Here is a 230,686-nt window from a genome sequence, read left to right as displayed (position 1 = left end):
AATGGAACCCCCGTAAAGGTTTTTGTGGCCGCGAATTACTCTACCGCTGTGAAACGGCCGCGAGAAATCGTGTTGCCTCTTCGGACTTTATGCACTCTTGGACAATGTTACGATGGTCAAGTACATAAAGCAATTGGTTATAGACACGTTCTAAATCTTCGGTGCTGCCTTGTTTGACACATAATAAGCATACCAACTGGACCGGTTTTCCATTCCAGCTAACCGGTTCTTTTAAGGTGACAAACGCTAGGAATGTTTTTTCTGTTTGTGGTGTAATCGGGTGTGGGATCGCGACTAAATTTCCGTACGCTGTTGAGGCAAGTTTTTCCCGTTTCACTAGTGCTTCATAAAAGCCTTTACTCACCAACCCTCTTTCTTGTAATTGTTTATCCAGAAATCGGAGAACGTCCTCCTTGCTTATGAGCGATTGTTGTAAAAACACAAGGTCTGCTTCGGTATAAGAGAGCAAGCTGTCGCCGTGTCTTAAATGGGTTTCAATTCGTTCCAAGTCTTCCGTGCCTAATATCGTATTCACCTCTACTACAGGAACTGGCATCTTTTTTTTTATAGGGATAGAAGTAACGATTAAATCAATATTTGTTAAATCGGCTTGGTCGATTTGGTAGTATTCTGTCGTATCGACAATGTACAGCCGTTTCTTAAAATTGGCTTCTAATTTATACTTTAATAATTGAGCGCTGCCTCTGCCCGACGCGCATACAATTAAGATGCGCTTCGGTTCTTTTTGCTGGTTGCGGCGTTCAAGGGCAGCGCCTATATGAAGGGCAAGGTAGCCAATTTCGTTTTCATCAATGCTGATGCCAAGCTTATCTTTAATCACTGCTTGGCCAATGACAGCTGCTTCAAATGCCAACGTATAATGCTGTTTAATATCAGCAAGCATCGGGTTGCGGATATTCATGCCGTAGCGGTAACGGTTAATCGCGGGCTTTAAATGGAGCATAAGGCTAACAAGCAGCTCTTGGTCATTCGCGATATTCAAATCGAGCTCCCTCTCCACTTTCTCGACGACGGCCTTGGCTAGCTTATAATACTCGTCATCAAACACTTTTTTTAAGTCATGGTTCGCTTGCTCGTGTTCTGCAACTAGGCGTGTGCCTAGCAAGTGAATGGCAATATAAGCAATTTCAATTTCAGGAAAGGATACACCAAGATGCGTGTTAAGACGGGCAATCATTTTTTTGGCAACGTAATATTCATGTTGGCTGCAAATATCAGACACATCTTTTGGGTAAAGGGAGATGTGATGGCCTGCTTCGATCCGTTTAAAGGCGATAACAATATGAATAAATAAATTATTAATAGCAATATCAGACAACGTGATCCCATTTTCCTGCATCGTCGTCAGCAGAATGTCCCAAATGTCAGCCAAGTGCTCTTCTTTCATAAACGCGGACAATTGCATGCTCGTTAAATCAGCCGCAACGTTTTTTCGTTCAAACACGTACTCAGCCATGCAAAACCGGCGCTTAAGTTCATCTCCCTTAAGATATAATCCGTAATTGGGCCTTGTAGCGACTTGAAGCCCGTACCTAGCTAAAATCAATTTGGCGTTTTTCAAGTCGTTTTGCAAACTTGATTTGCTAATAAACAGATCATCCGCTAAGTCGTCTAGCTTCAGGTATTCTTCAGCCAACAATAGTTTCTGAATTAAACGGATGACTCGTTCTTCTGGACTGATCGGAGCGCCGTGATTGCCCGTCGTTTCTCTCTGTAAAAATTGGCGGAACTTTGCCTCATCTTCAATCGTCAGCTTATAACCTTTTCCAGGCACGGATTCAATGCCAGCAGAAATGTTGGCCAACTCCGTTTGCAGTTGTTTCACATCTTCACGCACTGTCCGCGACGTAACTTGGTTGACACTGGCCAAGTAACGGCTGGTGACGTACCCCTGTGTGCCTAGCAGCTCTCTCAAAATTGATTGTAAGCGTCGATTCATGATGCCCTCCTTCCTGTGGAAAGAACGCAAAAGGAACACTCCTTTTACGTTCTCAGTCCTCCTTAAAACCCATTTTGCTGCGACACGCCTTTTATCCATTCCGCGCTCTTTTTCAGTGTCCGTTTTTGTGTTTGCACGTCGACTGAAATAAACCCATAGCGATTTTTATAGGCATTGGTCCATGACCAATTGTCCATAAACGTCCATAAATGGTAGCCGCGGACATTGCAGCCTTCTTTAATAGCCTGGTGGAGCCATTTTAAATGCCCTTTTATAAACTCAATCCGGTACTCATCTTGAATTTGCCCATTTTCCATAAACCGTTCTTCGTTTTGCACACCCATGCCATTTTCGGATACAAACGACTCAATGTTTCCATAGTTGTCTTTTAAATTTACCATAATGTCATAAATGCCTTTTTCGTAAATTTCCCAGCCACGGTAATGGTTCATTTTCCGTCCAGGCATGTCATAATGGTCAAAAAACCATTCTGGCATAAACGGTGAAGCTGGATTAGGCAAATGTTCTTTTGCTTTTACACGCCGGGGCTGATAATAATTAACGCCTAGCAAGTCAATCCGCTGTGCGTTAATAAGAGCAACATCTTCTTTTTCATAGGTTGGCAATTGCCCATACTCATCAAGCAAGGCGACAAGCTCTTTAGGAAAGGAGCCAAGGACGACAGGGTCTAAAAAGCTACGGTTAAAAAACAAATCGGCAATCACGGCTGCTTTTTGATCCCCTTGATGATCGCTGCGTGGGTATGAAGGCGTCAAATTAAGAATAATACCAATCTTTCCATCTTCGATAGAGCGTGTACGGAACGCTGCCACTGCCAATGCATGGGCTAAAACCGTGTGGTAGGCGACCTGGAACGCTCTTCTTGCATCCACTATGTTTGGGTAATGAAAATCGTAAAGATAGCCGCCCTCGACTGGCACAATCGGTTCGTTAAACGTAAACCACTTTTTCACACGATCGCCAAACAAGTCATAACAAATAGCTGCATACTTGGCATACCATTCGACCACTTCGCGATTTTCCCAGCCGCCCTTTTCTTGCAGTTCAAACGGCATGTCAAAGTGGAATAAGTTTACAAATGGTTCAATGCCATTAGCGATCAATTCATCAATGACATCGTTGTAAAAGGCAACTGCTTCCTTATTCACTTCTCCCTCACCGCCAGGAATCAACCTTGACCATGAAATGGAAAAACGAAAACTATTATGGCCGATCGCTTTCATTAGCGCAATATCGTCTTTGTATCGGTGGTAGAAGTCAGACGTTTCACTAGGCCCTATTTCTTTAAAAAAGCGATTTGGCTCAAGCTCGTACCAGTGGTCCCAAATGTTTTTTCCTTTCCCTCCTTCATTGGCAGCTCCTTCAATTTGTGTTGCCGAAACAGCTGACCCCCACCAGAAATCTTTCGGAAAAGAATACGTGTTTGCCATCTTTATAGGAGTCCCCTTTTCGTGCGGTATATTTCAATAATTTCAATTGCTAAATCACGTACGGTCATCGACGTCATCAAGTGGTCTTGGGAATGGATCAGCAGCACGTTCAACTCTGTCCGCCCTCCATTTGCTTCTTGTTGGATTAAATTTGTCTGAAATTCATGGGCTTTGGCCAGCTCTCTTCCTGCCTCTTCTATTAACTCATCTGCTTGTTCAAAGGCGCCTGCTTTCGCCGCTTGAATTGCCTCCATCGCGCTTCCTTTCCCATTTCCAGCGTGCAAAATGATCCGGAAGGAAACCTCTGTTACATCCGTCGATTTCTCCACTTTTCTCACCCATCCTATCTAAGCTGTTTTCGTTGGTTTGCCTTCGTTTTGCTCATTTTCATAGTATTGCTTATCCATTACTTTCAAGAATGGCCACCAAATGACAAACACGATCGCCATGTTTACGACTTGCAAGACCGCTCCTTGCCATGAATTTGTCGCCAGCGCTCCACTAATAATAGGTGGCATTGTCCATGGCACAATCGCTCCATACGGTGCCGGCACAAGCCCGGCCGCCATCGTAAAATACGTGAAAATTGTCACCACGACTGGCGCAAACAGCCACGGGATAATGACGAGTGGATTCATAATAATCGGCAAGCCAAAAATAATTGGTTCATTGACATTAAACAAACCAGGAGGGCCGCCGATTTTTCCAAGTTCTTTTAGTTGGCGGCTGCGCCCAATCAAGAAAATCGCAATAATAACGGCCAGCGTCATGCCAGACCCGCCAATACCGACAATAAACGATTCCATGAACGGCTTGCTTACAATATGGGGCAACTCATTGCCTGCGTTGTATGCGTCCAAGTTTTCTCCCGCCAATGTGAACCAAATCGGGTCAAGGACAGAGTTGATAATGATTTGGCCATGCAAACCGAAAAACCAGAAAATTTGCGTCAACAGCACGGCGATGATTGTTGCAGTCAATCCGCTTCCAAGTGCCGTTAAAGGCGCTTGAACCGATGTGTAAACAAAATTTTGTACTGTCTCAAACGGTGTAAATGAAAAGGCGATACGCACCAACAAGAAAAACGAAAGTGTCATCGTAATTGGAATCAAAGAACTAAATGAACGGGACACAGCATCTGGTACACCGCTCGGCATCTTAATTTGCCAATTTTTGTTCACAAAAAAACGGTACAGTTCCGCAGACACAAATGCTGTAATAATTCCGACAAACATCCCTTGTGCGCCTAACACGCTAACTGGAATAACACCGGTCGTCTCATCGACGTGTTGCGGGATTAATATTAGAAAAGCAGCAAGAGCAGTGACGCCACCAAAAAGCGCCTCGCCTCCATAGCTTTCCGTCAGTTTATAGCCAATACCGACGATGACAAACGTCGCCATAATCGCCAGCGTTGCCGACGAAGCACTGCCGATCAGTTCCTGGTATTGAGCGTAAGTGGCTTCACTCATCAAGCGGTCAATAAATGGAAGATTGGCGATAACGACAAAAATCGAACCGAAGATAATGAGCGGCAACGCAACCATAAAGCCATCACGCAATGCTGTTAAATAACGATTATTATTTAACTTATCTGCAAGCGGCATTAATACATTCTCAAGTACTTCCATGAAGCGATTCATTAACGATCACCCTTTCCGGCGACTATTTTTTTACTTCTCAGCCAGTTCTAGTGCCCGCTTCATAACAGCCATGCCGTCAACACGCCCATACGCAACCGCATCAATAATCTCGACAGGAACGCCAATTTCCTTGCCTTTTGCCTCATATTTCTTTTTCATAAAGCGCATTTGCGGTCCTACTAACAGCACATCAGCTTTTTCTATTTCTACCAATGCCTTATCTTGGGCAACCGCCCAAATTTCCGCTTCTACCCCTAATTCGGCTGCAGCTTCCTTCATTTTTGCTACAAGCAAGCTCGTAGACATTCCTGCTGAACACGCCAACAACACGTTCATCCTTCATTCCCCCTTAACTTCATTCGCCTCTTTCACCATTCATCTTAAAATGAATTCGCTTACAACTACACCCAAATTTTTTCCGCAGTCTGCGGAAATGATGGAAAAATAGCCATATAAACGGAAAAACAGGCATAAAAAATAGAGCAAACAAACTCATATCGAGGTTGTTCCCTCTATTTAACAGACACATGTTAACTCCCCCAGTGTTGGGGCCTCTCCACATAATCAGGCAATACCGTTGCTTTATCCCCTTTAGCCGACTGAATCTGTGACTGTGTTAAGAAGAGTGCTCCAGCTAAGTTTGCCCCGCTTAGGTCCGCATCTCGTAAGTCTGCGCCAATAAAGTCCACTCCTCGTAAGTCACTATTGGTCAAGTTGGCAGCAATGAGAAACGTCCCCCTTAAATTTTGCCCTTTCATATCGACGTTGGCGAGGTTTGCGCCTATATAATCTGGCCGTTTCTTTTTTGTCTCGCTGCCTTTTCCCTTCTTCCGGTATTTTGACCGGTATACGTCACTCACTTTTATTAACACAGGATTTATTTTACTTCTATGTGCTTCAATATCTAACGCCAATATTTCCTCCGGTGTTTTAATTGTTAATGTATAAGTCAAATCATACAAAGTCTGAATGTCTAGTTTCAAGTCCTTGGCTTCTTCTAACTCGATCGCTTGTTTTAAATAGAAAAGCATTTCATGTAGCTGCTGCACAATCGGAAAGATGGAGAACATTTCTTCGGCTATGCGACTATCTTCACGCCAATCCTTACCCTTATAGACAACTTGTGATACCTTTTGACCTGCCCCAAAACATTCGTAACTTACGCAGCCCTGAAAGCCTTTTTCTCGTAGCGACCCATGAATCGAACATCGATGATTGGAACATAAGTGGCGGCACGGTTCCCCACTGCCTTTATCATAAGGGAAGTCAGTCGATTTCATGTAGGGCAGAGACACGCAACAGAGCGCAAAACAGTTTAAGCAATCCGATTTTACATCGCTTTCCATAGATATACAACTCCCTATATGACGAACAAGATATGTTCATTATAAAGAAGTTTTGCGCCCAAGCAATCATCTATTTCTCTACTCTAGTTTGCGCGGTTCACTGGACGTCTGCTAGATTTCGAATGGTTGCAATGAAATTCGCCTAAAGCCACCGTGTATGCTTACTTGTTCATTTGCGCTACTATACGAAGAATGTTCATAAACACATAATTCATGCTTTTTGATTGGTACGCCGTCTGGTTAAAACTCCCTGTTAGAAAGACATCCATCGCTGGCACATAGAGCATAAACGAACCGCTCGCGCCGAGATGCCCCCATACTGTATATTTATCTGTGAACGGGAGAAATTGCAGTTTCATAAGACCATATCCATATTTTAAGCCCAACCGCATCTTTCCCCAGTTTTGCATGAGGTGCAAGCTCTCTTGCGTTAACAGTTGATTGTGCACAAGTGCTTTCATAAACAGGAGAAGATCCTCGATTGTGCATACAGTTTGACCGCCAGCATAAAAACTGCTGAAACTACGGTATTGTTCTACATTTATTTTAAGGTCGTCAAGATATAGATTGGCAACCGGATAGTCGCTTTTTGCTGCCGGCTCGGAAAACTGGGATAAATACGAATGCTTCATCTTCAAGGGCTTAAAAATGTACTCATGCAATACGTCCGCATAGGGCTTCGACGTAATCGACTCAATGATCAGCCCGAGTAAATTGTAGCCTGTGTCTGTATAGTGAAAGCCTTGCCCCGGTGGAAAACGCGGTAATAGATGCTCTTTCGACCACTCAACCGTTTCTTCAGGAGTCCAAAAGCGTGACGGTTCATCGAGAATTTCCTGCAAGAATGGTTTGTGGCGCCTCGGTTTATCTTCGAAAAAATCGGGCAGGCCTGATGTATTGCTTAATAAATGTGTTAGTTGAATATCAGACGAATACTCTTTTCCTTTAAGAATGTGTAGCCCTTTCATCAGGCTTTCAGGCAAATAATGGGCGATCGGATCGTCAAACTTAGCGAGACCGTTTTCAACGAACTTCGCAACGATCACCGAAGTGAATGTTTTTCCCACACTTGCCGTATGAAAGGGCTGGTCTGGGTTCGCCCCGATATTGTCCGTTTGTCCTGCTGCCATCGGCCAGTGGATGCCAAGCCGATCTGAATGTACTAGCAGGTAGACGTTATGCAATTTCGGATCTGCATTCACTTTCGCTGCTAGCCTTTGCTCAATTTCCGATCGAATCGCTTCGTGTCCCATCTCGTTTCCTCCCTTTCATTGTGACAATCAGCCGGATCCATTCTCTTGTTTGCGTAACTTAGCAGCAATGACAACATCTTCAGCAACGCTATCTAAAAGCTTTTTCATGCGCTTTAAATCAAACTCAGGTGGCAGCTGCCGATTGACAACCATCATTGTTAATCCTGTTTGAAAAGCCCGCATCTTGAGCAAAATCATCCTCAGTTCCTGTTCCTCAAAACCTATTAGCTCCGGATCGGTTTTCATATGATTCACAAGCTCTGTGCCCAAGTCCTGATCATAATTTTGCAAATAATCGTTTGGCTTCATAGCTAAATCTCTGAACAACGCTGGATACTCCAGGGCAAACTGAAGGCTCGCAGCTCCGATATCTCCGAATGGACTCCCTGTATGTTGCTCACGGATCATTTGTTGCCCCACTTGGCTAACTTTCTTTACAACTGCTTGTTTTAACTCCTCTGCATCCGAAAAATTCCCATAAATCGGTGCAATCGAACTTCCAAGCTGGTCCGCCACTTTTCGGATCGTCATGCTGTCGATTCCTTCCGCTTTCGCAATTGTCCACGCTGCTTCAATAATTTGTTCTGTTGAAAATTTCTTTTTAGGTGGCATAGTGACTCTCCTATTATATATATCAATTGTTATATATCGTATGATATTTAATCAACAAAGACCAGCCCTTTATTCATCTGCTAAAATCAAAACTTGTAGCAAAAAGGGAAATTGACGAAGCAGCTAAACACTCTATAGGTTTACGGAGACCGAGTTAGACTTGCTTCCGATTACTTGGACGGTGTCGAAGCGAAGCACGAGCCAAAAATCTCAAAAGCTCAAGCATAGCTGACCAAGGACACACTCGTTCAGCTTTAAATCTCGGGTCCGTTTTTACTGGACCGATTCGTGTAATGGACAAACAGAAGTGGCTAGAAACGGCTGATAGCAAAAGCCGAAATGACCAGCCATAATAGCAATCGATAAGAAATACTGTACGACTTATTTTTTTATAATGAAACAAAACAAATAAGTGGGTGGGAGAATATGGCCAGCATCGAACATCTGCAAATCATTCATGTTCCTGCTGCTGAGGTGTACGTAGCATTAACCTCAGCTAAGGGACTTTCTGAAGTATGGACGAGAGAGCTATCCGTTCTGGAACATGTTGGAGCTGTCAACGAATTTCATTTCGGCAAGGAAGACCTAACGAGGATGAAAATCGTGGAACTTGTCCCCAACAAGAGAATCGTCTGGCTCTGTGTGAATTCAGACCCAGAGTGGATAGGAACAACTGTCTCCTTTGAAATAGAAGAGAATAATAATCACACCGCTATTACACTGCGCCATACGAACTGGAAGGAAGTCACCGGCTTTTACCGGTTTTGCAACTATAACTGGGCCATGTTTCTATACAGTTTAAAACGCTACTGCGAAGAAGGCCAAGGAATGCCCTATCAATCGCGTTCATTTTGAATATTACTGTTATAAACCGCCTGATCTGAAACATGGGTGTTATTACAAACAAAAGGAAGCAGCTTTCCTCCTACGAAAAAGGTTGCTTCCTTTTTTTACAATTACAAAACTTGAACTTTTTAATCTTAAGAACCAAATGTGGCCCCCCACTCTCGCCTCGCTGGTGTTGATCGCTTTGCAAGCATTCAGATCCAGAGCCATTTCACTTTTTCTTCCTCCAGCTGTAAGGCAATAGTTCTTGCAGAGAAACAATTTGGTCTTCGGATACCATAACCTGGGTCTTGGCATTAGCGTCATTCATTTGGCTAATAAATTCCCGGCACCTTCCACAAGGGGGTAAAACGCGACCATCCCAATCAACAGCAATCATTTTCTTAATATGGCTTTCCCCAGCCGTAATCATCGCCGCCGCAGCTGCATGCTCGGCACAAAAACCGATGGAACAGGCCATATCAATACAAACACCTGTATAAATGTTACCGTCCGCAGTTTCAATTGCTGCACCGACACCACCGACTTCAACGACGTCAGATAATTTCCGAGGTTGTATAACCGCTTTCGCTTCCATGTATAGTTGATCAAATGTCACATGACCACTCCTTTTATTTACGCTTTGGGGATACCTGACTGAAGCATATCGACATTGAATCATATATAGATCTTACAAATGACATGTTCTCTTCCTTTTGACAACCCCCCGTTTTTCATAAAATCTTATAAAACGGCAAGTTTACAAGCTAACGACCGCTTTGCCTATTGTCCCCATGTTAACGGAGAAAAGCCAAGTGCTACTTCGATAACGCCTTTTCAGCTATGAACAGAAAATTCGATCATATAAGTAAATAAATTTATCAGGCAGAGAGCGAGAAACGAAAGTGGAACATGTAAAAGCTGGTCCGAATATGGCAGCCCTTACTTTATTCCACCTTAGTCCACACTCTATAAAACAGACTTTTTATTACACTCATATAGTTAACTTAATCTAATTAAGCATTCATTTTTGTAACTATTTAACCACTTGACTCTGTTGGGCAATAGACGGGAAGATTTGTTTCTCCTCAGTCAATTTACGAAGACGAACAGCAACCCATTTACTAGAAGGCTGTTCGTCTCTGTCTTTGCACAATAGGAAATGCACATGAAATGCTGAAGATTATTTGATATCTATACCAAATCTTTGAGCCATTTTACCGATAAATTCATGATCGTTTAGTTCTTCGCGTTCAATCATCAACTCAGAGCCGGTATGATATCTCAGTTGGCGGGAAGGATCGATTGCCGCCTTGTAGATAACTTCAGCAACAAGTTCCGGAGAAGCGATTTGTTCAGGGTCAAACAGGCTTTGATACATGAAATTGATTTTTTGCTCGAATTCACTATAATCTGTCAACCGGGTATCCTGAATAGCATCCCTAGATCTGCCCGTGAACTCGGTTTTGGTGGGTCCCGGTTCCACAATCTTTACCCGAATATTAAATGGAGACAGCTCATAAAGGAGAGACTCAGTGAATCCGTTTACGGCAAATTTGGAAGCATGATAAAGCGAAAACAATGGATAGGTGACTCTGCCTCCCTCAGAGGTAACGTTGATAATAACTCCCTTACGGTTCTTTCTAAAATGAGGCAAGATCGCTTTGGTTACCCGCATCAGACCAAAAACATTGACATCAAACTGTCTTTGAATTTGTTCTTCCGTTGCAGCCTCAAAGATACCAAATGCACCGTAACCTGCATTGTTTACAACGGCGTCAAATTCCCCGAATTTTGCTATCCCTTGCTCGATTACATGTTGGATCGATTCCTTGTTTTCAACGTCGAGATGGGTAACCCAAACGTTCTCAACCTTGGTCAACTCCGTTTCTTTTTCAGGAGAACGCATAGTAGCGATAACGTTCCATCCCTTATTTGCGAAATGTAAGGCTGTAGCTCTTCCGATTCCTGCAGATGTACCGGTGATCATGATTGTTTTCATGGACTGGCGTCTCCTTTAATCTCCTACCTGAGAGGAATATAAATCAATTTTGTATTGAATGTTTTCCTTGAATTGAATTAATTGTTCGAATTGGGATTCGATGCGTTCAATTTGTAATTGAAGCATTTGGATACGTGCAGTTTTCGTTTCATCTCCTTTTTTGACCAGTTGCACAAATTGCTTCATTTCGGCAATACTCATGCCCGAATCACGTAGGCAGCATGCGAATTTGATCCATTCAATGTCTTCCGAATCAAATATGCGAATCCCTCTTTCATTACGTTTGGCGGGTGGAAGAATCCCTTCCTTTTCATAGTAACGAAGAGTGTGAATAGACAATCCGACCTCGCTCGCAAGCTGACTAATTTGAAGGCCCATAGAAGATTTCGTCCATTCTTTTGAACATTGGATATTCCTCCTTTCACCACGAAATTAAGTGTAGCTTATCACCTAGAGTGCACTCTACGTCAAGGCTTTCCTCACGACCAATCTCGATGGAAGAACTGTACCGCGAAAGCAAGTGCGCAGAACCACGCCGAAAAACCCGCCCAAGTATTATTCCAGGGGCGGGTTTTGCCGCTTACTTTTTTGCATGTCGTTGTCGAAACTCCAAACGTGGTGAACCAAATCATAGTTAAGGGGCAATTCCTTGGGAGCGCGCTTTGTCTCTATTCTTTTTGATTTTAACAGTTTACTGGAAGTCAATTTGATCATTTATAGCATTCATTTTAACTAATACGAGGCTCTTTCTAGTAAGAGCTTTATACGGTGTGGTTTTTTGACGCACCTAGGCCGCATAAGAGCAGCACAGCACTAACGACAAACAACAACAGTAGTGGAAGATTCCATCCCGCTGTGACATCGTGGAGGAAACCGAACAAGATTGGTCCTGTTGCCGCCAACAAATAGCCAACAGATTGGGACATACCGGATAAAGAAGCTGCATCGTAGGCATCTTTCGTCCGCAAACTTAAAAAGATCATAGCCAAACTAAACGCACATCCACCGGCAATTCCGAGTAAAATCGTCCATAACGAAATAAATGCTTGATTGCCGAAATAAAAGCCGCCTAATGAAACAAAAAACAAAACAGCCATTATGGTGACCAGTAAACGTTGGTTCTTCATGCGTCCTGCAAGGATTGGCACGATAAAGGATACGGGAAGCGTAGCCATTTGAAAAAGCGATAGCATCCAACCAGCGCTATCTTCACTCAACCCCCGGCTTGTCATCATTTCAGGCAGCCAAGTGATCAAAACATAGAAAAGGAGAGACTGCATTCCCATAAAAAGCGTAATTGTCCATGCCAGTGGTGAACGCCACAGGCTTCGCCTTACCATCGCACCATTCGTTGTGCCCACAGCTGATGTGTGATTCCCCCGAACTCTAGGGAACCAAAATAGCGCAGCGATCAAAGCAAGTATGCCCCAGACTCCAAGTGCGCCATTCCAACCGAAACCGAGATTACGGGCAAGGGGAACGCTGATGCCAGATGCGATCGCACCGCATAAATTCATCGACACTGCGTAAATCCCTGTCATTAGTCCAACGTTATTAGAAAAGTCCCGTTTAACTAGACTCGGAATGAGCACGTTGCACACTGCAATCGAGAGGCCAAGTAAAACAGTGCCTGCAAACAAAGGAATGGTTGCACTCAGCGAGCGAACAGCGATTCCCGTCATAAGGAGAACCAATGCACAAAACAAGACTCGTTCCATCCCGAAACGGCGCGCCAACGTAGGCGTGAATGGGGAAAGGAGCGCGAAAGCCAGCAACGGCAATGTCGTCAGCAGGCCTGCGACAGTGTTCGATAACCCAAGGGACTCGCGAATTGATCCTACCAATGGGCCAACTGACGTTAGTGGCGACCGCATTGTTAGTGAGATCAGGACGATGCCAAAGACGAGCGCCCAACTCAATGAAGTCGACTGCTTCGCCACAGTTGACTTCGTGACACTTTGTACGCTCATGGCTGCTCTCCCTCTTCTTTACTGATAACATCCTTCGATTCCTCAATATAGCGATGAACCGCTACTACGGCACGATCACCGTCCTTAGCAACAATGGCTTCGACCAGTTGCCGATGCATTTCCACGAAATTGGCATCGACTTCATAACGAGTTAGGCTTGTAATCGAATCGTGCAACGCTTCGGCGATATGGCTGTAAATTTCAATCAATATTTCATTGTGAGATGCATGGATGATCCTTTGATGCAAATGAATGTCCGCTGTTACAAAGCGATCAATGTCACCGAGGTTTGCCGCATCCTCGCAACGTTCCAACTGAAGAAGAAGTTCGTGCGCCTCGTTGTCGGTTCTCCGTTGGGCCGCCAGATGTGCTCCCTCACGCTCAAGTGCATACCGGACTTCCAACGTTTGCAACGTATCAGAATGCAAAATACGTTTTTTCAATACAACTCCTAAAGTACTCGAAGAACAAACGTACGTTCCATCTCCTTGTTTCGTCTTCAAAAGGCCCGCATGGATCAACGCCCGAATCGCTTCTCTTAACGTATTGCGACTCACATTTAATTCGGCCATCAACTCCGGCTCGGCCGGGATGCGCATCCCAACACCCCACTTACCGGATTCAATCATATTTTCCATTTGTAGTGCCACTTGCTCAACCAGCGTTTGCCGGTTTGTTTTCTGAAGCATATGTCAATCCTCCTATATGCAATTACCAAACGTAGGATGTCTGGATGATTGGTATTATATCATGTCCTTAATAAGGAAGACAACAAAATGGGCTGACAGCTAAAACGACTACGGCAAGTAAGGAAAGAAATTTGAACTTGTTTTTTCTCTTGAGCCCCCTACTTCTGTATGACTATGGCTTTGGCAAGCTAATTGGACAAATGCTTCGTTGACGTTTTCCAACCAAGGCATTTTCTCAAGCGACGATGAATGAAATACAAAACGAATCGAGCTCTTCTGTAATAAGAGCTCGATCATCTTAAGCGAAATACATCAATGCGCACGTGTACGGAACGCCATTTCTTTTCACGGTCAACCGTTGGTGGCTAAAAACGCCTGAAGGGCACTGGTTCATCCTATTTATAATCACTGCTCAATGCCTGATTAACACTTGAATGCTGAATCACTTTTCCTTGACTTCTGTTGTCCCTGTGATCACGTCAAGTCCATCAACTACAAATGTGCCGCCTTTCACTTCAATTTTTGCTAGATGCTTCTTGTTTTCTAAGCCGCTAATATGGTAAGAGGTTTGCCGGTCCCCTTTAGAAGTGATTCGTTCATTTTCAGCGACTAATTGGCCGTCAATAACGACGTCAATCACTGCATCTGGCGTCGCGCCAAATAAATGAAAGCCCGAACCCTCGAATGAAAAAATCATCGTGCTCGTTGGCTCGCCTGCTTGAGGCGTACTATAAATATGGACTCCGCGGTAATCCATAAACGTTTCTTTGCGTTCATTATCTCCAAGCGACACTTTTAATGTGTGCGGCCCCTCTTCAAGATCTCTGGTGGTATATCGAATCCCTGTACGCGGATCGACTCCAAAGTTGCCCACGTTTTTCCCGTCAAGCTCGAACTTGTATAGCGTCTGTTCTTCTTTCCCAGCAAGGTAATCGATGCCGGTGCCAGTAAAGTGTATGAAAAGATAAGGGTCATCATCAAAATGGGCCCACGCATTCGTGTCGTTTGATCCCCAAGATGCATTTTTCCTAAATGCATATACCGTATTTTCTTCAGCTCCAATTTCCGCCTCATCCGATAATTTTACGATCTCGCTCGGTCCTCGTTTTTTTACAGCAAATGGAGGAACTGCCGTCGTAATTTCGGCTTTGCTAAAGCTAGTATACCGTTCTTTTGCGACTACTTTGAGCGTATGTTGTCTGTCTTCCAGATTTTCAATCTGCCAGACCATTTTGGTGAGTTCACTATTGTTCAAGTAATTTGCTTCGCCGACCCATTCCCCATTTAAATAAATGTCGGCGCTCCCATTTGCGGGATTGGTGATACCGTACAAGTTAATTCCTGTACCTTTAAAGGTGATTTCAAAAGCAGCTCCGTTTGCTCCCCAGGCATTGGCGCTGTTTGAAGACCAGTCCCCTGAATAAAACACTTTATTTAACGATCCTTGTTCCGTTGTTGAATCTTGATGGGTGATTGTAACTCCGCTCCAAACAGGTACATCTGTCTCTGCTGTCATTAGCGTTCGGTTAAAATGAGCGTATCCAGCTTGTGTATACTGCCAGTTTCCGATATAGCCGATAGGATTGGCCTCATCGATATTTGCAAGAGCTTGTGCTTCCGACTTGTATACTTTCCCTTGAGCACTGTCGTATTTTTCCGATTCAAAAGCGTAGCCCGGAATCGGTTCAACTTTTAAATTGTCAAATAAAGTTTCATAGTAACCTGAACCTAACACAACCCTGCCAGCCATGACAGTTGAATCCGAATCGGTGTAAGAAGCAATTTCGTTTCCGTCAACGAACAGCGTAAACACGTTTTCCTTCGCTTCAAAGGCCAGGTTATGCCAAACTTCGTGGTCAAAGCCCTCCATTGTGCCTTCTTTAACAACGGCGCCCGTTCTCAAGATTTCATACCTGCCGTCCGAAAACACACGAGCATTGTAAGGGGCAGAAGAATCTGTGCCGCCAGCTTTCACTTGACGAACGCCAATGAGTGCATAATTCTCTCTACCTGTTTCTTCCGGCGTATAGTTGTCTAATAAAAAGTCATAGGACACTTTGTAGTTGACCCAACGAAAATCTCCAATCACTGTATAAGGATTGCTGGTTGCTTCTGCTCCGTCTGTTCCCCCCCAGACAGCCCATTCTGCGCCAATGATGTCAGGGGTGATTTTTTGTTGCAACATATTTCCGTGGGCGGCTGCTTCTGGTATTTTACGTTTCGTACGTTCAGCGCTTCCTTTAGAAACTGGTTTTGTCGCTTCTGTCACGACCTCAAACGCACCATGTTGATCGGTCGTATAACGAGGGGTGCCTCCACGCCGTTCAACATAATCCCTGCCTTTTTCATCAGATGGGTAATCATCGTATTCAAACTCATCCGTGTAAGGCAACGCCATGATCGTGTCTTTTGCTAGATCGACTGGCTGTGATTGATATTCAAAGTTTTCGATGTCCGCTTTTCTATCCAATGTAGTAATGGTCACAATCGAATAGGGTTTGACTTCGAGTTCGAATTCGCCACGGGTAGGTTTAATGGTCTCAATATTTTTAAACCAGTTTTCATCATATGCCTGCCCTTCATCTGGTCCTCGTGTTTCCCAGACATGCACTTCTGCGTTCTCTTTTCCACTCAAATTTTTAGCCTTCATCTTGTATTTGCGCAGTTTCTTTGTATTGTTAGCAAAAATGGTCGTGTAATCATCGGTTTCAGGGTCTTTTACTGTCATATAGTTATCGGTACTCGTATCAACGTCGACGCCTCCGTCAAAAAAATGGCCGTCGCTATAAGTAGCACCTTTTACATATTGCCAACGCTCATTTTCAGGAGTCGTACGATCATCGTAGCCGACAAAATTCATAATATGGCGGACAGCTTGGACCCCACCATCACTTTCATAGAAACCTGACCATGGGTCGGAGGCACTAATAAGGTGTTTAGGATTGTAAGAAGAGCCTTCATAAAAGGCAGCTACAGACGGCTGAAAGTCAAATGAGACCGCTTCAAGCGGCAGATCGCCTGCCCCTGTCCACGAATAAACAGAAATAATACGGGACGCAACATCGACAATGCCTGCCTGGCCCCCTAGTCCGTTATACTGTGGCTCCATATTTAGGCGGTAGCGTGCATTGATCATCGGGGCAATTCCTTCAGATACCCATACTTCTTTTGGCTCCTTGCCTTCTGCGCTTACTTTCTTTTGCAACTGCGCCAGCTCGAGCGAGCCGGTTAATCCATAGTGTGAGCTGATAACATCGATTTCGTCGATTAACTCAGGATGGTCAAGTAATGTTTGACTAATCGATGCCGTATCACGATAACCGTCTGCTGCCACAAGCTTTATGTCTTGATAATCGGATTCATAGTTGGGTTCTTCCTTTATCCTTGCAGTAAAATACTTGAGCCAATCAACTTCAATGCGGCCATTATGATTGATCGCCCTTTCATTTTGCGATATGCCAACGTAATCTAGTTTAAAACCATATTCTTCATAAACAGCGTCAATCGTCTGTTTATACCACTGGTACCGATTCTCATATTCGTTATTAGCCGCACCGCTCCATGTCCAGCGTGGCTCGCCCCAGCGCAAGATTTCAGTCGTAATATCAGGATTGATCGTTTTGGCATCTGCGGCAAACTGGAACCCAGCACCTCTTAGCACATTAGCGGGCTCATCGCTATAACGCATCGTCGCTGGTTCCGTCCCGGAAGAAGAGTCCACGTCAGCTCCAAGTTCTACTTTAACATGGGCCAGCCCAGCACCTGTTTCGCGATTAAAGAGTTGATTCATGATCTGCCAATATTTTTCGGGATGCTCATCTTTGTAATCGATTAATAACCGTGTCGTATTATTGGCCGAAACAGCTCCAAACCCTTTAAAGCGGTTATGAGGATCGACGTCCTCCCCATCGATGGAAATCGTTTTGGTTACTACTTCTCCTTGCGCTTCGTTTGTTGGCACGGAAGACACGAAACTAAAAAGCAAGCAAACCATCCATATCGTGTGTACGATTCTTTTCTTTGTCATACAGACCTCCTCCGTTTGACTGAAATTTTTCTTTACTGTTCATTTGCAGGAAACAGCCGATCAAGGCCTGTAGTTAAAAACGGATCATCAATGGAGAAAATCGAAGGCAAACAGGACATCAAAACAGCGCTTCGGCTCTCTTACGGTAAAATCAAACAACTGTACAGATTCTTCTTCACCAAAATGATTAATAAATGGATGTTTTTTAACCGTCCATTCAAGCAGCTGCTGATCATACCGAATTTGAAGCCGGTGCTTGCCTTCCAGGATAATGCTGCTGTCTGTGGTGGTTATCGGCAGATTTGGAGCTATAAAACGCTCTATAATCGACTTAGGATCGTCCGTAAATTGGTACTGGTCAACTAGAGTCAAACCATGCTCTGATGCCTTTTTCCAGGTAAAGCTTCTTTTTAACCATTGCAGTGACTCCAGTTTATAGGCGTTTTGCAATTCCATTTCAAGACGGTCGCATGTCTTTCCAATTTCTACATTGGTGATAGTCGCAAACTGTTCTCTTCCTGCAGATTGGTAATGGTGATTAATGATCGGGACCGAATGGCCATGGGAACCATTACATAAAAAGGTGTAGCGTTCCTTTCCAAAGTAGCCGTCGCTATACATTCCGCTGCCTACATCTTTTAAGAACGCTTCTCCCTCTGCTTGTAAAATAAAATGGCCAACGTCATTATGGTTATGGGGTTCGTCGTTATGCCCTCCTTTGCAGGCAAACGCATAGGGCGCCTTTCGGGCAATAAACCATTGGGAGTCTTTTAGGTAGTAGCTGTTATTTTGCCAACGTTGGCCGGATATGTTTTCGTCAAACCATAATAAATTCCTCAGCGCAGGGGCAAAGCGGCTACAATGGTCTTCCGTGTAAGAGGCGCGCAGTCTAGCTTCCGGTACCTCCACGTCTTGATAACGATTGTGCAAGTAATGAATCAGTCCTAAAAAAATGGTTGCTACTGGCAGAGCATCGGAAAAATTAGCAATTTTCTTTTCAAAAAGAAAACACTTTTGCGCAAATAATGCGATTTGGTGGGCTTTTTCTGATTGAAATAAATCAATCGCCCCTTTCGTTTTTACTTTTAGCAAATCGGCAAAGTATGTGTAATAGCCAAATCCATATTGCCAATAGTGGTAGCCTTCTTGACAAACGCCGTCACTATTAAATCCTAATAAGTAACAATCTAGTACATGAAGGACCCGTTCTAAAAGCGTAGCCAGTGCCTCATTCTCTTTCAAAATATGCATGGCCGCGCAACCGATGGAGCCTGCACATACGGCGGCCCAATTATGGGTTGCTGTCTCCCACTCATAAGAGCGCTCGCTTAAAAACGGGAGCAACACTCTTCGGTCAACTTCTGCTAAAATCCGTTTTTGAATCAATGGGTCTAGTCTGTTTTTCGTTAATTGATACACTTCGCTTAACGTAAACGCTGTTTCAGCAGCAAACAAATCGATCGTGTATGCCGATTGGTTGGCTATGTGCGGACTCGTTGTGTCCATTTCCGGGCTATTCATTAAATGTGCCGGTAAGCACCACGTATACTCATTGCAAATCGACCAAACCGCGTCTTGCAACTGTTCTAGATAATGTGTTTGGTCCGGTTCCATTAAAGCCATTAGCGCAAATGTATTCAGCCTGCGCCTTTTTTTAAAGTAGCTCTTTTCGTATTCAAGGCGAGTGCCGTGATCACGAAAGCGTATAAACGCTGAAAACGGCATGTCAAGCAAAGGCTCTCTTTGAAGCCTGTTTGCTTCCTCTCTTATTTCATCAATCATCCCTTGATATGCCGGTTTCTTGTGAATCGCTTTAAACCACGCCTCTTGCTGCTGTTGTGAGGAAAATAGAAGTGAAGAGCGGCTGCTTGTTAGCAACGGTTTTATTTGTTTTGCGTTCATCACTAATTCCTTTCGTTTTTATTCGTTATACAAGGTCACTTCAACTGGTTCTCGGTTGGGCCAAGAAACGATAAATTTGTTAGCAAACATGCGGACGCTAGGGACAGCAGCCCAGCTCTGTGCTTGCAAGTGACCATCGACTTCTCCATACACAGCGCTAACGAGAAAAGTTGTGCCCCGATCGATTCTCGTTCTTACAGTCGGAATCACGGTTCGTGGGTGTAAAAGGTTCGTATTTGCATGGGGGAAAACAAGCGCTGTGTCGCCGCCTTCACATAGATTGACGATTCCGCTAGCGGCCGTTGCCGTTTTTGCTAAACAGTTGGCGCCACTAGAGAGCTGTTCGAACGATTCGCTTTCATTTCCTTCCAGCCCTAAAGCAAACCCACCGTCTGCTGCGTCGAGCAATCTGTTTGTTTCAATTTTGTGGATGCGTACATGCCATGGTACACCTGGAATTAGCCATGTTGCCACTTCAACGTCTTGCCAAGGTTTCCACTTTGTATAAAGAAACTGCCTAGCAATCGTATATTCTTCGCTCTGCCTTTTTACACGGTAAAGGTTATCCCTTTCGCTCAAGGCAAGCGCGGAATCAAAAGCTCCTTGCTCCAGTCCCCACTCTGCCCGGGGAACACTAAAGCCAAAAGCAGTCGAGTAAACGAACTTCTCATATTTAGCAGTAGTGTGGGTATGCCCGTTTGTCGATAGATGGCCGGCGTTAAAGGCGAAAGCGTGGTGGCCGCGTTCATCCCTGCAGAGAATGAAACGAGGCGCCTCTTGTACAATGTGCTTTTCTAACCTGGGCAAGGGCTCCTCTTCCACTTCCCAAAACGAATCGTCTTGATCGAGTGCCAGCGGCAAAAATACTTTTAACGCCCAATAGGGGGAGCCTGGCGAGTTATAGTTTTCAGCCATGATTAAATTCGGATAGGCATAACCAATCGTTAATAATCCGCGATTATCGAAAATCGGCTGCTGGCACCACCAACGCAGATGGCGGAACAGTAGGCCCTTCATCACGCCTACCGAAAAAGGGGCGATGCCTGCAAAAATGGCAGCGCTCCAAAACGCTGCTTGCGCAAAGCGATAGGTCATGCTTCGCCCGTATGGTATTGCTGAACCATCCTTGGCAAACCAATAAATAAACGCTTTCGCAAATTCCGTTGCCCTAGCCTTATAACGCTCGGCACGAACTGGATCGTCCTTCTCCATCACTTTGGCATAGACGAGCCCGTAATAATGGAACCCAAAAGGAACATAATAGTCACGATGGCCGTTTAAACCATCTCCATACCAACCGTTTTCTAGATAAAATTGGTCAATTCGCTCCAAATTGTCAGCGATTTTGCGTTGATCATAAGGCAAGCCGACCTGTTTAAACCCTAAATTTACGAGAACAGGGAAGAAAAGCCAGTTGCAGTCCCATACTTCGACATCGTTTATTTGTGCTAACCAGTGGTATAGATTTTCCTTTTCTTCCTCCTGTAACGGCACCCATATTTTTTCCGGTATGAGCAGAAGAGCAAGACCGAAGACAGCCATTTCCACCACTCGTTGATCGTAGTCAGTCACGTCTCCCCAATATTCGGGATGTTGGGGATTGGTCCCATTTTTCATCCCTTCTAGATGGAGCTTCAACTGGTGATCTGCCTCCTCTGACCTAGCAAGCAATGGAACGAGGCCCCATAATATTCGTGAAAAACCCTCAAATCCAGCGACTGAGCGGGAGTAAGCCACCCCCGTGCCCCCTAATTCCAAGCGGGCACATCCTTCGCTATAATAACGCGTCGTTGGTGCCAATACTTGCTGTAATAACTTTGCTAAATCGTCTCTCGTTTTGAGCGTTGAAGCGCTGTCAATGTTTTTCGCCATTTTGCTGTCCCCCTTCTGCGGCATGCTACCAAAATAGCTCGTATTCCGCTTTTAAGCTTGTTAACCCTTCAACGAAGAAATAGTCTCCGTAAATAAGAGGAACATCAATGTTTTTCCCCTCAGGGTAATGGCTAGTGCCATGTAAAATGAGACCATCTTGAGCGTCATTTCCCCAGTCACCGTAATGGTCATATAATGACCGCAACATCTTTATAGCCGTCTGTTTATACATGTTGGCTTCGGCTCGTTCAACGGACTGTGAAATGGCCAACAATCCACACGCAGCAATGGCGCCTGCTGAAGAATCGCGATAGTTTGTTATTCCTTGAGGCAGCCGAAAATCCCAATAAGGGACAAAATCATCAGGCAAATGAGCGATAAAAAAGTGGGCCACTCCTTTTGCTGCATGTAAATACTGGCTCTCACCTGTATAGCGGTAAAGCAACACTAAGCCATACATTGCCCAGCTTGCACCACGGGACCAGGCAGAATCAGAAGAAAACCCTTGCCCGCCAAGCGCTTTTTCCTTCTCGCCTGTTTCCGGATTGAATTGCACAATGTGATGAACAGAACCGTCTTCGCGGATAAAGTGGTTTAACGCTGTCTCCCCATGCTTTTTTGCCACATGGCAAAACCGTGGATCTCCCGTTTCTTTCGTTGCCCAAAACAGCAACGGCAAGTTCATTAAACAGTCAATGATCGCCCAGCCTGTATTCTCATCCCCCTTATAACGGGAGTTCCAAGCACGGATATAGTTGCCCTTGCAGTTAAACCTTGCTGCTAATAGATTAGCGGCAAGCAGCGCCCTTCTCTTAGAATCTTCATCCTTTGTCAGCTTGTAGTTCGCCACGCTTGTCAGTGTCCACATAAACCCAATATCGTGGTCTAGTTTATAATAGTCGGTTATCACAGAGTCTAATTGCTTTTCGCACTGTTTGGCCGTTTCTTTTAGTGATTCATCCTTTGTCTCTCGATACAACAGCCATAGCAACCCAGGCCAAAACCCTGCCGTCCACCAGTGGGGTTCTTCTAATTGATAAGAACCATTCACACTTGCGTGAGGAAAATTGGCGCCAATTTTCATGTTCATTCGCCCTACTTTTCCGTACACTTTTTGCAATGCCTCTGCAACCCATTGCTCATCATTCGCCATGTTCAGTTCACCTTTCCTATTTATATTGAGGTTATGCTCTTGCGCCCCGATATTCGATTGGAGTCACGCCTTCATGGTTTTTAAACACTTTAATAAAGTAACTTTGATTGTCGTAGCCCAACCGCTCGCAAATTTTTCCGACTGGCTCAGCTGTTTGCTCAAGCAATTCCTTCGCTCGATTTATTTTTGCTTTCGTGACATGTTCAACGAACGTTTCACCGACTTCCTTTTTAAACAAACGGCTAAAATAACTTGGATTTAAAAACAAGTGATTGGCAACTTCTTCAAGCATGATTTTCTTTTCTAAATGGGTGTACACATATTTCAATGCTTCCAACACTTCTTTCCTTTTTGGTTGTGAAGTGCCTTCAGCTACCGCTGAAAGGAGAAAACGAAAATAATGGGTCAGCCAAACCTGTAACTCATCGAGAGAATCAATTGCCAAAAGTTCTTCGTGAAGTCCTTCGGCCGTATCTTTTACATAATAAAATGGAAACGTTTGTAATTTTATCTTTAAATCGACGATCAGCTTTATCACCCATTCCTTTACCGTTTCACACGAATATCTTTTGTGCGCGAGCAATTCAACCCATTTGCCTACTGTCGTATTGATTTGCTGGCGATTTCCTTCAATTATTAATTGCCTGATTTCAACAATCGCCTGGTCGTACCAGGTGAAAACATCTTCTGTCCTGCTCGCTTCTTGCTTACTTTTTTCAATCGATCCGCGTTTCATATAAAAACGCTGGTCTTTACTGTTTAATAAACGTTTGATCTCCGACTTAAAAGCATGTTGATTGTGAAGAGGCTCACCGATTATAAACCCAAGTGATACGCCGAAATTTGAATGAACAACGGCCTGAATATGGCCGATATACTCCATGGCGATGCCGTAACAGTCTGTTTTTACGTTTGAGTGGAAAGGAAAAAGCAGAAAAGATTCCTTCACTGAAAAAGGCATATGGACAACTTTAGCATCGAGTGTTTCCGTCATTAGACGTGATACAGAAATAGCAAACTGGTCATCGGAACAAAAAGACGACTTAGCAATATGATAGTTTTGCACAAAGCAAAAAACTGGAATGTATGTGTTTTGCCTCAATTCCAGCCCGAAAGAGGAGGCTTCGTCATACCATTCATCTTTGCATGTAGACAGGTAAACTGTCCTTCTTAAAAAATCCCGTTTTAGCGCTTCCTGATTCTGCGCGGCTATTTGTCGAAGTTTCGTTTCTGTTTTGATCTTTTCCTGTTCTTGTTCAATGTTCTTTTTTAACTCGCTTAAAACAGCGGCAAAATCTTCTGGCTTTAAGGTATCTTTCAGCAAGTAATCTTGAACTTGCAATAGGAGCGCCTGCCTTGTGAATTCATAGTCACTGTGGCATGATAAAACACTCACTTGAATAGCAGGGTTTTTTTCTTTCATTTGTTTAATTAATTCAATGCCATTCATTTTCGGCATCCCAATATCGGTGATTAAAATATCCGGCATCTCTTTTTGTAAAGCATACTGGAGAGCACTAACCCCATTCTCATGGGTACTTTGCAAAGTTAGCCCGAGTTTTTTCCAGTCAGTCGCCTCTGATAACAACTCTAGTACAGGGTAATCGTCTTCAACCAACATCACTTTATACATTCGACTTTTTACCTCCTCTAGAAACGCACATGACCACCTTTGTCCCCAGCCCTTCAACGCTTTCAATATCCATGTGGAATGGGTCGCCAAACGTCATTCGCATCCGTTCATAAACATTGGAAATGCCAAGATTGGAAAAACCGTTTTTATGGACAGCCGTACTTGCCTCTGCCTGGAATGTCAAACTTTTTCGTACCTGCTTTAACGTCTCCTCATTCATTCCTTGGCCATTGTCCTTGATGACGATGACAAAGCATTGATCATTGTTGTACGCTTTTAAAGAAATCGTCCCAGCACATTGATTTAAGCCATGAATAATGGAATTTTCAATAATGGGCTGTAAAATAAAACGAGGAATCATTTCGGCGTTTGCTGTGGCAGAGACGTCGGTGAACAGCTGGACCTTTTCTTTCTGCCTCATGTTCATCAACTTGACAAAATCATTGACAATCTCGACTTCCTCTTGCAATGGAATCATTCCCTTGTCTTTGTCTATCGTCATCCGCAATAGCTTTGAAAGGGAACTTATCATCTCTGCACTTTCGTCATCGCCTTTTCGCATCACTTTCATTCGAATTGAATTCAACACATTAAACAAGAAATGAGGATTGATTTGCGCTTGAAGCATCGCTAATTCTGCTTGTCGTTTTCTTGCCTGTGTTTCTGTAATTTCGTTAATCATTTCATTGATATGGTCAAGCATTTGGTTAAATGAATGGGAGAGCCTTCCGATTTCATCTTGGCTCTGGATGTCCGCACGGACGTTTAATTTCCCGCTTTGCACCTTGGTAGCGACATGGCCAAGGTGCACCAGCGGACTTGTAACCGTTTTCAACACAGATGTTAATAACAGAAAAAAAAGAACAAATGTGATGAGTTGGGCAAAAAATACGGTATCAAATAAACGATTCATTTTACTAATTGCTTGTTTGTACGGATTGACTGAAACCAGTTTCCAACCAGTATAAGAGAGTGGATAATCGGCATAAAGGTATGTTTCATTTTCGAGTTCAATCACATTTGCACCATCGGCGTTCTGCACTTGCGCCACAGGAGAAAACGTTGCTCCAATTTGCTCCGTATCACGATGTGATAATATCCGGTTTGAACCATCCACGAGCAGCATTTCGCCACTGCCATCCGCGCCCGCAAATGCCTGTTTGACTTCCGTTTCCATCTTCGTGACAATCACATACCCATAAATTTGCAAATTGGCGTCTCTTAATGTTCGAGCGACTGAAAGTTGGTAGCGGTTTTTATCCTGCTCTGATGCAAACACAGTTGGCTGGCTGCCAATCCAAATCGTTTCATAGCCATACACTTCATCTAGCTCTTTAAACCAAGGTTCGTGAAACAGTTTCTCAGGATTATAGTCTGCAACAGGATAGTTCGAATAGTGCTTTCCATTTTTAAGAAGGATCGTGACATATGATTTTTCACCGAGCAACGTCATATTTTCAATCGTTTTTGTGACCTTCTGGTCTTCCAGATAGTCTTCATACCCTAAATGCTGTTGCTGTGGATCGTGATTGGCATTCTTTTTTAATATTGTGTTCATTTCAGAATCGAGTTGCACAAAATTGACGGCATATAACATATCATCAAGTAGCTTTGAGACGTATGCACCGGCAATGCTTAGCTCGCGCTCAGCATTCACCATCGCTTGTTCCTTCATGGCATCTTTTGTTAAATAGCTATACACATACAAAGTGATTACCGCTGGCACCATAATGCATAAGACGGTAACCGAGACTACTTTAAAGCGAAACGAACGGGGCGTCAGCGTTTGTTTTATCCGAATCCACATAACCAACCTCCTCATTAGAAATGAATAAGAAGGGGACGGAAACGGATTGCGCCCCTAATTCGTTATTTTAGCAAACGATTATTGATTATGATCAATGATTTCTTGCGTTCGTGTCTGCATATTCTCTAGCGTCATTTCAATTTCCTGGTCATCCAAGATAAGCTTCTCATATTCCTCACCAATCACTTTATAAAGCTCCGCTTGATAAGAGACAGGAGCAACCATTTTAGGGGACTGGGCATGTTGTAAAACATATACGAGTGCATCTCGATCGACTTTTTCCGGAGAAACGGTTTCAGCTAAGATGCCATCAATGATCGAACCAAGGCCGTCTACAGTTACTTCATTCCAAGATGGCACATTTTTTCCTTGCACCATTTGCCCTTCCGTTGTATACCAGCGAATGAACGTGTACGCTTCTTTTTTATGCTCAGAATTTGCTGCTACTGCCATGTAATCAGTAGTCACTGGCGTATAGCCCTCACTGCTTAAATCATTTTTTGGATAGGGCGCTACCCCAACGTTGAAATCCAGTGGAAACTGGTCGGTTCCACCTAGTTCTGTATTCATCCAACTTCCAATCGGAATCATGCTTGCGTCTTGACCGAAGAATTGGTTGCGATAATGGAGTTTCTGCGAAATGATGTCTGTATACGGTACAGAAGACAGGTCTTCTTTTTCCATTTTCACACGCATTTCCAACGTCTTTTTAAATAGTGGATGATCAAGATTCGACGTACCATCCGCTTTGATGAATTCTGTGTCCCCTTCTTCACTTGCAAGTGCCAATTTCAAGTATTCCATCCACCCATCACCTTGCGGCCCGTGGAAATAAACACCGTAATGATCATCAGTAGTCAGGGCTTCTGCATACTCCATAAATTCATCCCATGTCCAGTCGGTCGGTACTTCCAGTCCTGCTTCATCAAAATGGTCCTTATTAACAAGCACATACCAAGGATTGAACTTGCCAGGCAAAGCATAATAGTGGCCGTTCATTTGCGTATCTACTTTATATTCTTCTGCCATCGTGTAACCATCTTCTTCAATAAACTCATCGATCGGGGCAACCATGCCTAAATGAACCCGTTGAGCATAACTGGCTGGGTCACTAAACATCAATACATCCATCTGTTCGCCAGAAGCTGCAGCTAAATCTAGCTTTTGGGTTGCTTCTTGCGTATCACCCTTCTCACTTAAAATGACCAAATCGACCTTGATCGATGGATGCTCCTCTTCAAAAGCGGCAATCGTGTGGGCCCAATTATAGCTTGCCTCGTTTCCATGGGTATGGAATTTAATTGTCACTGTATCATCTTGATTACCGTCCTTCTCATTTGTTCCAGATGTACTGTCGGCAGAACAACCGGCCAATCCGGACAGAAAGATGGCAAAAGCAAAAAAAGTGGACACTCGTTTTCTCTTCATCCTTGCTCCCCCTTTGGACGCCTTATGAAAACCCTTTCAAACAAGATTATAGCAAAGCGCTTTTCTCATAAGACGAAAATAATTTTACCGATATTAACAATAATTTGACATCCATTCTTGACCATTACCCTTTGACCCCACCAAGAGCAATGCCGTCAATTACTTGCTTTTGGCCAAAGATGAAAATAATCAGCAATGGCAAGATCGCAGAAACAGCAGCCGCCATAATAAGTGAATAAAACTCGCCATTAATGGTTGTAAATTTTTGCATGGCCAACTGAATCGTATACAAGGCATCCGTCCGTAAAAAAATCAGCGGATTTTGGTAATCGTTCCATGTCCAAATGAAACGCAAAATCGCATATGTGGCAATTGCTGGTTTGACAATCGGCAGCGCAATCCGCCAAAAGATTTTCCAATGGCCTGCCCCGTCAATCTTGGCCGCTTCAATGTATTCATGATGAATGCCCATAAAAAACTGCCGTAGCATAAATGTTCCTAGAACACTAAAGCTTCCTAGCAAAATAAGTCCAAGATGGCTATCGAACAAGCCAATTTGGCGATACAAAATAAACTGGGGCACTAAACTCGCCTGTTGCGGAACCATATATGTCGCAAGGACAATGAAGAACAACCATTTGCCTGCTGGAAACCTTACTTTTGAAAACCCGTAAGCCGCAAGCGCGGAAACCGTACAAGATAAGACGGTTGTGAACACGGCTACTTTTAAAGAATTCCAATAGTAAATGTAAAAAGGATAATCACCAAACCATACTTCCATATAATTGTTAAAACCGTTCCACCTTTCAGGAATCCATTGGATCGGATAAGTGAACACATCGGCTTCAATTTTAAATGACGTAGACAGCATCCAAGCGAATGGCAATAAAAACAAAATGCTCGTCAAGAAAATAATGACTGTGGTAATGATTTTTCGGACATTGATTTTTTTCAAAAAACCGTCTCTCCTTTTTCTCAGTAGTTAACCCACTTCTTTTGGCCGATCCATTGGATAATCGTGATAAGAAAAACAATCACGAATAGGACCATCGCCATCGCAGATGAATAGCCGATGTCTAAATTGACAAAAGCTGTATCATATAAGTGCCAAACCAGTACACTGGAGGAATGCATCGGCCCTCCCTTTGTTAGTACCGCGATCAGATCAAACACTTTAAAGCTGGCAATAACACCTGTGATTAATAAGAAAAAGGAAGTCGGAGACACCATCGGAAATGTAATTTTGCGAAATTTATCCCATCCATTGGCTCCATCCATTTCCGCCGCCTCATACAATTGTTTCGGAATCGCTTGTAGTCCCGCAATATAAACGATCAAATTAAACCCGACAGAAATCCATATTTGAATAAGCATGACCGAAATCAAGGAAAAATTTGGATCAGCAATCCACGTTGGCGGATTATCTATGCCTAAGGCCATTAATGTCTGATTAATCGGACCGGCGGAAGGATGAAACAACACTTGCCAGACGACAGCAATAGCGACAACGCTTGAAATGTAGGGCATAAAGAAAGCAACTTTAAAGTAGCTTTTCATGTAAACGCTTTTATCAATCACCACGGCTAACAAAAGCGATATCGCCATACAAATCGGGACTGTCAATAAAAAAATCCCATTGTTTAACAGTGACTTTAAAAAAACACGGTCACTCATTAAATCAGTAAAATTTCCGAAACCAACCCACTTCAGCTGATCCATGTTCTGTACAAACTTCCAATCTGTCATACTTAACACAAACGTTGCTGCAATCGGCAGTAACACGAACATAAAAACACCGATCAACATCGGCGCGACAAAAAGCCAGCCTGCTATATGTTCATTTTTCTCAAGTGGGGATTTTTGCTTCTTTCTCAACCTGGCTGATTTCGAGGTAGCCGATAACTTTTCTGTCTGTATACTCATTTGTTATCTCCTCTCTGACGAGTTGCCTTCATTATAAGAAAGAAACCGCCTCATTGCTTAACGCTATTTTGATGAGAATTGCAATAATTTTTACTTCTATTTTTCATCCCTCGCAGCAAAACGAACATGATCGAATTAGGTAATAAGGATTCTTTAAAGACATGGTTCTTTTCCTCTTTCTCTTACATTTGCAATTCCACTTATTTGTATTACAATTAAATCATAAGATAAAGAATACTTTTGGCAGAATGGTGGGACAACAATGCCTGACAATAAACTTGATTTGATTGGAAGCCGTGTCAGCCGGCAGACATTAGCGCAACAGGTAGAGGAAAAAATTGTCGACTTGTTGATTACAAACAAGTTGAAGCCGGGAGACAAATTGCCTCCAGAGATGGAATTGATTTCGATGCTTGGCGTCAGCCGCCCAGTGCTGCGTGAAGCGATGAGTTCACTTGAATCATTAGGAATTGTGAAGCGGAAAACACGGGACGGAACTTATTTTACAGAAAAAATTAGCAGCAAGCCGTTTTCGACAATGCTTTCCCTTGTAAGCGACAATATTGAAGCGATTATTGAAGCCCGTACTTCGCTAGAGTTAGGGCTTGTCGTTTTTGCCGCTAAAAAAATATCGGCACACGACTTGGAGCGGTTGCAAATGACGATTCAGGCGATAAAGGAAAGTGTGGACGATGATTATGGCGAGCATGACTTGCTGTTTCACCGTATTATTGCCCAAAGTGTCGACAACCCGATTTTGCAAGGGATGGTCGATTCGCTTTTGCTAACCCATGCAAAAGTAAATGTGCAAATTAAACACAGGGAACGGGATAAGACGGTTTCGCACCATCAAGCTATTTACGATGCTCTTGCCAATCGCGATGGGCAAGCTGCCTTTCGGGCAATGCATGAGCACTTAATGTTTGTTCGCAACAAGGTCCTTGACCCGAACCAGTAGCAAAGATAGAGACGTGCCCCAAAAAGGCACGTTTTTTTGTGTGATTTTCAAATTTAAATTGACTAACCATTTTATTTGTCTTACAATAAAACAAAATTATTTAAAAGGAGTTGATCGGTACGATGCAAACAACTAAGCTGACTGGCATTCTCGGCTTCCCTGTTTCGCCCTTTGATAAAAATGGAGCGCTTGACGAAAACGCGCTCCACCGCAATATTACGTTTTTAATTGAAGAAGGCCTGGAAGCGATCTTTGTGGCCTGTGGAGCGGGGGAATTCCATGCCCTTAGCAAAGCGGAGTATGGGGCAATGTTGGATGTTGCCGTAGATGCGACTAAAAACCGTGTTCCCCTCTATACAGGAGTTGGTGGAAATATCCAGGACGCCCTTTCCTTCGCACGGCTTTCAGAAGAAAAAGGTGCCGACGGTTATTTAATCCTGCCTCCCTACTTGATTAGTGGCGAACAAAGCGGACTACGCGCCTATTTGTCAACGATTATTGAATCAACTTCCCTTCACGCAATTGTATACCAGCGTGATAACGCTATATTAGAAGGGGACACACTTGAATCGCTGCTCGTCTACCCACAGTTAGTAGGATTAAAAGATGGTATCGGCAATATGGAGCAAAACATTGAATTCACTCAGCGATTTGGCGAGCGGTTGCTATGGCTTAACGGCATGCCGATGGCAGAATTAACGATGCCTGCTTATTGGCCCATTGGCTTCCACTCGTATTCGTCGGCCATTTCCAATTACATTCCACACATTTCCAGAAGTTATTTTGAAGCTTTAAAACGTGGTGATCATCAGGCTGTTCGCAACCTTTACAATGACGTCCTTCTACCAATTAATGCGATCCGCCGCCAGAAAAAAGGCTATGCGGTTTCATTAATTAAAGCCGGGATGGAGATCGTTGGCTTGCCTGTTCAAGAGCATGTCCGCGCTCCGCTTGCCCCTGTCGAAAAAAGCCATTACAAGCAGCTCGCGCAGATTTTAGAAAACGCTCACAAAAAATACCCACGCAACCAAATTTCGCTATAACCCATAAGAAAAGGAGTCTTATTTATGGATGCACATAATTTTATTAACGGCCAATGGGTGCCTGCTGCGGATGGTCACACAGCAAAGAGCATCAATCCTGGCAATTTAAACGACACCGTCGGCACGTATCAAGATTCGACTGAAGCAGATGTAGAACAGGCAGTGCAAGCGGCACAGGCAGGAGCGAAGCCGTGGCGCAAGGTAAGCGGTGCACAACGGGGAGCTTTTCTCTATAAAACCGCCGATATTATGGAAAAACGCCTTGACGATATTGCCGAGACTGCGGCACGGGAAATGGGCAAGACATTGGCAGAAACAAAAGGCGAAACGCTGCGCGGCATTGCGATTCTCCGCTATTATGCAGGAGAAGGGCTGCGCAAGAACGGCGATGTCATTCCTGCAAGCGATCCAAAAGCGCTTATGTATACAACCCGTGTACCTCTTGGCGTCGTAGCGGTGATTACGCCATGGAATTTTCCGATTGCGATTCCTCTTTGGAAAACGGCTCCTGCTCTCATTTACGGAAATACTGTCGTCCTAAAGCCCGCCTCAGAAACGGCAGTAACGTGTGCAAAAGTGGTTGCATGCTTTGAAGCGGCTGGGTTGCCCCCTGGCGTCCTAAATCTTATTACAGGCTCAGGGGGAAAGGTTGGCCAAAGCCTTGTCGAACATCATGGGGTAAACGCGATTACGTTTACCGGTTCGAACCCGACAGGCAAGAAGATCGGCCAAACAGCCTTTGCCAGGGGAGCGAAGTACCAGCTCGAAATGGGGGGCAAGAACCCTGTTATTGTGGCCGCCGACGCTGACATTGAACAAGCAGTAGACGCGACATTAAGCGGAGCGTTTAAGTCAACTGGCCAAAAGTGTACGGCGACAAGCCGTGTGTTTGTTGACCGTGCTGTTTATTCCACCTTTAAAAAGTTGCTTTTAGAAAAGACAAAAGAAATTGTAGTAGGTGACAGCCTTAATGCAAAAACGTGGATGGGACCACTTGCCTCTAAAAATCAGCTAGCCAATTGCCTTGCCTACATTGATAAAGGTCTGAGTGAAAAGGCGACGCTGTTAACTGGCGGGCATGCCATCTATCAAGAAAAAGGTTATTTTATCGAGCCGACCATTTTTGAATGCCAAGACCATCGTTCCTCTATCGCCCAAGAAGAAATTTTCGGGCCTGTTCTAGCTTTATTTGAAGTAAACGGCATCGAAGAAGCGCTGCGTTTGGCCAATGATGTACCGTATGGGTTAAGTGCTTCGATTTTTACAAAAGATATAACCCGTATGCTTGCCTTTATTGAAGAGATGGACGCTGGCCTCATTCGGGTCAATGCAGAAAGCGCAGGAGTGGAACTGCAAGCCCCGTTTGGCGGGATGAAACAATCAAGCTCCCATTCCCGCGAACAGGGAGAAGCAGCAAAAGAGTTTTTTACAGCGGTCAAAACCGTTTTTGTGAAAGCATAACAAGCAACACGCAGGAGGCATCTCCTGCAGTCTAATATGTAATCGCTTACAAGAGAGGGAGGAACCGGATTGCTCAAACGATACCATTCCGATGTTTATGCAAGCATCGCATTGCAATGTTTAGCGGTGCTCATGTTTGTCGCTTCCTTGCGAATGGAGACATTGACGATTTTATCGATTGGCGTTGGTTCACGCTTTTTGCCGCTGTTGATGGCTGTTTTCATTTTTCTGCTTTGCACGCTTCTTTTACTTAGCGGGCTTAAGAAACAGACAGCGCCAACCAGTGAGACAGCATCTGCTGTTGACGTGCCAAACGTGGATGCCGAACAGCCACAGCAAAAATCAGGCAACGAAACGACAACGGTTATCGCAACAAGCTTATTGTTGATTGGTTATGTTGCGGCGCTGCCGGTACTCGGCTTTATTTTTGCCTCGACATTGTACATGGCTGTGCAATCGATACTGATGACAAATTGGCATAAAAAACGCTTTCTTGTAGTTGTTTTGCCGATCTCGTTCGCAGTCTCATTACTACTGTATTATGTTTTTCGGGCAGGCTTCAACTTAATGTTGCCAATTGGCCTATTTGGTTAACAAATGAAAGGAGGTTTGTCTATGCTTGAACTGATCCAAAGTGGTTTTCTCAGCATCTTTAACATAGAAACAATGGTGATTGTTTTTATTGGCGTCGCTTTAGGGCTTATGTTTGGCGCCATTCCTGGTTTGACGGCTGTTATGGCAATCGCCATTTGCTTGCCGATTACATTTGGAATGACACCTGTCAATGGCTTGTCCTTGTTAATGGGGCTATACATTGGGGGCGTTTCCGGGGGCTTTATCCCATCCGTCCTACTAAACATCCCCGGCACTCCTGCAAGCATCGCCTCAACATTTGACGGCTATCCAATGGCACAAAAAGGCGAAGCTGGCAGAGCCTTTGCGCTAACGATCGTTTTTTCGTTTTTAGCAGGCTTGCTTAGCCTATTGTTATTGATCTTTATTTCTCCTGTCTTGGCCAGTGTAGCCATTCAGCTTTCGCCGTTTGAGTATTTTGCAATTACTGTTTTTGCGCTGACGATGATTACATCCCTTTCAGACGGTTCTATGTTAAAGGGCCTCATTGCAGGTATGCTCGGTATAAGCCTTGCTACAATAGGCTTTGCACCGATTGACTCTTATCCACGTTTCACATTTGGCTTGTCCGAACTTGAGGCTGGCTTTAACGTTCTTCCAGTGCTAATTGGTTTATTTGCCATCACGGAAATTTTAAAAACGTCGTCTGAACGTGGACAAATTAACACAAAAGGTACCCAATCCGCTTACCACTTAAAAGACCTAGGTTTAAGCTTCAGTGATTTTTTCAAGCAAAAATGGAATTGGCTTCGCTCTACCATTATTGGCGTCACCGTTGGCATTCTGCCAGGGCTTGGCGGATCGGCAGCCAACATCATCTCTTATGTAACCGCTAAAAATCAGTCAAAGCATCCAGAAACGTTTGGAAAAGGGGAACCTGCCGGCGTTGTTGCTGCTGAATCTTCGAATAATGCCGCCATTGGTGGGGCGCTCGTGCCCCTTCTATCAATTGGCATTCCTGGCGATGGCGTAACGGCGCTTTTACTTGGTGGGTTAATGCTCCACGGCTTAAACCCTGGCCCACTTTTGTTTGAGCAAAATGGTGAAGTGATGTACGGAATTTTCGCTGCGCTCCTTTTAGCTAATGTTTTTATGGCCCTTTTGCTTATTATTGGGATGCGCTTCTTTATCCGCGTCCTTCATGTACCGCGACATGTGCTGTTGCCCATCATCGTCGTCCTTTGCGTCATTGGCGCATTCGGCGTAAACAACCGGCTGTTTGATGCGCTCGTTCTTGTACTATGCGGTGTCGTTGGTTACATGTTCACTAAATTAAAGTTTCCGGTTATGCCCATTGTGCTCGGTTTTATTCTTGGGCCGATTTTAGAAACCAATTTGCGTCGTGGACTGATGCATTCCAATGGCGACTTTCTTCCATTTGTCACGTCACCGATTGCCGCTGCCTTTCTATTGCTTGCCGCTGGTTCGTTTTTAATGGCAATCCGCAAAAATCGAAAGCGTTCAGCAACTGTTCAATAAAGGAGGAATGGCCCGTGAAAACGCATACCCTTTGTCCTATTCTTTTGGCTTCAGCCCTAGCCCTGTTGCTCTCAGGCTGCACAACGGTCGGCTTTCATGCGCCGACGTTTGGCTCTGAAAATAAAGTACCATCTACCGATCAAATTGACGCCTATCCGAACCGCCCGATTGAAATTATTGTGCCGACTGGGGCCGGCGGGGACACAGATTTAGGAGCACGGCTTCTTGGCCGTTATTTAGGTGAAGAAATGGATACATCGTTTGTTGTCACAAACATTGCCGGCGCAGGGGGAAGCATGGGCTCCAGGGAAGTGCTCGAAGCCGATCCAGACGGCTATAAAGTCTTGTTTTTCCACAACAACTTGCTCATCAATAAGCTATACGGCTTGTCAACTTTTAACCACAACGATTTTAAGATTGCCGGCATTGCTCTAATGGATCACGGCGACACGTTTATTGTTCATGGGGATGCCCCTTACCAAACAGCAAATGAATTAGCACAAGCTTCAATCGAACAACCTGGCGAACTTTCATTTGCAACAGAGGTCGGCGGCTATACACACTTGCAAATGATGGCTTTTGAGGAAGCGACAGGAGCGGACTTAAAGCCAATTGATGTCGGTGGCGCGTCTGACAAACTCGTAGCCCTTTTAGGCGGCCAAGTTGACATTGTTCCAATTGCCTATGGGGTAACAGCCGATTATATTGAAAATGGCGATTTCGCCTCTGTCGGCGTCCTCTCATCTGAACAACATGCTCTATATGACAACACGCCTACTTTTTTAGAGCAAGGCATTGATGTAGAGTTTGAGAAATTTTTCTTCTTTGCTTTTCCGCAAGAAACGCCCGATGCGATTGTCGCCCGCTTTTCTGAAGCACTAAAAGAAGTCGTAGAAAACAATGAAGCATACCGTGAGCAGGCTGAATCGTATTACACCATCCCGACCTATATCGCCCCTGAAGAGGCGACACGGTATATGGACGACGTGAGTCATTCCTATGAGCGCTTAATTGAACGTCTAGAAACACAAACGGACTAGAAAGGGCTATCCCATTAGGCCAGTTACTTAGCCTAATGGGATAGCCCCTTTAAATTTTTGCTCACCATTTTGTCCCTGTCACTTCATTCAAGGCATTAAGCAATGCTTTTATGTAGCCAATTGAATAGGCAAAGCCAATGCTTCCATAACTCCACCCAATATTAGAGTGGGCCCAATTGGCGTTTAAGTCTGGGCTGTCTCCTTCTAAAACGGGAACATGATCAGGATTAAGGCAGCCATCATAGCCGACTTTTTTTAATTCGAGCAACAGTTTAAACATGTTCATATCGCCATCATCGAGGAGTGCCTCTTCAAATGCCCCTGCCGTTGGCAACGCGCCGCGCACATTGCGGAAATGAATCAAAAACAAGCGCCCTTTTCTGCCGTAATGATTAATTTCATCGACAACAAGGGAACTGCCCCCCTCTTCCGCACGTGTTCCCATACAATAAATGTAACCGACTTGCTTGCTCGGGAACTCGTCTATAATCCGCCTGTAACCCAGCCCGCCAAAAGGTGTTCCTTGCAGCGGCGAATCAGACGGATGCATTCCCAACTTAATGCCTGCCTCTTCCACCGCCGGGACTAGCTTTCCATACGCATAAAGAAAGCGCTCCCACCATTGCTCATGCGCTTCTAAAGTCGGCGCTTCATAAGGCGTTTGGCTAAAAACAAGGCTTTCGCCTCTCGCCAATGCCCCGCCCCGTTGCCTTGCTTTGTAACTTTGAGTCAAATGATTAAACGTATCTCCGGCAAACCGTTGGCGAACAATCGGTATTCCAGCTTCAGCAAATACGTTGATGGCCGCCACCGAATGATCGACTTCCTTCTCACTTTCTTCAGCTCCTGCCATAAAATCTGCCGATAAATCAGGAAGCGTTACCCGGTTAATGTCGAGCCCAAAGGAACGAATTCGCCGTTTCAACCGAAGCAACGCATCCAAATCAGGATAGCCTTGCTCCTTTACTCCAGGGAAGCTTGAACCACTGCCAAAATCAATACAATCTACGCCCAATTGTGTCATTTGCTTTAAGTCGCCATCTGACAAATCACACGTTGTTGTCGTAACCGATACCCTCATTCCTGATCCCCCTAAATTTTTGATAAATTAATTGTAAGACAAATATACATTTCAGTCAATTACATTTTCAGCTATACAAAAAAACACCCTGAGCACAATCAGCGTGTTTTTAATCAATGTCTTTTATTCATGAAGCATACGCCTATAATGAAGGGAGACGCGTTGCTTCGAGATATTCTCCAAGTAGTTCTCAGCTAATTCCGTCGCTTGTCTTGCTTCAGAAGAAACAAGTTCAATTCGCATCACCATATCCCTTGTTAATTCTTTTTCCTTCTCCTCAAGGGCATCAATAAACGCGCCGCTGCTTGCGCCTAAGCTGGCTCGCAGCGATTGGCCCAAAGCCGCTTGAATCACATAAAGCTGCTTAAGGGACAGCTCAAGCTGAAGTCGCTTCCACACATAGCTTGGCGGTTCTTTAAATTGGTGTGTAATCACAACCGCTCCTGTATCATCAGGAATCATCACTCGTCCTCCTTCCCATTACCCCGAAAGTGTAAAAATCGCGGCAACGTTATGTTCTTCATCAAAAATATCTTCGATCCCTTCACGCATCTTTTCAAGGAAGGTGCGCTGCTTTTCCAATTGCTCCACCAAAGCCGCTTCCCACACCGGCCCTTCAGGCAATGTGATTCCGCCGATTTGGTCATGCACGACAATCCGCTCAATGCGGCTGCCTGCTGGCGCATGGCTTTTATTTAACAAGTGCTGATAGGCCTTAGGGTTGCCTTCCATATCATCAAACGCTTGGACAAGCGCCTTTTTTCGGGTTTCGACATCCTCTACGACCTCATGCTCATACAGGCGCACAAACGCTTGCACTTTTTCCTGTTGCTGCTCAACAATGGATAGGCCGTTGTAATACGCTTCGACAGTGGCACTTAAATTAACACGGATTTCCTCGCCTCCGTGTTGTGTGCTCACTATCATTTGATTGTTGTAGTACGAGACCCCGTTTTCTTCATTTAGCGCGTTCAACAATTCATGGATGCTGTGGCTATGGCCGATTTCACTCATGACTTCCTGCAATTCCTTTTCTAAAGCCTGCCAATGGCCATACAACTTTTCGCCATGTTCGATCAACAGCAGCAAAAAAGCCACGTCACTTCCTAATAATCCACTTCCTCCATCTTGCATTAAATACGGATATTCTTTATATACATCTTCAAGATGCTTATAATCATGAAGGGCTTGCAGCGATTCCGTCAATCCATTCAATTCTTTGACAATGATGTCTTTCGAAGCCTCATCAATGTAGCCAGCCTCGACCAAATACCCGAACACCTCTTCAGCCGAATCGTTTAAGCCTTGAACTGTCTCTATGATCGGTCCTACGTTCCGCTGGAATTGTTTAATATGGTCAAACTCTGTCAATGCCTTGCTTAACAAATCAAAGGCCTGTGGAACCTTCGCCCCTACTTGCCCTAGAGCAAGGGAACGAGCCATTTCTCCCCGCATAAAGGCAGGATACTCTGACAAATCAATCGTTTCCGACTCCAGCAACTTTTGAAAATCAGCCTGCAACTCGCTCACATCATCAAACACCGTCCGCTTGAGACCCGTCATTTCTTCTAACACACCGAGGGCACCATCTACTCCATTATCCACATACGCATCAGCCGCTGGCATAAAAATCGCTTGCCACTTGGCGATTTCCTCATCTGGCAGATTGGCAAAAAGCGGCGACAGTCCTGCATAATTTTTGTTCGTTACAATCCCCTCTTTCGCTTCTATCGGAACAGTCACAAACCCTCTCGTATTTTCCATCAACGCATAAAGGGGGTCATTGCTCGAACGGAGCTGGTGGATGGAACTGGTATCGATTTTTTCTTCTATGTACTCGACGGCAAACTGTTCGAGTTCATGAGGGGGGAGGGTGTAGATGGCGTTTTTGTCTTTTAAAGGAAGATCAAATTGATTGTTTACTTTTCTTGCGAAAAATTCATCTGCAGTATAAAGCTGATAAGCATTAATTTGCGCGCCATTAACCCCGTAAATCTTATTAAAACTCTGGTTTAGAACTTGAGCAGTTAAATTATTATTATTCGCGAGCGAGTGACCTAGACCGACCGTTAACATCTCTTCATCGCTTATATTAAACTCCTTTTTCGCTTCATCAACAAAAGTGTCGACGTCGATTGCCTGCGATGCGTCTTTTCCTTGGAACAACCCAATCGCATTGTATAGCCAATCACCGGGATCATTAGAGCCTTGTGATATTACGTAAAGCTGATTGATGCTTTTCTCCTCGTTTTCAAAATAAATTGCTGTACCATCATAATCCGATTCCAATTCGTCACTTTCATTTGAAGTGTAAACTTTCATGTCTGCTGGAAGCTCTTCTCCCATTTCTTCAATGTAAATTCGCCGCACTTCTTTTTCAAATGCCTCTTTAGACATACCCTGTTTCATTTTGTATTCCAACTGAGTAATACGAAGCCATACTTCGTCTTTTATTAATAGCTCGTCATTCGCCATCCGTCTCGCCTCCATCACTACGGGTTCCTGAAAACTGAATCGACTTTACCCACTGGAGTATATATGCTTCTTCCTCTGCCAAATCCATTTGACAACTTTCAGACTTTTCATCAACACAAGAAGAGATATAAAGAAATTCCATTGCTTGAGGCGCTTCTTGGGATGATACTTTGTAACCCATGAAAATATAGCTTTGATAACCTTCAATGTCCTCTATCGTATACCCATAGTATGTAAAACCATGTTCATCTTCAGCTTCTTTCCACTCTTCCTCATAATCCCAGCGTCCCCTTAAGTTATCCAAAAGCCGTTCTGGTTTTTTAGCATTTCCACCATAGTTATATTGAAATCCAACTAAATACCCTCTGTTTTCTTCTTCACTTTCATAAGCAAACCTCAATTTTTCATAGTGGTCTCCATCAACACCAGACGCATTGTCCATAAGCACGGCCTCTTCTGGAAACCAAATCGTAAAGGCGCCGATTTTTGAGCGCATTAAATAATACCCATCCGCTACTGGCTCGGTCGACACCATCATTTCTCGGGAATACTCATTTTGAAACGCATCAATTTGCGGCAAGTCTGCCGGGTCCATTTCCGCTGGCGTTTTTTCTGTTTCTTCTTCTGGTGAGTTACCCATTTGGCCACATCCTCCTAACATCATGGCAATGACAACTGCCAGCAATGTCTTGCTTTTGTCCATTCTGCTCGACTCCTTAGGCCTCACTACCGCTTTTTTATCATTCTTAACATAAATATGAAAATAATGACACTGACATAAGCCTTGTGAGGTTAGACCTAGAGTTGTTACTTGAAAGCACTTAGAAAAGGGGAAATGCTTCTAGACTCTGCTCTCTTGTTGGTTGTCTTTTATTAATAGTTCGTCATTCGCCATTCGTCTCGCCTCCGTCGCCACGAGTACCTGAAAACTGAATCGACTTCACCCACTCAAGAGCAAACTCTTTTTCCTTTTCTAAATGAATCTCACATCCTTTATCTTGTTTGTTTACGCAGCTTACATCGTACACAAATTCTATGATCTGGGGGGCTTGTTTTGTAGAAACTTTATATCCTATTACAACATATTCATTTTGAGACATTTCTTTTGCCTCGTAAAATATCGTGCTCTCATCTTCTTGAATCTCATTCCATTCCTCTTCGTAATTCCACCTCCACCTTAAATTATCTAAAATGCGTTCAGGTTTTTTTACATTTCCCCCATATTGATATTGAAAATTTCCTGTATATCCCCGATTTTCATTTTTATTTTCATAGGAAATTCTAAGCTTTTCATAATGGTCTCCATCAACACCAGAAACATTGTCCATAAACACGGCCTCTTCTGGAAACCAAATCGTAAAGGCGCCAATTTTTGAGCGCATTAAATAATACCCGTCCGCTACTGGCTCGGGCGACACCATCATTTCTCGGGAATACTCATTTTGAAACGCATCCATTTGCGGCAAGTCTGCCGGGTCCATTTCCGCTGGTGTTTTTTCCTGTTCTTCTTCTGGTGAGCTACCTATTTGGCCACATCCTCCTAACATCATGGCAATGACAACTGCCAGCAATGCCTTGCTTTTGTCCATTCTGCTCGACTCCTTAGGCCTCACTACCCGTTTTTTCATCATTCTTAACATAAATATGAAAATAATGACACTGATATAAGACTTGTGAGGTTTGAACTAGCTGGATGTTCTCAATGGAAATCAACTGTGTTAAACTTTTTTCACCGGAATTTTCCGAATGATGAACAACAGGGGGAAATTGTCTATGAGAGATAGAAGTTCGGTGGTCATAATAAAAGATGAGAAAGTCGTTTTAATTCAAAGAATTAGAGATGATGCTATGTATTATGTTTTCCCTGGTGGTGGAATAGAGCAAGGTGAAACACCAGAAGCCGGTGCCAAAAGAGAAGCATTAGAGGAATTAGGAGTCGACGTAAAAATTAATGAGTGCATTTCAAAAATTGAATTCAACGGAACTCAATATTTTTTTCTGTCTGAAATTATTTCTGGAACTTTAGGAACTGGACAAGGGGATGAATACATAGACAAAAATAAAGATAGCGGAACGTACTTGCCAATGTGGGTAGATATAGAAAGTTTATCATTGATTGATGTTAGACCCAGTAAAGTTGCTTTAAAAGTTCAATCCCTATTCAATTAACGCATCTCCAAAAAAATCAACACTCTATATAATCGATAGGAAACGTAGTAAGATGCCTCATTCTCATTGCACTGTATGTCTATTTGTTGTGTTTTTGGCCGTGTGAGTCACAATTTTTCCTTACAAATATGAATGGTGTATTCGGTTGATTCTGTTAAGTCTTTCTGCCCCTTCTGGATTCTCAAATTTAAGGCTTTGTGAAAATAACTTATAGCTAGATCGTAATTTTCTTGGTCAAATAAATTTTTGACATAATGTTGATAAACAAAATCTAGTATACCCCGACATTCGTCACATATTTCGGCTTCTTCCATGAGTTTCTTAAACATTTGATTAGACGTATGAAAGTCTTTCTGTCATTGATATGTGTGAGCCAAACGTAGTTTATTAACAAACAAGCGATTGTCATTATTTGTCCTTTCATATGCTTGAATCGCTAACTTTAGATACTTTATACTTTCTTCCAATTCTTCAACAATCCGCAAATAAACGCCAATTAATCCATAGATTTTTGCTACTTCCCTTTTATCGTTCTGGAATATTGGTATTTGTTTTTTTAGAAATTCGATGCCTTTCATCATTTCAGCTTTTGACACAGGAATTTCTCGTAAATTTTCATCAAAATAAACCTCTAAATTAAATGGGATAGCAGACATGTCCATCCTATTATTTCTTCCACCTTTCAAAGGATCAAATTTTATTAAAACAAACCTGTGGGGGCTTGTTTTGTAGAAACTTTATATCCTATTACAACAAATTCATTTTGCGCCATTTCTTTTGCCCCATAAAAAATCATGCTCTCATCTTCTTGAATCTCATTCCATTCCTCTTCGTAATCCCATCTCCACCTTAGATTATCTAAGAAGCGCTCAGGTTTTTTTGCATTTCCCCCGTATTGGTAGTGAAAATTCCCTGTATATCCGCAATGAACGCATAAGCCTCGGAACACGTCTATAACGACCGCCTTTGTCTACGATTCATCGACTTATTTTTGAAGAACACCATGGGAAATATCTGTTCTGCAGCTAAAAGTTTACGTTTTTTCGATCGAAATGATTGATAAGCGCTTTTCTACCATAAAAAAAGAAAGGCCAACGTATCCGCCTTTCTTTAAGTCGTTTTAAAAAGCCCATAGAAATATTATTCTGTTTTATAGTAAGCCAAATCGTCATTCATTTGCTGGTTTAAAGCTGTTAGTTTTTCGGCCGCAGTTGCGATCGTTTCTAAGGCTGTTCCTTGCTCGTCAAAGGAGGCTGTGATTTCTTCAACAGATGCGGCTGTCTCTTCTGCTACACTTAACGCTTGTTCTATCGAGACAGCCATCGTTTTCGCTTGGCCTGTAATATTTTCTATTTCATTCTCAATGATGTAAATCGCGCCGCTCGTCTTTTGAATAGAAGCTTCGATCCCAGTGAATACTTCTGCTGTTTGTTTGACTGCTTCGTTTAATTCGTCTGAGTAACTGCCCGTTTGTCCGATTAGCATGATGATTTGCTCCATCTCTTGTTCAATTCCAGAGATCACCTCTTTTATTTCAGCCGTACGTGTATTCGCTTGTTTCGCAAGCTTGCGCACTTCTCCAGCAACGACGGCAAAGCCATTGCCATGTTCTCCTGCCTGGGCTGCTTCAATGCTTGCGTTTAAAGCTAAAAGATTCGTCTGCTCGGCGATGCCATTAATCACTTGCGTCACCCGAGAAATGTCTTGGATTTTTCCATATAATTTTGTAATACCGATGCTAATGTCTTCTGACGCTTGGTGGGAATTAGAATGGGACTGTTCCAAATGGGAGACCATTTCCCTTCCTTTTACAGAAGCAATGGAAGACTCAACCGATGTTTCAACCACTTTTTGCTTTTGCTCGTTGATTGATTGAATCGACTGGTTCAATTCCCCGACTTGCTCATTCGTTTTTTCCAGTTGGATGGCTTGATCTTGCGTACCTGATCCGATTTCATTAACAGCTAAAAGCATCTCCTGGGCAGTCGCTGATGTCTCTTCTGCTACTGCTGACAAATCCGAGGCCCGGTCGAGGACATTGATGCCAGATTGCTGCAAATCAGCAACCAATTTTCTCAACTGGGTCGTCATTTTATTGAATGACCGACCTAGCCGGCCAATCTCGTCATTGGACTCTGGCAAATTTGAATAAGAAATGTCACCGTCGGCAATTGCAGCTGCCGCAGTCGCCACTGTTTCCAGCGTTTGCACTCTTTTGCGGATAAGCAAATAAGCGACAAGCAATGCAGCAATGGAGACGACGGCTGTTAATGCCGTTATATAATAGCCAAGCTCTTGAATGTCACTATAAAATTCGCTTTCAGTTGCCGTCATACCAATATGCCAGCCCCATGGTTCGAAGTATGTCATGTAGCTGATTTTTTTGATTTGTGCACCGTCTTCGACGCGATTATAAAACGTAAACCGATCTTCTACATGTTCCTTTCTAGCACTTTCGACAAAATGTTCCCGATTTGTCGTGTCTTCCGGAATTTCGCCGATCTCATTAGTGGGGTGAAGTTGGGTTGCGTAATCATCTGTATACGCTACCATATATCCATCTGATTTATAAGAAAACAGCGATTTGGAATGCTCATATCCGTTTTCTGTTTTAGGTCCAGAAATTAGCAAACGTGCCCGTTCCTGCCCTTCTTCTAGCGACATCGTGCCATTTTCGATATCCTCTTGTATGGCGGTTAATAGAGGCAGCGCTGCATCAACAGTATGTTTCATATCAAGCATGCCGGCGTCAATCAGCTGATTTTTCGCTAACGTATACGTAGTAGCGCCAATTACTAAACTTGTCATTAACACGCATGCTACAAGCAACGCTGTTAACTTAACTAAGATTCTATTCCTAAATCTTTTCATGCACATCCCTCCCCCTTTTTGTATCGGTTAAAAAGTGACAGGGATGAAGCATGGAACGCAACCCCGTATTGCCGTTTCAAATGGGGGGGCACGTTTCCCTTCCGCGCAAACACGGTTTATAAACAGCCTATTCGATTCATCCAAAATCAACGATCGAAATGTTTAAGAGGAAAACTGAATTTCTCAATAACCTGTTTTGGCTTTATCACCAACCAGATAGCACACCAGTAAGCAAAGCAAATATTGCCATCCATAGTGTCGTTAAAAAGGCCCATTTGAACATAAACCGTTGATGGTCGCCTAATTCTACTTGCGCGAGGCCAATCAACAAAAACGTTGACGCCGTCAGCGGACTGAGGGGGAAGCCGACTGTCATTTGTCCAAGTACGGACGCTTGAGCAATTTCAATTCCAGGCACGCCATACATTTCTGCCGATTGGGCAAGAATCGGCATGACGCCATAATAATAGGCATCAGGATTAAAAACGAGGCTAAGGGGCATGCTGGCAATGGCAACGACAATTGGCAGCGAACCACCAATTTGTTCCGGCACAAGGTTGACGAGCGCTACCGCCATTGCCTCGATCATCCCTGTTCCTGTAAGGATACCTGTGAAAATTCCAGCTGCAAAAATAATCGATAACACTGGCACCATTCCTGACGCTTGCAGCTGGATTTGTTGCATTTGCTCTTTTGGATTCGGATAATTTATTAGCAGCCCAAGCACAAAGGCAATAATAAAGACAACAGGCAGCGGCAACCATTGCATAACTAATGTCGTTAACGTCAAGGCGGTCAACAGCACATTGGGAATAAACAGCTTCGGGCGTTTCATTTTCAATTGCTCTTCTGTTTGATCACTGCTCATTGAATATTCGATTGATTGGACACCAAGGCGTTTTCGCTCTTTTTTTCCAATCCAGTAAGCGACGAATAAAAGCCATAGGAATCCCACCACCATTGAAGGCAATAGTGGGATAAATATCTCGCCAGGATCAATGCCAAGCGCACTGCCGGCGCGGGCAGTCGGCCCTCCCCACGGCATAATATTCATGAATCCAGCGCCAAGGCCAACAATTCCTGCCAAGACGATCCTGCTCATACCGAGCCGATCATAAAGAGGCAACAAGGCTGGAATGACAATCAAAAATGTTGATGCTCCCGAGCCATCAAGTTGGGCAAGCATAGCAAATATCAGTGTACCGACTACTACTTTTAAGGGATCGCCTTTTACTGCTTTTAAAATCTGCGCAAGAATCGGATCAAACATCCCCGCATTGTTCATGACACCGAAATAAAGGATTGCAAAACCTAACATAACGCCAGTTGGGGCTACAAGCTGAACGCCTTCCAGCATGTGCTCGCCTAGCTCAAGGCCAAACCCACCAATGATGCCAAAAACGATTGGAATTAACACGAGTGCAACAATAACCGATAACCTTTTCGAAACAATTGAATATAAAAACACCACGATCGTCAAAAAACCAAGTAATGCCAGCAAATGAAACCCCTCCTAATTTAAGCGCTTTCAAAATAAATGAGCATTAGCGCTACCCGCTCGTTTATAACCAAACTTCCATTTCAAGAAGATGCCAAGAGAGTGATTTTCCATGTACATCAAAATCAAGGGCAGCCGCTACGCCGCCTGGACGAGTGCCATGAAGGACAAAATGAAGGGCGGCCAATTGAGGAAGCTCATAACGGTCAACACTGCCAGAGGCTAGTCGGCAAAAATGTTGTTTCACCGCTGCTGCCGTTATTTGTTGTCTCACACTTTCGTAAAATCGTTCATCGTATAGAAATAGGCTGATCGTTGTCTGTTCGCCTTTGTCGCCTGCCCGGGCATGGGCAACTTTATATAAAGGTGTAGTCATGCCATTACCTCCGTTACGAACACATTTGTCTTAACCATGTTTCGTGGAATCGATGCCGAATAAGCAGAAACGACACGTTTTGCCTGTGATCGAACGCCCCCTGGACCGCCTGGGCCGTTTAGCCACAATGCTTCCACTTCCTCACCAACACGTTCAGCTTGCCGACGGTCCCTCGCTCTAGCAGCTACACGGAGAAGGACTTCATATGGGCGAACCGACGGCTCATTCTGAAAAAGCCCATTCACCCCAAGCAATTCATGTTTAACCTCTTTCTGGTCAAACCCTGCACTTGTTAATCGCGCCAATACGATTTCAGCAGCGAGATGGGCCCGTTCAACTGCACCGTAGCCTCCATAGGCAATCATGCCTTCACCAATGTAGCCTTGGTTCACGCCAATTGTCGCTTTTAGTTGAGCGGGTCGCTCACGGCCGCTTCCCCCGTTCACTGCAATCTGGTTGGCAGCAACCTCCTTAAAAAATACAGACGAAAAATCTGCGGTAACGTCGGGCGTCATATAGGCAGTTGGGTCCATTACTTCATATAATAGTTGCTCTTTACATGTTTGTAGCGTCACCGCTCCACCGCTTCCTGGCGTTTTCGAAATGATGCCAGTACCATCAGCATAAACATCAGCAAATGGCATTCCGAGTCGATGCAACTCTGGCACCTGCTTTTTACACCCATCAGCAAAATAACCGCCACTTACTTGGGCGCCGCACTCTAGCAAGTGGGCAAGCACCGTTCCCGCACCGAGCAAATGCCAATCTGAAAACTTCCAGCCAAACTCATAGACCATTGGCGCCAAAAATAATGAAGGGTCTGCGACACGCCCAGTTAGAATAACATCGGCGCCTTGCGCCAAAGCAGGTAAGATCGCGTCAACACCTAAATAAGCGTCAGCGGAAATAACATCGTCACCGAATGTGGATAGAGGCTTGCCCGTTTCCCATAAAGGAGGGTCGGCTTGCTTTGCTTGTTCAAGCACATCGGCACCAATGACTGTCGCGACTTTCAGCTTTGAAAGACCGAGAGAAGAAGCAATTTCTGCCGTTTTCTTTGCAGCACTTTCTGGATTAGCTGCCCCTAAATTCGTAATGACCGTTACCCCTTTGTCTTTGCATAACGGCAATAAAGCTGTCATGCGTTCTTCTAAAAACTGGCCATAGCCTTTTTCACGGTCTAGCATTTTTTCTAAGTAGGCAAGAGCCGTTGTCCGCTCTGCGAGCCCTTCCAGGACAAGATAATTTAAATTTCCGCGCTTCACCAAATCCACTGCAGCATCAATTCTGTCGCCGCCGTAGCCAGCGCCAGTACCAATACGTATTGATTTCATACTCTCCCTACTTTCTGCATCTTTGCTATGTCTATTTGAATGCAATCATTGTGCCAACTGTTAAAACGCTAACTTTACAGGCTATAAATGCTCCATTTCTAAAAAGCCAGAAATAAATTCTAATAATTAAGAACACGACTGGCAGTTTAGGCAACAGGCTGATATGATAAATGAAAACGCTTTAAAAGGGGGCTTCCAAGTGGATGGACATGCCATTCTTGATGCCATTCAAGACGGAATACTTGTCATTGACGAGCAAGGGATTGTCAGGAAAATCAATGCCGAATATACACGCATCACGGGCGTGTTTGCACAGGACATTATTGGCAAGCCTCTTCTAGAAGTCAGGCCAGAAGCACACCTTGTTTCCACGCTAAAAGACAAAAACGTACGTGTCGGCGTATATAGAAAAGTCAATGGCCGAGAATACTTAGTCGATATGGCGCCTATTTTTGATGGCGGCCAAGTGGTGGGAGCCGTCTCAATCTGTAAAGGCAAACAAGAAGTGCTGGATTTGACAAAGACAATCGAACAGCAAAAACAACAAATTCAATGGTTGCAGCAAAAAGTAGATGCGAGTTTTCAAGCGGCCCATCATTTTGAATCGATCATTGGGTATAATCAAGGGTTAAAAGAGGTAACGGCGATTGCCCGCAAAGCAGCAACCGCTCCTTTTCCATTCCTGATTACAGGAGAGAGCGGAACAGGGAAAGAGCTTTTTGCACAGGCCATTCATAGAGGAGGGAAAAATGCCTCACAACCGTTTGTACCAATAAACTGTGCAGCGATTCCAAAAGACTTGCTGGAAAGTGAATTGTTTGGCTACGAAACGGGCGCTTTTACAGGTGCCCAAAAAATGGCAAACTTGGCTTATTTGAGTTGGCTGACAACGGTACGTTGTTCCTTGATGAAATCGGCGAACTCCCCCTTTCCTTACAAAGCAAACTGCTACGCGTCTTACAAGAAGGGACAATACGAAGGCTTGGCGCTTTAAAGGAAAAACGCGTTTGTACACGTATTATCGCTGCGACCAACCAAAACATGACGGACTTAGTGAGCAAAGGTTTGTTTCGAGAAGATTTATATTATCGTTTATGTGTGTTCCAACTTCACATTCCGCCGTTGCGTGAGCGAAAAGAAGATATCCCTTTGCTTGCCAAAACGCTCCTAGCCAACCAATCTGACGCAAAGGCAGTTGGGCAAGTAAACATTAGCGAGGACGCATTGGAAAGGCTCGAGCACTATCATTGGCCTGGGAATGTGCGCGAACTAAAGAATGCACTCCAATTTGCCCTTTGCATGATGGATGAACCGGTTTTGCACGCTAGCCATCTGCCGCCGCATTTGGCAACGGACCATGGGCAAAGGGCCACACCAATGTTGTTCACTCCTCCTGCGTCATTAAAAGCAGGCATGGAGGAAGCAGAACGGCAGCTTATTAAAAACGTACTTGCCAATTGTGCGAATCATTTAGAAGGCAAAAAGCAGGCAGCAAAACGATTAAACATTTCCTTGGCGACGCTATACAATAAAATGAAGAAATACCGTTTGTAATTGTAGGGAGAACGGAAAAAAACCGGACGGAAATTGTCCGGTTTTTTCTGTATAACTTGCGCAGAAGCCATTGCCTTCTTTAATGAGCTTCCAACAAAGGGCGCTCTGCTACCATCTTTATAAATGCTTGATGCAAGCGGGCGTCATCCGTCAATTCAGGATGGAACGAACACGCAAGGAAAGAGCCTTGCTTGACGGCAACGATTTCTCCGTTGTATTCGCTTAAAATGTCTACATCTGGTCCGACTTCTTTAACAAGCGGCGCGCGAATGAAAACAGCAGTCAGCTTTTCGGCTATCCCTTTCACATCAAGCGTTGCTTCAAAACTATCCCGTTGCCGCCCAAACGCATTGCGCTCAACAACCATGTCGATGAAACCTAAGTGCCCATCTTGCTCACCAGAAAGAGTCTTTGCCATCAATATCAGTCCAGCACATGTGCCTAATATCGGCTTTCCCGATTCGCCAAATTCACGCAACGACTTAAAAAGTTGATACTTGTCAATCAGCCTACGCATTGTCGTCGATTCACCGCCTGGCAAAATAAGCCCATCTATCTCTGCTAGCTGATCTGGACGCTTTATTTCGATTGCTTCTGCGCCGCTGTTCGTTAATAAACGGATATGTTCACTAACCGCGCCTTGTAAGGCTAACACTCCAATTTTCATAGGCTTACCACCCACGGTCCTGCATCCGCTCTGCCGGCGCCAATGTCGCCACATCAATTCCTTTCATGGCGGAGCCAAGGTTTTTCGAAAGCTCGGCAATCCGTTCATAATCTGTGTAATGGGTTGTCGCTTCCACAATTGCCCGAGCAAATTTTTCAGGGTTGTCTGATTTAAAGATGCCAGATCCGACAAAAACGCCGTCAGCGCCTAGATGCATCATCAGAGCAGCATCCGCTGGCGTGGCGATGCCCCCTGCGGCAAAATTGACGACAGGCAATTGGCCCGTTTCCTTAATGTGCAACAATAATTCATAAGGGGCGCCTAACTGCTTGGCTTCAGTCATCAACTCATCTGTGGACATATGAGCTACTTGTTTGATTTGCGCCTGCATTTTTCGCATATGGCGAACTGCTTCAACAATATTGCCCGTTCCTGGCTCGCCTTTTGTGCGAATCATTGAAGCGCCTTCGCCAATTCGGCGCGCTGCTTCGCCGAGATCACGGGCACCGCAGACAAACGGCACTGTAAAATCGCGCTTGTTTAAATGATAAACTTCATCAGCCGGTGTTAGCACTTCGCTTTCATCAATATAATCGACACCCATCGCTTCCAAAACTTTCGCTTCAACGATATGGCCAATGCGCGCTTTTGCCATGACTGGAATCGAGACAGCGTTTAACACTTCTTCTGTCACAGTTGGGTCTGCCATTCTCGCAACGCCGCCAGCTGCGCGGATATCAGATGGCACCCGTTCTAACGCCATGACCGCTACAGCACCAGCTTCTTCAGCGATTTTGGCTTGCTCGGCATTAATGACATCCATAATAACGCCGCCTTTTTGCATTTGCGCCATTCCTTGTTTAACCCGGTCCGTTCCTACTACTTTTTCCATTTGGCCCACTCCTTTATCGTTTGCTTTTTTTTGATTTGCTGACTAGTATAGAAAACAACTGACCACATTGTAAGTGTCAGTTTTCAAGAAAGTGATGAGGTCAGAAAAAGGAGCGGTCTACATGGAATTGCTATGGTGCGAATTAAATCGAGATTTGCCAACGCCCTTATATGAACAATTGTACGCCCACATCAAAACGGAAATTACGGAAGGCCGCATTGGCTATGGTACAAAACTTCCCTCTAAACGCAAACTAGCCGACTCTTTAAAATTAAGCCAAAACACGGTTGAAGCAGCTTACGAGCAGTTAGTAGCAGAAGGCTATGTCGAAGTAATTCCAAGAAAGGGATTTTATGTACAAACCTATGAAGACTTAGAATATATTCGAGCTCCGAAAGCACCTGGAGATGCGTTAGAAACAAAGCAAGACGCGATTCGCTACAATTTCCACCCGACCCACATTGACACAACCAGTTTTCCATTTGAGCAATGGCGCAAGTATTTTAAACAAACGATGTGTAAGGAACATCACCGCTTATTACTAAATGGAGACAATCAAGGCGAGGCATCATTTCGGCGCGAAATCGCCTATTACTTGCATCATTCACGGGGTGTCAATTGCACGCCAGAACAGGTAGTAGTCGGAGCAGGGGTGGAGACCTTACTGCAACAGCTTTTCTTGCTCCTTGGCGCAAATAAAGTCTACGGAATTGAAGACCCAGGCTACCAACTAATGCGGAAATTGCTATCCCATTATCCAAACGATTATGTCCCTTTTCAAGTAGATGAAGAAGGCATTGATGTTGACAGCATCGTGCGCACACCGGTAGATGTCGTTTACACAACGCCATCGCGCCACTTTCCTTACGGTTCTGTCTTATCGATCAATCGCCGCAAGCAATTGCTTCATTGGGCAGAAGCACACGAAAACCGCTATATTATTGAAGACGATTACGATAGTGAATTCCGCTATACAGGAAAAACTATTCCATCTTTGCAAAGCATGGACGTCCATAACAAAGTCATTTATTTAGGCGCCTTTTCGAAATCATTGATTCCGTCTGTCCGCATCAGTTATATGGTATTGCCGGCACCACTTGCTCACTTATATAAAAACAAGTTTTCTTACTACCACTCAACGGTGTCGCGCATTGACCAGCAAGTACTGACGGCATTTATGAAACAAGGGGACTTTGAAAAACACTTAAACCGGATGCGGAAAATTTACCGCCGCAAGTTAGAAAAAGTTCTGAGCTTGTTGAAACGATATGAAGACAAGCTATCGATAATCGGTGAACGTTCCGGTCTCCATATCGTGCTCGTCGTAAAAAATGGAATGGATGAACAGACACTGGTTGAGAAAGCATTAACCGCCAAGGCAAAAGTGTATCCATTATCTGCTTACTCCCTTGAACCTGCAATCCACCCGCCTCAAATTGTAATCGGCTTTGGAAGTATTCCTGAAGACGAATTGGAAGAAGCGATCATGACAGTGTTGAATGCGTGGGGGTTTTAGTCGGGGGGAATTAAAAACAGAAGTTTTCACTTATCGCTTTCTAAATGGACCGTATGCCCTGTATCAGGGTCAATATAAGATGGATGGGGTTCGGCCTCAAAATACTCCAATCCATTTGTATCAGGAATATCTTTAGGATCAAGGTGAATGACATGTGGGTTCAGTATCGTTTCCCGTAGCAGCTGAGGCGTGCCTCGGCGCAGCCAACTAAAACAACTGCAAGTATAGACCTTGCCAAAAGTCTATACATGGAGAAATCCCTTTCCTATTCTACTAGTAAGAAAAAGGTACATGAAGAAAGTTGAAAATAATTCAATATTTCCCCACCACCTTTTTTCCTTTTCAAAGACTGCGCCTTCTTGCCACTATCTACCATGGGGGTTGCTGCGGATTTTACTTTCACCAGCCACAGCCTACCTTAAAATCCCCTTCAGGCAGTATAAACGCTGCTTAAAGGGGATGTGTGCTTCTATACAGCAACTTAGAGCTATTGGTTGTTCGGTTTACCGAGTAATGCGTGGATCGGTGAAAACATCGCTTCCATCATCGCTGTGGGAAGAAAACTCGCTAATTATCGCACCTTGGGGCCCCGCTTGAAACCAGTGACGGGTGTTAGGCGGAATCGTGTATTGTTCCCCTGGCAGGAGCACAATTTCGTTAGCGGCCGTGTAATAAGCAGCATCTTCAGCTGGCGGATGGCCACTTGGATCGTTTGTTGCCTCCCCTTCAACAAATAGATGGACGCGGCCAAAACGGCAACGAAACGTTTCTTCTTTTCCAGGCGTGCCATCTCGTTGCGGTGGGTGTTTATGTTCTGGGCATGTTTGGTTCGGGAACAACACCAATTCTTTGGCGCAGTAGCGGCGGCTGTTTACATAAGTGAACAGCTGCAAACCACTTCGCTCAAGGCGGCCTAGCCCAAAGTCGGCAATTTCGATATTGTCTGCTTCTTGGTCCGTTAAGAGAAACCCTTGCTCTTCAAGAGCTTCTCGTGTTTTTTGCTTAGCTGTTTCCATATTCACTACTTACAACCCCTTCGTCAAGCTGAAGTCGTCAAGGTCGACTTCCTCCTCTTCAGGTTCTTGTTCCATTGCCTCTTCCTCTTGTTTGACTGCCGGTTTCCACAATGATAACAACGTGCCGGTAATGAGGCTGCCGATCGCAAGCGCCAACACAAAGTACCAAGGTTCAATCATCAGCGGTACAACAAACAAACCGCCATGTGGGACAGTGCTTCCTACTCCCCATACCATCGAAAGCCCGCCTGCAACCGCTGAGCCAAATGAGCACGAAGCAACAACTCGAATCAAGTCCCGCGCAGCAATCGGGATAACCCCTTCTGTGATCATGCAAATGCCCATTGGCACGGCTGCTTTTAATGTTTCTTTTTCTGCTTTTGTATATTTGTATCTTGTAAATAGGAAAGATAGAGCAATACCGAAGACAGGCACCATGGAGCCAATGAATTTTACTGCTTCTGGTTCATAAATGCCTTCTACAAGCAGCCCATCGGCAAATAACGAGGCCGTTTTGTTGACAGGGCCGCCAAAGTCAAAACTGGACATTGCGCCGAGGATCGTCCCCATAAAGAAGCGCGAACCACCTTCCATCGATTGCAACAGCCCTAGCAGGGAGTTTTGCATGCTGGCAATGGGCTGGCCAATGATTGTCAACATAAGCAGCCCAGAGAAAGCGGTTGCAAGTAGAGGAATAATCATGACAGGCATAAGACCAATCATGCTCTTTGGCACTTTCACATACTTTTTGATCGCCAAAACGACATAGCCTACTAAAAAGCCGCCGAGTATGCCGCCGATAAAACCAGCCTGAATTTCATTAGCAATAAAGCCAATAACGAGGCCAGGGGCGAAAGCCGGACGGTCCGCAATCGACATTGCAATCGCTGCTGTAAAAAGGGGAACGACGAGCGTCATGCCCCAACCGCCAATTTGGTTCAAGTAAAAGGGGATCGTTCCTTCATGGTTGGCGACATCAGCTCCTCCGAAGATTTGCCCTAAAGCAATGCACAAGCCGGCCGCAACAATCAGTGGGATCATATAGGAAATACCAGTCAACAGATGTTTTTTAATCGTCAAGCCGATTGATTTCATGCTGCTTCTCCCCTTTACACGTTTGCGTTCAATTCAGCTTCAATTTTCTTGATGAGCTGCTTTGGCGATTTGATGGCAATATGCGTCGGGATGCGGATGACTTTTTTCTCTTTGAAACGATCGCGCCCCGATATGCTAATGTCTGCTGCAATGATGACGACGTCCGCTTCCTTGATCTCGTTTGCTGTCAACTCATCTTCCGTGCCGATCGTCCCTTGTGTTTCAATCTTTACTTCGTGCCCTGCTTCTTGTGCCGCTTTTACAAGCTTTTCTTTCGCTAAAAATGTATGGGCAATCCCTGCCGTACAAGCCGCAACACCAACAATTTTCATGATTCTCCCTCCTGTTCATCAAATGCCTGTATAATGTCGTCTTTTGAGTTCGATTCAAGCAATGCTGCGCACACTTCATCACGGGCAAGCGCACCAGCTACTTTGGCCAGAAGCTTTAAATGAAGATTGCCCTCATCTTCTTTGCGCACCGCAAACAAGATAATCGCCTGAACCGGTTTTCCGTCTAACGTTTCCCAACCAATTGGCTGTTTCGTCCGGCCGATGGCAATCGCTGTGTGGCGAACAGCATCCGACTTGCCATGGGGAATGGCGACCCCGCCGCCAATCCCCGTCATGCCTTGAGCTTCCCGTTCATATACATCTTTTTCAAAGCCTTCTTTTGATTCGATTGCCCCATTCTCATCAAGCAATTCGATTAATTCTTTAATCGCGTCTTCTTTCGAGGTCGCGCTTAAATCAAGCTTGATCACGTCTTTATGCAATAACTCCGCTAGCTTCATTGGCCTGTTTCCCCTTTCACTCACTGAGCTTGTACAACGGTGCTTTGCCTGTTGAACCGAAAAGCGCCATTTTTTTGCGCAACACTGCTTTCGCCGCTTCTCGGGCTTCAGGCATTAACACGTCCGGTTCAAAATCGTGTGGTTTCTCTTGGAGCGTTTGGCGCAACTGGTTGAAAAAGGCGCGTTTCATATCGCTAGAGAGGTTGATTTTTGCTACCCCTAATTGTGTCGATTGGCGGATGTCCTCATCTGGATTATCCGAGCCGCCATGGAGGACTAATGGGATGCCTACTGACTCATTGATTTTCTCCAGCCGGTCCAGTTGGATTTTTGGCTTCATATGCTTTGGATAGAATCCATGAGATGTGCCAATCGCGACGGCAAGTGTGTCGCAGCCTGTACGTTCAACAAATTCCCGTGCTTCATCTGGTTCAGTGTAAAGAATTTGGTCTGCGCCTCCTTCAGAGCTGCCGTCATTGTTGCCGATTGTTCCTAGCTCGGCTTCTACGGAAACACCGACTGAGTGGGCTATTTCAACCGCTTGTTTCGTCAAGGCAATATTTTCTTCAAACGGCAAATGGGATGCATCCATCATCACCGATGTATAGCCATTTTGGATCGCCTGGGCAATATCAGCCAATGTCGCCCCATGGTCGAGGTGGATCACAATTGGCACGCGGGCACGGTGTGCTGCTTCTCTGGCGTAAGCGATAAACTCATTGCCTATAAGCGCCAACTCATTAGGATGGATTTGTAAGATTGCTGGCGATTTTTCTTCCTCTGCCGTCTCAATAATGGCGGATAGCAATTCGCTATTAGAAACATTGTAGGAGCCAACTGCAAATTTTTGTTCATATGCGACTTTAAGCAATTCTTTCATCGTGATAAGCATATAGTTTCCTCCAAGTTAAGGTTATAATGACAAACTATTCCGAAATCCTTGGTACGACTTCATGTCTTGAAGACGTGCCGTTTTACTAAGTTGATAAATTTCGCGAAAGATTGATTCGTACAACACGGTGTCCCGTTCACTCACCAACAGCAAGAACACCATTTGGACTGTCCGCTCTCCCCATTGGACGGCACGGCTGTTCATGCCGACAAAAATTTTTGTTTCCGGGGCATCGATTGAAATAAGTGGATGGGGCACAGCCATGCGGTTGCCAATGTCTGTGGCAGACAATTGCTCCCTCGATTCAATCGATGGCAAGTACACTTCGGCTCCTGCCTTTTTCACAAGCAAGCGCAACACTTCTTCTTTTGTCTGCCCATTTAAACGGAAAAAGCAATCTTCTGTAACACGGGCCTGCAAAATCCCATAAGTTAAGCATTCTTTAATACGGGCAATGTCTTCTTTTGTGATGAAATCGCCTTCGATATACAATGTCTTGTGCTGCGTCTTGAGCTCCTTGGACGTCGTTAGTACAAACGCAGCATCGCGGGGTACCGCTGAAGGAGCATAAGGAATATAGATTTCCTGAATGGACACTTGCGGATATGCTTGTTCAACTTTTTGTTTCATTAACGTTGTCACAGCCAAGCTTTTTGTACTGATTAAGGGAATGCGAATTGGCTTTCGTTCCATTCGGTCAATTGCCGCTTGCAAATGAAGGGCTAAGTAGCTTACTTCTGCTTCAGGAACGGAAATAGACAACTTTTCTCCTAATTCTTCAGCAAAGACAACCGCCATTTGAAACGCTTGAATGTATTGGGCTTTAATCATCGATAACGATGGAGCTTCGATTTCATATTGGTCTTGTAATACGGACAACATATTTTGCAAATGCAACGTTAAATGCCTTAGCAGCTTTTGGTCGCCTATTAAATCGACGCCGTACTGCTTCTCGAGTAACGACAACCCTGCTAAGCAGGCCGCCTGTAGCCGTTCAGAAGCGGCTGTGTTGCCGTTTTTTTGGATCGGAAGCAACTTGAAGGCGATGCAATTAGAAGCAAGATAAGCAAGTTCCCCATCGGGGCAACATGGCCAACCAATCGCATTCGCTATTTGTTCAGCCAGTTTCCAGTTTGCTCCTGCTTGCGCGCTATTGTTTGTGCTTAATTCATGCGTTTTTGCGCGATGGACAGCGACAAGCACTACAGCCAATAACTTTGCCCAGACACTGGCCGACACATAGATGCTATTTGCATCTAAAACATCGCTTAGCTTTTTGCCTATATCGGCAATGCTTTGCGGAGTATGCCATCCTGAAAAGGCCGTTGTCATTTGTGAAATCGCTTCTTGCTTTGCAGCAAATTCATTGTTGAACAAACTTGTCAACAACATCCGTTTATCTTGCTCATTCCCAAGCAAGCGAATTCCACAAAAAGGCTTTGTTTCAAACATGGCTTTTCGGTCATACTGCTTCAGCCATTCCGACATCCGCATCACATCACTATGGATCGTTTGCGGGGAGACAAAATGGGTTTCCGCAAACTTGTCATAGCTCATCCATCCATTTGCATCAAGCAATTCTTTGACAAGCTGAAAAGCCCGTTTGTGGTAATCTAAATCTAAATGAGGGCGCTCGTTAAACTGCGTTAATGTCCCTCTCAATTTATACCCAAGGCGGTTGTTGGAAACAATTTCTGCATTGATTAAATAGTCCTCATTCAAAATGCGAATGTCATTGCGAATCGTCCGGTCGCTCACGCCTAGCTGTTCGCCTAGCTCCCGGCCTGACAAAAATCGCCCCTCCTTTTCTTTTAATAATTGAAGCAGTCTGGCATGCCGTTTCTTCAATGCGACCACCTCCTAATTCTCACTATAGATGGGCTCGCCTTTTCCTGCTAGGCTATCCTATTTCCTAAATGGTTAGGAAGTAAGCGCTGTCATCCATTGCTGTTTTTAGCCTAAACCTTATAAATCAGTTTACCTCTTCCTGTTATTTTAACATGGCATGACGTCTTCTCTTTCTTACAATAATTCCCACATACCATTTATGCCCGCCTATTATACTGATTTTTGAAACCGATACGCGCTTAGTCAGTCCAGTTGCTTAGATAGATCACTCTAGATGCTTATTATCCGTACCATGATGACCGGTTTTAACTTCCTCAAATAAACTAGGTTTTCCACTATTTTCTTTTCCTGCTTTTATTTCTTTCGTTATCGGAGACCGGCCTAAATAATTGGCTAGCAAAGTTTCCATTTGGGCATGAGTAATTGGTTTTGCCCAATCAAACAGTTCATAGCCAAGCCCTCCGTTAGACTCAATTGTTGCCGTTTTTACATCACCGATGTTCGCAATTCCTTGTTGCCTTAGTTGCATTTCTAAAGTATCCACTGTCATTCTAAGCTTTTTCAAATTTTGTATATGCAGTTGGCCGTCACGGATAACGACAATAGCCGGGCCTTTCATTACCATTTCAAATGCATTCCATTTCAGTTGCATGAACTCAACAACTAGCAACACGAGTATAAACACGACCGCTGCCGTTATCGTCAGTACAATATGTTTATTTGCAATCGGTTGGACAATCACAGTACCAATTGAAATCATTATAATTGTCGTGGGGATGGTCATTTGTGAAATTGATTTTCTACCAGAAATCTTAAGCAGCAGCATACCGATAACAATTAAAAGCAGAGACCTCCATATTTCGTTCCAAATATCGCCCATAATGCGCTACCCCTTTTACGGTTTTATCCTATTTTTATCAATTGCCCCTATTTCATTCATTTACTTTCGTTGAACCGTTCATAGTCGTGCACGAGCAGTACTTGGCGACACACCTTCAGGCTTACGAAAACAAGGTTTTGGTCATGTCCAAATGCGCGGCATTTCCGTCAGACTGAATGGATACCACCACAATCATTGACTTTACATCTTTTGCATGGCAACTCGACCATTTTTCTGTCTCCTTTTATCGTGGTTTCCGTTATAAAAACAGCAAAAAGCCTTTAAGCACACTTGAAAGATACGTTCAAGACGCTTAAAGGCCTTACTTGGCTGCTTTATTAAAAAATATACTTTATTTGCGCTTCTTGCCCATGTTCTTTGCTGAGGAAAATCAGCGACACGAAATTTAAATAAACCGCCCCTCTCTAACCAAGCTGGAGAAAGGGACGGTTATATTTCCCTTTACGCATGCTTACTTAATACTTAAAATCTATCTCACACGAGTGATCGTAAAGCAACTTTCATCCCATGTTCTAATATATTTTGCACATGGAACGTAACCGTTTCCGTCAATTCTGGGACAGCTGTTAAATCTGTCTCCCAAAACTCCTGATTGCTAAGAAACAAATGAATTTTACGCTGCAAATCGTCGGCATTGTCATTAAAAAGAATTTGAATGAAACGAAGCGTTTTTTCATTCTCTCTAATTGGATACACAGTATCCCCGCGTTTACCAAACCATACATGATCCTTAACATAATCAGGACGGTAAAAGACGTATAAAGCGGCTAATGAAAATGTTAAAGCTTCTGGAAGGGCATCGTTTTTCCTCACCGCTTCCAAAAAAGAAGGCAATATCCTAGTCTTCCATTTAAAGATGGCGTTCAGTGAAATGTCTAATAGATGATGCTGATTAAAGGGATTGCTAAACCTTTCTAATGTAGCGTCTGCAAAGCGAATCTTTTCCTCTTCATTGGCCTGAAGCAAGGGCAAGATTTCTTCGTAAACTCCTTTACGGATAAAATGCTGGAGCTCCTGATCTTCCATCGCTTCCTTCACAGTATCCAGGCCAGATAGATACGCCGCCGCAAACATCATTGTATGAGCACCATTAAGAATTCGAACCTTCAGCTCTCGAAATGGAGCTACAGGCTTCCAATGGACGTTTAATCCAGCCTGCTCGAAAGGCAACTGTGCCGCTATTTCCGGTTTTTTGGCCTCTATGGCGAATAAATGAAACGGTTCACAGATTGTTAAAAGCACATCCTCATAGCCTAACTCTTGATTAAATTGCTCAACCCCTTCCCTAGGAAAGCCTGTGACAATACGGTCTACAAGCGTATTGCAGAACTGATTATGCTGTTCGACCCAGTCTATAAAGGATGGAGGGAAGCCCCATTCCGTTGCCAGCCTAATGACAATTTCCTTCAGCAGTTGCCCGTTGTTGCCCAACAGCTCACAGGGGAATATGATCATGCCCGCTCCCTTATCACCTTGGAACGTTTGAAAACGATGATAGAGATAAGCAGCCACCTTTCCTGGAAAAGATAGGGGAGAGCGTTCCTTGTCGTACGCCTCTTGCAAATACGTTATTCCGGCTTCAGTGGTGTTGGAAAACATAAAACGAACTTCACTGTTTTCAGCTACCTCAAGAACTTTTTGCCAATCTGTATAGGGATTAATTCCCCTGCTGATCGAAGTCACAATCTCCCTTTCATCCACCTCTGCCCCATTTAACATTCCTCGCTGCACCAACGTATACAAACCGTCCTGTGCGTTTAATTTAGGCACCACTTTACCGTGTGGAGTCGGTTGTATCGCTACAATTGAGCCATTAAACAAGCCTTTTTTATTCAACGTATGAATCATCCAATCGACAAAGCCGCGCAAAAAATTCCCCTCACCAAACTGGATGATACGCTCTGGCAAATGCTGGTTGCAAGCTTTGTTAGCGTCCTGTAGGAGCTGCTTCTTGGCTTGATTTTGAGCTAAGAATTTTTTTGTTAACTGTTCCATTCCAAGGTCCCCTTTGTGTGTAGCCTTTCAGTAAGATTGTATTTTATGAGCTTAAAGGGTAACACCATCTTTAAAAATAGCGATCTCTTTAAAACCGTACTGCTCATTTTTTGTTTTCGTTTTTCCCGAAGCGACCTGAAGCAGATAGGTGAAAAAGTCCTTTTTGACATCGTCCATACTTCTGCCTTGGATGAGCTGTCCAGCGTTATAATCAATCCAATTCCTCTTCTTTTCAAATAGTGCCGTATTGGTTGAAATTTTAACCGTTGGCACAGGGCCGCCAAACGGGGTTCCCCTTCCTGTGGTGAACAGCACAATATGGGCACCAGCTGCAGCAAGGTTTGTGACGGATACTAAGTCGTTTCCTGGACCTTGTACGATGTTCAGACCCTGCTTTGTAACCTTAGAACCATAAGGGAGGACGTCGACGACAGGGGCAAATCCACCCTTTTGGACACAGCCAAGTGACTTTTCCTCCAGTGTTGTAATGCCTCCTTTTTTATTGCCTGGAGAAGGATTTTCGTAGACCGGCTGGTTATACTTAAGGAAATACTCCTTGAAACCGTTCACAACATCAACTAAATCGTTAAATACCTTCTTATCCGTAACCCGATCCATCAGAATGGTCTCTGCGCCAAACATTTCAGGCACTTCCGTCAAAATCGTTGTCCCTCCTGCGGAGATAAGCATATCGGAAAACGCTCCGACCATCGGATTTGCGGTGATTCCTGAGAATCCGTCTGAACCTCCGCATTTTAAACCAACTTTTAACTTTGAAAGGGGAATAGGCTCTTTTTTAAACGTTTTTGCGTAGCTGACTAGATCCCCGAGTAAATCGAGGCCCTCCTCAAGTTCATCCTCCACGTCTTGGACAGCGAGAAACTTCACTCGCTCTTCATCGATTTCTGATAGGACCTGTTTAAAGGTGTCTATAAAATTGTTTTCACACCCTAGGCCTAGTACGAGAACCCCTGCAGCGTTAGGATGTTCTACTAGTCTTCCTAATATTTTTTGGGTATTATGCAAATCATCGCCTAGTTGGGAGCAGCCAAGGGGATGAGGAAAATGATAGATGCCATCGATCCCTTCCTCTTGATATGCCTCGTTTCCCATTTTAGCCAGAATCTCTGCCGTTTTATTGATACAGCCTACGGTATTGATAATCCATATTTCATTACGAATGCCAGCTTCCCCGTTCTTGCGCCAGTACCCATCAAAAGTGAACGTCGATTCCCGAACACGAAACGGCTGAGATTTATGTTGATACTGATAATCGAGCGTTCCTGATAGCTTCGTAACAACATTATCGGTGTGTACCCAGTCCCCTTTTTGAATAGGCTTGCTCGCCTGACCAATAGGAAATCCGTATTTTATGATGTCTTCTCCTACAGCGATGTCTCTAATAGCGATTTTGTGACCAGAAGGAACGTCTCTGGATAAAGGAATATGCTCCTCTTTAAACAGGATACGTTCATGTTTTTGTAGCTCTTTTAAGCTGACGATTACGTTGTCTGTAGGGTGAACCTGAAAAAAAGCGTTAGACAATATCAAGACCTCCTTATTTATCGAACACGCATTCAATCTAGCCCCATGGTGTCCTGTTGTTGCTGGTACCGTTAGAGTATAAGCTCCTATTTCCCCATAATGGATGGCTTCATCGTTTTTCATTTATGGATCAGGAGAACAGAGAAGGCAGCCATAGCGAGATCGCTGGGAAATAAGCAACAAGCAAGATTGCAATCATTAGAACAATATAAAAAGGCCACGCCTCTTTAATGAAATCTTCGACCTTCACTTTGGTGATTGCCGTTGTCGTAAACATAATCGTCCCAATAGGGGGAGTGATCGTGCCGACACTAAGACAAAGAATAAAGAAAATCCCAAAACTAACTGGATCTATACCGAATGTTTGAATCATAGGCATAAAGATAGGTGTGAGAATAATAAGTAAAACGTTTCCTTCAATAAACATGCCTACAACGAGCAAAAAGATCATAATGACAAATAAGAAGACGGCAGGGCTCTCGATAAAATTGGTTACGGTTCCAGTTAGTTGCTGCGGAATTTGCTCCAGCGTTAAAATCCAACCGAAGGCCGTTCCTGCTGCAATAATGATCATGATCGTTGCCGTCAAATTGACCGATTCTTTTAAAGCGGTAATGAGCTGATTGCCCTTCATCTGGCGATAAATAAAAAACCCTAAAATAAGAGCGTAGATAACAGCAATCGCCCCAGCTTCAGTTGGGCTGAACACGCCAAAGCGAATCCCCCCGATAATGATAATCGGCAACAGAATCGCAAACGCTGCATCCTTGGAAGCAATAAGCATTTCTTTCGGTTTAGCCGCTGGCTTTTTTTCCGTTTCAAAGCCCCTTTTCTTAGCGACAAAATGAACGAGTATCAGGAAAATCACACTGAGCATCAGGCCCGGTACAATGCCAGCCAGAAACAGATTGCCGATAGACACGTTCCCGATATAGCCGTACATAATCAGGGCTATCCCTGGGGGAATGATCGGTGTAATCAGAGATGTCGCCGCTGTTAATGCTGTTGAGAAAGCAGGCGGATAATCGCGCTTCGTCATTTGGGGGACAAGTACTTTGGACTGCATGGCCGCGTCGGCGATATTAGACCCCGACAAGCCTCCCATCAGCACACTGAGCAATACATTGACCTTCGCTAGCCCACCTGTCATATGTCCAGTCATGACCTGGGCAAAGTTAAGCATTCTTTCCGTAATTCCGGTATAGTTCATCAGAATCCCTGCTGTTATAAAGAAAACGATCGCAAGGAGAGGAAAGGATTCTACGCCACTCATCATTCTTTGGATTAAGATTTCATGTGTGAAGCTGTCATTCATTATAAAGTAGTACGCGCAGCCGGCAATAATGGCGTAGGCTACCGGAATATTCAATATGATCAGAGCAAACATGATGATTAAAGCGATTGTTAAATCCATCCTTACTCCAGTCCTCTCTCTTGATGTATATAAGCCCAGTCTCTTTTGAGAAACACTTTAAGGAGATGAAACACGGCTAGCAACGAACCTAGCGGCACCGCCAAATTAATGAATGTATAACTGATCCCAAGCACTGGAGTTACTTTGGCTATACCGTGAATGGCAAACGCAGCCCCCCAGTAGATAAACACAAGGATAGTGGCAGCAAAAATCACGACAAGCCTTGCCACCTGAACATAATGGCGAATTTTATCCGGCATTTTTCGGACGAAATAATCGATCCCTACGTGTGAATTGTGCTTGATCCCAGAGCTAATACCGATAAACGTAAGCCATATAAACAACGCCAAACTTACTTCCTCAGTCCATGTGATCGGATTGTTTAAGACAAACCGGAAAATTACGTTTGAGCTGATGAGAATAATAATTCCTGATAAAGCAAGAACTCCTAGATAATCATCCAAATGATGAAAAAAACGCTTCATGTTTATCACCTCTACGTTGTTGTGAGTGTAAGCTTTCCTCTAAGCATCTATGCCGCTTCTACCATAGACAAGGGAGTTGTAAACTCCTTCTAATCACGGTTATCCAGCAGCTCTTGAATCGTTTCTTGTAGATCAGGGCTCCATTCAGGAATACGGTTAAAAATCTCCTGTGCTCTTTCCTTAAACGGCTCGACATCAATCTCGTTAATCTTAATCCCTTGTGAAGCAAAATCTTCGAGAACCTTTTGCTCCTCCTCGGCAACAATCATTTTTTCAAATTCCCCTGCTTCATCCCCTGTTGTCTTTAAAATGTCTCGCAAGTCAGCTGGTAAGGAGGCCATGAAATCATTCCCAGTTACCCATGGGCTGATAATCTTCGTATGTCCCGTTAACGCTAGAAATTTCGCGACTTCATGTGTTTTTGAGCCAGAGAGAACAGGTAGCGGATTCTCAGCTCCATCAATCACCCCCTGCTGCAAGGAAGCATACATATCGGATAAAGGAAGCGGGGTTGGAGAAGCTCCAAGCACATTGAACGTATGAATATACATCTGGTTGTTTGGAACTCGGATTTTTAGCCCTTTTAAATCCTCTGGTGTCAGAACCTCTTTTGTTGTCATGAGATGGCGCTCACCATAGAGAGTGTTTGTTGTCACAATCTCTAAACCTTCCTGCCTCAAGTCATCCTCGAGCGATTTAAACCAATCCGTTGTCGTCAGGTAGAATAAATCCTCTACGTCGTCTACTAAATACGGAGCCGTCATCACTCCGAAATCAGGGACAAAGTTCATTAAGAAATCATAACCCGTAAAGATGATCACATTGCTCCCAAACAGCGCCTGCTCCACTACGTCCGCTTCAGAGCCTAGCTGTGAGCTGGGGTATAACCGTATGTTCAACCGTCCGTTGCTCCGTTCTTCGGCAAGCTCCTTCCACTTCCGCGCCATTTGGTCTACTGGTTCACCTGGCTGATTTCCGTAAGCGATATTCACGGTGTAAACCTGGTCTGAGCTATTGCTAGCATCAGACGTACTGCATGCCGTCAGCAAAGCTACACCCATTACAAGAAGTATGAGGGAGTAAATGGTTTTCCCAGTCTTCATTCCATTCAGTCCTTACGTATATTTTTTTATTGCTCGCTATCATTGACAACGCTTTCATTTTTGCCATAACAACCTGTTATCCTTACCTATACTTGATTTAGATAGATGATAGATTCAGGCAAAGGGATGACCTGATTTCTCATCCCCTAGAGCTCTACGATCGCCTTTATCACCTTTGATTCCGGTAACAGCCAGCTATCAAACTGTTCAACCATCTCCATAAAGCTGCAGCGATGGGTAATGTACGAAGCCAGTTTAGTAGAACCTGATTCCAACACCTGTAAGACGTAGGTAAAATCCTCCTTGGTAGCGTTCCTGCTGGCCATTAATGTCATTTCTCTTTTATGAAATTCTGGATCATCAAATTGAATCATTCCGTTAACAAGCCCTACGTAAACCAATTTCCCCCCATGAGCAACATAGTTAAAAGCTTTCATCATGGAATGGTTGTTTCCCGTCGCATCAAAAACAATTGTCGGCAACTCGTCATTCGTTCGTTCATTAAGTTTGGACAGAGGGTTATCCAATGCATGGACTACAGCATCGACTTTGGCCCATTGTTGGCAAAATTCAAGCCTTTCTTCATTAACATCCATAGCGATGACACGGGCACCCTGTTCCTTGGCAAAAAGCATCACGCCCAATCCGATGGGCCCTGCCCCGATCACCAAAACCTGTTCATTTCTTCTTGGCTTCGCCCGATTTACAGCGTGTGCGCCAATAGCAAGAGGCTCAATTAGGGCCGCTTCATCATAGGAAAGACTATTGGTTTTCATTAATTGTTTAGTAGGAACAGCAACCAACTCTTTCATGCCACCATCGACATGAACGCCCAGCACATTCACCTTTGTACAACAATTCGTTTTGCCATTTCGACAAGCATGGCAATTTCCACAGCTTAAATAAGGGATGATCGCTACACGATCTCCTACTTGCAGCCCTTCTGGATTATGTTCGACCTCTTCAATGACACCAGACAGCTCATGCCCTAGTACTCTAGGATAGGAAAAAAAGGGCTGGTTTCCTTTATAAGCATGAAGATCAGTCCCGCATATGCCAATTCGTTTAATCCGAACTAACGCTTCACCTGGCCTAATTGAAGGCGCTTTCTCGTTTGTCATTTTGAATACAGTAGGCCGTTCGCAAACGATGCTTTTCACAGTTTTCCTCCTCATTCTGTCCACTCTTCGTTGTTGCCAAGATTCATTTTATCACCATAAATAAGTTATAAATATTGCGTATTATGCTCAATATATACCTTTTATTGATATAGTATAGAAAGATTAAGATTTTTAGTTTTGAAAAGAGGTGTTGTGATTGGAACCTGTCCGCAAAACGTTTGATTCAGAGAATGATTTCCCCTTTTTCCTTGCTTATAAGGATACAAAAACGCCTAATCGGGAGCTTCCTGAACATCTCCACGACTGGTATGAAATTGTCTATGTCTATCAAGGGAAAGGAACCTTTTTTATCGATCAGAATTTGTTTCAAGCTGAACAGGGAGATATTATCACGATTCCTGGGAATACGATCCACCGCGTCATCCCAACAGCGGAGAATTTGATTACCTCAACAGCTATTTTTTTTAGCCCCGTTTTATTGCAGCGCTCTGTATTCTGGGACTCGCAATCATATCTAAGGCTGTTTGAGGAAGGCAGAGGACGTAAACATTACAGGCACCGGCTAGAGCAAAAAAACCGTGCTCAGCTCGAAATGTATATCGATCAGCTCTGGGAGGAGGAAAAAGAAAAGCGCATTGACCAGAGGCAGATGTTAGCCCTTTTGTTGCAGCAGATTCTTTTGTTTCTAAACCGAAACTGCCTCAAGAGCGAGCGTGTCGGGCCTCATAATGCTGGGCCAGTGTGGATCAATCAGGTTCTTGACTACATCGAGCTCAATTTAGAAAATGAGCTCGAACTGAACAACCTCGCTAAAATAGCAGCCGTGTCGCCAGCGCACTTTAGCAGGGTATTTAAAAAACTTATCGGCATGAATGTAACAGAATACATCACAACGAAGCGCATCATTATGGCCAAAAATTTACTACAGAAACAAAAAGAGAACATTGCCCTTATTGCGGAACAATGTGGTTTTAACAGTATGCCACACTTCTATCGGACATTTAAAAGGCTTACGTCCGTAACGCCAGCGGCGTATCGAAGTAGCTTTGCCAAATAGATTTTTAGAAAACATGCTTTGTCCTCCAGCCGATTGATTCCTCTTTTATAAAGGGACAAGGTACCAATGTTAGAAACACCACTTCGCTCATGGTAACCTCCGTGTGAAAGTTGTGTAGCAACTTCGCTTCACACGAAGGATCATGGGCTTTTTATGTTTTTAAAGGGGCAAATAACAATTTATCTAAAACCATTGACTAGGGAGCAAGCAATCCTATATAATAACAATAAAAATTTTACAAATAATAAACCTCTTTTTCATAATCTCTTTATTCTTACATGGGACAATCATATTATCGCTATCATTGCCATAACTTAATAGACGCAGCCTGATGAATACAACCCTGATTAAACGACAAGGAATCGATTGATTCCTGTGATGAGGGTTTTTTTGCATGCTTTCAAAGGAAAGGTCTGTGTATAGCTTGCTCTTCCAATTTGATAAGGAGGTGACTTATGGAACGATTGTAATGCTCCTTTATGGGGGAACCAAGATAACAAGACCATACACTGGTACCGGCGCGCTGTTCCCATTGGCATAGTTGCATCAAAATGAAAAGGGGGGTTTTGCAATGAGACAGAAAGTCGCGAAGCTTGTTTGTTTTTCGATGATGTCATTGTTTGTTCTCAGTGCTTGTGGCAATTCAAATGAAGACACAGGAACTGAAAGCGAGGGGGAAAACCATCAAGGAGACATTGTATTAGAGCTTTGGCAAAATGACGCGAGCGAAAAAGAAAAAGTATATCAAGATGCAATTGCTCGTTTTGAGGATAAGAACCCAGGTGTGACTGTGAACATGCAGTATATTCCAAATGATGATTATAAACAGCGGATGGTTGTTGCCATGTCAGGAGGAGACCCTCCAGATGTCTTTTTTTCCTGGGGTGGCAGCTGGCTAAAAGAGTTTGCTGATGCCGGGCAAGTTGTGTCACTAAATGACTACGATATCGACTTTGATAAATTTCTTGATGTTGCGCTAACCAATACAACATTTGAAGATGAAGTTTACGGGCTTCCGTTAGGGCTTACTCAAACACTGTTCTTTTATAACAAAGACATTTTTAATGATTACGGATTAGAGGAGCCGCAAACATATGACGAGTTTCTTGAAATTGTTGACACGTTAAAAGAGAACGATATTATCCCCATTACATTGACCAACCAAACAAAATGGCCGGGCACATATTATTTGATGTATTTTGCAGACCGCCTTGGCGGCGAAGACCTTTTTCAAGGGGCTTTTAATCGTGACGGTACAGGATTTGATGACGAGTCGTACGTGAAAGCAGGCGAATACATCCAAGACCTTGTTGATAGAGGCGCTTTTAATCCAGGGTTTAACGGCGTTCCTTACGATGCAGGGCAAGGCCGGCAACTGCTTTATTCAGGCCAGTCTGCAATGATGCTAATGACGAATACATTTATCTCTAGTGTGCGTACTGAAGCGCCTGAATTCGAAGAGAAACTAGGGATGTTCGAGTTTCCTGAAATTGCTGAAGGAAAAGGCGATCCTTCCAATGTAGGTGGCGCAACAAGCCCCGTTTGGTCCGTTTCTTCAGCCACAGAACATCCTGACCTTGCAGTTGAGCTGATTAATGAACTTACAAGCATTGAAACAGCCGAAGATTATGTAAACCGAACGGGCAGCATTGCCGCTATTAAAGACATTGAAACAGATGACCCATTTATTAAGCGAATTGATGAAATCGCCGCCAATGCCAATGATATTCACATGCCTTATGACCAAACATTGCCCCCTGCTCTTGCCGAACTGCATTTAGATACAACACAGCAACTATTCGGTAAAACGCTTACACCTGAAGAAGCGGCTAGCCAGATGGAAGAGAAAGCAAAAGAATTGTTAGATTAACAGAGAGAAGAGAGCGCACTTTTTCATCACAGTGCCTCTCTTTATCTTTATAAAAGGAGGGCTACATATGAAAACCGCAGTTCAACCAGAAACGTCTCCCCCGCTTACACAAAGAAAGGCAAAGAATGGTCGCACGATTTTCTTCTTTGTATTGCCAGCGCTTCTTGTTTATAGCGTATTTATTTTATATCCGATTTTTTCAACATTCTATTACAGCCTTCATGAGTGGAATGGTGTACAACCTCAACGCACCTTTATTGGACTGGATAACTATGTGACTCTCCTTAAAGACGCCACTTTTTGGCAAGCGCTGCAAAACAATAGTTTGCTTGTCCTTGTTTCTGTTTTTGTACAAATTCCGCTAGGGCTTATCATGGCACTTGTTCTCTTCAGCCCTGTCATCGGGAAAAGATTGTTAAATGTTATCTACTTTCTTCCCTATTTAATGTCTACGGTGGCGATAGGGCTTCTCTGGATTTTTATGTATGACCCGATAAACGGTCCGATTAACCAATTGTTGCAAGTATTTGGTTTTGATGCGATCCCCTGGTTGGCGGACGCCAATGTGGCGATGATTGCCATTTTAATTGTCGTTATTTGGCAATTCTCTCCTTTTTATATGATTTTATTTAAAGCAGCAATGGTAGGGATTCCAAATGAATTGTATGAAGCGGCTAGCATTGATGGCGCAAATGGAAGGCAACAGTTTTTTTACATCACGTTGCCAGCCCTCGTTCCTACTATTGTCAGTTCTTCCGTTCTCGCCGTTGTTGGTTCACTAAAAGCATTTGACATTTTTTACATTATGACTGGCGGCGGCCCTGGAGGGGCAACAGAAATATTAGGAACCTATATGTACAAGCAAGGCTTTATCCAGTTTAGCATGGGCTATGCGAGCACAGTCGCGGCTGCCATGTTTATTATTGCCTTTATTTGTGTAGCCATCATCCAATTTGTTGAATACCAGCGAAAGAAACGGGGGATCCTCTCGTGAATCCACTGCAACTCGTAAAACGCATCATGCTGTATGTGTTGGCTGTTTCCTTGTTGTTGTTTACGTTTTATCCGTTTATGTACATGGTCGGTACATCGCTTAAAAGCATGGACGAATTTTTCAACAACCCTTACGCGATTGTGCCCGACACCTTTACGTTTGAACATTACTTTGCCGTAGTCGATATGGGGCTGGCTGGCTACTTTTTAAATAGCTTAATCATTACTGTAAGCGCCGTCTCCTTGACAGTCGTCATTGCTTCATTAGCCAGTTATCCATTAAGTCGGCTGTCATTCCGCTTTAACCGCCCTCTGTTTTTGCTCTTCGTTGCAGGAATGATGCTCCCCATTCATGCAACCTTAATACCGATTTTTGTTTTAACACAAGAGATGGGCATTTATGATACATTGTTGGCTTTACTAGGCCCATATGTTGCTTTTAGCTTGCCAATCTCCATTTTCATCTTGACGCAGTTTATGCAGGAAATTCCTAAAGAGCTTGAAGAAGCAGCGCAAATCGACGGCGCGAATCACTGGACCATTTTTCGCAAAGTGATTTTCCCTAATGTAACCCCAGCCTTGTCTACAATTGTTATTTACAATTTCGTCTTCTTGTGGACAGAGTTTATCTTTGCACTCATCTTGCTAACGACAAGAAGTAAGATGACTTTGCCTCTTGGACTGCAAAATTTTTACGGCGAGTTGATGATCAACGTCCCTGGTCTAATGGCTGCTATTACGCTCGCTAGCTTGCCGATTTTGTTATTATTTATTATCGCCCAAGAACGTGTTGTCAAAGGTCTGACAGGCGGCGCTTTAAAAGGATAAATGCGGTTGTTTCACTTGTTGTGCTTGTCTCTGTAGCCCCGAAGGCAAGCAGCTAGAAGAGGTCAACCAAAATCTTTCCATGTAAAATCAATGCTTAACGTACCGACAACCTCTTCATTTGGGTGATACGTTTTAGCTAAAGCAGCTTCTGGTTTGCGAAAACAAACGAGATTTTGGTGATGCCCAAATGCGCGGCAAATCGATGGACGAACGGAATGGATGCCACAGCAATCATTGGCTTCGTCAAAAAAGATGCACGTCCCTAAAAAACGCTGTTGGTTTTTTAGGGAGTGGCACCTTTTCGCAGGCATTTTCTTGATATGTTTTTTTATATGTCGCAGCTCTTTTTCCGAAATAGGCACGGGCCCACAGCACAACCCATTGCATCCTTTGCATGGCAAATCTCCCATTTTCATCTCTCCTCTAATTCCTTTACAAACAACGGCAAAAAGCCTTTAAGCACACTTGAAAAGACACTTTCAAGTCGCTTAAAGGCAACGTTTGTTGGTTTTGTTACAGAAAATAGCCAGTTTATATGATCATTATACCATATTTATGCTTTAAGCGGCCAGATCCATCGTGTAAAAATCTCAACTCGCCTTTTTGGAAAGAGAAATATTTATTTTTTTCAGTTATTCTGTTATATTAATTCCTACGTATGAACTATTTAGACAAGTGTTTGTGCACGATTCCAAGTAAAAGATTCAAAATATACAAAACAAAAAGGTGGGGAAAGACGAATGACAGAAAAACAATCTCTTGGTTTTGAAACAATTGCTCTACATGGCGGACAAACGCCTGACTCTGCAACAAACGCGAGAGCGGTTCCCATTTACCAGACAAGCTCTTACGTATTTAATGATACTGATCACGCTGCAAATTTGTTTTCTTTACAAGAGCCAGGCAACATTTATTCGCGCATTATGAACCCGACACACGATGTGTTTGAACAGCGAATGGCTGAATTGGAAGGTGGCGTAGGCGCATTAGCAACTTCTTCTGGGCAGGCTGCCATTACGTATGCGATTTTAAATATCGCGGAAGCAGGAGACGACATTATTGCTTCCAGCAGCTTGTATGGCGGCACTTACGCCCTGTTTGCGCACACGTTGCCTAAACTAGGTGTGACATGCCATTTTGTCGATGTTGATGAACCATCCCAATTTCAAGAAAAGATCACAGACAAGACAAAAGCGATTTTTATCGAAACGATTGGAAATCCGCAAATCAACATAGCGGACATTGAAGCGATTGCGGACATTGCCCATGCAAATGGGATTCCCCTTATTGTCGACAATACATTCGCTACCCCGTATTTGTGCAGACCGATTGAACATGGTGCAGACATTGTTGTCCATTCCGCTACTAAGTTTATCGGCGGCCACGGGACATCGATCGGGGGCGTCATTGTCGACTCTGGACGATTTGATTTTGCCAATGGCAAGTTTCCTGGTTTATCAGAGCCAGACGCTAGTTACCATGGACTTGTGTATACAGAGGCACTTGGCCCCCTCGCCTACATTACAAAAGCGCGAGTCACGTTGCTAAGAGATATAGGCGCCTCTGCTTCTCCATTTAATACGTTTCTATTTATTCAAGGGTTAGAAACATTGCCGTTACGAATGGAGCGCCATGTAGAAAATGCGAAGCGCACTGCTGAATTCTTACAGCAGCATCCGAATGTTTCTTGGGTCCATTACCCAGGCCTAGAGTCGAGCCGTTACTATGATCTGGCCCAGAAGTACATGCCAAAAGGGGCAGGGTCGATTTTTACATTTGGCATTAAAGGTGGCGTGGAAGAAGGCAAACGGTTTATTAACAGCTTGAGGCTATTCAGCCACTTAGCTAATGTTGGTGACGCTAAATCATTGGTGATCCATCCAGCAAGCACGACACATCAGCAACTAGACGAAGAAAGCCAAGCAAAAGCAGGCGTCACACCAGACATGGTTCGCCTATCTGTTGGCATCGAGACCATAGACGATATTCTGAGTGATTTAGACCAAGCGCTTCAAAAGAGCCAACAGTAGACAATAGTCCTCTCCATTCTCCAAGCAATAGTCGATTTCCTAAAGGTACATGTTAATATCACTCTCAGACGATTAGGCCAGTTGAAACTCCAACTGGCCTATTAAAAGGTGTTTTCTTTTGCCAAGTATCTTCGGCAAAAGGACAACGCTGTTCTTTTATCTGAATGTTATTTAGCTATTCCCCATGGTGAAAACAACAAATACGTTCCTAAAACCGTTAAAATAATGAAGGCACTTACCCAATGGCGGTGTTTCCAAGGTGTCAAATCAACTTTGTTTGTTGCTTCTGTCAAATCAAACGGAACCTGCAATGGCTTAAGACGGCTTAACGCCCATAAAAGAAACAAATCAATGAAAAACATCGCGCTAAATACATAAAGATAATGGATATCTAAGAACACCTGGCTTACTGTATAAGCAACAACATGGAAGGCAAACGTCACTTTCGCAGCAAAGGCAGTCGCGTATTTGGAATAGAAGCCAAGAATAATGATCGCCAGCAAAGGCATGCTATACAACCCATTAAACTGTTGGACGACATGGAATAACCCTGCCGGAGCAAAAGAAATCAATGGCGCAATAACAATTGATAATCCTCCCACAATGACCGTAACGATTTTGCCAAATCGAGCAACTTTTTTGTCTGTCACGTTTTTCTTGGCCAGCGGCTTATAGAAGTCAAGCGCTAGCAAAGTAGCTGTTGCATTTAAAGCTCCTACAAATGAGCTTAAAATCGCGCCAAAGATAATCGCTGCAAAAATGCCGAATGCTATATCCGGTAAAACGGCAACCACTAACATTGGATAGGCGTTATCGGCAGGCTCGATGCCTTCGCCAAACATGTTGAATGCAATGATGCCAGGGAATACTAAGAACAAAGCGCCGAAAATTTTGAAAAAACCGACATAAAGCGCTCCCTTCTGCCCTTCTTTCAAGTCTCTTCCTGCCAGTACTTTCTGAACAATTAACTGGTTTGTACACCAATAAAATAAATTGTTAAAAAACATGCCTAAAAAAAGCGTTGGCCACGGCACCATTTCAGAGTCAATCGCGCCAATCGAATTTAATTTTTCAGGCGTATTTTGGCGAATCGTTTCAAATCCTGCAAGTAGATGCCCATCCCCTAATACAATCAACCCTAGAACTAGAATAGAAAGGCCACCAACAAGCAAACCAATGCCATAAATCGTATCGCTAAATGCACTAAGGCGCAGGCCGCCGATAAGCAAATAAAGCAGACCAACCATTCCAATCATGCCCGAAATGAGCGAAACCGCCACAAGAGGATGGACATTTAACAGTTCATCTACTGAAAAAATTTGATTAAATACTAATGAACCAGAATATAAGACAACAGGAAGAAACGAAACCACATAGGTAAATATAAATAAAAACGAAGCAATTCTTTTCGTCGTTGCATCATAGCGCCGTTCAATAAAATCGGTCACCGTGTCAACACCATATTTTAAGTATTTTGGCAAAAACACTAATGCAAGTGTGACGATCGCAATCGCAGCTGTTACCTCCCAAGCCATGACTTCCATGCCGGCCACATAGCTTTGTCCGTTTTGACCAACAATTTGCTCTGTAGATAAATTGGTCATAATCACTGAACCGGCAATCGTCAAACCGGTCAAACTCCGCCCGCCTAAAAAGTACCCTTCTGAGCTCGAAAGGTCGACACTGCGGCTTCGTTTGTAAGCGAATAGCCAAATTGATCCGACGATCATTATAAATGAGATAATGGAAAATACGCCCAATTTGTCTCTCCCCTTTATCACCGCTTCTATCCTTAAATCCACCCATAGGCAACAGCACTGCAAGCTTACATCATTGGTTAATAGACTTCTTTTTCTATTTATACAAGCCAGATCTAAGGCACATACAACTTGGCATTTGTCCCTTTGCTACAGGGAGGCCTGCGGCTGCAACACCACTTTCTTGCCGTTTTTCATTGATTCGGTTGCAGCTAGCGCTACTTTTAAGTTGGTTGTGGCATCTTCAGCCGTTACAATTGGCGTGTTCCTTGAGTGGACACAGTCAATAAAATGTTGCAGTTCTAAGCAGTACGCGTCATGAAAGCGAGTCTGGAAATCAGGAATGATTTCGTAACTTGACCCAGTGGCGTTCAGTATCGTCAATGATTTGTTCCGCAGTTCGCCAATAAACAGACTACCTTCTGAACCAATAATTTCAGCGCGGATGTCATAGCCATAGGGCGAATTACGGCTAGCTTCGGCATCTCCTGCTGCCCCATTGTCAAACTCAAAATAGGAAAGGGCTTGGTCAACATCGTCATACGCTTCCATAAACGGGTACTTCAGCACCCGACCGTGGCCAGAAATAGCTGTGATTTCCGCCCCAATCAAATAGCGGGCAATGTCATAATCATGAATGGAACAATCGACAAACAACCCGCCGCTATCTTTTATAAATTCAGGCGGCGGCGCGCCTGCATCGCGGGTAAAGCCTTTATAATAGAGAGGTTTGCCGATCTCTCCAGCAGCAATTCGCCGCTTGGCATCTGCGTAAGCCGGGTCAAACCGTCGCATAAACCCCACTTGACAAATAATACCTGCCTCCTGAACCGCTTTCACTACTTCTATCGATTCTTCTAATTGCAAAGTCAGCGGCTTTTCAACAAAGACATCTTTCCCATAGCTAGCTGCTAATTTGATCATCTCAGCGTGCGTCCGCGTCGGCGTGACGATAACAACGGCATCGACTGCAGGATTTGTAAATGCATCGAGCACATCGTCCGAGTAACCAGGCACCCCAAATGCCTGGGCGACATCCTTGGCCCGGCCAGGAAGGGGGTCTATGACTTGGACAATTGCCGCCCCACTCACTTCCGTAAGCAAATTTTTCGCATGGTAAAAGCCAAGGCGCCCAAGGCCAAGAACGGCGCATTGGATGGATGGTGCTGTCATAGGTTTCATCTCCTTTGTAGCCTTACAGAACCGGTTGCTTTATTAGCTGCTCCAAATTGCTTGATTTTCTTTTCAACCGTAGCCTGGACCATCGCTAGGCCCTCTTGTAAGAGCAGTCGCGGCTCAAACGCCGTTTCTTGCTCGGCAAATGTTGTCCGGCAAGCATCAGACCATGCGATCATGCATTCTGTGTTTATATTGACTTTAGCGTGGCCAAGCTTTATGGCCCGTTGTAGTTGTTCATCAGGTATGCCCGAGGCACCGTGAAGGACGAGCGGCACATCCGTGCGGGCGGAAATGGCGGCCATTTCGTTAAATCCAAGCTTTGGCTCGCCCTTGTATTTGCCATGGACGGAGCCGAGCGCGGCGGCGAGAGCATCGACATTGGTTTCACGGACAAACCGCTGGCATTCTTCCACATCGGCATATTTGATTTCAGCAATTAGCCCGTCTTCCATACCACCAACTGTGCCGACCTCTCCCTCTACCGACACATGGCGGGCGTGGGCGTAGGCCACTACCTCTTTCATCATGTCAATATTCTCGTTAATTGGATAATGAGAGCCATCAAACATGACAGAACTGAAGCCAGCGTCAACTGCTTTCTTGCAACGCTCGATACTTAAACCGTGGTCAAGATGCAGCACAACAGGCACTGTTATACCAAGTTCATCGGTCAATGCCCCCATCATGGCCACAACCGTCTGAAAGCCTCCTAAGTAGTCAATCAAACGATCAGAAGCAGCTGCAATTACTGGCGATTGTTGCGATTCGGCGCCTGCTAAAATCGCTTTCGCCCATTGCAGCCCGTTTATATTAAATTGGCCAATTGCGTAACCGCCTTTCTTCGCGTCGGCCAACAATGGAGCCATCGGCACAAACCCCATGCCTTCCCTCCTTTCAAGAATGACTTAAGGTACTTTTTAGGACTCGGAGTGTCGTTTCTCTTGCTTTTCGAATCGTTTCTTCAGCAGGTAGCTGGTAATATTCAGGCCTGAACAACTCTACTGACACAGGGCCGGAAAAACCGATCGCTGTTAATGCGGTAAACTGACCAGCGAGGTCAATGGCTCCCTCGCCTGGCCAGACACGGTGTTCATCCCGAAGTGCGCCAACGGGAAAATCATCTGTGTCGTCAATATGGACAATAAAGATTTTTTCGCCATCGGCCTGTTGTAAATCTTCAAGGTTCGAACCCATTGCATGAAAATGGAAACAATCAAACACAAGTCCGACATTTTCCCGATTAACATCTTCAATGATGCGGCAAGCGTCGGCAAACGTATTGACAGTGCAATCAGGATGGCCAACAAACTCAAGGGCAATCTTCACTTTCGACTGCTGCGCCTCCTCAGCCAAAGTAGACAATGTCTCGACACAGCTTTTACGGATTTCCTCTCTTAAAAGCGGCTGCTTTGTTATAAGTGGAACCGCTACGATATAAGGGATGTTGAGCTGCTCGGCGACATGGAGCATTTCTTGAAACTGCTTCATCATTTCCTTATAGGCTGCTTCGCCTAAATTGTTAAAAAAGACAAGGGCATTAAGCGCCAGTGGTTTAAGACGGCTCTCCGTAAAAAATTGGTTTAAATCAGCTAATGTATGGCTTTTCAAATATTCAGGCAGCTTATCTTCTGTACGAATTTCAATAAAATCATAGCCATGCTTTTCGCAGTAAGCCAGGTCTTCCTTTAATGTAGCGTTGTCGCGGGTTGTCGCCCCGTTAAAACAAAGTTTCATTGGGGTTTCCTCCTATACTTGCTCGGGCGTGGCTGCTGAGTACTGATAAAACGCAGGTTTCTCAGGAAGCTCAATCGATTCTTCCTGCCCCGACTCTTGTGCTTTTACACAGGCATCCGCAGTTACCGCAGCCACATATCCGTCCCAAGCGCTCGGCCCTGAAGCTGGTTCGTCATTTAAGCCATTGTCAATAAAGGCTTGCAGTTCGACGTCATAAGCAGCTTCAAACCGTTTTTTCCAATCTTGCAGCACTTCCGTTCCTTTGCGGCCGTTGCTGCATAAATGGACTGCTGGGACATCAGGCAGGCTGATGACGCCCTCTACTCCAGCGATTTCGCACTGGATGTCGTAGCCATATTGACAGTTAACAAAAATCTCCGCTTGAATGATGACGCCTTTTTTTGTTTCAAGCAACACGAGTTGCGGGTCTTGCAAATGGGAGAGCGCATGCTTTGTTTTTTTCGGATAAAGGACACGTACATGTTGATACTCATCATTAAGGAGCCAGTGAAGTACGTCGATTTCATGAATTAATGTGTCCGTAATCGCCATGTCGGTTGTATAGCTTTCTGCGGTCTCGGCATTGCGGTGGACGCAACGGACCATCAATGGTTCTCCGATCAATTCCTGCTCAAGCGCTTGCTTTAATTGAAGATAGCCGCTGTCAAAACGGCGCATGAATCCGACTTGGACAATCCGCTTGCCATGTGCCATTTCCGCTTCGACAATGCGCATGCAACCGTCCGCCGTGGTCGCAAGGGGCTTTTCGCAAAAAACACGCTTGCCTGCATCAAGCGCTGCCAGTACACTCGCTTCGTGTGCTGGACCCCAGCTGGCTATTAAGACGGCATCAACATCGTGGGAGGCAATCAATTCTCTGTCACTGGCATAGACAGTCGCCTGTTTGGCGTATGTGTTGGCCACTTTCCTGGCAAGTTCTTGGTTGACGTCTGTAACTGCTGTCACTTTTGCTCCTGAAAGTTTGCATTCTAATCGCCTAATATGGTCCTGGCCAATCGCACCCGTACCAATTACGCCAATTCGAAGTGTCATTTCCCTTCCTCCTTCATCTTGTTTAAATACTCGCCTGCTCCTGGCTGTCGGCCAGCAAGTAGGAATCAATATAGCGCCTTGCTTTTAACGCGTACTCCAATGGGTGGGCAATGCTTGGATCTTGCTCCGCCTCTACGACAATCCAGCCATCGTAGCCACCCTGAATAAGACGGCTGTATACTTTTGTGAAGTCAATGCAGCCATCGCCTGGAACAGTGAACATCCCTTTTAGAAACGCTTTTTGGAACGAAAGCCCGTCACGCCTGCAAGCTTCCGTCACCTCACTCCGCACATCTTTAAAATGGACGTGCTTAATCCGATCCATATAATCATCGAGGAGTGGCAAAAATGCTCGATCTGACACGTAGGCGTGCCCTGTATCATACAGAAGGCTCACTAAGCTCGGATCCGTATGGGCCATCAGTTGATCGACTTCTGCTTTTGTTTGCACGCCTGTGCCGAGATGGGGGTGGAACACAAGCGTAAGGCCATATGAATGAGCAATTGCCCCAAGCGCCTCAAGCCCTTCATATAAACACTTCCATTCTTCTTTCGAAAAAGAAGGCTTGTCACGAAAAATATTTGCTTCAAGCCCTTGGACGCTATACGTTTGTTCCGAAACGATCGCCATCTCTGCGCCGATAGCTTGCAAAAGTTGGCAATGGGTATGGAATGCTTGTGCCGCTGATGCGATGCCATCTCGAATGATATAGCTGGAAAACCACTTGCCAGCAACTTTTAAATTCCTTAGCTGAAGCTCTTTGTTTAAAATTTGCGGCTCAGGAAAAAAGCCGCCTGCTTCCGTCCCTTCAAATCGAGCAACGACAATATCGCCAAGCAAATGGGAAAGTGTGTTTTCTGCACCTATTTCAGGAATGTCATCATTGCGCCAGCCAATTGGGGCAATGCCCCAGCGGATCTTGTGATTTGCCATTGGATCCACTCCTCTAATAATGTTTTGCTATCTTGAGCTTTGCTTCTCTTGCTTGATAAGCATCTTGAACAGATGGGGAAACAGCTACTTCGGCGACGCCGACATTCCACCAGCTCTCATAGCCGTCTGTCATCGTTTTTGGCAACACTTTCATTTCAATCAATGTGGAAGTCTCTTGCTTTTTGGCATCTTCAAGCGCTGCCTTTAATTGTTCAACTGTGTTAGCCCGGTATGTTTTTGCGCCATATCCTTCAGCGACTTTCGCGTAATCGATGTTCATCACCTGATTGTCTGCCGTAAGAAATTCGCAATAATAACTGCCGCCGCCATGGTCCATTTGCAAGTTGTTGATACAGCCAAAGCCAGCATTGTCAAACAGCAATATATTGATTTTCTTGTTATATTGAATAGCGGTAATCAATTCGGAATGGAGCATAAGAAAGCTGCCATCGCCGACAATCGAGTAGACTTCCCGCTCAGGCTCGGCTAACTTGATGCCAAGGGAACCAGAAATTTCATACCCCATGCAGGAATACCCGTATTCAAGATGGTACGTATTTGGCTCGTTTGCGTGCCAAAGCCGCTGCAAATCTCCTGGCAGGGAGCCAGCTGAACAGATGATAATGCTGTCTTCATCAATTATTTCATTAATAGCTAGCAAGGCAGTCGTTTGCGGCAGTTCTGTACCAAGAGCATCGGCATATTCATTTAACCTCTCTTGGGTAAAGTGGTCTTTGACTTCAGGCACAAATGTTTCTCTATTAAAGACGACTGATTTTAGGCGATTCCGTTCAGCGAGCCAATCTGCTTTCAACGCAGCAATTCGCTCACTAAACGCGGACCGGTACGTTTTCAACCTAGAAACGAGAAGCCTAAGCGTTTCTTTCGCATCTGCAACAACTTGGTAAGCATCGAGCTTATATGTTTGCATGCGGCTGACATTGATATTTAAAAACGTAGTGTGCTCAAAATCAAACGCCGTTTTTGACGAAGTGGCAAAGTCGGTGTAACGAGTGCCTACGCCAATCACCAAATCAGCCTCACGCGCCGCCTTATTCGCTGCAAGCGTGCCGGTAATACCTAGACCACCTAGGTTGTTAGCAAAGTCAGCAGCGACAGTTGCTTTTCCTGCTTGTGTTTCGACGAGAGGAATGCCACACTGTTCAGACAGCGCTACTAGTTCTTCCTTTGCTTCTGAATATTTGGCGCCTCCACCAACAACGAGAAGCGGCCGCTTGCTCCTACGAATCCGTTCAAGAGCCCCTTCGATTTCCCGTTCCGTTGGCTTTCTACGCTCTAAGTAATGAATGCGCTTTCGAAAAAACTCCTCTGGATACTCATATGCTTCTCCTTCGACATCTTGGGCGATGCAAATCGTTGCGGGCCCCGCTTTTCCTGGGTCGGTCATGACTTCAAAGGCGCGAATAAGGCTCGACATTAACTGCTCTGGGCGAGTGATCCGGTCCCAGTATCTTGACACCGGCTTTAATGCGTCATTAGTCGTCACTGCTTGGCTGTATTCTTGTTCAAATTGCTGCAAAACTGGGTCAGGCTGGCGAGTCGCGAATGTATCGGCAGGAAGAAGCAAAACAGGTATATTGTTAGCTAGCGCTGTGCCAGCAGCTGCAACAAGGTTCGCTGCCCCTGGGCCCACAGAAGTCGTCACTGCATATATTTTTTTACGGAGCATCTGCTTGCTAAACGCCATCGCCGCATGGGCCATCCCTTGTTCATTTTTGCCTTGCCATACTTTTAATTGCCCGGCATCTTGCTCTAGCGCTTGGCCAATCCCTAACACATTTCCATGCCCAAAGATTGTAAAAATCCCTTCAACGAAAGGCTCTTCTGTGCCGTCCGCATGCAAATATTGGGCATTTAAAAACTTTACTAGCGCTTGCGCAGTCGTCAATCGTATTGTTTTCGCCATTGTTTACACCTCCATCGCTTTATTTAAAGAAAATCCGCCATTCAAACATGCTGTTCTTCGACAAGCGCCTTGATTTCAGATAAAGTTGGCATTGCTTCCGATGAACTGTGCTTACTGACAACAATGGATGCAGAAGCGCTCCCAAAACGCAATGCTTGGTCCATGTCATAACCACGCAAAAGTCCATATAGAAACGCAGATGCATACGAATCCCCAGCACCAAACGTTTTTAATACGTTTGTTTTGTACACGCCTGCTTGAAAGGTTTCTCCTGAGGGCAAATAGGCGTAAGACCCATCAACACCATGTTTAATAACAACCAATTCCGGCTCCTTGGCAAATAGCGTTTTGACTGTTTGCTCATTGCCGCTGGCGCTTGCCCCTTCCATAATGTCATACTCTTCCCGCGTGCCGATCACGATATTAGCCATGCCTGCCAGAAGTGTGTAGTAGACGGACGTTTCTTCCATCGATGACCACGTGTACGGACGATAATCAAGTTCAAACGCTACTTTTGTGCCTGCCGCTTTTGCAAGTGACACTGCTTTTAAAGCTGCCTCCCGCGAAGGCGATTGAGCCAAAGCCGTTCCAGAAATGAGCAGTACTTTTGCAGATTTCACATAATCAGCGTCCATTTCATCAGGGCCTAAGTATAGATCGGCTGCTTTTTCGCGGTACATCAAAATGCTGCATTCTTCAGGGCTCAAGATTTCCGTAAACGTCAAACCTGCTTTATGCCCGTCTCGATCAATCACGAGATGGCTTGTATCCACACCTGCCTCTTTCATATAAGAAGAAATAAATCGGCCATGCTGGTCATCAGGAATTTTACCGATAAACCCGACTTTCAAGCCAAGCTTCGCGCTGCCAATGGCAATATTGGCCGGCGAACCACCGACATATTTTGTGAATGATCGCGTTTCTTCCATCGGCCGGTTGTATTCTGCCGCATTTAAATCAATGCAGGCCCTGCCAAGCGCAATCACATCAAATTGCTTTCCTTCTTTAAATTGAATGCCCATAGGCTACCGCTCCTTTTATCGTGATAAAATCCACTCATGGTCTTTTTCATTATGGAATTTCCAAATACGTACAGGGCCTGCCATCACGTTTAAATAATAGGACGCATAGCCGTCAGGAACGCCAACTGGATGGTAGCCAGCAGGTACAATGACGACATCGCCGTTTTCAACAGCCATTGTTTCGTCTATATCACGTGACTCTGTATACACACGCTGGAACACAAACCCTTGCGGTGGGTCGATTTCATGGTAATACGTTTCCTCTAGAAAAGACTCATGGGGCAGATTATCCTCATCATGCTTGTGGGGCGGATAACTGGACCAATTGCCGCTTTCTGTAAACACTTCGACGACTAACAAACTGTTTGCTGTCTTGTCTGAATCAGGCAATATATTATGGACTAAGCGCTTGTTGTGTAATTGGCCCCTGTTTTCAATGCCGACGTCACGCGCTTTAATAAGTTTTGTCGGCAATTGTTTGTTTGAAGGCGCATAGCAAAGGGCAATGCGCGCCTCACTTGTTCCAGTCACCGCAAATGAACGGCCATTGGAGACATAGACACTGTCTGTCGGTTTCCGTTCAAACACGCTGCTCCGTGTGCCAATATTAGAAAACACATGCTCTCCTTCCGTTACCGTGACTGTTCCCCTTACAACGACGATACAACATTCATAGGAACCGAGCGCTTCTTCGTATATAGCGTTGGCCTGTAAATCGACAAGCTTAAACGACACATACTTAAGGGGCGCCTTCTCTGCCTTCGTGTCATGAACAAGTGTAACCCCTTGTTTGAGCGCCTTTGTTTTCGGTTTTTTTAGTAACTGGCCCACCGGTATGCCTCCCCCTTACAAATTAGTCAAATGACGGCTTCGGATAACGGGCGGTCACGACTTTTTTGCGTGTATAAAAGTCTACGCTATCTTTTCCGTTTGCATGAAGCGTCCCATAAAACGATGATTTCCATCCTGAAAAAGGAAAAAATGCCATAGGCGCAGGAACGCCAAGGTTAATGCCAAGCATTCCAGCATCAATGTTTTCACGAAAATAGCGGACGGCTGCCGCATTCGTTGTAAATAGGCAAGCTCCGTTTGCAAATTCAGAGCGATTGGCTATTTGAATCCCCTCATCTAAATTTTTCACACGGATAATCGAAAGCACAGGGGCGAAGATTTCATCTTTCCAAATCGTCATATCCGTTGTCACATTTTCAAAAATCGTCGGCCCAATAAAATAACCATCGTCAGATACCCGGCTACGGCCGTCGCACACAAGGGTCGCCCCTTCCTCCACTCCTTTTTCAATATAAGCAATGGTTCGTTTTTTGTTTTCTTCACGTATGACAGGGCCTAAAAACACACCGTCGTCTAAGCCATTGCCAATCACGAGCGATTCAGCCTTCGCCTTTAATTTGGCTACAAACGCATCGGCAATCCCTTCCTCCACTGTTACAACAGCACAGGCCATGCACCGCTCCCCAGCAGAACCAAAAGCAGCTCCAGCAATATTAGTGACGGCGTCGTCCAAATCGGCATCACTTAATACGATTGTATGGTTTTTCGCCCCTGTCAGCGCCTGAACGCGTTTTAAGTTTTCGCTTGCTTTTTTATAGACATACTCGCCAACAGGCTTGGAGCCAACAAACGAAATCGCTTTCATATCAGGGTGCTCTAACATGCCATTGACAACATCATGGGCGCCATAGACAACATTGAACACGCCATCTGGCACTCCAGCTTCAGTAAGTAAGTCGGCAAGCTTTTCAGTCAATAATGGCGTCCGCTCTGATGGTTTTAACAGAAATGCATTTCCGAGTGCGATCGCCACCGGGAACATCCAACAAGGTACCATCATTGGAAAATTGAATGGCGCAATCCCGCCGACGACGCCAATCGGGTAACGATAATTGCTTGCTTCTACGTCTGTAGCAATGGTCGGTAATGAATCGCCCATCATTAAGCTCGGGGCACCTGCGGCAAATTCAACATTTTCAATGCCACGCTGCACTTCCCCCCGCGCCTCCGTTAAGTTTTTGCCGTTTTCAATTGTAATCAATCGCGCCAATTCTTCCTTATCACGCTGCAACAGTTGTTGATAATTGAATAAAATTCGCGCTCGACGAGGCACAGCGACTTTCGACCATTTAGCAAAAGCGGTCTTTGCGACTTCAACTGCGTGCTCTACATCCACCTTTGTCGAAAGGGGCACTTGGCAAATGACCTCTTTGGTCGCCGGATTAACTACATTTTCATAAAGGCTTGTGTTGCTTTCAATCCATTTTCCATTAATATAATTTTTGACTTTACGGACCTCTACTGCTGTTTCGCCCATGTGCTAGCCTCCTAAAGTGGGTAAACCGCTTTCAATATCGGTTACTTTTTGATCATTTGTTGGTTATATATTAAAACTATATGCCATAAAAGGTCAACATATTTCCATCATTTTTTGAATAATAATGATTAAATTATGGTTATTTGTTGAATAACTTTGAAGACTATGCTATTGTCTAGGTAGATAAAAAAAGGGGTTTTCACAATGAAGCTATTACGTATACAAGAAATGGAAGCATACATTCTTAAAAATGGCTCGGCCTCCCTTGATGAGCTGTGCGAGGAATTTAATGTATCAAAAAACACGATCCGGAGAGACATTAACAAACTAGTCGAAAACGGCGTGATCCGCAAAGTTTATGGTGGCGTCACCGCAGTAGAAAAAAGTTTAGTCTCGTTTGAGAACCGAAAAGTACGAAATCAAGCAGAAAAAACGAGAATTGCTCGTGAGGCAGCCAACTTCATCAAAAACGATGACTTAATATTTATAGACTCGGGCACGACAACAAAATCGATTTTGGCGGCATTGGATCCGAATATCTCGATTACTGTGCTAACAAACAGCTTGGATGTTATTAATGCGGCTACAGGTTTTGAGCAAATCCATTTAATTGTGATCGGCAATTCTTACAAACACAAAACGCGCTCATTTGTCGGCATCGATGAAGCTGCGATATTGCAAAAATACAACATCCACAAGGCGTTTATGTCGGCTACTGGTGTCAGCATTGCCCATGGCCTTACCAATGCCGACCAACTCGAGTACGAAATCAAAAAAATTGCAGCCGAAAAAGCACGTGAGGTATTTTTGCTTGCCGACCAATCAAAATTTGGGAAATCCACGCTATTGACTTATGCACCCTTCAATCGAGTCGACTACTTAATTACATCGGCTCCACTCGATGAAGAGTACGCAGCCTATTGCCAAGACCACCATATCGATGTCGTAGTCGCTGCTGAACACCATGTGGCGAATTGACTAGAGACAAGTTTCATAAAACAAAAAACCACTCTACAAGCATCAACGCGCACCTCTGATTTCATTCTTGCCTAACAATCTAGAAGCCGTTTAAGTAGAGTGGTTTTTTCATTTGTTTCATGCTGTACTATTGCTGTTCCCCTGATTCCTCCTGTTGCCCAGCGTTCTTTTCTTTTGCCATATACACCAATACCCATGCTACCAGTGCCAAAATGGCCATTACGCCAAAGGCAAGTTTTAGCCCTACTAACGTTCCTTCTACGTAGTCGATGTCACTTCGGTTTGCGTTAAGACTGACAAGTGTCGTCAACACCGTTAATCCTAATGCTGCGCCAAATTGCCTGATCGTATTGGCAATCGCCGTTCCGTGGGCAAGTTCTGCTTGCTTCAGAGCGTTCATCGCTATTGCTGTCGCAGGCGTCATCGTGAAACCTATTCCGATCATAAACGCGCAAAAACAGACAACTAGCAGAGGAATGCCTGTCTGATCTCCCATAAACATATAGGCAGCAAATACCAACACTAGAATCCCATAACCACTTAAGCCAAGAGCTCTCCCGCCGAATGAGTCAAACAGCTTTCCTGAGACAAATGAAGTCAACGCCAGCAAGATCGTTCCCGGCAAGAGAATCATCCCCGATGAGAAAGCCGACCGCCCTTGGACATCTTGAATAAATAACGGCAACAACGTTTCCGTTGAAAGCAGCAAAATCGAGATCACAAAAGACAGGATCACACCGTGTACAAACCACGGATGTTTAAATAAACGAAGTTCGAGCATCGGCGAGTCTAAACAAAGCTGCCGCCATATAAACATTGCTATTGCAAAGAAACCAGCGCTAAGAGGCACGAGTACAATAGCAGAGGAAAACCCAGTGATGCTAATATTGCTTAAACCGAAAATGACGCCTGAGAAGCCAACGACGGTAAGGAACAGTGACAACAAATCAAATTTGACGCTTTTTTGTTCTGTTACGTTTTGCATGAAGACTGCAGCAAGAACGAAAATCGCGAGGGCAAGGGGCAAAACAAGCCAAAACAAAGAGCGCCACCCTAACCAATCAACGATGTAACCAGAAATCGGCGGACCGATAGCCGGCGCCACATTAATGACAAGTGCCATAAGCCCCATGGCATAGCCTCTTTTTTCAGCCGGGTAAACGTGCAAAAGAATCGTTTGCACAAGCGGTAGCATCATGCCAGCTCCAATCGCTTGAACGACCCGTGCACTTACGAGTAGAACAAATGATGGCGCTATCGCTGATAATGCCGTGCCGACGACAAAGCATGCTAAAGCAGTCATTGTCAATGCTCGTGCACTGAAACGGCTCATTAAATAGCCCATTGTCGGGATGAGCATTGTCGCCATCAGCAGGAAGGACGTAGTCAACCATTGCACTTGCGTCGCATTTATGGAAAACTCATCCATAATCGTTGGAAAGGCCGTAATTAATAAAAATTGATTAAATAAAAATAAGAACGAAGCAGCCAGAACGGTGATGACCATCATGTTCTTGCGCCAATGGGAATTTGTCGTTTCATTCATTTTTTGCCAAACCTCCTACCTGAAGTGGTTTAACATCTATTCACTCTACGGTGTTTTTGTTGAAAATGCAACAAAAATAAACGAAAGGAATAAACGTATGCAGAGCACCTAAGAAAAAATCCTATGATGGACGAGTATGTGAAATCAAGTTAAAAAGACAGCTCGACAGCCTTAACTCGTATGCTGATAAGGGCCATTGACAAATGCCGTTTCACTTGCTATCATCAATACTGAATGACATTCAGTCATTAAAGGATGTGTACAGGTGGATAAAAAAGAACGCATTATTGAAGCAGCGATTGTTGCCTTTAAAGAAAAAGGCGTCGAAAAAACGACGATCACTGACATTGTGAAACGGGCTGGGATTGCCCAAGGGACTTACTATTTGTACTTTCCTTCTAAACTGGCGGTTATGCCTAGCATTGCCGAAGTGTTCGTCAATAAGCTAATTGATCGGCTTCATAAGTCCGTCCGAAGCGACTCGATCGAAAGGCAAATTGAAGAAGTGGTCGAGGCCATTTTCTCGATTACGGAAGAGCATAATGATTTGGCCATTTTAATTTATTCCGGCTTGACTCAAACGGAGTATGTCAAGGAGTGGGAAATGATTTATGCACCTTTGTACGACTGGTTTGACGGCATGCTAGCCCGCGCCCTTGACAGGAAAGCCATTCGCGAGACGATCAATACTGCCTATACCGCCAAAATTATGGTCGGTGCGATTGAATCAACAGCAGAACAGCTTTATTTGTACGACCAACATGATCAAGCGAGTGCACAAGCACATAAAAATGAGCTCATTTCATTTATTAGCCATGCACTAGGAGCAAGCGGTCTGCACTAAGGCGCTTGCCTTTCTTAGGCGGCAAAAATGAATGAATGTCATTCACTAATTCAAAAGGAGTTTGTTCACAATGAAAAACGGTTGGTTCTATGTCGGCTTAACTTGCCTATTTGAACTTTTTTGGGTATTTGGCTTTAATGTTGCGACTGTTTGGTGGCATTGGGCAATCATTGTCGCCATTATTCTTATCGATTTCCATTTTCTTTCTAAAGCATGTGAAACGCTCCCGACTGGAACAGTCTATGCTGTATTTGCTGCCATCGGCACAGTCGGGACTGCCCTAATGGACATCTTTATATTTGGAGGCGCCTTTAGTATCGCCAAAGGGTTGTTTATGGCGCTTCTTGTTAGCGGCGTGGTTTTATTAAAATTGGCCGACAACCATACAGACGAACCGAAATCCAACCAGAAAGGAGCGGCTTGACGATGGGATGGTTCTTTGTTGTATTGGCAGCACTGTTTGAAGTCGTCGGCGTGATCGGTTTAAAAAAATACAGCCAACAGAAAACAGTGCTCCATACGATCTTGTTTCTCGGCGGCTTCGGTGCGTCGTTTCTGTTTTTGTACACTTCGTTTAATTATTTGCAGCTAAGCATTGCTTACTCCGTGTGGATTGGACTTGGGACGGTTGCTGCTGTTTTGGTAAACATGATTTTCTTTGGCGAATCAAGGAATTGGCTGCGCTTGTTTAGCTTAGCCATCATCGTCATAGGTGTTACTGGCTTAAAAGCAATTTCCTAATCTTATTTAAACGTTTGATTAATAAAATCAAATCAATCAAAATGGGAGAAAATCCTTGTTATCCGAACCATGCTTGACAAGCGAAGATGCCCCTTTATGAACACATGCCCGACATAAACGACACAGGGTTGTTTGCCTACAACCTAAGACGGCTTGCCTAGCAATGCCGTCTTTTTTTGCTGTTCGATATTTACTTCGTGAAAAAATCTGTATACGCTATAAAGACGAAGCCCGTTTTCAAGGAGAAACCAACCATGTTTGAAATAAATCTTCCACCAAAAATTGAGGGAAATCGCCTGCTCCTTCCTGAAATCAATGTAGCATTCCAACCTGGGCAACCTGTTGCGATTCAAGGAGAAGCTGAGTTTTTGCAAACGTTCTTGTCCCAGTTTATGAACCCCTTTTCTGGCTCAACCAACCAGTTTAAATTAGAAGGCAAACCTTTTGATCCCCATTCTAACGCCTTTATGTTCCATCAATCCGATGGCTTGTATAAGCGCTTAACGCCACGGGAAGTGATCCGCTTTTGGCTGAAGCTCTACAAAAGCGAAGAAAATGAGAAACGTCTTTTGGCAGTATGCGAATTGAGTGAGGTAGCCGACAAACGGGTCCGCTCGCTCCCTTTGTCTGAAAGGAGGCGTTTGCATTTTTGCCGCTGCCTGATCATGCCAAGCCAAGTATGCGTATTCGACCAGCCAACTTTGCACGTGGATCGCCAAACCAAGCATGTATTTCATACGATTTTAGAAATGCTATCCGACAAATCCATTGTCATCACCACTACATCTCTGGAAGAAGCAATCCAGCTAGGGACTGCGTTTCGCATTACTGAGTACAGCTTCTATGAAGTCGAACAGACAAGCCATGAACAGAATATCAGCGAAGCGCCTAAAGGCGATACCCCGCTGAAACTAGCAAAAATTTCAGCTAAAATGGACGATAAAATCATTCTTTTCGACCCATTGGAGATCGATTATATGGAAAGCCAAGATGGGCAAACGATCTTACATGTAAATAGTGAAGTCTTTTTTACTTCTATCTCCTTAAAAGACTTGGAACAGCGTTTAGCTCCTTTTGGCTTTTTCCGCTGTCACCGATCTTATTTAGTGAATTTACAGCGTGTACGCGAAATCATTGTCTGGAGCAAAAACAGCTACAGCCTCAGTCTGAATGATCAAACAAAAAACACGATTCCACTGTCAAAGGGCAATTATGCCGCATTAAAAGAACTACTGCAAATGTAGGGAGGACAAAATGAACGTTGATTTGCTTAAAGCGTTGCTTTACAAAGATATAAAGGATTTGCGTTATAATGGCCAGCTGCTTGTACTTATCTTTTTTCCATTGCTGTTTGTCATTGCTTTTTTTCTATTTCAAAATAACTTGCCGCTAAATATCTTGCTCATGATTACGTTGTTGCTACTTCCTATCCATATACAAGGCAATTTACTTGCTGAAGAGAAAGAACAACGTACTTGGCGTGTATTAAAACAAATGGGAATTCATTTTTACCACTTAACGATTGCGAAAGCGGTCATCACCATATCCGTCACATCGCTAACAGTCGTGGTCATTACTTTGTTTCAAGGGCAAAACGCTTTCTATACAGCAATGGCGAGCCTTTTTACAGTTCCCTGTATCGTCATTATGATTTGTGCTGGGACATTGCTTGGTACTTATGCGAACAACACCGTTGAAGTCAATTTATTTGGGACACCAATCGTCATCTTTTTTATTGCCCTGGAAATAATCACCCGTTTCCTGTCGAACATAGGGCTACATTTCCTTGCCAATTCGATACCAAATATCCTTTTCATTAATGGCATTGATTTGATTGAATCTGGCCAAATCGGCGCAGCGTTTACTTCTTACTTCTTGTTATTAGTGATATGGGCAGTGGTTGCCGTGATCACGACCCGTTTACTCATAAAGCGAAAGGCCTTTACAGTGTGAACCTTTCCGCAAATCGGTAAGGCACTACATTTTTGCTCCATTCATGCTACCTATAGCTGCATTCATCATGATTTCCCCTCTTTTCACCCTTGTTTTAAAGCGTGTGTATTCCCATTCCAATACAATGAGCGAAGAAACAATCACTTGAAAAAGGGGAAATGACAATGTTGCAAGAACTGATGGAATTCATTATGGAGGCAGACACCCTATACCAATATATAGGCGTTTTTATTGTGTCGTTAATTCCTTTTTTTGAATCGTATGTGGCCATTCCGATTGGCATTGTATTAAACTTTCCGGTTATTCCAGTTGTCCTTCTCTCGATCGCTGGAAACCTCCTATCCGTGTATGTCTTTATTTGGCTAGTTGATAAGCTGCGCAGACCAAGCAAAAGCACGAACAATGTTGGGAGTAGACGAAAAAGAGCGCAACGTTTCTTTCAACGTTATGGAGTCCCAGGCGTCTCCTTTGCTGGACCGATTATTTGCTTCCATGTCGGTGCTGCCATTGCCCTTGGAGCTGGCACAAGCAGGCAATATGTCACACTTTGGCAAACGATCGCCATTGTTGTATGGTCGGTCGCACTCGGCATCGCCTTCGCCTTCGGTGTCAATTTATTTGACTATTTCCCAAGCTTGAACGTCTTTTCATAAAAGCAGTTTCTCTTGTTTTTCGTTATTTTCTGGCCAAGCGCCTTTTGTAGAATGGTCTACAAAGGCGCTTTGGCTAATGTTTTTAGTTGTTTGTGTTCATTTTCCCCACTTGACCAACCTTTGACGTTATTAATTGACGATTCTCTTCCATATAGGCATGCATACATAGGATAAATGTAATGATGCTCGCAAAAACAACCAATACGATCACTCCACTTGTAAAGTCAATGCGGCCATTATTAAATAGCTCAGCTAAAAAACCAGTAGCAACGTCTCCACCAAGAAAGTATGTGAAGGGGCTTAAGTGTAGGAATGGGTGCAAAGAGCTTATAAATTCATGTGTCATAGGAAAACCAACTGTAATCAGAATAGCAATCATCAAAGTCGCCATCTTGTTTTTTGTTAAAACAGCAGCGAAGGCTACGATCAGAACCAAATTAAAAATAGCAAGCACATGAAGGATAAATGTCTTCATCATGACATTCCATAAAGGCATTGTTTCAAAGATTGGGCTCCCATTATTAACAATAGGATATTGGAAAGAACCAGTTCCATTAAAAATACTTGCTAAGAAAAAACTGAAAACCAGAATAACGAAATAGAATGCGACAGTCACTCCAGCCATAAACGATAATTTCTTCATTAACAGGCTCGTAAACTTTTTAGGGAGTAAAACGTCAATGTTTATCCCCCCTCTGAATGAACGAAAATATGCCTCTGACAGAATAAGTGATGCGATCAACATAAATAATGTCGGGAAAAGGCTTTCCATTACTCGATACGTAAACGTCGCCCCAAATTTTTCAAAATGCAATGTATCTGGTTCTGCGTTTAATTCAATTAAGCGATTATTCACATGGCGTGTCATCATAAACTGATCAATCGCTTCTTCTGGAAATAATTCTCCATTAGTCTCTTTATGTATATCCAAATTTCGATCGATCATTTTGTTAAAATAGACTAAGGCCTCTGAGAAATCGTTTTGATCAATAGCCTCTAAAATATGTTGACCCCAAGAGATGTTTTCTTCGACCTCAATGATAGCTTCTTCAAACATGATCCGGTTCTCTTCCGAGATATGAGGATTTTCTAATTCTTCCTGATAGAATGCAAGCGTTTCTTGATCATGATGTAAGTAACTTTGCATGTCTGCTCTAAAATCACTTCCGTCGATTGCATTTACAATATAGAGACCAACTACCCCTAAAAAAAGAATCGTTGTCGCTACGATTACAGCCTTGCTTCGGTAGATTTGTTTAAACAATAAGTAACTATAGCTCATCCATTTTCTCCTTTTTGACTTGCCTCTCTCATAACTAAAGAGCCGTTGCCTAACTCATAAATGTAATCACAAACTTTATAAATACGATCATCTTGATGTGATGAGAAGAGAATTGCTTTATTCTTGCCTTTCTCTCGTGCTAACAACTTTTCAAACTTTTCAATGCTATTTGTATCTAATCCAATTGTCGGTTCGTCCATTAACCAGTATTCTGCGCCACTAACCTCATACAGACCTAATAATACCCGCTGTTTCATGCCAAGCGAATACTTTTTGATAGGGATTTTAATATATTGATTCATTTCCCAATAATCTACCACATCATCTATACATGCATGTTTATTAGACCATTCTCTTTGAATGAATGTTAAATAATCAAAGCCTGTCAAGTTAGGATCAAACCATTCTGAACTTTCATAGTAAAACAGTTTCCGTTTTAATTCTGGCAAAGAATAGATTTCATGATTAGAAAGGTAATAAATCGATCCTTTTGTTTCGCTGCGGATTCCTGCTATTGTCCGCAACAATGTCGTCTTTCCAGAACCATTTCGTGCTGATAACCCATAAATAAAACCTCTTTTCAACTCAGCATTGCCATTATAGAGAAGTTTTTCTCTAGTCATTAAATCTAAATCCTCTATCTTTATCATTTTTCTCACTCTCCATAACACTATTCATACACATCTTTTTTAAGGGCCGTCAAGCATTGCAATATGAACAATTTTGTAGCTCTTATCTGTTTCGTAAGCCATAAAAACTCAGCTACTACAACATAAAAATCAAAGTTCACTCAACACTAGAGGAACTAGACTAGACTCTAATTTTGTCAATCTACTACTGTAAAATCCTATATTTTTCCCCTTAATTTCCAAAAAAATTATTTTAAATAAATAGAAACTACAGTATTATATTATCATAGAACAAGAAGAATTGGAGTTTTCTTACTTTTTTACTTGTTCTAAAAAAATAAAAAGGAGTATGGTAAATGAGAAGCTTTCTAAGAAAAATGTTGACGGCTTTTGTAGTAGTTGGGCTTATAACTGGCGGAACATTCGCTTTTACAGATGAGGAGGCTTCAGCTAAAAGAGTAGAAGACTATAGAGAGTATAAAAAAATAAGATAACTGGCAAGGAAAGTAACAGTAAATGGTTTTATAAAACTGTTCCAAATAACTATAAACTTCAGAGGATTGTAAACGTAAAACAAAGCAGTGGTATCATTAATGATACATGGAGAGCTTACTGGATTTGGGGATTATGACTTAAATCAACAAAAGAAAAATCGACAAACACAGTCTTATATCCTCTCGTTTTATACAAAAAGGAGCCCCCTCATGGAGCTCCTCCTTTTTTATTCGTTTGCAGAGTGAAAAACCCTTTGCTCTGCAGCTGGACGCTTCATTGCTTTGTCTGCTTGACTGGCGTTTTTCATTGCTTCCGCTCGATTTTCTTTCATTTCGGCAACAGTCTTCGTTTTCAGGCGGGCTGCTCCGCTCGTGTCCTTTGTCGCTAGCCGCTGCTGCGTTTGTTGCCTTTGTTTGGCTTCGGCAATGCTTGTTTTATATTGGGGCAGCCATTTTTCTTGGGCAATGAGCATATCGTCGACAAGCTGCCAAATTTCAGGAGGGGTGCATACGGCCCCGGTGAGCGGGTCCATCATAAACGCTTGCCGCAAGAGCTGGTCATCTCCAGTTACGGCTGCTTCTACCGCAAGGCGTTGGACGTTAATGCTTACGTTGCAAACGGCGGCGCAGCCAATGGGCAAGTCGCCTATGACGGGCATATTGATGCCGTTTCTATCGACGTAGCCAGGGGCTTCAATAATGCAATCAGAGGGCAAGTTGGAGATTACGTTTTGGTTGACCACATTAAAATGCCCTCTGTAGATACGCCCTGTTTCTAACGCTTCAACAATATAAGAACCATGTTCTTGGCCGCGCTCGCTTTCTGCAAAAACGAAAGCCGGCTCGTTTATCCAATTAGGAAAGTCTTCTTTAAACCAGTTGCGCCCTTCTTTGCAAACGCGCAAATAGCCGCCGGTTTCGCCGTTAATCCACGTGCCGAGGTCAATCCAATCGCCAATTTCCTCTTGCCGTTTTCGGTACCAAGGTACATATTCGCTTAAATGGCCGTTGGATTCTGTGCTGTAATAGCCAAAACGCTTGAGCATATCGATGCGCACTTTTTCTGTTTTGCTGTATTCAGGATGGTTTTCAAACGCTTCGAGCAACATGCCCGTTAAATCTTTGCCGTCATGTTTGATTTGAATGTACCATGTTTGGTGATTGATACCGGCGCAGACAATGTCAACTTCTTCTGGCTGAAGCCCAAACACGTCAGCAATTTGACGATGACCACCTTGAACACCATGGCATAGCCCGACCGTGTTGACACCGCCGTAGTGGTTGGACGCCCATGTGAGCATCGCCATTGGATTGGCGTAATTTAATAGGAGGCAGTCTTGTTCGGCAACGTCACGGATGTCTTCGCAAATGGCGAGCATTTCGTGGATCCCTCGTTGGCCGTACATAATCCCCCCTGCTGAAAGGGTATCGCCGACACATTGGTCGATGCCGTAACGGAGCGGAATATCGATGTCTTGCTCAAATGCTTCAAGTCCACCAACGCGGGCAACGTTAAAAATGTAACGCGCCCCCGTTAACGCTTCTCTACGGTCAAGGGTGGCGTGGATTTGAATAGGAAGGCCGTTTTCATTGATATCACGTTGGCATAACTGTGTCACCATTTGCAGATTTTCCTGATTGATGTCTGTGAAAGCGACTTCGATTGTCGAAAAAGCAGGAACAGACAGCAAATCCCGCAATAACATACGGGTAAAGCCGATGCTGCCTGCGCCAATAAAGGCAATTTTAAATGGCATTTGTTTCATCCTTTCTTTAGTAGATGACCGCGTTATCCACGGCGCTTATTGACGACGTCGAATGCGACAGCAGCCAATAGTACAAGTCCTTTAATAGCCTGCTGCCAATCGATGCCAAGTCCGAGTATCGACATGCCGTTATTCATCACACCCATGACGAGGCCGCCGACGACAGCGCCAATGATCGTCCCCACGCCGCCATAGGCAGAAGCACCGCCTATAAAGGCAGCCGCTATCGCATCGAGTTCGAATAAATTCCCTGCCCGCGGGGTGGCAGCATTTAGCCTAGCGGCAAAAATGAGGCCTGACAGCGCTGCAAGTATGCCCATATTGACAAACACAGCAAACGTCACGCGCTTGGTCTTAATCCCAGACAATGCTGCAGCTTTTTCATTCCCTCCAACGGCGTAGATGTGACGGCCAAACACCGTTTTTTTCGTGACGAAGGCATAAAAGGCAATCAAAGCGACAAGCAAGATTAGAATGTTTGGAATGCCGCGGTAACTGGCTAATACATAGGTAAACACCAGAATAACCGCTGCGATAGCCACTAATTTAACGGTAAACCAAGCAGGACTTGCAACAGGCAAATCATGATGAAGTTGCTTCTTCCTTCCCTTTATTTGCATTACTATTAAAACAGTCGTAAGCACGACTCCAAGGAACATCGAAAAAAGATGTATCGAATCGCCGTTAAACAAATCAGGCAAAAACCCTGAGCTTAGTTGTTGAAAAGAAGGGGGATAGGAAGCAATTGACTGCCCTTCAAGCATGATTAACGTAATTCCTCTAAAAATGAGCATGCCTGCTAATGTCACAATAAAGGCAGGAATTTGCACATATGCAACCCAAAATCCTTGCCAAGCACCAACGAGAGCGCCGGCAATGAGGCAGATGAGAACAGCTAACACTGGATGGACATTTAACTCAATCATTAAAATCGCTGACAGCGCACCGATAAAAGCAGCAACGGAGCCAACGGATAAATCAATATGGCCTGTGATGATAATCATGACCATTCCAATTGCCAAAATTAAAATATAGCTGTTTTGTAAAATGATATTTGTAATATTTAACGGCTGCAGCAAAATGCCATCCGTTAACAGCTGGAATAAGAGCATAATAAACAGCAACGCACAAGTCATGCTATATTGGCGCACGTTGTTTTGGACAATATTAAGAAATGCTTTCATGGTGATCCTCCATTTCCATTGTCATTCGCCTCATCAAACGCTCTTGGGAAAGGTCTTTCTTTTCAAGTTCTCCTGTGATGCGCCCTTTGTTCATTGTATAAACACGGTCGGCCATGCCAAGTAGTTCTGGCAGTTCAGAAGAAATCAGTAGAATTGCTTTTCCTTTGGCAGCAAGCTCGCGAATGAGCGTATAAATCTCATACTTTGCGCCGACGTCAATTCCACGTGTCGGTTCGTCTAAAATTAATACATCCGGGTCGGCTAAAATCCATTTGCTTAACACGACTTTTTGCTGGTTGCCGCCACTGAGCTTACCTGTTTCTTGCAAGATGGAATGCGCTTTAATTTGCAGTTTCCTCATAAACGATTCTGCTACCTGAGCCTCTTCCATTTGATCGATGATTTGATTTTTGGAGACGGCAGGTAAGTTGGCCAGTGAGATGTTTTCTTTTATATCATTCATCAACACGAGCCCATAGGATTTTCGGTCTTCGGTTGCGTAGGCGAGGCCGTGATCGATTGCTGCGCGTACAGAAGGGATCGAGATGGCTTTGCCATCTTTCTTGATCGTGCCCGTTATGTTTGTGCCATACGATTTGCCGAATAAGCTCATCGCCAGTTCTGTGCGCCCGGCACCCATTAAGCCAGCAATGCCAACAATCTCGCCTTTTCTTACGTGCAAACTGACATCATGGATGATTTGCCGATCCCTTTGCACTGGATGAAACACATTCCAATTTTCGATCGAAAACACGATATCGCCGATCTCACTTTGCCCTTCTGGATAGCGGTTTGTTAAATCTCTGCCGACCATCCCTCGAATGATGCGGTCTTCGCTCACATCTTCCGTATGCAAATCAAGCGTTTCAATTGTTTTGCCATCCCGCAAGATGGTAACCGAATCGGCGATTGCCTTAATTTCATTCAACTTATGGGAAATGATAATGGACGTCACGCCTTGTTCTTTTAATTCCGCTAATAGTTTGAGCAAGTTTTCGCTGTCGCTCTCGTTTAGTGAAGCCGTCGGTTCATCTAATATGAGCAACTTTACGTTTTTAGCGAGCGCTTTGGCGATTTCCACCAGTTGTTGTTTGCCGACACCGATGTGTTTAATCAGCGTCTGGTGTGATTCTGCCAATTTCACTTTTTTAAGGAGCGCTTCCGCTTTCGTTGCGGTCTCGGCCCAATCGATGATGCCGCGTTGTTTTTGTTCATTTCCTAAAAAGATATTCTCGGCGATGCTAAGCTCTGGGATTAGGGCAAGTTCTTGATGAATGATGACAATCCGTTTCTCTTCGCTTTGTTTCAAGTCTTTAAAACGGCAGACTTCGCCTTCAAACAAGATGTCCCCTTCGTACGTACCGTATCCGTAAACACCGCTTAGCACTTTCATTAACGTCGACTTTCCTGCGCCATTTTCCCCGCAAAGTGCATGGATTTCGCCTCGTTTTACTTTTAAATTGACATTGCTTAATGCCTTTACACCGGAAAATGCTTTGGTAATGTTTTTCATTTCCAGCAAAATATCGGCCATTTGCTTCACCTCTTTTTTAGAGCAGGCGGCTATTAGCTAGCCGCTGTTATTGATCAAGCTGGGATGCCTCATAGTAGCCGCTGTCAATCAGCACTTCCTCGTAGTTGTCTTGGTCCACAACGACGGGCTCTTCCAAGAATGCAGGAACGACTTTCGCATTATTGTCGTACGTGTTTGTGTCATTGACTTCCGGTTCTTCCCCTTGTAGCACTGCTTCCGTCATCTCTACCGCCTTTTTGGCAAGCAGCCGCGTATCTTTAAAGACGGTCATTGCCTGTTCCCCTTTGATGACAGCATTGACTGCTGGAAGATCTGCATCTTGTCCCGTTACAATCGGCATATTATCAACGGTGTAGCCTGAATTTTTTAAAGAGGCGATGATGCCGATGCTTAACAAGTCAGCTGGCGCTAAAACCGCATGGAGCTCTTCACCCCCTCCATAATTAGAGCTGAGCAAATTGTCCATCCTGCTTTGCGCTTTGGCGCCGTCCCAGCCTAAAATGGCAATCTGGTTGAAATCCGTCTGTCCACTTGGAACCACTAGCTTGCCTTGATCGATGTAAGGCTGAAGAACAGACATTGCCCCTTTAAAAAAGAACGTCGCATTGTTGTCATCTGGAGAACCTGCGAATAACTCAATGTTAAAAGGCCCCTCTTCTTCTTCGAGATTTAAAGCTTCTACAATGTACTCTCCTTGGAGCACGCCGACTTTATAATTATCAAAAGTGGCATAGTAATCGACGTACTCAGAATTCATGATTAAGCGGTCATACGAAATCACTGGGATGTTTTCAGCATTGGCACTTTCGAGTACACTTGTTAGCGTTTCTCCGTCAATGGAAGCAATGACAAGGGCATCGACTCCTCTAGTGATCATATTTTCAATTTGCGAGAATTGGTTTTCGACAATATCTTCCGCATATTGCAAATCTGTGTTGTACCCTAACTCCTCAAAATAGGCAACCATTTGGTTGCCATCCGCAATCCAACGTTCAGACGACTGGGTCGGCATCGCGATCCCGATCGTCCCTTTGCTGCCTTCCTCTCCAGAGCTTTGCTGGATGCAGCCAGCTGTCATGAAAAGAAGACTGGCTACAGTGCCAAGTCCAATTGCTTTTCGCATGATGTGCCTCCTACGCAATTTGATAACGCTTTCAACGTTATGGAGCTTGTTTCTCAAAATGCATATGCCTTTGGTTTGCTTTTCATACGCTTTATTTCGCTGATGAAAAAGCAAGAAGCTGTACCTTTGTCAGCCCCTTGCCTTTCTATGATGCTTGCTTAATAAGAGCGGCGGTTCCAAAAAAGTTCCTTTCTCACCTGGCCAACATTTGAATGATCATCGATGACGATACATTCAATCCCCATAAGGCCAGCCCAATCAGTCAATTGTTCTTTTGAAATCTCATAAGAAAACACGGTATGATGGGCACCGCCAGCATAAATCCATGCTTCTGTCGCTTCTGAAAAAGAAGGAAGGGGCTTCCACAGCACACTTGCTACCGGTAACTTCGGCATGTCATGCGGGTTTTCAACTGCTTCGACCTCGTTGGCGACTAAGCGAAAGCGGGAGCCCATATCAATAAGGGCCGCATTCAATGCACGGCCTGCTTTGCCTTTGAATACAAGCCGCGCTGGGTCCTCCCTATTCCCCATTGACAGCGGGGCGACTACAATCTCTGGTTTTTGGGCACTGATCGTCGGACAGACTTCGAGCATGTGGGAGCCTAAAATCATTTCCTGTCCAGGTTCCAAATGATTTGTATAATCTTCCATAAACGATGTCCCTACGTTGCCTGCCAGCACTTTTAGCACACGCAATAAGGCAGCTGTTTTCCAATCGCCTTCTCCAGCAAATCCGTACCCTTTTGCCATGAGACGTTGAACGGCGAGGCCAGGCAGTTGCTTCATGCCATGCAAGTCTTCAAACGTAGTCGAGAAAGCGCGGAAATCGCCTTGCTGCAAAAATCGCTCGAGCCCTATCTCGATTCGGGCTTGCTCTTCAACGGCCGCAATGTTTACGTCTGGACGAAACGTATAAAGGCTCCTATATTCATCCATTAAGGCGTTGACATCTTCTGTCGATACGCGATCAATGATTTCAACTAAATCGCCAACCCCAAAGCCAGACACAGACCAACCAAGCTTGATTTGCGCTTCGACTTTATCTCCTTCTGTCACAGCAACTTCGCGCATGTTGTCTCCAAAACGAGCGACTTTTAACTGCTTGCTCTCTTGATAGGCATTGACCGTTTTCATCCAGTCGCCTATCCGTTTCATAACGCGGGCATCTTGCCAATGGCCTGCTACGACTTTCCGGTCAATGTTCATTCTCGATACCATAAAGCCAAATTCACGATCGCCATGTGCAGACTGGTTCAAATTCATAAAGTCCATGTCAATGTCGCCCCACGGAATGTCGCGGTTATATTGAGTATGGAAGTGGAGCATTGGCTTGTTTAACTCGTTTAGGCCAGCGATCCACATCTTTGCTGGCGAAAATGTATGCATCCACGTAATGATGCCAGCACAGTTGTTGTCGCCATTGGCTGCGCGAAACAACTCAAGTATACGTTCAGGCGAGGAAGCCACTGGCTTGAGAACAAGCTCCTCTGGCAACTTTTCCTTGAGGCGCTCCACCATCACTTTGGAATGAGCTGCTACTTCATCAAGAGCCTCCTGTCCATAGAGGGGTTGGCTTCCGGTTATAAACCAAAATTGGTATTTTCCTTGTTTATGCATGCACGGCTCCTCCTTTTGCTTTACTGCGCAACTGTTTAAGTGTCTTCATTACATCGTTTTCGCCCCTGCCAAAGTAGTCATGGAGTTTGCTATATTCCTCGTATAGAGCCTGATATAAAGGGACATTTTCACGATTTGGTTTAAAGGAGCGCGCTTTCGTGTGGGCCATTTTTTCAGCAGCAGCAAATATCGTCTCATACCCGCCAGCTTCATGGCCTGCAGCCACACTTGCAAACATGGCAGCCCCAAGAGCAGGCGTTTGTTTTGAAGCAGCCACTTTTATTTCAAGATTTGTGACATCGGCGTAAATTTGCATGAGCAACTCATTTTTTTGAGGCAGTCCTCCGCAAGCATAAAGAACGTTCACCTCGACGCCGCTGTCTCTGAAAGCGTCAACAATTTTTTTCGTGCCAAATGCGGTCGCCTCCAGCAATGTCCGGTACAATTCTTCTGCCTTTGTTTGCAGCGTGTATCCTAAAATAAGCCCTGTCAAATTTGCATCGACAAGCGTTGAACGGTTTCCGTTCCACCAATCAAGAGCGAGCAAACCGGTTTCACCAGGACGGTAAGCGGCCGCCTTTTCTTCTAGCAACGAATGAAGCGGTTTTCCTGCTTGTTCCGCTTCTTGTTTCAAGTCAGCGGGAATGCCGTGTTTCATCAACCATGCAAATATATCCCCAACTGCAGACTGCCCTGCCTCATAGCCAAAGTATCCTGGCACAATGCCGTCTTCTACTACGCCGCACATTCCTTCGACTTCTCTCTCCTCTTTAGCCAACACAAGATGGCAAATCGATGTGCCCATTACCATAACCATTTTCCCTGGTGTGACCACGCCTGCGGCTGGGACAGCCACATGGGCATCGACATTCCCTACCGCAACAGCCGTACCAGGCTTAAGGCCAAGCGTTTCCGCCATTTCTGCTGTTAGCCCGCCAGCACGTTGGCCAGGGGCAAGAATATCACCGCGGAGTTTTGTCGTTGTCAGCCGGGAAAGGCCTGGATCTAGGGCGGTAAAAAAGGATTCGTTTGGATAGCCGTCGCGTTTGTGCCACATCGCCTTATACCCTGCTGTACAACTGTTGCGTACAATCGTGCCAGTGAGCTGCGCTACGACCCAATCGGTTGCTTCTAAGAAAACGTCTGCTTTCTCAAACATGTCGCGGTCTTCATTAAAAATTTGCCAAATTTTCGACACCATCCACTCGGACGAATACTTGCCTCCGTATCGAGCTAAAAAGGCCTCTTTTCGTTCCTCGGCAATGCGGTTGATTTCATCGGCTTCATCTTGGGCGGCATGGTGCTTCCACAACTTCACCCAACTATGGGGCCTGTCGGCGAGCTGTGGGTCAAAGCATAAAGGTTCTCCATGCTCGTCAACCGGAAGCATTGTGCATGCGGTAAAGTCAATGCCAATGCCAATCACTTGAGAAGCGCTTATTTCTGCGATCTCTACAACTTTTGGCACCGACAAACGCAGTACATCTAAATAGTCACCAGGATGTTGCAATGCCCACTCCGGCTCGAGCGAACGTCCGCCATCTGGCAAGCACTGATCGATAACGCCATGTGCATAGGGCGTTACATGTTCAGCCACTTCGGCGCCATTTTCTAAATCAACTAAGACCGCCCTCCCCGATTCAGTCCCATAATCAATTCCAATCGTGTAGCGCTTCATCCTTTTGTCTCTCCCCTTTCCTGCCCGTAATAGGCATGTTCTCCGTGCTTTCGCAAATAATGACGATCAAGAAGCTGTTGCGAAATGCTTTCGGCGTTTGCGTTAAGCCCGATCGTATGAGCCGCCATTTGCGCCACCTCTTCGAGCACAACCGCGTGATAGACCGCTTCTTTCGGCGAGCGCCCCCATGTAAACGGCGCATGGCCGTGAACGAGAACAGCTGGTGTTTCAAGTGGGTCTTGAAAACGGAATGTCTCGGCAATCACGTTGCCCGTCTCTTTTTCATAAGCGCCATTGATTTCTTCTGGCGTCATTTTTCGTGTACATGGCACTTCACCGTAAAAATAGTCGGCATGGGTGGTACCAAAGGGAGGAAGGGACATTCCCGCCTGCGCCCAACTTGTTGCCCATCGAGAATGGGTATGGACAATCCCTTCTATATGGGGAAAGGTTCGATACAGAACGAGATGTGTATCAAGATCCGATGATGGGTTGAGCTCCCCTTCAACGATTTCGCCATCAAGGGTAACGACAACGATATCTTCTACACGCATTTCGTCGTAGGCCAAACCGCTTGGTTTAATGGCAACAAGGTTGTTTTCACGGTCAATGCCACTGGCATTTCCCCACGTAAACGTGACAAGCCCGTGTTTCGGCAAACTTTGATTTGCTTCCCATACGTGATGCTTAAGAACGTCCAACATGAGCTTCACCTTCTTTTTTAGTTGTTGTGCCTTCCCGATAAAGACGTAATAGCGTATAACGGTCCCTCAGCAAATGGGCGTGCTGTAAGCTTTCCTCAACCAACTCTGGAGCAATCGGCACAAGGGCTTCACTCCACCCTGCCTGTTCAAGCAGCGCCTTCACATCGTCAGGGTCTGGCAATGCTTCAACAAGAGCAATCACTTGCTTCGCTTCGGCGTCGCTCAGAAACCGATCTATTTCTGGTAGCACGGTGTTCTTATAAAATCGATTGATGATTTGCGTCGATAAGCCAACTTTTGCCCCATGCAGCAGTTGCTTTTTCCCTAGTCTGAGCGCTTCCATTTCCCAATAATGGGAAAGATGGTGCTCAGCGCCTGAAGCAGGATGGGAATAACCAAACAAGGCCATCGCTAAACCAGATGTAAGCAGACCTTCCATCAGTACCTGCACGCCGGCAGTCGTCCTCTTGCCAATGTCAGCGACTTTATCGACACAAGCAGAGAGAGCCCCCTCTGTTAAATCTGCTACCAACTCTGAATAGGCCTCATTTTTTAGAAGAGAGCCAATTTTCCAATCAAATAATGACGTATACTTGCCGACCATATCGCCAAACCCAGCAGCAATTAAAGCAGGAGGTGCGTGTTGCAAAACAACCGTGTCGGCAAATAAAGCAATTGGCGCGACAAGTTGATATGTTTTTTTCGAGCCTTGCACGACAATAGGCGCACCGAGAGAGGTGAAGCCATCAACAGAAGGGGCGGTCGGTATCGACACAAACGGTTTGTTCGTTTTGCCGCTCACAAAGCGGACAATGTCATGAATGGTTCCCGCGCCGACAGCCACAAGCAACCTCGTCGACTGCTCTACCTTTAGCATGACGCTAATAAGGGACGCCTCATCGGCGATGATATCGCCATGGTTGTTTGGCTCCAACAGATGCCATTCTGCCTTTACGCCTTTTTGGCAAAGGTGCTCATGCAAAGCGCTTCCTGCAGCTTTATAAGTATGAGAATCGGCAACAAGGACAACGCCTGATTCGGCTTGCTTGGCTATGAAAGCAGCGGCTTCGCCCAAGGCCCCTTCTGCTACAACAATTTGCTCAAGTGGCAAAGGATACAAGTCCTCTTTTGAGGCGCGAATCCGTGCTTTTAACGCTGAGATATTCATAAGTACCCCCTTAAGTCATCAATGCTATTTAAAACGTAATCCGGCTGTCGCTTTGGTGGAAGGAACTCCACTGCTTCTTTACGGGCATTACCTGTCAGCACAAGGGCGGTTTTCATTCCTTGCATTCGTCCAAGCCCGATATCTGATTCAAGACTGTCGCCGACGATCAAGCATTTTTCTGCTGGCACCTGCACATAAGTAAGTGCCGCTTCCGCCATAAAGCAAGAGGGCTTGCCAATGACAAGCTCGGTTTTGCGCCCTGTCGCCGCTTCAATAGCGCCGATAAATCCGGCAACGTCAATCGCTTGGCCCGCCTCGTCTGGATAGGTTTTATCGGCATTAGTGGCGATGATTCGCGCGCCCGCAGAAGTTGCTTTAAAAGCTGCATTCAACTCTTCGTACGTAATCTCATCGTGAAGCGTCACAACGACAAAGTCAGCCTCCTCTGGCGCCTGTGCGATTAAAACACCGGTATGCATTAATTCTTGGGCGAGACCACGATTCCCAAATGGCCAGACGGCAGCCTTTGGATAATGTTGCTTCAAAAAGGAGGCAGTTACGGTTGAAGAGAGTATCAATGATTCAGGGGCAGCTATAATCCCATGGTGCTCCAGCTTCTCAAGCCCTTCCCTCCTCGATACGTTGCCGCGGTTGCTTAAATAAGCAATTCGCTTGCCAGCTTCTTGCAGGGAAGCAATCGTCTCTTTAGCGCCTCGTATTAGGCGGTCGCCCTGAAAAACTGTTCCATCTAAATCAAGGAGCACTGCTTCCGTATCTGCTAGCATATGAAATCCTCACCTTCGCATTTTTCCTTTATCTATTTTTATTACTTCGCCTCCCTTACCTCAGCATTCAAAAACCCGTGGTTGTCGGCAAATATTGATTTAATCTTAACCCAGCCTATAATTAAAGCGCTTCCAATAAAGTCACTTATGCTTCTGTCGATTGTATGATATCCTCACTTTTTCTTCTTAAATTATCATTATATTGATGCCTTTTGCGGTACTCGCTTGGTGTGCACTTTACATGTTTTTTAAAGGTCGTGCTGAAGTATTGCTGGGAGTTCATGCCGATATAATGGGGGATGTCCGTAATGCTAATATCCGTCTGCTTAAGCATCGCTTTTGCCTTGTTGATTCGATAGGAAATGAGGAATTCATGAATCGACTTGCCAGTGAACGCTTTAAATACACGTTGCAAATACCCAGGGTGCAAATGGACGGAATTGGCAATATCGGCAACGCTCACTTCACGGTCATAATTTTGGTGGATGTAAGCAAGCGCCCGTTTCACGTAAGCTTGCTGGTCAGGTTCGGCCACTTTCGCTTCAGCCAATTCAGCTACCCGAATTAAGTATTCGCTTAAGAGCAGCTGAACCATAAAATCGGTTTGCTCGCTTTTTTTGTCTACTTCTAAAATTAACCTTCGTAAACATTGGTACGTATCGTCGGTGTCGTGCAAAAGCAATTGCGATGCCTGCTTGTTGACCATATTCCTTAATGCTTGGTTCTCTTTGCATAGTTTATAAAAAGGCGGAAATGCGGTGCGACCTTGCTCAAAGGAAAACTCAATATTAAACATCCGGCAACGTTCGCTTACGATTAAGCGGTGCCGTGTACCGGCATCCAAGAAAATAATTTGTCCTTTTTTTAACTGGTAGCTCCCTTCATCCGTTTCAACTTTGCAACTGCCTGAAAGAACATGCATGCATTCAGCTGCTTCATGTGAATGAAATTTCATTTCAAACTGGCGCCATTCTTTGTAATAATAAAACTTTACGACAGGGTAATACGGCTCCTTTTGCAACTTAGGGTCAAATACACTCATTCGTATTTCTCCTTTGCCTTGTGTAGGGGACGCTCCCCTACACACTCGTTCTCATTCGTAATACAAGCGAAAAACTATATCCTGGTCGTAATTGCCAAACGAAGAGCCAAACAGTGTTACTCCTCCAATATGGACGCCTTCTTCACCTACAGCTACCCGGAATGTCCATACTTTTTCCCTTATTGAGACATCAGCCAGTTTAACGTCTGATAGCTGCTTGCCGTCAATAAACGTACCAGTCTCTGTAATCCGAATGACTTTAAGAAGGCCATATTGGTTAATGCCCCGCGGCCACCAAGCAGGTGTGTACTTCCCTTTTTGATCGCCAAAATCCCCGGGGCTGCGCCAATGGCCAAGGCTTACTCCGTTAAACGTAAACGAAACATCAGATGGCCAATTGTCGTTTGTAAAAGGGGCTTCTGACGATAATTCCATTGAAATTTCCAATTCCTTTGGCGTTTCGCCCCCATGAATAAAATTCGAAAGTTTGTACTCAACAAACCCTTTATAAAACCAAAGGATTTTCGCGTTCACCCGCATTGGGTCAAGAAAATAACGAGGCTCATCAAATTCGCCAACAATCGTTTCTGGCGTGGCCAAGCCACATGTAGGTTCTACATAAAAGTCAGTGAAATGGCCAACAGACACATGGTTCTCATGAAAAGCGCGAGTCGGATCAGTTTCCTTATTAGGAAAAGCGATCTGGGCGTGTGTTACTCGAAGGGAACACATTTTTTGTACGCCTGCCTTGCCCCTTACATGCGCGGTGTCGATGAGCCCCGCCTTTTCTAATTTCTGTACATGTTTTGTCATAATCGCGCTGCTTACTTGCTGCGACTCAGCCAGTTCCTTAATGTTCATAGCCCGCTCTGCCAGCAACTGTAATACATTTAAACGAATCCGGCTTGCCAATGCTTCGTAAACCGGCAAAAACTGTTCTGTTAAGTCTAAATCTAGTTCCATCGCGCCACCTATTTTTTCCGTTCATACTCGAACCGATTTCATCCATTTAAGAAACGGCCTTTAAGCAGTGAAAGCCCTAGCAAACCGAACAACACAAGGAGAAATCAACTCTCTCACCAGTATAATGAACTGGCTTTCTACCTACAAGTCTGTGAAGACGCCCCACTCGCCATTTATAGACCTATAACTTGATTAAAAACGAACAAATTATGGAGCTGGATGAGGCAACTGCTTCGCCCTTTGGAATGCTTTTAGGCTAAAATGGGTGGTAATCCAAGCGAATAAGCTGCCGGCAAAGCAAAATCCAGCAGGAGGCACCAACACGAACAATAGGGCAGCTAGACAAAGAAAGACCGCCATGAACGCTGCATACCGTATTGAAGCGATCGCTAAGAGGGCAACATTCTTTAAAAAGGGGATGAGCGCCCCGTCAAATACGACTAATGCCGGGCCAATAAACAAGGCGCCTAACCCATACACGAGCAAACAGAGCATCAATAAAGCTGCAGCCGCTGCCGCTCCTGGAAAATCGAGGTGGAAGACGATTAAATAGTCTACTACAAGTATGGCGCCCACAAGGGCAACGAAAAAACCAACAATGTTTGCCCGCCAAAACGCGCCTTTCCATTCTTGATAAAATGTCCTCACTAGCGGAACATCGCCTTCTTTTAAACACCATCTTTTCATAACCGCATACATCGCGTACATTGCGGGAAAGAAGCCGACAACCACTCCCCCTAACAAAGAGAACACAAGCCATAAGCCGTTTAAAGCCGCTAAGCGTACTAGCCAATCACAAAGACGGAGTGCATAGCCGCGAAGACCGCTCTCATCCATTAGCCCATCCTCCTTTTTATACTTTTATGGCGGCGACCTCTATTATCCCTTAATGCCCGAAAAGCTGACACCTTTGACAATTTGTTTCTCAAACACGAGAAAAGCAATAATGACGGGGATTGAGGCAATCGCGTTGACGGTCATCGGCAAAATGTACGTCTCTGAATAATTAGAGTTAAACATCGGTATGCCGACAGGCAATGTATAGAGCGATTCGGAAATAATCGCTAGAAATGGCCATAAGAAATTGTTCCATGAGCCTATAAACGTCAATATGCCGACAGCAGCAACCGCTGATTTGCCAAGAGGCAGAACAACGTTCCAATACAAACGGAAATCATTGCAGCCATCAAGTTTTGCGCTTTCAATGAGTTCATTCGGCACGCCATCAAAAAAGCTTTTTAATATGATAACGCCTAAAGGAGCGGCAATCCCAGGCAAGATAAGCCCTGCATATGTGTCAAGCAGCCCCATTGAGCCAATAATTTCATAGAGCGGGATAATCATCGCTTCACCTGGCACCATTAAACCGGCTAAAAAGAACAAATAGAGCGCTTTACGGTAGCGAAAACGCATTTTCGAGAAAGCAAATGCCGCCATCGACGTCAACAGGAGCGTCAGTACTGTCGTCATGAAACCAACAATAAAACTGTTCCAAATCCATAAAAACACATCGCTGCCGAGGATAATGTCGACATAGTTGCCAAATGTGTACGGAGGCGCAAACCAATCTAACGGCGATGAAGCCGCCGTCCCTTCTGGTTTTAGGGAAACAAAGAACATCCAAATAATCGGGAACAAAAACAACAGCGCCGATACAAAGGCGACAGCCACTTTTACAGGACGAAACGGGTCACGCTTATTTTCAAGCCTCGTTTGACTCATAGAAGGCGTCCCTCCTTACCGCCTAAACGGAGCTGAATGACCGATAATACGAGGAGCACCATAAACAGCAAATACGACATAGCCGCTGCATAGCCAAGGTCATAGCGTTCAAAGCCCATTTCGTAAATGTACAAAATGATTGGACGTGTTGACGTCCCTGGACCGCCATTCGTTATTAACAAAATTTGCGCAAACACTTTGAACGAAGCAAGGATTTGCAAGAGAAAAATTAACCTTGAAATTGGCAATAGTTGCGGCAATGTGATACGCCAAAACATTTGTTGCCTTGTCGCTCCATCAACTTCGGCTGCTTCATAGAGTTCATCGGGGATACCTTGCAACGCCGTCAAGTAGAGAATCATATTAAAGCCGACTGTCCACCAAAGAGTTACAGCAATAATGCTGACCCAGGCGAGTGATGGCGTCGCCAACCAAAACGGCTCTTTATCTAGTCCAAACGCTTGTAAAATGTTGTTGACGACCCCTGTATACGGTTGCAGCATAAAAATGGCGACAAACGAAATGACCGATACACTTAAAATGCTTGGGAGAAAGAAAGATCCCCTAAAAAACGTTTTCAGCTTCGTATTTAAATTGGCCATTAGCGCAAGCACCAATGCCAGAATAACCATTGTCGGCGTAGACAAGACGACAAACAATGTGGTGTTGCCAAATGCTTCCCAAAAATTAGGGTCCTTCAGTACATTGGCGTAATGGGCAAGCCCAACAAAATCTTGCTGTTCAATTAACGTCCAGTTAAAAAGGCTCATTTGCATTCCTTTAAAAATGGGGTAAACCGTAAACAGCACATATGCCACAAAAAAAGCAATTAAAAATGGAACAGGGCGCAAGTCGTCTCGCCATGTCAACTTTTTCACGTTTTTCCCCTCCTTCATATGAGTCAGAATTATTGGCGCGTGGTGATACGTAATGCCTCGAACATCTGATCAATGCCTTCTTCTGGGGTCAGGCGATTGCTCATAACTTCATCAAGCGCCCGCACCATATCCGTCTCAGCAGGGTTTTGGTAAATCGTCTTATCGGTAAAAACGACTTTTGATGCTACTTCAGCATATTCGGAGCGAAAAGGCTGTTGTTGGAACTCAGGCGAAGCGACAACGTCCGTTCTAGCCGGGATATGGCCTGCTTTCGCCCAATCGGCGCCGCGATCGCTAACATAGGCAATGAATTCGGCAATCGCTTGTTGTCTCTCTGCTGTTTGCTCTTCTTTTATAGGGATAATCAACGTATGGGAGTCTCCTTGTGCCGCTTCGACTTCAAAAGATTGAGGCAAAGGAACGGCTGTAAAGTTCATGTCGCTCCCTTCCCAAATCCCAGTCGCCCACACGCCTGTCATCAAACCGACAGCATTTCCAGCCTGGAACGTTTCATAAAAATCGCCAATGTGCATCGGGATCACATCCCCGAAGAAGCTGTGAATATAGGTAGCTGCTTCGATTGCAATTTCCCGATCAAGCGTAATTTCTGGTTCCCGCAAGTCATCGGAAAAAATCGGTGTGCCTCCCATTTGAAAATAAACCGTCCACCACCAGCGGTACACATCAACCCCTCCCGTTGAAATGGAAAGCGGCGTTTTATCAGGAAGCACTTCCTTTGCTTGTTGAAAAAATGCTTTAAAGCCTTCAGGCGACTCTTCTATTTTAGGGCGGCCATCTTCATCCAACAGCCCAGCTTCTTCCGCTAAGTCGTTGTTAATATACAGGATGAACGGGTGTGTGTCGATTGGCACTGCATAAGCAGCGCCTTCCACTTCAACCGCTTCACGGATGTTGGCTGGAAATAACTCAAAATCAAATTCTTTCTCCGCCATAATCGGTTCTACAGGTTCTAGCAATCCTTGATTCATAAGTTGTGGAAGCGTTGCTGCGTGAGAGACGGCAATATCTGGCCCTCTATCGGCTGCTACGCTCGTGACCACTTTCGTATAATAGTCATCCCAATCTTGCAGAATCATGTCAATGTACACTTCATCTTGACTATTGTTATAGTCATCAACAATTGCTTCCATATACGACAAATCGCCACCTGAAAAAAACACCCAATAATCGAGTTTCATCCTGCCATCACCAGTTGTCCCTGTTGTCTGGGCACAGGCGCCAAGAAGGAGTGCCGCGCTTGCTAAGACAGCGAACTTGCCAAAAACACGCTTCATATTGACCAGCTCCTTTCTAAAACGGGCATTATTCAGAAAACGCTTTCATGTCAATTGGTTAGAAAGCCGCCTAGCTGCACGCAAGCGGCCTTTCATGCCCTATTGTTGTTTCAAGCGAATCACATGCCACGATGCATGAGGCAAACGGGCTTCCAGCTTGCCATCCTTCAATGTTGACTGCCCTTGATCGTGTGGTTTAACAGGCTGATATTCTTTTGTGTTAACTGCTTTTAAATCGCTGTGCTCAAGAACCGTATGAGCAACGATCTGATAATGTTCAAAGCCGCGCACGTCGATTTCAAGATCGAGGCCATCATGCAAATGGCGGTTTAGTGCAAAAATGGTCAACGTCTTCTCCTCTTCATTATGGACGACAGCGCTATCAAGCTGCGGCACATCTGTATACTTATTGGTATCGTAGGTAGGCGTCTGTACAACTGGCTGAAGAGAAGTGCCTCTCCCATAAAGAGAGACATGCATAAATGGGTAAAAAATCGTTTGCCGCCAAGACGGCCCGCCTGTCTCTGTCATGATTGGAGCGATGACGTTTACAAGTTGCGCCATACAGGCGATTTTGACGCGGTCAGCTCGCCGCAAGAAACTCATTAGCATCGACCCGACTAACAGCGCGTCTTCAAAATTGTAGACGTCCTCGAGCTGTGGCGGCGCTACCGTCCAAGGCTCAATCGCTTTGTCTGCTTCCCGGGAATGGTACCAGACATTCCATTCATCAAAGCTTAAGTACATTGTTTTCTTGCTGCGCTTTTTTGCCTTTATATAATCACAAGTGGCAATCACTGTAGCGATAAAACGGTCCATTTCCAACGTCTTTGCTAAGTAGCTAGCTGAGTCGCCTGAGGCATTTCCATAATATTGGTGCAATGAAATATAATCGACTTCATCATACGTATAATCAAGCGTTGTCGCTTCCCACTCGGGAAATGTCGGCATATCAATGTTGGAACTGCCACACGCCACCAGTTCAATCGTTGGATCTACCAGCTTCATTGCTTTTGCTGTCTCTACAGCAAGCCTGCCGTATTCATCAGCAGTCTTGTGACCAATTTGCCAAGGGCCATCCATTTCATTGCCTAAGCACCATGTTTTAATGCGGTGTGGCTGTTTCACACCATGGCTGATTCGCAAATCACTATAATAACTGCCGCCAGGATGATTGCAGTATTCCACTAGATTTCTGGCAGCATCTGCCCCCCTTGTGCCTAGATTGACAGCCATCATTACTTCTGTGTTCGCGCGTTTTGCCCACTCAGCAAATTCGTTTGTACCAACTTTGTTTGGTTCAAGCACACGCCAAGCCAATTCTAGCTTTTTTGGCCTCTTTTCAATTGGCCCAACCCCATCTTCCCAATTGTATCCAGAAACCATGTTTCCTCCAGGATAACGGACAATTGGGACATTTAGTTCTTTTACAAGATCAATGACATCTTGGCGAAATCCATCTTCTCCAGCATCCTGATGCCCAGGTTCATAAATACCGCCATAAACAGCTCTGCCTAAATGTTCAATAAAAGAGCCGTAAATGCGTTCGTCGACTTTGCCAATCTGAAATAGCGGATCAATAGACATCTTCCCTTTTTTCAATTGATTCATGTGCGCCTCCTTGTAAGCGATTGCAATTATAGTTAATAAAAATGTTAATCAAAAACATTTATATTACTTTATGTGAATTATACGCCCGCCTTTTCCACCCGTCAACGCGAAATTTAAAACAAACGAAAAAAAGAACCCATGTAATGGATTCTTTTTTGAATAACAATGTAAGCCAAACATTCCCCTTAAACGGCGCTTCTATTTATTTAAGCCCAGTTGTCGCAATGCCCTCAACCAAGTGCTTTTGGAAAAACAAGAAGATGATAAATTGAGGCAATAGCGATAAAGTCGACATCGCCAAGAGCGGTCCCCACGATGTGCCCCCTTCTGCATCCATAAAGTTTCTCAGCCCTAGCGAGACGGTTTGGATGTCAGCACTATTTAAATAAATTAACGGAGCAAGAAAATCATCCCATGCCCACATAAAAGCAAAAATGGCGACAGTCACAAGCGCTGGTTTGATTAAAGGCAGAATGATCCGCCAAAAAATCCCAAACGTCGAGCATCCGTCAATGATAGCCGCCTCATCTAGTTCCCGTGGAATGCCGCGGATAAACTGGATGAGCAGGAAAATGAAAAAAGGCGTGCCCCCTAAAAAAGCGGGAACGATTAGCGGGTAAAACGTATTGACCCAACCGATGTTATGGAACATGATGTATTGCGGTATTAATGTTATTTGCACAGGCAACATTACCGTGCCGAGCAAGCAAGCAAATAAGATTTTTTTAAAGCGAAACTGCAAGCGCGCAAAGCCGTAGGCGACAATGCTCGAAGACAGAATGGCGCCTATGACAGACAAAGCCGTAATAAAAATAGAGTTAGAAAAATAGACGTCAAATCCAGTTCGCCCAAACCCTTCCCAGCCTTTTGTATAGTTTTCCCACAAAAATTCGCCAGGCCATAACGAAGCGGCGTTGCCAAAAATCTCTGTTTGCGTTTTTAAAGAGCTTGCCACCATCCATAAGATTGGATACAGCATGACAAAACCGAATAAAACGACAAACGTATAATAAATCGCATCCGCCGTTTTGGTCCGCTTCTTCATTTGCTTCCCCCCTCATAATGCACCCAATATTTGGACGTCGCAAACAAAATAAGCGTAATCACGCCAATGATGACAAGCAGAATCCATGCCATTGCCGACGCATAGCCCATCCGTAAATGCTCAAATGCCGTTTCATATAAATAGACCGCATAAAAATTGGTCGCATCCATTGGTCCACCGTTTGTAATTAAAAACGCTTGTGTAAATGTCATAAACGCTCCAATTGTTTGCATGATTAAATTAAAGAAAATAACCGGTGTCAACATCGGCAGCGTGATCCGAAAGAAACGAGTTAATGTAGACGCACCATCAACGCTTGCCGCTTCATAAAGCTCCAGCGGAATTTGCCGCAGCCCTGCCAAAAAGATAATGAGCGGCGAACCAAATTGCCAAACGACAAGCACAATTAAAATCGATAGCGCGTATGACGGATCGCCGAGCCAATTGATGCCATCAAGGCCAACAGAGGCAAATAACGTATTAATTGCCCCTTCTCGGCCAAATAGCTGGCGCCACACAACGGCGATCGCCACACTCCCCCCAATGATGGAGGGAATGTAATAAATCGTCGTAAACAACCCTGTCCCTTTTCTCCCCGTATTAAAGAGCAGCGCTAGCAATAGGGCAAAAATCAGCTTTAGAGGCGTAGAGACAAACACGAATATGAGCGTGACTTTTAAAGACTGGACAAAACGCGGGTCATTGAACAACACGTTTTTGTAATTGTCGAGTCCTGTCCAAACTGCAGGGGAAAGCATGTCATAATTCGTAAACGAAAAATAAAGAGATGCCAGCATCGGCCCTATGACTAACCCTAAAAAGCCAATTAGCCAAGGGGAAATGATCAAGTAGGCAACGAAATCGTTGCGAAACGATCCTTTCAGTGATTTTCGTTTGAGAGAAGGTTGAATGGTGCTTTGCGTAGGTCTCATCTTGGCCTCCTGTTCCGATGCTTACTTTAAGATCGATTCTGCTTGCTGGCGAAACTGTTCGGCTCCATCTTCCGGTGTGGTTTGCCCATATTTCAACGACTCCACGACCCGTAAGAAGGCAGCGCGCACTTCACTCTCACCAGGTGGGGGCAGCGGATCGGCTGGCGCCGAGTTCTCAGCTACATATTCTAAGTACGCAAACGTTTTTTCCACTTCTGGCGAGACTTTGCCCTCAAGATGGGAACGGATCTCAGCTGAAATCGGCACGCCCCGCTCAGCCTGGAGGATTTCATTTGCCTCAGGATCATTTGTTATAAAGTCAATAAACAGCGCGGCATTTTCTTCTTGGTTCGTATGCTCGCTAATGGCGAACGACATGCTTGGCCTTACCCAGTTGCCTTCCGTTCCCCCTTCCATTTCAGGAAGCGATTTCAAATCCAATTCTGCTTCTGTTAACGCCTGCTGCCCAATAATCTGGTTGCTCGCAATCAGCAACATGCTTGTCGTGCCGTCTGCAATCGTTGAATCCCCGCCTTGAATATATTCCATCGTTAATTCATGGGGCGGCGCTGCTTCGTCTTCGATCATTCCTTGGATAAATTGAAAATAAGAAACGAGCGTTTCATCAGAGTAGCCAAGCCCTTCGCCTGTTTCATTAAACACGCTTTCGCCATTCTGCCTTGCATAGGCAAAAAACAGGTCAAACTCAGTGTTATTAAAGTCGTAGCCATAAAAGCCATCGCCAAGTGCGCTTTTTAATTCCAGCATCGCTGCTTTCATATCGTCGTACGTATAACCTTCGTCTAGCTCAATGCCATGTTCGGCAAACAGTTCGGCGTTGTAAAGCATGCCAAGGGCATTGGAGCCGAGTGAAATCCCGTATACGGCATCGTCGATCGTATTGACATCTTGGTAGACATCATCCACATTGGACAAATCAATGGAGCCGTCCTCAATTAGAGAGGCCAAATCTTTTAATAAATTTCTGGAAATGTACTCGTTCATTTTGGTGTAGTCTAATTGGACGACATCGGGCAAGTTGCTTCCTGCTGCTTGTGTCGTTAGCCGCTCCCAATAGTTGTCCCAGCTCGTATACTCTGGTTCAACCGTTATATCAGGATATTTTTCTTCAAACAGATCGATCACTTCAAGTGTCATTGTGTGGCGCTCCTGCCCGCCCCACCACGCAACCCGTAAAACATTGTCGCCGCTGGCGGTCGAACCGTTGTCTTCTCCTCCTGTTCCAACTTGGCAACCTGTTACTGCAAGGGCCGATAGGGCCAATGCCGAATAAAGAACAGTGCTCCGCTTTTTTTTCACAACAACTCCTCCTTGTATTCCGTGTTCACGTCCCTCGACGGGCGCGGCTGCTCAGATCCGTTTCTCACACGGCTTGTCTGTATACCACAGTTATTTTTGGCCTGATTCCCACTGTTGCTCGACTGTTTCGGCATGTTGATTTAGTTGTTCTTTCGCTTCTTTCGATACATGGCGTTCGTTTGCCCTGTTATGCAAATGGCGCTTATACTTGTCGACAAATAAGAGCGCTTGCTCCGTCCGCCCTGCTTCGTTGTGATGCTTTGCCTGCTTAATGGATTGGTTAAGCTGGACAACGAGTGGGCCTTGAACTTCGCCCGCCACAATAAACGCTTCTGTTGCTTTTTCCAAAAAAGCGAATCGGTCTTCTCCATGTTCATTGAGCAATGGCACATACGCCCAATCAATATCCGAAGCAAAGTAGAAGCTCGGATAAGAAGGCTGGTTGTAAGTAACATTTTGCCAAGCAATCCCCGTTCGGTATTGGGTATCATGCATCAACGTGTACAGTTTTCGGTCTGTTGGTTCTGTGTTCATATAAATACGAATCGCAGAACTATCTTCTGTGCGGACGAGAAGTTCTTCCCGCCAATCGCCAAAAATGTCAGCAACAAGGGAAGGATTGCCTTTCGTCCCGTTGTTTGTCCTTGTCCCTTCCGCAGTCAACAAACGCCCCCTTTGCCAATCATCAATCGTCGGTGTCTCGTCAAGCGCTCCATTGACAATTTGTGTGGTCATGTCAGGGGACCATTTAATATTCATGTTTGTTCCTGGCTGCTCGGTGTTCAAACGCTTGCCTGATGCGCTATATAAGCCGACCGCCCACGTTTCGAGGCCGCGCTCGCCAGGGATGACATCGCCAACCATCCCTCGGCCAGTGTCTTGGCCGCTATACTCTCCGTAAAGGACATCGCCTGTACGCGCATCTCGTAAAGCAAAGCCATACGGCGCATACTGGGCCCCTTCAAAAACCATAAACGATTCCAACCCTGGTCTGTCTGGATCAATGTCAGCAACATGAAGGGCATCGCCGTGGCCTAATCTTGCCATTTCACCTGGAGCTGCACTTTCAGGAGGCAATTCAGCAAACGAGCTATACAAGAGCGTCCCGTCATCGTCAATCGTTGCGGCCCCATAAATAATTTCATGTTTGCCATCCCCGTCGACATCGGCAACGCTTAATGAGTGTGCCCCTTGTGTGGTGAGGGTGGCGTATTCGTCATTGGTTCCGTCTACGCCATGGGGTGAATCTTGAAACGGGTTTTCCATCGGTGTCCAACCGCTGTCAACAAACCAATTCTCGTGCAATTGTTCGCCGTCCCAGTCATAGGCAACAAGTGTTGTCCTTGTGTAATAGCCTCTGGCAAAAATAGCAGAAGGCTTTTCGCCATCCAAGTATGCAACCCCTGCTAAAAAGCGATCAACACGATTACCTGGTTCAATTCGGTTCATCGCATAGTCGCCCCACATAAGGCCATCGTCTTCTCTCCCTGGCTTATAATGGATCGTTTGTAATTCCTGTCCTGTCTCACCTGCAAACACCGTCAAATACTCAGGACCTTCAACGATAAAACCTTCAAAATCCCGCAATTGGTTGTTCGCGCTTCTCGAAGGGGCGTATTCATCGATAAAATAATCCGCTAACGCCTCCGCATCTCCGCGGCTTAAAGGATAGTCATACATCGGTTCGATCCCGAAAGCCTCTTCAAGCGTCTCTGGCCAATTGCCGTTTTTCACTTCTTCATGCGCATGCCAGCCCATAAACATCTCGACCACATGGGCATAATAGTCATCGGCACTCATCCGGTAATCGTCTTCATGGCTATAACCTGCCTCCACATCTTCTTGTGGCATCGTAATGTACGTTTCCGATTCGACTTTGCCATCCCCAGTGAATGTGATCACCTTTGTCCCTGGTGCGGTTTTAAACATAAGTTCCGCCTTGCCGTCGCCATCAAAATCATAAACAAGCAGTTGCGTGTAATGGGCACCGGAACGGATGTTTTTGCCTAAGTCTATCCGGTATAGCAAATCGCCAGTCAATGTATAGGCATCAATATAGGTGTGTCCGGTGTATCCTTTTTGCGACACGTCTTTAGAATTTGTCGGTTCCCATTTCACAAAAAACTCATACTGGCCATCGCCATTGACATCGCCGACACTCATGTCATTGGCATGGTACGTGTACGCTTCTCCTGCAGGCGTTACACCATCCTCAGGCTTTTGCAACGGCAAGTCGTAATAGCCGTTTTCCCACGGATGAACAACGTCACTCGCCTCTTCCTCCCCACTGTTGATAGCGCTTACATAATAACTAGATGATGACGTTCCTTGCTCATCCAAATAGTTAGTGCTGTCGGTTACCTTTTCAAGAAATTGCCCATCACGGTAAACGTTAAAAACCGTGCCGACCAATCCATGGTCAGAATAGCCGACCGCTTCTTCTTTCAACAGCCGCCAACTCAAAAAAACGCCTTCTCCTGTATCAACCGCTACTAAGCCACGGTCAAGCGCTTCCAATTGCACATCGAACTGCTTTTCCACAGGGGATTTTACAGTGGAAGAGCGCTTTCCTTCATCGCCGTTTTTGATAGGAGCGACTTTAAAAAAGTGATTGATATGGGTCGAGCCGTTAAACACAAATCTCTGTTCTTCCGTCTCGGCTATTTCTTCGTATTCCATCGAATCCGTGTCTTTATTGGTCCAGTAAACTTTATAGGAATCTGCCCCTTCTAGTTTGTTCCATTCCAACGTAACTGAGTCACCTGTCACTTCCGTGATGACGACATTCAGGTAGTCTGGTTGCCCATTTGCTACAGCTTGTTCATTTTTTGACAAAGGCAAACACAATGCCAGACAGATGAGTACAACAGCTATGTTCCGAAAGTAAAACGCCATCCATGCTCCTCCTTTCGTTAGAAAAAACCTTATTTATCCATTAGAATAACGAACTGCTATCTATCGGTCTTATTAAATACGGTTCCTCGCTCTCAGTTTCCGAACTTAGCTTTTTTGGCCGCGAAAAAAGACAGTGGTCATTATAAGCCCCTGCCTTCAGACTATAGAAAAATAGTTTTGCTTATGTCATCGGTTGCCCCGTATAATTTCCACTCCGTTAAATGTACTCCTTTTCACTACTAATCTGGTGAGGTAGTAGGACTTGCATGCAGCAATTCATTCACTTTAATCGGCTTCTTTTCTTTTACTGAGCGCCAAACGCCTTCCCCCATGGCAACTGCCAGAGCGCCCGCCTCTGCTCCTGCCAATACACGGTAAGGACGATGCCTCCTTTCTCCTAGAAAAATCTCTTCTTGAATAAGAGTATCTCCTCCTCCATGCCCGCCTTCCTGTTCGACTACGTAAATCGTTTCCTTTGCTCCGAAAAGGGGATAAAAGTCAATAACTTGTTGTTCTGGAACAGGAAAAGGGATGCGTGCCGGTGCATGGTACTCCTGCGTTTCCAAGCGCCCCCCTGTCCCGTTGATCGCTAACCTGTACCCTTCATAAGGTAGGGAAAAGTTGACTGAGTACGAAAGAAGGACGCCATGTTCATACAGTGCGGCAACCGTATACGTATCTTCAATCTCAATTTCCTCATCAAAGATGCAGGCATCGGGACGATAGTTGCTATATGCATCCATATTTTGACCAGCCAACAAATGATCATCCTTTATTGCATGATTGGTAGATCGCCCAAACCAACGAGCATAATAAGCGCACTTATCTGTTTCTGTACAAGTTCCGCAATGGCGCCCATTTTGTTTACTTGGGTTCCACACGGACTGTTGTCCATAATAATGGAGGTTGCCATAGGCAAACACTTCTTTCGGACTTTGCGCTAACCACCAATTAACAAGATCAAAATGATGGGTTGATTTATGGATCGACAATCCGCCTGAGAACGCCCTCATTCGATTCCAGCGCTTAAAATAGCTTGCCCCGTGATACGTATCAATGTACCAGTTCAAGTCGACTGAAGTAATCTTTCCTAGTTTTCCGCTCGCGACCATTTCCTTGATTTTTAAATGAATCGGATTGTAGCGATAGTTAAAAGTAACTGTTACCGTACCTTTGCTTGCTTTTTCAGCCTCGAGCACACGCCGGGCATCGGCTGCAGTTGTTACCATCGGCTTTTCACAAACAACATCTAAATCATAAGCAAGGCCTTGCAAAATATAAGCGATATGGGTATCGTCTCTGCTTGTGACAATCAACGTATCCACCTGTTCACTTTCAACCATGCTCGCGAACGCTTCAGGCAGAAAAAACCGCACCCCCGCCAGTTCGGGATAGTCATTCGCAACAATTTGCCTACGCTTTGGATCTTGATCAAGCAAGGCAACAATGGAAGCCACATTCGAATAACGCTCTAACACAGGCTTGATAAACATGGAAAGGGCCCGATTGCTTAGCCCGCAAACAGCAATTCTTTTCATGATGATTCTCCTATTAATCATTATTTGATTCCAGTTGTCGCAATCCCTTGGATCAGGTATTTTTGGAAGAATAGAAACACGATAAACTGGGGAACGAGGGACAGTGTCGCCATTGCCAGAAGCGGTCCCCATGACGATGCGCTAGTAGAATCAAGAAAACTGGCAAGCCCAAGCCCTACCGTATAGAGTGACGGGTCATTCAAATAAATCAACCCACCAAAAAAGTCATCCCAACTCCATAAGAACGCAAAAATCGTAACGGTGACAAGCACCGGCTTGCACAAAGGCATAATAATCCGCCAGAAGATGCCAAAGGTTGAGCAACCATCAATGACAGCCGCTTCATCCAGTTCTCTTGGGATACCACGAATGAATTGAACCATTAAGAAGATAAAAAACGGCGTGCCGCCTACAAAGGCAGGGACAATTAGTGGCAAAAACGTATTGACCCAGCCAAAGTAATTAAAAAGAATGTATTGGGGAATAAGCGTGATTTGCATTGGAAGCATCAACGTTCCAATTAAACAAGCAAACAATACATTCTTTAGCGGAAATTTCAAGCGTGCAAACCCGAACGCGACAAATGAAGATGAAATCAAGGCACCGATGATGTTCATGCTTGATACAAAGAGTGAGTTGCGGAAAATTTGGTCAAAGCCAACGCTGCCAAACCCTTTCCAACCTTCTACATAATTGTCCCAATGAAAAGCAGACGGCAGCAAAGAAGCAGCCTGCTGGAAGATTTCTGCAGGTGGCTTTACGGAGCTGCTGATCATCCAAAGCACGGGGTAAAGCATAAAAAAACCAAACAGCAGAACAGTAAAGTGATATAGAAACGTTTTGAACCTCCTTTTCGTTTTCACCTGCTCACCCTTTCTCTGATTCATAAAACACCCATTTTTTCGAGCTATAAAAAAGCAATCCTGTGACAACCGCAATCACAATGAGCAACGTCCAGGCCATCGCCGAAGCATAGCCCATTTCATAATTGGTAAACGCTCGTTCATAGAGATACAAAGCGTAAAACAGCGTGCGGTCAAGAGGGCCGCCTTGCGTTGTCACAAATGCTTGTGTAAAAACGAGAAAAGCACCAATCATTTGCATAATCAAATTAAAGAAAATGACAGGCGTAAGCAATGGAATCGTGATGGACAGGAATTTGCGAAACTTCCCGGCGCCATCAACGGACGCTGCTTCATATAACTCTTCGGGAATTTGCCTAAGCCCTGCCAAAAAAATGATCATAGGAGAACCAAATTGCCAAATGACAAGCAAGATCAACACCATTAAGGCATGGTCGGGGCTGGCAATCCAACTTTTCCCTTCTACGCCGAAAAACAGCAAAATATCATTGATTGCTCCTTGTCCGCCGAATAACTGGCGCCACATCACAGCTACGGCAACACTGCCGCCGATAATGGAAGGAATATAAAACAGCGTCGTATAAAACCCTGACCCTTTTCGTTTATTGTTAAACAGCATTGCAATCAACAAGGCAAACGCTAGTTTAATTGGCGTTGACACAAACACGAAAAGAAGCGTGACCGTTATGGAAGTACGGAACCTCGGATCATTGGTAAACATCGTGATATAATTGTCCAAGCCAACCCAATTAGGGCTCGTCAACATATCAAAATCAGTGAATGAGTAATAAAGCGAAGCGATCATCGGGCCAATGACAAATCCTAAAAACCCGACTAGCCATGGAGAAATAAAGGCAAATCCGACTAAATACTGTTTCCAAACGCGCCATTTCGCGCTTGTTTTTCTGTTCGGCGGATACGCGGCTTTTATCGTTTCTGATGGTTTCATTCGTCTCTCCTTTATCATCCACTAGCTAATTGCTTAAAATAATCTCAACTTCGTCGCGGAAACGTTCGGCAAATTCCTCGGCGTTCAGCAACTCATACTCGAATTCTTCAATCATACGTGCGTATAAATCCAAAATCTGACCTGTACCGGCTGGATCTGGTGGATGGATCGGCGCAGCCCTCTGTTCAACTAACTGAACATAATCAAATTGCAGTTGTGTATTTTCGCTAACATGATCATAAAGGTGATCACGAACCTTTTCTGAAATCGGCACGCCCCGTTCAGCATTTAAAATCTCATTGGCTTCTACACTATTGACGAAAAAATTGATGAATCGCGCGGCTTCTTCGCTCTTGTCCCCTTGGCTTGTAGCTGAAAATAGCAATGACGGTTTGATAAAGGAGGCTTCTGATCCCCCTTCCATTGCTGGCAATGTTGTCATCTGAAGCTTACGGCCGGCAGCTTCATTGAGGGCGACAATTTGATTGCTGTGCGGCGAAAACGTCGAAGCGCGGCCATGGACAATTAATTCATCTTGGAGGCCTTGGACCTCGGCTTTGACATCAGGAGGTGCAGCCACCCCACTGTCGAGCAAGTCTTTATACATGTTTAAAAAATCGATTAGGTACTTGTCGTCGTCGTAGCCAAGCCCTGTGTTGTCTTCGTTGTACAACCACAAATCATGTTGGCGCAAATAATGCTTAAAAAAGTTTAAATTATCGCCGAAAGCGTACGCATACATACCGTCCAAGTTTTCGTTGATTGTTTTGACCGCCTCTATATAGTCATCCCACGTGTAACCAGGCTCTAGTTCCGGTACACCTGCTTCGGCGAAAATCTCAGCATCGTAAGCGACTGACATGGCATTGGAACCAAGGTTAATTCCATACAACCCTCCGTCCACAATCCCGCCTTCTAAATAGATGTCATCGACATCACTAAAATCAAGCGTCCCATCCTCTACGTAAGATGTTAGATCAACAAGCAAATCACGGGAGACATATTCGTTAATGTACTGTAAATCCATTTGAATGACGTCTGGCAAGTTTCTGCCTGCTGCTTGCGTTGACATCCGTTCCCAGTAGCCGTCCCAGCCAGTAAATTCGGTCGTAACGGCGATATCAGGATTTTCAGCTTCAAACAGTTTAATCGCTTCGATTGTGCGGTCATGCCGTGCTTGCGATCCCCACCATGCGACTCTCAGTTCTGTTTGGCCGCTTTTCAGATCCGCTTTCTCGCCGCCCTCTCCTTCGACCACTTCCGTTTCCGACGATGCGCATGCTGCCAGCGCCATGGCACTCACTAAGCACATTCCAGCTAATCCTGGCCATACTTTCATTTTGTCGCCTCCCCTTTTCATAGAATAAAGCGCTTTCATTTAGTAATAGTTTAAAAACTCTTTTTGTGGGTGAATAGATGACAAAAGGGAAATAGTTTGCACAAAAGACCATTTTTAAAGAAATGTGCGGTGCTTTCACTCTTTTTGATTGATAAATTCAGTTGGACTGGCATGAAAATAACGCTTAAATTGCCTTGTAAAATAATGGACATGGCTGTAACCGACTTGATCAGCAATTTCATAAATATACAGTTCCCCTTCTAGCAGCAACTGTTTCGCCTTTTCCATCCGAACGCGGGTAAGATAGGACTTAAACGATTCACCGACTGCTTTTTGAAACACAATCCCAAGGTATTTCCTAGATAAGCCTACCTCTTCCGCAATATCTTTAAGGACAATATCTTGGTTATAATGGGCATGAATATAGTCGATCGTCATTTGTACAGCGCGGCGATGCCTAGCGTTGCCTTCTGAAATCGAGGCGATGCACGCTTGATCAATTTGCGACTCGATCCATGCTTCTAAGTCTTCGATCGTCAACAATTGGTCAGGTGCCACTTCCACTCTATTGGCACAGACGTGTTGGCCGGTTCTATTTCGTACACCATCCCGGATCAATGCTTGCAAGCTGTTTGCATGGAAATGAATGAATGAAGGGCGCTCCAGTTCTTTAGCATCACGTAAATAAGATACGACCGCTCTTGCTGCTTGTTGTGCTTTACGCCAATCGTTGCCACGTACAGCAGTTGCCAATGTTTCATAAAGGGGTAGCGACTCGCCAGTTATTTCAAAAGGGCGGTCAAGCAATGGCGCAACCGCATTTAAGCGGACTTCCAATTGTTTGTTTTTCATCTCCTCTTCCGCCTCTGCCGTTAAGTGACTGACGATTTTCTCAAACACAGTGGTAATCGTCGTTTTCGAAACGGGTTTGCTTAAATACTCATCTACACGTAAGCGCAGCGCTTGTCGTGCGTACTCAAAATCATCGAAGCCACTTAAAATGACAACCTTTCCAGCAAATCCTTCATCTATCACGGTTTTAACCATTGCCAGCCCTTCCAACACAGGCATATAAATATCGGTCACGACAATGTTCGGCTGTTTGCTTTGAATCAACTTGATCCCCTCTTCGCCGTCATACGCTTCTCCAACAAAAGTCATGTTAAACGTATCCCAAGGAATGATGCCTTTTAGCCCTTCAATTACTTGCCGGTCGTCGTCGATAATAACGGTTTTCCACATTTTTGTTTACTCCTCCCCAATCGCTTGTTTGCTTTTGCGGAATTTCAATCAATACCGTCGTGCCTGCTCCTACTGTACTGTAAACAGTGATGGTTCCTTCTTCACCAAAAAACGCCTGTAAACGCGCTGCGACGTTTTGCAAACCATAACCGTTTTTCCGAGGTAGCGGCTCCGTTTGTTCAAACCCTACGCCATCATCTTTCACTTGTAGTCGAAGCGCTTGTTTATATGGACGAATGGAAATGTCAATTACCCCACGTTGGCGGCGATGAAAACCATGAACAATCGCATTTTCAACAATCGGCTGCAATGTAAATTTCGGTACATAGTAGTGTCGGACTTCAGGTGGGACATCGATCTCAAATGAAATATCGACGCTTTTTCTAAATTGCTGGATTTGCATATAGTAGCGGATATGGTCCAGTTCATCGGCAATCGGAATGAAACTTTCTCCTTTCGAGAGGCCAATCCGCAGCATTTTTCCCATCAATTCAATCACTTCACTGATCTCATCTTGGCCCCGGGCAATCGCCATCCAATTTAATTGGTCGAGTGTATTGTACAAAAAGTGTGGGTTGATGTTTGCCTGTAATGCTGTTATGTCGGCCTCATTTTTACGGCGGTGCTCTTCCTCTAAAGACTGGTGCAATGCATGAATTTCCCTGGTCATTTCCGTAAACCCTTCAAATAAATCGCCAAACTCATTTTGATAGCCATTTGGCACATTTACTTTTTGTGATTTGCCAAATTGCACAAACCCTTGGCGTAGCTGGAGAATTGGCTTTGAAAACGCCGTAGACAGAAACAAAGCAAACAGAAGCGCCCCTGCAATCGCTACTAGGCTAATTGCTATAAGCACAGCTGTAATTCGTCTTCCCCCTTTCGTTAGCTCCTCCCATGGCGTTACCTCAACAAGAAACCAATCGGCACGCTCTAACGCTGACCATACAGCCAGCCCCTGGTCAAGCTCCCTTTTCCCATCTTGGTTTAAAGAATGTTCATCCACAATCCTTCCTATTTCTTCGTCAGTTGCATGGGCGGCCATAATGGCCTCTCCATTTTTGCCAACTAACATTCGATGATTTGCATGGTATTCTCTATCAACAAACAAGGCTTCGAAATCACGGGCGCGGACGTTCAATACTAATATCGCTTTTAATGTTCCTTTTGCGGAATACAGTTTGCACAAGTAAGAGACGACCTTTTCCTCTTCTGTTAAATGTTTGTCGTGTGTACCTAGCCAGACTTCATTGGCCTCATTCACTTCTTTGTTTTTTGGATGACTGTGCAGATCAATCTTAGAAAGAAAACGGATTGGATATTGGCTATCAAAAGTTGGGGGATGATCCATGTATATATCAATGGAATCAATCATCGATGAACTTAATACAACTTGATGCAGATACTTGTGGAGGTTGTTTCGTTGTCGATTATAAGAAAAGTGTTTGTGTCGGTTATGGATAAATGCTTGTAAATCAGCATTTCTTGAGATAACAACAGCTGTTTCTTCCAACGCCTTCATCTGGTTATCCAATTCATTCCGGTATAAGTGCAAAAGCTCCTTTTGGTGAGCCGACGTCGAGGCAATCGTTTCCGACACAACCATGCGATAACTTACGCCGATCACGACGAAAAATAGGAAAATAGTAAACAGCGCAATGCTTAAAAACAGAATGGTTTTGACCTTTGCCTTTTTAAACATAGCAACCACCTTATCACACAGCCAAGTCAAGGCCATATTTGCCGGCAAAATGAATCAGACGTCTACAGTCATAGCACCCGCGATTGTCGCGAGTGCTACCTGCTACGTTTTCAGCGTTTCTTTAATTGGAGTAAACGGGAATTGGTGTGGGTTTTCATAGCGTTCAAGCAATGCGTCGGCTAAACCTGGCACGATCCGGTAGCCTTCAACTTGCTTGACGTTAGCAAACTCGTGAATAGGGTGTTGTTTTAATTGCTCGATGATTTGTACATGGGCGAATGCTGTTTCGTACGTACAAGGGACCGTTCTGCTGGGATCAATAACTGCTTCAATGCAATCGTCCAACTTCGCAAATGAATCATCGTGTGTAACGCCAAGCCTGCCATATACTTTTGTAGAACCATCTTTAAAATAAGCGATGACGTGCCCTGTTTTATTGTTGCACTTATATTCGATTGTCGCTTTTTCAAATTCAAATGCAAACATCGGACCGGCCTCTTCCTCCGTGGCGTGGGAGGCTACAAACAAGAGCGCTGCTCCTTCGTCTGTTTTTGCTCGTAATACGCATGTATCGAATGTTTCAATTGGGTTGGCCCGATACAATTCAGCGTCGATATCAACGACATTGGCACAAGTATCGATTTTGTCGCCTAGCACATACAACAAATGATGAAGAAAATGGGCTGCGGCATTGTTGGCAATGCTATCAAAAATCGCCTGCCCTTGCTGGGAATAACGTTTTCCTGCCCAATCGGAACGTTGATAGTACTCTGTGTTTCGCGGCCAAAACACCAATGTCTTTAGCGACTTGGCCCGACCAAACAAGCCGGCCATTCGGTCACGCTTTAACGCATGGACGGTTTTGCTAAATGACCAGTTAAAACCAATCGCTGCCCATCTATGCGCCTCTCTTACTGCTTTTTCCCATAAAGGAAAATCATTCGCCACAGCGGAAAGCGGCTTTTCACACAGGACATGGCTGCCGTTCGTTAACGCTTCTAGGGCGTGGACTGTATGAAAATGAATCGGTGTGGCGATAACAGCCAAGTCGGCATGATGTTCTTCATAAAACGAGCGTAGTGAATGGTAGACGGGTACACCCCGTTCTCGTAAAACGGGCAAATGCGGGCTGCGTTCCGGCGCATTGTCTACAACCCCTGCAAGCAGTGCCCGTTTGTGGGTTAATAGCTTTTTTACATATCCGCTGCCATAACCATTAATGCCAGCCACCACTACTGAAACCAAATCCGCCATTTTAAGCCTCCTCGTTCGCATTCTTGCCAACAACGCGATTAGACGTGAGCATTAAACCGTTCAATGATCTTCGCCATTGCTTCGTCACCGGAAAGGTTCCAGAGCGACTGGTTCATAATTTCGACTTCAATCGGTCCCCTATAACCTGCTTGTTCTACTAACCGGCGCATGTTCTTTAAGTCGATCACACCATCGCCCATAAGGGACCTGCCTTTAAACATGTCTGTAATAGGAACGTTCCAGTCGGAAACATGGAACCCAAGTATATGGTGGCCTGCCCGTTCGATTTGTTGATCTAGCTCTGGGTCCCACCAAACGTGGAACGCATCAACGATTACACCGACTTGCTTTGTGCCAATCGTTTCAGCTACATCATTGGCTTGCCTTAGTGTATTTATGACAGAACGGTCGGCCGCGTACATCGGATGGAGAGGCTCGATTCCGAGTTGAATGCCGCATTCTTCTGCATAGGGAACAATCGCCTCAATCCCTGCTTGTACATGCTTTCTTGCTTCCACTAAATCTTTGCCGGCAGCTGGTCCACATACAAGTACAAGCACGTTCGCGCCAAGTTCGGCGGCTTCGTCGATGGCACGCCGATTGTCTTCAATTCGCTGGAGCCGCTCTTGTTGGCTAGCAGCAGGAAACATGCCGCCGCGGCATAAGCTGGAAAGGGAAAGACCGGCATCACGAATATGCTCTTTCGCTTCCTTTAAGCCGTACTCATGCAGTTTATGGCGCCAAACAGCCAGCCAGCCCACCCCGTGGCGAGCGCAGCCTTCAATCGCTTCTGGCAACGTCCATTGTTCAGTCGTAATCTGGTTTAAGCTGAACCGCTCGATTCCTGCAGCACCGCTCATAGACGCACCTCCTGGCCAATACCAGCTGCTTCAAGCGTTAGCACCATCCGAGCAATCGCTCTCTCAGGCTCAACGAGCAAGCCTGCTTGGTCGGCTAACATAAATAGCTTTGCTAAATGAACAGCTGACCTTGCTCCTTCGGTACCGCCAATCATTCTGAAATGGTTTTGGTGCCCATTTAAGTAGGCCATAAAGACAATGCCTGTTTTGTATGCGTAGGTCGGCGCTTCAAAAATATGGCGGGCAAGTGGGACAGTTGGCGCCAAGACCTGGTTATATGTTTCGAGATCGCCGCGGTCAAGCGCTTGGAAAGCTTCAGCGGCTGCCGGCGCAATCGCGTCAAAAATGCCTAATAGCGCATCGCTATAAAAGCCGTTTTCCCCAGCAATCAGTTCAGGATAATGAAAATCATCGCCTGTATACATCCTCACCTGTTTAGGAAGCAGGCTGCGCATAGCCACTTCTTTGTTTTTATCGAGAAGCGATAGCTTAATCCCATCTATTTTGTGCTGGTGTTCATGAATAATCTCCAAACAAACATCCATCGCCCCGTCAATGGATGGGTCTCCCCAATAACCGGCTAGATTTGGATCAAACATGTCGCCAAGCCAATGGAGAATCACCGGTTCCTTTGCTTGGCGAAGCAGGCGGCTATACACGTTCCGATAATCATCTCGTGACCGTGCTGTTTTCGTAAGGGCACGGCTTGCCATGAGAATCACACGACTTCCTTGTGCTTCCACAAATTCCATTTGCTCTTCATAAGCGGAAATAATCGCATCAAGCCCATAAGCCTCTTTGTCATTCAAGTGATCCGTCCCCACACCTGAAGCGATTTCACCGCCGACTGCTTTTGCTTCTTTTGCCGAGTAGGCAATCAACTGTTTGGCTGCTTCCCATGTTAAGCCCATCCCTCTTTGCGCTGTATCCATTGCTTCAGCGACACCGAAGCCGAGTTTCCATAGATGGTGGCGGTAAGAAAGGGTCGCTTCCCAGTCAACTTTGCCGCCCAGTACTGGCGGTACAGGCGATAACGGATCGGCGACGACGTGGGCCGCTGAGTAGGCACGCCGTGCTGAAAAAGCAGCCGTTTCTAGGCATGTAGGCTCGGTATTCTGGAGTGTATAGACCATTTTGTTCCTGTCTGCAGTTGGCAATGTAATTGTGTAAGCCATTTTTATTGCCTCCCTTAAATATGCTTTTCCGGAACAGTTGCCGTCAGTTTAGGCACGTCGACCCATTTCCGCTCACGCCATGCTTGTAAACCTAAGTCTGATAACTGTGTCCCTTTGGCTCCTTCAAGCAAGTCCCAAGGAAATGGACTGTCTGTATGAACATGTTTCAAAAACAGTTCCCACTGCGCTTTAAAGCCATTCTCGTAAGGCTCATTGTCTGGCACTTGCTGCCAGAGTTCCTGGAAGGCGATCGGGTTTGGTATATCTGGATTCCACGTCGGCCGAGGGGTCATCACCCGGTGTTGGATTTTGCAATCCCGTAATCCAGCGACTGCACTGCCAAATTTTCCGTCAACATGGATCGTCAATAAATCATCACGGTCGACACGCGTCACCCACGAGGAATTTGCTTGGACAACAATCCCATTTTCCAATTCAAAAATCGCATAGGCCGCGTCATCGGCTGTCGCCTTGTATAGTTGACCGCCCTCATCCACGCGTTTACTAATATGAGTCGCTCCTAGGCAAGAAAGAGATCGAATCTCGCCAAACAAGTTGTCGATCACATAACGCCAATGCGCAAACATATCGACAATAATGCCGCCGCCATCTTCTTCTCGATAATTCCAGCTTGGCCGCTGCCCTTCCTGCCAATCGCCTTCAAATACCCAATAACCAAAATCAAGCTTCACCGAATAAATGTCACCAAAAAAATGGCTGTCAATCAATCGTTTTAGCTTTAACAAACCAGGCAAAAACAGTTTATCTTGGACAACGCCGTTTTTCACTCCTGCTTTATTGGCGAGTTCGGCTAATTCAAGCGCTTCGTCTAAGCTTGTCGCCGTTGGTTTTTCGCAATAAATATGCTTGCCTGCTGAAATCGCTTGCTTAATTGCGGCGGCGCGGCGGCTCGTTGTTTGTGCATCAAAATAGATGACATTGTATTCGTCTGCCAGCGCCTGTTCTAAGTCCGTTTCGATCCGACTTAGCCCGTATTTGCGCCCAAGCGCCTCTAATTTTGCCTCGTTTCTTCCTACTAACACCGGGTCAGGCATGAGCGTCTCCCCATTAGGAAGCGCAACACCTCCTTGGTCACGGATTGCTAAAATCGACCGGATTAAATGCTGGTTTGTGCCCATTCTCCCCGTGACGCCATTCATAATAATGCCAATTGGATGCGTAGCCATTCTTATATGCCCCTCTCATCTAAGATCGCTTCTAGTTTAATGAAAGCACCAGACTGTAGAAAAACACTCGTTGCTCACCTCGGCTGACAAGCGTTTTCTTTCAGTCAGGATGATTTTTGTCGACTTTATCGACTAACTCTTGCTTTCAGTTTAGTGAAAGCGCATCCAAGTCGTCTTATCACTCCCCGTTTTTCGTTCTCAGTTTCCGAACTAAATCAGCTATGGTCATTAGGGGCCTAAGCGACTTTTTGGCTATTATTCTGAAACATTGCGATGATGATACTGGCTTAATTGAGTATGCTTATAGACTAGCGGACTAACACCAACTTGCTTTTTAAAAACACGATAAAAGGTAGGCAACGATTCAAAGCCAACTTCGAAACAAATCGAAACCATATCAAGGTCGGTTTCTAATAGTAATTTCTTTACGCGGTTTAAACGGACTTCGGTTAAATAGCGCATCGGCGTCGTTTCGTATGCGTCTTTAAAGATTTGCTGCATATAGCGGGAGCTTACCCCCATTTTGGCAGCTAATTCTTCAGCGCGGCTTAACTGGTAGTAATTATTTTCTATATACTCTTTAAGGGCAGCCGCACGCCACTCATTTGTGTTTTGGTAGGTAAATCCTTTTTTCGTCCGCTTTAATAGCAGCAACAACTCTCCCAGCAAAAGCGACAAGCCGATTTTTTCGCTGTCCCTATATTGGAGTTGTTCGTAAAGCATACGCCTTAGCAATTGGCGGACTTCACTCCCTTTAAACAAATTGAGGCGGAGCACTTCTGAACGGGCAAACACATCAGCTATAAGCGTGTGCCTGTACTCCACAGGCAGTTGCTTTTCATCAAACTCTAGCACGAGCATCGTCATTTTTGATTGTGCGACAATTGAGTGGTGTGTCAAAGGGCGAATGATGAGCAAATTGTCAGAAGCGAGCGCATGCTTTTGTTTCCCTAACTCGCACTCCCCTTTTCCGTCGAGGACATAGAGAAGCTGGTGTGTATAATGAAAATGGCTATGAATGAAATTTTTCTCTTTATGCTTATTTTCATATAAATAAACCGCTTCCTTTGGCTTTGTTTTTCCAGTCCTCACAGAGCTCAACTCCTTTCCTAAACGTTTTAAAAGGGCGATTCACTCTTGTGTCATGTTACTCGTACATTTTCGATTTTGCTGCCTTTAATCCTTTTTTTGACTCAATCCCTTTCTATGTCCTAGGTTAAGCGCTTTTTCCATAACGTTCATGTTGGATTGCTTCCAATGACCGGTTTCTCGTCTCAGGTGCCATGATAACGCCAATGACTAGGCTAATGATCAAGAAAGCAATCATCATCATTCCCGATGGTTGAAAGCCAATTTTCGAAATCATTGCCGGAACGACAAGAGAAATCAACCCTACACCAATCCGTACGATGCAAAACATCAACCCTTGGGCTTGGGCGCGGTATTTTGTATGGAACAATTCGCTAGCAAACAACGCGTAGAACGCTTGGGCACCGAACCCTGCAGCCAAACCCCAAATTGTTACAAACAAGACTAGTTCTGTCATGCCCATACCGCCAAAAGTCAGAATGAACCAAGCAATGATGCCCAAAACTCCTCCCGTTCCAAACAAAAGCTTACGGTTCACTTTATCGCCAAGCTTAATAAACACAGCATAAGTAGCTATCACCGTGAACGTCCAAAGCACCCCTTGCAGCAAATTGGCTTGTGCTGCTGACAAGCCGCCTACCGTTTCATAAATATAGGGCATAAAATATCCCATTGTGCCAGCGACAAGGTTCCAGAAAAAGTAGATACCGATGAGAAAGACAAGCGCTTTCAAATTTGCTTTCACCGTAAACAAATCTTTTAACGAGCCCTTCACAGCAGCCTGGCCTGATTGATTCAGCCGTGCTTTTTCTTGCTCTTTTTCCCATATTTGCGATTCATTGATTTGCTGTTGCAATACCCAAGTGATGATCGCCACTACAAACAATTGCGCAAAAATCAAACGGCTGCCTAGCAAACCAAGGGGAGCGAGCGCTACCGACAAAAAAAGCGTAATAGCAGGCCCAATCGACCAAGCAAACTGGGACCAACCGACTCTGGCAGCCCGTTCACTTGGCGGCGCCTCTTCGGCAATATACGTCCAAGCTGCTGGAATTAACGCGCCAACAGCAATGCCAACGATGACATAGCCAGCAAGCAGCATAGGAAAGGAAAAAGCAAAGACAATGAGAAGCATGCCTACCATATATAGCAACAAATCATATTTGTAAATAAATTTCCTGCCATAGCGGTCGACTAAAGCACCACCAATTAGGGCACCGATTGCTGCTCCAAAGCCATTAGCACTCAAGGCGCCTAGCAGCCCTACCCACATGTCGGTCAACTGCAAATACTCGACCCATAATGTTAGCCCACCAGCGCCAGCAACAATAGCGCCTGCTTCTAAATAATTGGACATCGCTACCGTAATCGTTGCTTTCATTCCCTTCTTTTGCAGCGCCACAACAACCACCCCTTTATGCTAAATAAAACACTTCTTTTAAATCATGGGAAACTGGACTTAAATCATCATTTGTCTCCATTAGCGGCGCCATATACGCCCACCATTTTTGGCATATCTCCGTTTTTGCAACTTTGGCATAAGTTGCTTCGTCCTCAAGCAGCAAGTAGGCAAACAACTGGCCAGTCTCCTCTAACAGAAAAATCGAATAATGATGGACACCATGGGCTTTTAACATTTCCGCCATTTCAGGCCAAAGCTTGTCGTGGCGTTGTTTGTATTCATCATACTTATCTTTGTACACCTTCATTACCGTAGCTTTGCGAATCATGCTCGTTCACTCCTTTTCCTTTCATCGTCTTTTCATACAAATTTCCTCCCCGCCTTTTTAGCGGAGAGGAAACCACCCTTATCTTGGAAAGGCTGCTGGTACGCCGCCGTCTACAGTCAACATGCAGCCCGTCGTTTTTTCTGACTTGGACGAAGCGAAAAATAAAACAGCCTCCGCAATATCTGCCGGAAAAATATGGACGCCAAGCGTTGTCCGTTTTTTGTAATGGTCTTCAAGTTCATCAGCTGCAATTCCGTAAGCAGCTGCTCTTTCCTCGCGCCAAGCCGAATCCCAAATAGCCGAACCTTGCAGGACGGCGTCAGGGAGAACCGTGTTAACGCGAATTCCGTAGGCGCCCCCTTCAGCTGCAATACAGCGTGCGAGATGGGCTTCCATCGCTTTGGCAGCGCTGTAGGCTGATGCGTTTTTCCCTGCGTAAACCGAATTTTTCGAGCCGATAAACACCATGCTCCCGCCTGTCCCTTGCTCTTTCATTTGCGCAAACGCTTGGCGGGCGACGAGAAAGTAGCCTGTCGCGAGCACATCGAGATTGAGTTGCCATTCCTGTAAAGTCGTCTCATCAAAAGGGCTTGATGTGGCAAGGCCAGCATTGTTGACGAGAATATCAACGCCCCCGTATGTCCGCGCCACGTCGGCAAAAGCTTGCGCGACTGCTTGTTCATCTGTGACATCCATTTTTAGCGCAAGCGCCCGGCCAGCACTGAATTGCCCATTTATTTCTGTCGCTACTTCTTCTGCCCTTTCAAGATTGAGGTCAGCCAACACGACATGTGCGCCTTGAGCAGCGAATTGCCGGGATGTTTCGCTGCCGATGCCCCCTGCTCCCCCTGTCACAAACGCCACTTTCCGCGAAAACGTTGCTTCTTTTGGCGCAAGCGATAGTTTGTAAAGCTCCAATGGCCAATATTCGATTTCATACGATTCGGCTTCATTCAGTGAAACAAAGGAGCCTAACGCACTCGTTCCACGCATGACAGCGATCGCTCGTTCGTAAAGAGCGCGGCTCACTTTTGCGTTTTCAATCGCTTTGCCGCTGCTAATCAGGCCGACGCCTGGGATGAGCAACACACGCGGCGACGGTTCAAACATCTTGTCGCCCTCACGACAATTGCGCTCAAAATAGCGAATGTACTCCTCTTTGTATGCGGCTATTCCTTTAAGCACCGCTTGCTTCAATCCTTCTTCGTCACTTGCCTCAGGCACCCAATCGATAAACAAAGGCAATCGCTTTGTATGGACAAGATGGTCAGGGCAGGCAGCGCCAATTTGCGATAACTCCTTTGCCTCTTTGCTGTTGACAAATTCAAGGATAGGGTCGCTATCATCGTAGGTCACAATCATGTTCCGCCCATTATGGGCCACTGCCCCCCGTAGCGCCGGCATGATGTTGGCCAGCAATGCTTCGCGCTCTTCTTTTTTCAGCCCTGCTGTTGCTGCTCCGCCAAAAGGTGCGTTTTTGCCTCGCTTTTTCTCGATAAATTGCTCCGCTTCATTAATCACGGAAATCGTGCGGTCATAACTTTCTTTTGCTGTTTCTCCCCAGACGACAAGACCATGTTTTTCCATTAGTACAAGCTCCGCTTTCGGGTTCGCGTCTACTTGTTCTGCAATCATTTTTGACAGTGTAAAGCCAGGGCGAATGTAAGGCACCCATACAAAGCGGTCACCGAATAGCTCTTCGGCCAGCTCGCGGCCATTTTCAGCACAACATAGGCTAATGATTGCGTCTGGGTGAGTGTGGTCGACATGCTTAAATGGCAAAAAGGCATGAAGCAGCGTTTCAATCGACGGGCGCGGGTGGTGAGGGTCGATTAGGCAATGCCCCAAATAAGCGACCATCTCCTCATCTGTCATTGCTTCCCGTTCTTTCAGGGGCAAGACATCATCAAGCCGCAAGCCCGTAAAGTTGTTCGCCCCCATTGTGGCCAGATCTGAGCCGCTGCCTTTAACCCACATAACGTTGACTTCATTGCCGCGAAAGTCGATCTCGGTTGTTTTCATCGACGTATTGCCGCCGCCCCAATTGCAGACAGCGCGGTCGGCGCCAATTAAATTGGAGCGGTACACCAACTCATCAAGGCCTTGATACAATTTGCTTGCTTCTTCCTCATTCCAAAGATGTTGTACCATGACGATCCCTCTTTCTAGTAAATTAGCATTGCCTCGCTTTTTCACCTTCACGCTTCAGTTGGACTTTCTGTTCGTATTCCTTGACGACATCTAGCCACTCCGTTTCTGTCGGCACTCCTTGGCGTTTGCAATACTCATCCCACATGTCGCCAAATGGATACGTTTTTAGCTGTTCTTGCATGGCTAAGCGCGATGTGAAATCGCCTTCATCTTGCAGCTGCTTTAAATGGCGATGGGGCATTAGGGCTGCATGCAACAGCGCCTTTGCCATATTGCGCGTGCCAATGGCCCAGGCAGCGACACGATTAATGCTTGCATCAAAAAAATCAAGGCCAATATGGATGTTGCCAAGAGCATCGTTGCGGACTATTTCAATCGCAATTTCTCGGAGCTCATCATCAAAGGTGACTACATGGTCGCTATCCCAGCGGACAGGACGGGAAACGTGCAATGCCAATTGATCGTGAAATAGTAACATCGCCGACAGTTTGTTAGAAACGACTTCCGTTGGATGGAAATGACCGGTATCAAGCAAATAGAGCTTGTTGTTTTGGTTGGCATAGTTTAAATAGAATTCGTGTGACCCGACAACGTACGCTTCTGAACCGATGCCAAACAATTTGCTTTCGACGGTATCAAGAACAAGCATTGGGTCGTATTCGTCTGCATAAATCGCATCTAAAGACTCTTTTAAACGCTTCCGTGGCGTTAGCCGATCACTAGGCGTATCTTTATAACCGTCTGGCACCCAAATGTTTACTAGCGATGGCGTCCCCAATTGTTCCCCAAAATAGGCAGCAATTTTCCGGCATGCTTTACAATGGTTAATCCAGAACGTTCGGATTTCCTCATCTGGATGGGCAAGCGTCAGTCCATCAGCGGCCTTAGGATGGCTGAACACCGTTGGGTTGAAATCGAGGCCAATGCCTAATGATTTTGCCCATTTAACCCACTTTTCGAAATGCTCAGGCTTCAATTGGTCGCGGTCAATTGGCACGCCATCGGTTTCCGCATACATAGCGTGGAGATTGACGCGGTGCTTTCCAGGAATTAAACTTAGCGCTTTTTGCAAATCACGCCTCAGCTCTTCACCGTTCCGCGCTCTGCCGGGATAATTCCCCGTTACATCAATGCCTCCAGACAACTCGTTCGCAATCACTTCTGTTCCATGAAGGTCATCTCCTTGCCAACAGTGGACGGAAATGGGCACTTGTTTTACTTTCGCAAATGCTGCCTCGACATCTATGCCTAATTGTTCATATTGCACTTTAGCGCTTTCAAATCGACTCGTCATGTGCCATTCACTCCTTTGCGGTAGATAGTAAGTGACAGGAAACGCTGTCCGTACTAGTGCACGACCTTCCTCTATGCGAGAAAGTTCTCCGCCTGCAATCGCTTGTACGAGCAGATTGCCAACAGCAGTTGCCTCAGTTGGACCAGCGATCACCGTTTTGTTGGTCCGGTTTGCTAAACGTTGGTTAATCTCCTCGTTTAGCGCTCCGCCGCCAATAATATGGATTTGCTCATACGTCTTTCCTGAAATAGCTTCAATCTCGGTTACAGCTTTGTCATAACTAGCAATCAGACTATCATAAATACACTTAGCCAAATCGCCGGGCGATTCAGGAACAGCAAGCCCTTTTTCGCGGCAAGCTTGTTGAATTTCCTCGATCATGTTTTCTGGCTTTAGAAAACGATGTTGATCGACATCAATTTCCCCGGTATACGTTGACCCACTGGCTGCTTGCGCCAGTTGAGAAAAGCTCCAATGCCCAGGGAGCAGCCTTTGTACTTCTTGGATCATCCATAAGCCCATGATGTTTTTTAAAAAGCGAACACGGGAGCCGACGCCGCCTTCGTTCGTAAAATTGGCAGCCATCGCCTGTTGGCTACATATCGGCGTGCGGTTTTCAATACCGATAAGCGACCACGTACCTGAGCTGATGTAAACCGATGTTTGTTTTTCTGGGAGCGCCGCAATCGCCGAAGCAGTGTCATGGGTAGCAGGCACAATGACTTCGAGTTGGACGCCCAGTTCTTTTTCCATGCTTTCTGTTATAGAACCGATCTTTGTGCCAGGTTGCTGCAATGGCTGAAACATTCCACAAGGCAAGCCGAGCTCTTTCAGTAGTTGTCTATCCCAATCCTTTGTATTGACATTTACTAACTGAGTTGTCGTTGCGTTCGTATACTCGTTGACTTTGACACCTGTCAGCAAGAAATGAAAATAATCGGGCACCATTAGAAATGCATGTGCTTGCTCAAGCAACTCCGGGTTTTGTTTTTTTAATGCCAACAGTTGGTAAAGAGTGTTGAAAGGCTGAAAAGCAATACCCGTCCGTTCGTATAATGCCTTTTTTCCGTACGTCTCGATCACATCTTCCATCACGCCGTTTGTTCGTGGGTCACGGTAGGAGACAGCTTCAGTTAACCGCTCGCCTTTTTCATCGAGAAGGACAAAATCTACCGCCCATGTATTCATGCCAATGCTAACCGGCTGCAAGCCAGATTGAACTGCCACTCGAATGCCTTGCTTGATTTCACAAAACAAGTAGTCAACGTCCCAACAATAATGGCCGCCCATCAACTGAGCCTGATTATCAAACCGATAGACCTCTTGTAAATCGATGCCGGTCTCGCTTATTTTGCCAGCCATCACCCTGCCGCTTGAGGCGCCGATATCAACGGCCAGCCGATATTCCCCCAATTTTTCTCCCCCTTTCTCGCTATAGAACGATTACTTGTATCTTACGTGTTTGTCATGGAAGCCACTATAGCGTCATTCACCAAAATACTGTCGTTATTTGCAAATATACGAATCAATTAGACTGATAGAAAACGCTTGTCAGATGGAGAGTGCTGGTAAGGAAAGATGGGACTAGCACAGAGGGTTCTTGAGCAGGTGACCGAGACAAACGACGACAGATGCGAGCGCTTGTCTACAGTCTAACGCATCGCTGAGGCGGCGAAGATCGATGTTTTTTTCGATAAACGAGCGGAGTTGTATGAAAATGCTTCTTAAAAATTTGATAAAAATAGCTGAAGTTGTCATAGCCAATTTCTTGCGCAATAACCGATACAGGCACATCCGATTGAACGAGCAACTCCTTTGCTATGTCCAATCTCCTTTCTTGTAACAGCGCTTTAAACGTTTTCCCAGTCTGCTTTTTGATGACTTTGCTGAGCAAGTAATGGGGCTGGTTCAGCCGTTCAGCTAGCTCATATAGAGAAGCATGTTTGTACTGTTCGTCGATATAAGCAAACGTTTGCCGAATCCATTGGTTGTGCAGAGAAGGCTTTGGTCTGCCATCTAATGTATTCGCTTTCTTTGCTAACTCAATCATGAGCATGCCGACATACAACTTAATAGACGCTTGCGAGTAAGCGTCTGGCTCCATCATTTCCTCAACCATTTTCCTCAGCAGTTGTTGCACAGACTCTTCTTTTGCACATTTAAAATAGAGGAACTGGCCAAACGGTTCGCCACCATGAATGCTGTCGATAAGGAATGAATAAAAGGGCCCTTCCACATTTAAAAAAGAGAAAATATAATTAAAAAAAGACGGCTGAATAATAAAATTAATGATAATATCTTCTGTACCGCATGCCTCTATCTGGTGTTCAATATGCTGGTTCAACACAACCAGCTCCCCTTTTTGCAATTCGACCGCACGATCGCCAATCGTTTGCTTTAAACTGCCGTTATAGACATAATTCATTTCAATGTAGTCATGTTTGTGTGGAGGAAAATCAATAAAGCGCGTATGCTTGCGGATCATGATTTCTGCCCCTGGGGCCAGAAACTTATTGGCTTCGATAATAAATTGTTGCTTTGACGTATAACGTGCTTTCATCACACGCCGATATTCAAGAATGTCTTTTTCTTCCTCTGTAAGCGGCAACATTTTTTCAAGCAATCCCACCGTTGGTCCCCCTTTTTTCATCTTGCTTGTCTATCTAGGCTCTAAAGTTATCGACTACTATCTACTGGTCTTGCATCGATAACATGGTTTGTTCTTCGGTACGTACGCTTAGCGCCACCTGTTCAATCATGCCACTATAGCTTTTGCTGTCATAGTAAGTATGTGCAAACAATTCATCTTGGCAAGGGGGGCAAAGTTGTTGAAAATCGAGCGTTTTTTGTCCATTTGACTCGCCCTTTTTTAATCAAATTCAACAAAGAAAAAGGAAAATCCTTCTTTTACTGGATATGAACCCAAACGCCAACATGAATATATATTCGTTTTCTACAATTAAACTATTGATAAATGCAAGCACAACGTTTAATATAATAAGAATTAATGAATTTTTATACAAAAATCCTATGCAACAGGAGCATGACAGATGATGAACAAAAAAGGAATGACTACTACTGACTTCTTTGGACTGGCATTCGGTAGCATGATCGGCATCGGTTGGGTGATATCCGTTCCCCAATGGATGGCCTCGGCTGGGAGCTTAGGCGCCATTATTGCCTTAGCGGCGACAATACTGCTTATTATTCCAATTGGCTTTGTTTATGGAGAGCTTACGTCCAGTCTAAAATTAAGCGGAGGCGAATTTGCCTATACCCATTATGCACTTGGCAAATGGCCAGCATTTATTTGTGGATGGTTTCTTATTTTAGGCTATCTCATTATCTTGCCATGGGTTGCGATTTCCGTGCCGCTCTTGTTCGCTTACGCTTTTCCGTTATTAAACTCGTATCCACTTTATACGCTAATGGGACAAGTCGTCTATTTACCCCATATTCTGCTCAGTTTGGCGATGATCTTCGGTCTATCCTGGTTAAACTTTCGCGGCGCTAAATTGTCAGTACGCTTTCAAACGATTGCTACAGCGATGATGCTCGTCACATTCCTTGCTTTTTTAGGCGGCGGCTTTTTCCTAGGCGATCCTCAGAATGCAGCACCTTTGTTGCAGACAGAAAATGGGCATGCGTTTAGCGGCATCATTTTAGCGATCTCTTCGATTCTATTTTTTATGAATGGCTTTGATACTGTTTCAAAAACAGTTGACGAAGCTGAAGCAAGCATTAACTATAAAAACTTAGGCAAAGTCACCATTGGGACAATTCTTTTAGGCGGTGTACTGTATATGGTTATTGTCCTTGCTTCTGCCTTTTTAATGCCTGCATCTGAAATGGGGGAGATGGGGGCGCTTCCTCTTATCCATGCGTTAGAAGCGCGCTCAGGTTCAACCTTGTTGCCACTAATTGTCGTATTTGGTGTGCTCCTTGGCGTCATAACTACATTCAATGGCTTTTTACTAGCTGGCAGCCGTCTGATTCAATCGTTTGCGGCTCGCGGTTTTATTCCTAAAGGATTTGCGGCAGAGCATACTCGTTATAAAACGCCTTACAAGACGGTGTGGGCGATGGCGGCCTTTTCTATTGTCGGAACCTTTTTTGGCAGCGGCGCGCTACTCCCCCTCGTTATAATGGGAGGGATCGCTTTTTTAATTGCATGGTTTTGTATGGCATGTGCAGCTGTCAACATTCGCCTCAAACAGCCACATTTACAAAAGCCATATAAAATGCCAGGGGGCATCTACATGGCTTACGCTGCTACACTATTTTCAGCAATCTTGCTTGCGGCGATGCTAATTCCTGGAACGCCGATTTCGATGGGCATGACGGAGTATATCCTCTTTTTCATCTGGCTCGCAGCTGGAGCGATCCTTTATGTTTGCTACACACGCCGAAGTGTTCCAAACAAGGTAGAAATTACACAACTAGAAGACAAAGGAGTGCATCAAGCATGAAGCCATATTCTACTTTTGGCATTGTCGGTTTCCCTTGGGATGGAGGGGCCTCCCTGGGGCGGCCAGGATCACGGTTTGCTCCAGAAAAAATACGGGAAGCCTTTGCCTGGTTTGCCAATCGCATTGAAAACAACCGAGTGTACAATGTAGAAAAGCGAAAAACGTTCACATTGCCGAAAAATGCGTTAACCGATTATGGCAATATCGAAATTGCCGCCTATAGCACAGACCAAACGTTTGCACATGCAGAAGCAAAACTGAAAGCAGTGCTTGCTGAAAATGCCTTTCCCTTTGTGCTAGGAGGCGACCACTCGATTTCCTACCCGCTCATTAAAGCGCTGCACGACCAGAACCCTGGAAAGCGGATAGGCATTATCCAGTTTGATGCCCATCTTGACCTCGTTGACGAATCCCCTGTCCAAGGGAGGTATTCACAAAGCAGTCAAATGCGCAGAGCAATTGAGCTTGAACATGTTTCTGCTAAAGACATTGTCCAAGTAGGGGTACGCAGTTATAATTACCCTTGGTACGCCAGCTATTTAAAAGACATCGGCATCCACCAAATTACCGCACAGGAAGTTCACCAGTCTGATCCACTGGCCATTGCCGAACAGATTAAAGCCGTAATGGAAAACGTCGATCTCGTTTATTTAACATATGATATGGATGTTCTCGATCCGGCATACGCACCAGGAGTCGGCGCCAACGAACCAGGCGGGTTGACGCCGGTTCAAAGTTTCGCGATCTTAGATGCGTTGTACCCCCTTGTTGATGCGTTTGATATAGCAGAAGTCAATCCTCTTTATGACCATCAAGACATCACAACTGCTATGGCGGCGCGCATTATGTTTGATTGTTTTGTCACTAGGATGGAATGTGGAAAAAACGGTCAAACATAAGCAACAACAGCGATTTAAACAAGACATGTTTAAATCGCTGTTGTTTTTATACAAACAAACTAATTAAATTCCCATCTGGATCTTGGACAATCGCATAACGTTGGCCCCAAAAGGCATCCCATGGCTCTTTATAGCCAACGTAGCCTTTGTCGACAATCTTCTCATAAAGCTGGTCCAGCGCTTCCCTGCTCTCACAACGAAAGGCCAGTTCAACCCGGTGCCCCGTTGGTTCTTCCCAGTTTCCGTAAATTTCTTTTGCCATTTCAAGTTTATCAAACGCCAGGCGTACCCCTTCCTGGTCAATTTCAACGTGCATGTCGTCATTGTGCGTGTCCGCTATTTGAAAGCCAAGCACCCGGTAGAAATCAAGTGCTTCTCTCATATTGGCAACCACAATTCCAACCATATCTAATTTTATCGTCATAACAAATGACTCCTTTCAATAGGCTATAATGCCATTATTGCCTATTATCCCAATCGGGGCTTGAAAAAAACGGACAACCTTTAGCCACTTTTTGATTGACACGCGATTTGTGCCATTACTGTCTGCGGAGCCAATCCGTAAAAACGCTTAAATTGCTTCGACAAATGGGCATGGTCGGCATAGCCGTAGAATAGAGCCAAATCGGCAAGCCGTGCATGGGCGTTTTGCTGCAAGCCTGCTAACAAACTTTGAAACTGGACGACTTCCATTACTTCTTTCGGCGAAACGCCGAGCTCATGGGCAAACGTACGGCGCACAGTCCGCTCGCTGTAATGTTCCATTTTTGCAAGTTTATGGACAGAAAGCATGCCTTTGTTCGCAAAAATATGAGCCATGCAGCGCTCAAACAAACGTTCCGGCCGATACGCTTTATCTAGCTTTTTTCGTAAAACCGCCTCGACGACCGCAATTCTCTCCTTCATATCACGAGCCTGCGCAATGGTCTCGACGATTTCAAAAGCTGGATTTCCCCATACTAGCTCCAGTTCAATGCCTCCATCCCCAAAGTCAGCAGGGTGGTGGTGCAATAATGTATGGACCGAATCAGAAAAGAAGCGGATTCCGAAAGAAAAGGTTGGCTCTGCCAATGGCAAAACTTCGAATTGGTTCATAAAACCAGCCACAAATGCCTGTGCGCTGTTGTCATCGATCGTAACAATTAAATCGACGCATCCATCTGGAAGAATACGATGGTATCGCGCTTTCCCTCCTTGAAACGAGCTCGTCCAATAACAGGCAACATAGGCGGATAAATCACAGCTTGGCGCATACTCAGTATATTGGTAGCTATCATCGCTATCTTGCTGCAACAATGGCGCCTGAACAGGACGAAACAAGCGCATACACCGATCCCTCTCTTCTTACGTACATGTAGTCTACTTCTTGCCTTCATGATACAGTGCTTAGATTACAAGGCTTTCACTAATCCGCCATCAACAAGAAACGCTTGTCCTGTCACATATGTATTGGCCCCGGAGCAGAGAAAAACGGCATGCTTGGCAAACTCCTCTGGTTTGCCGTAACGACCAAGAGGGATGCTTTTTTCTGAAGCCTGTTTTACATCTTCGTATGACATTTGCTTTTCTTTGGCTGCTAAACGGTCAAGGCTTTCAACCCGATCCGTGGCAATGCGCCCTGGACCTAATGTATTAATGAGAATATTGTCTTTGGCCAACTCTTGCGCTAGGCTCTTGGCAAGGCCTAGTACCCCCGCGCGGAACGTATTTGACAACAGCAGATTGTCGAGTGACTGTTTTATCGATGAAGAAGTGACGTTCAATATGTGGCCGCCGCCTTGCGCCCTCATATACGGCAGCACTCCGCGGATAGCGCGAACGTAGCTTAGTAAGTTTAATTCATAAGCGTTTTGCCAATCCCCATCCTCAAACTGGTCGATTCCCCCAGCCGGCGGTCCTCCCGAATTGTTAATTAATACATCGATAGCCCCGTGTTTTTCGTTTGTAAAAGACAACGCCGCCTCAATATCTTCTGCCCTAGTCATATCGCATCGGCAGCACGCAATCCGGGGATTGCCTGTATACGCCTGTATTTCCCCAACTGCTGTTTCCAATGCGGCGATATCACGGCTAGCGAGAACAACGCTTGCTCCTTCTGCCGCAAATTCGCTAGCAATCGCCCGACCAATTCCTTTGCTTGAAGCAAACACAAGTACCGATTTGCCTTTCACATTTAAATCCATATCCGTACTCTCCTTCCCCATCGGTGATTTTGTTTCATTTTAAAGTCATTCCATTTACTTTTCAATCTGTTATCGTCGGACTTCATTAAACGTTTGATTAACTCATGCCAGCGCTCCCTACAACGCTTAACGCCCTTTGTTCTCTATATTCTTCATTAACAGAAGCGCTCCTCCTTTTTTGAATAGGGAAAAAACCTTGCACGTTGAGCGCAAGGTTCAGCCTGTAGATAACGCGTTTCCCGCAAGCGTTTTCTATTTAGGGTAATGGTGTCAGACTTATTGGCACTTATAAAGTTGTCTCAATTGATTCGATCGTTACAGAACCATCATCATGCATTACGGTGCCTATTGTAATCGCTGCCCCGTGCTCAAATTCCTTATCAAGATCGCGCTTTTGCAATTGTTTCGACAAGTCGTAAATGACTTCTTGGTGGGGGATGTAAACAAGGATGCTTTGCTTGTTTTCCCCTGTATAGCCTAAAAAGGTTGCGTCCACAAACTGGGCCCGTTCCCCTTCATCAGGAGTATATGTAATAAAGAATGTTGAAACTTCATTTTCGCCATTTTGTTCTGTAAAGTAGATGCTTAAAACCATGCCAGTACGCACGGATTCAAAACTTGTCTCTAAACCTTCGCTAAGGACAAACCATTTGGGGCCGTATTCGGTTTCGATCGCAAAGCGGTTGCCGTTAATGTCGACTACTTGGCCGTGATTGTTCCATTGGATTATCTCCTGATTGACCGGGCTTTCTTGTTGATCTAGATCACTGCTTTCATTCTCTCGTTCTCCTGTTTCATCTTGTGATGTTGATTCTGTTTCTGCCACGCTGCCACCATCCTTTTCCGCCTCATTATTGGCTGCAAGGCCTTCCAATTTATTTAAAGAATCATCATTCAACGTATCATTTGTCGTTTCTGTGCCGCGGCTACTCGAATCATCCTCTCCAACAAGCGTTGTTGTTTCTTTTGAATGTGTTTGCTTCTGCGCTGGTTCCGCTTTGTCCAGCTTGTTATGTTCGTTGTTATGTTCGGATGTTGATTCGGAACTTCCTGTTTCATTATAGGTTTCGAGACTTTCTTCATATGTAGGGTCACTGGTTGTTTTAAATCCATAAACATTCGTTTCTATGTCACCATCTTTAAGTGTATATAAAAATGTACCTGTATTGCTGGTTCGCTTCTCGACTAGCGAGGCCAACAGCATTTTATACGCTATTGGCGATTGCCTAATTGCAGGAGCTTCTAAAAAATTCCCTTGGGCAGCAATGGCTACTTGTTCAACACCAGTTCCTATTGCCGGTAAATCAGCAGAAGCCATAGCCGAACTTTGGGAGCAACCTGCCATACCAATCGCTACAGAGGACAGGACACCTGCTTTCGTCCTTTCCATACGTTGAACTCGCTTTTTTTGTTTATCCGTTCGGGCTGTTTCCACCCTAGATAACGTTGACATTCCAATCACTCCTCTCGTATTAAAGTAGCCTCTTAGTAGTAGGTCATAACTTCTTCTTTCCACCAAGAAGCATAGCTTGAAATTAAAAGGCTTTCAATAGTCCAGAGTCCATAGTCGTATAGCCTAGCACTTAAAACCACTCATTTTGCTCTGCATCATTTTGAATGAAGCGCCTTATATTCCAAAATATACCTTTTAAACTTTTTAATTATAGTAAATTAAAGGAAATCACTGGTTCTAAGATCCTGTTCTCTCTCTATATCAACTTGCAATCAAGCTTTGCCATATAAGCCAAAAGGCACTTTTCCGGCTATATTTCTTTTTACCGCCCGAATAAAGAACGTACGTTCCTGTAAATGTAGGAAATCAGACTTATTATACACCTCAATTCGTGCTCTTTCTCCGCATATCGCTAACGTTTCCGGGACATAAACAGTCCATTTTGCCAATAACTTTTGTTCCAGAAAAAAATTTGTTCACCTAATTCAGGTATATATATTCAGGACTTTTCTCATTAATAGGTATTTTTTAATGGCAAATTAAAAAACTAAGTAAAAATTCCTGATTTAAATGGCTATATCGTGATTGCAGTCCCTTAGTCATGCTTTAGGACTGCAATGGCTTTGGACCGTACTTTTCCAACAGCCGTTGTTTAGACATAAACACGTACATCGGGGAAGGGGTTTTCCGTGCTTTGGCGGGAAACTTTGACATGGAAAGTAAAAAAATCGGATGTTGCGATACCCTTTTTAACCCCTTATAAAAGCGATTTCGAATAGGGTGTGATTCAAACCCGAGTCGCTCACACCCCCTATTTAACATCGTTACGCCAATAATCCCTTTGATGTCCTTCGCATTGGCTTGCCTCTCTATGTAAAAAGCAAGAGGAGGCATCGACTCTTTTACTTTTTGCACTAAAACTTTTGCCTTTTTTAAATCGTTATCAATGGCAAACAGTTCTTTAATTAAGCGAACATTGTGCAAGTGAATTTTTACGAGCACATCATTTTTGCAAATTTCCTGTCCATCTGCCAAACAGATATTCGGCCCTTTATAGCGAATTTGCTTGATTCGAAAAATGGTTGTATTGGTTTTCGCGCTTTCTGGATAATGAAGCCGGGAAATATAAAAATAAATTGGATCAAGCACACTCCAAGCTGATAAAAAGTATAGTTTAAATTTCATCACGATCTCCTATTTGACAATGGGGTCCTTTCAGACATTATGATGCGAAATAGGAAAGATGAATATAGATGGGAAATTTAGGGATGATGCTGCCTTTCACCACATATGTTTACTCACGCCCTAGTAGCTAGGAGAACCTTTTTGTCATCAACTAAGACTTATGATTTTTTCAAATGCCAGTAGAAGCCTAATTTCTCCACTCAAAGAGAAATTAGGCTTATCATCTCACCTAAACAAAGACAACCGTTTTACAAGCTAATCGCCCGTTTCTGCTCAGAAGACAAATAAATGCCTTCCAACATTTTCATTAATTCTAGCCCGTCTTCGGCAGGAGCAGGAGAAGGGGCGCCGGTTAAGCACGCTTCCACAAACGCATCAACTTGTTTTTGGAACGCACTGTCAAAATGGAACGTGGGATGATCCAATTGCGGCTCAATGTTTAAAATCGTATTTTGTTCTTCTGCTACAAGCATCAGCTCTGGTTCGAGTTCAGCACCGCCTTTCGTTCCGAATAACTGCATAGAAAGGTGGTCTTTTTTTGTATGAAGAGAGTAAGAAACGTCAACCATAAGCGAGCTGCCATTTTCAAACGTTATTAAAGCATTAGCTAAATCTTCAACTGTATTCGTAGCTGCATCGTAGTCTGCCGTTTTGTAGAACGAAAGGTGCTCAATGTTGCTACGGTTTCCGAGTTTATCATAGACATGGCCAGTTACACGTTCAACGTTTGGCCGTCCCATTAAGTACCAGCAACAGTCAATGATGTGGACACCTAAGTCAATAAGCGGACCACCCCCAGACAGCTCTTTATTCGAAAACCACCCACCAGGATTGCCGACGCGCCGCAAAAGCGAAGCCTTTGCATAATAAATATCACCAAGCTTTCCGTTATCAATGAACGTCTTCAGCACTTGCGCATTTGCCCCAAAACGGCGTACATAGCCGACTTGCAAGATCGTGTTCGCCTCCTGTGCTGCCGCTTGCACTTTTTTGGCCTCGGCGACTGTCAGCGCCAGCGGCTTTTCTACAAGGACATGCTTTCCTGCTTGGAGTGCCGCAACAGCCAAATCCGCATGTGTTTTATTCCAAGTGCATATGCTGACTGCATCGACATTCGGATCAGCAAAGACATCATCTGCGTCGGTAAATACGTTTGCCACGCCATAGAGCGCTGCCTTTTCATAGGCACGCCCTTCATTGACATCACATAATCCATACAGCTCTGCGTTTGCATTGGCTGCGTACGATTTTATATGCATGTCGGAGATTGTCCCTAAACCAATTACCGCTACACGCATTCGTTGCTCACCTCCTCTGCCGTTACTTTCCAGCCATCTCGTGCAACCTCATTCCACAAACGCTTGACGTTATTCATAGCGATTCTCGAGCCGGTAAAGCAATCTTCCATCCCTTCAAATTCAATAGCGATGTAGCCATCATAATGATGGACTTTTAATAGGCGGATAATTTCTCGAATCGGCAATTCACCGTGGCCGACAATGGCACCGCGCAAATAATTGCCGTTTACTGATCGAAACCATGGCCCTTCCCCGGGATTCTCATAGTATGGGCGCACATAAAAATCTTTAAAATGGACTGTCGCTGCATGAGGCAAATTTTTACGGATGCCAACAAGCGGATCTTCGTCTGCACAAAGAAAGTTGCCGATATCTAGCGTCGTTTTAAAGTTTTCCCGGTCTACAGCACGAAGCAGGCGCTGGACACGATCGCTTGACTGGACATTAAAACCATGATTTTCAATCGTTGTTGTCATTCCGTATTGTTTGGCATAATCGGCAATCAGCCGACACCCGCGTACCATCTCCTCAAAGTGGTCATCAAAATAATGAACTGTTCGCTGTTCCGGTGGTAGGGAAAACGCTGTTACGTCGTGGCGCAATAGCTTAATGCCCATATGTTGGACGACATCGACATGTTTATGGATGCGTTCAACTTCTTCCTGAAAAGCTCGTTCCGTCGGCTGGATGAAATTGGCCGGCATACAGTAGGCTGACAGCTCAATCCCTGTTTCCGCTGCTTTGTCTCTCAACTTCGTCGCCAGTTCGTAGTCATCTACAACCGAAAAGCCATAAGGGACGAGCTCCATATGGGCGCCGCCATTGTCGGCTACCCACTGAAGGGCGTCTACTATCGTGGTGCGTCCGTCTTTTAACGCTTGCAACAGGCTGTATGAACTCAATCCTACTTTCATATGCTTTTACACACTCCTTCGAATGGTTGGCGCTTCCCTCAAAGTCCGCTAAATGTCGCTATCAACTCCGGTACTGCTCTATAACAAGCATTTCCACTCCCGTATCAAAAACGTCAAAGCATTGGTTCCATTCGTGTATTTCGCCTAAAATGGCTAATTTCCTTTGGGAAATATTTGCTTTCCTTTTACACTTTTTTGTCGTTTAGGAATGACGCTTTTCACCCAGTTGCCCACTTCAGTTATTATTCCAAGATGTGCCAAACCGTTAGGCATGGTAGTTTTCTTTGAACAGCTCCAATTCGTTTACCGTACATAGCACGTCTGGCCTTTTTGCCATTCTTTTACACGCTTCTTTTGTGTCAACTGGCCAAACAATGAGCTGATAGCCACGCTCCTTACACTCATCGGCAAAGGCCTCTGTATAGAAACGAAGCTCCATTGCAATGGAAGACGCCTGTATTTGTTCCATATAAGGAAACAAGGCTGGCGTTGCGTCACTTTTGATTAAGCCAATTTCCAAGTCGGGGGCAATCTCCCTCAACGTCCCCATCGATTCATGATTAAATGAATTGATATAAACGTCATTGGCCATTCTTTTTTCCTCTATTAATGCGGCTACCTTCCTCTCTAACCGAGGATACATGTTCTCGTTTTGCTTTAACTCGATTGCGACGTTCACCTGCCCTTTTGCCAAGTCCAACACTTCCTCAAGTGTCGGAATCTGTTCGTTGCCGCTCGTTTTTAAACGGCGCAGCTCTTTTAATGTATAGGTGTTGATAAGGCCAGTGCCGTTGGTTGTACGATCGACCGTTTGATCATGCATAATGACAGGCACTTCATCACGGCTTAAGTGAACATCAACCTCAATATGGGAAAATCCAAGGTTTATACTTGCTTCATAAGCGGCAAGCGTGTTTTCAGGATACTTTGCGGAATAGCCTCTATGAGCAATTGCTTGTACGTCCATTTTATTGCCTCCCTTTGTTCTTTTATGTTTATGGCGTTTAACCACGTTTTTATTACCCTTTGATCGAACCAATCATGACACCTTTTACGAAAAAACGTTGCAAGAATGGATACAACACCAACATCGGCAAGCTGGCCACGACGACAACCGCATATTTTAAGCCTTCCACTGTTAAGGCGTGATTGTCTAATGTCGAATCGCTGACTTGTACCATTTCAGACAGTTGGTCTTGGATCAGCATTTCTCTTAAGAACAGTTGAAGGGGGAAAAGATTTCTGTCCGTTAAATAAATCAATGCATCAAAAAAAGCATTCCACTGGCTGACGCCGTAAAACAAAACCATGACTGCAATCACGGGCTTGGACAACGGCAACAATATTTTGATTAGGTATTGGATGTTGGAACAGCCATCCAACTCCGCCGATTCCCGCAGTTCATTGGGAATATTTTGGAAAAATGTGCGAATAATAACGACATTGTACACCGATACTGCCCCAGGCACGATCACTGCCCAAATCGTGTTCAACATCCCCAAATCCCGGACGAGCAAATAAGTCGGTACCATTCCCCCGCTAAAAAACATTGTAAAAACAAGAAAAATCGTCAACGCATTTCGACCATAGAAGTCTTTTCGTGATAACGGATAGGCGACCATAATCGACAAAAGCAAATTGAAGGCCGTTCCTAAAGTCGTATAGAGAAAAGTATTGCGAAACCCTATCCAGACGTCTTCATTTTGAAACACGCTTTTATAGGACTCGATCGTTGGATCGATTGGGAACAACCACAATTCCCCTCTTAAAATGGCTGCTGGATCGCTAAACGAAGCACTGAGCACATAAACGAGTGGATACAAAACGATTAATGTAATAAGCGCCACACACATGTAAACAGCTATACCAAAAAGGCGATCGCCTGTACTTTGTTTCATGTACATTCCTCCCCTACCACAAACTCGTCTGGCTTGTTTTCTTTGCTGTGTAATTGACAAGAATCAGAATAAAAAAGTTAATCGCTGATTCAAATAAGCCGATTGCTGCCGAATAACTGTATTGGGCTCCTGCGATTCCCGTTCGGTAAATATGGGTGGCGATCACGTCAGATGCTTCCATGTTCAGCTGGTTTTGCATCAAAAATACTTTTTCAAAACCAACGCTCACGATGCTCCCTGTCTGCAAAATCAGCAAGATGATGATCGTCGAGCGAATCCCTGGCAAGTTGACATGCCAAATTCGCCTTAGGCGGCTGGCACCGTCGATTTTAGCGGCTTCGTGCAGTTGTGGGTCAATGCCAGCAAGAGCAGCCAAATAAATGATCGAGCTCCAGCCCATTTGCTGCCACACATCAGAAAACACGTACGTTGTTTTAAACCATTCAGGCGAAGTCATAAAGGCAATTTCCGAAATACCTAACAAGCCGAGAATCTGGTTAACGAGGCCATTAGGTGACAGCAGTAAAAACAGCATCCCTACGATAACGACAGTCGACAAGAAATGGGGCGCATACGTCACTGTCTGGACAAAACCCTTTGCTTTTTTATAACGAATCTCGTTAATAAGCAAGGCAAGAATAATCGGAATTGGAAAACCAATCACTAAGTTATAGAGGCTTAAACCGATCGTATTTCCAATCAAACGTTCAAAATAAAAACTTTCAAAAAACCGAATAAAATGTTCCCATCCGACCCATGGGCTCCCCCAAATTCCTTCGGCAGCGATAAAATCTTTAAAAGCAATTTGCACGCCGTACATAGGGTAATACTTAAAGATCAAAAAATAGATCACAACTGGAAGGACAAGCAAATAAAGATCCCAGTTGCGTTTGATTCCATTCCATCTTCTTTTCGGCGGCGCTTTAAGCGGCTTTTTTGCCTGTTCAATGCGATTTTCCACAACAGTACCCCCTAAATAATGCTAGCTGATACAGCTACTGCTCCTGCATGAAGCGCGCTTTCCATTTCTTGCTTTGTTTTAAACAATCCACCTGCTACAATTGGCACGGTAGTCATTTCAACTAATTCCTTTATGACTCTTGGCATTAACCCAGGCATCGCTTCTACTGCGTCAGGCTTGATTTTGTTCACCGTTTGTACCGCTTTTTCCATTGCCTGTGTATCAATCAAAAATACACGCTGAATCGTCTTTAACCCACATTTTTTTGCCTGGATGATCGACTGGCTTCTTGTGCTAATGATGCCATCAGGTGCGATCACTTCGGCGATGTAACGCATGCCATCAGGCGTGTGGCTTTCTATTCCAGAAATCAAATCGACATGGACGAACACTTTTTTATTCTGTTTCTGGAAACAATAAACTTGGTCAGGCAGCAAATGCATCTTTCCAGTAAGCAAAAAAATCGTATCCACATTCGAATTACGGCACCTTTTTTCTTGTTGGCTGTCTGTCAGTGCATGAATAAACGGTTGCGTAAACATACGGCTTTACCCCTTTATTGTTTGATAGATCTCTTGAACAGATGCATAGACACTAGTTGGGTGATGAGCCGTACCGAATAGCTGGTCTTTTGTTGTAACGCCTGAATAGACTAAAATGGTATCCATTCCTAATGCATTGCCGATTCCAATGTCACTTAACAACGAGTCCCCTATGATTACCGCATTGTCTATCTTTCCTTCCATTACACGCAACAGCGCTTTTTGCATCCAATAAGATGGCTTGCCGACTGACACTGTCTGGTGGCCAAACCTCGGATGGTCTAACAATCGGGCCAAAGAGCCCGTATCAATTAAAAACCCTTTTGGATTCGGGCAGAGTAAATCTTCATTGAGCAAAATAAGACTCGCCCCGTTTTGAATGAGCCAAAGTGCTTCTTGCAATTGGCCGTACGTCAAATCAGGCGACATGCCAAGCACTACAGCTACCTGCTCCGACCCATTGCCCCTTTTACGGTCACCTATATGCAAACCTAGTTCAGAGAGCTCTTCTCTAATCATGTTCGAACCGGCCACATAAAGTTTCCTGCTTGCCAAGCCATTCGAGTGTACGTACTCGACTAAGCCCATAACAGGGGTAAGCAACTGGTTATACGTAATAGCCAGCCCTAACTTTTGCAAATCAGCACTTAACACTTTCCTAGAGCGAACAGGATGGTTCGTTAAAAAATAAACGTGCTTGCCGTTGGCGCATAAGGCATCGATTAGCTCCTTTGCCCCCGGCAAAAGCATGCCCCCGTGGAGCAATGTCCCATCCAAATCAAAGAAATAATGGCTGTATTGGTCCATGCCCATCCTCCTTTTTTCCACAACAAAAAACCCTAATAAACGCTGGTACACGTAACATAGGACCACCATTTACAAGGGTTTTCTCATCGTCTCCACCCACATATGCAATTTGCACCTTTTCCCTTTTAGTATAGAAAAGGAATGTTAAGACAGAGTGAAACTGTCATTAAGATTTAAAGGCCGCCATCAAGCATGCGTTCACAATGTTGTTCTTTTAAAATAATTGAATGCGTTTTCTTTGTCAATGACTCGTTCATTCAATTTGCTTATTATTTACAATCTTTTAATTGACATTGGCCTGTATTTGGCAGATAATATGGCGTAACAACGATTCATATACGGGTGGAGTATTTCTGGAGAAAACCCTAATTAGCGCCAAGAACCGATGGCGTTAATTAGGGTTTTTCTGTGTATATGAGCGAACTTAATTGATTGGGGGATACGTCGTTATGACTAAAAAGCAATGTTTGTTGATCGCTGTGGCCACATTAGGAGTAGCTACAACAGCATGTGCGAACGCTGGGGAGGATACAGCGACAGAAAGCGAAAACAAAGACATCGTTAATGAATCAGGGTTTCCGATTGTGAAAGAGCCGATTGAATTGACGTTTTTTACTGGCAAATCAGAACCAAACTCGAACAACTTTGAGGAAACATACGTATGGAAAACGTATGAAGAAATGACCGATATGAAAATTAATTTTGAGCTTGCCGCTTTCGATGGACTAGCGGAAAAACGGAACTTGCTATTTGCAAGCGGCAACTATCCTGATGCCTTTTATTCGGCTAGACTGACCGCAAGTGATTTGGCCACGTATGGTGAGCAAGGTATTTTAATCCCGCTAGACGACTTAATCGAAGAATATGCGCCTAATTTTAAAGCTGTGCTAGACAAACATCCCGATTTACGCAAAGGACTAACGATGCCAGACGGACACATTTACTCGTTCCCATCCTATTACGACCCCGATTTTTTGCCGATGCTAATTGGTGTACCGCTATGGATAAACGACGAGTGGCTCGACGAACTAGGGATGGATCGGCCAACGACGACAGATGAATTTTATGACTATTTAACGGCAGTAAAAAACACGCCAGAATTAGCTGAAGGAGAAATTATTCCGTTTTCAGGCACAAATATGACAGAAATTCGCGGACAGCTTCAAGGGGCTTGGGGATTTGGCAACCGTGGCGTTGGCCATAAATTTATTGACGTCGACCCGGAAAATGAGGGAGAACTGCGCTTTTTCCGTACCGACCCAAAATACAAAGAGTTTCTCGAATACTTGAATAAACTTTATACGGAAGAGCTGATCGATCCTGAAGTTTACACACACGATAGTGCTCAACTGCTGGCGAAAGGAGCTGAAGGACGAATTGGCGCTGTCATAACGAGCAACCCAGAATCATTAATGAATCAAGAACACTATTCTGGCGGTGAAGCGTTAGAAGGCCCACACGGTGATAAGTTGTACAGCCATGTCAAACCACCTCTTGTCCATGTCGGCGCATTCGCGATTACTGACAAAAATGAGCACCCTGAAGCGACCGTTCGGTGGATGGATTACTTCTTTGGCGAAGAAGGCGCTACTTTTTATTTCATGGGCAAGGAAGGAGAAACGTACACGAAACAGGAAGACGGCTCCCTTGAATACACAGAAGAAATTACCGACAACCCTGATGGTTTGACGCAAGACCAAGCATTGGCATCGTACATTACTTGGCTTGGCGGCAGCTATCCTGGCTATGTGCAAGAACACTATTTTAAAGGCTCAGAGTCGCTGCCAAATTCAATTGAAAATGGTGAAAAAGCCGCGCCAAATGCCCCTGAAGAAATTTGGAATGCTTTTAACTACACAAGAGAAGAGCAACAATTCCGCGATTCTGTCGGTGCCGACCTTGAAACATTCATCAACGAAACAGAAGACGCCTTCATCACTGGCAGAAAACCATTAAGCGAATGGGAAGATTATGTCGCTCAAGTCGAAGCGATGGGCTTGGAAGAATATATGTCGATCCAGCAAGCCGCCTATGAGCGGTACCAAGAAGTCGATTAAATGACCTAGACTAATAGAAAACGCTTGTCAGCCGAGGCGCGAAACCGAGTGAAGATGCGAATAGAACGTGGGTTCATGAGCATATGAATGAGGTGAGCAACGAAGGATGCGAGCGTTTTGCTATAGTCTAAGCCTCGCCTGCGGCGGGGCTTAAGTTGTTTCCGATACAGATTGTGGCCAATTCCGTTTATTGCTGATAAGCGAAACCCTTGGTATGCTTTCTTTAACCACGGCTTTTGGCAAAGAAAGAAGGGACTGATGGATGGAATCTGACTGTACATGGAAAGTTTGGCGAACATACGGGTGGCGGGCCACACTTTTGATCGGAACGGAATTCTTTTTGACGTTCAGCTTTTTTATGTTTGTTCCTTATATTTCGTTGTACGTTACTAGCGAACTTGGCTATTCCCTTAGCTTTGCCAATTTGCTGCTGGCGCTTCGTTTAACGGGCCAGCAAGGGTTTATGATGTTCGGTGGCTATTTAGGCGATAAGTTTGGCTATAAAGCGATGATGTTTATTGGCTTTGTATGCAGAGGCGCTGGATTCGCTGGCATCGGATTCGCCCAGTCTCCTGCTTTGCTGTTGTTTATGGCCGTAATTGGCGGTCTTGGAGGAGCTTTGTTCAGCCCAGCACTGAAATCTTTATTGATTTACAAACAACCGAAAGCGCATCATAAAAAGTTGTTCTCTTACGTAAATATTACGGGCAATGCTGGTACAATTCTCGGCCCCTTATTTGGCGTGTTGTTTTCAGCGCAACAATTTCCGCTTCTTAGCTTGCTTTCCGGGCTTTTGTTTATTCTAATTGGTTGTACATTGTTAGGGCTGCCGATCCAACAAGAAACAGCAAATAGCGACATTTCGTTCTTATCTGGATTGAAACAAATTGTCGCCAATCAGCCGCTTTTAATGATGATTGGGCTGATGATCCCTTATCATTTTATTCACCAGCAATTGTTTTTAACTTATCCCGTCGTTGCGACAAAGATCAGCGGCAGCTCAGGCTGGATCTTTACACTTGTCACTGTGATTGTTATCGCGACACAAATGAAAGTAACAGCGTGGACATACCGTTTCACCGCTCGCCAATCGCTCCAAGCAGGTTATCTGATACTTGGAACGACGTTTTTGCCGCTGCTTGCCTTTGAACATGTCGTTACGCTTACAGTCTCATTGATGGGCATTGCCTTATCGGTTACACTGATGCAGCCCACCTTTCACTCCTATATAGTCAGCCAAGCTTCTGCGCAAACGCTTGGCATTTTTCTCGGCTTTTCCAATCTTGCCATGGCTGTTGGCGGCGCCCTTGGCAACATTACTGGCGGCAGCCTCTACGAATGGTTCGAAACCAATCGCTTAGGTGGCTTCTATTGGGCTATTCTTGCGCTACTGTCTTTTATTGCTTATTTAACAGCAAAAACGCAAAAACATTAAACCCGTACTATAGCTTCTTCCTACAAGCTCCGTCAGAACGAGGAAAGATGGGAATAGAACGGGGGTTCATGAGCAGCGGTCCTCTTGCGCATGAAACGACAGTTTCAAAGCATATGACCGAGGCCAACGACGAAGTATGCGAACGTTTGTCTAAAGTCTGAAGGCGGCATCAAAGCCGCCTTTTCTCATATCATTCCATCACGCAAAGCAATGGCACGGCCAGGATAGTCTGTCATGATCGTGCCTACCTCTTTCGCTAGCAGCTGCCGTATTTCTTGGTCTTGGTTAGCTGTCCAGGCGCGGGTAACGGAAAGCAATCCTTCCTGCTCAAAGGCATTTCCTTCGGTTAAAAGAATCTTTTTGTCGACATGGAGCGACTCAAATTGAAAGCAGCTCATGTAATCAGCTGCCAACGGCAAATTGACGTTAAGCAACCACGCAATATTAGCGGTTTTGTTGAGCTGTTTGAGCCTTAAAAGCATCGGCAAGTGAAAAGAAGAATAAATAATTTTCGTTTGACTTCCCCAAGCCTGGACGGTTTCGAGCACACGGCGCTCGATTCCTTGGTGTTTCGCTAAATGTGGCTTCAGCTCAATATTGGCTTCGGTACCGAACGGCGCAAGAAAGCAAAGCACTTCTTGTAAAGTCGGAATCCGTTCCTGATCCCAACTCGGTTCATATTCAGGGAAGTTGTTGAAACGGCAGCCTGCGCTTAATGCCTTAAGCTCATGCAACGAATAATCGTGCACGTAGCCTGTGCCATCGGTCGTCCGATCTACCGTGTCATCGTGGATCACGACAAGCTCCCCATCTTTCGTCACCTGAATATCCAGTTCCACCCCGTCTGCGCCTTGTTCTAGGGCTGTTTGAAAACTTAGCAGCGTGTTTTCTGGATGTGTTCCCATTGCGCCGCGATGGCCATAAATGTTTGTTTTTTTCATTCTTATTTTTCCTTTCCCCAGAACGGATCGCTTCCCTTGTTTGATTTTATGAATCGCCGCGCGCTTTATTCGCTTGCTCAATCGCCGCATTCACTTGTTTGACCGCTTCATCAAACGCTGTTTGCGCGTCTGTGCCATTAAACACATTTTCGAGTGCTGTCTCTATGATTTTTCGTTCTTCTGGAATCATATCCATAAGCGCTCCTTGTGTAGCAACAGACTTTTTCGTCGATTGGAGTTGCTGCACGGCTGTTTGCAGCTGAGGCATGTCTTCATATGCCTCCTGTACCACTTGTTCGTTATAAGCGTCAGGATTGATGGCAAAATAACCGGTTCCGACATGCCATTCAGCTTGCACTTCTGGCGTCGCCAAATATTTCATAAAGTCCCAGGCCGCCTCTTGCTCGGCTTCCTCTTTGCCGCTTGACATCCATAAGCTCGCTCCGCCAATGACTACACCCTCACGCTCTACTTCTTCGGAGTGGGGAATAAAGGCAACGCCTACTTCAAACGGGGCATTGTCAATGACATCTCTAGATGTGGCCGACGATTGCATAAACATGGCGACTTCTCCTGCCAAAAAGCCAGCAACCATGTTGTCTGAATTGGTGCCATAATTCATAAACGTGTCTTCTTCAATCATTCGCTCAACCCACTCAAAAATCGAGCGGCCTTTGTCATTGTCGAATGCCACTTCAGTAGCGACATCGGCCCGTCCATTTTCATTGTTTAACAAATGCCCCCCTTGGTTGGCCAACAACTCTTCGAACAGCCATCCATATGCTTGTAAAGCAAAACCTTTCATGCCTTCATTGGCTTCGGCGATTTTTTTGCTTGCTTCTTCGATGTCTTCAAATGTTTCTGGCGGACTTTCAGGGTCTAATCCAGCCGCTTCAAACGCATCCTTGTTGTAATACATGACAGGAGTTGAAGAATTAAATGGCATCGAATAAAATTGGCCATCAATATGATAGTAATTGATAATATTTTCTTCTAAACCGCTCATGTCATATCCTTCTTCATCAATGAACGGTTGAATCGGTACAATATTGCCGCTGTTAATCATCGACATTGTGCCAATCTCCTGCACTTGGATAATGGTTGGCGCTTCCTCCGTCCCACCAACGCTATGAAATTTCGGCAACGATTCCTCGTACGTGCCTTGAAACTCGGCATTTACGTGGACTTCATCCTGTGACTCGTTATAAGAAGAGACGATTTGATCAAGGGCAACCTGTGCCTGTCCTCCCATTGAGTGCCAAAAAGTGACAACGGTTTTGTCGCTCTCTCCCCCGCTTGTTCCCCCTGAACTGCCACATGCGGCTAACATGACAAGCGCCGCGGCGCTGCTAAGTAGTCCAATTCCCTTTTTCATAAAAAAACACTCCTTTTTCATTTATTTAAGCGCTCCTTCAGCTAGGCCTTGCTGCAATTTCTTCTGGCCGAGAAACAGCAAGATTAGCGTCGGGAGAATCACAATGACTGCCCCTGCCATGACAACGCCCCACTGGTTTAACGTTTCTTGCGATTGCAATTGCTTTAAGCCAATTTGCACAGTCCGGACGGTGTCATCAGTAGTGGCAAGAAGCGGCCACAAATACATATTCCAAGAAGTCAGAAAGCCATAAATGCCAAGTGTGACAAGGCTTGTACGTGCCATCGGCAAGACAACCGTTAAATAAAACTTAAAGTCGCCCATTCCTAAAATTTCACTCGCCTCTTTTAGCTCAACGGGAATTTGCTTAAACGTCTGCCGCAGCAAAAATGTCCCAAATGCCATCGCAAAAAACGGCAATGTCAAACCAGGATACGTATTGACAAGCCCTAATTCACGGATCGTCTGGAAATTCGGAATGATCGACGCTTCAAACGGAATCATCATCGTCGCCACAAATAAAAAGAACAGCATATCCCGGCCTTTAAACGTTAAGAACACAAACGCATAAGCAGCTAAGCTTGATAGAATCAGTTGGCCGACCATAATGACGAGCGAAACAATCAAACTGTTCAACAAGTAATTCAACAGCGGAAACCGTTGAAACGCTTGAATATAATTGTCGAACGTCCACACCGATGGGATCACTTTACCTGTCAGTGTGTCTGCGCTTGTCATAAAACTCATCAAAACTGCTAAAATCGCTGGTGCAAATAGCACAAAAGCAGAAACGGTGAGAAGCAAATAAAAGAGAAGCTTTTTACGCCATGTCAACGTCATTGGTAATGCACCTTCTTTTCGCCAAGCTTAAATTGCACGATCGTCATAAGCAAGATGATCGCAAACAACACAACTGCTTGCGCACTGGCGGTTCCATATTGGTAATTGACAAAAGCTTCCCGATAAATGGAATAAACGATCAAGTTCGTTTCATTTTGCGGTCCACCTCTAGTGAGCATGTCAATTTGCCCAAATGTCTGGAACGCATTAATCATGGTGACAGTGACAACAAAAAACAGCGTCGGCGATAACATTGGAATGGTAATCCGCCTTAATTTGTAAAAATAGCTGGCGCCGTCAATATCGGCACTTTCATACAAGTAGCGGTCAATGGACTGCAAACCGCCTAACAAAATGAGGAATGTAAATCCTATATTCATCCAAATCGTTGAGACAGAAACAGAAAATAACGCCCATTTCGGATCTGTTAGCCATCCGATTGAGCCGACGTTGAGCCAGCCAAGCAGCTGGTTCAAAAAACCGATGCTAGGATGGAACAAAAACAGCCAAAATACAGATGCTGCCGCTACTGATATGCCCATCGTCGAAGAAAACACCATCCGAAATATACCGATTCCCCTTAGCCGCTCATTGGCGATAATAGCCAAAAACAAACTGATGAGAATCGTTCCTGGCACCGTGTAAAGCACAAATAAAAAGGTCGATGTGAGTGATTTTAAAAAAAGATCTGATGTAAAAATACGCATGAAATTCTCGAAACCGACAAAGACCGTTGCCATTCCGCGGTTATCTGTCAGAAAGAAACTTAAATACAACGTCCGTATCATTGGGTAAAACAGAAACACAGTAAACAAAAACAAAGAAGGAAATAAAAACAGCATGCCTTTGGCAAAATGCCTCGTACTGCGTTTTCCTTTTTTCGCGGTGCTTGTCTGTTCAGGTACATAGACATACGGTTCCGTCATAAGGCGACAACCTCTTGTTGGACATTGGTGGCTGCCGGTTTCAAGAGCTTGCCTGTTTCCGAGTCAAAGAAACTGATATGGGCCATATCAATCGCGACTGGTACGAGGTCGCCTGCTGTGATTGCCCATTGCCCACTCCATTTGGCCGTCCATAACTCCTTGCCCACTTCGAAAACAACGACCGTCTCATTCCCTAGCTGTTCAACACTAGCAACAAGCAATGTTACGGTCGGCTTTTCTTTCTCAAAGCGGATGTGCTCAGAACGAATGCCAATCGTCAATCGCGGTCCTAATAGATTGCTGTCTAATGGCTGTTTGATTGGCAAGACGATCGTCTCTTCTATAAGCAGCTGCCCATTCTCCGATATAAAACGGGCTTTGCCTATGTTCATCTTTGGAGAACCAATAAACGTAGCAACAAATAAGTTCGCCGGTGTGTTATACAAATCAATTGGTTTGCCTACTTGCTGGATATGTCCATCGTTTAGCACCATAATACGATCGCCCATTGTCATCGCTTCAATTTGGTCATGGGTCACGTAGATCATCGTTAAGCCGAGCTTTCGTTGCAATCTCCGGATTTCAATGCGCATATGAGCTCTTAGTTTTGCGTCTAGATTTGAGAGCGGCTCATCCATCAAGCACAATGGAGCTTCACTGACAACAGCGCGCGCTAGCGCTACCCGTTGCCGTTGACCGCCTGAAAGTTCCCTCGGCTTTCGCTTTAACAGCGTCGTAAGTCCCATCATCTCAGCTGCCTCTTGCAAACGCCGTTTGCTTTCCTCTTTATTTACTTTTTTTGCATGTAAGCCAAATAGAATATTTTGTTCTACGGATAAGTGGGGGTATAACGCATAATTTTGGAAAACCATCGATAGGTTGCGGTCTTTCGGGGCAAGCCTATTTGCTTCCCTGCCATTTATTTTTAAGATTCCTCCCGTCATTTCTTCTAGGCCCGCTATCATTCTGAGCAATGTGCTCTTGCCACAACCAGAAGGGCCAACTAAAACAAAAAACTCCCCTTGCTCAATTTCAAGATCAATTTCATTTAGGACATTTGTCTCTCTGTCATATGACTTTGTTACATTGATTAATTCCACCTGTTTCATGGAAGCACGTTTCCTCCTTAGCCGGAATGTACGTCCATTTAACCATAGCTTTTTTATTAAATACGGAAATTAACCGAAGACTTACATTTTTTTAAAGAAATACAAATCCAGTATCGCTTTACAAACAAAGAATGGCACCGCTTTTTGGCAGTTTTCTCCCGTTTGCTCTCTTAAAAATGTTTACACATCATTTACCCCGCCACTGGCGCTTCTTTCATCATCATTTAATTATTTTTTTAAAACGCTTGTTTTTTCTCCGCTTGTCTCTTTTTTTATGGTAGATGCGCATCAACCCATTCACAAGGGAGGGAAGTCCACAATCAAATTCTGAACCTGTTCAGGTTGGGGAAACGCCATTTTTGAGCACAAAACAGCAAAAAAAACTTACGAAACGGAGCTTGTATGAATATGTTGCAGAGTATTGCTAAATATGAAGGAGGATTATCTTTCCATGCATGTTAATAAACCAACACCGGCTCTGCTAATTACTGAAATCCACCCAGATAATTACGGCAGAGACGATTATGAGTTTTTCGAAATATACAACAACTCTTCCATCAGCTTGTCTGTTGGAAATCGGGACTCGTCCGCTGATTACCATTTGCTCTTCCGCTATCCTGAAGATAGCCGTGATGATCGTCCTTTTGAACTTGAGACGATTACGATCCTGCCCAAACAAGCACATGTATTTTGGCTGAATACGAGCGGACAAACCCTTGGGGCATTTAACCGCAGGTACATGAGCCAATTAAGCTCAAACCAAGTGAGTGAGGTGTCAGGGAATATTCCTGCTTTCTCCAATAGTGAAGCACGGGCTGTCGTTATTGTTGACAACTTGTCAGGACAAGAGGTGGTTCAAGCAAGTTATCAAGCTACAGACATTTCCGGCGGTTTTGGGGTTCATTTCGCGCTGCCTCCTGCCGGGAGTACAGAACAAACCGTTTTTCTACCAATGAGTCCGGCAACCCCTGGGACGGTCTATGCCGAACAATCGCTACAAACAGGGGCTTTAGACACACCCATTCCTAAAGTCGTTATATCCCAGTACATGTACGACGCCCCCGCTGCAGATGATGGCAAAGAATTTGTCGCCATAAAAAACGTTGAGGACAAAACCGTTGATTTAAGTGGATTCAAAATAGGCGATGGCCTTTTTCTCGGGGAAGGAGAAGGGATGGCGCAATTTCCTGATGGCACTTTGATTCATCCTGGACAAGAGCTGTTTTTATCCCAGTCTAGTTTAATCTTTAAAGCCATTTATGGCGCGGTTCCAGACTTTGAATTCCCATGGTTCAGCACAAACCGCCTTTACGATGACCCTGATGTGCCAACAATGCTCGACGCGAACTGGTCTACAGGCGAAATACGCCTTGCCAATAACGGCGACAAGCTGTTGCTAATGGATCGACATGACCGCATCGTTGATTTTGTGCCTTACTTGCAAGATATTACCTACCGGGGAAAACAGTATCGTGGCGTAACAGCGCGTGCTGATGGCAATGGCCAATCGATACACCGTATTTCCGAGTCTAGCGATTTGCGCACTGCTTTCCGCGCTGGGCCGATCCAACGACCGCCAAAACGGATTCCTGTCTCCCCGAGCAAGTCGCTTTTAATTACTGAATTTATGTACACGCCCTATTTTGATGAAGGCACAAACGAATATGTCGAAATTGCCAATATAACTGGCGAAACAATTGACATTAGCGGCTTTTACTTCGGCAATAAAGTAGAAGAAAATGGTGTTGCGAATAAAGCAATGTACAATTTCCCAGAAGGAGCGACGCTTGCCCCTTATTCTGCTGCTTTAATTGCCCGCAATGCCCAAGCGGTAAAAAAATTATATGGCGTTACTGCTGATTTTGAAATGGAGACAACGATTGACTCTGTCCCTAAGCTCATTCCAAACTGCGATTGGGGCTGCGGAAACTTCCAAATGGCCAACAGCGGCGATGCCGTCGTATTGCTTAACCGAGACAAGGAGCTTATCGATGCAGTTGTTTTTAAAAATGCCCTTTGTATGGGCCTCTCTTCTCATCCTGGTGTTTTTGCCAAAGGACGCTCCCTTGAACGAGTCAGCGCGATTGACACGAAAAACCCTGCTGTTGATTTTGTGGAACAGCCACATCCAACTCCAGGAAAACTGCTTTTCGGCCCTAATGGCGATCCGTCACTTGTTCCGAGACCTTCTATTAAAGAAGAGGTGCTAGAAGTCAATGAGCCGAAAACCGCTCTTGTCGCAAGCCCTACAATCATCGATGGCTCAACCGGTATGCCTGACGCTCTGCCCGCCAATGTTCCTTCTATTCTGTTCAAAGCGGAATGGCGAAACGGCAAACTTGTCGCCAGCAATCGTGGCGTACTGCTTGATGAGGCACTAGATACGGTTAAACAAAAAATGCTGCCTATGATCGAGATTAACGAGCACTTCCTTGTTCCTTATGTCCATCAATTGCTTAAGACGAAAGGGATAGACGATGTCTTTATCCTTTCTCGCCAAGCATCCATTATTGAAGCAATGCGAACATGGAACAATGAATATCGGGGAGCCTTGCGTCTTTCTGGGCAGATGTTGCCTAAGAAAAAAAGAGACGATGCCATTCGCGCAATCCGCCAATGCCAGTGTTTTACAATACTAGTACAAGCGGAAGCAATCACTGCTGAAATCGTCCATTACTTTCGCAGCCGGGCGATTACAATATGGGCATACGGGGCTAACAGCGAATTAGCGATACACCGGTTAGCTGCCATTGGCGTCCAAGGCATCGAAACGCCATTATCTGAAAAAGCAGCTGCTGCTTTACAATCGTACCAATTGGAAAATAGCACAAATCAACAGCCTTTGTTAATTGCCCACCGTGGTGTTTGTTCATTAGCGCCTGAAAATACAATGCCTGCAATCGAACTCGCTGTCGAGTTGGGCATTGAAGCAGTTGAAATTGACATTATGATATCTAAAGATGGCATTCCAGTCGTCATCCACGATTACACGGTAAACAGAACGACAGATGGAAGCGGCTATGTGAAGGATTTGACACTCGCACAATTAAAGCAATTGACAGCGAACAAGACCGACCATTCCGAGTGGGAGGAGCGTTACAAACTTTATCCAGATGCCAAAATCCCGACACTTGAAGAAGTGCTGGTTTATGCTAAAGAAAAAGAATTAATCCTGTCTATCGAAATCAAAACAGACGGTTTGGAAAAACAAGTAGCTGATTTAATCCGCCAGTATGAGATGGAACCCCATGTCTATTTAAGTGGTTTCAACCCTGTTGTCATGGCTGCGATCCAAGCGCATCACCCCGCCATCGGGGCCATGCATATTTTAGCCGGGCTTTCACCCCATGGAATGACCGCGCTGCAATTTGCTGAAAAAACAGCGCGTCACTTAACAAAATTAGGGATGTTTAGCATGCCCGGCGACGGCACGATGACTCAAGCTTTGCTCTCCTATGCAAAACACCGCGGCATCCCCCTCGTCGGCGGTACGAGCAACAGCAAAGCGAGCATTCAAGCAAAGAAAAAACGGGGCATTACGATGATTTACAGCGACTACCCCCAATGGTCCGAACAGATGCCAATTTGCGTCAATCCCATTCCGTTATACAGGGTCGTAAAGGAAGGGGACGTGCTGACTCTAGCTGAAATGGGCGCTACTGTCCATGAACGGTCTGGCGTAGCAAGCACGCTGCACGGAGGCATTCGCATAATTGGCGAAAACGCCGGCGTTGCCTATACAGATGGCGGGAGCTTACTGGCATTAAAAGCAGGCGAAACGTTATTCCACCTTTACCATGAATATGAGCCATTTAACCACGAAACAGAAGGCGATCCAACAAAGTTGCCTGACAAATGGCGCATGTATTCGAACCCTGTGCGGCTTGTCGTCTTGAACGAAGCTGACCTATCAGCCAAACGCTTAGTGGAAGTGGTCCAACGCTATCGCCAGGAAATGAACGTCATCGCTTATGCTTCACTGCTCTCTTTATCCCAAGCGACGTTCCTATTCGAAAAGTGGGGAGCCTATCAATTGGCAAAGCGCTCGATCGAAAAGACTGAAACAGCATTAATGAAATATATGGCCGCTAGCCACATAACGATTGAAGCATTTGATGCATTACAGGCCCATATCGCGATCCTTCAAGAGGAATGGAAGTAGCAGAAACGTATGATCCCTTTCCGGCCACGCATTACCCGTAAGTAACAGTTACTAAAAAACGCTATACGGTTGCCAGACTTTACTACCGTTTAAAAAAACGCACGAATGTCGCTTTGTAAACATTCGTGCGTTTTGTTTATGGGGCAAGAACGCTTTTAAGAAGAAGCGAGCGTCCCCGCTGGACCAAAAAATTCATAGTGGACTTGTTCTTCTGGAACGCCCCAGTTTTTCAAGATGTGATAAACCGTTTTCATAAAAGGAATAGGCCCACAAAAGTAAAAATCAGCGTGATGATCTTCTATCATGGAACGAAGGAATTGCTCATCGATATATCCTTCCTTCTTCATATAAGGATTCATCTGGTCTTCTGACGTAGGGCGTTCATAGCAGACAGCGTAGTGGACATTTTCTTTCTGACTCGCTGTCTGAGCTACATGGTCATGCATCGCATGGTAGGTTCCATCAATGGCAGCATGGATAAACGTCACCTCTTGTTTTGTTCCTTGCTGCATCAGGGTATTAAACATACTCATAAGTGGCGTGATGCCAACGCCGCCGCTGATTAAAACGATCGGGCGGTCTTCCTCCTGTTTTAAAGTAAAATCACCGGCAGGAGCGGTCATTTCTAGTACGTCACCCTCACCAATATGCTCATGTAAATAATTAGAGACGACACCAGGAGGACATTCGGCATTGCCCTCTTCCCGCTTTACGGAAATCCGATAATATCCTTTACCTGGAGCGTCTGACAAGCTGTATTGGCGCATATGGGTATACGTATCACCAGGGATATTCACTTTTACCGTCATGTATTGGCCTGGTTCGTAAGAGGCGATTTCCTTTCCATCTTTCGGCTTTAAATAAAACGATGTAATCGCCTTGCTCTCCTGCTGTTTTTTCTCTACAACAAAAGAACGAAATCCACTCCACCCGCCAGGAGCTTTGCTGGCCTCATCGTACATTTGCTTTTCTACTTCAATAAACACACCGGCAATGATTTCATACGCTTCTCCCCACGCCTCAATTACATCATCAGAAGCTGCCTCTCCTAATACTTCTTTCATGGCGGCAAGGAGATTTTCACCAACAATCGGGTATTGTTCCGGCTTAATATTTAAGCTGCGGTGCTTATGGGCGATGCGTTTCACAACAGGTAAAATCGCTTCCAAATTGTCGATATGCTGGGCGGCAGCATAGATCGAATTGGCCAGTGCCTGAGGTTGCCTACCTATTTTTTGATTGGTTCGGTTAAATACGTTTAATAGTTCAGGGTGATGGCGAAACATTCGCTTGTAAAAATGCTTCGTGATCGTTTCTCCGTGTTCCGCTAAAATAGGAACGGTTGCTTTCACCAATCGTTTCGATTCTTCTTTTAACATCACAGTACTCATGAGTGATCGCCTCACTTAAAATAAGTATTTTATATATATATTTAAAGTATGCCATTCGCCCTCTTAAATCAATATTTAAAATGCATATTATACGCATTGTTGAAAATTCGCCACAAACGAGCGCCCCTTTCCTTCTACATGGCAGAATTATGATATGCTGTAGAAGAGATGACTTTCTGGAGTGAAAACTATGCAATTAACCTCTTATACGGATTACTCGCTTCGTCTCCTTTTGTATTTAGCTTTACAACCAAAGCATAAACTGTCCAGCGTCAAACAAGTAGCTGATATTTATCACATTTCTTATAATCATCTAACGAAAGTGACTCACGAACTCGGGAAGCTTGGTCTGATTGAAACGGTCAAAGGACGGAATGGCGGGATTCGCTTGGCGAAAGAGCCGGAGGAGATTAACATTGGCGAAGTCGTCAAACAGACGGAAGACAACCTTGAGCTCGTTGAATGCTTTAACCGCGAGACAAACACCTGTATATTAAATCCCGCTTGCCGATTAAAAGGCGTATTGCACGAAGCACTCGCCGCGTATTTGCAGGTGCTTGAGCAATATACAGTCAAAGACTTAGTGCTAAACGAAGACGACTTGAGGGCATTGCTGGAGCTTAAAACAACAGAAAACACGCGGACATGACGTAAGCTACATGCCCATTAAATGCAGTGCCAGATTAATACGATTGGAGTCGCTCATTTATGATCGCTTTTTTGGAATCATTGTCCGATTTAAGCCACTTGATCCTAGTAGTTTGTGCATTTGTTTTTTATAGAAAGCTCAAGAAAACCAAGCAGGAAAGAAAACGCACCCCTTTTGAAATTGTACTCATGGTTCTAATCCTATTTGGCATTTTTTCTTGGGCTGTATCCTTTGCTTTATTACAGACAGTAGCGTGATTTCCACAAGAAAAATGTGTGACAAGAATAACTATTTGATCCTTTTTAAGTTTGCATCGACTACAGAACGAACACTGAAAAATGTCAAAAAATCATTGAAAGCGTTTTTTTGTTGTGATATGATATGGAAAATTTAAATACGTTTGGAATGTAACCTTCGGGGCATAACCTAAACTTCTTTTGAATCGGATTCGAAAGAGGTTTAGGTTTTTTATATTTCTAAGGGAGGAACACAAATGAGACAACGAAGAAAACACAAGTGGACAGCACTTGCCCTAATCATGTTGACAATTGCTGGCTGCAGTCAAAATGAACATTCAGAAACGGATTCGTCAAGTCCGAACGCCGAAACGCCCCAAAATTCCGAGACAACTGCAACGGCTGAAGACGCAACTCTTCGGGAAACACAATTCGGTATGGTTAAGGGTTACGAAGAAGATCAAGCACTCATCTGGATGGGAATTCCTTATGGAGGAGATACCTCTGGAGACAATCGTTGGAAGGCACCAACAGATCCAGAGCCGTGGACAGAGGAACGAGATGCAACAAAGGCTGGCGAAGTCGCTCTACAGGCAGGAGCTGATGGAGTTGTGGGGTCCGAGAACGCATTAAATCTCGATATTTACCGTCCCAATAATGATAAAGAAAATTTGCCCGTTCTAGTCTATATCCATGGCGGCAATAATCAAACAGGCAACGCACAGGAGCTTTCTGGCGCTTCATTCGTAAAAAATCATGATGCGATTGTCGTTTCTGTAAATTACCGGTTAGGCGCTCTTGGCTTTAATCCACTACCCGCTTTAAAAACAGGAAGCGACGAAGAAAACTCCGGAAACTACACCATGCTTGACTTGCGCAAATCTCTAGATTGGGTTCAGGAAAATATTCGCAACTTTGGCGGAGATAGCGATAACGTAACTGTTGCCGGTTTTTCAGCCGGAGGTCGTGATGTTATGGCAATGTTGATTTCACCAACTTTTGAAGGCACATTTGACAAAGCGATATCCTTCAGCGGCGGCATGACCATCGCTGATGAAGAAAAAAGCCAAAAGGTTTTTGCTGAAGCAATCGCACCGCTAGTTGTCGAAGACGGCATCAAGGAAAACGAAGAAGAAGCAGCTGAATGGCTGTTAACGTCTGACGAAAAAGTAAAAGCGTATCTATATCAATTAGAGGGAGATCGTCTAGTTAGTCTGATGGGGAACGCCGGCATCCGCATGAGTGTTTTCCCGCATTTGTATAATGACGGAACAGTGATTCCAGAAGAGGGCTTTGACACGACTACGTATCATTCCGTTCCGTTGTTCATGCTGACTGGCGAACAGGAATTTTCTCTGTTTGGTCGTTTTGACCCTTACTTCGCTGAATCTGTTGCAGATGGGCGGATTGATACCGATGAAGAGATTGCGAATCAATATGCATTTGTCAACAAGTACGGTGGTCAATTATACAGCTTGTTTAACCTTGAAGAATCAGCTGAGAAAATGGCTGACCGTTATGAAGCACCTATCTATGGCATGGAAATACAGTTTGGCGAGGAGGCCGATGTGGTTGGTGAAGACATGGCAAAGTTAGGCTCCTACCACGGGGTGTTTGTTCCTTTATTTGATACAGACAGTCAAAATTATACAAGTTTAGTTGGCGATGCGTATGAATCGGATGGAGCAAAAGAATTGAGCGCCTTATTCCAAGACTATCTCTTTGAATTTATGAGCAGTGGCGATCCAAACGGAAATGATTTGACTGAATGGACAGAATGGAGCAAAGACGCCGAGAAAAATATCTTATTCCTGAATGCCGATTCTTCAACCGCTGCAGCCGAGATGGGCTCAAAAGATTACAGCTATACGGATGTTCTTGCAGCAATCGAAAAAGATGATACAATCACAGACGAACAAAAAACAGAATTACTGACAAAAGTCTTAAACGGCCGTTGGTTCAGCTATGAATTAGATAAAAAATACGACAATCTGTCTGATTTTGACAAATAAAAACGCTCTAAAAAGCGATCCAATCCTTTTGAAACCACTCCTACACATATGGCGGATTTCAGCCTGTGTAGGAAGTTTCAAAAGGGTGTTTTCTATTGTTCAGATCTGTTAAGGAAAAAACGAATCCAAAACACCAAGGTACCCGCATCCTCCCAAGGCTGAATATCATTTAAAAAAGTGAATATTCAAAAGCACCAATTTCTATTTCCGCTAATAGATGTTTTAACCAATCAAGTGTTTGAATGTATTCTCCTCTTCTACCCTTTAATCCCCATTTGAGTGTATGGATTGATCGAATCCGGTTTGAAAATAGTGCCATTTACCAATTTCCATCTATATTTTCAACACAAGCCTATGTATACTTATTCTACTTGGACTTGCTGAAGGAGGACGTAGATTGATGAATCTGGTACCTGCTGACCGAATTAAGATCCCGCCAGGTCTCTGGGAAGGACTTGGACGATTAGGGATCCCTGCCCATGAAGTAGCCCGCCAAGCCCGATTGCCAATGACCATTATGTCCGAGCCTGCTGTAACGATAACTCATTATTTTGCAATTTGGCAGGCTTATTTTGAACTTGCAGGAGAAACAGCGGCAGCGATCATCGAACTTGCGACCACCTATGAAACTGCCCAATATCCACCGTCGCTCTTGGCAACCTATCACGCTCGCAATTATCACGACGCGCTACGTCGAATGACTCAGTATAAACAGTTATGCCCTCCCGAAAACCTGCGCATCATCGAGGATGGCGAGCTATGCATCATCGAATTGGAGTGGCTCTATGGCGGACGCGAGTTGGCTGGTCCGCCCATGCTGATGGGCTTAACATTGGCATGTCTTCTGGAGCTTGGACGACGAGGGACAGCAACAAACCTGTCTGCCTATCACGTTGTATTCTCCCAACCGATGGGTGATTCACGGACACTTGAAGCTTACTTCGGCTGCCCGATCTGCACGGATGCCACAGGAAACCGGCTAATCCTTCGCCGAAGCGATCTGAATCGGCCGTTTGTCTCCTATAACGAAGAAATGCTAGAGATTTTGACGCCTGCCTTGGCCCGCACAATTTATGAACACGACAACATCCATTTCATTGCCGAGAAGGTGAAATCAATCATTAAGCGCCGTCTCGCCGATGGATGTCCTGACATTGGGGGGACCGCGCATGAGCTCGGGATCAGTGACCGCACCTTACAGCGCCGACTTGCGGAAGAACATACAAGCTTCAAGCAGTTATTAATGCAAGCTAGGCATGAACTAGCCCGCGCTTACCTGGCAGACCCTTCGCTTGATATTAAACAAATTGCTTCCCTGATCGGATATGAAGACCAGAACTCTTTTTACCGCGCTTTTCGCATATGGGAAGGCGATACCCCGGCACATTGGCGGTTGATGAAGTTAGAAAAAACAGCGTTTTAACAAGCTTTTTGCCTAGGTCTTGGTATTGTATTCTAGGCCCAACCATCTTGTCTTTGCCTTTTGGCGTATTCTGCAAGAATGTTGGCGGAGACGGCTAGTTACTGGCCGATGAAGACAAGTTATTATAGTCTCTATCCGAAACAGAAGGAGCAATGACAAGATGGAAATGGGATTAACGAATAAAACGGCTTTAGTCACAGGCTCGACGAGAGGCATCGGAAAAGCGATTGCCCTGGAGCTTGCCAAGGAAGGGGTTCACGTCCTCATTAACGGACGGAACCAGGAAGCGGTCCAGCAAACGGTAGAGGAGATCAAATCAAAATTTCCATCCACCTCGCCTCAAAATGCAGCGGGTGATCTCACTAATAAAGAGCAAATGGAAACGCTATGTCAGCATTTCCCGAGCATCGACATTCTCGTTAACAATATGGGCATTTATGAAATCAAGCAATATGAACATGTCGACGATGATGGGTGGGAAACGTATTTTCGTACAAATGTACTGGCTGCCAACCGGTTGGTGCGATTTTATTTGCCGACAATGTTGAGCCAAAACTTCGGCCGGATCATCTTCATCGCAAGCGAAGAGGCCGTCATGCCTTCAGGACTTATGCCTCAATATGCCGCGACTAAATCAATGCTGCTGTCATTGGCAAAGAGCGTGTCCAAATTAACAGCAGGCGCTGAAGTGACAGTCAACACCATTCTGCCAGGTCCTACATTATCGGAGAATGTAGCTCAAATCATTGAAGGCATGTTCATGGAAGAGGAACCGGAGCTGCCTTTTTCCGAAAAAGAAAAAAAATTTATGGCCTCCAATGTGCCTCACTCCGAAATTCAGCGCTTCATCAGGCCAGAGGAGATCGGCAGACTCGCTGCTTTTATATGCAGCCCTCACGCCTCAGCCTTCAAAGGCTCCCCGATTCGAATGGACGGGGGAATCGTGCCGACGATTTTTTAGTGCCGCAATTAACCATCTTCTTGTCCTATACGGCATTGGTACAAGTTCTTGGCCTTGATCAGGACAGAACTTGTACCGATAAAACAAAAAAGCCGCTAAAACAGCGACTTTCATTTAGAGCATGTTCCTGTTCCTCGACCATGGAAGTAACATGTGTAGCCCATCCTAGCAATAACAGCTGATTGTTGAATTATCTGGTAAAACGCTTCATATTCTTCATGTGTTACTCTGCTCGTCACATCGTGTTCTGGTACACCACGATCCGGCATAACTGGCTTCGCAGTTGGTATTTACAATCTCCTCCGAAACTTGGGTCACTCCAGCAGATCAGAGTCAGTCGTAGTGGAAAAACAACCAAACTCCATACGGTAGTCGATGGATTTAGGAAATCCCCTCACGAATGCTCCTTATACTACGTATACCCCGGTCAGCCATTCTCTTTTAATCAAGAAAAAATCTTGAAGGCATGTGGCCGATCAAGGTTAATAACCCCTTTATTCCCAGATTTAATTTTTCCTAAAATAACTTAATATTGTTTTTTTCACTTTAATATCATTACCAAAAATCTCAAAAAATGAATAATCAAAAGCACGAATTTCTATTTCTGCTAATGGATGTTGTAACCCCTCACTTTCTTCAGTTTCAGGTAAATGGTCGAAATGCCAATTAATTTTTTTCCCTTTTTCAACAGCTATAAATACTCCTGACTCAAATTGTATCACCCTTTTTACTTTTTCTATCAATTCATCTGTTGAAAGTACAGTACAACCTTTCTGTGGGTTCTTAGGAAACACCTCGTGAAAAGACGACTTACTAGTACCTAATACATCAAAAATGTACCAATCATAGCTTTCTGTATAATCCTTAAGGGATAGTAAAATTTCAGCAAATTGACAACCTAAACAAGAAAGCTCTTCATTAAAATAATCACTACCACGTATCTTTAGTATAAAAGCTGGTTCCTTTAAGCCCATGATTTTTCTCCTCTAAGAATTATTCTTTAAAGCTCCATGATCCATCCTTAAAAATAGCTTGATGTGAATGTGGGTTTACATGATCCCCTCTACCATGGTCTGTCCAGTCTGTCCGTTGGATCGGCTTCCCGTTTCTTCCCCACTCAAGTGTTTGAATATATTCTCCTCTTCGACCCTTTTTAATCCCAATTTGAGTGTGTGGATTCATAGAATCCGGTTTGTGAGTAGTGCCGTTTACCAATTTCCCATCTATATTTTTTGGTAATCCTAATTTTTTGCCACTGCTATCCTTAGGCACGTAATTAGGTTTTACCGTACCCTTCCCCCCGGTCTTCACCTTCCTCGCCTTCGACAAGTCATAGATGACTCCTCCCACTTTCGCTGGCTTCACTAAGATAAACGTCGTTGCCAGGGCTTTCTCCCCGAACGAAGCTTCAGGGTCTGCCAGCGTGAGGAAGTCGCCGAAGAAAAAGTCGGCTACTGGCCCAAAGGTCATAATGTTGTTCTTATACGCGATCCCATCAGCGCCGACACGGGCATCCATGGTCGGCCCGGGATAACGCCCATTGTTGTATACCTCGTCGTCGACTTCGGCTATGATGCGACCGTCACCCGGAGGTTTGTTTTCGAGGTACGCTTGGATGGCTGCGACTTCTTCATCCGTAAAATCATGCTCTCCTGTAGCGACCACTTTCGACGTGTCCGTTTGAATCGCTTGGGTACGGAGTTGGGCTTGGTACCATTGGTATTGGATCGGCACCAGCTGTTTTAGTTGCCGTGTCAGGATTGCCGGCGAGACCGTCGCGTTTGCGGGCAAAGTCGATAGGCGCGCAAATAACGGGAAATACGCCGGGGTAACGGCATGGGTTGCTCCCATCGCTGGCGCTCGGCACGCTTGCAGCGCCTGTTCATTGCTTAGGATGGCACTGACAGGGAAATGGTTTAAATTCTAACTGCTTCTACTCAAGAATAGTAAAACTGTTTACTTATTTTTACATTCCTCGTTCTTCTTAGTTAATTGGATTATAATGGGTTAAGTTGTAATAGAACACAAAAACCCAAGTAACGAACTTTTTAAAGTGTCCATTTTTCGGGAGCAGTTCATTATAATTAAACGTTATTCCATGATGGTACAACCTTCATGAGTTATGAATTTCACATAAGAATTTTTCAATGTCTACTTAACATAAAACATTTCCTTTTATTGAATTCATTCATTTTCTTATATACAAGTTTGTTTCCTTATTTATCACAATGAGCTTTGTCATTCTCATGTGTAAATTTAAATCAAGTAGTAAGTGTAGTAGTTATATTTAGATGTTACTGCAGCTAATCTAGTATGTTTGCTAACCATCATGAGTTTTTGATTCAAAAGTAATTTTGCTTTTAACCATAAAGATCTTAAAGTAAAAAACCTTGAAAGGCATATAGCCAATCAAGGTGATTTTAGGAAATATCCTAAAGGTATTAATCCATTCCATTTAGACATTGGGTATTCCAACCCCATATATCGGTATCAAAGTCAATCATAACTAAACCATCTCTTGCCAATTAAATCCTCAGCATTATAATCAATTGAATAGTTATCGAATCAAACTTTGTTCATAATATCATAGTGTTGTTTCTTAATTACGTAAGTAGTGACGATAGAATGTCTTTCGGTCCCCTACATCTACTAAAATAGTCGAATTTGCTTGAATTCGTTGTTTCTCGCCCTCTTAATGAACCGTGCTTGATGCTCGGGCGGAACATATAAGATTAATCATAAACTATATATACATTGCTTTCATTACTCTTGGCTTGTTCTAAAAAATGTGTAATCTCACGTGCAACTTCAGGAAGCGTGGGTACAATATTCGGAGATGCATCAACGGCCTTTACATCCACGCTTTGTAAATTAAATGATTTAAACAACCGAATAGTAGCATCAAGATTTGTTAATTCCCAAGGACTTTCCTCGTACCAACCTTCATGAACGTAATATTCATGCAAAATACCCTCATTGTAAGATTCATAATGACACATTAAATCTAACATGGTTTCAAAGTAACCAGTCCACATTTTAAGAACTTGTCTTTCATTGGTCTTTTCATAGACAAAAGCAATTTCAGGCTCTCCTTCAAACCCTGTATAGTAGGAATCATTAACTATTTCCGTTTTCATACTTTACTCCTTCCAATGCCCCTGATCTAAAATTCTAACTTGTTCTGGAGTAGCAGTTCCCGCTTTTCTGGCGGCAATTGCATCATACCATTTATACCCCTCAACCCACTCATTTTCTCCAATCTTGAAGAAGGATTGTGGTTTATTCCCACCACTACCTGGAATTGTTCTTTGAATTACCCAAGTGTTTCCTTGATCAGCAGGTGCTCCAGAAGTTCTAGTGTGCCATCTTACTTCGTATTTGTATGTTCCGTCATTCCATTTGTAGGTTATTTGTTCATAACCACCAGCCATTGACTTAGCCTTCATGTTCGCGTTTTCTGGTACTTCGATTGGTGCTCTCCGTGAATACTGCTTTGCTATAGCTAATTGTTCATCAGCACTCATTTCAGAGAATTTTTTATTAGCATTAGGCGTACCCTTCCCCCCAGTCTTCACCTTCCTCGCTTTCGACAAGTCATATACTACTTCTCCCACTTTCGCTGGCTTCACTAAGATAAACGTCGTTGCCAAGGCTTTCTCCCCGAGCGAAGCTTCTGGGTCGGCGAGTGTGAGGAAACAATCTAAATGAAAGTTTATAGCTGCAGTAAAGGCTATGATATAATTTTAGGACACCTAACCGTCCGAGTGTCTACATGATTTTAAATAAAAAACCTTGAAGGCTTTTAGCCAATCAAGGTTTCATAGGTATTCCTACCAATTTCCTCTTTCAAAATCTTCGTTATCCAGTTCTTTGACATAAACTGATATCCATAATACCGTGTGTTCTACAGGGTCTGTTTCAATAAATATTCCTTTTGGACTACAGTATACTTCTTCAAAATCATCGTATTCAAAGCTTGGCTCTATTTCCAAAACCTCGTCAATAGGCATACCAATATAAATTTTATCAAATAGCTTTCCAGTATAGTTCTTTAATGCAGTTATTTTGAATAATTTCCCATTAAATAAATTAAACCACAAGTAAACTTCATCTTTAATTTCATATCTCACTAGAGATTTCCCTAATAGAGCATCCGCATCATTGAGATTATTAATAATGTCATAAAATTCGCTGATATGACTGTAAAGCTTTATTCCACCCATTTCCTTCCATGGAATAATGGGAGCATTCAATAACACCATTAGTCACCCTCCTGTGAAAATTATTGTTGCTGTTTCTTTTCCATCTGTTTTATATGCACTTTCGGCTCCATCAACTACCTTTATGATACCTTGGTCGTTCGTACTAATTTTCACATATGGACTTCCTCCGTGTCTCCCACCTCCAGGTGATACTTGAACTTGAGTAATATTCCTATCTCCCCCAGTATTATTTATCTTGATAATTTTTGCTCCTGAACTTGATTTAGTGGAGTCTTTTACAGTAACGTCATAACCTTCATTTTTTAGCATTCGGGCGACTTCATCTGTCGATTTCCCTTTGAATGCAGTAGGATTTGATTTAACTGCATCAACAGTGACTTTACCATTATTGAGAACTGCATTACCCGCACCCTTCCCCCCAGTCTTCACCTTCCTCGCCTTCGACAAGTCGTAGATGACTCCTCCCACTTTCGCTGGCTTCACTAAGATAAACGTCGTTGCTAGGGCTTTCTCCCCGAGCGAAGCTTCTGGGTCGGCGAGCGTGATGTAGTCACCAAATAAAAAGTCGACCACTCCAGCAACAATGGGATTTGTATTCAACCTCTCCTCGCTCGGAGGGTTGTTCTCGAGGTACGTGTTGATGGCTGCGACTTCTTGATCCGTAAACATATATTCTGGTATGGTGACCACTTGCGACGTGTCCGTTTGAATCGCTTGGGTACGGAGCTGGGCTTGGTACCATTGGTATTGGATCGGAACCAGTTGTTTTAGTTGCCGTGTCAGGATCGCCGGTGACACCGTCGCGTTTGCAGGCAAAGTCGATAGGCGCGCAAATAACGGGAAATACGCCGGGGTAACGGCATGGGTTGCTCCCATCGCTGGCGCTCGGCACGCTTGCAGCGCCTGTTCATTGCTTAGGATGGCACTGACAGGGAAATGGTTCAAGTAATACCAGTTAGCCGCCTTCAGCCCACTGTATAGAGGGGCGTAGGCGCCTGTATACAGAAATTCTAGCGGCAACACGTCTTGGTACAGCTCCCCTTCACGGCCTTCGATATGACTTCGGTCTAGTGGGGCCATTTGGAGCGCTTGTGTCACCACATTTTGGTACAGCTCTTCCATATTGGCATCGATCTCTGCCTGCGTTTCTGGGGAGGCGATCACGCCGCCACTGGTCCAGTTGGCTACTTGGCTGACAACGGTCGTCAGTTCTTGCAAGGTGCTTTTTGCGCTTGAGAGCACCGTTTCGTTGGCTTCGTCCAAGTTGCCAAGCCTTTCCGCTGTCACACGGACATGGTCTTTGCCTTGTTGGGCGTAGCGAAGGACTGGTTCCATCGAGAACGGTGGCAGTGGCAACAGGTCGGCGATGGAAGCGCGAATCGATTCAATCGCTGTCGCGTCTTCAATCGCATAGCGCTCGACTCGGTCCAGGCCATTTTTGACGTCAGCGAGAAATTCTTCCCGAATCAGAGCGGAGCTGCTTTCAAAGTTGAGCAGATTCGAGCGGATTTGCTTCAATTGTTCGATGTATTGGCCGATGAAAAGCTGGAACGCCGCCAATACAGGGAGATGGAGCGTCGCAAAATGGTCTTTGATTGCTTCGCCCCCTTCGCCTTGCAGGGAATCGAGGTGAATGATCTTCTGGATGCTGGCCTGCAAGCGTTCGAGCTGGGCTTGATCGTGAAGCTTTCGTTCCACGATTTCGTCAAGTGCATCGAGTACTTCTTGTACGTCAAGTGTGTTCATCCGTCTGTTCCTTTCTCTATTATCCGCGGCTTGCCAGCATCTTGTCCACGACTCCGTACGTTTTTTGAACGAGTTCTTTCGTTTCTGCTTGTACGTTTTTCACGACGTCTAAGTAGCGATTGAATTGGTCGGCATATCCGCTTTCTACTTCCAGCAATGAATGGAGGAAGGCCTCGACGACGTATGGATCGCAGGCTCGTGGTCCAACACGGAATAGCTGGCCTGTTCCCCCGTTTCGCTTAAAGCGCTGAGCACGGAGCCTTCGTCCATTTTGATTTCAGGCATTGGTTCTCTCCTCCTTTCCTATTTCGCCGCTTTTAACGCGATTGTTGTTTTGTTTTGCTTGTTCGGAAACAAGTACTTGCCTGGTCGCACACCAATTTCGATCTTGCCTGGCTAAAAGGCTAAGTTATCCCCGAAATTTACGGAGTTCATCTTGTCACCTCTTTGGGACAGTATTAAGTTTTTCCGCAAACACTATTGTTCGCTATCTTCCATCATTCTCCATATAACTAACATAAAACAAGACGATAGGATTTTCAACTATCTGAAAACGAAAAAAAGACCTGCTACTAAGGCAGGGCTACGATTAGCACTTCATCATTTGATTGTCTTATTAATAGTAAACCAGTCCCTATCCGCCTATTTCTACTTTATCTTTTGATTCAATTTCCACAGTTTCTGTTGATGGAGTAATACTTACTGAAAAAATAATGGCAAAAACAGTTAAAACTGAAATCCACCGTTTTTTCATTCTTGGCACCCTCCTATATTTTGATTTAGTCGCGCAGCATAAGCTACTTTCCAAAAATTCAATGCAGACTTTAAATCTCCTCTTTTTTCTGTATAGTTAGCAGCTTCTTCAGCCACTTCTGCCACTTCAAAGAACATACCGTTTGCCTCAAGCTTTTCAATCGCTTGATTCACCAAGTCCATCTTACCTTCAATGTAAAGGCCACGAGTAAAGAGGCAACGTGAACTATATTCTTTATTTTTGTAATAAGAGGCTCCCAATTCAGCAATTTTGAAAAGAGTCAATGCTTGTTCTGTTTTCCCTTGTCGGAACATCACGTTACTTAAGTTATATTGCGATTTTGCCCCAACTTGATGGTTTGCATGCTCCTTAATTGATAAAGCTAATTGCAATTTGTCTTCTGCTTCGTAATAACGTTCATTTCTTATGTGATCAAGCGCAATTGCCCTATAAATTAATCCCCTTACAACAGGATACTTATCTGACTCACTTAATGCTTCTTTCAGTCTTACTTGAGCCTTTTGTGAATGACCCAATTCTGAATCAATGCCTGCTAAAACGATTTGTGCATTCAAATAAGATTCTTCGTAGTTTAGTCTTTTGAAAATCCGATAAGCTTCTTCCATGTAGGATGCTGCCACAGGATACTGGTTTAAGCGATAAAAAAGCACCCCTGCATACATGGAGAATTCTGCTTCCTCGGCATCGTCATGCAAACAAGCTAAAAATTTTTCAGCTTTTCGCAATAGCTTAATCGCTGAGCGATAGCGCTCATGAATGTACTCATTTTGCGCACTTACGAAATAATAAAAATAGTTCAGTGTACGATCAAGTGATGATTCCGCCAACTCTCCGATTTCTGCTAGTTTAGCCGAATTTTCTTCTACTTTTTTAAACTGGGTGGCAAGGATGTCATGGCGAAAACTAACTAATGAGTAGAAGGCAAGGATTTTATCGTTCTTCTCCATTTGTGTTACTAAGTCTTTGGCTTCTTCTTTTAAAGCAGTAGCTTGGTCTAACTGCTTTGCGATAATGCTGCTATACCATTCGACTATTTTTGCTCCAGCGATTTGTGATTGTACCGTAGCAGTCACTTTTCCACCCCTTTGCGTATACTCGCTTTAATGATACTGGAATTAGTGGAAAATAATAGACAAAACCGATATTTCCCAAGTAGGAAAACATGTTGGGAAAGTGCTGGACATCCCTTTACATATCAACAACATTCGCAAACAACGCCGCTATTCCGAGCCCTCCTGCTGCACCAATGGCGCTCAAGCCAAGCTTGGCATGGCGGCGTTTCATTTCAGCTGCTAGACGGCAAACGTTTATCGCCCCAGATGCCCCGTACGGGTGCCCTATTGCTAAAGCGCCGCCGCTGACATTTAGTTTTTCTTTGTCTAGGCCAAGCTCTTGTTGGAGCGCAACCATCTGAACGGCATACGCCTCGTTCAACTCAATCAAATCAATGTCTGATAGATTCCGTTTTTGTTTTGCCAACAGTTTGCCGATCGCAGGCACTGGGCTAATACTTGCAAAGTGGGGATCGTAGCCTGCCCTTGCAGCATCTACAAATGCAAGCATCGGTTTCATACGGTAACGCACGCACGCTTGCTTTGACATGAGCAATACGAGAGCCGCTCCATCCGATTTTGCGCATGAGTTGGCTGCTGTTACGGTCCCTCCGTTGTAGAGCGGCGGCACTCGTTTTAAAAGCCGATCGGGCATTTGCCGAATGCCTTCGTCAGCAAAATCACGGTGTGCTGCAATTTTTTCGTCACGAAAAAGGCCCTTTTGTTCTGCTGCCCATGCGCGCCTGTAACTCTCAGCGGTGTACTCGTCCTGTTTATCCCGGCCAATTTTCCTTCGTTCAGCCACATTCTCTGCCGCTTCAGCCATATCGGGGTCTCCTAGCGATTCCGGCGAGAAGCGGGCACGTTCGATTGTCTGGTGCCACTCTCTTCTATTTCCGTTCATGTTAGCGGCAATCCGTTTCGGCTCAAGACTTGTGCTTTCTACGCCGCCGGCCAAATAGACATCGCCATCTCCTGCTTGTATGTGCCTTGCTGCAACGATGATTGCCTCTAATCCAGAACCACATTGGACATCGACCGTTACCCCTGGCACGTCAACAGGCAGACCGCTTTCCAACAGCGAAAGGCGTGCTATATTTCCCCCTTCGCCAACTGCGTTCCCGAGCACCACTCCATCAATCTCAGGAAAAGGAAGGCCAGCGACGATTTCTTTTATGACAGAGGCGGCTAACACTTCTGGACGCTGCGTGGCTAGAATGCCGCCAATTTTGCCAACAGCTGTCCGTTTTGCCTTTACGATGAATACATCATTCATAACGGCCACTCCTTAATGCTTGGCGGTCCACTTTTCCGCTTGGCAAAAGTGGAAATGCCGCTACAAGATGGATACGCCGTGGACGTTTAATCGGAGGCAGTACTTCTTTTAGGCGTGTGCGAATGTGCTTTTTGTCTTCTTGCGACAAATGACGGCCTTTTATGTAAAGTTCCATTTGGCTCCCCCAATAGGGATGGGCCTTGCCAATCGCAATCGCTTCTTCAACGTCATCGATCTCTTTTGCCAACTGTTCCACTTCCTCAGGGTAGACATTAATGCCGCCAATGATGAGCATATTGCCTTTTCGCCCTTTTACGTGAACGACCCCTGTTTCGTCAATAAAGCCGATGTCGCCAACCGTTTCCCACTCTTTTACAGGCGCCCCTCCTTTGTAGCCAGCAAACAAGTAAGGGCTCTTTACATGCAATACCCCTTCATCGTCGGCTTGGATCGTCACCCCTGGGAAAGGCCGCCCCACTGCCGTCGGAGGAAGGGTGCTTTGGCTACTGTGGTGCAAACTAGAAATAAAACTTAGCTCGGAGGCACCATAAAATTCATACAGCTTTGCGTTTGGAAACTGTGTTTGCGCCCGGCCAACCTGGACTTTGGACCACTTAGCCCCTGACACAATGATGGCATCGACTTGTTCAAGAATTTCGTTGCCACTTGCCTTCACAAACGCTTCAATCATTGTCGGCACTCCATAAATCACATCGACTTGCTCACCCTTTATCGTTTCTAAAACGTCAAACGGCGAAAACGTCGGTTCTAAATAAAGAGTCGCCCCTATATGGAGCGTGTGGACAGCGGCAAACAAAAACAGTGAGTGGAACAGTGAGCCTGGCACACTCACTCGGTTTGTGCTTTGCAACTGAAACGTCTCTGCTGCTGGTTGAAAACTTGTTGTCCAGGAGTGATGCGTACGGACATACGCTTTTGGCGCTCCTGTGCTGCCAGAGGTAAACCCTAGGTAAAAGAGATCGTTCCCTTTAGCGAATGGTTCCTCCTCTATTTCAGTTGTTTCGTTGACCTGTCTGCTGTGCCACACTGCACATTCAGCTTCGGAAATGGGCCTATCCGTAAAGAGAACATCTGCTTCAGCACGCGTTAATGCTTGCAAACGCTCGTTGTTTGTCCATTTCCTGTTTAACGGAATGCCTGTCCACCCTAAGCTTGCTGCTGCCAAAAACACAAGCAATAGCTCATCTTGGTTTTCAATGTCAATTGCAAAAGCAAGCGGGCGACCGAGACCACATTCCTTTGCTTTAGCCGACAAGGCGTTTCGATAGCTGTGCAAGTCTGTCTCCACGTCTCGATACGTACGTGTTCGGTTTTTATAGACCAATGCTGTTTTATGAGGCAGCATGTCTCCATTTTTTAAAATCTGTTCGGCAATATGCACTTACGTTCCACCTCTTTGTCCATCGAATGGTGCCATCGTAGGCGATCGCCACAAAATTGTCAACCTATAAACCATTAACGTTTACATAAATACGAGGGAAAGCAAGATTTCCCTCGTTTATCAACAAGGGTAGAGACAGCACTGTATTAATGTACAATAAAAAGACGGTACCATCTGCTGTACCGTCATCAATTCAAGCTTATCAACTTTACTGTCTTCCTCCTATTAAAGACGACTTTGATTAAACAGTTCCTTCCGCAAAGCACGTTTTAGAAATTTGCCGACCGATGTTTTCGGCAATGCCTCCATGAATACGACGTCGTCAGGCAGCCACCATTTGGCAAACTGCGGTTTCAAATGGTCGATCATTTCTTCTTTTGTCGCCTGTTTGTCTTTTTTTAATACAACGCAAGCGACTGGGCGTTCCTGCCACTTATCATGGGGCACAGCGACCACTGCTGCTTCTAGTACAGCTTCGTGAGACATAATCGCATTTTCCAAATCAACGGAAGAAATCCATTCCCCGCCACTCTTGATTAAATCCTTCGTACGATCAACGATTTTAATTGCTCCCTCCTCGTCAATCGTGACTACATCTCCAGTATGGAACCACCCGTCTTTGAATGCTTCTGTACTCCGTTCATCGTGAAAATAACGGTCGGCAACCCAAGGGCCTCGGATGAGCAACTCGCCCATTTCTTCTCCATTCCAAGGGATCTCCCCATTGGCGTTCACGCCTTTGATATCGATTAACGGCACGGCCATTCCTTGCTTTGCCTTCGCTTGATATCGCTCGTCTTTGCCCCACTTTTTCTGATGGCTTTTTAAACGGGAAAACGATACGAGCGGGGCCGTTTCCGTTAAGCCATAGGCATGGTAAAACGGGACGTTTAACTTATGTTCAAAGCGCTCGATCATGCTTTGCGGTGCAGCGGAACCCCCACAAATGACAGCACGCAAGCTGCTCAAATCATAATGACGATGTTCAAGCACTTGCAAGAGGCCGAGCCAGACAGTCGGCACACCACCGGTAAAGGTAACCCGTTCTTTTTCGATCAACTCGGCAAGGAGCTGAGGGGTAAAGGCTGGACCTGGCAACACTTGTGTTGCTCCATAGAACGTGGCACTAAACGGCAAGCCCCAAGCATTCACATGAAACATTGGCACAACGGGCATGCACACATCGTTTTCGCTAATGGCCGTCGTGTCTACATGCCCCTGGACTAAACTATGAAGGACAATGCCGCGATGGGAATACTCTACCCCTTTAGGCATCCCTGTTGTTGCCGATGTATAACACATAGCTGCCTGTTCATTTTCATCAATGTCATCGTAAAACGAAAAGCGGTCATCCCCCTCTGCAAGCAACGCTTCATAAGAATAGAGCGGTTCCAGTGTGGACGAGGGCAACTGATCTTTGTCAGTCATCACTACAAACGAATGCACCGTCTCTAGTTGCGGCCTAATCGCTTCTACGAGCGGCAGCACATCTTCATCAATCAACAAAATCTGGTCACTTGCATGGTTAATCACAAAGGCGAGATGATCAGGCGGCAAACGCATATTAATCATGTGGAGAACGCTCCCTATACCAGGCGCAGCAAAATAGGCTTCCAAATGGCGGTGGTGGTTCCAAGCGATCGTCCCCACCCGTTCTCCTCGTTTTAACCCTAGTTTCGTCAGTGCGCTTGCAAGTACTCTTGTGCGTTTGCCGATTTCTGCATACGTATACCGGTAGATGTTGTCATGCGTCCGCGATACCACTGTTTTGTCCGGAAAATAGCGCTCTGCCCGTTCCAGCATCGACGAAATCGTTAAAGGCGTGTTCATCATCGGCAATTCCTCCTAAACGATTATAAGATGAGGTAATACTCATTTTTAAAGCGCTTACATTAATATGACCATACTTGATTTTTCTATCAAAAGCAATCTGTTTGATATATAGGTTCATGTCGTTTTTACGGCATGAACTTAAAATTATGAGACATGTAAATGGACTGAGAACGTTTAGTCATCAAGAATCCCACCCGTCATACTGTGAGTCATGGGAGTCTCAACCACTCTGACAAGAAATAAACCTGTTTTTGCAAAAAACTATTCGTTTTCTCCTTCCACTATGTATGGTATTGTGACAAAAAAGGCCTTTGATTTTGCGTAATAAAAAAAGACAAATGGAAGCCTTGTTCCACTGTCTTTATGATACTTCCTTAAGCCATCTTTCTTTTCACGTTTACTTGAATATCGGCAAAGGCGGTTCCAATCTTTGAATGTTATGAGTTTCGTTTAGGCATGTACGGCCAGTCGTTCATGCCGTTCATTAGCGCTTACCTCAACCCGATTGCCAGCTTCATCAAAAAAGTGAAGATGCTCCGGAGGAATCGAGAGATCGACTTTTTGCCCCGTTGTATAAGATTCTGTCCCTGCCACAACTTGGATAATGACGCCTTTGATGGAGAGGTAATGGACATAGCGTGAACCAATGTATTCCCTGCGAACATATTCCCCATGAAGGACACACGCTTCTGGCAGCTTCTTAAACATAATGTGCTCGGGCCTTACACCCATTTCTGCAACGCCCGGAATCATCGCCCTGTCAGCAAATGCATCGGCTGGCAGCATATTCATTGGCGGCGTGCCGATAAAAGTGGCGACAAAACGTGTTTTAGGCGTTTCGTAAATGTCTTCAGGCGTCCCAATTTGTTGGATAACACCGCCGTTCATGACGGCGATCCGCTGCCCAATTGTCATTGCTTCTAATTGGTCGTGCGTGACATAGACCATCGTTTGTTTTAAGCGGTTATGAAGTTCAATTAAGTCATTGCGAGCGGACACACGCAAGAGCGCATCAAGATTGGACAACGGTTCATCCAACAGGAAAAACGGCGCTTGTTTGACGACCGCTCGGGCAAGGGCAACCCGTTGTCGTTGTCCACCTGACAGTTCGGCAGGTTTGCGCCCTAAATACGCCTTTAACTCGACCAATCCGGCGGCATATTCAACTGCTTCGCGTATGTCTTGCTTTTTCTTTTTGCGAATCGTGAGCGAAAAAGCGATGTTATCAAACACGGTCATATGGGGATAAAGGGCATAGTTTTGGAAAACCATTGCCACATTGCGATCGGCAACGTCAACCCCTGTCATCGCTTGCCCGCCCATTAAAATCGTGCCTGACGTAGGTTGTTCCAGCCCCGCGATCAGTCGCAACAATGTCGACTTACCGCACCCAGAAGGCCCTAGAAGAACAAGGCGTTCACCACTGTTAATCATTAAATCCATTGGCGGAATGACATTTGTCTGCCCAAAGTTTTTCTCTACTTGTGTAAACACAATGCTTTTATCTTCTTTCATCGCTACTTCACCCCTGTATGCAAAAAGCTGCTCATAATATGTCGCTGCAACAACAAATACACAGCGAGAGGCGGAACGGACGCAAGAAATGCGACAGCCATCATCGGCCCCCACGATGTGCCCCCTTCTGCACTTATAAACTCTTGCAAAGCAAGAGGCATCGTCATCAAGTCGTTGTCGTTAATCATTAATAAAGGCCATAAATATTCGTTCCATGTCGTAATAAAAAAGAGAATGCCTAAAGCAATCACCGAGGGCTTAACCGATGGGAATAAGATTTTCCAAAGCCTGCGCCAATCCCCTGCCCCGTCCACACGAGCAGACTCAATCAGGCTGGCAGGGACTGACCGAAACGATTGCCTTAACAGGAAAACGCCAATCCCATTTGCGATTTGTGGCAATATTAAACCGAAATAGGTGTTTACAAGCTCTAGATCACTTAAAAGAATATAGTTTGGCAGCATCGTCACTTGAATAGGGATGAAGATGCTCGCAATGACCAAGTAAAAGCAAAACTCTCTTCCTCGGAATTGAAATTGAGTAAACCCGTAAGCAGCAAGGATGCTAGTGAACAGTTGTATCAATGTGACCACTGTTGCCACGAAGAAAGAGTTGCCCATATAGCGTAAAATCGGGATCGACTCCCACACTTGACTAAAATGGTCTAATGTAGGCGGAATCGGCAACAATTGCAAACCGCCTGCAAACAATTGGCTAGTTTCAAGAAAAGCGGTTGCTGCCATCGTCAGAACCGGAAAAAAACTAAGTATCAGGCAAATCGCCAGCAACAGATGCCATCCGTTAACTTTCATAATGGACCCTCCGATCAAGCACTTTAGCCTGAAGCAAAATGATCAGAACAAAAAACAAAAACGTTAGCACAGCAGTCGCTGACCCAAGTCCTGTACGAAAGAACTGGAACCCATACTGATACGTCAAGAACACCAAATTGCTGGTTGATTGGTCTGGGCCGCCATTGGTTAGCATTTGAATCGGCACAAAAGCAAATTGGATGCCCATTACTGTCGTTAACACAAAAACAAACAAAATCGTTGGTCCTGTTAGCGGAAAAACAATCCGGCGCAACATGCCAAGTTTGCTTTTCATCCCTTCTACACGGGCCGATTCCTTCACTTCTTCAGGGACACTTAAGATTCCAGCAAGCAACACGATAAAATGATAGCCAAACGTATTCCAGGCAACAACAAGCGTAATCGCAAACAGTGCCCAATTTGTATCATTTAGCCAGTTGACATCGGGAAGTTGAAAGAAACGGAGAATTTCATTCACTGAGCCAATCAATGGATTGTATAGCCATAAGAAGATGACAGACGCAACAGCAAGGGACAGTACGTGCGGTACAAAGAGAGCACCTCGATAGAAATGTTGCCACCGTCCTGAAACTTGCGTTATTCCGTAGGCGGTCATGTAAGGAACGAACAAGATTAGGAGGAGCAGCATGCCCATGTACCACAGCGTATTCGCTGCAGCGTTTAAAAACTCGCGATTTGAAAACAATTCGACGTAATTGTCTAAGCCGACCCATGTTTTGGTTGGACTAACCATATTCCATTCTAAAAAGCTCCAATAAATCGAGCGAGCAAGGGGAACGAAAATAAAGAGAACAATTGGCAGCATCGCAGGAGCAATAAACAAAAGCGGCTTTATCCGCTGCAGCCAACCGCTTGCTGGTTTGATCTTCATACGGTTATCTTCCCTACCACTTTTCCTTCTTGTAAAAGCTCGTTGCCGTGGCGCTTCAACACTTCTAGTGAAGCAGACTCGTCATACTCCAAGATCAATCGCAGAGAGTGGGCTTGCTCGGCAATCGCCTGCCAAATTTCATTCCAGCGTGTTACCCCTGCGCCAATTGGCAAATGCAAGTCGTTTTCGCCATCATTATCATGCAAATGAAGGGCAGACAGCCTTGTCCCAAGCGCTTCAATAACATTTGCTATCTGCCAATTGTTAATTGTGGCATGGCCGACATCAAGCAATGCTTGAATCGTCGGAATTTCCTCGAACAATTGGACAAATTCCCGTTCATCAAACAGCATCTTATCGTGAAAACCGACATTCTCAACCAATAGCATGATGCCATTTTGTTTAGCGATATCACCGAGCTGTTTTATGTAGTGCTTGGATAAAGCTTGTGCTTCTTCTCGATGAAACAAAGGCATGTTGTATAAATGAGTGTGGAGCACAGCATGGCTCGCAAATGTAGAAGCCCATTCTAAATACATACGGTACGCTTCAAATGAGTAGGCCGCATATTGAGGGAATTGGACAGAGGCCAAATTTAATTCCCAAATTGGCAAGTGGACGCCAATGTCTCCTGCAAATGAAGCAAACCGCTCTTTCTCTTGATTCCAATCGGTATGGCCATGCCAATGGGGGCCGTCTGTCGAGATTTCAATTCCGCCCTCCCAATCCTGTAAGAAAGCTGGGGCCTCGACAATTTTTTTCATAAAAGGAAGCAAGTTGATATATACACTCATTGCATGTCCGCCTCTCGCTTATTGGATATATCCATTGATTTTTGATTCTGTCTCTTTCAAAACCGATTCCGGATCGCCACCATCAAAAATCTGATCTCTTGCATCTAGAATCGCTTGCTCTGCCTGCAAACCATTTGCACCTGGAAAGTTGATCCAAGGGACAATCGATTCCATTTGCCGATTAGCGGTTTGCATGATTGGATTCTCGTCAAAAAAAGGACCTAACGTATCTGGATCTTCTGCCAGTCCCGTGATCGGCGGCAAATAACCAGTCCCTTCAACCCAAATTTTCATTGCTTCTGGGCTTGATAAATACTTCATAAATTCCCACGCCGCTGCCTGTTTCTCTGGATCCTGTGAAAATGAGAACAGCGCATTCCCGCCAGCAGCCACTTGGCGCTCTTTATCCCCAAAGGTTGGAATTTCCACTGAACGCAAATCAAAGTTGCTTTGTTCTTCAATCGCAGCCCGGCGGCCCACAGTTGTCATCATCATCCCGACTTTTCCTGTTGCAAATGCCTGTATGCCTTCTTCCCACGTCACATGGAGGGCATGCTCATCTTCAATCATGCGCCCAAGCATATCAAACACTTCTACACTTTCTGGGGAACCAATGGTTGATACAACTTCGTCGCCACTAAAATCGAGGAAATCCCCGCCATTTGAACGAACAAGCGAATACTCCGCCCAGCTATCTGGCGGTTGCTGGACATAGAGTCCGTACTCCCCTGTATTTTCCTTTACCATCTTGGCCATTTCCTGCATTTCATCCCATGTTTGCGGAAGCTCGTCTACATTCCAGCCAGCTTCTTTTAGCAAATCTGCATTGACATACATAATCGGATTGCTTAAGGCATAAGGCAATCCAGCCAATGTTTCTTTATCGTTGGAATACCCAAGCGCTTTAATATTGTCGAGATAAGATTGATTTAAAAACGCTTCCCCCTCTTCATCATTGGCCGCTAGTTCGGACACAGGGACATAAGGCACGTTTTGGTCGACATAAGCTATGTAGTTGTAGCCAATTTGCGCGACATCTGGTGGATTGCCTCCACTTAACGCCGCCTGGGCATTTTGCAACAGCCCTTGATAATTGCCAGGCTGAAAAGATTCCTTTACTTCAATTCGGTCCTGGGAAGCATTAAACTGTTCGACCAGCTCTTTAATCGCTTTGCCACCCCAGTCTTCGTTATTTACATGCCAATACTCAATCGTGACTTTCTCTTCACTCGTTGCTGCACCTTCCGTACTGCCACAAGCTGCTAAAACAGTGACCGTGCCTAGTGTTGATAACAAGGCTGCATGCTTCTTCCACACAGTCTCTTCACCCCTTTATTGGTTAAATACATGTCCAGTATAAAGAGGGGCTATTAATTCCTAATGAGAGATAAGCAAACATTTTGTAAAACGTTTGTAAAGGAAGGGGACAAAAAATAAAAAAAGACAAAGAGCCACTGCCCTTTGTCGATTTCAATCTTTGCCCTGCTCTATGAGTTTAAAGGCTTCACATGTTCTGGAAGAGGATAGGCACCGTCTTCGTCATGAACTTCTTCGCCTGTAACCGGTGGATTAAACACACAGACCATGCGCATATCCGTCTTCGCCCGCAGTAAATGCTCATCATTTTTGTCGAGCACATAACATTCGTATTGCTTGACTGGCCATACTTTGCCATCTTTAATAGTTTCAACTTCGCCTTCCCCTTCAATTACGTAAACCGATTCAAGATGGTATTTGTACCAAAGATGCGTTTCTGTACCAGCTTTAATTTGCGTGTCATGCAATGAATAACCCATACCGTCTGCCTCGACAACGATGCGCTGGCTCCTCCAATTGCCGCCGTCTACATCCCGGTTTGTGCCAATAATGTCTGCCAGTTTAACTACTTTCATTTTCTCTCCTCCAATGATTAAGTAACTAACGCTTGTTTAAGTTGTGACAGGCTCTTTTACGCCAAGGACGGCGCGTACGCTTTCTTCTATAATGGCAAAGCCTCTTTCTAAGTCCTCATCTGAAATGGTGAGCGGTGGGAACAGCTTAAAGACTTCATCTTCTGGGCCGGCCGTTTCCATGATTAAGCCGCTCTTAAATGCTTCAGCCGCCACTTTTCCAGCTAGGCCGTCTACTTTTGAACCGATTCCAGCCATAAAGCCCCTTCCTTTTACACAACCATTCATTTCTGGATATGAATCAACGAGCTTCGTTAAAAAGGCATGGATTTTCTTTGACTTGTCTTTAATCGCTTGTTCAAACGATGGGTCTTCCCAGTAGGACAATGCTGCTGTTGCTGTAATAAAGGCATGGTTGTTTCCACGGAATGTGCCATTATGCTCGCCCGGAGCCCAAATATCAAGTTCAGGTTTGAAAAGGGTGAGTGCTAATGGCAATCCATATCCGCCAATTGATTTAGACAGGCAGACAATGTCAGGCGTAATGCCTGCTTCCTCAAAGCTAAAAAACGTTCCTGTGCGTCCAATTCCCGCCTGGACGTCATCGATAATCATTAAAATGTCGTATTTCTTGCAAATGCGCTCTAATTGCTGTAACCATTCCATACGTGCGGCATTAATGCCGCCCTCTCCTTGAACAGTTTCGAGAATGACGGCCGCCGGAATGTCTACTCCAGAGCCGTTGTCACGTAAAAACTGTTCGAGATAGCGAAGTGTATCGACTTCTTCTTCTCCAAATTTGTCATACGGCATCGTTACAACATTAGTCAAAGGGATGCCCGCCCCTTTTCGTTTAGAAGCATTCCCTGTTACCGAAAGCGACCCAATCGTCATCCCGTGGAAGCCATTTGTAAAGCTGATGATTTCTGTTCTCCCTGTCACCTTGCGAGCCAGCTTCAAGGCTGATTCAACTGTATTTGTGCCTGTTGGACCAGGAAACATCACTTTGTAATTGAGCTTTCGTGGTTTTAAAATCACTTCGTTGAATTTTTTTAGGAATGCTGCTTTTGGCTTTGTGGCCATATCGAGTGAATGGGTGATTCCGTCATCGGCAATATAATCGATAAGAGCACGCTTCATTTTTTCATCATTGTGGCCATAATTGAGCGCCCCTGCTCCAGAAAAGAAGTCGATGTATTCCGTCCCGTCCTCATCCCACATTTTCCAGCCTTTTGCCTTCGTGAAAACAGCCGGGAAGCTGCGGCAGTAACTACGCACTTCTGATTCCAATTCATTGAAAATGCTCATTGTTTCATTCACTGTCGGTTGTTCCTCCTTCATTTATTCGTTCAAGAACGAAGTGGTCCAATGCGAAACGTGTTTTCTTGTTCATGGCTATCTCCAGGAAATAAATGTTCCGAAAAACAACTAGACACTTGGCAGTCTGTTTGATGGATTCGGGCTAATTTCCTGAATAACGCTTGCGAAGCTTTGTTTGAAGGTGTTACCGTTGCTTCCACGTAACGGATATCCTTGCATGCCTCTCGCTCAATCAGCTTATTGATCAAGTCAAGGCCGAGCCCTCGCCCCCGTTGGGACGCCGCTACCCCGATTTGCCAAATAAACAACGTATCTTGCTGTTTAGGAGGAATAAAAGCGGTAATAAATCCTACTACTTCATCTCCGTCTTTTGCCACAATACACGTATCGTCAAAATATTCGCACATCATAATGTACTTGTAGGACGAGTTTGTATCGAGCGAAGACGATTTCGCCAGTTGCCACATTGCTGCGCCATCTTCCACGGTTGGCTTTGTTAACGTTAGTACTGGTGTCTGGACCATAACAGCCTCCTTTTCGTTTATCATTTCGTTTTTGCCAGACACTGTTTCCTTACCCGTCTCTCATCATTCTAAACGTTTCTTTTTGAAACATTTATGAAGAACGTAGGCAACTTTCTTTGCCTTCTATAATGATAGGGGGGCGTGGCAGCAAATGCAAACGCTTAATCGTTGGATATAATTGGATTGATGTGGCTGAGTCGCGCTAGGTCGAGCAGAGAGTAGGCTTCTTTTCATATCCTCCTTAAACGTCACGTTTCCTTCCATATCCGCCCTTTGCTTATGAAAAACAAAAGAGGAGGGTTCCCCCTCCTTTCAGCCTGACGTCAAGGGCTCGCATACGTCGTCGTTTGGCTGGACTATGCTAATTAACCCCGACCTATTCTCATTTTTTCTCGTCTTTAAATCAGTCTGATGACTGTCACACGCACTGAAATGAAGCAATTCGCTCAGTGTCAATTCCAAAGAATACCCAACGGAAGAAAAACCAACGCCAGCCTGCTACAGAGCGACGGCCGACAAAAGTAGGGTAAAACCAAAACGATTCGCCGTTATTTAGGCGGATAAACGTATAACGAAATAGGCAGCCTGCGATCGCTCCAGGATCAACAGCAAAAACAGAAGGCGCCCCTAAAGTGCTTAAAGCGGCTTGGGAAGGAGGCGGCCCAGGCGGTGCTCCTGTTCCTTGACCTGGGGAGGTCGGCGGGCCTCCTTGCCCTGGGAAAAATCCTCCTTGTGTTGGCGGGGGTCCAGGTGGGCCTCCTTGTGTTGGTGGAAATGGAAACGTGCCTGGGCTAAAGCGCGACGGGTAATAATGCCCATTGTACATAAACGAGCAACTCCTTTTTTTATAACCTTTCTGCTAGCCTACGCAGCTGCCCATGGAATGGTGAACAATATCCCATTTTTTGTGTATAGCATCGTCTCAATTCCTTATACTAATTGGAAACTAACAACAGATAAGGAAGAAATGGCATGAGGACAACGGATTTACATGCATGTGCTGCAGCCATTAAAAGCGCCTTTTACCAATCAAACAGCGTGCAAACAATGGAAATTCCGCTTTTAGGAACAGAGCAAGCGCTTGTGCTATTCATTAAAGAGATTATCGACCAAAATAAGTTGCATGCGTTAATCGTCGATCCGCTTACTCGTTTCCGCCTCGCAAAGCAGTCATATCCGACTGAATCTGTTACGACTTGGCTGAAAGATGGCACCCCTATACCAAACGCCAATGTGGAACGATTAAAACGGGAAATGATGGACGGCAAAGCTGTTGTATTGTTGCAAAACGAACAGCCTGTTTTAATCGATTGTGCGATGTGGAATGTGCGCAGCGTCAGCGTGCCCCTTACAAGTAGCGTGTATGAAGGGCCAGCATCTGCTTTGACAGAAAGCCTTGACGTCAACATGAATTTGCTCCGTAATTATTTTCGTAGCCCCGAATTGGCAATCGAAACATTAGAAGTTGGAGAAAACGCTGCAAAAAAAATGGCGATTGTCTCGCTTCACGGAAAAACGAATCCAGATCTTGTAATAGAAGTGCGCGAAAGGCTTAAACAAGTGCATGTAGCCGAATTCATCATTTCGCAACTTGCAACTGACGCGCTTGAAGGGAAAGGGTTTTTGTTTCCCAGGACAATGGCAAATGACCGCCCAGATGCGTGCGCATTGGCATTGGCAAAAGGGAAAATTGTCTTGCTCGTAGAAGGATCGCCCTTGGCGATTCTGGCACCAAGCTTGTTTTATCATTTCTTTCAAAACCAAGACGATTACTTATCCGAATTTGGCCGTTTTGGCGCACGTCCTCTTCGGTATTTGTATTTTTTTATTGCCACTTTTTTCCCTGCTATTACTGTGGCAATCATCCGTTTTCATCTTGACAACATACCGACGGAAGTGGCTAACCAGCTTGTGAAAACCCATGACACCCTTGCACCCTATACAATCGAGCTTGTATTTGTCATTCTTTTATTGCAGCTTATTATGGATGGCTCCTATCGCCTGCCTGGCAATACCATTTTTGCGGTGACGTTTATCGGCACAATGCTCATTAGCGACATTGCTACAAACGTTAGCCTATTCCATCCCATTACAATCGTCGTCATTGGCGTTTGTTATATAACTAGTTTCCCTGTCTTAAACCGCGGGCTCCTTTCTCCAATTTTTTTTATTCGTATTACGCTGCTCGTCGTAGCCCATTTCTTTGGCTTTGCAGGAATGTTTGCCGTGACAACGGCAGTCATCATCCATATGGCCCATTTAAGGTCACTTGGAATTCCATACCTCTATCCGTTTATACCGTTTCAGCCTGATAAATGGCGTGACACGATTTTTCGCCCTACTTTAACGATGGCCATCAATAGACCGACGCCATTGCCTTTTAAAAAAGCAGAGGCTGCCCACAATCGAAGAGGAAGCTGAAAGGGAAGCTACTGGAAAAGGAAAAGACGACAAAATCAGACTGATCCATGATGCTTGTAGATGAAGAAGCGGATAGGACACCGATCTCAAAGCATGGTCTTGCTTTAAACAGCGTATACGAGCGTTCGTCTACATACTGAACCACCCATTCCCGCGGAGGAATGGGTGGTTCTCTTTAAAGTTGCAACGATATATATTTCACTTCTACATATTCTTCAATGCCCCAATGGCCACCTTCACGGCCAAGGCCGCTTTCTTTCATACCGCCAAATGGCGCTTGGGCGACCGAAGGCAAACCATCATTCAGTCCAACAATGCCATATTCAAGCCCTTCCGCAATGGCAACAGCTTCAGATAAGTCGTTTGAATACACATATGCTGCTAAACCATAGGGGGAGTGGTTCGCCCTTTCGATCACTTCTTCTGTTGAAGTGTACGTGGCAATCGGCGCGAGCGGTCCAAATGTTTCTTCCTTCATGCAAAGCATGTCATCGGTCGCATTGCCAATAAGGGCAGGTGTTTGGAAATAGCCGTTTGTGGCATCGGCTTCTTGGCCAAAGACCACTTCGGCTCCTTTCGCTTTCGCATCCTCTATATGCTTTTGTACTTTTGCAACAGCCGCTTCGTTAATAAGAGGGCCAATATGGCTATCTGGTTCCATGCCGTTGCCCACTTTTAGCTTTTTCATTTCAGCAGAAAAAGCCTCTATAAAAGGTGCTTTAATCGACTCGTGGACGTAAATGCGGTTTGCACAGACGCACGTCTGTCCGGCATTGCGGTACTTTGAAGCAATGAGGCCATCTACTGCCTTTTGAATATCGGCCTGTGCGGTTACGATAAAAGGAGCGTGACCGCCCAATTCGAGCGACAGTTTTTTGACAGTATCGGCTGCCTGGCGCATAAGCAGTTTGCCGACACGCGTTGAACCAGTAAATGACACTTTTCGCACCCGTTCATCGGCCATCCACGTTTCCCCGATTTGTTGGGCGTCTCCTGTAATCATATTAACGACTCCCTTTGGAATGCCTGCTACTTTAGCCAATTCAACGATCCGGTAAGCAGTAAATGGCGTTAACTCTGATGGCTTAATGACCGCTGTACAACCTGCTGCCAAAGCAGGCCCTAGCTTCCTCGTTAACATGGCCGCCGGAAAATTCCACGGTGTAATGGCAGCGATAACGCCAATGGCTTGCTTTTGCACAAAAATACGTTTATTGGTTGCAGCCGCAGGAACCGTTTCGCCATAGACACGCTTCCCTTCTTCTGCATACCAAGACAAGAAACTGTTGGCATAACGGACTTCACCAAGGGCTTCTGCAAAAGGCTTTCCTTGTTCTAGTGTCATTAACTTGGCAATTTCTTCTTCCTCCCGCTGAATTAACTCATACCACTTTTGCAAATACGCGCCTCGTTCTGCCGCCGTCTTTTCTCGCCATTCTGGCAGTGCCGCCGCAGCGGCGTCGACCGCTGCTAAAGCTTCCTGTTTCCCCCCATTTGCAACTGTGCCAATCACTTCTTTTGTCGCCGGATTTTCTACTTCGATCATATCGTCGGTCGCTACGCATTCATTATTGATAAACAGTGCATGATTCATAACAAGCTCACTCCTTTTCATTTTTGAAAATACACCATTTCCATTGTTTGACCATACCAACTACACTGGCCGCCCTACCCATGCCTGTTCATAAATCGACAAAATGGTATCACGCTGAAGCATACGAGGGTTGTTCTTTAAGAGACGGTCGATTTTACTTGCATCTTCTGCCATAGCCGTAAGGTCTCCACGTTTTATCCCAAACTTTCTAAGGTTGCTTGGAATATCGACTTGACCGCAAAGGCGCTCCATGACGCTTATCGCCTGGTCAGCCTCTTCACTCGCTCCCATCCCTTTCTCCTTTACGCCTAACGCTTCTCCGATCACAGCAAGCCGGTCGACGCAGGCAACTTTGTTTTCCCTCATTACATAGGGCAATAGCACGGCGTTGCTGATACCATGAGCAATTTTAAACCGTCCCCCAAGAGGATAAGCGAGGGCATGGACAGCGCCGACTCCTGCGTTGCCAAATGCCATGCCAGCCATTAAGCTGGCGACGGCCATTTCTTCCCGTGCTGCGAGGCTTGTTGGCTTTGCGTACGCTTCGGGCAAACTTCGGGCAATTTTTTCAATTGCCTGAAGGGCAAAAGCATCTGTAAGGGGCGATGCGTTTACAGACAAGTACGCTTCAATTCCATGGACAAGGGCGTCTATGCCGCTCGCTGCTGTAACAGCAGGAGGGGTTGTCCTCGACAACTCTGGAGAAACGATTGCCACGTCAGGAAGCAAATGGTCACTGACAATTCCTTTTTTTAGCTTAGCGTCATCGTCGGACAGAATCGCTATATTCGTTACCTCGGAGCCTGTTCCGGCTGTGGTCGGAATGGCAATGAGCGGCACCCCTTTTGTAGGGACTAAATCAGTGCCGATCAAATCAGCAAGTTCGCCGTTATAACGAACATAAGCTGCCGTCGCTTTAGCCGTGTCAAGAGCACTGCCACCACCTACGGCAATCAAGCCATCATGGCCGCCAGCGGCAAATGTTTGTTTGCACGCTTCTACAACCGAAAATGCTGGTTCTGGCTCCACTTCTAAAAATACGCCGTAGCGACGCCCAGCAAGCATCTCTGTCACTTCCTCAAGCAGACCAGCCTTCTTAATCATTTTATCAGTAACGACAAGGGGATTGTTTATTTTTAACCTTGCTATTTCACTGTCTAAATGGGAAATAGCTCCTATGCCCATCAAAATTTTGTAAGCGCTTTTAAAAACGTGTACCATTTTCGACTGCCTCCTTGTTTCATCATTTTAGCAGAACATCCTTTTTTCTGGATATAAAGCGGCATTTTTTACTCTTTCACACTATTGATCAGCCCAACCGTTTGGTCTGTTCACAACCACTTTTTAAAACATGCTGAGTGAATAACGTTTGGCCATCATTTCCAGCAATTTGATCCCGGCAATGGAGTTGCCTTTTTCGTCGAGAGACGGCCCACAAATGCCAATCCCGCATTTTTTCGGGACAGCACCCATAATTCCGCCTGAGACCCCGCTTTTTGCTGGAATACCGACATTGATGGCAAATTCACCTGAAGCATTGTACATGCCACATGTGACCATAAATGTTTTGCATATCCGGGCAACGTCTATAGGCAAGAGCTGCTTGTCTGTATCGGGATCACGGCCATCCATGGCCAGAACGCAGCCGACCCTCGCTAAGTCGATACAATTCATTTCAATCGCGCATTGTTTTGTGTAAAGGTCCATGAGCTCTTCTACATCTTCATCAATGACGCCATGTTCTTTCATAAAATAAACAAGAGCCCTGTTTAAATGGGCTGTTTCAAATTCTGATTGGGCTATTTCTTTGTTATACGTAATGGTTTCATTTCCTGTCAAACAACAGATAAAGTCCAGTAAACGTTCAAACCGCTCGCCCGCCGTTTTTCCTTTAATCATATGGGTAACGGCAAGAGCGCCGGCATTAATCATTGGATTGAGCGGTTTGGAAGGCTTATTGGTCTCCAATTTAGCGATCGAATTAAAAGGGTCGCCTGTCGGTTCTTTTCCAACACGAGTGAACACGTATTCTTCCCCTTGATCGATAAGCGCTAGCGCTAAGGAAAGCACTTTTGAAATGCTTTGTAGTGTGAAATTTTCTTCCGTATCCCCAGCCATAAAACCTTTTTCATCAGGGTAGTACAACGCTACTGACAGCTCATGTTTATCAGCAGCAGCTAAGGCAGGAATATAATTGGCCACGTTTCCTTGCTCAGCAAACGCTCTTGCCTGGCTAACGAGCAATTCCAGTTCATCATTTGAACGGCATAGCATGCGAATTTCGCCTCTCTTCTTTTGTTCTCTTTCATTAGCTTGGCTGCTTCAGCGGATTGCATGCAAAAAACCGTTTCCTTTCTAAATAAATTTCGATTCCCTCTCTACCTTAAGGCGACAGCTTCCTGAACAATCGTCTCGTTAAATAGAGTTGAAAATAAACATCGCCCTTTATCCGCAAACGCCTCCTTATAAAAAACAGCACCTACAATTGATAGACGCTGCCTTACAATTGCGGTGCAGTTATGATTAGTAAAAAAACGTATAGAGAGCGACGGCAATGGCAAGTGCGACAGTCGGTAACATGGTGCACACTAAGAAAATAGGCCCATATGCTCGTTTATGGGTTTCTCCGCATATAGCCCGAATCGTCGTTACGACAAAACCGTTATGAGGCAATGAGTCTAGACCGCCGGAAGCAAGCGCGGAAATACGATGCATCGCTCCTGGGTCTACGCCGCGTTCCATATAATCGGGGGCAATGAGCGGCAAAGCAATACCAAGGCCGCCTGATGCAGATCCGGTAATCCCGCAAATGACCGTGACAAACAAAGCCAGGCTAACGAACGGTTGACTTGCTGCACCCAACAAGGATTGTAAAAACAAATCGAAAGCAGGCACTTGTGCAGCGACACTGCCAAAGCCGACAACAGCGCACGTATTGGCAATCGCGACAAGAGAATTTTGCGCGCCTACGGCGAGTGACTCTCCGATTTGCGTCACAAATTTCAAGTTAAACAGCCATGTCGTTCCGATGCCCAGAAGCAACGCAACCAATACAGCCGTTTTGGCCGCCATATAAAGCGACAGCACATTTAAAGAAACAAGCACAATCGCTAACGGCAACAAGGCAAACAATGGCTTTGGCAACACGCGCTCTTTTGCTGCCGCCAGTTCATCAAGCGCTTCTTCCTCTAGCCCGTATAGGGGACTGTCTTGCGGGAGCGAAAAACGCTCGCCTTTTTTCAGTGCTGTTTTCAACATATACCTGACCCATAGGCCGCCTGCAACCATAATGAAGACCGCGCTTACAACACCAATCCAACCGCCAGCAGTCGGTTGTGTGCCAAAGAACTCGGTTGGAATGATGTTTTGGATTTCAGGTGAGCCAGGTGAAGTCATCGTGAACGAAATGGAACCGAACACAATCGCAACCGGTATAAAGCGGTGCGGATAATCGGCGAGCTTAAACAGGGATACGGCAATTGGGTAAACGGTAAAACCAACCACAAATAAGCTGACGCCTCCATAAGTCATAATCGCACATGCGGCAATCACAGCAAACAGCGCCCACTTTGCTCCCAATTTCCGCTCGATCCAATCGGCAATTGCTTCCGCCGCTCTTGTGTCTTGAATGACTTTGCCAAAAATTGCCCCTAAAAGAAAAACCAAAAACCAAGAAGCAAAATAGTTTGTAAACCCTTCCATATAGTGTCCGACCATTGCCGTATTTAAATTAAGCCTTCCGGTTAAAGCAAGAAGAACAGAAGAAAGAAGTGCGGCAATAATAATATTGACGCCTCTTAACGTTAATACGACTAAAAGGGCCAGTGCACCTAATAAGCCAATCATGCTGATCATATTGTCTACGCCTCCTTAACGGGAAACGGCCGAATTCCGTTGAAAAAGGGCCTCGTACAGCTCAATCAACTCTTGTTTTGACGGCACACGCGGGTTGTTTTGCGGACTTCCGCTTTCAAGTGCATCGTCAGCCATTTTATGAAGCATTGGCATAAACGCCTCTTCTTTAACGCCCCAGTCTGGCAATGTAGGAATATCGACTTTCGCGCAAAGGGCGACGATCTCTTCAACTACGGTATTAGCTAGTGTTTCAAAACATTCACCGCTCTTGCCAGGAAAGAGAACACGGCCGATTGAGGCAAGGCGCTCCTGGCAACTTTCCTTTGTATATTCGAGCACAACGGGTAAAAGCATCGCGTTAGAGACGCCGTGTGGCACATGGAAGAGGGCGCCAATTGGTCTTGACATCCCATGGACAAGACAAACCGATGAATTGGAGAAAGCCATACCGGCGAGTAGCGAGCCGTACAACATTTCATGTCTTGCCTTGATGTCGTTGCCATCTTTATAGGCGGGCAACAGATAATGGAAAATCCGCTTAATTGCTGATAGCGCCAGTCCATCGGTAAAAGGATGTGCCCTTTTGCTAATGTAAGCCTCCAACGCATGGGTAAGCGCGTCAATTCCAGTAGCTGCAGTAATGTGTTTAGGTGTCGATTTTGTCAGTACTGGATCAACAATGGCCGTCCGTGGCATAAAGGCTTGCTGTTTGATCATCATTTTGACATTTGTGTGCGTGTTCGTAATTACTGTCGCATCTGTTGCTTCAGAACCAGTGCCACCTGTTGTCGGCAAGGCGATCAAAGGAACCGCTCCTTTTCTCGCAATAGTACGCCCGTTCATGTATTCATCGATTGCTCCGCCATTGGCTGCTAGTACCGCGACAGCTTTAGCTGTATCTATACAGCTTCCTCCACCAAGGGCAACAATGACATTGCAGCCTTTTGTACGAAACAAATTCAAAGCCTCATACACGTACGTATCCGTCGGCTCAGTTGCTACACCTAAATAGGAATACGATGGGATTCCGCTTTTCTTTAGCAAAGCTTGGGTTCGTTCAACATTCCCTAGCCTTTCCATCACTGCATCGCTAATAATCAGCGCCTTGCTTCCTAGCTTTGCAGCTTCAACGCCAACTTGCAAAAAACTGTTTTCCCCATAAATAATCGTGGCCGGCAAATGACAAGTTGTTGATTGCATCTAATCCCCTCCTTGTTGTTTTGCCATTGCAAAAATGATGCCAACCACCAAGCAAGATGACTGTAAGCGTTTTCTATAAACTGTATCGCAAGTTTGCAACATAAAGCCTTGCCACTGTCGCTAAATCACGACGACTCTTCTTCTTTTAGCTTACGGTACAATGTCGCACGGTGGATGCCTAACAATTTTGCAGCTTTTGCCTTATTTCCGTTCGCTAATAGGATCGCTTGCTCGATTCGCCGCTTCTCAGAACGCCTCGCCACCGCCTTTAATGATTCTTTCTTTGCGGCATGGTTGCGCAAAAACGGAGGCAGTGTATCACTTGTCACTTCTTCTCCTTCGCCGATTGCCATAATGTAATCGATCGCATTCGCCAACTCACGAACATTGCCAGGCCAATCATACTCAAGGAAAGCGTGTAAAGCGTCTTCACAAAATCGTTTTTGCCTCATCGCATATTCTTGTGCAAAACGGTCCATAAACGCGCTAACTAAATAAGGAATATCTTCTTTACGCTCGCGCAACGGCGGGATGTTTAATGTGATCGCCACGAGCCTATAATACAAATCTTTTCTGAACTTGCCCTCGGCCACTAGTTGGTTGAGATCAGCATTCGTAGCAGCAATTAACCGAAAATCGGTTTGGATCGGGCGACAGCTGCCAACCCGGTCTACTTGTTTTGTCTCAAGGACACGAAGTAGCTTTGCTTGCAACGCATTCGACATTTCCCCTGCTTCATCTAAAAAAAGCGTACCACCACTAGCTTGTTCAAATTTCCCTACTGCCCCGCCTCGTCGCGCGCCTGTAAAGGCTCCTTCTTCGTAGCCGAACAGCTCAGCTTCGAGAAGCGTTTCCGGCATGGCAGCACAATTAATTGCAACAAATGGTCCATTGGCTTGGTTGCTCATCTGATGGATCAAACGGGCAAACAGCTCTTTTCCCGTACCTGTTTCGCCTGTTAATAGCACTGTCGCTTTTGTGCGTGCTACTTTGCGGGCAAAACATTTGCACGATTGAAGCGCCTCGCTCCTGCCTATAAGCCGGCGCTCGACTGGTGTCTCGTTTCGATTTGTTGGTTCAGTTGAGAGTGCCTCCTCACTTAAAAAAATGCGTGCTCGCTGCAAAATTTCATAAAGCTCGGAAACGCCTTCAAAAATCAACATGCCAACAGCTCCGACAACACGGCGATCTTGCCAAATTGGGATACGGTGGACCACCATGTTCTGCCCCTCAATCCGTTGGATCACGCCTCGCTCAGGAATGCCTGATTTTACAACTTCATGTAAGCGCGTATTTTCAATTACATCAGCGACAAACTTGCCTTCGACTTCCGCTTCGTCCTTTCCGCCAATAAAGCTGCGGTAGGCATTGTTCATTTTGACGATGTTTCCTTGCTTATCGACAATAACGATCCCTTCATACGCGTTTTCTAAAATCGCTTCCAGTATCGCTTTTTGCTCGTACTCTTCCCGCGCCCGCCGCCAGTTTTCTCTTGTTACGGCACCAATGTAATCATCGCCCTCTTTGATGAGAACCAATTTACTTCCGTCTGGACTAGATCTATGCCTTTCCTCATTTTCAATCACTTCTACCGATTCTAACGCTTTATCAATCGCTGTTTTTCCACTGCTTATCGCTGCCACTATCGTTTCTGGAAGCAACGCCCCAACTAGTTCATCTTCTTCTGTCACAAGAACGATCAAAGAGCCTGCATGTTGCAACAAACGGGCCCACTCCTGAATGGTCCGTTCTTCATAGAGAGCAAAGGAAACAGGTTCGATCCAATAGTGGCTTACATGAAAACCAGATTGGTTGATGGTCAATTGCTTTACCATGGCATTTTCCTCCATTCCAATTTGTCTAATTGCTTTTGTTCGCGTTTTACGTAACTCCTAGCTAATTGTATAGGCGTACTCAGGTGGGGAACGTTTTGAAAGTGACGATTAATCGAATGTACATATTGTTTCACTACTGCCAAGTGATTCCCTTCAAATAAAGGGGAACATATGTAAAAAGTTATTCTAATGAAGAACGAGTGTTTTTGGAAAGGGAACTGTGGAACATCGTAAGGCATCAGATCGCCCCCTTCATAGCGTTCACAATTAAACCACGAGTCTTTTGTGGGACCATAAAACGGACAGTGTGGCTGTGCGCATGGAAAATTTCAGCATTTTTTCGTTTTATTAAGATCATTTCACGCATTCTTTATCAGATCTTAAATAGATTTGGAAAGCTGTCTCCTTTACACTAACAATGAGAGCTAACGAGAAACAGGCTCCAATATGAATAGAGAGGTGAGCACATGTACTCAAACGAAGATTTGCATGCAGTCGAAGAACGGGCGAAAGCATTTTTGCCTACAGCTACAAGCGAACTCTCCGCTTATTTACGGGCCATCGAAGAATACGTTCGAAGCAAACGCAAGGATCTAGGCTTCGACCAAGCTGAACATTTAGAAATACAGCTTCTTGTCCACTATGGCTTAGAATAAAGCCATCTAAATGAACACAAAGAAAGAAGCCTCATCTAGGCTTCGTTTACATAAATCTATGTTAATCTTGTTTTTACACACGGTTAAAACCGGTTTCCCCGGCCCGACTGATATGCTCCCCTTTAGGTAGACAGATTAAAAAATAAAAATCTGGCTACTTATGGGGGAGTATTTGTTATGTCCAAAAGATCATAACTCAGTAGAAGAGAAATACGCGATACAAAACGGATTAGAAGATGATTCTATAAATGAATGAAAGTCAATATATCACGTACACCGATCAACGAGAATGGACATATAAGTATGATACACATGGAATGGAAGGTCTAAACGAGTCTTCTACCTGGAGAAGATATTCAAAGGATCTGAAACTAGCCGCCGTAAAAGATTCTCTCTCTGGTATGTATTCGGTACGTGAGGTTACTCGAATGTCAGACGCATCTGTCCTCCGAGATTGTTCTTTTTTCGCAAAAAAACGTGCTGTTGTCCATTAATCAAATGTTTAATTAACTGCCGATCATTCCCTTTTTCATGCTACAATTATTTTTAGAGACAGAAAGTTTAATAAAAAGGGGCGAATATCGACCATGCCAATGATTTACGCTGAAGGCTACCATTCTTTTGAAGCCGAAAACGGAAAGAAACTTGTATTAGCGTTAGAAGACAACGGAGTAGACATTTTGCACCGTTGCGGCGGAAATGCCAGATGTACGACATGCTTGTGCGAAATTATGGAAGGCGACGCTGGCCCAATCGGAGAGGCTGAAGCAGCGATTCGTGCAAAAAAAGGAATCACTGCCGAAAACCTACGGTTGTCCTGCCAAATTCGCGTAGCAAATGACTTGAAAGTCAAGCCGCTTCGCACCGCAACGAGCGAACAGATGGATCCAGGCAAACGTCCAGAAGAGTAATGCACATTCAGCGCCATTGCGCAAAACAGGACTGCTAGAAAAACGTGTTCTTAAGCAACTATCGTAAAGCCGCTGAGCAAATGTAACGTTAACCTGAGGGGAGACAACTCATTGCCTTCCCTCTTCACCCCTCGTACGATTACCTCACTTTTATTTAAAAAATATTCCGTTATTTTCCAGAAGACGTTCCAAATTATCTAGAGAAAATGAAAAACGGTAAAATTACTGGAAAAGTAGTAGCGGAGCTTTACTAGCAACCATTAATACGAACCAAAAAACGAAAATCATGATAGTGTGCAAGTGTACGAGGAGCCGCAACAGCTAGGGAATCAACAAAGGAGCAAAAGTAATAGCGACTAACACGCAGTTAGAAAACCGGTTATAAAAAAGCAGCCTAGCGGCTGCTTTTTCACCCTCCGGGTTTACAGAAAATAGTCTCTGACATCAAGCCAGTTATGGACACGGGGATAACCTGTTACGTTCACATTGTGGGGGGATGTAAACAAAATCCCTTTCCCTGAAAACCGTTCTAATTGGCGAACATTATCGTCAATCAAATAGTCGGCGTGGATGATGCTTTTATCGCCACAAAAGACAATATTTTGGTCATCAATAAATGGAAAATGTTCTTTGAGCCATTCGTACTTTGCATTAAAGGATGTTGGAAAATCCATTGCCGCCGTCGCTACAAAAATTTCGTACGACTGGGCCAGTTCCTCTACTACCTCTTGGCAATTTTCCATGACCTCCAGATCGCGGAAATAAGTAGGGTCGAGCAAGTAGCTGCGGATTTCTTTTACTAACTCAGGGCGAAGCTCCCTTAGCTTTTTGCCGTGTAAATCATCCGTTGTTAGTTGTTCGCCAAAATCTCTATTAAACAGCGCCAAATGCTTTTTGTTAAAGTCGGCCATCACTTCATCCATGTCAATTGCAATTCGTTTCATCATTCCACCCCTAATTGATTGTTCTCCTAATAGATTACCATAGTTTTTAGAAACAGGTTGCCTGACAAACGTATCGTCACCTAAGTCCCATGCCCTAGAGGGGGTATGTCGTTTTTCGCACTGCAATTGATGACATTGCGATTGTGGCCCCTACAAGCAGCAATACTCGGAGAATTAGAAGCGGCCTTTTCCCGGCTGAATTGGAAAAAGACCACTCGATTTTAAGGCGATTTAATCTTGTATTGATTGATCTTCTGTTTGCAAAAACCGTACATGATTGACAGCCTTTACGTCGATAAATTGGCTTGTGTCTGGCCCATATCCATAACCATCGGTTCCATCAATAATCAGCAATTTAGGGGTCACACGGACAAGTATGCCTTCAATAAAATTTGTATCTGTGGCTATCTCCACTCGCGCATCGAGACGTCGAGCTAGCCTCTTATAAAAAGAATTGCACAAATGCTTTGCCTCCTTCCGCTTTCAGCTTAGTGACTTGACCGTTTCGATTTTGGCGATGCGGACAAGCACGTCTGCACCTATCTCATCCAACAATTCAATATAGTCTTTCCCAACGACCACTAATTCACCAGCGAGAAAGCCGAAAGGTGTCGAAATTTCGATTTGTTTGCCGATGAGGCCATGTAGCAGCTCTCTTTTCGCACGCGCCTTTTTCCAGCATCTTGGGAACCAAAGCAACAAAAAAAAGTTTTTTAGTGCATACCAAACACGTAACATTTTTCCCCTCCTTTGCATCTTCTTTAGTAAATGCAAAATAGAGTATATTTGCTTGTGAGATTCGCCTATGCATCGTTTAAAATCCACGAATTGCACTGATTAGCCATCCTTGTTTTTGCAGTAATAACACGAATCCAATACTGCTTCCGTCGTTAGATCGCTAAAGCCTCCCTTTAGCATAATGGTTGTTCTAACATCTTACGAATACAGCAAAAAGGACTGAGACTGCATAAGCAGCACCCAGCCCTTTCTATTGATTAATCACTCTTAAGCCCATTTTCACCATAGACAATCCGTTCGCCCCATCTCGTCAATGGGCCTGATGGGCCTTCAGCTAAATCCAAATATTCAACACCCCCGCTGTTGCCATACCATGACCAAGCAAGCCAGCCCACTTGCCGCTCTGCTGTATAGGCCAAAATCGCATCTTCATCAACATCGCCATCATGATGCCTATGGCCAAATTCACCAATTACAACAGCAAGATTTTCAGCTAGTACACGATCAATGTTATAGGCAACTGTCTTCCTGTCAGCTCCTGCATATTCGTACATATGAATGGAAAACATTGTGTTTTTTAATGGATCAGACGCAAACACATCGGCTCCCCGCTCGTGGATGGAGGCAGGGTACTGGCCCCAGCCTGCCGCATCAACCATTAGTGTATGGGAGAGGCCAGCGCTGCGCAAACGCGGAATCGCTTGTGCGTATGCCTCTGCCCAAACGTCGCTCCTCCACGACCCATACCATTCATTGGCAATGTTAATGATCACTCGGTCTTCTGTCCCCTTTAGAACATTGGCCATTTCGATCCAATAATCGACTACTTTATCTAAATCATCGGGATTGTCACTTCCTGTAGCGTCATGGACTTCAAGCACGGTTGTCAATCCATGTTTTTCTGTGGCAGCCAGTACACGGGCAAGCTCAGAGGCATCATCCTTTTCCCATTGCTGTCCATTGGATAAGACCATTCTCACCGTGTTCGCCCCTGTTTCCGCTATGGCAGGGATTGCTACCTCCAAGTCTTGCTTAAACCAAGAATGTCCATGGTTGACGCCACGCATAACGTAAGGATCGCCATTTTTGTCCAACAACTCTGTACCTTTTACGTGAAATCCGTTTTGTGCAAATGCTAAACCGCTACTGTATACAAACAAAACCAACACCACCACTAGTGCTCCAACCCATTGTAACCGTTTACGATTCATACGCTCCAAATCCTCCTTACCAATGATATTAGTCCATCTCAAATTCTGTACGAAGCCGGTCTGCTAGTTCTCCTAAAGCTTCCTCTGCATCCACATCCCGGGTTTCATCCATGATCTGGTCGATCACAGGCTGAATGTTAGAGACAGCCTCTAACTTGTCTGGAAACATGCTTTGCACGACTGTGTTTTCTTCCATGATCGTCTGGAATGCTTCGACATTTTCTGGTACCCATTGGCCTTCGGCAAATGTATGTGATTCACGAATGACTGACGGATTGGCACCAACGATGTTCGCCTGGATGGACTGGCCTTCGCCATGGGTTAAAAATTCTAACAGCTTCCATGCTTCTTCAGGATGGTCTGTTTGCGATCCAATGCCGATCGGCAATCCAAGCAACTGCGATTTGTTCCCAGCTTTCCCTGCCGGCACTTCAACAATGTCCCATTCAAACTCTCCGTCTTCTGCGTATTGGCGCCAATGCCACGGCCCTGCATAGGCCATTGCTGCCCGATTCGCTAAAAACAGATCACCAAGCCCTTCCGATTCAGTTGCCAATGGGGCGACGCGATGGACATGCACCAAGTCATGCATAAAATCAATAGCTTCGATTGTTTCTGGTGAATCTAACTCGACTTTAGACCCATCCATATTAAACGAAGCACCGCCGTTTTGGACAATCATTTCTTCCCACATCAGCCCGGCAATCCCAAACTGGACAATCTTCCCGTCTTCTTCAATCGTTGTCGCTTTTGCTGCTTCTAAAAAGTCGTCCCATGTCCAGCCAGCTTCCGGATAAGGATGGCCTGCCCCGTCAAACATATCTTTGTTATAAACAATATGATGAGAAGTCAAATCCCTTGGCATCGCATACCGCCCGCCTTCCCACGATCCGATGTCCCACGCTCCAGGCAAATATTCGTCTTCTTTTATGCCACTCTCTTCAATGAATTCGTCAAGCTCCATTAACATTCCTTGGTTTACATAGTCGATTAAGGCTGTATCAATCATCCAAAACACATCCGGTTGGTTCCCCCCAGCCGACATCGTTGTTAGCCGTTCAATGTAATTATCCCAAGGAACGTGGCTTAGTTCGACTTTAATGCCAGGGTTTCTTTCCTCAAACACATCAAGGATTTCACGCTCTCCTTTAAGTTCCTCTGGACCGTTTCCCCAAATAAGCATCCGCAACGTTACATCGCCGCCATCACTTGAGGCATTTTCGTCGCCTCCACAAGCAGAAAGAGCCCATAACGAGGCTAACGCGATTGGTGCATACATCCATCTTTTCATCCATCTCATCTCCCTTAAATGTATAATTTCGTCACCTCTATGGCCGTAAAATGTGGAAAATAAACGCCAAGATGAATGGGCCGTTAACAAGGTAGGAGCCACGTTCCCGAAAACAAACAAATCCGCTTGCCTAAAAGCCACTACCCTTTAATTCCTGACAAGGCAATTCCTTGGATAAAATGCTTTTGTGCAATGAAAAACAGTACGACGAGTGGGAAAATCACCATTGTACTTGCAGCCATCATCGGCCCCCATTGCATCGTTTGCTGTCCATTAAACATTTGCAAACCAAGGGCTAGCGTATATTTATCGATATCATTTAAGTAAATCAACGGTGTCAAAAAGTCATTCCAGCTCCCCATAAATGAAAGGATTGCAACCGTTATGAGCGCTGGTTTCGATAGGGGGACGACGATCCGCCAAAAGATGCCAAACAAGCTGCAGCCATCAATGATGGCTGATTCCTCTAATTCCTTAGGAATGGCTCGAAAAAATTGGCGCAATAAAAAGATAAAGAAAGCGTTTCCTAAAAAAGCAGGAACGACCAATGGCAAGAATGTGTTCACCCAGCCAAGCTCTGTAAAAATCAAATACACGGGGATCATCGTCACCTGGGGCGGCAGCATCATCGTGCAAAGCAATAAAATAAACCAGAAGTTCCTGCCCCTTCCCTTAATTCGCGCAAACGCATAAGCGACAACTGCACTGGAAGCGACAGTGCCGATAACCGTCAGCCCTGTCACCACGATCGTGTTCCAATAAAACTGCAAAAAAGGCACCAATTCAAATACTTCTCGGTAGTTGGCAAAATCAAACGGCGCTGGCCATAGAGTCGGCGGGTAGGAGATCGCTTGTGACTCAGTTTTGATTGATGTGGACACCATCCATAAAAAAGGAAGAATAAACAAAATCGATAACACGACAAGCATCAGATAAATCATTAAACGGTCTATTTTCTTTTGCCTAGTGTGATTTTTAAAAACCGGCTTTGTCTGATTGATCGGGTCTGGCATTCTTCCAGGCGTGATCGGTTCGATTTGCCGATTTGCTTGGTACCGTTCCTCCAAAGCATTTCCCCCTTTCTTTAGTCGTCATATTCGTAATAAACTTTCTTGCCAAAAAATTTGAATTGCAGCAATGTGAAGATCAAAACAATGACAAACAATATCCAAGCAAGTGCGGATGCATAGCCCATATTAAAAAACTCAAATGCATTTTGGTAGAGGTAGAGCACGTAAAACAAAGACGCATAATTTGGCCCGCCGCCACTCATCACATAAGCTTGAGTGAACACTTGGAAAGATCCGATCACGCCCATAATCAAATTGAAAAAAATTACATGCGAAGTCATTGGGATTGTAATGTGCCAGAACTTCCGCCACTTTCCAGCCCCATCAATCTCAGCAGCCTCATACAAACTTGGAGGTACACCTTGCAAGCCAGCCAAATAAATAATCATTCCGCCACCAACACCCCAGAGGCTCATAATAATCAATGCTGGCTTCACCATCGACTCACTTAATAGCCAGCGAGAAGTCGGCAAACCAACAAAATCAAGGAGCGCATTCGCCAAACCAAACTCAGGTTGGAAAATAAGCACCCATAACAGCGAGCTTGCTACGGCAGGAACGATCGATGGTAAATAAAAGATCGTTCTAAAAAACCCCATAAACTTCACTTTTTGGTTGAGAAGCACCGCCAACAAATAGCCGAAAGCAAGTCCGAGGGGAACACCAAGAAACGTATAGAAAAACGTGTTCCACATCGTTTTCCAAAACAACGGATCATGAAAAAACAAACGTTCATAGTTTTCGAGGCCGATCCATTCAGCACCGCCCATTACTTGCCACTCTGTAAACGACATATAAAACGAGTAAATCATTGGCCCCGCGGCCAATGCTAAAAATCCAATGAGCCACGGGGAAATAAACAAGTAAAATGCTAGCGTTTTGCTTTTGCGCAACCTCGCCAATGATGGCTGATTCATGCATTTCCTCCTCTCAACGCATGGTTACCCAGCAATTTCTGGTTTTGGACGAAAGGACTGGTTAAAGTAAGCGACAGCTCCAATTAAATTGGCATCATTGCCAAATCGGCATTTGCATAAATTAGGCCGCAAATTCGCCATTGAATTGGCTTTAATAAGCAAATCGATTTTCTCGTAAATACGTGGAATGTAATCGCTTCGTTCACTAATTGCGCCGCCAATGAGAATCGCTTCTGGATCATAGGCAAATTGTAAATTATACAAGCCTACTGCCAAATAATAAAAATGCCGATCGACTTCCCTACTAGCGACTTCATCACCATTTTCGGCCAGTTCAAATACGCGAACAGCATCGACATTTGTTCGTTTCGCAGCAGATACTCGTTTCGCCAGTTCAACTGGTGATGTGATGCCGCTGAACGTTTCGCCGCCCTTATTCATAACCATGTAGCCAAATTCACCGCCGTAGCCATTCGCTCCTCGATGAAGGGTACCGTCCTTAATGATCGCACCACCTATGCCCGATCCAGATACAACCATAATGATGTCTTTCATTTTTTTTGCACGCCCTAGCCACATTTCCGCAAGAGCCGCGCAGTTCGCATCATTTTCAAAGCTGACTGCTAACTGCATGCACTCCTGTGCTTTCGGCTTAAATGGCACTTCATGCAAGTAAGGGATGGCGCTGCCGCCGTCGATAAACCCCGTTGTTTGGTTTGGTATTCCAGGCGTGCTGAATGCGGCGCCTGAAAGTGTATAATCAGCGGTATAACGACGTTTTATGTCTTGTAACAATTCAAACAAAAGCGCCATACTTGCTGGCGTCACATCGCTGCCCTTTTGCAATATGTCCCCTTTAGCTGTTACTACGCCATGTTTAATGGTCGTCCCGCCGATGTCGAATGCCAACAAATTCAGATGCTTTCTCTCCCTTCCAACAACTTCGCTAAAAGCCATTGTTTTCAATTACCGTTTTAAACCACCAGCCACTTTTCTTAACCGTCCGTTTGCCATCGTTTTCTAAATCAACAGACACAAATCCATAGCGGTTTTTATAAGCATTTGTCCACGACCAATTGTCCATAAACGTCCACAAATGGTACCCTTTCACATTGGCGCCCTCCGTCAGCGCTTTATGGAGCCAGCGCAAATGGTTCGAGATGAATTCAATTCGGTAATCATCTTGTATGACACCAGCTTCATCACGAAACTTTTCTTCGCCTTCAACGCCCATTCCGTTTTCCGAAATAAAGCATTCGATATTTCCATAATGGTCCTTTACGTTCATCAATAAATCATAGATGCCTTTTTCGTAAATTTCCCAGCCACGATGGGGATTGATTTTTTTGCCAGGCATATCATAGCCATCAAAAAATGATCCAGGCATAAGCGGTCCCTCTCCTATAGGCGTTTCTTTCGCTTTCACTCGCCGAGGTTGATAATAATTGATGCCTAGTAAGTCGACTGTGTTGGCGGCAATTAGCGCTTTGTCGCCTTCTTCTACATGAGGCATAAGGCCATATTGTTTTAAAATTTCCACTAGTTCTTGCGGAAAAGTCCCTTTTACAGACGGATCGAGAAAAGAACGGTTAAAAAAAGCATCAGCGCGTTTAGCCGCTTCTACATCTCGTTCAATTTCCTCTGAACGAGGGTAGGATGGCGTTAAGTTTAAAATGATGCCGATTTTGCCTTCTTGCCCTAAACGGCGGTAGCGTTCAATTGCTAGAGCACTGGAAAGCATTGTATGGTAGCCAACTTGAACTGCCCGCTTGAAATCAACGACTTTCGGGTAATGAAACTCGTATAAATAACCGCCTTCCACTGGCACAATCGGTTCATTATGGGTAAACCACGTTTTCACACGGTCCCCGAAATACGTAAAGCATATTTCTGCGTAACGAGCAAATGCATACGCAACTTCACGGTTTTCAAAGCCGCCTATTTTCTGCATCGCCATTGGCATATCAAAGTGAAACAAGTTAACAAATGGCGTAATCCCTGCAGCAAGTAATTCATTAATGACTTGATCGTAAAAGTGAACGGCTTTTTCGTTCACCTCGCCATGTCCTGAAGGAATAAGCCTTGACCATGAGATTGAGAAACGAAATGAGGTATGGCCAAGTTTTTTCATCAAAGCAATGTCTTCTTTATAGCGATCATAAAATTGCGATGTTTTGGCTGGCCCTACCTCGTTAAAAAAACGGTTTGGCTCCGTTTCATACCAGTGATCCCAAATATTTTTGCCTTTGCCGTCACGGTCTGCCGCGCCTTCAATTTGCGTGGCCGACACAGCTGTCCCCCACCAAAAGTCCGGTGGAAACCGATACGTCGTCATCGTTCTCCCCTTTTCCAACGAATGTTGTTGTCTCATTCGTTTTTTAAGTTAACGTTTAAGTAAAAATAAAGATAAGATAACCTTAATATGAAAGCGTTTACGAGTCAATAGGAAAAATGAAAATAAAAAAACAGCTTTTTCAAGCTGTTGGAAGAAGTACGTTTTAGTTGTTCAATCATGTTGAATGTTTTTAACAGATTCGCGGAAGACAATCGATCCTTTGATTAACATCCTGCCGTAGCCAACGCTGCCTTTATCGCCTTCAAGCTTTTCAATCATTCGTTTTGTGGCTACTTTGGCCATCTCTTCTACATCGACTTCCACTGTTGTTAAAGGCGGGGTCGACAATGTTGCGTAAATATCATTATCAAAGCCAACAACAGAGCAGTCTTCTGGGACACGGACCCCGCTATCCGTTAACTTTTTAATAAGCAAATAGCCTACGTGGTCGCAATTGCACACAAAAGCAGTCGGCAACGTTTCCGGCAATACGAAATCAATAAAACGGCCTGAATCATCCCGATCACTGACCAAGTTACGTTCATTGAAAGGGAGCCGGTGTTCTAGCAACGATTTATACATTCCTAAAAAACGGTCTTGGATACTACTTGTTGTGTGAACATTGCCAACGAACCCAATTTCACGGTGACCTTGGCTAATTAAATAATTCGTCAACTCGTAAACAGCGTAAAAATTATCAGTAACGACCACATCTGCATTTAATTGATCCATATAAAAATCAAGGAATACAAGGGGCACGTTTTCTTTTACTACATGTTCGATGTATTCTTTTTTTGGCTGGCCCAGTGCGATAACGCCGTCAGCTCTGTTTTCTAGAAATGCTTTCGGCAGCATGAGCCGCTCTTCATCATCAGAACTCAATATTTGCAAGATGCCATAGTAATCATAGGATTCAAGCACCGATATGATTTGCCTGTAAAACTTTAAATAAAATGCTTGCTCATCACCGGCGAATCGTTCAGGGATTAAAATGACGATATTATTGGTGCGCCCGCTTCTCATCGACTTAGCGGCCGCATGAAAGCGATAGCCCATTTCAGCAGCTATCTGCTTGATTTTTCGTTTCATATCATCGCTTACGCCTTCTTTATCATTCAGCGCTTTTGAGACCGTTACCGTACTCACACCAGCTTTTTTCGCGATATCACCCATCGTGACCATCTTACCACTCCTTCTCACGTTCCAACTATAGTTTACCTTTTCAGAACGATTCTGTTAAGCGAAGGATGGAGCGAGAAAATTTAACGATAAAGTAACAACACGAACAGCAAGACCAACAGGAGCAGGTACAACCTGCTCCTGTTATATCCATTTAAACTTCCACTTTTGCCCGCCTTTTATGCGCTTGATTAACGGCATATCGTTGTCGATTACGCGGCCTAGCACATTTACTTTTTCATCAGCAGGCAAGTCTGTTTTTGTAATTTGTACTTCGCCTTGGTAACGGCCATAACGGTTATTGTCGATTGTCACGGTGCCAATAGGTCGTGCCACCGTGTTTACCGGCGTTACATCTCGCTTTCCAATCGATGCGAAGGAACGAGACGACTCCGACCTGAGAACATCACGGGCTGCATCTTTGCGGTTGCGGTGTTTTTCCTCTAAATCAACGACATTCTCACCCGCTGCCTGCACCCTCAACAGCACTGCTTTTTCATTATGATAGACGTGAAATTGCTCAAAGCTGCTATCAGACAAGCCCTTGTCGCCGACTAAAATCGTTTCAATGCCTTCGCCTTCATATAGATCAAGAAACGAGGCAAACGGCGACATCTCCCGATGGTCTTCAAGTGTCGGCAAACCCTTGAACAGCGGACCCCTTGGTACATCACCAGGGATAAACGCCATCACCGAGAAGCCCATTTCAGAAAGAAATGTGTTTGTCTGCCGAAAGTCTTCTCGGCTTAACCCCGTCTCAGGGCGAGGGTAAAAATTGTGCCACACCTCGACTTTGTTTGGATCGAGGCCAGCTTGGCGCAATGCGATGGCTTCCCTTTTATCGAGGGTGCTTGCATTTAAGACAATTTGCATCTCTTGTGATAGGCGCACCACCGTCTCGTTCGCCACCCCATAATCGATACGCAGTCCTGTAACGCCCCACTCTTTTAAGTTGCTCGCTTGTTGCCATGACAAATTTAAATGTTTCATTGAGTCAGGCGACACATCGCATATGAGCCGCATATGATTCGCTTTGGCAAACTTTCCAACTTGCTTGAGTCGTTCTGCATACAAAGAAGCATCGTCTTCAGGGATGTGCAATGAAGTAAACAGTACATTAAATCCAGCGGCAGCGGCTTTTTTTAAATAAGCTTCTTGCTCTAAAAATGGCTGGCTGAGATAAACGGACACACCAAGCTTCACTCTTTCTCCACCTCCAGCTTAAATGTCTTTCGCCATTTCTTCTTTAAAACCGAACATGTAGGTAAACAGAAAACCAAACAAATAAGCTAGCGCAATACCGCCTAAGTAGTAGAGGTATTTGCCTTCCGCAATTAACGGTGTAAGGGACAAGCCGGAAACGCCGATTCCTGTGGCGCCTGTGGTAAATATTGCTTGCATGGCCCCGCCAACAGCTGCGCCTAAGCTGGCTGTCACAAACGGGCGTCCAAGTGGGAGCGTTACCCCGTAAAGCAACGGTTCCCCGATACCAAGGAAGCCAACAGGCAAGCCGCCTTTAATAATATTGCGCAGACGGGGATTCCGTGTTTTAACAAAGATAGCGATTGCTGCTCCAACCTGGCCTGCTCCTGCCATTGCTAAAATTGGTAACAGCGTTGTAAAACCGAATACATTAATGAGCTCGGCATGAATCGGCGTTAAGCCATGATGCAACCCAACCATGACTAGCGGAAGGAAAAAGCCTGCCATGAGCGCCCCAGCAATCGGCCCACCCATGTTTAAAATAAAGTGGATGCCAGATGTGATCCCATCCGATACAATACCGGCAACTGGCATGATCGCATAAATCGATAAAAAGCCAACAATAATGACAGTAAACAGCGATGTGAAAATGATATCGACCGATTTCGGAATGACTTTGCGGATGTGGCGTTCAAAGAACGTCATTAACCATGCCGCAAAAATGACGCCAAACAATCCGCCGCGGCCTGGCACAAGGGCTTCACCAAATACAGTCACCTCAGCAAGGGCCGGGTTAAAAATGAACATCCCGGCAATCGCTCCTAGCACCGGTGTCCCGCCAAATTCTTTAGCCGTATTCCAGCCAACCACAATCGCCAAATACGTAAATAGGCCGCCTCCTAAAATGGTCATTAGTAAGAGCCATGTATGCTCTTCTTTTTGCATGCCTGAGTTAATTAGAAAGTTGGCAACGCCATTAATGATTCCCGATGCGACGAGGCCTGGAATAAGGGGAATAAAAATATTCCCTAAGCTCCGCAAAAATTGTTTAAATGGTGTTTTGTTTTTCTTTTTCCGTTCTTCCTGTGCTTTGGCAGTCTGTTCTTCAAAAGACATTGACCCAGTGCGAGCGAGCTTTTTCATTTCTTCCGTAACGACATTGACGGTACCTGGGCCCACGACAATTTGCCATGTGTCGTCTTCAACGACTCCCATAACCCCTTCAATTTTCTTTAATGCATCCTGATTGACTAGGGCATCGTCTTTTACGGCAACACGGACACGCGTCATACAATGAGTAAGGGAATCGACATTTCCTTTCCCGCCAATATGTTCAAGAATTTCTGAGGCCATGCGTTGTTCTTTGTTCACACGTTTCCCCTTCTTTCACAAATTATTTTTCTACCGTTTTGCGAATAAACCCTTTGGCGCTTTGTAGTTTCGTAAGCGCTTCATCATAAGAGCAATCGAGCAAAATCATCACAATGGCTGCCTTCACATGCCCATTTGCTTTTTCGTAGTAGTCGTCTGCTGTCTCGTAGGTTGAATCGGTTGCCTCCATAATAATCCGTTTGGCGCGCTCAACTAGTTTTTGGTTTGTCGGTTGTACATCCACCATTAAATTTTGATAGACCTTGCCAATCCCAACCATTGCTGTTGTTGAAATCATATTTAAAATGAGTTTTTGGGCTGTTCCTGCTTTTAAGCGAGTTGATCCAGTCAACACTTCCGGCCCAGTTTCTACTTCAATCGCAACAGCAGCGTATTGGCTCATTTTCGCCTCCTTGTTGCAAGCAATGGACACCGTGTTAGCCCCACGAGCCTGGGCTTCTTTCAACACGCCAATCGCGTATGGCGTGCGGCCGCTAGCCGCAAGAGCAATAACCGTATCCTTGTCGCCTATATTTAAGCGGTTGCAATCATTTGCACCAGCACGCTCATCGTCTTCTGCTCCTTCGACTGCTTCTGTAAAAGCTTGCTCACCACCAGCGATTACGCCCCTTACCATTTCCGGTGTAACACCAAAAGTAGGTTTGCACTCAACAGCATCCAAGACACCTAGGCGTCCTGAAGTGCCAGCGCCAGCGTAAATGAGCCTTCCGCCCCGTTTGAAAGAGGCAACCACCAATTTAACTGCTTTTTCAATTTGCGGAAGTTGTTCTGCAATGGCTGTTGGCACTTTCGCATCTTCCGTATTCATCGTTTTTAAAATATCGTTGATCGGCATACTGTCAAGCGCCATTGTCGCTTGGTTGCGCGTTTCTGTTTTTAACTTATTAAGCAAAACATTCACCTCTTAATCAATAGCATGTTTATATGTTTATTATCGCTCCAAAGAAATAAAACGTCAACATAATTTTAATTTATTACGAAATAAAATTTCATAATAACCATCCGTCTGGCTATTATTGTTTTCCTTATTTGATCGTGGTACTTTCTAAAAGATGACGGCTTTGTAGTGCAGTTGCATGATGGAGGGAAAACGATGCGCAAAATACACGTTACGATCATTGCCCCTTATGAGGGCTTAGCAGAAATATTTAAACGAACACAAAACGAATTCGAACACCTCGATATGACAATCCATATAGCTGACCTTCAGCAATCTTTGCCTCTTTTGACAACGGAAGTACAAGCGCAGACCGATCTATTCATTAGCCGTGGTGGAACGGCCAAAGTGATTCGCACTCGGACAGAAAAACCTGTTGTTGAAGTTCCTATTTCTGGTTTTGATATTTTACGAATGATTTTGCTCATACAAGCGGAGCGGGAACAAACAGAAATTATTGCCTTTGAAAACATTTCCCTTAGCTTTACCAAGGTAACAGAGTTAATCGAAACCGATATTCCAATCACAGCAGTCACAAGGGAAGAAGAAGTGGAGCCAGCCATTATTGCCGCCAAGGCAGCCGGGCGAAAAATGATAGTCGGCGATGCCATTACAACCAGCTTAGCAAACAAACATGGGTTGGAAGGAATTTTGATTACATCTGGAGAAGAATCTGTAAGAACCGCACTTGAGCAAGCGGACCTTCTAGGCAAAAAGATGCATGACAGTAAGCAAGAGCATAAATATTTTCGTTCTGCCTTTTTTCAGTCTGGCCAGTTGCAGCTTTTGGCTGATGGAACTGGGCATGTGTTTGCTGTAAGCGACAAGCTACAAGAGAATCAAGCGGTGCTTAAAGCAGCCACCAGCCAGTTACATTCACTTATTCAAAACAAAACGCACTCTGTCTTTACAGAAGTAGCTGGAACCTACGTTTGCTTTACTGTAAAAAATATTGGAACTGAAAACGCATCGACTTGGCTGTTGACGACTACTACTCTCCACCAATCACTGCCAAAAGGAGCCACAGTATTTGAAGTGCCTCATTTATCCGTACCGCTCGTCCTCGGGGCAAACGATTCACTTTCCCGCGACTATGAAGCCGCTGCCGGCAAACATTCTGTAGCGCTTATTGGCAAAAACGGGTCTGGAGAACAAGCGCTTGCAAGAGGCCTTTTGCCAGGATTGGCCATTACATGCCGTGCAAAAGATTTATTGCAAATGCCTGATTTTGAAGCAAATGGGCTTTCCCTGTTTATTACCCATGCGGAAGAACTTTCTACTACACAATGGAGACAACTAGAGGAAACGGTGCTTAAAACAACACCTTATGTCGTCCACAGCGAAAAACAGTTGTCTTTTTTAAACAACCTGCCAACTGTATCAATTCCGTCGCTGTGCGAACGCAAAGACGAATGGCCAGGCTTTTTAAGGCGCTTAATCGCGGAAGCGAACCAGCTATATGGCAAGCAAATTATCGGCTACCGGGGCAGCATTCACCCAGCCATTATGGGAAATTTAAATTGGTTAAAGGAGTTCATCTTCGCAAAAGTTGTTGCTACAAGCCAACCGTATATTGACTTTAGCGACAGTTGGTCGGAGAAAGGCTTTGCTCGAATTGATTTAGGGCAGACGCTGGAGGAAATGGAAAAAACGTTGATTAAACATGTACTTGAAGAGGAAGGCTATAACCAATCAAAAACAGCCGAACGTTTACAAATTAATCGAACAACATTGTGGAGAAAACTCAAATAATGTTGCTATTTGCAACATTATTTGAGTTTTGTATTGCAATTTCCAAAAGAAAGCGTATCATTTTTGCTGTAATCATTTCTTTTAAGCGTTTCCAGCTTGGAATTCGTTTCAAAATGAAACAGAAAGAAGGGATCTTCTGATGAAGGTAAAACAAAGCATTGAAAAAATCCCCGGAGGCATGATGGTTGTCCCGTTGCTTCTTGGTGCACTGATCAATACGGTTGCTCCTGACTTGCTAAGGATTGGCAACTTTACAGAAGCGCTCTTTGTAGATGGCGCGACTACCTTAATTGCTCTTTTCCTTTTATGCGCAGGCTCGCAAATTAACATACGCAGTTTCGGTGTTTCGTTTGGAAAGGGCTTTACGCTCTTGATGGTTAAATGGGTTTTTGGCGGCCTTATTGGTGTGCTAATTTATGTACTTGCTGGTGGTCCTGAAGGCTTATTCCTTGGCCTAGCTCCTGTTGCCGTCCTTGCGGCAATGACTAATTCCAACGGCGGTCTGTATGTCGCGCTTGCGGGGCAATATGGAAAAGGCGAAGACAAAGCGGCCTATTCTGTGCTTGCCATGAACGATGGCCCGCTCTTTACAATGCTGACGTTATCTATTGTTGGCGCAATGGGCATCCAAAGCGGCTATTTCTCAATCACAGCTTTCGTCGGTGTACTCTTGCCGATTTTAATCGGTTTTATTTTAGGTAATATGGATGAAGACATGCGCACATTCCTTGGAAAAGGCAGTGACATGCTCATTCCGGCATTCGCTTTCGCGCTTGGCATGAACATTAGCTTTACGTCTATTCTTGAAGGAGGCTTACCAGGTGTCGTGCTCGGCGTGCTCGTTGTCCTAGTAACCGGTATCTCTGGCTACTGGATATTTAAGTTGTTTAAATGGAATCCACTCGTCGGTGCAGCTGAAGGATCTACCGCCGGAAATGCAGTGGCAACACCAGCAGCCATTGCCGCGGCAAGCTCTGCTTTTGCATACAATGTTGAACTTGCGACTGTCCAAGTTGCAGCCAGTGTCGTGACTACAGCCATTTTGCTACCGATTTTTATCGGCTTTTTGGCTAAACGACTAGAGAAAAACGGCCAGCTTCCTGAAGAGGCGAGGCAACAAGCGTAAGGATAGGAGAGTCATCATGAAAATTGCCATTATTGCTGATGACCTTACCGGAGCAAATGACAGCGGCGTCCAGCTTGCCAAAGCAGGCTTGGACACAGTTGTCTGGCTCAATGGAAAAGGTTCGTCAGAAAATCGCGCAGAAGCAGTCGTGGTCGATACGGATAGCCGTGCCCTTCCTCCTAAAGAAGCGAAAGCGGCTGTCCACGCAGCCATGTCTGCATTAGCGCCTTACCATCCAAATTTGATTTTTAAAAAAGTCGATTCGACATTGCGAGGCAATGTCGGGGCAGAACTTGAAGCCACTGCCGAAGCTTGGAAACCTGAATGCATTTTGTTGGCGCCTAGTTTCCCTGCCAATAACCGTACAGTCGAGGATGGGATCCTTTACGTAAATGGCACGCCAATCGGAGAAACAGAGTTTGCCAGAAACGAAGCAGATCCTGTTTCTGACTCTGCCATTTCTGACCACATTGGCCACCAATATCGCGGTGCTATTGACCATATTCCAGAATCGTTATGGGCTGAAAAACCAGAAACAATTAGCGCTTGGCTTGATCGCAAAATCACTAACGAACAAACTGTCTTTATTTGCGATGCTGTTTCAATGGAAACACTCGAACGCATTGCTGCTTTTTCGCAGCAGCAGCCGAAACGACTGCTTTTGGCTGGTTCTGCAGGCTTATCGGATGCACTTGCGCAAACGATAGTATCGGGCACAAATACTCCATTTGCTGACCACCCCGTTAGCAGTGACCCCATCCTTTATCTCGTTGGCAGCATGAGCGAAGTAAGCAAGACACAAGTTGCCCATTTGCTCACGCACCCGCAAACAGAAGGGATTCGCCTCCATGCGGCAAAAGCAGCAAGCAATGACCGCCATACACAAACAAAAGAGTTAGAGCGAGTAGTGGCCGCTGCAGAAAAGACATTAGCGATCGGCAAAATACCCGTCATTTTCTCTGGGACTGAGCGCAAGGAAGTCGCAGAAGTATACGACTACGCGAAAACAACTAGCACCGCAATCAGCGAATTGGCAAAACGAATTGCCGATACGATTGCAGCGATCGGCTCGAAACTAATGGAGGCTCGCCATTTCCAAGCGATTATTATGACTGGTGGCGATACTGCAAAAGCACTATGCCGTCGTCTTAACATTGAAGAATTGCGTTTGTTTGATGAATTTGAACCGGGCATTCCTGTTGCCCAGTTTACTGGGAAACATCATCAGACATACGCCATTACGAAAGCAGGCGCCTTCGGCAACGAGCAAACTTTCTCGAACCTGTACCACCACTTTACTAAGGAGGAAGGCAAATGAGACCAATCATTGGCATTACCATGGGGGACGCAGCCGGTGTAGGCCCCGAAATCATCGCAAAAGCATTGGCGGATGAATCAACTTTTAAAATGGGACGTCCTGTCGTGATCGGTGATGCAGCTATAATGGAACGGGCTGTCCACATAACCGAAACGGAATTGAATGTTGTATCTGTATCAACAGTTGACGAATGTGTCTTTGAACCAGGAACGATTGAAGTCATTGACTTGCGCTTGTTAACGGAAGGCGTATCTTTCGGACAAGTTAGCGAGGCAGCAGGCAACGCCGCTTTCCGTTATGTTGAACGGGCAGTTGAGCTTGCTAAAGCGAAAAAAATTAATGCGATTTGCACAGCTCCATTAAACAAAGAAGCGATGCAAAAAGCAGGGCATATGTATCCAGGCCATACGGAAATTTTAGCTGAACTGACTGGGACAGCTGACTTTTCGATGATGCTATCTGCTCCAAATTTAAAAGTGATCCATTTGACAACACACGTAGGCTTGCGCAAAGCAATTGATATGATCACTCCAGAACGGACATATAAAGTTATTTCTTTAGCTCATGAAACACTTGCTGCCGCCGGGAACAAACAGCCAAAGATTGCTGTATGTGGTATCAACCCACACGCTGGTGAGAACGGCCTGTTCGGAGAAGGCGAAGAGGAAGAAAAATTGGTTCCTGCGATTGAAAAGGCGAGGGAAGAAGGGATCGATGTAGAAGGACCATACCCAGCTGACACACTGTTTTTCCGTGCTGCTCGCGGCGACTTTGACATCGTTGTCGCTTGCTACCACGACCAAGGCCATGTGCCAATAAAAGTAATGGGCTTAGAAGCAGGCGTAAACATCACTGTTGGCCTAAAAGGCGGCATTGTCCGTACGTCTGTTGACCACGGCACCGCCTTTGACATCGCCGGCAAAAACATAGCCGATGAACGGAGCCTTCTCGCCGCTTATCGTGACGCGGTTGAGCTTGCTCCTAAATAAAAAAGCTAGGCTTCACGTTGTTCTGTATAAAAAAGAGCTTTAGGCTTTGATTTGGCCTAAGGCTCTTTTTAGCTTAGCGGCGCAAGCGCAATGCTTCCTCACGCGCTTTTAAAAACGCGGTAATGGTGTCTTCGTCTTTTTCATGGAATACACTTAAATAAAGCGTATCAATAATGTTCAACTGCGTCATTCGCGAGGCGATCGTGCCGATGCGGAAGTCTTCCTCCACATTTGGCGTACAAAGAGTAATATCTGCCAACCTATACAATGGCGAGCGGTCCATTTTCGTAATCGCCACGACGGTGACGCCTTGCTTTTTTGCAAATGAGGCCAATTCCACTACATCCTGCGTTTTTCCCGACAAGCTGATTGCCACAAATATATCGCCTTTTTCCATATAAGGAATGAGCGAAAGATTATAATGGAAATCTTGAGAAGAAGATGCCTGATAGCCGATGCGCGTAAACTTATAGCTGCCGTCGAATGCAGCAGCGGCAGAGCCGCCGACTCCGTAAAAGACGATGCGCTTCGCTGTCATTAGGGCAGCAACAGCGGCTTCAAGTTGCTTTCGGTCTATCGATGATAGCGACAATTCGATCGCACTTTTATTCGTAAACGTCACTCTGCGGAACAAATCATAAGGCGCGTCTTTTTCTTGCAACGATGAAAAGTCGGTCAACCTTTCTTTTGAAGCCGTTACATCTTTCATCAGTTCCATTTTAAACAACCGGAAACTGTTAATTCCGATTTTCTTGCAAAAGCGGATGACACTTGCCTCACTGACTCCAGCGCGAGCGGACAGCTCTTTCGTCGTCATGCTTGGGATTTGGCTTGGACTGTCCAATATCGTTTGCCCAATTCGGGCCTCTGCCTCTGATAGGCTTTCCAGTTCTTTTTCGATTTGCGCGAGCAACGAACTCACTTTGGACGCACACCTTCCTACATGTCTTTCGTTTCATTATACCTGCTTTGGCGGCAATTACAAATTGGGAAATGGCTTTAATTACGCCTTAATCGAACGCAATAGGCGTGCGCTCGCTTTCCTTAATTGAACTGAAGCTGCTGACTTACCAGTTCCTTATAAAGTGGGTGTGTATCCAGCAATTCAGCGTGTGTGCCTGCACCCGTTACGTTTCCTTCCTCTAGTACAATCAATTGATCGGCATGCCTAACGGTCGCTAATCGATGGGCAATCACAAGTGTCGTCCGTCCCTCCATCAGCACTTCAAGGGCGTCCTGTACGAGTTTTTCCGACGAACTGTCCAAGTGTGCTGTTGCTTCGTCAAGAAGCAAGATTTCAGGATCGCGAATCATCGCCCGGGCGATCGCGAGGCGTTGCCGTTGTCCTCCTGATAAACGGACGCCTCGCTCTCCTACTTCCGTATCGTATTTGTCTGGAAGGGAGGCAATGAACGACTCTAAATTTGCATGCCTAACCGCTGCCGTGATTTTCTCTTCAGGGACATCTGTAAGCCCATAAACCAAATTAGAGCGGATCGTGCCTGCCATGATCGGCGAGTCTTGGGAAACATAGGCAATCTTTTGCCGCCACTCATGCAAAGGTAGGCGATGGATGGAATGACCCTTATATTGAATCGTACCGTCGTCTGGCACATAAAAACGTTCAATCAATGAGAACAATGTCGTCTTCCCTGCTCCACTTGGCCCAACAAAAGCGGTCACCTTGCCGATAGGAGCATCAAAATGCACCTCTTTTAAAATCGGCTTGTCAGCAGTGTAGCCAAAGGAAACTTCTTGGAAACTGAGTGTGCCTGCAGGCGCAACGGCTCCATCTACGTTTTCAGCATTCTTTTCCGGCTCAGCTCGCAATATCGTCTCAAGGCGTTCACTTGCGCCGAGCGCCTTTTGAAATTGAGTGAAAAAGCTGGCCATTTGTGTAAATGGCATTGCAATTTGAAATAAGTAAAAAATGATGGCGACAAGCGCTCCCGCCGACAGCGTCCCCGCCGAAACCCTCATGCCTCCGTAGCCAAAGATAACAACGAGCATAATGAGCATGGCGCTCATCATCAATGGTTGAATCACAGCCATAATTTTCCCTTCACGCATCCCAAAGCGAAACAGTTTTGCCATACGGGAGAGGCCGACTTTCTGTTCGACTCCTTCAGCAAGGGACGCCTTGACTAGGCGGATATCTGATAGAACGCGGCCTAAATCACCTTGAAAAGAGGCCGTTTCATCTTGTAAAGATTTAGACACTTTATACATACTGCGGCCTAAAGGAATCATGACGAGAAGCGAAGCCGGAACAACAGTCAGCATCATTAGCGTCATTTTCCAGTCAATTGCCAGAAGCAAGACGATCGAGCCAATAATCGAAACAATGCCCGAGAAAAACGGGATTAACTGCATCGTCAGAAAATCTTTTATGACAAGCGTATCATTGGTCATCCGGCTCATCAATTCTCCAGACGAGTGTCTGTCAAAAAAAGGGACAGGCAAATGGAGCATCCGTTGCCAAGCTTCTTTTCTTAGCGCGAACACAACTTTTTGACCAATGTACATCATCGTATAAAGGGCAAAGCCGGACATCACAAGTTGTGCTAAAAACACAGACGCAAGCAAAAACACCGTTTGGCCGTTTAAACCGACTGCATTCATTTCGTCCACGAAATTCATTGTTAATAGCGGGACAATGAGCGACAGGCTGGTTTCACCAATGACGAGAACCACTGCAAGAACGAGCCATGCCACCTTCGGCAAAAAAGGTTTGATCATGGACCAAAAGCGTCTAGCTCCCAATGAGCCGGCAAGTTCATGTTCCATCTTCTTCACCACTTCCATTTCTAAAATAAATTTCCATTGCTTTATCCGTATATTTTTGTAATCTTTCAGGGAGATGGATGAAAAACAGACTCTCATGTTCTACGAAAAACGTTTCAACATCGCCAAGCTCATCAATCACATTCGGAACCGATTTCATCGGAAAACTAGAAAATAGCTCTTTTACATAGCCTTGGACTTCTTCAGCTCCTGGATCCATGCCATTATGAAGCGCGTTTTTCATCCGTTTGTAAAAATAAGCACCTTGTTTGTCTATTTCCAGTTGTACTTCAGGATCATCATCATAAGCAAACAATTCATTCAATGAACTTTCAGGAAAATGGGCGATTAACGCGTCTTTTTGCCGTTTCTCCAAGCGGAAAGCATCAATGAGCACAAACAACAAATCATCGAGATCCTCTTCCTCGATCCCTTCTAAATCATATAAAGCCTCTGCACGCCGAATTGTCGCCAACACCTCTTCTATTTCCCATTTCTTTTGCTCAAGCATCTTTTTCTGAGCGGCTAGCATTTCCCGTGCACTCCAAGTAGAGGTATGAAGCTGTTCTTTCATGTCAGCAAGCGAGAAACCAAGATGCTTGAAAACTTGAATTTGCTGATACCGTTCCCATTCTTTACGCGTGTACAGTTTGTGCCCACTTTTATTTTGCCGTTCAGGCGTCAACAAACCAATTTGGTCGTAATAACGCAATGTCCGTACAGTGGTGCCGACTTTTTTGGCAAACATGCTAATCGTCATTTCCATCCTATTTCCCCCCTTTTCTCTATCGTAACCTGTAACGTAACGTCACACGCAAGCAACTCATCCCAATGAACAAAATCATTGCTGTTATTTACGACACAAAACTGTTACGGGATTCACTTCATATAAGACAACATCGATGTTATCCGACAACGAAAAAAGAACCATCATGCTGCGCTTCATGATGATTCTTCGTCCAAACAACGTTATGACCTTTGTTTCGTTGACTTTCTCCGCACCAATTCAGGGGTTAGTTCCCGACCAGTGGCTGCTTGCTCGCCTTCTATTAAGGCCAACAACGTTTCGACCAACTCTTGTGCGAGCTTGTCAATCGGAACGCCTACTGCTGTCAATGGCACATCAGCTTCAGCTAGCTGCGGAATATTGTCATAGGAGATGAGCGACAAATCATTTGGAACTTGAATGCCGTTCCGCCTTAACGCGCGTAACGTGCCGATCGAAATGTCGTAGCTGGAACAAATCATCGCTGTGGGGAGTGTTGATTCTGTCAACAACCGTTCAATCGCGCCATCAGCGTCACAAGCGTCAAGCCCGCCAGTATCAATAAGCTGCGACTTAAGCCCCCACTTTTTCATGGCAGCTTCATATCCCGTCTGTTTCGCTTGCTGGCGCCTTCCCGTCCCATTTATAACACCAGCATAAGCAATCGATTGGTGACCGATTTCTACAAACTCTTTTACAGCCAACTCCATTGCCAACTCATGCTGAACGCCCACTGTCGGAAACTGTTCAATATCCGGCACCCCGTAAGAGAGCAAGGGGATCCCTATGTTATTTGGGAGTTTGTCCTGTGGAATTTCTTCTTCAAATAACAAGATGCCATCGATTCGCATTCTTGAAAATAGCTCCACTGCCTCAAGGGCATGATTAATGGATAAAATCATTGTCCGCCCGCTGTTTGTTATATGTTGATTTACTTGCGTAACCAATGCCGACAGAGCAACACGCTCAATTGTCGGCCACACCAAACCAATCGTATTCGTACGCCTCGTCACTAAATGCTTGGCCGAAAAATTGGGCGTGTAGCCTAGTTGATTTGCCTTTTCCACGATCATGCGCTTCGTTTCCGGCTTAACAAGGGGGCTGTCATTTAATGCTTTAGAAACCGTCGAATAACTAACATTAGCTGCTTTCGCAATATCCTTAATCGTAACCGTCATACTTTCTCTCCTTTAGGCAGCGATTCGATCTAAAAAGTACTTGCTAAAACTAGTCTAATCGATATATGATGAAATAACAACGTTGTTATTGACATGAATGACAGCGGTTTCTTTTTATTTGAGAATAACAACGTTGTTATAAACTCAAGGAGGATATTCCATGCGTCGCACAGCTCTATTTTTTGGAAGCGTTTTTATTGGTCTTACTGTTGCGTGCGCTACACCAGCTAGCTTGTCAACAGAGACAACGACATTGCGCCTTGCACACAATATGAACGAAAACCATCCAATTCATCAGTCTTTGCTCCATTTTGCCGAATTGGCTGAAGAAAAAAGCGAGGGCGCTCTTACATTTGAAATTTTTCCAAACGGCCAACTTGGTTCTGAGCGGGAAGCGATTGAATTAACGCAAACAGGTGCAGTAGATGCGACAAAGGTAAGCGCTACCGCATTAGAAAGTTTCTCTCCTGTTTACGCCTTATTTAGCATCCCTTATTTATTTGATGGGGCCGAACATTATTACACTGTCATGGAAAGCGATATCGCAACGGATATCTATGATTCGACTGCTGACAATGGCTTTTTCGGTTTAACCTACTACGATTCAGGTATTCGTAATATGTATACGATCGGCACACCTGTGTTAGCGCCTGAGGACCTAAGAGGTTTAAAAATTCGCGTACA

200 protein-coding genes and 2 pseudogenes (1 of these 202 only partly in view) are annotated in these 230,686 nt (G+C 44.9%); 41 read left to right on the top strand and 161 right to left on the bottom strand.

The features are described 5' to 3' along the window. Positions 1-40: 40 nt before the first annotated feature. From N6H06_RS12050 to N6H06_RS12015, 8 genes are all read right to left on the bottom strand, one after another. Positions 41-1,960: a BglG family transcription antiterminator gene (locus N6H06_RS12050; RefSeq protein ID WP_213029154.1), complete on the bottom strand. Its 1,920-nt coding sequence runs from the start codon at positions 1,958-1,960 to the stop codon at positions 41-43. Between the two features lie 62 nt (positions 1,961-2,022). Beyond that, entirely contained in the window at positions 2,023-3,411 is a 1,389-nt protein-coding gene (locus N6H06_RS12045) for a glycoside hydrolase family 1 protein (RefSeq protein ID WP_263706807.1), read from the bottom strand. Between the two features lie 2 nt (positions 3,412-3,413). Beyond that, complete coding sequence (locus N6H06_RS12040) at positions 3,414-3,749, bottom strand: PTS lactose/cellobiose transporter subunit IIA (RefSeq protein ID WP_082808340.1); 336 nt, start codon at positions 3,747-3,749, stop codon at positions 3,414-3,416. 9 nt (positions 3,750-3,758) lie between these two features. Next, positions 3,759-5,054: a PTS cellobiose transporter subunit IIC gene (gene celB, locus N6H06_RS12035; protein ID WP_263706805.1), complete on the bottom strand. Its 1,296-nt coding sequence runs from the start codon at positions 5,052-5,054 to the stop codon at positions 3,759-3,761. Between the two features lie 30 nt (positions 5,055-5,084). Then, complete coding sequence (locus tag N6H06_RS12030) at positions 5,085-5,390, bottom strand: PTS sugar transporter subunit IIB (protein ID WP_062748566.1); 306 nt, start codon at positions 5,388-5,390, stop codon at positions 5,085-5,087. A 194-nt stretch (positions 5,391-5,584) separates the two neighbouring features. Then, positions 5,585-6,400 (bottom strand): pentapeptide repeat-containing protein, encoded by an 816-nt coding sequence (locus N6H06_RS12025; RefSeq protein ID WP_263706802.1) that lies wholly within the window; start codon positions 6,398-6,400, stop codon positions 5,585-5,587. 161 nt (positions 6,401-6,561) lie between these two features. Then, entirely contained in the window at positions 6,562-7,653 is a 1,092-nt protein-coding gene (locus N6H06_RS12020; RefSeq protein ID WP_263706801.1) for a serine hydrolase domain-containing protein, read from the bottom strand. A gap of 27 nt (positions 7,654-7,680) precedes the next feature. Further along, complete coding sequence (locus tag N6H06_RS12015) at positions 7,681-8,265, bottom strand: TetR/AcrR family transcriptional regulator (RefSeq protein ID WP_263706799.1); 585 nt, start codon at positions 8,263-8,265, stop codon at positions 7,681-7,683. Between the two features lie 426 nt (positions 8,266-8,691). Between N6H06_RS12015 and N6H06_RS12010 the strand changes: the two genes are divergently transcribed. Continuing rightward, positions 8,692-9,120 carry an SRPBCC family protein gene (locus N6H06_RS12010; protein WP_213029151.1) on the top strand — a complete coding sequence of 143 codons (429 nt, stop codon included), beginning with the start codon at positions 8,692-8,694 and terminating at the stop codon, positions 9,118-9,120. 202 nt (positions 9,121-9,322) lie between these two features. On the opposite strand, the gene N6H06_RS12005 is transcribed toward N6H06_RS12010, so the two are convergent. From N6H06_RS12005 to N6H06_RS11940, 14 genes are all read right to left on the bottom strand, one after another. Then, positions 9,323-9,709, bottom strand: coding sequence for a cytidine deaminase family protein (locus N6H06_RS12005; protein ID WP_062748576.1), 387 nt, complete (start codon positions 9,707-9,709; stop codon positions 9,323-9,325). Between the two features lie 564 nt (positions 9,710-10,273). Next, complete coding sequence (locus tag N6H06_RS12000) at positions 10,274-11,092, bottom strand: SDR family oxidoreductase (protein ID WP_263706794.1); 819 nt, start codon at positions 11,090-11,092, stop codon at positions 10,274-10,276. A gap of 15 nt (positions 11,093-11,107) precedes the next feature. After that, positions 11,108-11,470: a MerR family transcriptional regulator gene (locus N6H06_RS11995; protein ID WP_213029149.1), complete on the bottom strand. Its 363-nt coding sequence runs from the start codon at positions 11,468-11,470 to the stop codon at positions 11,108-11,110. A gap of 383 nt (positions 11,471-11,853) precedes the next feature. After that, on the bottom strand, positions 11,854-13,062 hold the full coding sequence (locus N6H06_RS11990; protein WP_213029148.1) for a CynX/NimT family MFS transporter: 1,209 nt from the start codon (positions 13,060-13,062) through the stop codon (positions 11,854-11,856). Continuing rightward, entirely contained in the window at positions 13,059-13,751 is a 693-nt protein-coding gene (locus tag N6H06_RS11985; protein WP_263706791.1) for a FadR/GntR family transcriptional regulator, read from the bottom strand. Before N6H06_RS11985 ends, N6H06_RS11990 begins: the two co-directional genes overlap by 4 nt. A gap of 442 nt (positions 13,752-14,193) precedes the next feature. Next, on the bottom strand, positions 14,194-17,778 hold the full coding sequence (locus tag N6H06_RS11980) for a glycoside hydrolase family 30 protein (protein WP_263706789.1): 3,585 nt from the start codon (positions 17,776-17,778) through the stop codon (positions 14,194-14,196). A gap of 87 nt (positions 17,779-17,865) precedes the next feature. Next, entirely contained in the window at positions 17,866-19,680 is a 1,815-nt protein-coding gene (locus tag N6H06_RS11975; RefSeq protein WP_062748586.1) for a heparinase II/III family protein, read from the bottom strand. Between the two features lie 18 nt (positions 19,681-19,698). Further along, entirely contained in the window at positions 19,699-21,552 is a 1,854-nt protein-coding gene (locus N6H06_RS11970) for a DUF2264 domain-containing protein (RefSeq protein WP_263706786.1), read from the bottom strand. A gap of 25 nt (positions 21,553-21,577) precedes the next feature. After that, a complete protein-coding gene (locus tag N6H06_RS11965) occupies positions 21,578-22,705 on the bottom strand; it encodes a glycoside hydrolase family 88 protein (protein ID WP_263706784.1) in 1,128 nt (375 codons plus the stop codon). Positions 22,706-22,736: 31 nt separating this feature from the next. Further along, the gene (locus tag N6H06_RS11960) at positions 22,737-24,338 is read right to left on the bottom strand and encodes a response regulator transcription factor (RefSeq protein ID WP_213029143.1); all 1,602 of its coding nucleotides are present in this window, start codon (positions 24,336-24,338) and stop codon (positions 22,737-22,739) included. Next, positions 24,331-26,145: a cache domain-containing sensor histidine kinase gene (locus N6H06_RS11955; RefSeq protein ID WP_263706781.1), complete on the bottom strand. Its 1,815-nt coding sequence runs from the start codon at positions 26,143-26,145 to the stop codon at positions 24,331-24,333. The genes N6H06_RS11960 and N6H06_RS11955 overlap by 8 nt, the downstream gene beginning before the upstream one ends. A gap of 78 nt (positions 26,146-26,223) precedes the next feature. Beyond that, entirely contained in the window at positions 26,224-27,573 is a 1,350-nt protein-coding gene (locus N6H06_RS11950; RefSeq protein ID WP_263706779.1) for an ABC transporter substrate-binding protein, read from the bottom strand. A 124-nt stretch (positions 27,574-27,697) separates the two neighbouring features. Then, complete coding sequence (locus N6H06_RS11945) at positions 27,698-28,528, bottom strand: carbohydrate ABC transporter permease (RefSeq protein ID WP_062748598.1); 831 nt, start codon at positions 28,526-28,528, stop codon at positions 27,698-27,700. Between the two features lie 20 nt (positions 28,529-28,548). After that, positions 28,549-29,496, bottom strand: a complete 948-nt coding sequence (locus N6H06_RS11940) for a carbohydrate ABC transporter permease (RefSeq protein WP_213029141.1) — start codon at positions 29,494-29,496, stop codon at positions 28,549-28,551. 262 nt (positions 29,497-29,758) lie between these two features. Between N6H06_RS11940 and N6H06_RS11935 the strand changes: the two genes are divergently transcribed. From N6H06_RS11935 to N6H06_RS11910, 6 genes are all read left to right on the top strand, one after another. After that, entirely contained in the window at positions 29,759-30,454 is a 696-nt protein-coding gene (locus N6H06_RS11935; RefSeq protein ID WP_062748602.1) for a FadR/GntR family transcriptional regulator, read from the top strand. Between the two features lie 122 nt (positions 30,455-30,576). After that, the gene (gene kdgD / locus N6H06_RS11930; protein WP_213029140.1) at positions 30,577-31,497 is read left to right on the top strand and encodes a 5-dehydro-4-deoxyglucarate dehydratase; all 921 of its coding nucleotides are present in this window, start codon (positions 30,577-30,579) and stop codon (positions 31,495-31,497) included. Between the two features lie 24 nt (positions 31,498-31,521). Continuing rightward, positions 31,522-32,958: an alpha-ketoglutaric semialdehyde dehydrogenase GucD gene (gene gucD, locus N6H06_RS11925; protein WP_213029139.1), complete on the top strand. Its 1,437-nt coding sequence runs from the start codon at positions 31,522-31,524 to the stop codon at positions 32,956-32,958. Positions 32,959-33,027: 69 nt separating this feature from the next. Next, positions 33,028-33,552, top strand: a complete 525-nt coding sequence (locus N6H06_RS11920; protein WP_263706771.1) for a tripartite tricarboxylate transporter TctB family protein — start codon at positions 33,028-33,030, stop codon at positions 33,550-33,552. Positions 33,553-33,573: 21 nt separating this feature from the next. Then, positions 33,574-35,070 carry a tripartite tricarboxylate transporter permease gene (locus N6H06_RS11915; RefSeq protein WP_263706769.1) on the top strand — a complete coding sequence of 499 codons (1,497 nt, stop codon included), beginning with the start codon at positions 33,574-33,576 and terminating at the stop codon, positions 35,068-35,070. 14 nt (positions 35,071-35,084) lie between these two features. Continuing rightward, positions 35,085-36,110, top strand: a complete 1,026-nt coding sequence (locus tag N6H06_RS11910; protein ID WP_263706768.1) for a tripartite tricarboxylate transporter substrate binding protein — start codon at positions 35,085-35,087, stop codon at positions 36,108-36,110. Positions 36,111-36,171: 61 nt separating this feature from the next. Here the strand turns inward: N6H06_RS11910 and N6H06_RS11905 are convergent, their stop codons facing one another. From N6H06_RS11905 to N6H06_RS11885, 5 genes are all read right to left on the bottom strand, one after another. Then, positions 36,172-37,191, bottom strand: a complete 1,020-nt coding sequence (locus N6H06_RS11905; RefSeq protein ID WP_263706766.1) for a mannonate dehydratase — start codon at positions 37,189-37,191, stop codon at positions 36,172-36,174. Between the two features lie 123 nt (positions 37,192-37,314). Next, positions 37,315-37,653, bottom strand: a complete 339-nt coding sequence (locus tag N6H06_RS11900) for a hypothetical protein (protein WP_263706765.1) — start codon at positions 37,651-37,653, stop codon at positions 37,315-37,317. Between the two features lie 18 nt (positions 37,654-37,671). Then, positions 37,672-39,666 carry a DUF6792 domain-containing protein gene (locus N6H06_RS11895; RefSeq protein WP_263706763.1) on the bottom strand — a complete coding sequence of 665 codons (1,995 nt, stop codon included), beginning with the start codon at positions 39,664-39,666 and terminating at the stop codon, positions 37,672-37,674. After that, positions 39,656-40,369, bottom strand: a complete 714-nt coding sequence (locus N6H06_RS11890; protein WP_263706761.1) for a hypothetical protein — start codon at positions 40,367-40,369, stop codon at positions 39,656-39,658. The genes N6H06_RS11895 and N6H06_RS11890 overlap by 11 nt, the downstream gene beginning before the upstream one ends. A 181-nt stretch (positions 40,370-40,550) precedes the next feature. Next, positions 40,551-41,255, bottom strand: a complete 705-nt coding sequence (locus N6H06_RS11885; RefSeq protein WP_263706758.1) for a hypothetical protein — start codon at positions 41,253-41,255, stop codon at positions 40,551-40,553. Positions 41,256-41,439: 184 nt separating this feature from the next. Here N6H06_RS11885 and N6H06_RS11880 point away from each other — a divergent pair, with 184 nt between their 5' ends. Continuing rightward, complete coding sequence (locus tag N6H06_RS11880; protein ID WP_263706756.1) at positions 41,440-41,835, top strand: NUDIX hydrolase; 396 nt, start codon at positions 41,440-41,442, stop codon at positions 41,833-41,835. Between the two features lie 356 nt (positions 41,836-42,191). On the opposite strand, the gene N6H06_RS11875 is transcribed toward N6H06_RS11880, so the two are convergent. From N6H06_RS11875 to N6H06_RS11850, 6 genes are all read right to left on the bottom strand, one after another. Continuing rightward, positions 42,192-42,497: a hypothetical protein gene (locus N6H06_RS11875; protein WP_263706755.1), complete on the bottom strand. Its 306-nt coding sequence runs from the start codon at positions 42,495-42,497 to the stop codon at positions 42,192-42,194. 38 nt (positions 42,498-42,535) lie between these two features. Then, complete coding sequence (locus N6H06_RS11870; RefSeq protein ID WP_263706754.1) at positions 42,536-42,784, bottom strand: hypothetical protein; 249 nt, start codon at positions 42,782-42,784, stop codon at positions 42,536-42,538. A gap of 191 nt (positions 42,785-42,975) precedes the next feature. Next, positions 42,976-44,706 (bottom strand): methyl-accepting chemotaxis protein, encoded by a 1,731-nt coding sequence (locus N6H06_RS11865; protein WP_263706752.1) that lies wholly within the window; start codon positions 44,704-44,706, stop codon positions 42,976-42,978. A gap of 205 nt (positions 44,707-44,911) precedes the next feature. After that, positions 44,912-46,207 (bottom strand): CitMHS family transporter, encoded by a 1,296-nt coding sequence (locus N6H06_RS11860; protein WP_263706751.1) that lies wholly within the window; start codon positions 46,205-46,207, stop codon positions 44,912-44,914. Positions 46,208-46,268: 61 nt separating this feature from the next. Next, the gene (locus N6H06_RS11855; protein WP_213029130.1) at positions 46,269-46,580 is read right to left on the bottom strand and encodes an AtuA-related protein; all 312 of its coding nucleotides are present in this window, start codon (positions 46,578-46,580) and stop codon (positions 46,269-46,271) included. Next, on the bottom strand, positions 46,577-47,914 hold the full coding sequence (locus N6H06_RS11850) for an acyclic terpene utilization AtuA family protein (protein ID WP_263706748.1): 1,338 nt from the start codon (positions 47,912-47,914) through the stop codon (positions 46,577-46,579). Before N6H06_RS11850 ends, N6H06_RS11855 begins: the two co-directional genes overlap by 4 nt. A 163-nt stretch (positions 47,915-48,077) precedes the next feature. Here N6H06_RS11850 and N6H06_RS11845 point away from each other — a divergent pair. Both N6H06_RS11845 and N6H06_RS23235 read left to right on the top strand, forming a co-directional pair. Next, positions 48,078-49,316 (top strand): annotated as a pseudogene (locus tag N6H06_RS11845) (sigma 54-interacting transcriptional regulator); the annotation flags it as partial. 11 nt (positions 49,317-49,327) lie between these two features. Beyond that, the gene (locus N6H06_RS23235) at positions 49,328-49,468 is read left to right on the top strand and encodes a helix-turn-helix domain-containing protein (RefSeq protein WP_450103993.1); all 141 of its coding nucleotides are present in this window, start codon (positions 49,328-49,330) and stop codon (positions 49,466-49,468) included. A gap of 79 nt (positions 49,469-49,547) precedes the next feature. Here N6H06_RS23235 and pdxT read toward each other — a convergent pair whose 3' ends face one another. Together pdxT and pdxS are read right to left on the bottom strand one after the other, a co-directional pair. Beyond that, positions 49,548-50,135 carry a pyridoxal 5'-phosphate synthase glutaminase subunit PdxT gene (gene pdxT, locus N6H06_RS11835; protein WP_263706744.1) on the bottom strand — a complete coding sequence of 196 codons (588 nt, stop codon included), beginning with the start codon at positions 50,133-50,135 and terminating at the stop codon, positions 49,548-49,550. A 4-nt stretch (positions 50,136-50,139) separates the two neighbouring features. Then, positions 50,140-51,027, bottom strand: a complete 888-nt coding sequence (pdxS, locus tag N6H06_RS11830) for a pyridoxal 5'-phosphate synthase lyase subunit PdxS (protein ID WP_011245312.1) — start codon at positions 51,025-51,027, stop codon at positions 50,140-50,142. A 121-nt stretch (positions 51,028-51,148) separates the two neighbouring features. On the opposite strand from pdxS, the gene pdxR reads away from it, so the two are divergent. Next, complete coding sequence (gene pdxR, locus N6H06_RS11825; RefSeq protein WP_263706742.1) at positions 51,149-52,543, top strand: MocR-like pyridoxine biosynthesis transcription factor PdxR; 1,395 nt, start codon at positions 51,149-51,151, stop codon at positions 52,541-52,543. A gap of 503 nt (positions 52,544-53,046) precedes the next feature. Here the strand turns inward: pdxR and N6H06_RS11820 are convergent. From N6H06_RS11820 to N6H06_RS11760, 13 genes are all read right to left on the bottom strand, one after another. After that, complete coding sequence (locus tag N6H06_RS11820; protein ID WP_062749106.1) at positions 53,047-53,559, bottom strand: cupin domain-containing protein; 513 nt, start codon at positions 53,557-53,559, stop codon at positions 53,047-53,049. A gap of 9 nt (positions 53,560-53,568) precedes the next feature. Further along, complete coding sequence (locus tag N6H06_RS11815) at positions 53,569-54,654, bottom strand: PTS fructose transporter subunit IIC (protein WP_062748638.1); 1,086 nt, start codon at positions 54,652-54,654, stop codon at positions 53,569-53,571. Positions 54,655-54,668: 14 nt separating this feature from the next. After that, positions 54,669-54,986: a PTS fructose transporter subunit IIB gene (locus N6H06_RS11810; RefSeq protein ID WP_011245308.1), complete on the bottom strand. Its 318-nt coding sequence runs from the start codon at positions 54,984-54,986 to the stop codon at positions 54,669-54,671. Continuing rightward, positions 54,983-55,447: a PTS sugar transporter subunit IIA gene (locus N6H06_RS11805; RefSeq protein WP_062748640.1), complete on the bottom strand. Its 465-nt coding sequence runs from the start codon at positions 55,445-55,447 to the stop codon at positions 54,983-54,985. The genes N6H06_RS11810 and N6H06_RS11805 overlap by 4 nt, the downstream gene beginning before the upstream one ends. Before the next feature lie 16 nt (positions 55,448-55,463). Next, complete coding sequence (locus tag N6H06_RS11800) at positions 55,464-56,339, bottom strand: ketose-bisphosphate aldolase (RefSeq protein WP_011245306.1); 876 nt, start codon at positions 56,337-56,339, stop codon at positions 55,464-55,466. A 21-nt stretch (positions 56,340-56,360) separates the two neighbouring features. Next, a complete protein-coding gene (locus N6H06_RS11795; protein WP_263706732.1) occupies positions 56,361-58,187 on the bottom strand; it encodes a BglG family transcription antiterminator in 1,827 nt (608 codons plus the stop codon). 265 nt (positions 58,188-58,452) lie between these two features. Further along, complete coding sequence (locus N6H06_RS11790; protein WP_062748644.1) at positions 58,453-59,067, bottom strand: DUF421 domain-containing protein; 615 nt, start codon at positions 59,065-59,067, stop codon at positions 58,453-58,455. A 495-nt stretch (positions 59,068-59,562) separates the two neighbouring features. Beyond that, a complete protein-coding gene (locus N6H06_RS11785) occupies positions 59,563-61,083 on the bottom strand; it encodes a tagaturonate reductase (RefSeq protein ID WP_263706730.1) in 1,521 nt (506 codons plus the stop codon). Between the two features lie 51 nt (positions 61,084-61,134). Continuing rightward, positions 61,135-62,628, bottom strand: coding sequence for a UxaA family hydrolase (locus N6H06_RS11780; protein ID WP_263706729.1), 1,494 nt, complete (start codon positions 62,626-62,628; stop codon positions 61,135-61,137). 130 nt (positions 62,629-62,758) lie between these two features. Then, positions 62,759-64,042 (bottom strand): TRAP transporter large permease, encoded by a 1,284-nt coding sequence (locus tag N6H06_RS11775; protein ID WP_062748648.1) that lies wholly within the window; start codon positions 64,040-64,042, stop codon positions 62,759-62,761. Positions 64,043-64,044: 2 nt separating this feature from the next. Next, positions 64,045-64,527: a TRAP transporter small permease gene (locus N6H06_RS11770; RefSeq protein ID WP_263706726.1), complete on the bottom strand. Its 483-nt coding sequence runs from the start codon at positions 64,525-64,527 to the stop codon at positions 64,045-64,047. Positions 64,528-64,616: 89 nt separating this feature from the next. Continuing rightward, a complete protein-coding gene (locus tag N6H06_RS11765; RefSeq protein ID WP_062748652.1) occupies positions 64,617-65,630 on the bottom strand; it encodes a C4-dicarboxylate TRAP transporter substrate-binding protein in 1,014 nt (337 codons plus the stop codon). Positions 65,631-65,776: 146 nt separating this feature from the next. Beyond that, positions 65,777-66,790 carry a zinc-binding alcohol dehydrogenase family protein gene (locus N6H06_RS11760; protein ID WP_263706725.1) on the bottom strand — a complete coding sequence of 338 codons (1,014 nt, stop codon included), beginning with the start codon at positions 66,788-66,790 and terminating at the stop codon, positions 65,777-65,779. Between the two features lie 157 nt (positions 66,791-66,947). Between N6H06_RS11760 and N6H06_RS11755 the strand changes: the two genes are divergently transcribed. The 4 genes from N6H06_RS11755 to N6H06_RS11740 all read left to right on the top strand — a co-directional run bounded on the left by N6H06_RS11755 (position 66,948) and on the right by N6H06_RS11740 (position 71,499). Further along, positions 66,948-67,808, top strand: a complete 861-nt coding sequence (locus N6H06_RS11755; protein ID WP_263706723.1) for a helix-turn-helix domain-containing protein — start codon at positions 66,948-66,950, stop codon at positions 67,806-67,808. Positions 67,809-68,379: 571 nt separating this feature from the next. Then, positions 68,380-69,678 (top strand): extracellular solute-binding protein, encoded by a 1,299-nt coding sequence (locus N6H06_RS11750; protein ID WP_062748657.1) that lies wholly within the window; start codon positions 68,380-68,382, stop codon positions 69,676-69,678. A gap of 67 nt (positions 69,679-69,745) precedes the next feature. Beyond that, entirely contained in the window at positions 69,746-70,672 is a 927-nt protein-coding gene (locus tag N6H06_RS11745; protein WP_062748658.1) for a carbohydrate ABC transporter permease, read from the top strand. After that, complete coding sequence (locus tag N6H06_RS11740; protein WP_082808344.1) at positions 70,669-71,499, top strand: carbohydrate ABC transporter permease; 831 nt, start codon at positions 70,669-70,671, stop codon at positions 71,497-71,499. The genes N6H06_RS11745 and N6H06_RS11740 overlap by 4 nt, the downstream gene beginning before the upstream one ends. A 62-nt stretch (positions 71,500-71,561) precedes the next feature. Here the strand turns inward: N6H06_RS11740 and N6H06_RS11735 are convergent, their stop codons facing one another. Continuing rightward, positions 71,562-71,909, bottom strand: coding sequence for a YkgJ family cysteine cluster protein (locus tag N6H06_RS11735; RefSeq protein ID WP_062748660.1), 348 nt, complete (start codon positions 71,907-71,909; stop codon positions 71,562-71,564). Positions 71,910-72,239: 330 nt separating this feature from the next. On the opposite strand from N6H06_RS11735, the gene N6H06_RS11730 reads away from it, so the two are divergent. Next, complete coding sequence (locus tag N6H06_RS11730) at positions 72,240-73,529, top strand: homocysteine synthase (RefSeq protein ID WP_062748662.1); 1,290 nt, start codon at positions 72,240-72,242, stop codon at positions 73,527-73,529. 167 nt (positions 73,530-73,696) lie between these two features. Here the strand turns inward: N6H06_RS11730 and N6H06_RS11725 are convergent, their stop codons facing one another. The 10 genes from N6H06_RS11725 to iolA all read right to left on the bottom strand — a co-directional run bounded on the left by N6H06_RS11725 (position 73,697) and on the right by iolA (position 85,464). Then, positions 73,697-75,289, bottom strand: coding sequence for a solute:sodium symporter family transporter (locus N6H06_RS11725; protein WP_263706717.1), 1,593 nt, complete (start codon positions 75,287-75,289; stop codon positions 73,697-73,699). A 147-nt stretch (positions 75,290-75,436) separates the two neighbouring features. Continuing rightward, positions 75,437-76,459: a Gfo/Idh/MocA family oxidoreductase gene (locus tag N6H06_RS11720; protein WP_062748664.1), complete on the bottom strand. Its 1,023-nt coding sequence runs from the start codon at positions 76,457-76,459 to the stop codon at positions 75,437-75,439. A gap of 5 nt (positions 76,460-76,464) precedes the next feature. Then, on the bottom strand, positions 76,465-77,346 hold the full coding sequence (fba, locus tag N6H06_RS11715; RefSeq protein WP_263706715.1) for a class II fructose-1,6-bisphosphate aldolase: 882 nt from the start codon (positions 77,344-77,346) through the stop codon (positions 76,465-76,467). 13 nt (positions 77,347-77,359) lie between these two features. Continuing rightward, entirely contained in the window at positions 77,360-78,199 is an 840-nt protein-coding gene (locus N6H06_RS11710; RefSeq protein ID WP_263706713.1) for a sugar phosphate isomerase/epimerase family protein, read from the bottom strand. A gap of 12 nt (positions 78,200-78,211) precedes the next feature. Next, positions 78,212-79,252: a Gfo/Idh/MocA family protein gene (locus N6H06_RS11705; RefSeq protein ID WP_263706711.1), complete on the bottom strand. Its 1,041-nt coding sequence runs from the start codon at positions 79,250-79,252 to the stop codon at positions 78,212-78,214. Between the two features lie 22 nt (positions 79,253-79,274). Beyond that, positions 79,275-80,186 carry a myo-inosose-2 dehydratase gene (gene iolE, locus N6H06_RS11700; protein WP_062748670.1) on the bottom strand — a complete coding sequence of 304 codons (912 nt, stop codon included), beginning with the start codon at positions 80,184-80,186 and terminating at the stop codon, positions 79,275-79,277. A 13-nt stretch (positions 80,187-80,199) separates the two neighbouring features. Continuing rightward, entirely contained in the window at positions 80,200-82,113 is a 1,914-nt protein-coding gene (gene iolD / locus N6H06_RS11695; protein WP_263706708.1) for a 3D-(3,5/4)-trihydroxycyclohexane-1,2-dione acylhydrolase (decyclizing), read from the bottom strand. Positions 82,114-82,154: 41 nt separating this feature from the next. Continuing rightward, a complete protein-coding gene (gene iolC, locus N6H06_RS11690; RefSeq protein WP_062748674.1) occupies positions 82,155-83,135 on the bottom strand; it encodes a 5-dehydro-2-deoxygluconokinase in 981 nt (326 codons plus the stop codon). Positions 83,136-83,150: 15 nt separating this feature from the next. Beyond that, entirely contained in the window at positions 83,151-83,966 is an 816-nt protein-coding gene (gene iolB / locus N6H06_RS11685) for a 5-deoxy-glucuronate isomerase (protein ID WP_213029114.1), read from the bottom strand. Positions 83,967-83,988: 22 nt separating this feature from the next. Next, complete coding sequence (gene iolA, locus N6H06_RS11680) at positions 83,989-85,464, bottom strand: methylmalonate-semialdehyde dehydrogenase (protein ID WP_263706703.1); 1,476 nt, start codon at positions 85,462-85,464, stop codon at positions 83,989-83,991. Between the two features lie 204 nt (positions 85,465-85,668). Here iolA and N6H06_RS11675 point away from each other — a divergent pair, with 204 nt between their 5' ends. After that, a complete protein-coding gene (locus N6H06_RS11675) occupies positions 85,669-86,442 on the top strand; it encodes a DeoR/GlpR family DNA-binding transcription regulator (RefSeq protein ID WP_263706701.1) in 774 nt (257 codons plus the stop codon). 127 nt (positions 86,443-86,569) lie between these two features. Here N6H06_RS11675 and N6H06_RS11670 read toward each other — a convergent pair whose 3' ends face one another. After that, positions 86,570-87,988 carry a DHA2 family efflux MFS transporter permease subunit gene (locus N6H06_RS11670; protein ID WP_062748682.1) on the bottom strand — a complete coding sequence of 473 codons (1,419 nt, stop codon included), beginning with the start codon at positions 87,986-87,988 and terminating at the stop codon, positions 86,570-86,572. A 265-nt stretch (positions 87,989-88,253) separates the two neighbouring features. On the opposite strand from N6H06_RS11670, the gene N6H06_RS11665 reads away from it, so the two are divergent. The 6 genes from N6H06_RS11665 to N6H06_RS11640 all read left to right on the top strand — a co-directional run bounded on the left by N6H06_RS11665 (position 88,254) and on the right by N6H06_RS11640 (position 92,179). Then, a complete protein-coding gene (locus N6H06_RS11665) occupies positions 88,254-88,832 on the top strand; it encodes a TetR family transcriptional regulator (protein WP_062748684.1) in 579 nt (192 codons plus the stop codon). A 70-nt stretch (positions 88,833-88,902) separates the two neighbouring features. Further along, positions 88,903-89,256, top strand: coding sequence for a DMT family transporter (locus tag N6H06_RS11660; RefSeq protein WP_062748686.1), 354 nt, complete (start codon positions 88,903-88,905; stop codon positions 89,254-89,256). Positions 89,257-89,258: 2 nt separating this feature from the next. Further along, on the top strand, positions 89,259-89,573 hold the full coding sequence (locus N6H06_RS11655; protein ID WP_062748688.1) for a DMT family transporter: 315 nt from the start codon (positions 89,259-89,261) through the stop codon (positions 89,571-89,573). Between the two features lie 254 nt (positions 89,574-89,827). Next, the gene (locus N6H06_RS11650; RefSeq protein WP_062748690.1) at positions 89,828-90,817 is read left to right on the top strand and encodes a LytTR family transcriptional regulator DNA-binding domain-containing protein; all 990 of its coding nucleotides are present in this window, start codon (positions 89,828-89,830) and stop codon (positions 90,815-90,817) included. Positions 90,818-90,827: 10 nt separating this feature from the next. Continuing rightward, a complete protein-coding gene (locus N6H06_RS11645) occupies positions 90,828-91,526 on the top strand; it encodes a hypothetical protein (protein ID WP_263706695.1) in 699 nt (232 codons plus the stop codon). A 164-nt stretch (positions 91,527-91,690) separates the two neighbouring features. Then, complete coding sequence (locus tag N6H06_RS11640; protein WP_263706693.1) at positions 91,691-92,179, top strand: small multi-drug export protein; 489 nt, start codon at positions 91,691-91,693, stop codon at positions 92,177-92,179. A gap of 82 nt (positions 92,180-92,261) precedes the next feature. Here N6H06_RS11640 and N6H06_RS11635 read toward each other — a convergent pair whose 3' ends face one another. Both N6H06_RS11635 and N6H06_RS11630 read right to left on the bottom strand, forming a co-directional pair. Then, entirely contained in the window at positions 92,262-93,461 is a 1,200-nt protein-coding gene (locus N6H06_RS11635) for a hypothetical protein (RefSeq protein WP_263706691.1), read from the bottom strand. Next, positions 93,458-94,111, bottom strand: coding sequence for an ATP-binding cassette domain-containing protein (locus N6H06_RS11630; protein WP_263706689.1), 654 nt, complete (start codon positions 94,109-94,111; stop codon positions 93,458-93,460). The genes N6H06_RS11635 and N6H06_RS11630 overlap by 4 nt, the downstream gene beginning before the upstream one ends. Positions 94,112-94,446: 335 nt before the next feature. Between N6H06_RS11630 and N6H06_RS11625 the strand changes: the two genes are divergently transcribed. Beyond that, positions 94,447-94,584: a hypothetical protein gene (locus N6H06_RS11625; protein WP_263706687.1), complete on the top strand. Its 138-nt coding sequence runs from the start codon at positions 94,447-94,449 to the stop codon at positions 94,582-94,584. Positions 94,585-94,811: 227 nt separating this feature from the next. Here N6H06_RS11625 and melA read toward each other — a convergent pair whose 3' ends face one another. The 37 genes and pseudogenes from melA to N6H06_RS11440 all read right to left on the bottom strand — a co-directional run bounded on the left by melA (position 94,812) and on the right by N6H06_RS11440 (position 140,850). Next, positions 94,812-96,341, bottom strand: a complete 1,530-nt coding sequence (melA, locus tag N6H06_RS11620; protein WP_263706685.1) for an alpha-glucosidase/alpha-galactosidase — start codon at positions 96,339-96,341, stop codon at positions 94,812-94,814. A 32-nt stretch (positions 96,342-96,373) separates the two neighbouring features. Further along, positions 96,374-97,534 (bottom strand): multiple monosaccharide ABC transporter permease, encoded by a 1,161-nt coding sequence (mmsB, locus tag N6H06_RS11615; RefSeq protein ID WP_062748701.1) that lies wholly within the window; start codon positions 97,532-97,534, stop codon positions 96,374-96,376. Continuing rightward, a complete protein-coding gene (gene mmsA, locus N6H06_RS11610) occupies positions 97,518-99,068 on the bottom strand; it encodes a multiple monosaccharide ABC transporter ATP-binding protein (protein ID WP_263706682.1) in 1,551 nt (516 codons plus the stop codon). The genes mmsB and mmsA overlap by 17 nt, the downstream gene beginning before the upstream one ends. Before the next feature lie 46 nt (positions 99,069-99,114). Then, positions 99,115-100,146, bottom strand: coding sequence for a multiple monosaccharide ABC transporter substrate-binding protein (gene chvE, locus N6H06_RS11605; RefSeq protein WP_238583346.1), 1,032 nt, complete (start codon positions 100,144-100,146; stop codon positions 99,115-99,117). Between the two features lie 203 nt (positions 100,147-100,349). After that, positions 100,350-101,810 (bottom strand): L-arabinose isomerase, encoded by a 1,461-nt coding sequence (araA, locus tag N6H06_RS11600; RefSeq protein WP_263706681.1) that lies wholly within the window; start codon positions 101,808-101,810, stop codon positions 100,350-100,352. After that, entirely contained in the window at positions 101,803-103,488 is a 1,686-nt protein-coding gene (locus N6H06_RS11595; protein ID WP_213029104.1) for a ribulokinase, read from the bottom strand. The genes araA and N6H06_RS11595 overlap by 8 nt, the downstream gene beginning before the upstream one ends. Continuing rightward, positions 103,485-104,192 (bottom strand): L-ribulose-5-phosphate 4-epimerase, encoded by a 708-nt coding sequence (locus N6H06_RS11590; RefSeq protein WP_062748711.1) that lies wholly within the window; start codon positions 104,190-104,192, stop codon positions 103,485-103,487. The genes N6H06_RS11595 and N6H06_RS11590 overlap by 4 nt, the downstream gene beginning before the upstream one ends. Beyond that, the gene (locus N6H06_RS11585; protein ID WP_263706677.1) at positions 104,176-105,360 is read right to left on the bottom strand and encodes a sn-glycerol-1-phosphate dehydrogenase; all 1,185 of its coding nucleotides are present in this window, start codon (positions 105,358-105,360) and stop codon (positions 104,176-104,178) included. Before N6H06_RS11585 ends, N6H06_RS11590 begins: the two co-directional genes overlap by 17 nt. Further along, positions 105,357-106,145, bottom strand: a complete 789-nt coding sequence (locus N6H06_RS11580) for an HAD-IIA family hydrolase (protein ID WP_263706674.1) — start codon at positions 106,143-106,145, stop codon at positions 105,357-105,359. Before N6H06_RS11580 ends, N6H06_RS11585 begins: the two co-directional genes overlap by 4 nt. Before the next feature lie 145 nt (positions 106,146-106,290). Continuing rightward, positions 106,291-107,187 (bottom strand): helix-turn-helix domain-containing protein, encoded by an 897-nt coding sequence (locus N6H06_RS11575; protein ID WP_062748717.1) that lies wholly within the window; start codon positions 107,185-107,187, stop codon positions 106,291-106,293. Between the two features lie 51 nt (positions 107,188-107,238). Then, complete coding sequence (locus N6H06_RS11570; protein WP_263706672.1) at positions 107,239-108,150, bottom strand: ArsR/SmtB family transcription factor; 912 nt, start codon at positions 108,148-108,150, stop codon at positions 107,239-107,241. 207 nt (positions 108,151-108,357) lie between these two features. Next, entirely contained in the window at positions 108,358-108,987 is a 630-nt protein-coding gene (locus N6H06_RS11565; protein ID WP_062748721.1) for a YesL family protein, read from the bottom strand. Positions 108,988-109,029: 42 nt separating this feature from the next. Beyond that, positions 109,030-109,872 (bottom strand): carbohydrate ABC transporter permease, encoded by an 843-nt coding sequence (locus N6H06_RS11560; protein WP_263706669.1) that lies wholly within the window; start codon positions 109,870-109,872, stop codon positions 109,030-109,032. Next, complete coding sequence (locus N6H06_RS11555) at positions 109,869-110,750, bottom strand: carbohydrate ABC transporter permease (RefSeq protein ID WP_082808346.1); 882 nt, start codon at positions 110,748-110,750, stop codon at positions 109,869-109,871. The genes N6H06_RS11560 and N6H06_RS11555 overlap by 4 nt, the downstream gene beginning before the upstream one ends. Positions 110,751-110,779: 29 nt before the next feature. Then, entirely contained in the window at positions 110,780-112,045 is a 1,266-nt protein-coding gene (locus N6H06_RS11550) for an extracellular solute-binding protein (protein WP_263706664.1), read from the bottom strand. Positions 112,046-112,144: 99 nt separating this feature from the next. After that, positions 112,145-113,656 (bottom strand): arabinosylfuranosidase ArfA, encoded by a 1,512-nt coding sequence (arfA, locus tag N6H06_RS11545; RefSeq protein WP_318527550.1) that lies wholly within the window; start codon positions 113,654-113,656, stop codon positions 112,145-112,147. Between the two features lie 202 nt (positions 113,657-113,858). Next, the gene (locus N6H06_RS11540) at positions 113,859-114,701 is read right to left on the bottom strand and encodes a carbohydrate ABC transporter permease (protein WP_263706663.1); all 843 of its coding nucleotides are present in this window, start codon (positions 114,699-114,701) and stop codon (positions 113,859-113,861) included. Further along, entirely contained in the window at positions 114,698-115,633 is a 936-nt protein-coding gene (locus N6H06_RS11535; protein WP_062748733.1) for a carbohydrate ABC transporter permease, read from the bottom strand. Before N6H06_RS11535 ends, N6H06_RS11540 begins: the two co-directional genes overlap by 4 nt. A 21-nt stretch (positions 115,634-115,654) precedes the next feature. Next, the gene (locus tag N6H06_RS11530; RefSeq protein WP_263706662.1) at positions 115,655-116,953 is read right to left on the bottom strand and encodes an ABC transporter substrate-binding protein; all 1,299 of its coding nucleotides are present in this window, start codon (positions 116,951-116,953) and stop codon (positions 115,655-115,657) included. 90 nt (positions 116,954-117,043) lie between these two features. Then, entirely contained in the window at positions 117,044-119,848 is a 2,805-nt protein-coding gene (locus tag N6H06_RS11525) for a rhamnogalacturonan lyase family protein (RefSeq protein WP_263706661.1), read from the bottom strand. 239 nt (positions 119,849-120,087) lie between these two features. Continuing rightward, the gene (locus N6H06_RS11520) at positions 120,088-121,386 is read right to left on the bottom strand and encodes a Gfo/Idh/MocA family protein (protein WP_213029097.1); all 1,299 of its coding nucleotides are present in this window, start codon (positions 121,384-121,386) and stop codon (positions 120,088-120,090) included. Positions 121,387-121,406: 20 nt separating this feature from the next. Next, the gene (locus N6H06_RS11515) at positions 121,407-122,249 is read right to left on the bottom strand and encodes a carbohydrate ABC transporter permease (protein WP_094424123.1); all 843 of its coding nucleotides are present in this window, start codon (positions 122,247-122,249) and stop codon (positions 121,407-121,409) included. A 4-nt stretch (positions 122,250-122,253) separates the two neighbouring features. After that, entirely contained in the window at positions 122,254-123,198 is a 945-nt protein-coding gene (locus tag N6H06_RS11510; RefSeq protein WP_062748741.1) for a carbohydrate ABC transporter permease, read from the bottom strand. A 25-nt stretch (positions 123,199-123,223) separates the two neighbouring features. Continuing rightward, the gene (locus tag N6H06_RS11505) at positions 123,224-124,537 is read right to left on the bottom strand and encodes an ABC transporter substrate-binding protein (protein WP_062748743.1); all 1,314 of its coding nucleotides are present in this window, start codon (positions 124,535-124,537) and stop codon (positions 123,224-123,226) included. Between the two features lie 135 nt (positions 124,538-124,672). Then, positions 124,673-125,779, bottom strand: a complete 1,107-nt coding sequence (locus tag N6H06_RS11500; protein ID WP_263706658.1) for a response regulator transcription factor — start codon at positions 125,777-125,779, stop codon at positions 124,673-124,675. Next, positions 125,736-127,481 (bottom strand): sensor histidine kinase, encoded by a 1,746-nt coding sequence (locus N6H06_RS11495; protein ID WP_062748747.1) that lies wholly within the window; start codon positions 127,479-127,481, stop codon positions 125,736-125,738. The genes N6H06_RS11500 and N6H06_RS11495 overlap by 44 nt, the downstream gene beginning before the upstream one ends. Positions 127,482-127,583: 102 nt before the next feature. Then, positions 127,584-128,735 carry a Gfo/Idh/MocA family protein gene (locus N6H06_RS11490; protein ID WP_062748750.1) on the bottom strand — a complete coding sequence of 384 codons (1,152 nt, stop codon included), beginning with the start codon at positions 128,733-128,735 and terminating at the stop codon, positions 127,584-127,586. A 38-nt stretch (positions 128,736-128,773) separates the two neighbouring features. Further along, the gene (locus N6H06_RS11485) at positions 128,774-129,595 is read right to left on the bottom strand and encodes a sugar phosphate isomerase/epimerase family protein (protein WP_062748752.1); all 822 of its coding nucleotides are present in this window, start codon (positions 129,593-129,595) and stop codon (positions 128,774-128,776) included. Further along, positions 129,592-130,770 carry a dihydrodipicolinate synthase family protein gene (locus N6H06_RS11480; protein WP_062748753.1) on the bottom strand — a complete coding sequence of 393 codons (1,179 nt, stop codon included), beginning with the start codon at positions 130,768-130,770 and terminating at the stop codon, positions 129,592-129,594. The genes N6H06_RS11485 and N6H06_RS11480 overlap by 4 nt, the downstream gene beginning before the upstream one ends. Before the next feature lie 14 nt (positions 130,771-130,784). Then, positions 130,785-131,957: a Gfo/Idh/MocA family protein gene (locus N6H06_RS11475; RefSeq protein WP_062748755.1), complete on the bottom strand. Its 1,173-nt coding sequence runs from the start codon at positions 131,955-131,957 to the stop codon at positions 130,785-130,787. A gap of 255 nt (positions 131,958-132,212) precedes the next feature. Further along, entirely contained in the window at positions 132,213-133,049 is an 837-nt protein-coding gene (locus tag N6H06_RS11470; protein WP_213029091.1) for a helix-turn-helix transcriptional regulator, read from the bottom strand. 124 nt (positions 133,050-133,173) lie between these two features. Beyond that, on the bottom strand, positions 133,174-134,427 hold the full coding sequence (locus tag N6H06_RS11465) for an MFS transporter (RefSeq protein ID WP_404830352.1): 1,254 nt from the start codon (positions 134,425-134,427) through the stop codon (positions 133,174-133,176). A gap of 34 nt (positions 134,428-134,461) precedes the next feature. Continuing rightward, the gene (gene rhaM, locus N6H06_RS11460; protein WP_062748759.1) at positions 134,462-134,776 is read right to left on the bottom strand and encodes an L-rhamnose mutarotase; all 315 of its coding nucleotides are present in this window, start codon (positions 134,774-134,776) and stop codon (positions 134,462-134,464) included. A gap of 78 nt (positions 134,777-134,854) precedes the next feature. Further along, positions 134,855-136,927 (bottom strand): bifunctional aldolase/short-chain dehydrogenase, encoded by a 2,073-nt coding sequence (locus N6H06_RS11455; RefSeq protein ID WP_263706645.1) that lies wholly within the window; start codon positions 136,925-136,927, stop codon positions 134,855-134,857. A 22-nt stretch (positions 136,928-136,949) separates the two neighbouring features. Next, positions 136,950-138,221 carry an L-rhamnose isomerase gene (gene rhaA, locus N6H06_RS11450; RefSeq protein WP_263707289.1) on the bottom strand — a complete coding sequence of 424 codons (1,272 nt, stop codon included), beginning with the start codon at positions 138,219-138,221 and terminating at the stop codon, positions 136,950-136,952. Between the two features lie 48 nt (positions 138,222-138,269). After that, a pseudogene (rhaB, locus tag N6H06_RS11445) lies at positions 138,270-139,634 on the bottom strand (rhamnulokinase); the annotation flags it as partial. Between the two features lie 232 nt (positions 139,635-139,866). Continuing rightward, entirely contained in the window at positions 139,867-140,850 is a 984-nt protein-coding gene (locus N6H06_RS11440) for an AraC family transcriptional regulator (protein WP_263706644.1), read from the bottom strand. 421 nt (positions 140,851-141,271) lie between these two features. Between N6H06_RS11440 and N6H06_RS11435 the strand changes: the two genes are divergently transcribed. After that, positions 141,272-142,690: an APC family permease gene (locus N6H06_RS11435; RefSeq protein ID WP_263706643.1), complete on the top strand. Its 1,419-nt coding sequence runs from the start codon at positions 141,272-141,274 to the stop codon at positions 142,688-142,690. Then, the gene (locus N6H06_RS11430; protein ID WP_263706641.1) at positions 142,687-143,589 is read left to right on the top strand and encodes an agmatinase family protein; all 903 of its coding nucleotides are present in this window, start codon (positions 142,687-142,689) and stop codon (positions 143,587-143,589) included. Before N6H06_RS11435 ends, N6H06_RS11430 begins: the two co-directional genes overlap by 4 nt. Positions 143,590-143,635: 46 nt before the next feature. Here the strand turns inward: N6H06_RS11430 and N6H06_RS11425 are convergent, their stop codons facing one another. The 12 genes from N6H06_RS11425 to N6H06_RS11370 all read right to left on the bottom strand — a co-directional run bounded on the left by N6H06_RS11425 (position 143,636) and on the right by N6H06_RS11370 (position 154,830). Next, positions 143,636-144,013 carry a VOC family protein gene (locus N6H06_RS11425; RefSeq protein ID WP_062748768.1) on the bottom strand — a complete coding sequence of 126 codons (378 nt, stop codon included), beginning with the start codon at positions 144,011-144,013 and terminating at the stop codon, positions 143,636-143,638. Between the two features lie 80 nt (positions 144,014-144,093). Further along, complete coding sequence (locus N6H06_RS11420) at positions 144,094-144,915, bottom strand: AraC family transcriptional regulator (RefSeq protein WP_062748770.1); 822 nt, start codon at positions 144,913-144,915, stop codon at positions 144,094-144,096. A gap of 65 nt (positions 144,916-144,980) precedes the next feature. Then, a complete protein-coding gene (locus N6H06_RS11415; protein ID WP_263706640.1) occupies positions 144,981-145,772 on the bottom strand; it encodes an SDR family oxidoreductase in 792 nt (263 codons plus the stop codon). A 286-nt stretch (positions 145,773-146,058) separates the two neighbouring features. Continuing rightward, positions 146,059-147,225: a hypothetical protein gene (locus tag N6H06_RS11410; RefSeq protein WP_062748774.1), complete on the bottom strand. Its 1,167-nt coding sequence runs from the start codon at positions 147,223-147,225 to the stop codon at positions 146,059-146,061. Positions 147,226-147,831: 606 nt separating this feature from the next. Further along, positions 147,832-148,410: a YkoP family protein gene (locus tag N6H06_RS11405; RefSeq protein WP_062748776.1), complete on the bottom strand. Its 579-nt coding sequence runs from the start codon at positions 148,408-148,410 to the stop codon at positions 147,832-147,834. A 248-nt stretch (positions 148,411-148,658) separates the two neighbouring features. After that, complete coding sequence (locus tag N6H06_RS11400; RefSeq protein WP_095238258.1) at positions 148,659-149,708, bottom strand: Gfo/Idh/MocA family protein; 1,050 nt, start codon at positions 149,706-149,708, stop codon at positions 148,659-148,661. Further along, the gene (locus tag N6H06_RS11395) at positions 149,699-150,622 is read right to left on the bottom strand and encodes a sugar phosphate isomerase/epimerase family protein (protein ID WP_062748780.1); all 924 of its coding nucleotides are present in this window, start codon (positions 150,620-150,622) and stop codon (positions 149,699-149,701) included. The genes N6H06_RS11400 and N6H06_RS11395 overlap by 10 nt, the downstream gene beginning before the upstream one ends. A gap of 265 nt (positions 150,623-150,887) precedes the next feature. Further along, positions 150,888-151,589 (bottom strand): glycerophosphodiester phosphodiesterase, encoded by a 702-nt coding sequence (locus N6H06_RS11390; RefSeq protein ID WP_062748782.1) that lies wholly within the window; start codon positions 151,587-151,589, stop codon positions 150,888-150,890. A 52-nt stretch (positions 151,590-151,641) separates the two neighbouring features. Further along, positions 151,642-152,520, bottom strand: coding sequence for a carbohydrate ABC transporter permease (locus tag N6H06_RS11385; protein WP_082808351.1), 879 nt, complete (start codon positions 152,518-152,520; stop codon positions 151,642-151,644). A gap of 13 nt (positions 152,521-152,533) precedes the next feature. Further along, the gene (locus N6H06_RS11380) at positions 152,534-153,481 is read right to left on the bottom strand and encodes an ABC transporter permease (protein WP_062748786.1); all 948 of its coding nucleotides are present in this window, start codon (positions 153,479-153,481) and stop codon (positions 152,534-152,536) included. 11 nt (positions 153,482-153,492) lie between these two features. Then, positions 153,493-154,023 (bottom strand): glycerol-3-phosphate responsive antiterminator, encoded by a 531-nt coding sequence (locus N6H06_RS11375; protein ID WP_062748788.1) that lies wholly within the window; start codon positions 154,021-154,023, stop codon positions 153,493-153,495. Positions 154,024-154,029: 6 nt separating this feature from the next. Beyond that, positions 154,030-154,830 carry an HAD-IIA family hydrolase gene (locus N6H06_RS11370; protein ID WP_062748790.1) on the bottom strand — a complete coding sequence of 267 codons (801 nt, stop codon included), beginning with the start codon at positions 154,828-154,830 and terminating at the stop codon, positions 154,030-154,032. A 449-nt stretch (positions 154,831-155,279) separates the two neighbouring features. Between N6H06_RS11370 and N6H06_RS11365 the strand changes: the two genes are divergently transcribed. Together N6H06_RS11365 and N6H06_RS11360 are read left to right on the top strand one after the other, a co-directional pair. Further along, entirely contained in the window at positions 155,280-156,887 is a 1,608-nt protein-coding gene (locus tag N6H06_RS11365) for an extracellular solute-binding protein (protein ID WP_062748792.1), read from the top strand. 262 nt (positions 156,888-157,149) lie between these two features. Then, positions 157,150-158,322 (top strand): MFS transporter, encoded by a 1,173-nt coding sequence (locus N6H06_RS11360; protein WP_263706624.1) that lies wholly within the window; start codon positions 157,150-157,152, stop codon positions 158,320-158,322. Between the two features lie 185 nt (positions 158,323-158,507). Here the strand turns inward: N6H06_RS11360 and N6H06_RS11355 are convergent, their stop codons facing one another. Genes N6H06_RS11355 through N6H06_RS11335 form a run of 5 tightly spaced genes read right to left on the bottom strand, consistent with a single transcriptional unit; the run spans position 158,508 to position 163,513 of the window. Next, positions 158,508-159,263 carry a glycerophosphodiester phosphodiesterase gene (locus N6H06_RS11355; protein WP_062748796.1) on the bottom strand — a complete coding sequence of 252 codons (756 nt, stop codon included), beginning with the start codon at positions 159,261-159,263 and terminating at the stop codon, positions 158,508-158,510. Positions 159,264-159,309: 46 nt separating this feature from the next. Further along, positions 159,310-160,638, bottom strand: coding sequence for an ABC transporter substrate-binding protein (locus tag N6H06_RS11350; RefSeq protein ID WP_062749116.1), 1,329 nt, complete (start codon positions 160,636-160,638; stop codon positions 159,310-159,312). 21 nt (positions 160,639-160,659) lie between these two features. After that, complete coding sequence (locus tag N6H06_RS11345; protein ID WP_263706620.1) at positions 160,660-161,478, bottom strand: carbohydrate ABC transporter permease; 819 nt, start codon at positions 161,476-161,478, stop codon at positions 160,660-160,662. Beyond that, positions 161,475-162,404 (bottom strand): carbohydrate ABC transporter permease, encoded by a 930-nt coding sequence (locus tag N6H06_RS11340; protein WP_062748800.1) that lies wholly within the window; start codon positions 162,402-162,404, stop codon positions 161,475-161,477. Before N6H06_RS11340 ends, N6H06_RS11345 begins: the two co-directional genes overlap by 4 nt. Then, on the bottom strand, positions 162,401-163,513 hold the full coding sequence (locus N6H06_RS11335; RefSeq protein ID WP_062748802.1) for an ABC transporter ATP-binding protein: 1,113 nt from the start codon (positions 163,511-163,513) through the stop codon (positions 162,401-162,403). The genes N6H06_RS11340 and N6H06_RS11335 overlap by 4 nt, the downstream gene beginning before the upstream one ends. A gap of 451 nt (positions 163,514-163,964) precedes the next feature. On the opposite strand from N6H06_RS11335, the gene N6H06_RS11330 reads away from it, so the two are divergent. Next, positions 163,965-167,675 (top strand): lamin tail domain-containing protein, encoded by a 3,711-nt coding sequence (locus N6H06_RS11330; RefSeq protein ID WP_263706615.1) that lies wholly within the window; start codon positions 163,965-163,967, stop codon positions 167,673-167,675. Between the two features lie 155 nt (positions 167,676-167,830). Here N6H06_RS11330 and hmpA read toward each other — a convergent pair whose 3' ends face one another. Next, complete coding sequence (gene hmpA / locus N6H06_RS11325) at positions 167,831-169,066, bottom strand: NO-inducible flavohemoprotein (protein WP_193754501.1); 1,236 nt, start codon at positions 169,064-169,066, stop codon at positions 167,831-167,833. Positions 169,067-169,256: 190 nt separating this feature from the next. Between hmpA and nsrR the strand changes: the two genes are divergently transcribed. The 4 genes from nsrR to N6H06_RS11305 all read left to right on the top strand — a co-directional run bounded on the left by nsrR (position 169,257) and on the right by N6H06_RS11305 (position 174,347). Continuing rightward, positions 169,257-169,715: a nitric oxide-sensing transcriptional repressor NsrR gene (gene nsrR / locus N6H06_RS11320; RefSeq protein WP_062748806.1), complete on the top strand. Its 459-nt coding sequence runs from the start codon at positions 169,257-169,259 to the stop codon at positions 169,713-169,715. A gap of 493 nt (positions 169,716-170,208) precedes the next feature. Then, positions 170,209-171,963, top strand: a complete 1,755-nt coding sequence (locus N6H06_RS11315) for a carboxylesterase family protein (RefSeq protein ID WP_263706613.1) — start codon at positions 170,209-170,211, stop codon at positions 171,961-171,963. 400 nt (positions 171,964-172,363) lie between these two features. Continuing rightward, positions 172,364-173,386, top strand: coding sequence for an AraC family transcriptional regulator (locus N6H06_RS11310; protein ID WP_263707287.1), 1,023 nt, complete (start codon positions 172,364-172,366; stop codon positions 173,384-173,386). Between the two features lie 160 nt (positions 173,387-173,546). Further along, entirely contained in the window at positions 173,547-174,347 is an 801-nt protein-coding gene (locus tag N6H06_RS11305) for an SDR family NAD(P)-dependent oxidoreductase (RefSeq protein WP_062748812.1), read from the top strand. Between the two features lie 506 nt (positions 174,348-174,853). Here N6H06_RS11305 and N6H06_RS11300 read toward each other — a convergent pair. The 21 genes from N6H06_RS11300 to N6H06_RS11200 form a co-directional block, all read right to left on the bottom strand. Next, positions 174,854-175,321: a hypothetical protein gene (locus N6H06_RS11300; RefSeq protein WP_263706611.1), complete on the bottom strand. Its 468-nt coding sequence runs from the start codon at positions 175,319-175,321 to the stop codon at positions 174,854-174,856. Between the two features lie 19 nt (positions 175,322-175,340). Continuing rightward, positions 175,341-176,198 carry a hypothetical protein gene (locus tag N6H06_RS11295; RefSeq protein WP_263706609.1) on the bottom strand — a complete coding sequence of 286 codons (858 nt, stop codon included), beginning with the start codon at positions 176,196-176,198 and terminating at the stop codon, positions 175,341-175,343. Between the two features lie 881 nt (positions 176,199-177,079). Further along, positions 177,080-177,484, bottom strand: a complete 405-nt coding sequence (locus N6H06_RS11290) for a hypothetical protein (RefSeq protein ID WP_263706608.1) — start codon at positions 177,482-177,484, stop codon at positions 177,080-177,082. A 3-nt stretch (positions 177,485-177,487) separates the two neighbouring features. Continuing rightward, on the bottom strand, positions 177,488-177,997 hold the full coding sequence (locus tag N6H06_RS11285) for a hypothetical protein (RefSeq protein ID WP_263706606.1): 510 nt from the start codon (positions 177,995-177,997) through the stop codon (positions 177,488-177,490). Positions 177,998-178,177: 180 nt separating this feature from the next. Beyond that, complete coding sequence (locus N6H06_RS11280) at positions 178,178-178,609, bottom strand: hypothetical protein (protein ID WP_263706604.1); 432 nt, start codon at positions 178,607-178,609, stop codon at positions 178,178-178,180. Positions 178,610-178,612: 3 nt separating this feature from the next. Beyond that, positions 178,613-180,316: an LXG domain-containing protein gene (locus N6H06_RS11275; RefSeq protein WP_263706602.1), complete on the bottom strand. Its 1,704-nt coding sequence runs from the start codon at positions 180,314-180,316 to the stop codon at positions 178,613-178,615. Between the two features lie 19 nt (positions 180,317-180,335). Further along, positions 180,336-180,473 (bottom strand): YwqI/YxiC family protein, encoded by a 138-nt coding sequence (locus tag N6H06_RS11270; RefSeq protein WP_263706600.1) that lies wholly within the window; start codon positions 180,471-180,473, stop codon positions 180,336-180,338. After that, positions 180,461-180,601 carry a YwqI/YxiC family protein gene (locus N6H06_RS11265; RefSeq protein WP_263706598.1) on the bottom strand — a complete coding sequence of 47 codons (141 nt, stop codon included), beginning with the start codon at positions 180,599-180,601 and terminating at the stop codon, positions 180,461-180,463. The genes N6H06_RS11270 and N6H06_RS11265 overlap by 13 nt, the downstream gene beginning before the upstream one ends. 465 nt (positions 180,602-181,066) lie before the next feature. Beyond that, on the bottom strand, positions 181,067-182,164 hold the full coding sequence (locus N6H06_RS11260) for a Rap family tetratricopeptide repeat protein (protein WP_263706596.1): 1,098 nt from the start codon (positions 182,162-182,164) through the stop codon (positions 181,067-181,069). Between the two features lie 115 nt (positions 182,165-182,279). Beyond that, positions 182,280-183,419: a thiolase family protein gene (locus N6H06_RS11255; protein WP_263706595.1), complete on the bottom strand. Its 1,140-nt coding sequence runs from the start codon at positions 183,417-183,419 to the stop codon at positions 182,280-182,282. Next, positions 183,412-184,821 (bottom strand): AMP-binding protein, encoded by a 1,410-nt coding sequence (locus N6H06_RS11250; protein ID WP_263706593.1) that lies wholly within the window; start codon positions 184,819-184,821, stop codon positions 183,412-183,414. Before N6H06_RS11250 ends, N6H06_RS11255 begins: the two co-directional genes overlap by 8 nt. 225 nt (positions 184,822-185,046) lie before the next feature. Further along, entirely contained in the window at positions 185,047-186,654 is a 1,608-nt protein-coding gene (locus N6H06_RS11245; protein ID WP_263706592.1) for a long-chain fatty acid--CoA ligase, read from the bottom strand. A 450-nt stretch (positions 186,655-187,104) separates the two neighbouring features. Then, a complete protein-coding gene (locus N6H06_RS11240; protein WP_249413912.1) occupies positions 187,105-188,169 on the bottom strand; it encodes an ABC transporter ATP-binding protein in 1,065 nt (354 codons plus the stop codon). A 2-nt stretch (positions 188,170-188,171) separates the two neighbouring features. Continuing rightward, positions 188,172-188,981: a carbohydrate ABC transporter permease gene (locus tag N6H06_RS11235; RefSeq protein ID WP_062748821.1), complete on the bottom strand. Its 810-nt coding sequence runs from the start codon at positions 188,979-188,981 to the stop codon at positions 188,172-188,174. Then, on the bottom strand, positions 188,971-189,873 hold the full coding sequence (locus N6H06_RS11230) for a carbohydrate ABC transporter permease (RefSeq protein ID WP_249413911.1): 903 nt from the start codon (positions 189,871-189,873) through the stop codon (positions 188,971-188,973). Before N6H06_RS11230 ends, N6H06_RS11235 begins: the two co-directional genes overlap by 11 nt. Further along, a complete protein-coding gene (locus tag N6H06_RS11225) occupies positions 189,870-190,667 on the bottom strand; it encodes a sugar phosphate isomerase/epimerase family protein (protein WP_263706586.1) in 798 nt (265 codons plus the stop codon). Before N6H06_RS11225 ends, N6H06_RS11230 begins: the two co-directional genes overlap by 4 nt. A gap of 18 nt (positions 190,668-190,685) precedes the next feature. Then, positions 190,686-191,984, bottom strand: a complete 1,299-nt coding sequence (locus N6H06_RS11220; protein WP_062748827.1) for an ABC transporter substrate-binding protein — start codon at positions 191,982-191,984, stop codon at positions 190,686-190,688. A 170-nt stretch (positions 191,985-192,154) separates the two neighbouring features. Then, positions 192,155-192,559, bottom strand: coding sequence for an ectoine synthase (locus N6H06_RS11215; RefSeq protein WP_062748829.1), 405 nt, complete (start codon positions 192,557-192,559; stop codon positions 192,155-192,157). 36 nt (positions 192,560-192,595) lie between these two features. Further along, positions 192,596-193,876, bottom strand: a complete 1,281-nt coding sequence (ectB, locus tag N6H06_RS11210; protein ID WP_263706584.1) for a diaminobutyrate--2-oxoglutarate transaminase — start codon at positions 193,874-193,876, stop codon at positions 192,596-192,598. A gap of 29 nt (positions 193,877-193,905) precedes the next feature. Further along, entirely contained in the window at positions 193,906-194,400 is a 495-nt protein-coding gene (ectA, locus tag N6H06_RS11205) for a diaminobutyrate acetyltransferase (protein WP_238583338.1), read from the bottom strand. Positions 194,401-194,818: 418 nt separating this feature from the next. Beyond that, positions 194,819-195,226: a hypothetical protein gene (locus N6H06_RS11200; RefSeq protein ID WP_062748833.1), complete on the bottom strand. Its 408-nt coding sequence runs from the start codon at positions 195,224-195,226 to the stop codon at positions 194,819-194,821. 146 nt (positions 195,227-195,372) lie between these two features. Here N6H06_RS11200 and N6H06_RS11195 point away from each other — a divergent pair, with 146 nt between their 5' ends. Then, positions 195,373-196,821, top strand: a complete 1,449-nt coding sequence (locus N6H06_RS11195) for a spore germination protein (RefSeq protein ID WP_062748835.1) — start codon at positions 195,373-195,375, stop codon at positions 196,819-196,821. A 175-nt stretch (positions 196,822-196,996) separates the two neighbouring features. Here N6H06_RS11195 and N6H06_RS11190 read toward each other — a convergent pair whose 3' ends face one another. The 6 genes from N6H06_RS11190 to N6H06_RS11165 form a co-directional block, all read right to left on the bottom strand. Then, on the bottom strand, positions 196,997-198,415 hold the full coding sequence (locus N6H06_RS11190; protein ID WP_062748837.1) for an NAD-dependent succinate-semialdehyde dehydrogenase: 1,419 nt from the start codon (positions 198,413-198,415) through the stop codon (positions 196,997-196,999). Positions 198,416-198,475: 60 nt separating this feature from the next. Next, positions 198,476-199,636 carry an iron-containing alcohol dehydrogenase gene (locus tag N6H06_RS11185; protein WP_062748838.1) on the bottom strand — a complete coding sequence of 387 codons (1,161 nt, stop codon included), beginning with the start codon at positions 199,634-199,636 and terminating at the stop codon, positions 198,476-198,478. A gap of 123 nt (positions 199,637-199,759) precedes the next feature. Further along, the gene (glsA, locus tag N6H06_RS11180; RefSeq protein WP_062748840.1) at positions 199,760-200,689 is read right to left on the bottom strand and encodes a glutaminase A; all 930 of its coding nucleotides are present in this window, start codon (positions 200,687-200,689) and stop codon (positions 199,760-199,762) included. Positions 200,690-200,938: 249 nt separating this feature from the next. After that, a complete protein-coding gene (locus N6H06_RS11175) occupies positions 200,939-202,270 on the bottom strand; it encodes a GntP family permease (RefSeq protein ID WP_062748842.1) in 1,332 nt (443 codons plus the stop codon). A gap of 15 nt (positions 202,271-202,285) precedes the next feature. Further along, positions 202,286-203,470, bottom strand: a complete 1,185-nt coding sequence (locus N6H06_RS11170; RefSeq protein WP_062748844.1) for an iron-containing alcohol dehydrogenase — start codon at positions 203,468-203,470, stop codon at positions 202,286-202,288. Positions 203,471-203,595: 125 nt separating this feature from the next. Further along, positions 203,596-205,305 carry a sigma-54 interaction domain-containing protein gene (locus N6H06_RS11165; protein ID WP_263706572.1) on the bottom strand — a complete coding sequence of 570 codons (1,710 nt, stop codon included), beginning with the start codon at positions 205,303-205,305 and terminating at the stop codon, positions 203,596-203,598. 467 nt (positions 205,306-205,772) lie between these two features. On the opposite strand from N6H06_RS11165, the gene N6H06_RS11160 reads away from it, so the two are divergent. Both N6H06_RS11160 and N6H06_RS11155 read left to right on the top strand, forming a co-directional pair. After that, positions 205,773-205,961 carry a hypothetical protein gene (locus tag N6H06_RS11160; RefSeq protein ID WP_062748849.1) on the top strand — a complete coding sequence of 63 codons (189 nt, stop codon included), beginning with the start codon at positions 205,773-205,775 and terminating at the stop codon, positions 205,959-205,961. Between the two features lie 587 nt (positions 205,962-206,548). Next, entirely contained in the window at positions 206,549-206,872 is a 324-nt protein-coding gene (locus N6H06_RS11155) for a 2Fe-2S iron-sulfur cluster-binding protein (protein ID WP_062748851.1), read from the top strand. Positions 206,873-207,294: 422 nt separating this feature from the next. Here the strand turns inward: N6H06_RS11155 and N6H06_RS11150 are convergent, their stop codons facing one another. The 13 genes from N6H06_RS11150 to murQ form a co-directional block, all read right to left on the bottom strand. After that, positions 207,295-207,816 carry a 5' nucleotidase, NT5C type gene (locus N6H06_RS11150; RefSeq protein WP_062748853.1) on the bottom strand — a complete coding sequence of 174 codons (522 nt, stop codon included), beginning with the start codon at positions 207,814-207,816 and terminating at the stop codon, positions 207,295-207,297. Positions 207,817-208,047: 231 nt separating this feature from the next. Further along, the gene (locus tag N6H06_RS11145; RefSeq protein WP_213029071.1) at positions 208,048-208,278 is read right to left on the bottom strand and encodes a hypothetical protein; all 231 of its coding nucleotides are present in this window, start codon (positions 208,276-208,278) and stop codon (positions 208,048-208,050) included. A 21-nt stretch (positions 208,279-208,299) separates the two neighbouring features. Further along, the gene (locus tag N6H06_RS11140) at positions 208,300-208,554 is read right to left on the bottom strand and encodes a hypothetical protein (RefSeq protein WP_213029070.1); all 255 of its coding nucleotides are present in this window, start codon (positions 208,552-208,554) and stop codon (positions 208,300-208,302) included. Between the two features lie 257 nt (positions 208,555-208,811). Next, positions 208,812-209,765, bottom strand: a complete 954-nt coding sequence (locus N6H06_RS11135; RefSeq protein WP_062748858.1) for a glycoside hydrolase family 5 protein — start codon at positions 209,763-209,765, stop codon at positions 208,812-208,814. 28 nt (positions 209,766-209,793) lie between these two features. Further along, positions 209,794-211,056 carry an ABC transporter substrate-binding protein gene (locus N6H06_RS11130; RefSeq protein ID WP_193754502.1) on the bottom strand — a complete coding sequence of 421 codons (1,263 nt, stop codon included), beginning with the start codon at positions 211,054-211,056 and terminating at the stop codon, positions 209,794-209,796. Between the two features lie 140 nt (positions 211,057-211,196). Next, on the bottom strand, positions 211,197-212,123 hold the full coding sequence (locus N6H06_RS11125; protein WP_238583339.1) for a carbohydrate ABC transporter permease: 927 nt from the start codon (positions 212,121-212,123) through the stop codon (positions 211,197-211,199). A gap of 17 nt (positions 212,124-212,140) precedes the next feature. Beyond that, positions 212,141-213,043 (bottom strand): carbohydrate ABC transporter permease, encoded by a 903-nt coding sequence (locus tag N6H06_RS11120; protein WP_062748862.1) that lies wholly within the window; start codon positions 213,041-213,043, stop codon positions 212,141-212,143. A 24-nt stretch (positions 213,044-213,067) separates the two neighbouring features. After that, the gene (locus N6H06_RS11115; RefSeq protein WP_263707286.1) at positions 213,068-214,000 is read right to left on the bottom strand and encodes an ROK family protein; all 933 of its coding nucleotides are present in this window, start codon (positions 213,998-214,000) and stop codon (positions 213,068-213,070) included. After that, complete coding sequence (locus N6H06_RS11110) at positions 213,990-215,378, bottom strand: glycoside hydrolase family 1 protein (RefSeq protein ID WP_062748865.1); 1,389 nt, start codon at positions 215,376-215,378, stop codon at positions 213,990-213,992. Before N6H06_RS11110 ends, N6H06_RS11115 begins: the two co-directional genes overlap by 11 nt. A gap of 171 nt (positions 215,379-215,549) precedes the next feature. Next, on the bottom strand, positions 215,550-216,560 hold the full coding sequence (locus N6H06_RS11105; protein WP_213029066.1) for a LacI family DNA-binding transcriptional regulator: 1,011 nt from the start codon (positions 216,558-216,560) through the stop codon (positions 215,550-215,552). 141 nt (positions 216,561-216,701) lie between these two features. Continuing rightward, positions 216,702-217,760 carry a DUF871 domain-containing protein gene (locus N6H06_RS11100; protein WP_263706555.1) on the bottom strand — a complete coding sequence of 353 codons (1,059 nt, stop codon included), beginning with the start codon at positions 217,758-217,760 and terminating at the stop codon, positions 216,702-216,704. Positions 217,761-217,778: 18 nt separating this feature from the next. Continuing rightward, a complete protein-coding gene (locus N6H06_RS11095) occupies positions 217,779-219,131 on the bottom strand; it encodes a PTS transporter subunit EIIC (protein WP_062748871.1) in 1,353 nt (450 codons plus the stop codon). Positions 219,132-219,153: 22 nt separating this feature from the next. Continuing rightward, entirely contained in the window at positions 219,154-220,044 is an 891-nt protein-coding gene (murQ, locus tag N6H06_RS11090; RefSeq protein ID WP_062748873.1) for an N-acetylmuramic acid 6-phosphate etherase, read from the bottom strand. A gap of 201 nt (positions 220,045-220,245) precedes the next feature. Here murQ and N6H06_RS11085 point away from each other — a divergent pair, with 201 nt between their 5' ends. The 4 genes from N6H06_RS11085 to pdxA all read left to right on the top strand — a co-directional run bounded on the left by N6H06_RS11085 (position 220,246) and on the right by pdxA (position 225,274). Beyond that, positions 220,246-221,841 (top strand): sigma-54-dependent Fis family transcriptional regulator, encoded by a 1,596-nt coding sequence (locus N6H06_RS11085; RefSeq protein WP_213029064.1) that lies wholly within the window; start codon positions 220,246-220,248, stop codon positions 221,839-221,841. 139 nt (positions 221,842-221,980) lie between these two features. Beyond that, entirely contained in the window at positions 221,981-222,967 is a 987-nt protein-coding gene (locus N6H06_RS11080; RefSeq protein WP_062748877.1) for a 2-keto-3-deoxygluconate permease, read from the top strand. 16 nt (positions 222,968-222,983) lie between these two features. Beyond that, positions 222,984-224,285: a four-carbon acid sugar kinase family protein gene (locus N6H06_RS11075; RefSeq protein WP_263706550.1), complete on the top strand. Its 1,302-nt coding sequence runs from the start codon at positions 222,984-222,986 to the stop codon at positions 224,283-224,285. Beyond that, positions 224,282-225,274 (top strand): 4-hydroxythreonine-4-phosphate dehydrogenase PdxA, encoded by a 993-nt coding sequence (gene pdxA, locus N6H06_RS11070; protein WP_062748881.1) that lies wholly within the window; start codon positions 224,282-224,284, stop codon positions 225,272-225,274. Before N6H06_RS11075 ends, pdxA begins: the two co-directional genes overlap by 4 nt. Positions 225,275-225,347: 73 nt before the next feature. Here the strand turns inward: pdxA and N6H06_RS11065 are convergent, their stop codons facing one another. The 4 genes from N6H06_RS11065 to N6H06_RS11050 all read right to left on the bottom strand — a co-directional run bounded on the left by N6H06_RS11065 (position 225,348) and on the right by N6H06_RS11050 (position 230,002). Continuing rightward, positions 225,348-226,196 carry a MurR/RpiR family transcriptional regulator gene (locus tag N6H06_RS11065; RefSeq protein WP_263706548.1) on the bottom strand — a complete coding sequence of 283 codons (849 nt, stop codon included), beginning with the start codon at positions 226,194-226,196 and terminating at the stop codon, positions 225,348-225,350. Positions 226,197-226,318: 122 nt separating this feature from the next. Next, the gene (locus tag N6H06_RS11060; RefSeq protein WP_249413909.1) at positions 226,319-228,061 is read right to left on the bottom strand and encodes an ABC transporter ATP-binding protein; all 1,743 of its coding nucleotides are present in this window, start codon (positions 228,059-228,061) and stop codon (positions 226,319-226,321) included. Beyond that, a complete protein-coding gene (locus N6H06_RS11055) occupies positions 228,051-228,824 on the bottom strand; it encodes a MerR family transcriptional regulator (protein WP_213029062.1) in 774 nt (257 codons plus the stop codon). Before N6H06_RS11055 ends, N6H06_RS11060 begins: the two co-directional genes overlap by 11 nt. Before the next feature lie 203 nt (positions 228,825-229,027). Beyond that, a complete protein-coding gene (locus tag N6H06_RS11050) occupies positions 229,028-230,002 on the bottom strand; it encodes a LacI family DNA-binding transcriptional regulator (protein ID WP_062748887.1) in 975 nt (324 codons plus the stop codon). Positions 230,003-230,162: 160 nt separating this feature from the next. Between N6H06_RS11050 and N6H06_RS11045 the strand changes: the two genes are divergently transcribed. Continuing rightward, positions 230,163-230,686: the 5' portion of a TRAP transporter substrate-binding protein gene (locus N6H06_RS11045; protein WP_062748888.1), read on the top strand. Its footprint extends 490 nt past the window's final position; 524 of the gene's 1,014 nt are visible here — the first part of the coding sequence; the start codon lies at positions 230,163-230,165; the stop codon falls past the right edge of the window.

The organism is Shouchella tritolerans (genome assembly GCF_025770735.1).
GTDB classification, from domain to species: Bacteria; Bacillota; Bacilli; order Bacillales; family Bacillaceae_D; genus Shouchella; species Shouchella tritolerans.
This window is presented reverse-complemented; position numbering and strand designations above follow the sequence as displayed.

Bases quoted from the DNA above. Each gene is read 5' to 3' on its own strand.
- N6H06_RS11365 (WP_062748792.1), top strand. From the start codon at position 155,280: ATGACTAAAAAGCAATGTTTGTTGATCGCTGTGGCCACATTAGGAGTA.
- N6H06_RS11480 (WP_062748753.1), bottom strand. From the start codon at position 130,770: ATGGCTTACACAATTACATTGCCAACTGCAGACAGGAACAAAATGGTC.
- mmsA (WP_263706682.1), bottom strand. From the start codon at position 99,068: ATGGCCGATATTTTGCTGGAAATGAAAAACATTACCAAAGCATTTTCC.
- N6H06_RS11475 (WP_062748755.1), bottom strand. From the start codon at position 131,957: ATGGCTACGCATCCAATTGGCATTATTATGAATGGCGTCACGGGGAGA.
- N6H06_RS11560 (WP_263706669.1), bottom strand. From the start codon at position 109,872: ATGAGTCAAACGAGGCTTGAAAATAAGCGTGACCCGTTTCGTCCTGTA.
- N6H06_RS11370 (WP_062748790.1), bottom strand. From the start codon at position 154,830: ATGGACCAATACAGCCATTATTTCTTTGATTTGGATGGGACATTGCTC.
- N6H06_RS11735 (WP_062748660.1), bottom strand. From the start codon at position 71,909: ATGGGAGATTTGCCATGCAAAGGATGCAATGGGTTGTGCTGTGGGCCC.
- N6H06_RS11165 (WP_263706572.1), bottom strand. From the start codon at position 205,305: ATGGTAAAGCAATTGACCATCAACCAATCTGGTTTTCATGTAAGCCAC.
- N6H06_RS11590 (WP_062748711.1), bottom strand. From the start codon at position 104,192: ATGTTGGACGTTCTTAAGCATCACGTATGGGAAGCAAATCAAAGTTTG.
- N6H06_RS11995 (WP_213029149.1), bottom strand. From the start codon at position 11,470: ATGGGCCTTCAAATTAGTCAGCTTGCGAGCGAGGTCGGATTGTCTATT.
- N6H06_RS11915 (WP_263706769.1), top strand. From the start codon at position 33,574: ATGCTTGAACTGATCCAAAGTGGTTTTCTCAGCATCTTTAACATAGAA.
- N6H06_RS11745 (WP_062748658.1), top strand. From the start codon at position 69,746: ATGAAAACCGCAGTTCAACCAGAAACGTCTCCCCCGCTTACACAAAGA.
- N6H06_RS11975 (WP_062748586.1), bottom strand. From the start codon at position 19,680: ATGAACGCAAAACAAATAAAACCGTTGCTAACAAGCAGCCGCTCTTCA.
- N6H06_RS11140 (WP_213029070.1), bottom strand. From the start codon at position 208,554: ATGTTACGTGTTTGGTATGCACTAAAAAACTTTTTTTTGTTGCTTTGG.
- N6H06_RS11815 (WP_062748638.1), bottom strand. From the start codon at position 54,654: ATGAAATCAATCGGCTTGACGATTAAAAAACATCTGTTGACTGGTATT.
- pdxS (WP_011245312.1), bottom strand. From the start codon at position 51,027: ATGGAAAAAGTAGTAGGAACGGACCGGGTTAAACAAGGAATGGCGCAA.
- N6H06_RS11775 (WP_062748648.1), bottom strand. From the start codon at position 64,042: ATGGATTTAACAATCGCTTTAATCATCATGTTTGCTCTGATCATATTG.
- N6H06_RS11375 (WP_062748788.1), bottom strand. From the start codon at position 154,023: ATGTTTACGCAACCGTTTATTCATGCACTGACAGACAGCCAACAAGAA.
- N6H06_RS11855 (WP_213029130.1), bottom strand. From the start codon at position 46,580: ATGACTACACCTTTATATAAAGTTGCCCATGCCCGGGCAGGCGACAAA.
- N6H06_RS11625 (WP_263706687.1), top strand. From the start codon at position 94,447: ATGAGAAGCTTTCTAAGAAAAATGTTGACGGCTTTTGTAGTAGTTGGG.
- iolA (WP_263706703.1), bottom strand. From the start codon at position 85,464: ATGGGCGAAACAGCAGTAGAGGTCCGTAAAGTCAAAAATTATATTAAT.
- N6H06_RS11540 (WP_263706663.1), bottom strand. From the start codon at position 114,701: ATGAAGAAGCGGACCAAAACGGCGGATGCGATTTATTATACGTTTGTC.
- celB (WP_263706805.1), bottom strand. From the start codon at position 5,054: ATGAATCGCTTCATGGAAGTACTTGAGAATGTATTAATGCCGCTTGCA.
- N6H06_RS11645 (WP_263706695.1), top strand. From the start codon at position 90,828: ATGAACGTTGATTTGCTTAAAGCGTTGCTTTACAAAGATATAAAGGAT.
- N6H06_RS11585 (WP_263706677.1), bottom strand. From the start codon at position 105,360: ATGAATATCTCAGCGTTAAAAGCACGGATTCGCGCCTCAAAAGAGGAC.
- hmpA (WP_193754501.1), bottom strand. From the start codon at position 169,066: ATGAGTACTGTGATGTTAAAAGAAGAATCGAAACGATTGGTGAAAGCA.
- N6H06_RS11750 (WP_062748657.1), top strand. From the start codon at position 68,380: ATGAGACAGAAAGTCGCGAAGCTTGTTTGTTTTTCGATGATGTCATTG.
- N6H06_RS11525 (WP_263706661.1), bottom strand. From the start codon at position 119,848: ATGGCGTTTTACTTTCGGAACATAGCTGTTGTACTCATCTGTCTGGCA.
- rhaM (WP_062748759.1), bottom strand. From the start codon at position 134,776: ATGATTCGCAAAGCTACGGTAATGAAGGTGTACAAAGATAAGTATGAT.
- N6H06_RS12030 (WP_062748566.1), bottom strand. From the start codon at position 5,390: ATGAACGTGTTGTTGGCGTGTTCAGCAGGAATGTCTACGAGCTTGCTT.
- N6H06_RS11245 (WP_263706592.1), bottom strand. From the start codon at position 186,654: ATGATGAACACGCCTTTAACGATTTCGTCGATGCTGGAACGGGCAGAG.
- N6H06_RS11990 (WP_213029148.1), bottom strand. From the start codon at position 13,062: ATGAGCGTACAAAGTGTCACGAAGTCAACTGTGGCGAAGCAGTCGACT.
- N6H06_RS11195 (WP_062748835.1), top strand. From the start codon at position 195,373: ATGAGGACAACGGATTTACATGCATGTGCTGCAGCCATTAAAAGCGCC.
- N6H06_RS11340 (WP_062748800.1), bottom strand. From the start codon at position 162,404: ATGACGGAACCGTATGTCTATGTACCTGAACAGACAAGCACCGCGAAA.
- N6H06_RS11970 (WP_263706786.1), bottom strand. From the start codon at position 21,552: ATGGCGAAAAACATTGACAGCGCTTCAACGCTCAAAACGAGAGACGAT.
- N6H06_RS11810 (WP_011245308.1), bottom strand. From the start codon at position 54,986: ATGAAAATTGTTGGTGTTGCGGCTTGTACGGCAGGGATTGCCCATACA.
- N6H06_RS11495 (WP_062748747.1), bottom strand. From the start codon at position 127,481: ATGTTTAAAAAGGCAAAGGTCAAAACCATTCTGTTTTTAAGCATTGCG.
- N6H06_RS11215 (WP_062748829.1), bottom strand. From the start codon at position 192,559: ATGAAAGTAGTTAAACTGGCAGACATTATTGGCACAAACCGGGATGTA.
- N6H06_RS11345 (WP_263706620.1), bottom strand. From the start codon at position 161,478: ATGACGTTGACATGGCGTAAAAAGCTTCTCTTTTATTTGCTTCTCACC.
- N6H06_RS11350 (WP_062749116.1), bottom strand. From the start codon at position 160,638: ATGAAAAAGGGAATTGGACTACTTAGCAGCGCCGCGGCGCTTGTCATG.
- N6H06_RS11135 (WP_062748858.1), bottom strand. From the start codon at position 209,765: ATGAATCGTAAACGGTTACAATGGGTTGGAGCACTAGTGGTGGTGTTG.
- N6H06_RS11360 (WP_263706624.1), top strand. From the start codon at position 157,150: ATGGAATCTGACTGTACATGGAAAGTTTGGCGAACATACGGGTGGCGG.
- N6H06_RS11865 (WP_263706752.1), bottom strand. From the start codon at position 44,706: ATGAAAAGATTTAGGAATAGAATCTTAGTTAAGTTAACAGCGTTGCTT.
- N6H06_RS11430 (WP_263706641.1), top strand. From the start codon at position 142,687: ATGAAGCCATATTCTACTTTTGGCATTGTCGGTTTCCCTTGGGATGGA.
- N6H06_RS11435 (WP_263706643.1), top strand. From the start codon at position 141,272: ATGATGAACAAAAAAGGAATGACTACTACTGACTTCTTTGGACTGGCA.
- N6H06_RS11355 (WP_062748796.1), bottom strand. From the start codon at position 159,263: ATGAAAAAAACAAACATTTATGGCCATCGCGGCGCAATGGGAACACAT.
- N6H06_RS11595 (WP_213029104.1), bottom strand. From the start codon at position 103,488: ATGAAGCGCTACACGATTGGAATTGATTATGGGACTGAATCGGGGAGG.
- N6H06_RS11850 (WP_263706748.1), bottom strand. From the start codon at position 47,914: ATGAAATCAATACGTATTGGTACTGGCGCTGGCTACGGCGGCGACAGA.
- N6H06_RS11170 (WP_062748844.1), bottom strand. From the start codon at position 203,470: ATGCAATCAACAACTTGTCATTTGCCGGCCACGATTATTTATGGGGAA.
- N6H06_RS11985 (WP_263706791.1), bottom strand. From the start codon at position 13,751: ATGCTTCAGAAAACAAACCGGCAAACGCTGGTTGAGCAAGTGGCACTA.
- N6H06_RS11115 (WP_263707286.1), bottom strand. From the start codon at position 214,000: ATGGCTTTTAGCGAAGTTGTTGGAAGGGAGAGAAAGCATCTGAATTTG.
- N6H06_RS11720 (WP_062748664.1), bottom strand. From the start codon at position 76,459: ATGACAGCACCATCCATCCAATGCGCCGTTCTTGGCCTTGGGCGCCTT.
- pdxR (WP_263706742.1), top strand. From the start codon at position 51,149: ATGGAATTGCTATGGTGCGAATTAAATCGAGATTTGCCAACGCCCTTA.
- N6H06_RS11660 (WP_062748686.1), top strand. From the start codon at position 88,903: ATGAAAAACGGTTGGTTCTATGTCGGCTTAACTTGCCTATTTGAACTT.
- N6H06_RS11785 (WP_263706730.1), bottom strand. From the start codon at position 61,083: ATGGAACAGTTAACAAAAAAATTCTTAGCTCAAAATCAAGCCAAGAAG.
- ectA (WP_238583338.1), bottom strand. From the start codon at position 194,400: ATGGTCCAGACACCAGTACTAACGTTAACAAAGCCAACCGTGGAAGAT.
- rhaA (WP_263707289.1), bottom strand. From the start codon at position 138,221: ATGACGAGTCGATTTGAAAGCGCTAAAGTGCAATATGAACAATTAGGC.
- N6H06_RS11905 (WP_263706766.1), bottom strand. From the start codon at position 37,191: ATGAGGGTATCGGTTACGACAACAACGTGTGATTTGTCAGATGGCGAC.
- N6H06_RS11550 (WP_263706664.1), bottom strand. From the start codon at position 112,045: ATGAAGCGTGTTTTTGGCAAGTTCGCTGTCTTAGCAAGCGCGGCACTC.
- N6H06_RS11875 (WP_263706755.1), bottom strand. From the start codon at position 42,497: ATGGACATGTCTGCTATCCCATTTAATTTAGAGGTTTATTTTGATGAA.
- N6H06_RS12050 (WP_213029154.1), bottom strand. From the start codon at position 1,960: ATGAATCGACGCTTACAATCAATTTTGAGAGAGCTGCTAGGCACACAG.
- N6H06_RS11640 (WP_263706693.1), top strand. From the start codon at position 91,691: ATGTTGCAAGAACTGATGGAATTCATTATGGAGGCAGACACCCTATAC.
- N6H06_RS11655 (WP_062748688.1), top strand. From the start codon at position 89,259: ATGGGATGGTTCTTTGTTGTATTGGCAGCACTGTTTGAAGTCGTCGGC.
- N6H06_RS11130 (WP_193754502.1), bottom strand. From the start codon at position 211,056: ATGAAAAGATGGATGTATGCACCAATCGCGTTAGCCTCGTTATGGGCT.
- N6H06_RS11080 (WP_062748877.1), top strand. From the start codon at position 221,981: ATGAAGGTAAAACAAAGCATTGAAAAAATCCCCGGAGGCATGATGGTT.
- N6H06_RS11465 (WP_404830352.1), bottom strand. From the start codon at position 134,427: ATGAAAGCAACGATTACGGTAGCGATGTCCAATTATTTAGAAGCAGGC.
- N6H06_RS11400 (WP_095238258.1), bottom strand. From the start codon at position 149,708: ATGCGTGTAGCGGTAATTGGTTTAGGGACAATCTCCGACATGCATATA.
- N6H06_RS11255 (WP_263706595.1), bottom strand. From the start codon at position 183,419: ATGAATGATGTATTCATCGTAAAGGCAAAACGGACAGCTGTTGGCAAA.
- N6H06_RS11265 (WP_263706598.1), bottom strand. From the start codon at position 180,601: ATGCCTGAAATCAAAATGGACGAAGGCTCCGTGCTCAGCGCTTTAAGC.
- N6H06_RS11055 (WP_213029062.1), bottom strand. From the start codon at position 228,824: ATGGAAATGACGATTAGCATGTTTGCCAAAAAAGTCGGCACCACTGTA.
- N6H06_RS23235 (WP_450103993.1), top strand. From the start codon at position 49,328: ATGGAGGAAGCAGAACGGCAGCTTATTAAAAACGTACTTGCCAATTGT.
- N6H06_RS11155 (WP_062748851.1), top strand. From the start codon at position 206,549: ATGCCAATGATTTACGCTGAAGGCTACCATTCTTTTGAAGCCGAAAAC.
- N6H06_RS11425 (WP_062748768.1), bottom strand. From the start codon at position 144,013: ATGACGATAAAATTAGATATGGTTGGAATTGTGGTTGCCAATATGAGA.
- arfA (WP_318527550.1), bottom strand. From the start codon at position 113,656: ATGAATCAATTGAAAAAAGGGAAGATGTCTATTGATCCGCTATTTCAG.
- N6H06_RS11965 (WP_263706784.1), bottom strand. From the start codon at position 22,705: ATGGCGAATGATGAGCAATGGGTTGCAGAGGCATTGCAAAAAGTGTAC.
- N6H06_RS11510 (WP_062748741.1), bottom strand. From the start codon at position 123,198: ATGAAACCATCAGAAACGATAAAAGCCGCGTATCCGCCGAACAGAAAA.
- N6H06_RS11770 (WP_263706726.1), bottom strand. From the start codon at position 64,527: ATGAAGCGTTTTTTTCATCATTTGGATGATTATCTAGGAGTTCTTGCT.
- glsA (WP_062748840.1), bottom strand. From the start codon at position 200,689: ATGCTATGCCGTTCAAATGATGAACTGGAATTGCTCGTTAGCCAGGCA.
- N6H06_RS11075 (WP_263706550.1), top strand. From the start codon at position 222,984: ATGAAAATTGCCATTATTGCTGATGACCTTACCGGAGCAAATGACAGC.
- N6H06_RS11670 (WP_062748682.1), bottom strand. From the start codon at position 87,988: ATGAATGAAACGACAAATTCCCATTGGCGCAAGAACATGATGGTCATC.
- N6H06_RS11305 (WP_062748812.1), top strand. From the start codon at position 173,547: ATGGAAATGGGATTAACGAATAAAACGGCTTTAGTCACAGGCTCGACG.
- N6H06_RS11805 (WP_062748640.1), bottom strand. From the start codon at position 55,447: ATGAAGCTAGCGGAGTTATTGCATAAAGACGTGATCAAGCTTGATTTA.
- N6H06_RS11405 (WP_062748776.1), bottom strand. From the start codon at position 148,410: ATGAAATTTAAACTATACTTTTTATCAGCTTGGAGTGTGCTTGATCCA.
- N6H06_RS11490 (WP_062748750.1), bottom strand. From the start codon at position 128,735: ATGGCGGATTTGGTTTCAGTAGTGGTGGCTGGCATTAATGGTTATGGC.
- N6H06_RS11455 (WP_263706645.1), bottom strand. From the start codon at position 136,927: ATGGTACAACATCTTTGGAATGAGGAAGAAGCAAGCAAATTGTATCAA.
- N6H06_RS11230 (WP_249413911.1), bottom strand. From the start codon at position 189,873: ATGAAGATCAAACCAGCAAGCGGTTGGCTGCAGCGGATAAAGCCGCTT.
- N6H06_RS11820 (WP_062749106.1), bottom strand. From the start codon at position 53,559: ATGGAAACAGCTAAGCAAAAAACACGAGAAGCTCTTGAAGAGCAAGGG.
- N6H06_RS11940 (WP_213029141.1), bottom strand. From the start codon at position 29,496: ATGAGTATACAGACAGAAAAGTTATCGGCTACCTCGAAATCAGCCAGG.
- N6H06_RS11790 (WP_062748644.1), bottom strand. From the start codon at position 59,067: ATGGGCGATATTTGGAACGAAATATGGAGGTCTCTGCTTTTAATTGTT.
- N6H06_RS11565 (WP_062748721.1), bottom strand. From the start codon at position 108,987: ATGGATGAGAGCGGTCTTCGCGGCTATGCACTCCGTCTTTGTGATTGG.
- N6H06_RS11730 (WP_062748662.1), top strand. From the start codon at position 72,240: ATGACAGAAAAACAATCTCTTGGTTTTGAAACAATTGCTCTACATGGC.
- N6H06_RS11895 (WP_263706763.1), bottom strand. From the start codon at position 39,666: ATGGCGAATGACGAGCTATTAATAAAAGACGAAGTATGGCTTCGTATT.
- N6H06_RS11085 (WP_213029064.1), top strand. From the start codon at position 220,246: ATGCGCAAAATACACGTTACGATCATTGCCCCTTATGAGGGCTTAGCA.
- N6H06_RS11580 (WP_263706674.1), bottom strand. From the start codon at position 106,145: ATGCTAGCAGATACGGAAGCAGTGCTCCTTGATTTAGATGGAACAGTT.
- N6H06_RS11710 (WP_263706713.1), bottom strand. From the start codon at position 78,199: ATGAAACTTTGTTTTAACGGGGCGACAACCCGCGACAACGCTACATTA.
- N6H06_RS11485 (WP_062748752.1), bottom strand. From the start codon at position 129,595: ATGAGCGGTGCTGCAGGAATCGAGCGGTTCAGCTTAAACCAGATTACG.
- N6H06_RS11800 (WP_011245306.1), bottom strand. From the start codon at position 56,339: ATGCTTATCACGATGAAAGAATTGCTTAAAGTCGCATATGAACAAAAA.
- N6H06_RS11105 (WP_213029066.1), bottom strand. From the start codon at position 216,560: ATGGTCACGATGGGTGATATCGCGAAAAAAGCTGGTGTGAGTACGGTA.
- N6H06_RS11300 (WP_263706611.1), bottom strand. From the start codon at position 175,321: ATGGGCTTAAAGGAACCAGCTTTTATACTAAAGATACGTGGTAGTGAT.
- pdxT (WP_263706744.1), bottom strand. From the start codon at position 50,135: ATGAAAATTGGAGTGTTAGCCTTACAAGGCGCGGTTAGTGAACATATC.
- fba (WP_263706715.1), bottom strand. From the start codon at position 77,346: ATGGGGTTTGTGCCGATGGCTCCATTGTTGGCCGACGCGAAGAAAGGC.
- N6H06_RS11575 (WP_062748717.1), bottom strand. From the start codon at position 107,187: ATGAGTGTATTTGACCCTAAGTTGCAAAAGGAGCCGTATTACCCTGTC.
- N6H06_RS11500 (WP_263706658.1), bottom strand. From the start codon at position 125,779: ATGTGGAAAACCGTTATTATCGACGACGACCGGCAAGTAATTGAAGGG.
- N6H06_RS11960 (WP_213029143.1), bottom strand. From the start codon at position 24,338: ATGTATAAAGTGATGTTGGTTGAAGACGATTACCCTGTACTAGAGTTG.
- N6H06_RS12000 (WP_263706794.1), bottom strand. From the start codon at position 11,092: ATGAAAACAATCATGATCACCGGTACATCTGCAGGAATCGGAAGAGCT.
- kdgD (WP_213029140.1), top strand. From the start codon at position 30,577: ATGCAAACAACTAAGCTGACTGGCATTCTCGGCTTCCCTGTTTCGCCC.
- N6H06_RS11635 (WP_263706691.1), bottom strand. From the start codon at position 93,461: ATGAGCTATAGTTACTTATTGTTTAAACAAATCTACCGAAGCAAGGCT.
- N6H06_RS11240 (WP_249413912.1), bottom strand. From the start codon at position 188,169: ATGAAAGAAGATAAAAGCATTGTGTTTACACAAGTAGAGAAAAACTTT.
- iolC (WP_062748674.1), bottom strand. From the start codon at position 83,135: ATGGGCATTCAATTTAAAGAAGGAAAGCAATTTGATGTGATTGCGCTT.
- N6H06_RS11280 (WP_263706604.1), bottom strand. From the start codon at position 178,609: ATGGTGTTATTGAATGCTCCCATTATTCCATGGAAGGAAATGGGTGGA.
- N6H06_RS11190 (WP_062748837.1), bottom strand. From the start codon at position 198,415: ATGAATCATGCACTGTTTATCAATAATGAATGCGTAGCGACCGACGAT.
- N6H06_RS11275 (WP_263706602.1), bottom strand. From the start codon at position 180,316: ATGAACACACTTGACGTACAAGAAGTACTCGATGCACTTGACGAAATC.
- N6H06_RS11980 (WP_263706789.1), bottom strand. From the start codon at position 17,778: ATGACAAAGAAAAGAATCGTACACACGATATGGATGGTTTGCTTGCTT.
- N6H06_RS12010 (WP_213029151.1), top strand. From the start codon at position 8,692: ATGGCCAGCATCGAACATCTGCAAATCATTCATGTTCCTGCTGCTGAG.
- N6H06_RS11535 (WP_062748733.1), bottom strand. From the start codon at position 115,633: ATGAGACCTACGCAAAGCACCATTCAACCTTCTCTCAAACGAAAATCA.
- N6H06_RS11505 (WP_062748743.1), bottom strand. From the start codon at position 124,537: ATGAAAGTATGGCCAGGATTAGCTGGAATGTGCTTAGTGAGTGCCATG.
- N6H06_RS11315 (WP_263706613.1), top strand. From the start codon at position 170,209: ATGAGACAACGAAGAAAACACAAGTGGACAGCACTTGCCCTAATCATG.
- N6H06_RS11290 (WP_263706608.1), bottom strand. From the start codon at position 177,484: ATGAAAACGGAAATAGTTAATGATTCCTACTATACAGGGTTTGAAGGA.
- gucD (WP_213029139.1), top strand. From the start codon at position 31,522: ATGGATGCACATAATTTTATTAACGGCCAATGGGTGCCTGCTGCGGAT.
- N6H06_RS11900 (WP_263706765.1), bottom strand. From the start codon at position 37,653: ATGATTCCTGATGATACAGGAGCGGTTGTGATTACACACCAATTTAAA.
- N6H06_RS11390 (WP_062748782.1), bottom strand. From the start codon at position 151,589: ATGGACGTACAAGCAATTGCTCATAGAGGCTATTCCGCAAAGTATCCT.
- N6H06_RS11950 (WP_263706779.1), bottom strand. From the start codon at position 27,573: ATGAAGAGAAAACGAGTGTCCACTTTTTTTGCTTTTGCCATCTTTCTG.
- N6H06_RS11955 (WP_263706781.1), bottom strand. From the start codon at position 26,145: ATGTGGATTCGGATAAAACAAACGCTGACGCCCCGTTCGTTTCGCTTT.
- N6H06_RS11225 (WP_263706586.1), bottom strand. From the start codon at position 190,667: ATGAGTGTATATATCAACTTGCTTCCTTTTATGAAAAAAATTGTCGAG.
- araA (WP_263706681.1), bottom strand. From the start codon at position 101,810: ATGCATAAACAAGGAAAATACCAATTTTGGTTTATAACCGGAAGCCAA.
- N6H06_RS11185 (WP_062748838.1), bottom strand. From the start codon at position 199,636: ATGGTACACGTTTTTAAAAGCGCTTACAAAATTTTGATGGGCATAGGA.
- N6H06_RS11120 (WP_062748862.1), bottom strand. From the start codon at position 213,043: ATGAATCAGCCATCATTGGCGAGGTTGCGCAAAAGCAAAACGCTAGCA.
- N6H06_RS11765 (WP_062748652.1), bottom strand. From the start codon at position 65,630: ATGAAGACTGGGAAAACCATTTACTCCCTCATACTTCTTGTAATGGGT.
- N6H06_RS11935 (WP_062748602.1), top strand. From the start codon at position 29,759: ATGCCTGACAATAAACTTGATTTGATTGGAAGCCGTGTCAGCCGGCAG.
- N6H06_RS12015 (WP_263706799.1), bottom strand. From the start codon at position 8,265: ATGCCACCTAAAAAGAAATTTTCAACAGAACAAATTATTGAAGCAGCG.
- N6H06_RS11520 (WP_213029097.1), bottom strand. From the start codon at position 121,386: ATGAAAAGAATTGCTGTTTGCGGGCTAAGCAATCGGGCCCTTTCCATG.
- mmsB (WP_062748701.1), bottom strand. From the start codon at position 97,534: ATGAAAGCATTTCTTAATATTGTCCAAAACAACGTGCGCCAATATAGC.
- N6H06_RS11235 (WP_062748821.1), bottom strand. From the start codon at position 188,981: ATGAAAGTTAACGGATGGCATCTGTTGCTGGCGATTTGCCTGATACTT.
- N6H06_RS11570 (WP_263706672.1), bottom strand. From the start codon at position 108,150: ATGGAACTAGATTTAGACTTAACAGAACAGTTTTTGCCGGTTTACGAA.
- N6H06_RS11420 (WP_062748770.1), bottom strand. From the start codon at position 144,915: ATGCGCTTGTTTCGTCCTGTTCAGGCGCCATTGTTGCAGCAAGATAGC.
- pdxA (WP_062748881.1), top strand. From the start codon at position 224,282: ATGAGACCAATCATTGGCATTACCATGGGGGACGCAGCCGGTGTAGGC.
- melA (WP_263706685.1), bottom strand. From the start codon at position 96,341: ATGCCATTTAAAATTGCCTTTATTGGCGCAGGCAGCATCGGCTTTACC.
- N6H06_RS11060 (WP_249413909.1), bottom strand. From the start codon at position 228,061: ATGGAACATGAACTTGCCGGCTCATTGGGAGCTAGACGCTTTTGGTCC.
- N6H06_RS11160 (WP_062748849.1), top strand. From the start codon at position 205,773: ATGTACTCAAACGAAGATTTGCATGCAGTCGAAGAACGGGCGAAAGCA.
- N6H06_RS11310 (WP_263707287.1), top strand. From the start codon at position 172,364: ATGAATCTGGTACCTGCTGACCGAATTAAGATCCCGCCAGGTCTCTGG.
- N6H06_RS11050 (WP_062748887.1), bottom strand. From the start codon at position 230,002: ATGACGGTTACGATTAAGGATATTGCGAAAGCAGCTAATGTTAGTTAT.
- N6H06_RS11385 (WP_082808351.1), bottom strand. From the start codon at position 152,520: ATGAAACAAAGTACAGGCGATCGCCTTTTTGGTATAGCTGTTTACATG.
- N6H06_RS11295 (WP_263706609.1), bottom strand. From the start codon at position 176,198: ATGGGAGCAACCCATGCCGTTACCCCGGCGTATTTCCCGTTATTTGCG.
- N6H06_RS11705 (WP_263706711.1), bottom strand. From the start codon at position 79,252: ATGACACTTCGAATTGGCGTAATTGGTACGGGTGCGATTGGCCAGGAC.
- N6H06_RS11415 (WP_263706640.1), bottom strand. From the start codon at position 145,772: ATGGATTTAAATGTGAAAGGCAAATCGGTACTTGTGTTTGCTTCAAGC.
- N6H06_RS11890 (WP_263706761.1), bottom strand. From the start codon at position 40,369: ATGGACAAAAGCAAGACATTGCTGGCAGTTGTCATTGCCATGATGTTA.
- N6H06_RS11650 (WP_062748690.1), top strand. From the start codon at position 89,828: ATGTTTGAAATAAATCTTCCACCAAAAATTGAGGGAAATCGCCTGCTC.
- N6H06_RS11150 (WP_062748853.1), bottom strand. From the start codon at position 207,816: ATGAAACGAATTGCAATTGACATGGATGAAGTGATGGCCGACTTTAAC.
- N6H06_RS11330 (WP_263706615.1), top strand. From the start codon at position 163,965: ATGCATGTTAATAAACCAACACCGGCTCTGCTAATTACTGAAATCCAC.
- iolE (WP_062748670.1), bottom strand. From the start codon at position 80,186: ATGGCAAATCACAAGATCCGCTGGGGCATTGCCCCAATTGGCTGGCGC.
- N6H06_RS11110 (WP_062748865.1), bottom strand. From the start codon at position 215,378: ATGACGACGTATCGGTTTCCACCGGACTTTTGGTGGGGGACAGCTGTG.
- iolD (WP_263706708.1), bottom strand. From the start codon at position 82,113: ATGGCGAAAACAATACGATTGACGACTGCGCAAGCGCTAGTAAAGTTT.
- N6H06_RS12045 (WP_263706807.1), bottom strand. From the start codon at position 3,411: ATGGCAAACACGTATTCTTTTCCGAAAGATTTCTGGTGGGGGTCAGCT.
- N6H06_RS11335 (WP_062748802.1), bottom strand. From the start codon at position 163,513: ATGAAACAGGTGGAATTAATCAATGTAACAAAGTCATATGACAGAGAG.
- N6H06_RS11630 (WP_263706689.1), bottom strand. From the start codon at position 94,111: ATGATAAAGATAGAGGATTTAGATTTAATGACTAGAGAAAAACTTCTC.
- N6H06_RS11200 (WP_062748833.1), bottom strand. From the start codon at position 195,226: ATGTACAATGGGCATTATTACCCGTCGCGCTTTAGCCCAGGCACGTTT.
- N6H06_RS11395 (WP_062748780.1), bottom strand. From the start codon at position 150,622: ATGAAAGTAGGATTGAGTTCATACAGCCTGTTGCAAGCGTTAAAAGAC.
- N6H06_RS11410 (WP_062748774.1), bottom strand. From the start codon at position 147,225: ATGTCAACGTTATCTAGGGTGGAAACAGCCCGAACGGATAAACAAAAA.
- chvE (WP_238583346.1), bottom strand. From the start codon at position 100,146: ATGACAGCTGGCTGCATCCAGCAAAGCTCTGGAGAGGAAGGCAGCAAA.
- N6H06_RS12025 (WP_263706802.1), bottom strand. From the start codon at position 6,400: ATGGAAAGCGATGTAAAATCGGATTGCTTAAACTGTTTTGCGCTCTGT.
- N6H06_RS12020 (WP_263706801.1), bottom strand. From the start codon at position 7,653: ATGGGACACGAAGCGATTCGATCGGAAATTGAGCAAAGGCTAGCAGCG.
- nsrR (WP_062748806.1), top strand. From the start codon at position 169,257: ATGCAATTAACCTCTTATACGGATTACTCGCTTCGTCTCCTTTTGTAT.
- N6H06_RS11675 (WP_263706701.1), top strand. From the start codon at position 85,669: ATGAAGCTATTACGTATACAAGAAATGGAAGCATACATTCTTAAAAAT.
- N6H06_RS11175 (WP_062748842.1), bottom strand. From the start codon at position 202,270: ATGATCAGCATGATTGGCTTATTAGGTGCACTGGCCCTTTTAGTCGTA.
- N6H06_RS11880 (WP_263706756.1), top strand. From the start codon at position 41,440: ATGAGAGATAGAAGTTCGGTGGTCATAATAAAAGATGAGAAAGTCGTT.
- N6H06_RS11885 (WP_263706758.1), bottom strand. From the start codon at position 41,255: ATGGACAAAAGCAAGGCATTGCTGGCAGTTGTCATTGCCATGATGTTA.